The sequence below is a fragment of the Antrihabitans cavernicola genome (assembly GCF_008297975.1).
GTDB classification, from domain to species: Bacteria; Actinomycetota; Actinomycetes; order Mycobacteriales; family Mycobacteriaceae; genus Antrihabitans; species Antrihabitans cavernicola.
Genome location: NZ_VLNY01000001.1, coordinates 510,926 through 741,611, shown reverse-complemented (window position 1 = coordinate 741,611; position 230,686 = coordinate 510,926). Strand labels below are relative to the sequence as shown.

The window sequence follows — 230,686 nt, the reverse complement described above, 5'->3', positions numbered from 1 at the left end:
AGACCATGCGGGTGATCGCGAGCTTGGATCAGCCGCACTCGTTCACCTACATTCCCGACTACGCCGCAGCCATGATCGCGGCCGCACACGATCGCTCTGTGTGGAACACCGTGTTGCATGCGCCCACCGCGCCTGCGGTGACGCAACGCCAGCTCATCGAGACTTTCGCGGCGGCCGGCGGAGTTGCGGCACCGAAGATGTCTGCGATCCCGGTGTGGGTGCTGCGGGCGGCCGGCGTCGCGTCGTCGGAGGCGAAGGAACTTGCCGAGACGGCATACATGTTCGCCAAGCCATTCGTCATCGACTCGAGCCGAAGCGAGCAGAAGTTGGGGCTGGCTCCCACGCCATTGGCGGACGCCGCGAAGACGACGGTCGAGTGGTGGCAGGCGCGCAGAGGTTAGCCGCGCCGATGGCGAGCGCGCTCGCGCATTCCCGACAGCCTCGCGAGCTCCGTGACGAGGTAGTCGTCGGAACAGGGGACTACCTCGATTTCGCTGCTCTGCCGAATCAGGTATCGACCGTCGCCTGCGATGTCCATCCAGCTGATGTATTCGATCGGGCTCGGGGTGCCGGCATTCGCGTGCCGCGTCACCACCACTCGGCCGGTGCAGTCACGGGGGGATTTCAGCAGGCGGCGAATCTGCATTCCGGCCGACTTGTTCGCGGCAGCCGACGCCATCACCGGTGCCTGCGAATCGCGAACACGGTCGAAGGTTTCGGTCATCGGGGCCAGGCGCCCCTTCGGTCGGCTGGTGAGAGCGTCGACCATGCGGGAGGGTACCTCGTCGGCGGGGCCGAGCACGATGGTGACCGCTCCAGTCGGGCCTGGGCACTGCCGAACGACGACGCCCATCGAACCGATGCTGCCGCCGAGCATCCGAATGTCTTGCGGCGGAATACCTTCCTCACCGGTGATGGTGATGCGGGTTTCCGCAATCGCCATGATGCGCAGTGCCACAGAGAGATCGGAGTCGTGGCCGTGCCGGAGCCGACCGGCGATCTCCTGTTTGGCGACTTCGAAATCCGACAACAGCCGGTAGGCCGACATCAGTCGCAGCGGGTGCGGATATCGGTCCAGGTCGGTCTCGGCCCAGACGTGCATGAACTCGTCGGGCGTGAAGGTCCATCTCATTCCGGCTCGTATGCTCCGAGGACGGGCGGTGCTGCGGGCGGCATCTTCCCGATGAGTTCGTTGCCGTTGTCGACGTTGACGAGGTAGCTCGGAATCTTGTGTTCGTCGTCGTCTTCGCCCTTGCCCTTGCGTCCGCCAGGATGCATGCCACCGGCACCGGGGGCTCCGGGGCGTCCGGCAGCAACGCCCCCCGCGCCTGGCTTGCCCTCGGGACCTGTTGCGCTGCCGGGTAATCCGCTCGGCGTGAGGCTGCCTTTCGCACCTGCGCCCGAGAGGCCTCCACTGCCCAGGCCGCCGGTGCCGCGGCCGAGTCCGCCTGCACCACCACCCGTGAGCCCGGAAAGTCCGCCGGAGCCATAGGGATTCGCGCCACCGGTGGAGCTTGGGTTGCGGCCTGCATCGGCGTTCTGATTCGTGCCGGGCGCGTTGGCAGCTTGGTTGCCTGATTGACCGTCAGCCGCGTTTGCGGCATGGGTCGAGTCACCTTGGCTGCCGGATTGATCGCCTGCTTGATCGCCTTGTTGGTTGCTCTGTTGGTTGCCTTGTTGGTTGCCGGCTTGGCTGTCGGCGGCGGGGTTTGTGTTGCCCGCTTGCTGGTCGCCGGACTGCTGATCGTGCGCCTGGGTGCCCGTCGGCCCGAGGCCGGTGGTGCCGGATCCGCCCTGGCCGCTCGCGCTGCCACCAGTGCCGCTGCCGCCGACTCCACCGCCGCCATCCGCGGAGGGAATGCCCTGGGGCGCAGTAAAACGCGGGACGTTGTCGCCTGCGTTCTGGTAGGTCGGTTGGTAGTGCGTCGTCATGATGCGAACGGCTTCACGATGCGCAGCCTCTTCCGCGGCTTTCTGCGCTTCTGCCGCAGCGACATTGGGTAGACCAGCGATGACTTGCAGCGGATTCGAAATTGGTGGAGGTGGGACGGAAGTCTTGACGATTTGTGCGGCTTGACCGACCTCCATCAGCCGGTCGGTGATTGCGTAGACGCTCCCCTGGAACGTGTCGCACGAGCTGGCGAAGGTGGCCACCGAACGCGTAGCAGCATCGGCTGCCACACCTTCCCACTTGCCAGCCATCGCAGTCTCGATGCCTTGCTTGAATCGGGCGTTGGCAAAGGTGATCGCCGTTCCGATGTTGCCCCACTTGCCGACGGCCTCGTTGATGGTGCCCGGCATCATTTCCTGTGCGCCCTTGTACATCTCAGCATGTGAGAGGCCTTCGAAGTTCTCCATGCTCGTCACGTACTGCGGGTCGACATCGCGACCCAACGCGGCCTCGCGCGCGCCGCGTTCGCTCTCTTGCCGTGCAATCGACTGCGACCACTGCTCTGTATTTGCAGCAGCTTTGGCGCCGGGAGCAAGGATATCTATCGGATCGCTCATGGCTACTTTCCCTTGCCGATAGTTGGCTCAACAGCTTTGGCGATATCGACGATGCCGTCGCAGCGGTCTAGTTTCTGGTAAAGGCCTTCGACGGTCAGAAGGGTCGAGATCCTCGCGATCCCCTGATCCGTCCTCATATTCAGTGCGCACGACTCGGGAACTTCCTCGGGTTCGCGCACAATCATTGCTTCACGACCATTGACGGTCAGGTTTTCGATCATTCCCGCGTACCGCGTTCGCTCCTGCTCCATCGTGATGTTGCCCGAAGAAATGGTCACCCGTCGCACCGTCGATTTGAACTTGCAATCGAAAATCGTGTACTCAGCGAGAAAGTCATCACGTTCCCTGCTCGCAGGGTCCAATCCGAGTGCCTTGATTGTTTCATCGTTCACATACGTGCACGGGTCGTACACGACGTCGGGCCGGCCACCCTGATTGCGCTGCTTCGGTGGCTGGTACTGCCTGGCTGTCAGCGTGGCCGGGGCGGCAACCGTCGATGCCGACTCGGGCGATGTATGCGGCTGCTGCGAACTCGTTTCATTCGAGCCACACCCGGTCAAGGCGCCACCAGCAACCAACGCCACGACTAACCAGCAAGGTTTCATGAGTCGATCCCTTGCGCAACGGATCCCAGAACTCGTGCGTTGATCGCATCGGCGGCGTCGAACTGTTGCCCGGCCGCGAGGAATGCCGCTTGAAACCTCAGTGCCGCTTCGCGGTAGGCGCGAAGCATAGTGACGGCCTCATGGCCCTTTCCATCGAAGCCGACCTGTAGCTCGCGAGCCGACCCAAACCCGCCAAATCCGCTGTTGTGCGACAACCGCTGCGCTACTTCCATTTGATCGTCGAAGACGCCAAAAAGCTCTTCGCATCTAGTCGCGCACGCCTGTGCCACCCCTTGCTCAATCTTCAACGTCCCACCGACGGCAGCGTTGTACATCGCGATGGCGTCGCCCTGCCCCACGTCAGTCATCTCGATCCCCCTCGGTCAAAACACCCATCAACCTATCCGACGCATGGAAAGGTTGCCCGGTTCCCTTCGGCCGGAGATTCCTCACGACTACGCCGAGCGGTGGGTGCCGATCTTGCTGTGGCCTCGGCCTAGCTACTTCCCTTGTCCGATGGTCGGTTCGATGACCTTTGCGATCCTTACGATGTCGTCGCATGCACCGACATTTCGCACCAGAGCGTCGGTACTGAGAAATATCTTGATTCGGAGATCGCCCTCGTTGGTTGGCATCCTCGGCGCATCGCTCCAACTTCTGGAGCCCGCTCGGATCGGCCTCCGCTACTTACCCTCTCCGATTGTCGGCTCTACAGCCTTTGCAATATCGGCGATGCCGTCGCAACGGCCGATTTTCTGCACGAGCGCATCAACTGTCAGTACCGTTGCGATACGTACGTAACCTTGATTGGTTCGCATATTCAGCGCGCACGTGTCGTTGGCATTGGGTTCGCGAACAATTATCGCTTCTCGCCCATTGATATCGAGGTTTTCGAACATGCCTGTGTACCGCTCGCGCTCCTGCTCCATCGTGATATTCCCCGACTTGATTGTTAGATAGCGCAGCGCCGACTTGAATTTGCATTCGAGGAATGTGTACTCCGATACGAAATCGTCACGCGCTCGCGACGCCGGATCAAACCCCATCGCGCGGACAGTCGCGTCGTCGATCCGTAAGCACGGGTCGTAGGTGACATCGGGTCGGCCACCTTGGTTATGTTGCTGTGGTGGTTTGAAGTTGGGGTTCGCCAAAATCGAAGAGTTCGACGGCAGCGAGGGTGCAGAGCTCCCAGCACTAGAGGAGGGAGCCGTCGCTGACGACCCGCAACCAACGAGCGCGGCGCAACAGACCACGACTACGAGTTGCAGACGTCTACTCATGTTGAACTCGGCTGAATCGACGCAAGGGCCCGTGAATTGGCAGCATCAGCCTCTTCGAACAATTGCCCCGCAGCAAGGAAAGCTGCCTCGAACCGAAACGCAGCTTCGCGATACGCGTGAATCATATCGACGGCTTCTTGCCCCTTCCGACCGAAACCAGATTGCAATTCATGCGATGACGCGAATCCGCCGAATCCTGAAGAGTGTGAGAGATCAGCCGCAGCCACCGCTTGGTCGGCGAACATCCCAGCGAGCTCAGCGCAGTGCGAAGCACAAACCTGCGCTACAAGCGGGTCGATCTTGAGAGTCCCGCTAACCGCAGCGTTGTACATCGCGATGGCGTCGCCCTGCCCAACGTCGGTCATGCGGTCCCTCCTCGGTCGAAACGCCCATCAACCTATCCGACGCGTTCAGCGTCTGTCCGGTTCCATCGAAACGGATATTCCTTGCCTCGACACCGAAGAAATGGTGGCAGAAGCGGCGCGGACCTCGACCATTTGTTCGGTCTCGCGCTTAAAGGTCGGCGATCAACTCGATGCCGGCCAACCTGGCGTCGGCGGCAAGGTGGGCATCGGGTGATCGAGTTTTCGCGTAGTGGTGGCCCGGTACTCGGGTGGAATTGTTGTGTCAGTGAGCGCCTGGCACGCCTGTTCGTCCGACGCGGATACCAGATCAGCAGACGGAAAGGTCCAGCCCGCGAAAATGTCGGTCACCGGTGCCCTTGCCGGACCGATTAATGGCGCACTGTCGATAGTTGAATCCGCAGACTTCGGCCGCATATCGATCGTGGATGCCTCCACCCAAAGTCCAGGAAGGGCACTGCTAGACGAGTACGTGTTCCCCTCGGTGTAGCCGAGACCGTTTCTCCAGGAACAGATCACCGCGTGCCGAACTCCGTCGGCACTCAGCTCCAGTCGTAACAAGTGCATGTAGTAGGTACCGTCCACCTGAAGAACAGGCAGGTCAGCGGGACTGAAATGCATATTCGCCAGACGAGCTATTGCCCGGTCGTACCCGGGATAGCCCGCGTTGAGGTCTCCTTGCAACGTGATGCGCATCGACTCGGTGAACGCGCGCGCAACCGCGGCGGCGGCGGAACGTAGATCTATCCCGGGAGCCGCAGACCAGACGTAGTTGTATTTGACATTGCTCGGCACGCGATAAGTTTCGATTTGTTGTTGCGTCGAGCTCCCTCCACATCCCACCGCAGCTAGCATCACGACGCACGCCACAGACGTCCACAACGAACCACGCCCCACCTTGAATATCACTTACCCAACCAATTCCTCGGATCATTGCCCGTGATCCATGCAAGCTGGTAGTCGGCCAAATGCGGCAAGTAATCTCGCATGTACTCGTTGAATTCAGGTGCTAGCCCCTGCTTGGAAATATCGTCGAACGGCTTCAGCCCACCGTCCCCGTCGAAGTACCTACCCACATTCGGATCATGCACCACATCCTGATGATCCGGCGACAACGCCAACCCTTGCAAAATGTTGTAGTTCTGGCTGGCCGACGATCCGCGCATGCCGATATCGACTTGCGCATGCTGATCCGGTACCGAGCCGAGCAACCACGACTTCGCCTCCGGCGCACTCATATCGACGCCCAGCGACGCACCCTCGCCGATCACCGGGACCTTGCCGACGCCGAACGAGACGCCCTCTTTCACCGAATCCCAGATATCCGATTTCGCTTTGTCGAGCTCGCCCGCGTCATGGATTCGGCTGGCCAGTTCTTCGTTCATTCCGCTCTGCGCTGCCCAGTCGATACGCCCCGCGAACTCGCCGAGCGCGGAGTGTTCACCACCACCGATGCCGAACTGCCGATCCAGCTGTGAAATCGACGCATAAGCAGCGTCATTGAAGCTGACGGCTGCGTGCTTGTCGGTGTCGACGACGGCGAACACGTCCTTCACATCGCCGCTGGACATCGTCTCGAATCCGTGACTCTGCACCAAAGCATCCTCGACCCCGACCATGTTCGGGATGTAGTGCGCCAACGCACCTCCGAGCGCTTGCGTCATTTTCGGGTTCAGCGCACCGATCGACTGCTTACCCGGATCATCGAAAATCCCTTGGCTCCCCGGATGGAGATCTAGCAAGGCTTCCTTGTGGGTTCCGACGTACTGAGCGAGCGCATGCGCTGACTGGCCCGTCTGCTGGTTGACGAACGGGTCGGTCGACGCGGCGTTGTCGCTGATCGAACCGAGCACCTTGCCGATGCCCTGATCATGGCCCTGCCAGTCGTGATTCAGCAGTCCGTCGATGTGCGACGTCGCGTTGTAGTGCCCGCCCCGATCGCAGGTGACGTCCATGTTCGTTCCGGTGAAGGCGTCGTGGATGGCGGTGCGGTCCGAACTCGCCTGGCCGAGCATGTTGCTCGCGAGTTGGTTCGCATCCTTCTGCCCGTGGTCGGCTCCGGCGAACGAACCGGGATTCTGGTCGTAGGCAAACTTCGCATCGCCGAGCGACCCGACGAAGGTGTTGGGATCCTTTGTTGCGCTGGCTATTTCCGATGCCTGCTTGATCAGCCCACGATCGAGGTCGGAACCTTCCGCCATGCTTTTGTCGCCGGCTCCCAGGATGTTGTTCAGCGACTTGAAGTCGCCCGAACGAGCAATCTCCACACCGCTCACGCGGGTGCTGCTCCCCGGCGCGAAGCCAGTCCCATCCTTGGTCAGCGTCGAACTCCACGCATCCACAGGATTCTCGGTGACCAATGTCCTTACCTGCGTGGGCAATCGGTCCATGCCGCCATGATCGATCATCGACGGCGCCTGCCCCGCCGCCGACATACTCGCCGTGTGCACGCTTGGATTCGACATGAGCTGCATGCTGTTCGCGAGGTCGGACTCGAGCTGTTTTTGTTGCGCGGGAGGAAGATTCGATCCGAGGTGAGCGATGTCGTCGACGCTCATCCCGTCCTGTGTGCGCAGGAATCTGTTGAGGTAGTCGAACTGGCCCTGCGACATGGTGGCGGGCCGTCCGTGCGCCAACGCATCGCGCTGCTCACTCGAAAGCTGTGCCGCAGTGTGGATTCGATCGAGTTCTTCGGGAGTGGCCTTGCCGTTGTGCAAGTCGTCGAAGTCGCGCGACGCGAGAGTGGCAGACAGCCCCGCAGCCACCGGCGCCAACGACCGGATCCCGTCGTTGGCGGCATCGATTGCCTGACCGCAGGCCCGGTCTGCCACACCGAGGGACTCCGCCAAGCGCTGCAACCGCACCGTGTCGTTCTTTGCCTCTTCAGCGCGTCGCTGCTGTAACTGTGTGATCGAATCGATCGCCCGCTGGTTCTCGCCACATGCCGCGAACTTCGCCTGGTAGTCGTTCTGATCGGTGACAGACCAATCGTCGGCGACCTTGAAGGTGTCACCTTCGAGACTGGTCGCGCTTGTCTGCAGGTCGGTGATCATCGGGCTCATCGCCGCGGCGCCGTTCTTGCAGGCAACGGCCAAGTCGTCGAAGGCTGATCCGACCTTGCGCATCTGCCGGTTCTCGTTGTCCGCCCGACCGTCCGCGGCGTTCTTCGCTGCGCCGGACCACGCAAGTCCGTCGATCGTGCGAAGCATACTGTCGGCTGCGGTGTCGATAGCCGTCACCGTCGGCGCAACGATTGCCGGAACCTGACCCACTGGTCCCGCATTCCAGCCCGTGACCTGAGTTCGCGTCGGTGCCCCCACCAGTACCTCCCGTTATCCAGCGTTCAAGTCGCCCATGGCGTCCAACCGCCGGGCCGCGTCTTCGTCGGTGCCGTGATAGTTGTTCGCAGACGCCGTCAGCAGATCACCCATTTCGTGATATCTGCCCTGCATCACCGTGCACGCCTGCGTCTTTGCAGCAGGTGACCGGCCCAAAGCGGCTGCCGTTGCCGATCCGGGCATTACTTCCGTCGGCCAGAGCAGCCCATCTGACACCGAAGGCGCGACGTCGGCCGCGAGTCCATTCATCGTTCCCGCCGCCCGGCGCAGGTCGTCCACCGAAACTTCCACGTCATCCTCCCGAATGCGGCGTCACTTGTCGGCTGGGTGCAGGACACGTGTCACCGCGATACCCACCGGTCAAAATTCCCATCAACCTATCCGACGCACCGAGCCGCCAGATGGTTCCTCCCCAACGGACATTCTTCACTCCAGTCATCCAGGCCCGGTCAGATATTCGCCGGGGTGGTGGTAGTGATTGATTCTGGGTTTTCGGGTTGGGTCGATATGTGTGGGTGGTATCCAGTACGTGCGTCCTGGGTAGGGGTCGTCGGGTCCGGCGATGATGGTGTGCCAGTCGGTGTCAGCAGCTCCGGCCAGCGGGTGGTGTTCGTCGCACGCGAAGGTCAGTTCGTCGATATTGGTTTCACCCCCCTGCGCCCAGTCCTTTCGCCCGTGGTGGGTTTGACAGAGGTAGCCGGGCTTCGGGCAGCCGGGGAACGTGCAGCCACCATCGGCAACATGCAACACGATCCGTTGATTACCGGATCCGACACGTTTGCTCCGGCCGAGGTACAACGGTCGACCACGGTCGTCGAAAATTGCGAGGTAATGGTGCGCGTGCCGCGCCATCCGTAAGGCGTCGCGGATCGGGATCAGGCTGCCGCCACCGGTGACGGCGACACCCGACGCAGTCTCCAACTCCTGCAGGGTCATGCTGATGATCGTGGTCACCGGTAGTCCACGATGCTGACCGAGCTGCCCGGAGGCGAGCATCGCCCGGCACATCGCTTTGAGTGCGTCGTGCTGGCGTTGGCCGGTAGAGCGGGTATCGCGTTGCGCGACCGCGGGTTCGGGGTCGTCGTCGACGGTCGGGGCCGGATCCTCCGGATTGCACACACCGGGTTTCGCGTACTTCGCGAAGACCGCTTCCAAATAGGCGCGTAGTTCGGGGTCGGCAACGAAGCTGCCTTTCGACATCTTGTCCGGCCCTTGCGGACCCATCCGGAAACAGCGTTGCCTCGCGCGATCGTTCTCATCGGCCAGCGTCCCGTCCGGGTTGAGGTAGACCGCCAACCGTTCCGCCGCTCTACCCAACTCGTCGGGCCGCAACTCCCGCGCCAACCCGGCCAACTCGGCTTCCGCCTGCGCCCGGGTACCAGTATCGACCGCGGCCGGCAGCTGGTGCAGGAAGCGGCGGATCACCCGCACATGATCGGTACCGGCAGCACCGTCGCGTTGCGCGGCAGCAGTGTTCACCAGATCGGGTGCCACCTGTTCCCCGGTCATCGTGGTCGTCACCCCGAGGTCTTTCGCTGCCCGTACCCGTCGTGCGGCGTCGGTCGGGGAAATCCGTAACGCCGACTGCAACAGTTGATAGACGTTGGCTTCACCGACGGTGCCGTCACCGCGTTGTTCGTGCAGCTGGTTGATCATCGTGTGCCCGATCCCGGGGATCATCCGGAACCAGGTTTCCATCTGTTGCAACACGAGGACACGGTCCCGATTCGACAACGCATCCGTCGCCGATCCGGCTAGCGCGGCCATCCCAGCATCGACAGCAGTGAGTGCGTCAGCGATATCGGTATCGCTGAACGCCATTTCACCCACTATCGAACTCATGTGCGAATACTATCGCCACCCACCGACACGAACTTTCGAAGTACGCCGGGGCGAACTACTGCCCCTCGATCCAAATGCGACCGTGTGCGCCAACGCTGGATAGTGTCCTTTTCGTGGCAGAGCAAGAGATCGAGCGGCGATGGACCCGCGAACGATTTCGCTCCGCCGTCCACGGCAGCCCCGGCCTTGCACGACTGTCGACCGTGCGCTTCGCGGGTCAGTTCGGCGACGGCATGTTTCAGGCTGCCCTCAGCGGCGCGATCTTGTTCAACCCCGAGCGGCAGACCGACCCGCTGGCGATCGCCGCCGGCTTCACCGTGCTGTTGCTGCCGTATTCGATAGTCGGACCGTTCGCCGGCGCACTGCTCGACCGTTGGGATCGCCGCGCGGTTCTCGTCATCGCCAACATCCTTCGTGGTCTGGTCATCGTCGTCGTCGCCGGCTTGCTGATCGGCGGCATAGGCGAGGGCCCGATTCTGCTGTTGGCCTTGACCGCCGTGGGCATCAGCCGGTTCGTGCTGTCTGGGGTGTCGGCGTCGCTGCCACACGTAGTTCGGCAATCGTGGTTGGTGCCGATGAATTCGATCTTGGCGACCGTCGCATCCGGAATTGCCGGGCTGGGTGCGGCGACGTCGGTCGTGGTGATCGCTGTGGTCGGTCAAGGAGACGTCGGATCGGGTGTCGCAGTGATCGGTAGCGCCGCCGGGTCCGTGATCGGTGCTGTTGCGGCAGCGCGGTTCCCGGCTCGTGCTCTCGGTCCGTCGGCGGAAACTATTGGCACGAGCGGATTTCGAGCGGTTCGCGCCGTCGCAGCCGGCTTGCACACGGGCGCGATCGCCGTGTGGCAGAACACAAGTGTCACCACAGCGATGATCGGAATCGGCGCACACCGCATCGTTTTCGGTGCCGACTCGCTGATCATGGTGTTGATGCTGCGCGCCGACGACAGCAAGCTGCCCGGCGGACTCGTCGGATTCGGAGTCGGGATTGCGGCTGCCGCGGCAGGCATGCTGCTCGCGGCCGTTGTCGCCCCGATCGTGATCCCCCGACTCGGGCGCGCGCGAACCATCACCGTCGCTTTGATATTCGCGACTCTGGTGCAGATCGGCATCATCGGGATGCTGACTCAACAGATGCTGCTGCTCGGCGCCTTCTTCTTGGGGTTGGCCGGCCAGGTCATCAAACTGACCGGAGATGCGGCCATGCAGATCGAGATCGACGACGACCGCCGCGGTCAGGTATTCGCCCTGCAGGACACCGTTTTCAATATCGCATTCGTCCTCGCGATCGCGGTGTCGGCGACGGTGATTCCACAAGATGGGAAGTCGTTGGCGGTCGTGCTGGTGACCGCCGGAATCTACGTACTCGCGTTGATCGCTATCACACTCAATTCACGACGTACCAGTCGCTGAGTTCGCGATCAGAAGTTCGACGAGCTCGCAGCACGGACGCTGCTCAACCTTCGGACCATCGATAGGTTTTACGGCGATACGATTGCGGCGCCATCGACCAGGATCCCCACCACCTCGGATGATGGTGCAGTCGAAGCTATTTGGAGGTAGTAGTCGATCGGCATTGCAGCCACACCGACCCGGTTGCCGCATTCGCGGTCAGGAATTCGACAAGCCCGTCCAACATGTCCTCGATTCCCGGACGCACAGGTGCGTCGGGTGGCCGACCGGCGACTACGTCATCGCGGAGCGACGTCACGCCGGCGAGTAGGGCTGCGGCAAGTCGTCGATGTTGGTCTGTTGGCCGAAAGTTGATTGCCATCGCAATCACGAACCGGGTTCCAGCGCCTCGGATGGCCAGCGCGTCAGAAAGGCACCCAAGGCGTTGTCGATCTCGACTCCCCGTTCGGTAGGTAAGTGACCCGGACCGAGGTTTTCGGAAAAGGCGTCGCCGAGAAGATCGATCATCTCGTCCTGCTGCTGCAACGTCGGCTCCTCCTCGGCCCGAAACGAGGCCAGCAGCTCCGGCTTGCGTTGCTCGAGCAGAGCGACGATGACTTCTCGGTCACGCTCCCGCAGCCCGTCCAAGACAAAGCTCACGGGTTCCTCCAGCCTGCACTCGATTTCGCCCACGTCGTGCTGCGGATCGATGTCGACCATGCTCAGCCGCCACCCAACATGCGTGCGTTGGTAGTCATCGCCGACGTGTATTCGCCGTGCGCGCTCTATCAAGTCTGGTCACCGTCTCGTCGAGGTGATCCAGATCGACCTTGAACGCTCCGGTCGCGACGCCGCCCCACCCATGTTGAGACCGGTGAAGCTGGACGCGGAACTGTCGTCTCGACGCCGATAGTTGTCCGCGTTCACGCCCAACTTGTCGGCCATCTGCGTCAACGCATCGAAGATCCGCGTGCCGCCGTCGAAGCACTCCTTCCAGCCCGCCGCATAGGAATCCGCCGCACCGCTCCGCCAGCCTCCCGAGGTCAGCGAATCGACGTCGTGGCCAGCCGATTCCAGTGCAGACTTCAGGTTTTGCGCCATTTCATAGGCATAGCGGCCGACCGCCGGTACATCGTCCGGAACGACCGACAGGTCTGATCCGGGAGACCCCCCAACGCCCTCCATGGTCAGCGATCGTAAGCGAACCTGTTGGCCGACTCACGACCACGAAACAATACTGGACCATTTGTCCGATATCGCCGGCCGCAGCACCCAAATCGCTTGCCGATGCTAAGTTTCTTGCGACCGGTTCGCTCGGGGGCGACCAATGTGGGTGACAAGGGGAGATCGTGCTCCAGCGAGTTGGCACAGGACTGTGCGTCGTAGCTGCGGTGTGCGCGTTGGCCGCACCGAGCTCGGCCGCACCACTTCCATACGCGCCACCACCGGTGAATTCGTGCGGTGAGGTGGGCTTCGATCCCGTCGTTCGCCAGCCCGATCCCAAGGCGCCGCCCGCGCCGCTGATCCCGCCCGTTCCGCCGAACATCGACATCCCGATTCCGTATCCGAAGATCGTTCCGGTGCCCGAGCCCGGCCCACGACCGGACAACACCCGAATCAAGCCCGGACCGCTGCCGACCGATCCGTGCAAGAACCCGTGCCCCGACGTCACCGACAAACCCGACGACCAGCAAGCACCGGGACCTGCGGTGTCGTCCGGATCGGGAACGTTCCGGATCCCGCAAATTCAGATCAGGCCGGAAGCGGAGCCCATCCCGATTCCCGTTCCAGGCGGCCCCGGACCGGATCCGCAGCCGGCTCCGCCCCCCGTCGTGAACCCGGCCGAGGCCGGACCGGTCACGCCACCGGTTGCGGCACCCGCCGCCGAGGGCGTCAATTTCGTCCAGCAGCTCACCGGCCACGGATCCGAGAACCGCACCGACAAGCGCTACGGCGTCGACGGCACCGATCTGGGACTGATGTGGGAATCGAAGCCCGGCGAGGTGGCGGTCGCATTCGGCGACACGTTCGGCAAGGGCTGGAAGTTCGGTGTGCCCGGCGGACCCGACTGGCGCAGCAACGTCCTCGGCCACAGCACCGACAAGAACCTCGCCGACGGCATGAAGATCGACTCCATGGTGCAGGACAGCCCCTGCCACGCCGCCGAACTGCTCAGCAGCCGCAAGGTCAAGAACTACGAGATGACCACCATCCCCACGTCCGGCTTCGCCATCGGCGATCGCCAGTACATGAGCTACATGTCGATCAATCGCTGGAGCACCATCCCCGGCATGTGGTTCACCAACTACGGCGGCGTCGCGTACTCCGACGACGACGGTCAGACCTGGACCAAAGATCAGCATGCCAAGTGGGAGAACATCTTCGGGCTCGGCAAGTTCCAGGTCGCGACGATGGTTCCGCAGGGCGACTACGTCTACATGTTCGGCACTCCGAACGGCCGCATCGGCTCGGTGGGTCTCGCGCGGGTGCTGAAGAAGGACGTCCTCAACACCACGGCCTACCAGTACTGGGTCAACGGAACGTGGGCGCCGACCGACAAGAACGATGCGACGCCGATCATGTCCGGCATCGCCAGCGAGCTGTCGGTTCGCTACGACCAGAGCGCCAAACTGTGGCAGCTGAGCACCCTCGACACGGTGCGCGGTGCGATTCTGATTCGCAACGCGGCCAGTCCGCAAGGCATCTGGTCGGACGGTGCACCGCTGCTTAACACGGTCGACTATCCCAAGGCGTACGGCGGCTTCATCCACCCGTGGTCCACCGACAAGGACCTGTACTTCACGATTTCGGAGTGGGACAGCTACAACGTGTATCTGATGCACGCGCGGCTGAAGTAGCTACCCAACTGATCCCGACACGCGGAATGTGTCGGCCGACGCCAGTATTGTCGGACAAATCATGACCTCGTACTTCGATCCGAAGTCCTGGTCGCCGATGCGAGCCGCCGAGCTGGGAAAAGGCTGGGTCGATCAGTGGGTGTCGGTGACCGCTGCCTGGGTGGACCCGGTGGCGAACCTCGGCGCGGGCACAGTGACCGCGCTGATGCCCGATGTCTTGATGTCAGCCCTCACCGACGGCATCCTGCGTCGCTTCGGCGGGCAGTCTCTGGACGTGATGGTCCAGGGAGCGCCCGTTCAAGCCGTGCTCGGTTCATTGCGGGTCCGTCGACGTGGATCGTTCTTCCAGGCGAAGGTCGAGCTGGCGGACGTGGTGTGGGACGGCCACACCTTTTCCGAGCTGACGCTGATCGCGAACGGTGTGCGGCTGGTTCCGGGGGTACCGACACGGCTACGCGCGGAGCAGATCGATCTGACAGGCCAGACCTCGATCTACACGATCGTCGACTGGCTCAACGGGCGCGACCTCGACTGGCTGCTCGAAGTGGAGGAATCCGGCCTGATCGGGGCACGCCACCGGCGTCGCAATCTCACCGCCGTTGTCGACGCGTCCGTCGTCGACGACCTGGTGAAGATCAAGGTCATCAACGCCCGCTGGCAAGGCCTCCCGATCCCGCGATCGATTCTGCCTGGCCGCGCGATCCCGCTCGAGCGGCTACCGAAGGACGCGCGGATCGTGCGCGCCGACCGCGACGGTCACACCGTCTCGTTCACGCTCGACGTGCCGACGATCAAAGGCTCACTGGATCTCGCGCAGATTCGCGACGCCATCGTCGCGGGCACCGGGCTGATCGTGTTCTAGCTGCCGGGCCTGATGAAGCCGGATTCGTAGGCCGTGATCACCGCCTGGGTGCGGTCGCGGGCGTGCAGCTTGGCCAGTACGTTGCCGACGTGAGTTTTCACGGTTTCGACGCCGAGATAGAGCCCCGACGCGATTTCGGCATTCGACTTTGCCGCACGCCATCTCGCGCAGCACCTCGGCCTCGCGGTCGGTGAGGTTCGCGTGCTGCAATCCATCGCCGACCGTCTTGCCTTGGGCCGCGATCAACGACCGGATTGCATCGGGAAATAGCAGCGACTCACCCGCGGCCACCGTCCGCACGGCTTGGATGATCTCGGTCGGCCGGGCTCGCTTGAGCAGAAACCCGGCAGCGCCGACGCGCAGCGCGTCGTAGACGTACGAGTCGTTGGTGAAGGTGGTGACGACAAGCACCTTCGGCGGATCGGCCAGCGAATCCAACAGATGACGCGTCGCGGTGATGCCGTCGACGTTCGGCATCCGCACATCCATCACGACCACATCGGGATCGGTCGACCGGACAAGATCCAGGACCTGCGCACCGTCGTCGGCCTCACCTCGCACCTCGATGTCGGGCTCCGAGCCCAGGATCGCGCGGAATCCGGCGCGGACCATCGAATCGTCGTCCACCACCACAACGCCGATGCTCACGATTCCTTCTTGTCCCACGGCAGTTTCGCGTCCACGGTCCAACGCCCGGTACCTGCGCCGGCCGTCAGGCGGCCACCGAGAATCAGCACCCGCTCACGCATCCCGATCAGACCTCGACCGCCGGTTCGCAGTGTCGCCGCACCGACGCCGTTCTCGACAACGATGCGAACAGCGTTGTGCTGCACATCGATTCGTAGCTCTATCGCGCCGCCGTCGCCGTGACGCACCGCGTTGGTGATCGACTCCTGAACGACGCGGTAACCCTCTCGCGACACGACGGGCGGGACCGCTGCCAAGTCACCGGTGATCGTGATCCGGACATCGGTGCCGTGATCGGTTGCCAGAGTCGGAACATCGGTCAGCGTCTTGGCGGGGTGCCGCACCGCCGATTCGTCACCTCGCCGCAGAATGCCCAGAACGTCGTCGAGTTCCTCCAGCGCAGACCGGCCTGTCTCTTCGATGCGTGAAAGTGCTTGGCGCGCAAACTCGGGATCGTGGTCGAGCACACGACCGGCGGCACCGGCCTGCATCGTGACGGCGGTCAGAGCGTGGCCGATGGAATCGTGCAGTTCGCGCGCAAGGCTGTTGCCCGCAGCCAACTCTCGCTCGCGTCGTTGCAGCATCACGATCTGGTCTGCTCGCGTCGGCCCGAGCAACGACGGAGCCCAACGGGCAAGCAGCGCACCGCCGATCACGAAGGTGTACACGGTGAGCGCAAGGATTGCCACTCCCGCGAGTCCGGCGAGAAGGGCCATTGCGGTGCTGTTCGCGTCGAAGCTCCAGGTATCGAGCAACTGCAACGTCAGCGTGTGGGAGTCGGTGAACGGAATGACCAGCGCGCCGAGACCCGTTGGTACGCCGTACAACACGACGATCGTCACGACACTGCCGAGCGCCAACGTGATCAGGTACCAGAGCGCACCGCGCCAACGCGATTCCCAGCTGCCTTGCGTCGTCGGCTCGGGATCCGGCAGCTCAACCCCCAAAAATGCGCGCGCGGCAACAACTTCGAGAGTTCGGGCAGCAGAAACGAACGGGACGATCACGGCGATCACCGCGGTGACGGCGGCGAGCAACACGAACAGGACCAAGTCCCCGCCGCTGCTCTGCCCCATCGCGTGAACGAAGATCGCGACCAGCGCCACGTACGGAATGGCCACCACACCACCGAGCAGCAGATACACCCCGCGCAGATACGTCGACGACCGCACGAGTGGCCGCGCCGCCCGCCGCACGATCGTTGGCATCTGCACAACACGATCATCGCAGGTCCGCAGGCGCGGGCGGCTCACTCGAACGGGGGACCGTCCGCCGAAGTGATGACGTTCGGTCGGACTTTGGACCGATGTCCTGTGCACTGCGGCGACGGCAAAGTCGACACCATGACAGAGCAACACAAGCCCGAGACCACCGGCAAATGGGCACCGTGGTGGGTCTACGTCGTCGTCATCGTCGCCGCGAATTTCGGCAAGCAACGCCTGATGGAGGGCACTCCCATCGTGGCGAACATCGTCGTGACCGCCGTGTTGGTCGGCGGGCTGATCGCATTGATCACTGCGGTGTACCGAATCCAGTCTGCTCGTCCCTGAGACAGGAAGGGGGCCCTCACTCGGGGTTGGCGGCCCACCATTTCAGCAGTTCGGCTTCCGCCTCGTCGCGGTCGAGGGGGCCGCGGTCGAGACGCAGCTCCTTGAGAAAACGCCACGCCTTACCCACCTGCGGTCCGGCCGGGATGTCGAGCAACTCCATGATCGCGTTGCCGTCCAGGTCGGGCCGCACCCGCGCCAGGTCTTCCTTCTCCTGCAGCGCGGCGATGCGGCGTTCCAGATCGTCGTAGGTGCCCTGCAATGCGGCAGCTCGACGCTTGTTGCGGGTGGTGCAGTCGGCGCGGACAAGTTTGTGCAGGCGGGGGAGCAAGTCGTCGGCGTCGGTGACGTAGCGACGCACCGCCGAGTCGGTCCATTGACCCTTGCCGTACCCGTGGAATCGCAGATGCAGGAACACCAGCTGGCCGACGTCGTCGATCACCTGCTTGGGAAACTTCAACGCCCGCATGCGGCGACGCACCATCTTCGCGCCGACCACCTCGTGATGGTGAAAGCTGACGCCGCCGCCCGGCTCGTTGCGTTTGGTGTCCGGCTTGCCGATGTCGTGCAGCAGCGCCGCCCAGCGCAGGATCAGGTCCGGATCGCCGTCTTCCAGATCGATTGCCTGCTGCAACACCGTCAGCGAATGCTGGTAGACGTCTTTGTGCTGGTGGTGCTCATCGATCTCGAGCTTCATCGCGGGCAGCTCCGGGAGCACCCGCTGCGCAAGCCCGGTCTCGCACATCACGTCGATGCCGTCGATGGGGTGCGCGCCCAGGATCAGCTTGTCGAGTTCGGCGCGGACTCGTTCGGCGGTGATCCGGTCGAGCTGGTCGGCCATCGCAACGATCGCGTCGTGCACCCGAGGCGCCAGCGTGAAGCCGAGCTGCGACACGAAGCGGGCAGCTCGCAGCATCCGGAGCGGGTCGTCGTTGAACGAAATCTCCGGTGCCGCAGGCGTATCCAGCACGCCCGCGAGCAGAGCGGACATGCCGTCGAGCGGGTCGACGAACTCTTGCGAGCCGTTGACGCCGATCCGAACAGCCATGGCGTTGACGGTGAAATCGCGTCGTACCAGGTCTTCGTCGATCGACGTTCCGTACTGCACGTCCGGGTTGCGTGTGACGCCGTCGTAGGAATCGGTGCGGAAGGTGGTGATCTCGATCTGATGCTCGCCCTTCGCAGCGCTGATGGTGCCGAACGCGATTCCGGTGTCCCACTGGTTGTCCGCCCAACCACGCAACAGGGACTGAACCTGCTCGGGGTGGGCGTCGGTGGTGAAATCGAGATCCTCGCCGAGGCGCCCCAACACGGCATCCCTGACGGTGCCGCCGACCAGATACAGCTCGTGGCCTTTCGCGGCAAAAATTTCGCCGAGCGGCGTCAACACATCGGCAAGCTGCGCCAGCGTTATCGCGGCGGCGGCAAGCAAACGGGTACGACGTTCCATATCGGACACGGATGAGCAGCCTATGCGCTTCGGGCAGGTGAGTGCTTTTCGGGTGTCCACACCCAATAAACGCTCACCTGCTTCAAGCGCACTAGGATTGATCGGGTGTCTCCTGCCGAACGCGCCAACAATCGTCGCCGCCATTCGCGGCGACGGGCCGCGGTCACGGAAACACCGAAACCGCGGTTGCGTACAGTCCGCGAAACCTCTGCCGGGGGACTCGTTGTCGCAGGTCTCGACGGTCCACGGGATGCGTTGTGCGCGGCCTTGATCGGGCGAACCGACCGTCGTGGACGGTTGCTCTGGTCGTTACCCAAAGGGCACATCGAACAGGGCGAAACCGCTGAGCAGACCGCCATGCGCGAGGTTGCCGAGGAGACCGGAATCCGCGGCAAAGTGTTGGCGTCGCTCGGCAGCATCGACTACTGGTTCGTCACCGAGGGCCGGCGGGTGCACAAGACGGTGCACCACTACCTATTGCGGTCACTCGGCGGTGAGCTGTCGGATGCAGACATCGAGGTCACCGAGGTGGCGTGGGTGCCGCTGACCGAATTGGAATCTCGACTCGCCTACGCCGACGAGCGCAGGCTGGCCGAGGTTGCGGGCAAGTTGATCGACCGAATGGACAACGACGACACGCCCGGCGTGAATCAGGGTGTCAGCGGGGAATGACGGGAGTTCGTAAGCGATCCGCGGTGGCTGTCCTTGCCGCGCTCGCTCTAGCGCTGCTGCCTGCCGGTGGTGTCGCTACCGCTCTCCCGAATACCACCCACGATCAGCCCACGACATCGAACAACGACGACAAGTTTCTCGAACTCGCCATCGACTCGGTTGCGCCCAACGCGGTCACCACCACCAGCGATCCGTTCATCGTCGTTGCCGCTACCGTCTCGAACGTCGGCGATCGGGTGGTCGACGACGTCAGCGTGCGGATGCAACGCGCGCCTGCGATCACGCAGTCGACGCAGTTACGTACGTCGTTGCAGCGCGATCAGGAGAACTACGACGTGACGGGCAACTTCGTCACCGTCGCCGACAAGCTCAACGCAGGCCAGAAGAAGCAGTTCACCCTGACGCTGCCGTTGCGATCCAGCACCGCCGCCTCGCTCGAGATCAGTAAGCCCGGCGTCTACCCGCTGCTGCTCAACGTCAACGGCGCCCCCGATTTCGGCAGCGAGGCGCGCCTCGACGACGCCCGATTCCTCCTTCCGGTCCTCGGCGTACCGACCGACCCGACCGCACCGCCCGCGCCCCCGCCGGACCCCGATTCGACCGACACCGAACCGCAGCCCGCGCCGGGCGCCGCTGTCTCCGCCCCGACCAACACCCCGGTCGCGACCACGCTGCTCTGGCCGCTCGCCGACCGCCCCCGACTCGCCCCCGGCCAGCCTGGCTCGCTGGACCAGAAGGTGAAGCTGGTCGACGACGACCTCGCCACTTCGCTGGGCAAAGGCGGCCGCCTGGATCAACTGGTCAGTGCTCTGGAATTCGCACTCCGACCCAACGTGGACCGCGACGGCAAACTCGCGCAGAGCGTCTGCATGGCCGTCGACCCCGACCTGCTGATCACCGTCTCCAACATGACGCGCGGCTACCTGGTGCTCGCGGACAAGTCCGATCCCAACGGTGCGACCCGCGACGGGACCGGGGCGGCGGCAGCGTCGTCGTGGCTGGATCGAGTTCGCACCCTGGCCGACACCCACTGCACGTTGGCCGTCCCGTTCGCGCAGACGGATCTGACCGGTGTTCACCTGGCGAAGAACGCGGAACTCAGTCGTAGCGCGACGGTGACACCCGCTGACATCGTCGACAACATCTTGGCGACCACCAGCAAACGCAACATCGTCTGGCCTGCATCGGGTGCCCTCGACGACGACACGGCGACCCAGCTACGCACCCTAGGCAGCACCGTCGCACTGCTGCCGGGCAACGGTGTCGACACCGACACCGAGGGCCTGCCCGCGACACCCGATCTGGTCCGTCTGCCCGACGTGGTTGCTCCCGCCACCACCGACAAGGCCGATCCCGCGATGCATGCCGCCACGTACGACGTGTCGACCGCGGTCGCAATGGCCGCTGTCGGGACCGATCCGCAAACCCCGTCGTTCACCCCGGCCCGCGCCCGCTACGACTTGACCCAAGACTCCCGGGCGGCGCGCCTGCAGGATGCGTTGGGCGCGTTGAGCTGGTCGGCGCTGACGCCGGTGCCCGATCGGACTCGCTCCCTGCTGATCGCCCCGCCGCAGGATTGGGGAGTCGACGGCACCGAAGCCAGCGGGGTCCTGTCACAGGTGGCGACGTTGCTGCGGTCCGGTCTCGCAGTCCCCAGGACGGTCGACGACCTGGTCGGCAAGCAGCCCGACCCTCGCGCATTCCAGCTGGTCTATCCGCAGCAGGCCGTCGACGACGCGTCGCCCGACACCATTCGGACCAGGGCAGCGGAACAGGCAACCCGCATCGATCTCCTGTCGAACGCGCTGGTCGCCGACCCGAATTCGGATCTGACACCGGGCCGGTTCACCGCACCGCTGCGTGAGGATCTGCTGCGTGCAATGAGCATGTCCGGTCGTACCGACGATCGCCGCGATGCCTCGGATGCGGCCGGTCACACGCGGGTCGGCGCGACGACCTCGGCGCTGGACGGCATGTTCAAATCGGTCACCGTGCTGGCGCCCGGCGGGGTTTACACGCTGGCGTCCGAGCAAAGTCCGCTGCTGCTCGTGGCCCGCAACGACCTGCCCATCGGCATCAAGGTGAAGTTGCAGATCGACGCGCCCGCAGCCATGAAGATCACCGATATCGGCGAGCAACAATTGCCGCCGCGCGGAAGCCGTCAAATTCAGGTTCCCGCCGAGGTCAACGACTCGCGAAACCTCACCGTGGATGTTGCGCTCACCACTCCCGATGGTCACGCACTTGGCGATGCGACGACTGTTTCCGTACGTTCCAACGCATACGGCAAGGTACTGGCCATAATTACGGCATGTGCGGGCGCGCTGCTGTTGGTCCTTGCCGGCCGACGGCTGTGGCACCGGTTCCGGGGGCAACCCGATCCAGCCGACGAAGGGTTTGAGCGGCAATGACGGGAAGTAGCTACGGCGACGGCGGTGGTCGAGCCGCCCCGCCCACGCGGGTCGGGCAGGCACCGTGGGAGCGGCGCTATCGGTGGCAACCGCCGATCGCCGCCAGCCCGCCGCCCCCGCAGTACGCACAACCCGTTCGCATTCCCGCACGCAGACCCGCGTCGGGGCAAGAACTGCACGCCACTCCCGAGCCTCTGCCCGAGTCGGAACCCGACTCCGGCGCAAGCGCCAACCGCAGACTGCTCGCCTCGTCCGGCTCCATCGCCATCGCGACACTGACCAGCCGGCTCACCGGTTTTGCGAAACAACTCGTACTGCTGATCGTGCTCGGTGGCGCGATCACCAGTTCGTTCACCATCGCGATCCAGATTCCCAACATGATCTCGGAGTTCGTCCTGGGGGCTGTTCTCACCGCGATCGTCGTTCCGGTGCTGGTCAGGGCCGAACGCGAGGATGCCGACGGCGGCACCGACTTCGTTCGACGCCTTTTCACGATGGCCTTGGTGATGCTCGGCGCGGCAGCGCTCCTGGCAACGGCCGCGGCACCGCTGCTGATCGAACACATATTTTTGCCCGAGGACGGCAAGGTCAACTCGGCGCTGACGACCGCGCTGGCATTCATGTTGTTGCCCGCAATTCTGTTCTTCGGTCTGACGGCGTTGCTCACGGCCATCCTCAACACCCGCCAGGTGTTCAAGCCGGGCGCGTGGGCGCCGGTGTTGAACAACGTCGTCGTACTCGCGGTTCTCGGTATCTATGTCGCGATGCCCGGGGAGATCTCCCTGAATCCGGTCCGCATGGGCGATCCGAAACTCTTGGTGCTCGGGCTCGGCGTGACGCTGGGCGTGGTCGTGCAGGTGCTCAGCCTGGTGCCCGCGATCCGACGCGAGGGCATCAACCTGCGTCCGTTGTGGGGCCTCGACGATCGGCTGAAGCAGTTCGGCGGCATGGCTGTCGCCATCATGTTGTACGTATTGATCAGCCAGGCCGGTCTGATCTTCGCGAACAGGGTCTCCGCCGACGCGTACGCCGCAGGGCCCGCCATCTATACGAATGCGTGGGCGCTACTGCAGATGCCGTACGGCATCCTCGGCGTCACCCTGCTGACCGCGATCATGCCGCGGCTGAGCCGAAACGCAGCCGCCCAGAACACACCCGCCGTCGTCGACGATCTCGGTGTCGCCACCCGATTGACGATGCTGGCGCTGGTGCCGGTAGTGACCTTCCTCACCTTCGCCGGTCCGTTGGTCGGCGAAGCGCTCTACGGATACGGAAACTTCGGCGGCGACGCGCACGTGCTCGGTGAGGCCGTTCGCTGGTCCGCGTTCACGCTCATTCCGTATTCATTGGTGCTGATCCACCTCCGCGTCTTCTACGCCCGCGAACAAGCATGGACGCCCACCTGGATCGTCCTCGGCATCACCGGCGTCAAGATCGTGCTGTCCGCACTGGCCCCGTACGTCGCCTCGAGCGGCGAGCACGTCGTCAGCCTGCTCGGCGCGGTCACGGGTATCTCCTTCGCGGTCGGTGCCTGCATCGGCGGTTTTCTACTGCATCGCAGCCTGGGCGACCTGCAGATGTCGAATGTCGGGTCGACCGTGTGGAAGGTGATAGTCGCGTCGTTGGCCGGTGGCATCACCATGGCTATCGCCGATCGAATCCTGCATCTGAGCAATTTGACGACAACGATGGGCGGCCTCGGCTCGATCATTCGAGTCGCCTTCGACGGCGTCGTGATGCTGACGCTGACGTTTGCAGCCCTCTGGATGGCGAAGGTTCCGGAGATCCGCGCCGTCACGGTCGCCGTGACGAGGCGGGTCCGTGGCACGCCTGCGGAGGCACCGGAACCCGAATTCGTGCCGCGTCCCGCATACGACCCGATGTGGGATGCCAACACGATGGTGCTCCCCGTGATCCGGGCTGACGACGTTGGTGGTACCGGAGTGGGCCAGTTCCCGTACCCTGTTCGGCAGAGGTCAGGCGGGCGACCCAGCGGGGGCTCGTCTTGGTCATCAGCAGTAAATGAAGGAGTAAGGGTGAGCGACGACGCGAATGCCGGCAGGCCAGTCGGTGGTTCCAGTGTGGGTTCGTCTCCCGTCTCGTCGACGAACACCGGCGGGCTCACCGTGTCGAAGGATCCGCGATCCAACGGCGACGACCGCGCTCCGCGGCCCGCACAGGAACGCCCGAAGACCGACGCGCCTTCATCGTCTGCAGGCATGACCGGCACCAACGGTGACGCCGACGCGACCGTGACCAATCCGGCGCCGCCGCGTCGGGTTCCGCCGCCGCCAGCAAGCACTCCGCAATCGGACGATGCCGGTCGTCGGACACCTCGGGGACCCAAACTCATTCCGGGAGCCTCGGTGGCCGGTGGCCGCTACCGATTGCTCGCTCCGCACGGCGGATCGCGCGGTCTGAAGTTCTGGCAGGCGCTCGACACCAAGCTGGATCGCGAAGTCGCACTCACCTTCGTCGACTCCGAGCAGAAGGCAGGCTCCACCGAGGGCAACGACGGTCCGCAGGCAATCCTGTCGCGAACCCTGCGACTCGGTCGCGTGAACTCGCCCGGTCTTGCCCGGGTGCTCGACGTCGTTCGCGGTAGCTCGGGCGGCATCGTCGTCGCCGAATGGACTCCGGGTCGCTCGCTGCGTGAGATGGCGGAGACCAAGCCGTCCCCGATCGGTGCGGCTCGCGCCATCGGTGCTCTCGCCTCGGCTGCCGAACTCACGCATCGCGGTGGCGGCGCGCTCTCCATCGACCATCCCGATCGCGTCCGAATCAGTGTGGGCGGCAACGCAGTTCTCGCTTTCCCCGGCACGCTCGACGACGCCGATGCCCAGGGTGACGTGCGCGGGCTCGGCGCGATGCTCTACGCGTTGATCACTGCACGGTGGCCCATCGGCGGCTCCACCGGAGTCAGCGGCATCGCGGCGCCGGGCACCACTGTCGGCGGGCTCAAGCTGGCCGAGCACGGACCGGACGGTGCGCCCGTCGAGCCACGGAAGCTGCGCCCGGAGGTGCCGTTCGAGATCTCGGCCGTCGCCGTCCGCGCGCTCGAAACCAACCGCGGCGTGCGTACTGCGGCAACCGTGCAGCACGTGCTGGAGCAGGCGTCGGTAGTCGATCAGAAGACAGACCTGATGCCTGCCCTTCGGCTCGGCCAACGCCCGCCCGGCGCCACGGGTCACGCGCTCGCCGATCCCGAAGCAATCGCAGCCGAGCAGGCACGCTCCAACCGCATGATGATGATGCTTGCGGGCCTCGGCGGTCTCACCGTGATCATCCTCGGCCTCATCGGCTGGTGGCTGGCTAACTTCCTCGCAGGTGGCAGCTCGGATGCACCCCTGACCGATCAGAACATCGGCCTGACCACGCCCAGCGCTGCCCCGGCAGCGCCCGGCGGTGTGCCGATTCCCGCGACACAGGTCCAGGTCTACTCGCCGCAGGGCACCCCCGACGGCGTGGACTCGGTCAATCTGGTGCTCGACAACAACCCGGCCACGCTGTGGAAGTCCGACACCTACAGCCAGCCGTTCCCCGCTCTGAAGAGTGGTCTGGGCGTGCTGGCGACACTCGCGAACCCCACAAAGCTCACCAATGTCTGGATCAACTCGCCGAGCCCCGGCACCAAGGTCGAGATCCGGACCGCGCCGAACGACGGCCCGACGCTCGACCAGACCCAGGTGATCGGCACGTCCACACTGGGCGAGGGTGTCACCCAGATTCCGGTGAACACCGATCAGCCGACCAAGTTCGTGCTGGTCTGGATCACGCAGCTCGGTAAGGCCGCGAACAACCAGAACCAGTCGTCGATTGCAGATATGGGTTTCACCGGCACACCGTGACCTGAAGCTTCGGCTTCACCCCCGCTTCGCCGAATCGCCCGCCGTTATCGGTCTGTGTACACTCAGGTCGCGCTCTCTTGTCGGGGGGTTTCCTGGTACCTGTACACGTCGGTTCCAGATGTTGCGAAATTGCGTTCGGAGGTATGTGCCCGTCGGGGGCATACCACTGAGTGCATGGGTGGGGACCTTCACTGGTAGAAGCACGCGGTTCCCCCATGAGCAATGGACGGGGGTGGCGTCGTGTCGACCGATGTGGATCTATTGGCAGCGCATGCCGCCGGCGACACCCGAGCCTTCGCAGAGCTGATGCGCCGCCACTACGACCACCTGTGGCAGACCGCCGTCCGCACGTCGTACACGCGCGAAGACGCCGCCGACTCGTTGCAGGAAGCGCTGCTGTCCGCACACAGGACGGCAGCCGGATTCCGTGCCGACGCCGCCGTTCGCAGCTGGTTGCACACCATCGTCGTCAACGCGTGCCTGGACCGGATCCGCCGCAACAAGGTGCGCCCGACCGTGTCCTTTTCCGGTGACGAGACCGACGACCCCCGCGACGAGCGCGACTACATCGCCGACTTCGAGATGTCGCTGGTGGTGGACAAGGCGCTGTTCTCGCTGCCCCCGGAGCAGCGCGCCGCCTTGGTCGCGGTGGACGTCGAGGGTTACACCGTGTCCGAGACAGCCGCGATGCTCGGCGTTCCGGAAGGCACCATCAAGAGCCGCTGCGCTCGCGCCCGCGTCAAACTCGCAGACAGGCTGGAATTCCTGCGAGATCCGCGGAACCGAATCTGATTTCTTCGCGTCTTATCTAGTAGCAGGCAAGAAATGTCGATATCTCGACAGTCGTTTTCCGGATCTGCGCCGAATCTCTTGGAACACAGACGATCGATGGACAGGACGGAGGTTGCGATGACCACTCACCCGAACAAGCTGTTGCAGCCGCCGTTTTCGGTCGATCTGATCGCCGATCTCCACGCGGAAAACCTGCCCGCCGGGCTGGCCCCGCAGCTGTGGCCGCTTGCCCGCCGCGATCCCGACGCCTCCCGCATTCTCGCTGCGCTGGACAGGGTCACCGCCGAATTGAACGCCCTCGGTGGGGATCAGGGCGTGGCGTCGACCATCCCGCCGGAGGTCGCGAATCGCCTCGACCGCGCGCTGGGCTTGCTGCCGTCGACTGTGCGTCCGCTCGAACAGGCCCGCTCACGGAAAGCCGCGCGGTGGAAGTACCCGGCGGCTGCGGCCGCATCGGTCGCCGCGGTTGGAGCCTTGGTTTTCACGACCGTGGACCTGCGGTCGACAGGCCCGGTCCCGGATACGACGGCAGCTGTCGAACTGGGTTCCGATCTGCCCGCCGCGACGATGTTGAGTGCAATGGGTAAGAACGACGCGCCCGGCGGTTTGGCCGACAAGGCGTCGCTCACGCAGTGCCTGGCCGCGAACGACATCGAGGGCTCCCGCGCCGTGCTCGGTTCGACCACGGTTCGGTACCAGGGTCGCAATGCGCTCTTGGTGTTGGTCGCCGGTGTCACGCCGCCGAAGATCACAGCACTGGTCGTCGGCCCTGGCTGTGCACCCGGCGATGCCCAACAGTTGGCCATGACCGATATCGGCTGATCAGTTACAGCGACCGCCCGATCAGGACCTTCATCCTCTCGTTCCGCGACGTCGACCGACACGAGTAGCTTCGGCCATCCACGGGAACAACAACCCTTACCCTGTTGTTGATCGAGAAGTCAGATTCCCCTCCTGGAAGGCCCGAATGAGCACCCCTGAGACAACCGTCCGCGACTTGATCATCGTCGGCTCGGGGCCGGCCGGTTATACAGCGGCTGTGTATGCAGCTCGCGCCGAGCTCGCGCCCGTCCAGTTCGAGGGCACCCAGTTCGGTGGCGCACTGATGACCACCACCGAGGTGGAGAACTTCCCAGGCTTCCGCGAGGGCATCATGGGCCCCGACCTGATGGAGCAGATGCGCGAGCAAGCTCAGCGATTCGGTACCGACATTCGAACCGAAGATGTCGACGAGATCGATCTGTCAGGCCCGATCAAGACCGTGACGGTCAACGGCGAGGTCCACCACACGCGCGCGATCATTCTGGCGATGGGCGCAGCGGCCCGCTACCTCGACGTTCCAGGCGAACAGGACTTGCTGGGTCGCGGCGTCAGCGCCTGTGCCACCTGCGACGGCTTCTTCTTCAAGGAGCAGGACATCGCCGTGATCGGCGGTGGCGACTCCGCTATGGAGGAAGCCACCTTCCTCACCAAGTTCGCGCGCAGCGTGACCATCGTGCACCGCCGTGAGGAGTTCCGCGCCTCGCGAATCATGCTGGAACGCGCAAAGGCCAACGAGAAGATTCGGTTCGTCACCAACTCGGCTGTCACCGGCGTCATCGGCGAGAACAGCGTCACCGGTGTGACCCTGCGTGACACCGTGACCGGCGAAGAATCCACCCTCGATGTCACCGGCATGTTCGTCGCCATCGGCCACGATCCGCGCAGCGAGCTGGTCAAGGGCCAGGTCGACATCGACGACGCGGGATACGTGCAGGTCAAGGGATCGTCCACCTACACGAGCGTCGACGGCGTGTTCGCTGCGGGCGACTTGGTCGACCACACCTACCGCCAGGCCATCACCGCCGCGGGAACCGGATGTTCGGCCGCCATCGACGCCGAGCGCTGGCTCGCAGACCAGGGCGACCTCGCCGCCAACACCGTTACCGACGCACAGCTTTCCGCAACCCACTAGGAGTAAACGTGTCCGAATCAAAGAACACCATCACCGTCACCGACGCCTCGTTCGCCGACGACGTGCTCACCAGCGACAAGCCCGTTCTTGTCGATTTCTGGGCCGAGTGGTGTGGCCCGTGCAAGATGGTTGCCCCTGTACTCGACGAGATCGCTGCCGAGCACGGTGAGAAGCTCACCATCGCCAAGCTCGATATCGACGCGAACCCGGCGACGGCGCGGGACTACCAGGTGATGTCCATTCCGACGATGATCCTGTTCTCCGGCGGCAAGCCTGCGAAGCAGATCGTCGGCGCCAAGGGCAAAGCAGCCCTTTTGAAGGATCTTTCCGACGTAATCTGATCGTTCTCGACCTCGTGTCCGGCCCCCGATTTGCCGAAATCGGGGGTCGTTCTGCGACAATCGTTCGATGCGCCCGTCACCTCGGTGTGTCGCGCGCCACAATTGTCTCCGGTAGGAAGGCTTGGCAGCATGCATCGTCTCCGTAACGGCGACCACGGTCCTGCCGTCGCCGAGATCAGAGGCACTCTTGCCGGTTTGGGTTTTCTGCGCGACGCGCATTCGGCCGACGGTGTCAACGGCAGCTACTGGATCGCCCCCGATGCCGCGTTCGATCCATCGCTCGACAGCGCGGTTCGCGCTTTTCAGCAGCACCGCGGTCTTCTCGTCGACGGCGTGGTGGGTCCCGCCACGTACCGCTCGCTGAAAGAAGCGTCGTACCGGTTGGGTGCACGCACGCTCATCTACCAGTTGTCCGCCCCGCTCTACGGTGACGACGTCGCCACCCTTCAGCGCCGGCTGCAGGACCTGGGTTTCTATGTCGATCGCGTCGACGGCTACTTCGGACCGCAAACGCACGAAGGCCTCACCGCCTTCCAGCGCGAGATCGGACTGTCCGCGGATGGCATCTGCGGTCCGGACACCTTGCGTTCGCTCGATCTGCTCGGTGCCCGGGTGACCGGTGGCAATCCACATCGGATCAGCGAAGAAGAGCTGGTCCACCGGTCCGGCCCGCAGCTCACCGGCAAGCGCATCGTTATCGATCCGGGCCTCGGTGGCGACGATCACGGTCGCGCAGTCCCGACGGAGTTCGGTGACATGTACGAGTCCGAGATTCTCTGGGATCTCGGCAGCAGGCTCGAGGGCCGCATGGCAGCGACCGGCATGGAGACATTCCTATCCCGTCCGCATTCGGCGAATCCCACCGACGTGGAACGCGCGGAGACCTCCAACGCATTCGATGCCGATCTGATGATCTCGCTACGCTGCGCTGCCAACGACAGCCCCGCCGCCAACGGCGTCGCCAGCTTCCACTTCGGCAACTCGCACGGATCCACCTCGATGATCGGCCAGGTTCTCTCCGGGTTCATCCAGCGTGAGGTCGTTGCTCGAACATCGTTGCAGGACTGCAGAACTCATGGTCGTACCTGGGACCTGTTGCGCCTCACCAAGATGCCGACCATTCAGGTCGACATCGGTTATCTGACAAACGAATACGACGGCGCGGTGCTCACCAATCCGCGCTTCCGTGACGTGATCGCCGAGGCGATTCTCATTGCCGTCAAGCGGCTGTACCTGCTGGGTCAAGACGATCAGCCGACCGGTACCTACACCTTCGCCGAACTGCTCGCCGAAGAGTTGGCTTCGGCCGACCGCGGCTGATCTCGCGAGTCAGGGAACCCCGTCCTCCGCTGGACGTTGTGAGGGGACCCCATGCTCACGCGGTTCGCACGTTCAGTGCGCGCCCACTTTTGTTCGTTCGCCGATTTCGGCGACCGTCAACGCGGCTGCGGAGAGCAGCTGCTCGAGCGCGTGTTCCACATCCGCCTTCCAGCCGTGGTCACGATCCAACTCGAGGCGGAGCCGTGGGAATCGATGATGTGGCGCAACCACTTCGAATCCGACGCCCGTCAGGAAGTCTGCGCCGATCATGCACGATGCAGGCGAGCATTCCAGTGCAGCGGTGGCACGCGGGGTAGTGCCGACCGCTTCGTCGATCTCTTCGTCGGTCTTGTGTATCCCGAACGCTTCGATGGCACGGACGCCACGCCGGATCAGATCGGCCACCACGGCCTGCACCAGCCGACTTGCCAGCCCGTCCTCGTCGACCATCCCTGTGAGCCCGGCACCCCTGTCCAGATTGAGCGCTGTCAGCAGCACAGCGTCGGCACTGACGGGTGAGGTTGGGAACAGCCCGGCCCGTGGGACCGAACCAGGCGGCGAATAGATAGCGCAGCCGGCCGAGTGGCCGTCGACCGCTGCCACCTGACCGCACGATCCCCACTCGAGCAGAACGGTCGAGAGCCACGCTTCCTTCTCGAAGACCGGATCGGTGAATTCGCGCGACTGCACAACGACCGCCGGATCCATTTCCCAGAAGACGCAACGCCGAGAGTGGGTCGGCAGGCGGTCCAATCCGTCGAGAGTGAGGGCGGTGACGGTAATCGACACTGCTCCCTCACCCTCCAGACCCCGGACTGCTGTCTTCGAATCGAATTTCGTGTTCAAGAATAGGCGATCAGACTTCGCGGTCCCGGCGAAGCACGGCAATAACCCAAACACTTTGCACTGCAACGGTTTACAAGTATCGCCAAGGGCAATCAAGCTCGCTACGTCACAGTGACGTATCACCAGCGCCTAGTTATACCTTTCCAATACGTCACTGGTTACTTTCTTGCTTGTCGATCAGCCCAACGATCCGCTGCAGGTCGTCGACCGAGCCGAATTCGACCACAATTTTGCCTTTTCGCTTGCCCAGGCTCACCGTCACGCGCGTATCGAACGACTCCGAGAGGCGCTCGGCGACGTCCTGAAGGCCCGGCATCTGAATTTGTTTGCGTCGGGGAGCGGGCGTTGTCGAGGTGTCGTCGCCACGGTTTGCGAGCGTGACAGCTTCCTCGGTGGCACGCACCGACAGGCCTTCGGCGATGATGCGAGCGGCCAACAACTCTTGTGCATCCGCGCCGGAGTCGAGAGAAAGCAACGCGCGGGCGTGACCGGCAGAGAGAACGCCTGCCGCAACGCGTCGCTGCACCGGGATCGGCAGCTTCAAGAGGCGAATCATATTGGTGACGACGGGGCGCGATCGACCGATCCGCGTCGCAAGTTCATCGTGTGTGACGTCGAATTCCTCGAGGAGTTGTTGGTAGGCAGCAGCCTCTTCCAACGGGTTCAACTGGACGCGGTGGATGTTCTCCAAGAGAGCGTCGCGCAACATCGACTCGTCCGCGGTCTCGCGAACGATCGCCGGAATCGCGGCAAGACCCGCTTCCTGGCTGGCCCGCCAGCGACGTTCACCCATGACGATCTGGTAGCTGTCGGCAGCGATTCGCCGAACCACAATCGGCTGCATCAACCCGAATTCGCGGATCGAGTGCACCAATTCGGCGAGCGCTTCTTCTTCGAAAACGCTACGCGGCTGCTTGGGGTTCGGCTTGATCTGCTCCGGCGGGATCTCGCGATACGAAGCACCGGTGGGGGAGAGTTGCTCTTCGACGACCACGTTGCGTGCGTCTGCTGCGGGCGCCTGCGGATCGTTCTTCGATGTAGTCGAGTCCGCCGAGGTCGGAGCCGCGGGTCGTTCGACACCCAACATCACGTCCGCCGCCGCGCTACCCAGGCCGGGTGCACCGTTGGCGGGGCCGGTCGGGATCAGTGCGGCAAGACCGCGTCCCAGACCACCCTTACGCGTCTGACTCATCTGGCCACACTCTCCGTCTCGCTCTTCGTACGGGAAGCCAGTTCCCGGCCTGCGTCCAAGTAACTCATCGCACCACGTGAACCGGGATCGTAATCGAGCACGGTCATGCCGTAACCGGGCGCCTCCGAGACCTTCACGCTGCGCGGGATCACCGACTTCAGAACGGCATCGCCGAAGTGGTTGCGCACCTCGTCAGCCACCTGGTCGGCGAGTTTGGTGCGGCCGTCGTACATCGTGAGGATCACGGTCGACACATGGAGTGCGGGGTTGAGGTGCGCCTGTACCAGCTCGATGTTGCGCAGCAACTGGCCGACGCCTTCCAATGCGTAGTACTCACACTGGATCGGGATGAGCACCTCTTTGGCGGCCACCATCGCGTTGACGGTGAGCAGACCCAGCGACGGCGGGCAGTCGATCAAGACGAAGTCGATGTCCAAGCCCTCGAGCGCCTCGTCGGAGAGTGCTGTCTTCAGCCGACCTTCGCGGGCGACCATGGAGACCAATTCGATTTCGGCGCCGGCGAGATCGATCGTCGCGGGGATGCAGAAAAGCCGTTCACTGTGTGGGCTCGACTGGATGGCGTCTTTCGCCGCAACCTCACCGATCAGCAGCTCGTAGCTCGAGTCGATACCGGAATGGTGATCGACGCCGAGCGCGGTGCTGGCGTTGCCCTGGGGATCGAGATCGACGACCAGAACGGTGAGCCCTTGCAGGGCGAGTGCCGATGCGAGGTTGACCGCAGTGGTGGTCTTGCCGACGCCGCCCTTCTGGTTGGCGATGGTGATCATGCGGCGCTTCTTCGGCTTCGGCAGCGTGACCGAGTGCGGATGCAGCACCTGGCTCGCTCGCTGTGCGGCGGCTCCGATCGGCGTATCCGAAATCGAGATCCCTGTGTAGGCATTCGCTGCGAACTCGTCGTCGCGCGACTCCGACTCCTGCTGTGTTTCACGTGAAACTGTTTCACGTGAAACATCCGATGGACCACCCGACATATTGGCTCCTAACCAAGAACAGCAATCACTACGACTCGATGAGAATGTCAAACGTGGAAGACGTTCAGCGTCGTTGCCGGCGAGGAAGTCGTTCGGCCCGGACCACATAGGTCGGGGTGCCCAGAAGCTCTGCCCCACACTCGACGATCTCTAGCTTGCCAGCACCCATATGGGTAAGGGAAGCGTGATCGCGAGCGACTTCGTCCGATGCGCTCGAACCTTTCATGGCGAGCATACGGCCATGGTCTCGGATCAACGGCAACGACCACTTCGCCAGCTTCTCCAGCGGCGCCACCGCTCGCGAAGTCACCACATCGGCACCACCGACTTCCTTCACCACTCCGGGCTGTTCTGCTCGGCCGCGCACGATCACGATGTCGAGACCGACACGCTCGGTGAACTCGGCAAGGAAGAGAGTGCGTCGCAACAGCGGTTCGACAAGGGTGATTCGAAGGTCCGGTCGAGCGATCGCCAACGGAATTCCGGGAAGTCCCGCGCCACTGCCGACGTCGACTACCGACTCGCCTTCACCGAAGAGTTCACCGATCACCGCACAGTTGAGGACATGACGATCCCACAGGCGGGGCACCTCACGCGGACCGATCAAGCCGCGCTCCACACCGTCCGTTGCGAGCGCTTCACAATATTGGACAGCGAGGTCGAGCCGATCACCGAAGAGTTGCGTAGCGGCCGCGGGTGGCTCACGGAGCTCGTTCGAGTTTTGTTCCACGTGAAACATTGCCTTTCAGCGATCAGAACTACATCGATGTAACTTAGGCGCCTGAAACAGAAACGGGGCTCCCGGTCATTACGACCGGAAGCCCCGTCCACTCTCCATCCATTTACGCCTTGATGACAACCACCCGGCGCGACGGCTCCACGCCCTCGCTCTCGCTGGCGACACCCTCGATGCCCGCGACCGCGTCGTGCACGATCTTCCGCTCGAACGGAGTCATCGGCGTCAGCACCTCGCGCTCGCCCGACTCCAGCACCTTGCGCGCGGCCTCTTGGCCCTGTGCTGTCAGATCGGCACGACGCTGCGCACGCCAGCCTGCGATGTCCAACATCAAACGGCTGCGGTCACCGGTGGACTGCTGGACAGCCAACCGAGTGAGTTCCTGGAGTGCGTCCAACACCTCGCCCTTGCGGCCCACCAGCTTCGCCAGGTCGCGTCCGCCGTCGATGCTCACGATCGCGCGATCGCCTTCGACGTCCAGATCGATATCACCGTCGAAGTCCAGGACATCCAACAGCTGTTCCAAGTAGTCGCCGGCGATCTCGCCCTCTTCGACCAGATCGTCGTCGGAGTCGTCGTCTGCATCATCGGACTCCGGTGTCTCCGCCGCATCGCTAGCGGTGTCGGCAACATCGTCACCGACCACGGCCACGCTGGATTCCACATCGGACGCCGACCCCGTCGACTCCGACTTCGTTTCGATCTCTACTGCTGATTCGGTCGCCGCTGAATCTGTCACTGCCACGTCATCCCCTTGCTCTTCGATCTGTATGTGCTGGTTTGTGTGAAGCGGTCTGTCCTGAAGGCAAGGCGACTCAGCGTCGCTTCTTCTGATTGGCTCGACCGCGATTGGCGTTACCGCCGCTCTTGCGTTGCCCGGACGGCTTCTTCTGTCCGGGACGGTTCGCAGCCTTGGCTCCGGGCCGCGGCTTCGACGGGGGAGTGGCAAGGCTCTCGACCTCGACGCCGTCCGACTCCGACTCCACTGCCGAGTCCGACACATCATCGGTGAGAGCTGCCTTGCCCGCCGCCTTCGCCTGCGGCTTGGCACCCGGCTTCGGCGCGTTGGTCGCGCGACGCTCGATGGCTTCGGCCTTCTTCGCCTGCTCTTCTTTGTCGATCTTGCCGAAGACCAAGTGCTGCTGCGCGTAGGTCCAGATGTTGTTGGCGACCCAGTACAGCAGGATGGCGATCGGCAGGAATGGGCCACCGACCAGAACACCGAGCGGGAACACGTAGAGAGCCAGCTTATTCATGATCGCCGCTTGCGGCTGCGCGGCTGCTGCCTCGGTCTGTCGGGCAACGGAAGCGCGGGAGTTGAAGTGCGTCGCGATGCTGGCGATGATCATCAGTGGTGCCGCTACCAACGCGAGGTTGACCTTGCTCGGGATACCGAGACCTAGCGTCGCGTTCTCGAAGGCATGCATCTGATCGGTGGTGGTCGTGATGGCCGCCGAGATCGGTGCGCCGAACAGTCGAGCGTCGAGGAACGAGTTGACGTCCTGGACGCTGAAGCCATAGTTCGGGATCGTGCGGTTGACGGCGGGATCGAGGCCGAGCTGGCCGAACCCGTGACTCGTCCTGTTGAACGACCGCAACACGTGGTAAAGACCGATGAAGACAGGCGCCTGCGCCAGCACCGGCAAGCAACCCATGATCGGGTTGAAGCCGTGCTCCTTCTGGAGCTTCTGCATCTCCGTCGCCATGCGCTGCTTGTCTTTGCCGTACTTCTTCTGCAGCGCCTTGATCTGCGGCTGCAGCTCCTGCATCTGACGGGTTGTGCGCACCTGCTTCACGAAGGGCTTGTACAACACCAAGCGCAGGGTGAAGACCAGGAAGACCACCGACAGCGCCCATGCGATTCCGCTGGAGGGACCAAGGAACGGAATTGCACCGAACACCTTGTGCCAGAACCACAGAATCCACGAGACCGGGTAATAGATGAAGTCGAGCACGCGCTATGCACTCCTCTGTTCGTTCATACTCACCACGCTGTGGTGATCACTTGCGGTCTGGGCGTCATCGGCGGCGCATCGCCTGTGCCGGCGCTCCGGGATGGGATCCCATCCTCCAGGGTGCCAGGGCGCACATTTCGCCAACCGAACGACGGTGAGCACCAAGCCTCGTATCACTCCGAACTCACGGAGCGCCTCGACCGCGTACTCGCTACAGGTCGGAGTGAACCGACACGTCGGGAGCCGCAGGGGAGAGACGTAGGTGCGGTAGAGCTGGATGCAGAAGATCAGTGCCCGGACTGGGAACGATCTGATTGCGGCGAGGATCCGACGCAGCTGACTCACTGCTCGGTTCCCAGCACTTTCAACTTGGTCACGCCGCTGCGCACTTGCCGAAGCAGCTCGGCCGAGGAAGACGACGCGGCACCGGGCAGAGCCCGAATCACCACATCGACATCCGGCCTGACCTCATCGCGCAATTCGCTGCAGACATGACGAAGCCGTCGAGCGACGCTGTGTCGCTCGACGGCGTTGCCGATCGATTTACTGACGATGAGACCGAAACGCGGTCCACCGAAAGAAAGTTCCGGACCGGTATCGGTTGTCAGCCTCGCTCGGTCGAAGGCGTGCACGACGATGTCACGCTTCCCGATCCGATGACCGCGGCGCACCGTCCGGGAGAATTCCGAGTGATGATGCAGCCGATGCGGCTCAGGCAACACGCGGCAGCCGCCCGAAGACGACGGCGCCCGAGCATCGCAGCGACGTAGGAGCGAGGAGCGGAGGAAGCCCAGAGTCGAGCATCCGAGAGCCTGGAATCAGGCAGTCAACGAAGCGCGGCCCTTACGGCGACGCCCCGAAACGATGGCACGACCCGCACGGGTACGCATCCGGAGACGGAAGCCGTGAACACGCGCGCGGCGTCGGTTGTTCGGCTGGAACGTCCGCTTGCCCTTGGCCACGGTCAACACTCCTAGAAATTCGGTGGCACCGCCTCGGTGCCTTCGGTGGGTCTTACAGCTATGGTTTCTCAAAGCTGAGGTTCGAACAAAAACTATGGTCGATCCATCGGCGATGTACCGCGAACTTCATGCGGCAAATGCCGGCGCAGGCGATCACGGAGACTCGTACCAAATCCACTCAGCACAAAGCCGCCACCTCACCAACGGGTGACTGTACGAGGGTACTGGGGCCTATCAATCGGGTCAAACCCGGTCGAACGAATGAACTTGCCCTGTTTGCTCTCGAGAACGATACGCAGTTGCTAGCTTGGCCGAATGTGTGTGACGTGGGACCGCGACCGCCGTCGATGTCGATCTCTGCACCGCCGAGCCATCGGGTAGGCGGTTCACCACACATTCTTGCGCCTTCTTAGGTTGCACTAACTTTGGTCACGGCGAATCCGACCAGGTCACAGCGATTTTCGACAAGCACACGGGAGCCCAAGTAACATCCCTGTGTTTCTCCACATCTGTGGATAATTGTGTGGAGACTCTGCTCAGATGGCATATTCGTCTCGGTGGAGGCTCAGTCCGCCTCGCCGATTCGATCTGGAGGCCCCGTCTTGGACGACGATCCGAATGCGCTTGCCCGCGTATGGCCAGAGGTCGTCACCGAACTGATTCAAGGCACGGCAGACGGATCCGTCCCCCCGCTGACCGGCGCGCAGAAAGCTTGGCTCGGTCTCGTCAAACCCCTTACCCTCGCGCAGGGCTTCGCGCTGTTGTCGGTGCCGTCGTCACTCGCTCAGGAAGCCATCGAACGCGATCTTCGCGAACCGATATTGCGCTCTATCGGTCGCCATCTCGGTGAACAGGTCGAAGGTCTCGGTGTGCGCATCGCTGTGCCTGCCGAGCCGGGCGAAACTGCTGTGGAAGAACATTCGTTCACCGACGACAACGTCGTCGACTTGCATCAACGAACCACACTCGACGACGACGATCCGCCGGGAGAAACAGACTTCCGTCGCCGCCGGCTCACCAGTGGTGACAACGGGTCCGCTTTCGACGAGGTGGACGACGAGCGCGAGGCCATCGCCAGCGTCCAGAATTCGTGGCCGTCGTACTTCACCCGCCCTCCGGATGCGCCGGCGACGCCCGCATCCGCGAACAGTCTCAACTCGAAGTACACGTTCGACACTTTCGTCATCGGTGCGTCCAATCGTTTCGCTCATGCCGCTGCCGTCGCGATCGCCGAAGCGCCGGCTCGCGCCTACAACCCGCTGTTCGTCTGGGGAGCATCCGGCCTCGGAAAAACACATCTGCTGCATGCGGCAGGTCACTACGCTCAACGCCTGTTTCCCGGCATGCGAGTGAAGTACGTGTCGACCGAAGAATTCACCAACGACTTCATCAACAGCCTCCGCGACGACCGCAAAGTGGCGTTCAAGCGCCGCTACCGCGAAACCGACGTGCTGTTGGTCGACGACATCCAGTTCATCGAAGGCAAGGAAGGTATCCAGGAAGAGTTCTTCCATACCTTCAACACCTTGCACAACGCGAACAAGCAGATCGTCGTGTCGTCCGATCGGCCGCCCAAGCAACTGGCAACCCTCGAGGAGCGTCTCCGTACGCGGTTCGAGTGGGGCCTGATCACCGATGTGCAGCCGCCGGAACTCGAAACTCGAATCGCCATTCTGCGCAAGAAGGCACGAATGGATCGACTCGACGTTCCGCACGACGTCCTCGAGCTGATCGCCAGCCGAATCGAACGCAACATCCGCGAGCTCGAGGGTGCGTTGATTCGAGTGACGGCCTTTGCATCGTTGAACGGTCAGGCACTCGACCTCACCCTCGCGGAGGTGGTGTTGCGTGATTTGATGCCCGATTCCGCGACCCTCGAGATCAACGCGGCAACGATCATGGCGGTGACCGCCGAGTACTTCAACACCTCCATCGACGAACTGTGCGGGCCCGGTAAGGCACGGCCGCTCGCCCAGGCCAGGCAGATCGCCATGTATCTGTGTCGTGAGCTGACCGACCTGTCGCTACCGAAGATCGGACAGACATTCGGCCGCGATCACACGACGGTGATGTATGCCGACAAGAAGATCCGCAAAGAAATGACCGAACGTCGCAAGGTCTACGACCAAGTCCAAGAACTCACCGCGCGCATCAAACAACGATCCAAGCGCTAGTTCCCCTGCGTTCACACAGGCTGCGAACCCACATCTCGACGGGTTCGCAGCCTATTTTTGTAATCTTTTCGCGATACTCACACCTGTGGATAACTGTGTGAATAACCCGGACAGACTGTGGACGGAGGGAAGAACAAATGTCGACAACTCTGTTCGGTGCACACCCGCCGCGATCGGTCCTCGAGTTCGTCCCGAATTCATACACATTTCGCCACGCCAGGTAACCAGCAGGTATCGAAACGCTCCACAGATTCCACAGGACCTAATACTTCTTCAGTTCTCTCCCTTATAGAACTCTCTTTGAAACAGGGGCTGGGGACGGATCGGTCCACATGGCACTTTCGGGTCGGCCGCCGTCGTTGCGCTTGTTGCAAGTTCGGCTTTCAAGTTCGGGGGCGAGGGCATACCGTGTGGGTCTGCCATGTCAGACTGCGGCGGAAGACTTATCGAGCATTCAACTGACCGAAGGGAACTGCCGGGGCGATGGAGCTTGCAAGTATGAAGTTTCGGGTCGCTCGAGAAGACTTTTCGGATTCGGTGGCATGGGTAGCTCGCAGCCTGCCGTCACGGCCGCCTGTCCCGGTGCTCGGCGGTGTGCTCCTTGCAGCCGACGACGACGGCTTGACGGTCTCCGGCTTCGACTACGAAGTTTCGGCACAGGTCCGCGTTTCCGCCGAGGTCGCCGGTCATGGCCAGGTCTTGGTGTCCGGTCGCCTACTGGCCGACATCACGAAATCGCTGCCTGCCAAGCCCGTCGACGTGAGCGTCGACGGCACCCGGGTGTTGATCACCTGCGGTAGTGCGAAGTTCTCGTTGCCCACCATGCCGGTCGAGGACTACCCGCAGTTGCCGACGCTGCCGCAGCACACCGGCTCGGTGTCGGTCGACACGTTCGCCGAAGCGATCGGTCAGGTTGCCGTAGCAGCAGGCAAGGACGACACGCTGCCGATGCTCACCGGCATCCGGGTCGAGATCGAGGGCCCGCACGTGGTGCTCGCCGCCACCGACCGCTTCCGTCTCGCCGTGCGGTACCTCGATTGGGAGCCTGCGAAGACCGATACCAACACCGCCGTGTTGATTCCGGCGAAGACGCTGTCCGAATCTGCGAAAACTCTTGCAGGACCGTCCGATTCGTTGGTCGAGTTGTCTCTCGGTTCGGGTTCGTCGGTGGGGTCCGAGGGATTGTTGGGCATCGTCAGCGGTGGTCGTCGCACCACAACCCGCCTGCTCGACGCCGAGTTCCCGAAGTTCCGGCAGCTGCTGCCCAAGGAGCACACCTCGATGGCGACCATCGCGGTCGCACCGCTCGTCGAGGCCATCAAGCGTGTCGCCCTTGTCGCCGAGCGCGGCGCCCAGGTGCGGCTCGAATTCTCCTCGGAGGGTTTGTTGTTGTCCGCCGGCGGCGACGACGCAGGCCGGGCTGAAGAGGCGCTGGAGGCGGACTTCCAGGGCGAGCAGATGACCATCGCCTTCAACCCCGGCTATCTGACCGAAGGTCTCGGATCGCTGCACAGCGACCGTGTGTCGTTCGGCTTCACAACACCGAGCCGGCCTGCCGTGCTGCGACCGGCAGGCGACGAAGAATTGGTGGCCGACGCATCGGGTAACTTCCCGGCGCCGGACAGCAGCTACACCTACCTCCTGATGCCGGTCCGGCTGCCGGGCTGACCGGCGGATACGTGTTCGTTCGCGCACTGTCGCTACGAGATTTTCGTTCCTGGGATACGTTTTCGCACGATCTCGAACCGGGACGCACCGTCTTCCTCGGGGCGAACGGCAACGGTAAGACCAACCTGCTCGAGGCGCTTGGCTACTTGTCGACGCTGAGTTCCCATCGGGTGTCCACCGAGGCTCCGTTGTTGCGGATAGGCAGCAGTAAGGCTCAAATCGGTGCTGCCGTAGTCAATTCCGGGCGAGAGCTGACCGTCGACATCGAGCTGAATCAGGGTGTCGCCAACCGTGCGCGGATCAATCGCTCACCTGCTCGACGGCCCCGCGAGATCCTCGGCATCCTCCGCACCGTCCTTTTCGCACCCGAAGACCTGGCGTTGGTGCGCGGCGATCCGTCCGAGCGTCGGCGATTCCTCGATGAACTGCTGACCGCTCGGTTACCCCGAATGGCTGCTGTGCGTAGCGATTACGAGCGTGTGCTGCGGCAGCGCTCCGCGCTGCTGAAAACGGCGAACCGCGCTCGAGCCGATCTGAGCACGCTCGACGTGTGGGACGGACACCTCGCCGCACACGGATCGGTGTTGTTGGCCGAGCGATTCAAATTGGTCAACGACCTACTGCCACATGTGGCTCAGTCCTACCGCTCCATCGCGCCGGAATCGCGGCCTGCGGGTGTGCGCTACAAATCCAGTCTCGGCGATTCGCTGCCGCCGGAGTTTCTCGATGTCACCCGCGCACCGGCACTCGACGATCAGGAAGTGTTGGAAGCTGTTTTCCTGCAAGAGCTTTCCAATGTCAGGCAGAAGGAAATCGATCGCGGTGTCTGTCTGGTCGGACCGCACCGCGACGATCTGGAATTGATACTCGGCACCGAGCCTGCGAAAAGTTTTGCCAGTCATGGTGAATCGTGGTCCTTCGCGCTGTCGCTGCGCCTCGGCTCGTTCGAATTGTTGCGCTCGGACGGCACCGATCCGGTGTTGTTGCTCGACGACGTGTTCGCGGAACTGGATCGCCGTCGCCGCACCGCACTGGCGTCGGTCGCTGCCGGTGCCGAGCAGGTACTGATCACGGCTGCGGTAGCAGAAGATGTGCCGCCGGAACTCGAGGCTCGTCGAATCGGCATCGAAATGGTGGACACCGAACAGGGCCGGATTTCTCGCGTCGTTCCTGTCGCACAGCCGGAGTAGATTCACCACCGATGAGCGAAGACAAAGAGCCCGAGCTGAAGGGCATCGATCTTGCGCGCCGCGCGCTCGAGGAGGCGCGCGCCGCTGCGCGGGCGAATGGCAAATCGGTGGGACAGGGCCGGGCATCCCCCAACCGAACGCCGGGTGGTCGGCCGCGGCTCGGCCGGCGCCGTGGGTGGTCGGGAGCAGGTCCGGACGATCGCGATCCGCAGACCTTCGGTGCGCTCACCGGATCGCTGGCCAAACAACGCGGGTGGTCCGCCAAGGTCGCCGAGGGCACGGTGTTCGGTCGGTGGACCCACGTGGTCGGCGAGGACATCGCCGCGCACGCCGAACCGACATCGCTGCGTGACGGGGTTCTGAGTATCGCGGCCGAGTCGACGGCCTGGGCGACTCAGCTTCGGATGATGCAGTCTCAGATACTCGCCAAGGTGATCGCCGCGGTGGGCCAAGGTGTGGTCACATCGTTACGAATCACCGGTCCTACCGCGCCTAGCTGGCGAAAGGGCGAGCGACACGTCAAGGGACGTGGTCCCCGCGATACCTACGGTTAGCGAGTACTAGAAGTACCGTGTACTCGGTGTTACATTAAGTTTCATGTCAACGCAGACAATCGATTCGTCACAGCTGTTGTTGCAGGCCAGGCATGTGGAGTTCGACTGGACCAACGTGCCGACCACCTATGTGCCCGCCGATCCGTTCAGCACGCACGTCTTCAACGTGCTGCACATGCTGCTACCGGCGGGTGAAGAGTGGTTCGTCGAGACGTTCAAGGAAGCATTGCCGCTGATCACGGACGAGAAGCTGCGCGAAGATGTCATCGGCTTCATCGGACAGGAAGCGATGCATGCCGAGGCACACACCGGGGTTCTCGAGCACCTCGAGAATCACGGCATCGATGCGAAGCCGTACACGGATCAGATGCATTGGATCTTCGGCAAGCTGCTGGGACCGCGTCCGATCACCGAGCTCCGTGAACAGAACTACTTGATCGAGCGGCTGGCGATCATTGCCGCGGTCGAACATGTCACGGCGTTCCTCGGCGACTGGGTCCTCAACGCCGACGGGCTCGATCGCGTGGGAGTCGACCCCACCATGCTGGATCTGTTGCGATGGCACGGCGCCGAAGAGGTGGAGCATCGCGCTGTCGCGTACGACGTGCTGTGTCATTTCGACGACAGCTACTTCCGTCGTGCCCGCACCCAATTGCTGGTCTCGCCGATTCTGGTGTGGCTCTGGATTCGAGGCGTCCGATTCTTGATGTCACACGATCCGGAGCTGGTGGATCGACCCCGTCGCGAACGTAAACCGCACTGGTCGGATCTGTTCGCGGCAAGCAAGCGAGGTGTCCTGCCGGGTCCGGTGGAAATAGTGCAGCGCATGTCGACATACTTTTTGCCGGGATATCACCCGAGCCGAGAGGGCTCCACAGAACAAGCCATTCACTATCTCGCGAGCTCGCCTGCGGCGCGCGCGGCCGCGCACTGATGACGATGACGGTGCACCGGACGCCACGCTATCGTGCCAGCGACGCACCGCCGTCGGACTTGCGTGGCAGGCCGAGGCCGGATCGATTGTTGACCATGCTCGGCAAGGTGCTCGAGCGTACGTACATCTCGTATATCGAACGCACGGAATATGATTCGACGAGCAACAGGCACCCCGACGATCCCCTGACCATGGCTCTGCTCGAACGTCGAGTGGTTGCGCACGACGAGAACGTGGTGGAGTTGACGTTCGGATTACCCGACGGCGGAGCTGTTCCGTCGTGGCAGCCGGGCAGTCACCTCGACTTTCACCTGCCGTCCGGACGGCGGCGGCAGTACTCACTGTGTGGCGACGCGACGCTCACCGACACGTATACCGTTGCGGTGCGGAGGATTCCGGATGGCGGCGGCGGGTCGATCGAGATGCACGCCTTGGCGCCGGGGGATGTCGTGACCGTTCGGGGACCGCGCAACGGTTTCCCGTACACCGGCGGCGGCCCTGCCTTGTTCATTGCCGGCGGCATCGGCATCACCCCGATCGTCGCCATGGTGCGCGCGGCGCGTGAGTCCGGAATCGATTGGCGGTTGGTGTATTCCGGTCGTTCGCGGGATTCCATGCCGTTTCTCGACGAGATCGAGTCGTGGGAACAGGATCGGGTTTGCATCTTGACGGACGACGCGAACGGTCTGCCCACTGTCGCTGATCTGCTCGAGGACGCGCCGGTCGATGGCTCGGTCTACTGCTGCGGTCCGACCGCGATGTTGGCGATGGTCCGTGCTGGCTTTGGTGAAACTGGTTCCAGCGCTCTGCATTTCGAACGCTTCGGCGCCCCACCGGTGGTCGACGGCACGCCGTTCCAAGTTCAGTTGGTCAACAGTGGCGTCGTGCTGGACGTGCCTGCTGATGTCTCGGCGCTGTCGGTGATCAAGGAACGGGTACCGGGGATCGGCTACTCGTGTCAGCAAGGATTTTGCGGTACCTGCAAGGTTCGAGTGTTGGCAGGCAGTCCGGATCATCGCGAATCTCGGCTCACCCCAACGGAACAGCGCGATCACATGCTGATCTGTGTTTCTCGCGCCGATGGCGGCAGACTTGTTTTGGATGTGTGAGGAGTAAAGATGGCAATCGAAGAAATCATGACAGTATCCAACGGTGACATCGATGTCGCGGTGTTCGAGCGCGGAAATCCGAACGGTCCTGTTCTGATCCTGATGCACGGCTGGCCGGATACGCACCATCTATGGGATCGGGTGGCACCACTGTTGGCGGACCGGTTCCGCGTCATCGGGTTCGACAATCGTGGCGCGGGTGCGAGCACGGTGCCCGACGACGTCGACGCGTACCGCATCGAGGAGTTGGCCGGGGATCTGTTCGCGGTGATCGACGCCGTCAGCCCCCACGCCAGGGTGCATGTCCTGGCCCACGACTGGGGTTCGGTGGTCGGTTGGGAAGCGGTGGTCGACCCGCGCGCGGAGGATCGGATCGCTTCGTTCACCTCGGTGTCGGGCCCGAATCTCGACCAGCTGGGGGTGTGGGCACGGCGACGTCTGTTCAGTGGCAGCCCGAGTGGCATCGCGAAGGCAGCGCGGCAGCTGGTGGCCTCCGCGTACACCGTTGCGTTCCAGGTCCCCGGACTTCCGGTTCCGGTGTTGAAGGTGCTTGCGCCCCGCTGGGCACAATTCCTGTCGTACTTCGACGGGATGGATCCGAGTGTGGTCCACACCGCAGAAACTCTGCCGTCGGACATCGTGTCCTGCCTCAAGCTCTATCGAGCGAACATTCGAGGCAGGCTGGGCAGCCCCGACATACGATCGACCGATGTCCCCGTGCAGTTGATCGTCGGTACCGGTGATCGTGCGGTGCTGCCGATCGTCTACGAGGACGCCGGCGAATGGGCGTCGAATCTGCGTCGTCGTGACATTGCGGCTCGGCACTGGTCACCGTTGTCGCACCCCGCGGACGTGGCCAGATTGACGGCCGAATTCATCGGCGATCTCGTCCCGGCGGGTTCTCGGGCGGAATCTCTGTAGCCTTTCACCTTCGAAATGTCGCGAAAATCCACTGACGGCGATCTGAGGGGTGTCATAGGCGTCCCGTGGGCTACTCGTACCAGTAAGATGGAGGAGTAACTAGCGGCGATACTTTCGACGCGTCCGCCGGTGGTCGTATTCGAGGCCCGCATCGCAACGGCGATGCGGACTTCGCACTGCCAGGGGGATGGCGCGTCGGCAAGCAAGATGGGAGAGCTACCGACTCGTGGCTGCGCAGAACAAGGGTAAAGACTCCGGCTCGGCCAACAAGGGCTACGACGCATCGTCGATCACGGTTCTGGAAGGACTCGAGGCGGTCCGTAAACGCCCCGGCATGTACATCGGATCCACCGGTGAGCGCGGCCTACACCATCTGATCTGGGAAGTTGTCGACAACTCCGTCGACGAGGCGATGGCCGGTTATGCGACCAAGGTCGACGTCACGCTGCTCGAGGATGGTGGCGTTCAGGTCGTCGACGACGGTCGCGGCATTCCGGTCGGCATGCACGCGTCGGGTGTTCCCACCGTCGAGGTCGTCATGACGCAGCTGCACGCGGGCGGCAAGTTCGACTCCGACTCGTACGCGGTGTCCGGCGGTCTGCACGGTGTCGGTATCTCCGTGGTCAACGCCCTGTCGACCAAGGTCGAGGTCGATATCGACGTCGACGGCCACAACTGGACGCAGACGTACCGCAATTCGGTGCCGGACGAACTGGTCAAGGGCGCGGCGACCAAGAAGACCGGTACCACCATTCGGTTCTGGGCCGATCCGAACATCTTCGAAACCACGGTCTACAACTTCGAGACGGTCTCGCGCCGCCTGCAGGAGATGGCGTTCCTCAACAAGGGACTGACCATCAATTTCACCGACGAGCGGGTCACCGATTCGGAGGTCACCGACGAGGTGGTCAGCGATACGGCAGAGGCGCCCAAGTCCGCGGCCGACGAATCGAGCGAGGCCGAGTCCGCCGAGGCCGCGACCAAGACGCATCGCGTGAAGATCCGCACCTACCACTACCCCGGCGGTCTGGAAGATTTCGTTCGCCACATCAACCGCACCAAGACACCCATCCACAACTCGGTGGTCGGGTTCACCGCGAAGGGCACCGGGCACGAGCTCGAGGTCGCGATGCAGTGGAACTCGGGCTACTCCGAGTCGGTGCACACCTTCGCGAACACCATCAACACACACGAGGGCGGCACCCACGAAGAGGGCTTCCGCACGGCGTTGACGTCGACGGTGAACAAGTACGCGCTCGACAAGAAACTGCTCAAGGACAAGGACCCGAAGCTCACCGGCGACGACATTCGCGAGGGTCTCGCCGCGATCATCTCCGTGAAGGTCGGCGAGCCACAGTTCGAGGGTCAGACCAAGACCAAGCTCGGCAACACCGAGGTGCGCTCGTTCGTGCAGAAGGCGTGCAACGAGCACCTGTCGCATTGGTTCGAGGCCAACCCGGCAGACGCGAAAACCATTGTGAACAAGGCAGTTTCGTCGGCGCAGGCGCGCGTCGCGGCTCGCAAGGCGCGCGAGTTGGTGCGTCGCAAGAGCGCCACCGACCTGGGTGGACTGCCCGGAAAGCTGGCCGACTGCCGGTCCAACGATCCGAGCAAATCGGAGATCTACATCGTGGAGGGCGACTCCGCAGGCGGCTCCGCGAAGTCGGGTCGCGACTCGATGTTCCAGGCGATCCTGCCGTTGCGCGGAAAGATCATCAACGTCGAGAAGGCCCGCATCGACCGCGTGCTGAAGAACAACGAAGTCCAGTCGATCATCACTGCATTCGGCACCGGCATCCACGACGAGTTCGACATCGCGAAGCTGCGCTATCACAAGATCGTGCTGATGGCCGACGCCGACGTCGACGGTCAGCACATCGCAACGCTGCTGCTCACGCTGCTGTTCCGGTTCATGCGTCCGTTGGTCGAGCACGGTCACGTCTACCTGGCGCAACCGCCGCTCTACAAGCTGAAATGGCAGAAGGGTGCTGCGCCCGAGTTCGCATACTCCGATCGTGAGCGCGACGTGTTGATGAAGGCAGGCCTCGAGGCCGGCAAGAAGATCAACAAGGACGACGGTGTGCAGCGGTACAAGGGCCTCGGCGAGATGAATGCCAAGGAACTGTGGGAGACCACGATGGATCCGACGGTGCGCGTGCTCCGGCTGGTGACGCTCGACGACGCCGCCGCGGCCGACGAGCTGTTTTCCATTCTGATGGGCGAGGACGTCGAAGCCCGCCGCAGCTTCATCACCCGTAATGCCAAAGACGTTCGGTTCCTGGACGTTTAACAGCCTCGACGTGTAGGCGGTTGCGCTCAGCGCCCGCATTAGGAGACTTGAAATGACCGACACCACGCTGCCCCCGGGACCTGAGGGCGGACACGACCGCGTCGAACCTGTCGATATTCAGCAGGAGATGCAGAACAGCTACATCGACTACGCGATGAGCGTGATTGTCGGGCGCGCGCTGCCCGACGTGCGCGACGGCCTCAAGCCGGTGCACCGTCGCGTGCTCTATGCGATGTACGACAACGGTTATCGGCCCGATCGCGGCTACGTGAAGTCCGCGCGACCGGTCGCCGAAACGATGGGTAACTACCACCCCCACGGCGACTCGTCGATCTACGACACGTTGGTACGCATGGCCCAGCCGTGGTCATTGCGCTATCCGATGGTCGACGGCCAGGGCAACTTCGGTTCCCGCGGCAACGACGGCGCGGCCGCGATGCGCTACACGGAGTGCAGGCTCACGCCGCTCGCGATGGAGATGCTGCGCGAAATCGACCACGAGACAGTCGATTTCGTTCCGAACTACGACGGTCGTACGCAAGAGCCGACGGTTCTCCCCAGCCGTATCCCCAACCTGTTGGTGAACGGTAGCGGCGGCATCGCCGTCGGTATGGCCACCAACATTCCGCCGCACAATCTGCGTGAAGTCGCCGAAGCCGTCTATTGGGCGCTGGACAACTTCGAGGCGGACGAAGAGACCACTCTCGCCGCGGTAATGGAACGCGTGAAGGGTCCCGACTTCCCGACGCACGGGCTGATCGTCGGCGGTCAGGGGATCATCGACGCGTACACGACCGGTCGTGGTTCGGTGCGCATGCGCGGCGTCGTCGAGGTCGAAGAAGACGCCAAGGGCAAGACCACGATCGTCATCACCGAGCTGCCGTTCCAGGTCAACCCGGACAACCTGATCACCTCGATCGCCGAGCAGGTGCGTGACGGCAAGATCGGCGGCATCTCCGATATCCACGACGAGTCGTCGGATCGTGCGGGCATGCGGATCGTCGTCACCGTCAAGCGCGACGCCGTCGCGAAGGTGGTGCTGAACAACCTCTACAAGCACACGCAGCTTCAGACCAGCTTCGGTTGCAACATGCTCTCGATCGTCGACGGTGTGCCGCGCACCTTGCGCCTCGACCAGATGATCCGCTACTACGTCACCCATCAGCTCGACGTGATCGTTCGTCGCACCAAGTACCTGCTCCGCAAGGCGGAAGAGCGCGCGCACATCTTGCGCGGTTTGGTGAAGGCGCTCGATGCGCTGGACGAAGTGATCGCGTTGATTCGCGCGTCGCAAACAGTGGACATCGCTCGCGCGGGCTTGATGGAGCTGCTCGATGTCGACGAGATCCAGGCCGACGCGATTCTGGCGATGCAGCTGCGTCGCCTCGCCGCCCTGGAGCGGCAGAAGATCGTCGACGAGTTGGCCGAGATCGAGCGCGAGATCGCCGAGTACAAAGACATTCTCGCCAAACCCGAGCGTCAGCGTGCGATCGTGCGTGACGAGCTCAAGGAGATCGTCGAGAAGTTCGGCGACGACCGTCGTACCCGCATCATCGCGGCCGACGGCGACGTCAACGACGAAGACCTGATTGCGCGTGAAGACGTGGTCGTCACGATCACCGAGACCGGGTACGCGAAGCGGACCAAGACCGATCTTTACCGCAGCCAGAAGCGGGGCGGTAAGGGTGTCCAAGGTGCCGGCCTCAAGCAGGACGACATCGTCAAGCACTTCTTCGTCAGCTCCACCCACGACTGGATTCTGTTCTTCACGACGAAGGGCCGGGTCTACCGCGCGAAGGCGTACGAGCTGCCCGAGGCGAGTCGCACCGCCCGCGGTCAGCACGTCGCGAACCTGCTGGCGTTCCAGCCGGACGAGCGGATTCAGAGCGTCATCCAGCTCAAGACCTACGAGGACGCGCCCTACCTGGTGCTGGCCACGCGCAACGGCCTGGTGAAGAAGTCGAAGCTCACCGATTTCGACTCCAACCGCACCGGCGGCATCGTCGCCGTGAACCTGCGTGGCGAAGACGAACTGGTCGGCGCGGTGCTGTGCTCCGGCGACGACGATCTGCTGCTGGTTTCGGCTCAGGGTCAGTCGATTCGCTTCTCCGCGACCGACGAAGCGCTGCGCCCGATGGGCCGCGCCACCTCGGGCGTGCAGGGCATGCGATTCAACGGCGACGACGAGTTGCTGTCGCTCAACGTGGTGATCGAGGGAACGTATCTGCTGGTCGCGACCTCCGGCGGCTACTCCAAGCGCACCGCCATGGAGGACTACCCGGTGCAGGGTCGCGGCGGAAAGGGCGTACTGACGATTCAGTACGACAAACGACGTGGCACCCTTGTCGGAGCGCTTATCGTGCAGGATGACGATGAGCTCTACGCGATCACGTCGGGTGGCGGTGTCATTCGTACCGCGGCCAAGCAGGTCCGTAAGGCCGGACGACAGACCAAGGGTGTGCGCTTGATGAACCTCGGAGATGGTGACACCCTGCTTGCGATCGCCCGTAACGCCGACGAGCCGGAAGAGCTCACGGCGGCTGACGACGAAGGTACTAAGGAGCCCAAGTGACCACTCCTGATCAGCCGAAAGACGACGCCCGAGGTTCGGGTGCGCCACGGCCGACCACCGAGCCGTCGTCGACACTGCCGTCGTCAACACAGCAGTCGTCGCAGTCGGATCGGATACGCACCTCGGACGGGGTGACGGAGCGCGTCGGCCAGTCGACTCCGCTGCCGCCGCGTCCGTTGCCGCGAACCGGTCAGCCGGTGCAGCAGACGAACCCCGCGGCACCGCGTCCGCCGCAGCAGAACGGTGGTGCACCGACGCAAGCGAGTCCGGTCGTACCGCCTGCCTCCGGGCTGCCGCAGCGATCGCCGGCGTCACAACGTCCGCAAGGTCCGCAGGCTCCACGTCCGCAAGGTGCGCCGAGCCAGCAGGCCGGACCGTCACAGCCGCCGACGCAGGCAAATCGGATCCAGCCGCCCGCGGCCGCACCGACGAATCAGCCGCCGTCGAATCAGCCGCCGGTGAACAAGCCCCCGACCACCAGTGGTCGTCGTGTCGAAGGTGACGACCACTTGGTCGCCCATCACGACTCGCCGCCGCGTCGAGCTGAGCATCCCCAGGCTCCGACAGGTCAGGGTCCACAGGGTCAGGGTGGGAGGCCTCCCGCACCGCCCAACGGTGGTCCGACCCGGCCCGCGGATGCCAAGCCTGCTCCCACCGAGGCAGGTGCTGGAAAGAACGGCAACCCGGCAGCGAAGGCACCGCCGTGGCAGCGTGGGCCGCAGAACGAGCCGCAGTCCAACCTGAACCGTCCGGGCGAATCGCCCGTCACGGGCCGCCCACCGGCGCGTCCGCCACGGGTCGCCGAAGGTACCGCGGGTGTGACGACAGCGGCCGGTGCCGCCGGCGTCGAAGCTGCCAAGAATGCGCGTCGGGAAGCGGCGAAGAGCAAGTCGGCTGCCATCGACGGGCCGACACGCAGCATCGCGCGCCCGGAGCTGGCGAAGGACATGCCGGACCTGTCCGAGGTTCGCCACCCACTTCCGGAGCCCACCGCCAGCGGTCAGCAGAAGGCCGTGCCGGTAGCAGTGGCAGCCACGGGTGCACAGGCTGCGGTTGCCGCGGACGGGACCCCGCTGCGGGCGACCGTTCAGGTGCGCAAGATCGATCCGTGGTCGACGCTCAAGGTGTCGCTGGTCATTTCGGTCGCACTGTTCTTCGTGTGGATGGTTGCCGTGGGGCTGCTGTACGTGGTCCTCGACGGTATGGGTGTGTGGGACCGGTTGAACAACGCCTTCACCGACATCGTCTCGGAGAGCGGTTCCGGCGGACTGGTCAGCGGTGGTGAGGTGTTCGGCTACGCCGCCGTCATCGGCATCATCAATGTCGTGTTGTTCACCGCGTTGGCGACTATCGGGTCGTTCATCTACAACCAATGCTCGGACCTTGTAGGTGGCGTGCAGGTCACCCTCGCCGATCCAGACTAGATACCCGACAGCTTTATTATTTCGCCCACACCGGCCTCGCCGATGTGGGCGAAATGCATTTCGGGCAGCAATTGAATTTCGCGACATTACACATCTTCGGGATAAATGCGCCAGCCTCGACACTGTGCGCTGTGCCACAGCATCGTCGCAGGTAGAGCGCTAATTGCCGGAATTTGGTAACAACGACGTTTCGCCTCAAGCACCGGCACATTACTACCGTTAATACTTAATTCTCAGCGAGACTTCTACACAGATCACGGGCTAATTTCAGAAATCGAAATCGGCGGAGCCCGCATTTGGTAGAGCGCGGGCGGCCATCGATCCGACAGATGAGATGAGGGTCCAACGATGAACACGATCACACGCGCCACCGCCACAGCCGTACTGGCCGTCGCCGCCGTAGGCATTGCCGCAGGCACAGCTGGAGCAACGCCGGCACCGGCAATCCCGCCGAACACCACTATCAGCACCAACGTGCTGCCCGGCGTGCAGTACACAGCCAATGCGGTCGACCATTCGGTCGTATTGAATACGGGAATTGGATCGCTCACCACGCAGGGCGGCCAGTTCCAGTTATTGGACGGCAAAGGCACGCTGGTCGCTGGAACCGGACTGACCGCCAGTCGTGACGTCTCTACGTGGCCGGACGCAGCACAGGTGGCCCCTCCGACGGCTATCCCCGTTGCGGCGAGTGTGAAGCAAGTGGATGCCGTTGCACCGGCGCTCGCGCCCGCCTTACCGCTGCACAATGTCGACTCGACCGCCGATTTCAACGGCGCGCTGTCGGTTGCCGCAACACAGTTCGGTCTGGCAACCGGGATCGGTACGTTGGCAGGCGGTGTCATCGGTGGTGCTGTCGGTTGTGCGGCAGGCGGTTTGACCGGCGGTCTGGTCGGCGCTCCGACGGTTGCCCTCACACCGGTCACGTTTGGCCTCGGTTGCCTCGTCGGTGGCGGCACCGGCATCGCCATCGGCAGTCTCGTCGGCGCGGCGGCGCTCGGAATCCCGGTGGGTATTGCCAGCGGTGTTCAGATGTACAACACGCTGCACGCCGCGGGCGACGTCGGGTAATCCGCAAACATGGTTGGTGCGACGGTGGGCAGGCGAAATTTCCTGAGCTACTGCCCGCCGTCAGCGCCATCTCCCCCCTTCGACCAGCGGTTTTGGTTGCTGCAACCCGCATGCCGTATTCTCGTTCATCGGTTCGTGTACAGGTGTGCGCGAGTCGATTCGGGCCTATAGCTCAGGCGGTTAGAGCGCTTCGCTGATAACGAAGAGGTCGGAGGTTCAAGTCCTCCTAGGCCCACTCCCGAGAGGAAACGTAAGGTTGAGGACATGAAAATTCTTCTACCTCTCGGGGTCGTAGTGGCCGCAGTGCTCGGTTTCACCAAGCTGAAGAGTCAACGCAACGGTGAAGACGTCTGGCACGAGGCCACACGCCACTGACGTGGTTGCGACGTTGTATCAGGGGCCTTAGCTCAGTTGGTAGAGCGCTGCCTTTGCAAGGCAGATGTCAGGAGTTCGAATCTCCTAGGCTCCACAATGAGTGTGAACGACTCTCACACACTCCGATTCCTGCTCGTGCACCCTGAATCGGGAGTGCGTGAGCAGGAATCCGAGTGTGTGGCTTCAGTGCAGCCCTGACTGCGTCAGACACGAACGACCGACGCCGACGGCGTCATGATCCCGAAGTACTCCGGCGCGAGCGGAATCAGACCGGTCCAACCGGGGATACGACCGAACACCACGAGGGCAACCGAACCGTTTCCGGTGGCGATGGTGCCTGCGTGGTCGCTGTAGTTCGCATACATCGGATCGTCGATGGGGAGTGTGTCGGGCAGGCCGCTGACGCCGGCCTTACCGTTCGCCAAATTGACCCAGCCGACCGAGAGTTGTGATGGAACGGTGAGCCAGCGCTGGATCACCGTGACAGTGCCCTTGTCGTGATCGAGCACCGCATCGACCTGAGTTCCCGGAAAGCTGTACCGCATTCCGGGGTGTGCGATGGTCACGACATCGGTCGCTGCCGCGGGGTGCGCGAGTCCGGCTTGCTGGGCGATATTCGCAGGTACACCGGCATCGATCAGGCTTTGTACCGGATCGACCTGTGCCGGTGCGGCATTGGCGATACCCGCGGTGCCCAACAGGGAAACCACCAGTGAGACAAGAACAATGAACATGAGACGTACGCGCTGCATCGATACCTCCATTGTGTTGTGGCCGAAGCCGGTTCTACCTGGGACTCGAGCCCGAAATGTGCGTATTCTGCACTCTTCGGGTACACAGGAAAGTGGGCACTGCCGCAAATGGCTTTGCCGACAAGTTGTTTGGCCGATGAGGAGAAGAGATGCCTGATTTCAGTACGCTCGGCGATTTGTTCAGCGCAATCGGCGACATCTTCGGGGGAATCGGCACGCTGTCGAGTCTCTCGGCATAGCGCACCACCAGAGCGGGCCGCAAGATCGCAGATCTTGGGGCCCGCTCGCTGTTTTCACGATCAGGCACCGATTGCACCTGCGATGACCGGCCACGATTGGCGTAGGTCGTCCTCCCACAATCCCCACGTGTGAGCGCCCCGCGGATGCAGAACGTATTTGGCGGGAATACCGAACTGTGCAAGGCGCGACGCGAAAAGGCCGGTGCACACTGCCGACAACGCTTCGACCGGCGGGTTCGGAAAGCCGTTCTTGTCGATCGAGCCCGGTATTCCTGTTGCGGCGGAAATGTAGATTGCCTTGCCTGCCAACCGTTGTGCGTTGACGTACGGGTCGTGTGCGACCCATTGCGGTGAGCTGGGAACTCCCCACATGTTGATCGGGTTGCCGCCACCGAGGCCGACGATCGTCGATACCGCCGTCGCACCCGGGATGTCGGACGTCTTGGCGCAGCCGCTGTACGAGCCGACGGCGCGGTAGACGTCGGGCGCCTGAATGGCGAGGTCGAGCGCCGGACCCGCCGCCATCGACACGCCCGCGATCGCGTTGGCGCCGGTCGCGCCCAGGTGGCCGTCGATCAGTCCCGGCAGCTCACGGGTGAGGTAGGTCTGCCATTTGTTGCGGCCGAGGACCGGATCGTCGGCGTTCCAATCCGTGTACATGCTGCTGCGACCGCCCACGGGCATCACGACATTGACGTGCTTGCCTGCGAAGAACGCACGCACGTCCGTGTCGTCCCACCACGAGATGTTGTCCTCTCCGCCACCGAGGCCGGTCAGGAGGTAGAGCGTGGGCGCTGGACCACCCGCGGCGTGCAGAACGCGGTTCTTGATCACTTTGTTCATGGCCGGCGAGTAGACGCCGATTTCCGACGCACTGCCGCCCAGTCCGCGGTCGTAATCGATCGATACGCCCCTCGCGCTGGCCTGCGCCGGAAGGGTGACGGCGAAGGCCGTGGCGGTGAGCAACCCGAGCAGCATCGCCACGGTCCGATGTTTCACATTCTGCGCCAACATCATTCGCCTACCCCCTTGGCGTCGTATCCGTCTCCGCGTATCCGCATTCGACCGCACGGTACCCACAGAAAACCGTTAGGCGGGCGAATGAGATGAAACTGTAAGTTTCGGGAGTTGCCCCAAATTTTGGGGGCATAGACCCGATCACATCCGATTCACGTACCCCACCAGCAACTCTGTCATCTCGTCGACGAACTGCTCACGAGTGATATCCATGCGATCGATCACGTAACGAACAGCCAGATGCGACGAGTAACGCGGCCCCTACGCTTTCTCGCCGAACTCCGGTTTGAGAATGAACAGTCCTGCTACTTTGCCGACGGCGTCGTACGACACCCGCAACGTCCTTTCGCCCGCCTCGAACGACATCGGCACATCGACGACGGTGTAGTCACCCCGGCGGCGAACGAATGCCGTTCCGCTTCCTTCCAACGAGCCGACAGCGCCGATGACGCTTGCCCAGTTGTCGGCGAGGGTTTCCGCGGAAAGTCCCGCCGACATTCTGTCGTCGAAGCGTGCGCGGATCGACCCCCAATCCGCCGAGCCGTAGTGATCGATGATCGCGAAGGTGCGAGCTTGGGCATCGGGCAGCGTCGACTTGTCCATGGGTGTGCCGCTTCTGGGATCGATCGGCCGTCCGAATCGCTGAAACGCGGCTTGGCGCGATATCCCGAGCGAGGCACCGATTTCTTCCCAGCTGACGCCCGCCTGACGCGCACCGTCGACATCGGCTTGGGTGTGCTCGTCTTCGCCCATGGCTACCAATATCGTGTATTTCCGCCCGGATAGCGGGAGGAACCGCAACGAATTGCTATCGCTTGGGCGTGAGGAACCGCATCGCCACCTTCATCGCCGGCTCCGGAATGTGGTCCTTGGCAGCAAGTGCCATTTCGCCGGCTCGGGTGCGAGCGGGCGTGCCGGGGCCGAAGATGCGGTTCAGGGCGCTGCCGTCGACAGGCGAGTCGACGTGCAGCGGCGGTTCACCCGCCGCCAGGCCGAGCGCCTGTCCGATGACGAGGCGCTGGATCTCGCTGGTGCCCTCGAAGATGGTGTACAGCTTGGCGTCTCGGTACCACTTCTCGACCGGATGGTCGCTGATGTAGCCCCAACCGCCGCAGGTCTGTATCGCTTGCTCGGTCGCGCGGACGGCGACTTCGCTGGCCGCAAGCTTCGACATGGACCCTTCGGCATTGCGGAACTCGACGCCGTTGGCCGCCATCCACGCCGCGCGCCAAGTGAGCAGCCGAGCGGAGTCGATCCGCGTCGCGAGGTCGGCAAGGGGAAACGAGATGCCCTGGTTGCGAATGATCGGTCCGCCGAATGCTTCGCGTTCGTTGGCGTAGTCGGTCGCGAATTCCAACGCCGCACGCGCTACGCCGATCGCCTGTGCGGCGACCATCGGCCGCGTCTGCTCGAAGGTGCCGAGCGTCGCCGACTTGCCCCTGGTACCTTCCTTGGCGCGTGCGAGCCGCTCTTCCAACTTCTCCTCCGTACCGAGCAGGTTCTCGGCGGGGATGCGGCAACCGTTGAACTTCAGCTCGGCGGTGTGCGACGCGCGGCAGCCGAGCTTGTCGAGTTTGCGAACCAGTTCCAGGCCTGGCGTGCCGCCGGGAACGATGAACAGCGCCTGCCCTTTGTGTCCGAGCTCCGGATCGACGACCGCGTTGACGACGTGCACGTTGGCTATGCCGCCGTTCCCGATCCACATCTTGTGACCGTCGATGATCCAGTCGTCGCCGTCCCGCCGGGCGGTGGTGCGCAGGTTTCGCACGTCGCTGCCGCCCTCGGGCTCCGAGATACACAGGGCGGCCAGCTTCAGGTCGCCCGGCTCGCCGAAGCATTCCGGTGCCCAGCGCAGCAGCTGTTCCGGAGTGGCAGCCTGTCCGATCGACGACAGCGCGAGCGCTGGCATGACGGTCGCGAGCCCGATTCCCGCGCAACCCCAGAAGAGTTCTTCCATGAACAGCGGGAGCGAAAGTCCGGTGGGATCGCCGATCAGGTCTCGATAGAACAGTGGACTGTAGAACCCGCGCACGGCCGCCTCCTCGAGCACTGGCCACGGAAATTCCTGCTCACGGTCGTATTCCGCGGCGACGGGACGGACCACGTTCGCTGCGAAATCGTGCGTTCGCGCCACGAGATCGTGTTGGGCGGGAGTGAGACTCATATCGAAAGGCATACGACCGTGTATCCAGAAAGTCTCCTGGTCAAACGTCCAATTTGGTTTCACGGGAAACATTCGAACTACTCCGTATGCTGTACGGCATGACGATTCTCGTGACAGGGGCTACTGGAAATATCGGCCGAATGGTCGTCGACCACCTGCTCACGCGCGGGGCCACGGACGTGCGCGCGCTCACCAACAATCCGTCGAAAGCCGCATTGCCATCCGGCGTGGAGGTGGTGCACGGCTATCTCGGCAAGCTCGACACCTTGCCCGCCGCGTTCGACGGCGTCGACCAGCTCTACCTCGCCCCACTGCTCGCCACCGCGGACGAGGCGGTGCAGATCGCTGCTCGGGCCGGGGTGAAACACGTCGTCGACGTCGCAGGTCCGCCAGGAAATTGGTGGTACCCGATCTCCGAAGCTATCGAACGGACGGGCGTGGAATGGACACACTTGTGGCCGGGTGAGTTCATGGAAAACGCCGCGATCTGGGCCGACCAGATCCGCGGCGGGACGGTTCGAGAACCGTATCCGACGGCGGCCAACGCGCCGACGGCCATGGACGACATCGCGGCAATGGCGGCAGCGGTCCTGGTCGACGACGACCACCGTGGCAAGGCCTATCGACTGACGGGGCCGCAATCCCTCACCAGACGTGAACGCGTCCGTCAGATCGCAATTGCGCTCGACCGGCACATCGACTTCCAGACCGTGTCGCTCGGCGAAGGCATCGAGGTGTTGCAACCGTCGATGGGCGACCACGCGCAGTGGTACCTCGAAGGATTGGCGTCGCTGGTCGAGCACCCCGAACAGCCGAATACCGTTTTCGCCGATGTGATGGGCCGGGAACCGACGTCCTTCGCCGACTGGATCGCGAAGAACGTCGCCCTTTTCCACCCGAAGACCTAACCCGCAGCCAGCGGATTCACAGGTTGATAACAGGTACTGCGCAGTCCGAAGGCGTTCGATTGAAACCAGCACCAACCAGTGCGCCGAACAGGAAGAAGGATCGAAGATGCTCGAGAAAGCGAAGCAGATGGGCGCTCGTCGCCTGATCACGCGGATTGTGGTGACCGGGGCGATCGCCGCGGTACCGCTGACCGTGGTGGCTGCCCCCGCAATGGCCGATCCCGCGCCGGGCGTGGTGCAGGCAGACCGGAACTGGGACAACAACCACCACGACGGTAACTGGGATCGTGACCACGGCCGTCACGACCGCGACAACCACTGGCAGCAGCAGGGTCCCGCCTTCCCAGGGTTCCCCGGGTTCCCGGGCATCGGCTTCCCGCCGCCCCCGCCGCCGCCCGCGCCCGGGCTTGGAGGCCTCCTGCCGAGCGGGCTGTTCGGCAGTAGCTAGCGTTTGCGAGGGCGCTAGACGATGAGGGGTCCGATGGCGACTGCGCGCGCCTGAACCGGTGTCAATTCGGCACCGGTGGCCAGCGCAGTCGCCATCGGCTCGACCCCCAAACCGGCTACGACGGACTCGGTGATTCGATCGACATCGCTCGACTCTGCCGGCGCCAGCGGCATGCCTGCCGACTTTCGCAAAGCTGCGGCGGCGCCCAACAGTGTTGCGGCACCATCTAATTCACTCACCATGGCCAGCGCGGTCGCCAACCCCTCGAGTCCGTACGCGGTATCTCGCGGCGCATCGAGGGTTATTGCATAGTCCAGTGCGGACAGGTGCAGCTCGCGCGCGCGAGCAGCGTCGCCTCGCGCGATCATCACGAATCCGAGTTCCGCCAGGATCATCGGTAAGTAGATCGGCGGTTCTGCGGTGTCGTCCGTCGGCTCCGCGTCTCGAAGCATGCTGCGCAGCAACGGTTCCGCGGAGTCGAGATCGCCTGCCTTGCGTGCGGCGAAACTCAGCCCGAGCGACGCGAAGATCGCGCCTGAACGCGAACCCTGCTCCTTTGCCATGCGCAACGCGGGCTCGCACAACTCTTGCGCGGCAACGTAGTCACCTCGTTGATGAGCGATCCAGCCCAGCCACGACAGGTGCGACGACACGTCCGGCCACAATTCCAGCTCCTGCGCGATGTCCAGGCCGTTGCGGTGATAGTCGGCCGCCGAATCCAGGTCGCCGGTCAACTCGGCAAGACCTCCGAGCCATTCGGTCGCGCGCAGTTGACCCCAACGGTCGCCGAGGCGGTCGAAGATTTCCGCCGCACTCCGCGCGTGCAGTTCGAGTTGGGCGACGTCGCCGCGGATATGTGCGAAGTGTGCTTTCGCGACTTTCGTTGCAGCCGTTCCCCACTGGTCGTCGAGGGCGGCGAATGCGTCGAGGGCGGTGTCCAGGCGGTCCGACGCGCTGCTCAGATTCCCTGAATCCATACCCGTGAAGGCGAGGAACCAGTAGGCGCGGGCCCGCGTATGCGGATCGACGATAGCGGCGGTCGCGTCGAGGGCATCGGCCAGCGAGTCCGACGCGCAACCCTGCTCCTGGGCGATCCCGACCGACCAGGCTCGCGCTCGAGCGACGGCCGACCGGTCGGCATCAGGCAGGGCGGCGGCTGCATCCAGCGTGCGTTTAGCCTCGGCAAGCCGACCGCGCAGAAAGCGGTACCAGACAAGCGAACTCGCAAGTTGCAGAGCCTGATCCGAGTCCGATGCGGCGAGCGCCCCGTCGAAGGCGCTGCGGAGGTTCGCACTCTCGGAATCGAGGAGTCGTAGCCAGGCGTGCTGATTCGGACCGTTGAGCTGTGGCTCGGCATCGAGTGCCAGCTGGGTGTAGTAGGCGCGGTGACGGTGTTGAACCGCGGGCACCTCGCCTGCGTCCGACAGCCGTGCAAGAGCGTATGCCGCTACCGATTCCAGCAGGCGGTAGCGCGACTGTCCGTTGGCATGGACGACCGTGACGAGGGATCGATCGACCAGGCGGATGACCAGTTCGGACACGTCCTCGACGGGCAGATCGTCAGCTGCACAGACGAACTCCGCGGCAGCCAGCGTGCACCCGTCGACGTGGACGGCGAGCCTGCGCAACGCGATCTGCTCGGGCTCGGCGAGCAGTTCCCAACTCCAGTCGATCATCGCGGCGAGCGTCTGCTGCCGCGGTGGTGCACCGCGATGCCCGGTTGCCAACAACCGGAATCGATCGTCGAGGCGGGATACCATCTCGTGAACACCCAGTGTGCGAACGCGATTCGCTGCGAGCTCGAGCGCCAACGGTATCCCGTCGAGGCGACGACACAGCGTTGCGACCGGTGCCGCCGTGGAGTCGTCGAGGCCGAAATCGCGAGCCCCGGCGGCGGCGCGGCTGACGAACAGCTGGACTGCGCTGGATCGCTCGAGCTCCGCAATATCGGCACCGCGCGCCGGAATCTCCAGCGGCGCAACGCTCCACACCAGTTCACCCGGCAGATTGATCGGTTCACGGCTGGTTGCCAGGATGCGCAGCCCAGGTGCAGCCTCGACCAGCAGCTCTGCGATGTCGGCAACCGGATCGATCAGATGCTCACAGTTGTCCAGGACCAGCAGCAGCTGCCGTTCGCGAACTGCAGCCGCAATACGATCGCGGATGGGCAGGTCGTCGGCGGAGTCTCGAATGTCGAGGACGGTCGACACAGCATCGAGCACCGCTGTCGACGCCGCACCGGTTCGGTCGAGACCTGCCAGCTCCACCAGCAGCGCGCCGCCCGGAAACGACTCGGCAACGGAATGCGCTGCCGCGATGGCCAGCCGGGTTTTGCCGACGCCACCGGGTCCGGTCAGCGTCAGAAGCCGCGTATCCGGTATGGCGGTGCGCAATTCGTCGAGAACGTCGTCGCGTCCGATCAGTCCCGCTAAGGGTGTCGGCAGGTTCGACTGCCGACGAGCGACGGTAGGCACTCGTTCCGGCGGCGCGGCCAGAGCTGGATCCTGATCGAGGATCGCGCGCTGAAGATCGGTGACCTCGGGGCCGGGGTCGAGCCCCAACTCGTCGGCGAGCCGAGTACGCAGCTCGGCGAAACTGTCGAGCGCATCGCGTTGCCGACCAGCCCTGTACAGCGCGCGCATATGTGCCGCCCGCAAGCGTTCGCGCAGTGGATGTTCCGCAACGTGATCTGCCAGATCGCCGGCCAGCTGGGCATGTTCACCCAGCTCGAGGCGCAGCAGCGCCAAGTCTTCGATGGCGACCAGGCGCTGCTCCTCCAATCGTGTGATCGCAGGCTGCGTGAACGACTCGTCGGCGAAGTCGGCGTAGGCCCTGCCGCGCCACAGCGCCAGTGCGTCGATGAGTAAATCGGCGGCGGCGCGCGGATCGTGGGCTCGACCGGCGTCGGCGATCAACGACTCGAACTGGCTCGCGTCCACAGCATCGGCAGCGGCGTTCAGTCGGTAACCCGGTGGCGGCGACACCACCAACTCGCGCGCGCCGGGCTCCGCGTCCTCGAATGCTCGTCGAAGCTGAGAGATCTTGGCGGACAACGTCCCCGCGGCGTTCCCGGGTGGGTGTTCACCCCAGACGTCGTCGATCAACCGATCGCCCGCGATCGGACGACCCGCATGAACGAGCAGGTCGGCCAGCACTGCACGGACCTTCAAGCCGGGGATCGGGACGGGCGTGCCCGCCGTCGTCCACACCGCAAGTGACCCCAGTACACCGAATCGCATGCAACGCAGCCTAGTGAGTGCTCGATGCGAACTCTGTCCGTAAACAAACCGTAAGCGGACTCAGGCAGTGTTTCAGGTGACAACAAGGAGGTCGGACATGTCGATCGACGCGAAACTCCGGGTCGCCGTGATCATCGGTAGCACCCGACACGGTCGATTCGGGCCGACCGCAGCCAACTGGTTCACCGCCCACGCGTCGCGCAGGCGCGAACTCGACATCGACGTCGTCGATCTCGTCGAAACGGATCTTCCCGAAGCGTTGGGCGATCAGGACGAGGACGTGCCGCCGCAGGTACAGGCATTGGCGCCGAGACTGAGCGCGGCAGACGCGTTCGTCGTCGTGACTCCCGAGTACAACCACAGCTTTCCCGCAGCCGTGAAGACCGTGATCGACTGGTACTTCGACGAATGGGCCGCGAAGCCGGTCACCTTCGTGTCCTACGGACGTGAGTCCGGCGGGCTGCATGCCACCGCGCAACTGCGGCAGGTGTTCGCCGAACTGAATGCGGTCGCGATCCGAAACACGGTGAGCCTGCCCTGTTATTGGGATCAGTTTGCCGCCGACGGGAGCTGGCCGAAGCAGACGTCGGGATTCGACGACGCCATCACCGTCACCCTCGATCAGCTTGTGTGGTGGGCGTCGGCGTTGCGGTCGGCGCGAGCGAAATCGCCCTATCCGTGCTGACCGACGATCGGGCTTACGCGTCGTAGACTGTGGCCGCAGTCACTTTCTGTCAACGACGACAGTTCTGGGGAAGCCATGCGGATGCGCACGGGAACACGACTGGCACTGCTTACCTTGTGGTTCAGCGCAATCGGGCTGCAGCCGATGACTGCGGGCGCAGATCCGTTGCCGGAGCCGACTGCGGACGCCTTCTACGACGCCCCCGCAGGCTTCGCCACCGCCGCGCCGGGCACCGTCTTTCGCACCCGTCCAGTTGCGTTGACCTTCTACGGAATTCCCACGCCGATCACAGCGACACAGGCCCTGTTTCGCACCGCGGACTCACACGATGCGCCGGTCACGGCAGTGACCACCGTGATCCCGTCGAGCACACCACGACCGGGCCATCCGGTGATCAGCTATCAGATCGCCATCGATGGGCTTGCAGCGCAATGCAATCCGTCCTACCGCCTCCGGATCGGCACCGAGGGCGACCTGCGGGTTCTGGTGATGCTGCTGCAGCAGGGCTACGGCGTGGTCGTCACCGATCATCAAGGTCCGCGCAATGCCTACGGCGCCGGGAAGATGTCCGGGCGCGCGACGCTGGACGGAATCCGGGCCGCCGAATCGTTGCCGGATACCGGATTCGACGGTGTGCGAACACCTGTGGCGATGTGGGGCTACTCGGGTGGCGCATTGGCCACCGGTTGGGCGGCGCAGCTGCAACCGTCGTATGCGCCCGAACTGAACGTGAAAGCCGTTGCGGCCGGAGGTACTCCGGCAGATCTGCAAGCCGCGGGCCGTCAGATGAACGGCGGGCCGGCGTCGAGCGTGTACCTGATGGGCGTGATCGGCGTGAGCCGCGAGTATCCGGACATGCAAGGGCTGCGGGATCTGCTCAACGATCAAGGGCGCCAAGCGGAACAGGTGCTGTCCGGCCGATGCATCGAGGAGGGTGCGATCGCGTACCCGTTTCGCCAGCTCGGCGATTTCACCATCGTCCCGAATCCGCTCGACGATCCCCGAGTCCAGAAGTTCTTCGCGGAACTCAAACTCGGCGCCGCCGCTCCCACCGCGCCTGTGTATCTCTATCACGCCGTTTACGACGAGGGCATGCCGTTCGCCGCGGCCCAGCAATTGGCGCGGGACTGGTGTGCGGGCGGTTCGAAGGTGTGGTTCCAGGCTGAGCAGGTTGCCGAACATCTGAGCCTGTCCGTCACGGAAACGCCTGCCGTGCTGAAGTTCTTCGCCGATCGGTTCGCCGGTTTGCCTGCACCGACCAATTGCTGACTTACGAGGGGAGGAAGAGCTGTCCGTTCAGCGAGCCTCGCACGGTGTGCGTTGCGACGGTGGCCCACGCGCTGAGCAGAAGGACGTAGAGCAGCACGGCCAGCCCGTGGATCGCTGTGGATCCGGCTGTGGTCCCCAGTGCAGTCGCCCCGGTGACACAGGTGCCGATGGGGAAGGTGAAGGACCACCAGGTAAGCGTGAACTGCAGACCCTGCCGAGCGGCATGGATCGTCAGGGCCACCGCGAGTGCGAAGAAGAGCACGCCGAAGCCGCCCATGATCACACCGAAGATCAGGCCGAACACATGCAATCCGGTGGCGAACATGGCCTGATCGCCGGTGAACACCAGGTCGGCTCGGACACCGAGAAGGTTTGCGGCAGTGATGGACTGGCCGATGACGCCGAGGGAGATCCAGACGGTAGGCGCAGCGTGGACGGCCGGCATGCCGCTGTGCAGCAGGCGGGAGTACACCAGGGTCAGCGTCATCAGGCCGATGATCAGACTGAGGCCGAACATCGCGTAGCAGGCGAGCAGCATCGTCAGTCGGGCCTGGCCCGCAGCCACGTGGGGGAGCAGCAGTGCTCCGGTCGAGGCGGAAACCATCGGCGGGACCACCGGCATCAACCACGCGGGAAGTGCTGTGGCAGTGGCGTGGTCGTGTGCCGTGATCATCCGAAACGGGATCCACACGCTGGTGGCGAGTCCGGCCAGTGTGCCGCCGATCCACAAAATCCAGTCGATGCCAAGTGCGGCGTCGAGCCCGATCACATCTTTCCCGAGCAACAGGGTGCCCGCGCCGACGGTGAGCATCGCCATCGGCGGCGCACCGTAGAACTGCGACATGACCGGGTGGTCGGCGTGTGCGCGAGCGTTGGCGCGGTGCCGAGTCCAATGCAGGCCGAAGGCGGTGCTCAGTCCGATCAACGCAATTGCGGCCAGGAGCCAGACCAACGTCGCGAAGGTGTGGAAGCCAACGATGTGCACGGGGAGCGTCGCTGCCGCGGTTGCCACGATTCCGGTACCCATCACCGATGCGAACCAGTTGGGCGTGATGTTCGCCAGCGCCGAGGTGCGAGCGTGGGATGTGACGGGCTGAAGTGTGACGGTCTGGGATGTGACGGGGCGCGGTGCATGTGTGCGCGGCAGGTAGGTGGTGGCCATGCAGTAAGCCTGGTCCGATCGGATCGGTGCCGGTAGCAGCCAATTTCTTGTATCGTTACAACTTGTGGTTGTAACGCGGTTGAGTTCGCACGTCCCTGACCTGGACGCATTGCAGATTCTGCTGGCCGTCGATTCGGCAGGAAGCATGAACGCCGCGGCGGCGATGGTCGGCATAACGCAGCAGGCCGCGTCCATGCGGATCCGGGCGATGGAAGCGCAGGTGGGTGTGGCGCTGCTGGCACGGAGTCCGCAGGGATCGCGGTTGACGTCGGCAGGCCTACTTGTGGCGCAGTGGGCGGGCACGGTGCTCGCCGCCGCCGAACGTCTGGATGCGGGTATCGCGTCGCTGCGCAACGACACTGCCGCACATCTGCATGTCGCGTCGAGCGTCACCGTCGCCGAGCATCTGGTGCCTCGATGGTTGGTCGCGTTGCGTGCGCAGCAACGGTCGTTCGGCGAGCCGGAGACCGAAGTGGAGCTCACTGCCGCCAACAGCGACGTGGTGATGCGCACGGTCGCCGACGGCGATGCCGACATCGGATTCATCGAGAGCCCGAAGGTTGCTCCCGCGCTGCATTCGCGCGTCGTCGCCCAGGATCGCTTGGTTGTCGTGGTGTCGCCGAACCACCCGTGGGCACGTCGCAAACGGCCGTTGCACGCCGGAGACCTTGCCGAAACCGCTTTCGTGACAAGAGAATCCGGATCGGGAACTCGGCAGGCGTTGGAGCGCGCGCTCCTCGACAGCCTGCCCGGCGGTACGGTTCTCGCGCCGCCGGTGATGGAGCTCGCCAGTGCAGCTGCTGTGCGCGCCGCCATCGCGGCCGGCGCCGCACCGGGCGCGATGAGTGATCTCGCCGTCGCCGACGACCTGGCACTGGGGCGGCTGGTCGCTGTCCCGGTTGCCGACCTCGATCTGACCCGGAAGCTGCGGGCGGTCTGGCGCGACGGTAGTCAACCGCCTGCCGGACCGGCCCGATCGTTGGTGGCTCTTGCTGCGCGGCCGATCAGATAACTGGCACCATGGCGGAAACGAAGGAGCAGCAGATGCCCGATGAGGCCGAGGTGGGGCACGAGCTCCAAGAATTGCCCGACGACGGTTACATCTATCGGACGTCGTGGCCGCTGCGGACACACGACATGGACGAGGACTACCGCCTCCGACTGGACGGCATAGCGCGGTACGCGCAGGAAACCGGTGCCGAGCACCTCGAGGATGCGAAGCAGACGCAATCTCATCCGCATTGGATCGTGCAGCGCACCGTCATCGATGTCATCGAACCGATCGTGTGGCCGAACTCCATCACCCTGCGCCGATGGTGCTCGGCACTGTCCACCCGGTGGTTGACCATGCGCGTGCGTCTGGACGGCGCCGACGGCGGCAGGATCGAAACCGAAGGCTTCTGGATCAACATGAGCAAGGATGCGGGCGGGCCTGCGCGGATCTCCGACGAATTCCTCGCTCAAATGGGCACGACTACCGACGAGCATCGATTGCGGTGGCGGCCGTGGCTGAAGGAACCGCGTCGCGCCGGGGATGTTGCCGAATTTCCTTTGCGGCGAACGGATCTCGATCATTTCGAACACCTCACCAACACCGTCTACTGGCACGGCATGCACGACGTGCTCGTTCGGCTGGCGCCGGAACTCGCGGCGTCGCCGCACCGCGCGGTCGTCGAATACCGCAAGCCCATCGTGTTCGGCGAAGCGGTCACCATTCATGCCGATCGCCGAGGCACTGCCGTCGACATCTGGTTCGTCGTCGGCGACGAGGTGCGAGCGGCCGGGTACTTGAACGCCCGCTGACACGGAGCCGTGTCGGACGGCTATGCGAACATACGTTCGTGTCCATGGCGTCGCGATCGGGTGAGGCGACGATTCTGCATGCCGATCTGGATGCGTTCTATGCTTCGGTAGAGCAGCGCGACGATCCGAGCCTGCGCGGCAAACCGGTGATCGTGGGTGGGGGTGTTGTGCTCGCCGCCAGCTACGAGGCGAAGGCGTTCGGCGTCCGCACGGCGAGCGGGGGGCGCCAGGCCTTGCAGCTGTGCCCGCAGGCGATCGTCGTGCCCCCGCGCTTCGACGCCTACGTGGAAGCGAGCAAGGCGGTGTTCGACGTGTTTCGGAACACCACACCGCTGGTGGAAGGGATTTCGATCGACGAGGCGTTCCTGGACGTCGGTGGCCTGCGCCGGATCGCGGGCACACCGGTCGACATCGCGACCAGGCTGCGACGTGAGGTGCGCGAGCAGGTGGGCCTGCCGATCACCGTGGGGATCGCACGCACCAAGTTTCTCGCGAAGGTGGCCAGTGCGGTGGGTAAGCCGGACGGGCTGCTCGAGGTTCCGCCCGACGGCGAGTTGACGTTTCTGCACCCGCTTCCGGTCGAAAGACTCTGGGGCGTAGGCGCTGTCACTGCGCGCAAGCTACACGAACGCGGGATCACCACTGTCGGTCAGCTGGCTCAGCACGGTGAATCGAGCCTGTCGTCGGCGTTGGGCAAGGCCTCGGGTAGGCACCTGTATGCGCTGTCTATGGCGCGTGATCCGCGCCGCGTCGAGGTCGGTCGGCGGCGGCGTTCGATCGGTTCGCAGCGTGCGCTCGGGCGCCGTCCCAAGTCCCAGGAAGACATCGAAGCAACGATGGTGGCGATCGTCGACCGGTTGGGCAAGCGGATGCGGACCGCCGAGCGGGTGTGTCGAACCGTGGTGCTGCGCATGCGTTTCGACGATTTCACCCGCGCGACGCGGTCGCACACCCTTGCCGAACCGACAGCCCACACCGAGACCTTGATGGTCACCGCGCGCGGGTTGCTCGACGCAGCGATGCCCATGATTCGCACCCGAGGTCTCACGCTGATCGGGATGTCGCTGAGCAATCTGGAGAACGACGACGCCGTCCAGTTGGCGCTGCCGTTCGACCCCAATTCCGGTGGTGAACTCGATGGCACCATCGACGACCTTCGCGACCGATTCGGGTCGACCGCGGTCACCCGGGCCGTGCTGCTCGGACGTAACCCGGGGATCTCGGTGCCTATGCTGCCGGACTAGTCAGGACTGTTCTCGGTGGGTCAGGCTGCCGAGTTGAATGTCGTATTCCTTTGCTGCGTCGTCGAAGTGGACGCTGTAGGTGGTCGGGTAGTAGCCGGTCTTCTGGTAGGCCTGCGGCTGCTTGATCTGCTGCTGGAGCGTGGGCTTGGTCAGCAGCCATTCGCGCGTGATCATCGGCTCCATGAACGTGTAGGTCCCGTTCCAGCTGCCGTTGATGAAGATCTGCTCGAAGTTGTACTGGCCGGGGATCGGCATTGCCGAGCCGTCCAACATGTGCACTCCCATGCCGGGCACGGCTTGCTGCGCGATCGGTGGTCCGGGCGGGGTGACGTAGTCCTGCGGTGTGTACTTCGGGTCGGGCAACCGTTCGGCTCGAGCGGCGAACTGCGGATCGGCGGGCGAGATGGCGTCCATCGCGGCCATGTCGACCATGTCGAAATGCACGTCGAAGTGGGGCTTGCCGAACAACGGTGCCGGGTCGTGACCGTGGCTGTTCCAATTCAGCATGACGCTGTCGAACGGGGTCTGCGCCGCCTGATCCGGGAAATCGATCATCGACATGGCCGGCGGCACGGCGTCTTCGGTGGGAAGCCCGTCGAGTGCGGTCTCCGACATGCGGACGCCGACCGCCGTGGGGTTGCCGTCTCCGTCAACGGTTGCGTACGTCCGCACCGTCCCGTGTCCGAGAGTTTGCGAAGGACCGTAGAACGTTCCGGCCTTGTCCGGCTCGGCGTCGCTCGAGCAGGCCGGAAGGAGAAATACGGTGGTGGCTGCGGCCAGAGCGAGTGCTGCGCCGCGGGTGAATCGAACTGTGCTCATCGTGTTGTTCTTTCTCGATCGAACGCCGCGTTCCGCGGATGAGAAAGATGATGAACCGCTCTGTGACCTGCGCTTGAGTAGCGGACTACTCGAATCGGACACCTGCATATTCGGACAATTAGGATGACATTGTCGGTGGGCTCCGCAATACTCGCTTGCAGTCGACGCACACGGAACGAGGGACATATGGCCGACGCAATCGTTGCCGAGGGACTGGTCAAGAAGTACGGAAAACAAGTCGCTCTCGACGGATTGGATCTGTCGGTCGCCGAGGGCACCGTGATGGCGCTACTCGGGCCGAACGGTGCGGGAAAGACCACCACCGTCCGGGTCTTGACGACTTTACTGGCACCGGATTCCGGCCGCGGTACCGTCGCGGGACTCGACGTGATCAAGGACGCGCGGGCGTTGCGCTCGAAGATCGGCGCTTCCGGACAGTACGCCGCGGTCGACGAATATCTCACCGGCGCAGAGAATTTGGAGATGGTGGGCAGGCTCTACCACCTGGGGATCAAGAACTCGAAGGCGCGCGCCAGGGACCTTCTCGAGCAGTTCGATCTCACCGACGCCGGTGATCGGCCGGTCAAGGGGTACTCCGGCGGCATGCGGCGCAGGCTGGATCTCGCGGGCGCATTGGTCGCCGATCCGCCGGTGCTGTTCCTGGACGAGCCGACCACGGGCCTCGATCCGCGTGCTCGTCTCGGGCTGTGGGACGTGATCGACGAACTGGTCGCGAAAGGCACCACCCTGCTGCTGACCAGCCAATACATGGAAGAGGCAGACCGTCTCGCCGATCGGATCGCGGTGATCGACCACGGCAAGGTGATCGCCCGCGGCACCTCCGACGAATTGAAGGATCAAGTCGGCGGTGAGCGCGTCGAGTTGAAGGTCGAAGATCAGGCGCAGCTCGAGACCGCTCGCGTGTTGCTCGCCCCGCTCGCGGTCGGCGACATTGCGGTGGAAGCGAACGTCCGCCGGATCACCGTTCCCGTCGCCGACGGATCCGAGGCCCTGGTTGCGGCGCTCGGCCGTCTGAGAGACGAGGGCATCAAGGTGCGCGATGTCGGACTACGACGACCCACTCTCGACGACGTGTTCCTCTCGTTGACGGGCCATGAGGCCGAAGAGGTGCAAGACGAGGATTCCATCGACGCGAAGGAGCTGAACCGATGAACGCCATTGCCATGGCGGCGGCCGACGGAATCACCATTGCCAAGCGCAACGTCATCAAGATCAAGCGGGTACCCGACCTACTGGTGTTCACCATCTTGTCGCCGATCATGTTCGTGCTGCTGTTCGGCTACATCTTCGGCAGCGCGATCGACCTGCCAGGCATGTCCTACCGCGAGTTCCTGATCGCCGGAATCTTCACGCAGACAGTCATTTTCGGAGCTTCCTGGACCGGCCTCGGCCTGGTCGAGGACATCCAGAAAGGCATCATCGACAGATTCCGATCACTGCCGATGGCGCCGTCGGCAGTGCTGATCGGTCGGACCACCAGCGACATCATCATCAACCTGATCAGCCTTGTCGTGATGGCATTGACGGGTCTCGCGATCGGGTGGCGTATCCGCACGTCGTTCCTGGAAGCGCTCGCGGGCTTCGGCCTGCTGCTGCTGTTCGCGTACGCACTGTCCTGGATGATGGCGGTGGTCGGGTTGATGATCCGCACGCCGGAAGTGTTCAACAACGCCACCTTCATGGTGATCTTCCCGCTCACCTTCCTTGCGAACACCTTCGTTCCCACCGAGCGTCTGCCCAGCTTCCTGAAGGTGGTCGCGGAATGGAATCCGGTATCGGCGCTCACCCAAGCCGTGCGAGAACTGTTCGGCAACACCAATCCGGACGTGCCGCCACCGACGGCGTGGCCACTGCAGCACTCGGTACTTGCATCGCTGCTGTGGACCGCCCTGTTCCTGGTGGTCTTCGTGCCGCTGGCCATCCGCCAGTACCAGAAGACGGTCAGCCGCTAGCCGACCTGAATCACGACCTTGCCCTTGGCATGACCCTTCTCCACTGCGGCGAGTGCATCGGGTGCATCGTCGAGCGCGATGATGTCCTCGACGTGCGGGTCGAGCTTGCCGTCTGCGACCAAGGACGCGACTGCGTCCAGCACGCGACTGGTCCGGTCGCGTTCGATCTGGTGACCGCCGAGTTCTTCCGCGGTGCCCGGATCGGCTGCGGTGATGAGCTTGGTGCGGTCGGTGAGGAGTTCGACAACGGCACGCAAGCCGTCGCCGCCTGCGAGGTCGAAGATCGCGTCGACGCCATCCGGCATGATCTGCCTGATCCGGTCGGCAACGCCATCGCCGTACGGGACCAAGATCGCACCGAGGGACTCGATCAGTTCTTGCTTGTCGGGGCTCGCCGTGCCGACCACGTTGATGCCGAGATCGCGTGCGATCTGGGCTGCAGCCACCCCGACGCCACCGCTGATGCCATTGATCAGCAGGGTCTGGCCCTTCTGCAAGCCGAGTTGGGTGACGCCGTCGTATGCGGTTGCACCGGCCACGCCCAAGGTCGACGCGTCGGTGAACGACACGTGGGCAGGCTTGTGCGAGGTGGCGGTTGCCGGTGTCAGTGTGTACTCGGCGAAGCTGCCGGAGTTCGGCGCGACGGTACCGAACACCTCGTCACCCTCGGTGAAGCCGTCGACATCCTGGCCGACCTTGCGAACCACCCCCGAGACCTCCGATCCGAGCACGGCGGGCATGTCGCGTTCCTGGAACTCGCGCAGGTGACCGGATCGGATCTTCCAGTCGACCGGATTGACGCCCGACGCCTTGACCTCGATCAACAGCTCGCCAGGCATGGGCGACGGTGTGTCGAGATCGAGAAAGTCCTGCGTGTCGGAGTTGCCGTATTCCGTGAATCCGTATGCCTTCATGAAAGAAGGCGTACCCGGCTCCCGTGCACGCAAACGTCAACGCGAACGATCGCCGGAAGGCCCAGGTAGGAAACCGGATTCGACGAACGCGTCGATGTAGATCTCGATGAGCGATTTGTCGACGACAGGGCATTCGATGTCCGTGCCTGCCAGGGCGGATCGGGTATGCGCGTCGTCCCACTGCAGCGCGGTCCGTTCGGCGGCGTAGTTGCCGCTCAGCAACGCCGCGCGCACGAGCGAGTCGTCGCCCTCGGCGTTGCGGAGCTCGGCCTCGCGAGCCAGAGCAGCACCGACCTCATCCAGGGTGGCTGTGTGGATCGGCAGTCCGCGGGTCGCGAGTACCGCGAAGATGTCCTCGACCGGGACGGGTCGCGTGTTCACCAGGTGATACACCAGCTCGTCCCTCGGCAGGCTCGCAATCTCGACGATTGCCCGTGCGACATAGTCGACGGGCACCAATTCGATTGCCGCACTGCCGACATCGGGAGCCATACCGAGAATGGCAACGGCGCGGATCATATTCCAGAACGAATCGTCGGCGCTCATCACACCGCTGCGACGATCGCCGGAGATCAGACCTGGTCGGTGTATGGCGACCGGGAGACCGCGAGTCCCCGCGCTACGAACGAGTTGCTCGCCGACCCACTTGCTCTGGACGTAGCCGTTGGCGGCAACGGCATCGGCGGCGAGTTCCGTTGTTTCCGTGACGATGTCGGACGCCGCCTGGTCCGCGCGAACGGCTGCGGAGCTGGTCGACACGAAATGGACAGGTTTGATCCTTGTCGTCGCCGCGAGCCGCAACACCTCCACGGTGCCTGCGACGTTCGCCGCTCGAAGCCGCTCGTACGGGTCCAGGTGGTTCACCCGGGCACCGTTGTGGACGATCAGATCGACCTCTTCGGCAACTCGGCCGAACTCGGCGTCCGAGAGTCCCAGCGACGCCGCGGCGAGATCGCCCGGTAGCAAGACGATTCGGTGCTCGAGCGCGTGATCCCACAGGGCGTAGGTTTCGAGATTCTCGCGGATGCGTCGTCGCGCCGACTCGACGTCGTCCGCACGGACCAGGCACCACACGTCTGCGTCGGTGGCGTCCAGCAGCGCGCGTAGCAGGTATGCGCCGAGGAATCCCGTTGCACCGGTGAGCAATACGTGCCGCGGCGGTCCGACTCGGGCCGGTGCTACGCCGGTCAAGTCGATGGTCAGGTGCGAGTCGGCGATCATCCGGTCCACGTCGGATTCGGCTGCCTCGTCGGTGCTGCCTAGATCAACGGTGCTGCCTGGATCAACGGCGCTGCCTAGATCGGCGAGCCGCCGCACCGACGGCGATCGCAGAATCACCGCGGCCGGCACATCGACACCCAATCTCGCCGACAGCTCGCTGCGCAACGTGAACGCCAACAACGACGTGCCGCCGAGCTCGAAGAAGTCGTCGTCGACTCCGACTCGGTCGATGCCGAGGACATCGGCGAAAGCCTCGGCCACGATCTTTTGCTCGCGCGTGCTCGGAGCACGGAACGCGGCAGCGGTGAAGAGCGGATCGGGCAACGCTTTGCGATCCAACTTTCCGGTCGACGTGGCGGGCAAGGCATCGAGGAGGATCACCTGAGCGGGGATCATGTAATGCGGCAAAGTGAGTCGCATGCGATCGCGCACCACATCGGTGTCGACGACGGCACCGTCGCATGCGGTCACATAGCCGATCAGGTGTTGATCGGTGCCGGTGGTGAAGACGTTGGCTGCCGCGTGGCGCACCGTCGGGTCGAGCTTCAACGCCGCGGCGATCTCGCCCAACTCGATGCGTTGCCCGCGCAGTTTCACCTGCTGATCGGTGCGCCCGATGTAGTCGAGTTCGCCACCGACCCAGCGGACTTCGTCGCCGGTGCGGTAGAGCCTGCTGCCGGAGGTACCGAGGGGGTTCGCGATGAACCGGTCCGCGGTCAGATCGGGGCGATTGCGATAGCCGCGGGCCAACTGAAGACCACCCAGATACAGCTCGCCCGACACGCCGTCGGGAACCTGCCGCAGGCGCGAATCCAGCACGTACACCTGGGTATTCCACATGGGCAAGCCGATGGGGATCGGGCCTGGCTCGGCACCCGTGACGGTGTGGGCGGTGGTGGCGATCGCCGCCTCGGTGGGACCGTACAGGTTGTGCACGCGCGCGCTCGACAACTCGGCAAACGCGCGGACCAGCGCAGGGGACAGGATCTCGCCGATGACGATGACATCGCGCAACGACACGAGTTGTTCGGCCGTCGCGACCTCCACGAAGACCGACAGCGGTGACGGCACGAAGTCGGTGATCGTCACCGAGTGGTCCGCGATCTGCGCTGCGATGTACGCCGGGTCGAGGTGGCCGTCCGGTTTCGCCAGCACCACATGGGAACCGGTGAGCAGCGGCAGCCAGTAGCCCCACAGGGAGACGTCGAAGGTGGGTGCGGTCTTCTGCAGGTACACGTCGTCCGCACCGAATGCGTACTCCGCCTGCATCCACGCGCTGTGCGTTGCGATCCCCTCGAAGGTATTGGTCACGCCCTTGGGCCGCCCGGTCGATCCAGAGGTGAACGTGATGTAAGCGGCGTTGCTCGGCAGGCGCGGTGCCGACAACTCCGAATCCACCACGGGTTGCGCCGAATACGACGAGAGGTCGAGGGTGTCGATGGCTGTTGCGGCCGTGGTGGTGAAACCGACGTCGGAGACGGTCAGCACGACGTCGGGCGCAACGATGTCGAGGACGTAGCGGATCCGGTCCTCGGGATGGTCGGGATCGACAGGCACGTAGATGCCGCCGGCCTTGGCGACGGCGTGCAACGCCACCACCAGATCTCCCGTTCTTCGGATTGCAACAGCGACGGCGCGCTCGCCGCCGATACCGTGGTCGATCAGCCAGCGCGCCAACCGATTTGCTCGGGTATCCAGCTCTGCGTAGGTCATGCGCGTGTCGTCGGCGATCACCGCAACGGCGTCGGGCGTCTTCGCCACCTGTGCCGCGAATGCGATGGTGAGGTCCCATCCGAACCCGTCGTGATCGGTGGTGTTGCGCCTTGCCGATACGGCGCGCTCGTTGGCTGCGACGAGATCGATGTCACCGACAGCGGAGCCCGGTTGTGCTGCAACGGAGTCTGCGATGCGCTCGAATCGGTGTATCAGCGATTGGGCGGTCGACTCGTCGAACAGGTCGGTGGCGTAGGTGAGAGCGCCGGTGATGCCCAGCGGTTCGCCGTCGGCACCGTAGTGATCGGTCAGGGTGAGATCGAGGTCGTACTTGGCGATGCCGGCGTCGAAGTCGAAGCTCGTCAGGGTCAGATCTGGCAGTTCGAGTGACGAGTGCTCCAGATTCTGGAATGCCATACCGACCTGGAAGAGCGGGTGGCGGCCGGTCGATCGGACCGGATTGAGCACCTCGACCAACCGCTCGAACGGTATGTCCGCGTTGGTGAATGCCTCGAGCGCGGTCTCGCGTTGACGCGCGAGCAGGTCGGTGAACGACTCGTTGACATCGACCGTGCTCCGCAGTACGAGGGTGTTGACGAACATGCCGATCAGGTCGTCGAGGGCACGGTCACCGCGACCCGCGACCGGAGTACCGATCGCGATGTCGTCGCTGCTGGACGTCCGAGCAAGCAGAACGGCGAGCGCGGTGTGCATCACCATGAACAGCGTTGCACCGTTGCCGCGTGCGACCGCAGACAGCGCGCGATGGGTGTCGGCTCCGATCCGGAAATCGATGTGCTCGCCCGCAAACGACTGCATGGCCGGGCGTGGCCGGTCGTAGGGCAGGTTCAGCTCGTCCGGCAGGCCTGCCAGCGCGGACTGCCAGTAGGAGATCTGCTGAGCTGCCAGCGATTCCGGATCGTCGTCGGACCCGAGCACCGTCCGCTGCCACAGGGTGAAGTCGGCGTACTGGACCGCCAACGGCGTCCATCCCGGTGCGGCGTCCGCGATCCGCGCCCCGTAGGCAAGCATGACGTCACGGGTCATCGGCGCGATGGAGGAACCGTCGGCAGCGATGTGATGCGTCACCAGTGCGAGCACGTAGTCGTCCGCGCGGATGCGATAGACGGCGATACGGAGTGGAACCTCCGCGGCGACGTCGAACGTGGTTCCGATGAAACCTCGTACACGGTCGGCGATTTCGGACTCGTCGACATCGATGACGGGGATGTCGGTGCCGACGGCGCTTGCCGACTCGATGACCTGCGCCGGACCGTCGGTGGTTTCCGGGTAATAGGTGCGAAGCACCTCGTGACGCGCGATCACGTCGTGGATGGCAGCGGTCAGAGCCGCCACGTTAAGCCTGCCGTGCAGCCGCAGCGCCACCGGCACGTTGTACGCGGTGGACGCCGTGTCGAACTGATTGAGAATCCACAGCCGCTGCTGCGCGAGCGACAGCGGAATGGGCTCGGTCCGGGCACCGCCCACGAGTGCGGGCCGTTGCTCGCCATTCGGTTTGCCAACGCGCGCAGCGAGAGTCGCGACAGTGGATGCCTCGAACAACGTGCGCACTGCCACGGTGGTGTCGAGTGCGGCACCGATTCGCGACACCGCTCGCGTGGCAGACAACGAGTTGCCGCCCAAGGCGAAGAAGTCGTCGTCCAAACCGACCCGGTCGATACCCAACAGTTCGCCGAATACCGAAGCCACCGTCTCCTCGATCGGATTGGTCGGCGCGCGGAAGGACCGAACTTCGAAGACCGGTTCCGGCAACGACTTTCGATCCACCTTGCCGCTGGTGGTGCGGGGCAGTGCGGACAGCACCGTCAACGACGACGGCACCATGTACGGCGGCAGCGCCGTAGCGACGTCCTGACGGACGCGGTCGGTGTCGACGAACCTCGATAGTGCGGGAACGACGTAGCCGGCCAGTCGAGCGTCACCGTGCGGATCGGTGCGAGCTACCACGACGGCCTGCCCCACCGATGGATGTGCGACGAGGGCGGCCTCCACCTCACCCGGCTCGATACGGAAGCCGCGGACCTTCACCTGGAAGTCGGAGCGACCCCGATACTCGAGCAGGCCGTCGCGTTGTACCGCAACGTCACCGGTGCGATAGAGCCGGGATCCCGCAGGGCCGAATGGGCTGGCCACGAAACGATCTGCGGTCAGTTCCGGTCGGGCGTGATAGCCCCGCGCCAACTGCTCACCGGACAGATAGATTTCGCCTGCCACACCCGGCGGAACCGGATGCAACCGGCGGTCGAGCACGTGCACGGTGACGTAGCGTTCGGCATATCCGATCGGCACCGCGCCCGAACCCACCGACGCGACCCGGTGCGCTGTCGCCGACACCGCGGCCTCGGTGGGGCCGTAGACGTTGTACAGCGCGGCCGCATTGCCTGCTAGGAAGGCGCTAACAGTTGTGGCAGGGAATGTTTCGCCTGCAGTCACCACCGTCCGCAGGGAGGGCGCGAGTACGCCGCCGCTCTCGGTCAGCAGTGCGTCGAGCATCGACGGGACCACGTGCAACACCGTGATGCCCGTATCGCGCATCAGGTTGTCGAGATAGCGGGGATCGCGCTGACCGTCCGGCGCGGCAATGACGAGGGTGCCGCCGGTGATCAACGACGACCACAGTTCCCACACGGACAGATCGAACGTCGGCGATGTCTTGAACAATCCGACATCCTCGGCGGTGGCTGCGAACTCGTTTGTGTGCCAGACCAACTGGCGCCCGACAGCGCCATGGCTCACCGCGACACCCTTGGGGCGCCCGGTGGAGCCGGAGGTGAAAAGGACGTACGCGGTGTTGCCCGGGCGAAGGATGCCGAGCCGATCGCCGTCGGTGACCGGTGTGTCGTCGACATCGTCTAGCGGCGGCTCGTCGAGATCGATCAGATCGAACGACGTGTCGCGAACGTTCCTCACCGAGGTGGTGGTCAGTATCAGCGCCGGTTGCGCGGTGGTCAGCACATACGCGGAGCGGTCGGCGGGATGGTCGGGATCGATCGGGACGTACGCGCCGCCGGTCTTCGCGATGGCATGGATCGCCACCACCAGCTCGATCGAGCGGTGCAGCGCCACAGCGACCAAGCTCTCCGGGCCCACCCCGCGTGCGATCAGTCGTCGGGCGAGCGTGTTTGCCCGCGAGTCGAATTCGCGGTACGTCAGCGTCTCCGATGCCATGCGAATCGCGGTCGCGTCCGGGCTCGCAGCAACTCGAGCATCGAGCAGTGCGGCCGGGAGTACCGCAGGCTCCGCACTGCGCTGTGGCAGCTGATCGGCGATCGGTGCGAGTGTGACGTCGCCGACCGGCAGGCGTGGGTCGGCGACCAGCGATGCCAGCAGCCTGCCGAAGTAGGCGGTGAACTCCTGCACGGTCCGGCGTTCGAAAAGGTCCGTTGCGTAACCCAATACGCCGGCTATGCCCGCTGGAACGCCGTCCTCGGAATACTGATCGGTCAGCGTCAGCAACAGATCGAATTGGGAGACCTGGGTGTCGAACGGGACAGCGGCAACCGTCAGACCCGGCAGTCCGAGGGTGGTGTGCCCAAGGTTCTGGAACGCCAGTGCGACCTGGAAGAGGGGATTGGCCGCCGCCGATCGGTCGGGGTCGATCACCTCCACCAATTGCTCGAACGGTATGTGCGCGTTAGAGAATGCGAGCAGGTCGATCTCGCGTTGGCGGGCGAGCAGGTCGACGAACGACGCGTTTCCGTCGACGTGGGTTCGAAGCACGAGAGTGTTGACGAACATGCCGATCAGATCGTCGAGTTCGCGTTCCCCCCGGCCTGCGATAGGCGTCCCGATCGCAATGTCGTCGGTACCGGACAGCTTGGCAAGCAGCACCGCGAGCGCGGTATGCATCACCATGAACAGCGTTGCCCCGCTGCTGCGGGCGAGGTCGACGAGGGCCTGGTGGGTGTCCGCAGCTATATGCAGGTCGATAGCGCTGCCGGCGGTCGACTGCACGGCGGGCCGCGGATTGTCCATCGGTAGCTCGAGCAGACGCGGCAGGTCCGCGAGCGACTTCGTCCAAAACGCGAGTTGCCGGGACATCAACGACGCCGGATCGTCGGCCGAGCCGAGCACGCGACGCTGCCAGAGAGCGTAATCGGCGTACTGGACCGGCAGCGGAGTCCAGTCGGGGGCGTGTTCCGCAACGCGGGCCGCGTACGCGAGCATGAGGTCGCGCGTCAGCGGGCCGATCGACGAACCGTCGGCCGCGATGTGGTGAACGGCCACGGCCAGTACGTGATCGGTGCTGGAGATCTCGAACAGTTCGGCGCGCAAGGGTATTTCGGTGGTCACGTCGAAGCCCGACGACGTCATCGCACGGATGCGCGACTGGATCTCGTCCGCACCAGTCGGCGTCAGTGGCAGCGGGGCACACGCCTGGTCGACCGACTCGATCTGCTGAACCGGACCCCCTGATCGCTCCGGGTAGACGGTGCGAAGCACCTCGTGTCGGACGATCACGTCGTGGATTGCCGCGCGCAACGCGGCAACGTCGAGGTCGCCGGTCAACCGCACCGCGATGGGCACGGTGTACGCGGCCGATGCGGTGTCGAAACGATTCAGAAACCACATGCGTTGTTGAGCAAGCGACAGCGGTATGTATTCGGGTCGGCGCCCAGCTGTGAGCGGGATCGTGCCGCCGGCACCGGCATGGCTTTCCACCCGCGCGGCCAGTGCCGCAACCGTGGGAGCCTCGAAGAGCGTGCGAACCGAGACGACGGTGTCGAGTGCGTGGCCGATACGGGCAACCACCCGTGTCGCGACCAACGAGTTGCCGCCGAGATCGAAGAAGTCGTCGTCGAGTCCCACTCGGTCGAGATCGAGCACCGAACGGTAGACGTCTGCGACGATCTCCTCCACCGGGTTGGTCGGCGACCGGAACGTCTTCAGCTCGATCTGCGGCTCCGGCAACGCCTTTCGGTCGAGCTTGCCGCTGCTGGTGAACGGCAGCGCATCCAGCATCAGTACCGCGTTCGGCACCATGTAGGCGGGGAGCGTTGCTCGGAGCGTCTTCCGCAGATCGTCGGTGGTGGCGGTGCTGCCCTGCGCCGCAACGACATAGGCCGCCAGATACTGGTCGCCGTATGCGTCGGCGCGGGCGATCACCGCTGCCCGTGACACCGACGGCAAAGCGGTCAGGACAGATTCGATCTCGCCCAATTCGATGCGGAAGCCGCGCACCTTCACCTGCAGGTCGGATCGACCGCGGTACTCGAGGACGCCGTTGCGCTGTGCTGCGAGATCGCCGCTTCGATACATCCGGGTGCCCGGTGGCCCGAACGGATTCGCCACGAACCGTTCGGCGGTGAGACCGGCTCGATGCGCGTAGCCGCGAGCAAGCTGAACGCCGCCGATGTACACCTCGCCGGTGACGCCGACAGGCACGCGACGCAACCGCGAATCCAGCACCCAGACTTGGGTATTCCACACAGGTGCGCCGATCGGGACCGAGCCGACGATATCGGTGCGCACCCGATGCCAGGTTGCCGAGATCGCCGTCTCGGTAGGGCCGTACACGTTGAACAACTCCACGGCGTTCCCGTCGAGGAACGTCCGGGCGGTCGCAGGCCCAAGCGGTTCACCGCCCGTGAGCACCGCACGCAGCGACGGCGCGAGCACCCCGCCTGCGTCGGCCAGCATCGCGTCGAGCATGGACGGAACCACGTGCAACACGCTCACGTCGTGCTCGCGCATCAGGGTGTCGAGGTAGTGCGGATCGCCCTGACGGTCCGGTGCCGCGACGACAAGTCGACCACCGCTGATCAGCGAAGACCACAACTCCCAGATCGACAGGTCGAAGGTCGCGGAGGTCTTGAGCACGCCGACGTCCGTCGTGCTCATCCCGAATTCTGTTCGGTGCCAGGAAAGCTGGTTGGCGATAGCGCCGTAACTGATCGCAACACCCTTGGGTCGCCCTGTCGAGCCCGACGTGAAGATCAGATATGCGGTGGTAGCTGCGTTCAGCGTGCCGGCTCGCTCGGCGTCCGTGACAGGGGCATCGTCGAATTCCGACAGATCGAGCGTGTCGAGGTCGACGCGCTCGCCCACCCGCCCGTCGAGAACCGTCGCCGACGACGCCAGCACCACACTCGGGCGTGCAACGGAGAGAATGTAGTCGATCCGATCCGCCGGATGATCGGGATCGATGGGGAGGTAGGTCCCGCCCGCCTTGGCTACGGCATGGACTGCGACGACGAGATCGATGGACCTCTCGATCGCGAGTGCGACTGTCACGTCAGGGCCTACGCCCTTGCGGATCAGCCACCGCGCCAGGCGATTTGCGCGTGAGTCTACGGCGCGGTACGACAGCCACTCGTGGTCCGCGACGACGGCCACAGCGTCCGGAGATGCAGCGACCTGTGCGTCGAACATCGCGGGCAGGGTCGCAGCGCCGTCGACAGCGCGCTCGGTGTCGTCGAACGCCGCAGCCGCGCCGATGTCTTCGGCGATGGCGATGTCCAGTTCACCGACCCGCTCCTTCGGCTCGGCGGCAACCGAGCGCAGCAGCCGATGGAACCGCGCAGCGATATCCGCGACCGTCGCGGCATCGAAAAGATCGGTTGCATACGTGAACACGGTCGCGATGCCGGCGGGCTCACCGTCGTCGTCGTATCGGTCGGCGACGGTGAGTTGCAGGTCGAACTGCGACACAGTGGTCTCGATCGGAATGCCGCCGATGGTCAGACCGGGCAGCTCGAGCGTCACCGGTGCCAGGTTCTGGAACGAGAGGCCGACCTGAAACAGGGGGTGGGCGGCGGTCGAGCGATCGGGATTGAGTACCTCGACCAGTTGCTCGAACGGAATATCCGCATTGGCATAGGCATTGAGGTTCACATCGCGCTGCCGGTCGAGCACGTCGATGAACGGGGCGCCACGATCGAGTTGGGTCCGAAGCACGAGCGTGTTGACGAACATGCCGATCAGATCGTCGAGTTCGCGCTCGCCACGACCGGCGATGGGGGTGCCGATCGCGATGTCGTCCGAACCGGACAGCCGGGCGATCAACACCGCAAATGCGGTGTGTATCACCATGAACAGCGTCACGCCACGCTCACGTGCGAGGTCGACCAGAGCCCTATGGGTGGAGTCGTCGATCGTGACGTTTTCGGTGTTGCCGGCAAAGGACGCGGTGGCAGGGCGCGGTCTGTCGATGGGTAGCTCGATCTGCGCAGGCAAGTCGGCCAGAGCGTCGCTCCAGTAGGCAATTTGTTGCGACGTCAGCGATCCCGGGTCGTCGTCCGCGCCGAGGACGCGGCGCTGCCAGAGAGCGAAGTCGGCATACTGGACGGGCAGCGGCGCCCAGGTGGGTGCCTCGTCGATCGATCGCGCGGTGTACGCGAGCATGATGTCGCGGGTCAGTGGTCCGACCGACGAGCCATCGGCCGAGATGTGGTGGATCACCACCGCCAGCACGTGATCGGTGGCCGATATAGCGAAAATCTCTGCGCGAAGAGGTATTTCGGCGGTGACATCGAACAATGTCGCTGCCAACGCCGCCACCCGCGGGATCACCTGGTCTTCTGCGACCGTGGTCACGGGCACCGTGAGCTCGGCCTCGGCAATCGGTACGATCACCTGCACCGGACCGTCCGGAGTCTCCGGGTAGACGGTTCGCAAGGACTCATGGCGTGCGAGTACGTCTTGGATCGCCGCCTGCAGTGCAGGCAGATTCAGCTCGCCGCTCAACCGGACAGCACTGGGCATGTTGTATGCGGCCGAGCCCGAATCGAACCTGTTGAGAAACCACATCCGTTGCTGGGCAAGCGAAAGCGGTAGCACGTCGGGTCGTCGCCCCGCCACCAGGGGCGGTCTGCCGTCGGTCCCGGCATGTTGCTCGACGCGGACCGCGAGCGAGCCGACGGTGGGCGCCTCGAACAACATTCGCACCGTGACGCGAGTGTCGAGCGCCCGGCCGATTCGGGTCACCACCTGGGTCGCGATCAACGAGTTCCCACCGAGCGCGAAGAAGTCGTCATCGAGACCGACGCGCCCGATCCCGAGCACGTCACCGTAGCTGTTCGCGACCACCTGCTCGATGGGTGTGCTCGGCGAACGGTACGTCCGCGGCTCGAAGACCGGCTCCGGCAGTGCTTTTCGATCCACCTTGCCGTTCACCCCGAGTGGGAACTCGTCGAGGATCACAAACGCCGCGGGCACCATGTACGACGGGAGGCCTGCGCGCGCTGTGTCCTGCAACGCGCCGGTGGTGACGGTCTGGCCCGGCAACGTCGTCACGTACGCGATCAGCCGATCGCCGCTCGAGACATCCTTTTGCGCAACGGCCACGGCCGCCGCGACCGCAGGGTTTCCCGCCAGGACCGCCTCGACCTCACCGAGCTCGATGCGGAAGCCACGGACCTTCACCTGGAAGTCGGTGCGACCCAGATACTCGAGTGCACCGGAATGCCATTTCGCGAGATCACCGGTTCGATACATTCGCGCACCCGGCGCGCCGAACGGGTTGGCCACGAACCGATCCGACGTCAAGTCGACGCGTCCGATGTAGCCGCGAGCCAGCTGCACGCCTGCCAGGTATATCTCGCCGACGACACCCGTGGGGACCGCGTGCAGCCGCTCGTCGAGCACGAAGACCTGGCTGTTCCACTCGGGCGTGCCGATCGGGACGACCGCATCGGACGTTGCCGTCACCTGCTGTGCGGTGATGGACACCGCGGCCTCGGTCGGACCGTAGACGTTGAAGAGATCGGCATCGTTCCAGCCGCGGAACTTCGCGGCGACAGCACTGGGCAGCGCCTCGCCGATCGCCAGCACGCGGCGCAACGATGCGGGCAGTGCCACATCGGACCCCGTCTCCAGTGCGTCCAACAGCGTCGGCACCACGTGCAGCGTGGTCACCGAATGGTCTGCGAGCAGGCGCAGCAAATAGTCGACGTCACGGTGTCCGGTCGGCGATGCCAGCACCACGCTGCCGCCGGAGAGCAACGCCGACCAGTACTCCCAGACCGACAGGTCGAAGGTGGCAGGCGTCTTGATCGCGACGATGTCTTCCGCACTCAATCCGAATTCCGTTGTCTTCCAGACGAGCTGGTTGACGATGGCACGATGCGGTACCACCACACCCTTCGGTGTTCCGGTGGAACCGGACGTGAAGATCACGTAGGCGGCGTGGTCGGGGCCGAGTGGAATCGTCCGATCGCGGTCGGTCACCGGCGCTGTCGAGAAACCCGCAAGATCGAGGGTGTCGAGTCCGGTCAGCACCAGCCGCGGATCTGCCGCGTCGAGAATGTAGTCGGTGCGATCTTGTGGTTGGTCAGGATCGATCGGCAGATACGCCCCACCGGCCTTGACGATGGCGTACATCGTCACCAGCTGGTCGAGTGAACGGCGCATCGACAGTGCGACAATGGTTTCCGGACCGACACCCGCCGAGATCAGGTAGCGAGCCAACTGATTCACGCGAGCATCGAACTCGGCGTAACTGAGTCGGTCGGCTCCTGCGACGACAGCGAGCGCACCGGGATCGGCAGCCACTTGGGCGTCGAACAACTCCACCAGCGTGTGGGCAGCAACCACACAGTCCGGTCCGGCGGACAGCGCGGTGACGGCAGCGCGCTCCGAATCGTCCAGCAACGGAATATCGCCGACAGGTTGTTCTGCGTGCGCGATGACCGCACCCAGGATCTGCTGGTAGCGGCGCGCCAGGCCTTGCATCGTCGACTCGTCGAACAGTGCTGTGACGTAGCCGAATTCGATCTCGATGGTGCCGGGCGCTCCATCGGCGTCGTGGTTGTCGTAGACGCCGACATGGAGGTCGGTCTTTGCCAGTCGGGAATCGAACTCGACCATCTCTACGGCCAGTCCGGGCAGCTCGAGCTTGGCTGTCGAGAAGTTCTGGAACGCAAAGCCGATCTGGAACAGCGGGTTTCGGGCAACGGAGCGAGTCGGGTTGATCGCTTCGACAAGCCGCTCGAACGGCACATCCGCGTTGGCGAACCCTTGTAGGTCGGTTTCGCGCACCTGGGCAAGCAGTTCGGTGAACGAGGCGCTGCCGTCGACACGGGTGCGGAAGACCAGGGTGTTGACGAACATGCCGATCAGATCGTCGAGTGCCGGTTCGCCGCGACCGGCGATCGGTGTGCCGACGGCCACGTCGTCCGTCCCTGCCGTTCGAGCGAGGAGCACCGTGAGCGCGGCCTGCATCACCATGAACAGCGTTGCGCCGTTGGCCTTTCCCAGCGCGAGCAGATCGCGATGCACCGACGGTTGCAGCGTGAACGCGATTGCCGAGCCGCCGAACGACTGCACTGCGGGGCGCGGGCGATCTGTCGGCAACTCCAGTTGCTCGGGCATCCCCGCCAACTGTTGTGTCCAGTAGGCGATCTGGCGAGCAGCTACCGACTGTGGATCGTCATCGGCGCCGAGAACCGCGCGTTGCCAGAGTGTGTAGTCGGAGTACTGCACCTCGAGCGGGCTCCAGTCGGGGGAGCGGCGCTGGGCACGAGCGCTGTACGCGCCCACCAGATCTCGTGCGAACGGAACGGTGGACGATCCGTCGGCGGAGATGTGGTGGACGACGAATGCAAGGACGTGATCGGTCGGAGTGCGGAAGAGCCGAACCCGCAGCGGCGGCTCCACCGAGACGTCGAAGGTGTGCAGCGCCACCTCGAGGACGCGAGGCAGAACGTCGTCTTCGTCGATCGTGATGGGCGACAACGCAACATCCGCGCGACCGGGTGCGAGCACCACCTGGTGCGGGCCGTCTTGATCCGACGGGTAGACGGTGCGCAGACTCTCGTGTCGGGTCACCACGTCGACGATCGCTGCCTGCAGTGCAACGACATCCAGATCGCCGGTCAGGCGAAGAGCCACCGGGATGTTGTCGGCAGCCGACGACGTGTCGAACTGATTGAGGAACCAGTACCGTCGTTGGGCGTACGACACGGGGACGCGCTGCATGCGTGGACGCGCGACCAGCGCTGGGCTCGCTCCCTCGCCGCGATGCGCCTCCGCCGCGCGCGCCAACGCGGCAACCGTGGAGTTCTCGAATACCGTTCGGGTGGGGATGCGCGCGTCCAGTGCGGTGCTCAACCTCGCCAACAGGTGCGTGGCTATCAGAGAGTTACCGCCGAGTTCGAAGAAGTCGTCGTCCGCCCCGACGCGCTCGAGCCGCAGTACCTCGGCGAAGACCGATGCCACCACTTCTTCGGTGGATCGGGTGGGTGCGCGGTACTCCGCAACGGCGGTCGCGGGTTCGCTCAGCGCCGCGACATCCACCTTGCCCGAATCGGTCTGTGGGAGCTCGTCGACCGTCGTGATCGACGTCGGCACCATGTAGCGCGGTAGTTGGTGTGCGATGTGCTCGGCGAGGTCGTCGTAGCTGGGGATGTGACCGGACGCGGCAACCACGTAGGACACGAGCTCGGTGGTGCCCGATTCGCCGTCGCGCCCGACCGTCACGCACTGCAGAACATCGGGATGGTCGGCGAGGACGGCATCGATCTCGCCGCCCTCGATCCGAACGCCGTCGACTTTGATCTGTCGGTCGGTGCGGCCGACGAATTCGACAGCGCCCGAGTCCGTTCCAGCAGCGCGCACCAGGTCGCCGGTGCGGTACATGCGCGATCCGTCGGCGGCGAACGGATCTGCGACGAAGCGCTGCGCGGTGGTGGAACCGTTCCGATAGCCGCGTGCCACCGCGGGCCCCGCCAGGTACAGCTCGCCTGCCACACCGACCGGCACCAGGTGCATGCGGGCATCGAGCACGTAGGCCTGGACTCCGCGGATCGGCGGCCCGATGGTCACCGGATCGCCGACCGCCAGTGCGCTGCTTGCGTGCGATACGACCGTCGCTTCGGTGGGGCCGTACGCGTTGAAAACCGTGCGGCCCGGCGCCGACCAGCGTTCCAGCAGAGCCGGTGTGCAAACTTCGCCGCCGACGATCAGGACCTGCAGCTCGTCCGGTACCTCATCGGGCGACAGGGTCGCAAGCGCTGACGGCGTCGCGAAGGCGTGGGTGACACGCTCTCTCCGCAACATTCTCGCTATCGTGGCTGCGGTGTCGATCCCCGGCCGTGCGATCACCAGCGTGGAGCCTGCGCGGACGGCGAGCAACAGCTCGAGTACCGCGGCGTCGAAGGTGGGTGCCGACGAGTGCAGAATCCGCGATTCGGGCGTGACGCCGTAGCGGTCGTTGACCTCGTCTGCAAGTGCGGCTAGTCCGGTATTCGTGACGACCACGCCGCGGGGGGTGCCGGTGGAGCCGGAGGTGTAGAAGAGGTAAGCCGGATTCTCTGCGCGCAATGGGAAGGTTCGGTCGGCGTAGCTGACCGGCTCTGCCGATAGGTTGGCGAGTTGGGCCGCCACCGCGGGCGAATCGATCTCGAGCCAGCGCACCCAGGCCGGAAGCGACTCGGCCGTTTCGCCGATCGTCACGCCGAGTTCTATGTCCGCGTCTGCAACCTGGAATTCGATCCAAGACTGCGGATGATGTGGGTCGATAGGGACAAATGCGGCACCGGTCTTGGCGATGGACCACACCGCGAGAACCGATTCGACGGACCGATCGATGGCCACCGCGATCGCTGATTCTGGTCCGGCGCCCGCAGTGATCAGCAGCCGTGCCATCCGCGAGGACCGCTCGTCCAGTTCGCGATACGTGATCCGAGTGCTGCCGAAAATCAGCGCGACGGCATCGGGGTTGCGCTCGACCGCGGTGGTCAACAGCGCGGCCAGCGTCCCACCGCTTCTCCCGGCGGCGGGTCGAGTGCGTGGTCGACGGCGGGTTCGCGCCGACGGCACTTCCGCGCCGGTGGCCTCGCCCATGCAGTCGTCCTTCTCGTCGGTGTGCCGAAGTCGATCGGCCCGGCGTCGGCTCAGGGCCGGAACAGCCGTTTCGACGCGTTCACGTTATCGGTTCTTCGATGCCCATCATTAACCAGTGCGCACCGTCACAGGCCGTTGGCATCGTCTTGGCTAACCACGCGCAGTGGCCCGTCCGGCACGACATCGTTCCTCATCATCCCCTTTTGTCGGTCCTTGTCGATACTGTTGGCGAAACGACCGTGCGTGTGAATCCCGGGGGAATCGGATGGGCGACAAGGCCGAAATCCAGCAGAAGCCGACGGCCAGGCGTGTTGCGCGTGGGTGGCCCGTGTTCGCCATCATTGCCGTCGCCATCATGGCTTTTCTCGCGGGCGGCTTCGGTGGTTCCTATCAGGGCAAGCTCGGCGAGGTTCAGAAGAACGACAACGCATCGTTTCTTCCCGGGTCCGCGGAGTCCACCAAGGCCAGCGACGAGTCCGCGAAGTTCCTGAAGATCGAGAGCATTCCCGGCTTCGTTGTCTTCCATCGTGATTCCGGGCTGACGGCCGACGACAAGGGCCGTATCGAGAAGGCCCGTGCTGCGGTCGCTGCTGTTCCGGGCGTCGACAAGCAGGGTCTGCTGCCTGCACAGTTCTCCGACGACGCCACTACGGCATCGCTTTTCGTTCCGCTGGTCGCCAAGGACAACGGTGTCACGGTCAACGGTCAGGATCTGTCGACGAACGAGCAGAACGTGGTCGACGCGGCTCGTCAAGCGGCGACTGCCGACGGGCTCGAGGTGCTTCCGGCCGGCCCGGGCGGTCTGCTGGTGGCGTTCATCGATTCGTTCAACGGCCTCGACGGCGCACTGTTGGGGTCGGCGCTGATCGTCGTGATTGTGATCTTGCTGTTCGTGTATCGATCGCCGGTGTTGTGGATCTTCCCGATCCTCGCCGACGTGCTGGCGCTCGGCATCGCGTCACTGGTGATCTACTACCTCGCCAAACACGATGTGATCACGTTGAACGGGCAGAGTCAGGGCATTCTGTCGGTCCTTGTGCTCGGCGCGGGAACCGATTACGCGCTGTTGTTGACCTCTCGGTATCGGGAAGAACTGCACGAGTACGACAACCGATTCGACGCCATGATCACCGCGTGGAAGGAATCGGCTGCGGCGATTTTCGCGTCTGCCGCCACCGTCATCGCAGGTCTGTTGTGTCTGACGTTTTCCGAGCTCAACTCCAACAAGGGCCTCGGTCCGGTCGCGGCCATCGGCATCGCCTGCACCGTTCTTGTGATGATGACGTTCCTGCCGGTGGCGCTCGCGTTGGCGGGGCGCTGGGTGTTCTGGCCGCGTCGGCCGCGAACCGATCATCAATCCGACATTTCGACGCACGGGTTGTGGGGTCGGATCGCGGGCACGGTGGTCGGGCGGCGTCGGCCCGCGTGGATCGGGGCGACGGTCATTCTGCTGTTCTGCGTCCTGGGCGTCACGATGCTGAACACCAGCGGTCTCACCGTGCAGGACAGCTTCACCACCAACCCGGATGCCGTTGTGGGGCAACGGCTCTACGACGCCAAGTTCGACAAGGGGGCAGGCGCGCCCGCCGTCATCGTCACCAACGCCGCCGCCGCGGACGAGGTGATCAAAAGGGCGTCGAGTATCGAGGGCGTTGCGCAGAAACCGGGATCGGTCTGCGTGCAGGTCGACATCGCCAAGGTGACAGCGCTGGCGGGACAGTCAGGTGGCGGTGGTGCTCCTGCGGCTGCTGCGTGTCCGCCGGCTGCCCTGCAGGTGGAGCCGATCGACGGTCGTACCGTGGTCAACGCCAACCTGGTGGACTCCTACGATTCGCCCGCCGCCATCGACACCGTGAAGCGGCTGCGATCTGCCTTGCACGCGATCCCGAACGCGGACGTGATGATCGGCGGGAGCACCGCCTCCACCCTGGACGTGCAGCAGGCCGCCGTACACGACCGCAACCTGATCATTCCGATCGTGCTTGCGGTGATCTTCGTGGTGCTTGCGCTGCTGCTCCGGTCGCTGCTGGCGCCGGTGCTGCTGATCGCGTCGGTGGTGCTGTCCTTCGGCGCGACTCTGGGTGTCAGCGCGTTCGCGTTCGAGCACATCTTCCACTTCGCGGGCGCCGACCAGTCGTTCCCGCTGTTCGCGTTCGTGTTCCTGGTCGCGCTGGGTATCGACTACAACATCTTCCTGATGACCCGGGTGCGCGAGGAGTCTCTGGAATTCGGCACCCGCGAGGGCATTCGACGTGGACTGTCCGTGACCGGCGGCGTGATCACCTCGGCGGGCATCGTGCTGGCGGCAACCTTTGCCGTGCTCACGGTGATCCCGCTGGTGTTCCTTGCCGAGATCGGCTTCGCGGTCGCGTTCGGCGTGCTGCTGGACACGATTCTGGTTCGCAGCATCCTGGTACCGGCCCTCTCGCATGACATCGGCAAGAAGATCTGGTGGCCATCGGCCTTGTCGACCGCGAAGGACTAAACGGCTCCGAACTCACGTTCGGCGGTTACCGACCACACCCTGACGATCCGGCCGTCGACAGCGTCGAAGAGATCGATGCCACTGCGGCGCGGCTGTTCAGGAAGATCGACAAACCAGCAGATCGCGAACCTGCCGTTGCCGCTGGAGTCGAGAGTGCCTGCCGGGGCGCCGTCGACCGTAAAGGTCAGGCCCGGCCTGGTGGCGCGGAAATTATCGACGAACTCCGCGAACTGTGCGCCGCCGCGCAGTGCGTCGGCGGGAACCGAAGCAGCAGAGCCGAATCGGATGACGAAATCGTCCGTGAGGATCCGCGCGGAGAGGTCCAGCTCGCCGTTCCAGAGGTCGGTCCATTTCTGGGCCAGGGTGGCGGCGGTGAGCGTGGTCGAGGTCATACGGCTGATTGTGCACGCGGGCTACGACAGGTCAGCGGTGAGCGATTGCGTCGAGACCCTGACCCACGTCGTATTGCGTGACGTCGCCGAGGATTGCCCGTTGGGCGAGGAAGCCCATCAGCACGGAAAGCAATGTCTTGGCGATAGCATCGGCCCGGTCGGATTCGTAGGGCTCACCGCGACTGTCGAGCCACCGAACGGCAACGCTTCGCAGCCCCTGTCGAATCGCTAGATATCGCACGATCAGTACCTCGCGTACGGCGGGACTACGTTGCGCCTCGGTCCACGCGTAGAGCGCGATGCGGGTGTTGGCGACATCGCCCAGCAGCATCGACGACACGACGCGGTCCAAGACGGCTACGACGGTCTGCCCAGGCGACGCATCGACCGATTCGTCCATCACCCGGCGGCCAAGTGCCGTCACGGCCTCCAGCGACTCATCGATGGTGGCGAGGATCAGCGACTCCTTGCTCGGGAAGTAGCGGTAGAGAGCACCCGCTGACAGTCCGGACTCGGAAATCACATCGTCCATCGACGTCATGTGGAAACCGTTGTCCGCAAAACGGCGGCGAGCTGCATCGATGATCTGTGTTCGGCGCGCGGCCCGATGTTCGGCACTGACCTTGGGCATACACGGAGGATAAAAGCGAACGACCGTTCTTGACAACTCACTCTGCCGGGTCGCAGACTCAGAACAAATAAAGAACGTACGTTCGCTATTGGAGGCGAAGATGAAACCACAGGGTTGGAATCGGGTGCTCGCGGCGGCGGTTGGAATCGCTGTTGCGATATCGGTGCTGGTGATCGCCTTTGCCTGGCCGGCGGCCAACATCGCGCCGCGGCACGTGCCGATCGGGGTCGCAGGCAGTGCAGAATTCGTCGGGCAGGTGACGCAAAAGCTCGATCAGGTGCAACCGGATGCGTTCGATGTGACGTCGTACGCCGATCCCGGTCAGGCGCGTAGCGCGATCGAGAATCGCGAGGTGTACGGCGCGATCGTGGCCGGCCAGCCGCCGACGGTACTCACCGCACCCGCGGGCAGCACGGCGGTGGCGCAGATTCTCGACACCTTGGGCAGTCAACTCGGCCGAGCACACGGCGTCGCAGGACCCGCCCCGACAAGCACGCAGGTGGTCGCGTTGCCGGCGGGCGATCCGCGGGGGATCGGCTTCTCGGCAGGTTCGCTGCCGATGGTCCTCGGTGCACTACTGACGGGAGTCGTTGCCACACTGATCTTTTCGACGATCGCACAACGTCTGACAACGCTCACGCTCGCGGCGGTCGTCGCGGGCCTTGGTGCGGCGGCCGTACTTGGACCGTGGCTGGGCATCCTGCCCGGCGGCTTCGCTATCACCGCAGGCGCTCTCGCGCTGGGCATCTTTGCGGGCGGTGCGACGATCGTCGGGTTTTCGTCACTGCTCGGTCAGCCCGGAATCGGCGTGGGAGCCGCCCTGCTCATGGTGCTCGGCAACCCGTTCTCCGGCGTGACGAGTGCGCCGGAGCTGTTGCCGACCGGATGGGGTGAGCTCGGGCAATGGCTACCGCCGGGGGCGTTGGGCAGCCTGCTGCGCTCGGTGTCCTACTTCGACGGTGAGGGTAGCGGGAAGCCGCTCGCCATCCTTGCGGGGTGGGCCGTGCTCGGTGTTGGACTTGCCGTCATCGGAGCAGCACGGCGGGCCAGGGTCGTCGACGATCATCCAAACGCCCACGAGCAGGGAGTTCCTGCGCGCACCATCTTGGCCGATGCGTCGGTAAGACCGTGATCAGGGATTATTCAGGAGCTGTACTGGGCTCGACCAACGCATGCTTCGGTGCCGACGAGCCGTTGGCGGTCGGGCCGAGCGTCGGCGGCGCGTCCGCGACCGGCGGCGGCAACTTGCGCCTGCTCTGGCGGAACAGGACTGCGCCACCGGCCAGTGCGGCGATCACGGTTGCCGCAACGACCAGTCGGGCGCGTGGGCGCGCGGTCTTGGGGGTGTCGGCGACGGCGGAGCGGTCGATCGACGCGATCTGCGCGATGTCCGTGCTGGATTCGCGCGCCTTTGCCACACCCTTGCGCGCGAGGCTGAACGCGTGGCGAGCGAGGAGGAGACCGATGCCGCCCGATCCCTTGGCGAGTGCGGAGGCTCCGGCACCTGTCAGACGGAGGGCCTTCGAGTAGCTGGGCGCCGACTCGTCGACCGTATCGGTGCCGAGCGCCTCGGCGGGCTCTGGAGGGGCGGACTTGCTCGCGCGGCTCATGCATCTACCTTGGCACAGGTGCCGCCATGCGCCCAGCACATCGCCGACGTTGGTGTGCCATCTTCGTCGGGGAATCGGACTGTCGTGGCACCATGTTGTGGTGACCTCACCGAATCAGACATCGACAGCGACGTTGCACACCAACCGCGGCGACATCAAGATCGCACTCTTCGGCAATCATGCGCCGAAGACGGTCGCCAACTTCGTCGGCCTCGCCGACGGATCCAAGGCGTACACGACCAAGAACGCCTCCGGTGGCAACTCCGGTCCGTTCTACGACGGCGCGCCGTTCCATCGCGTCATCTCCGGCTTCATGATCCAGGGCGGCGATCCCACAGGTACCGGTGCGGGCGGCCCAGGATACGAGTTCGAGGACGAGTTCCACCCGGAACTCAAGTTCGATCGCGGCTACCTGCTGGCCATGGCCAACGCCGGACCGGGCACCAACGGTTCGCAGTTCTTCATCACCGCGGGACCCACGCCCCACCTCAACCGCAAGCACACCATCTTCGGTGAGGTTGTGGACCCGGAGTCGAAGAAGGTGGTCGACGCCATCGAGAAGACCCCGACCGACCGGCGGGATCGCCCGCAGGACGACGTCATCATCAACAGCGTCACCATTTCCTGAGCGACGGATGACTTCCCCCGGCGGATACGGCCCGCCACCAGGTGGCCCCGTCGGGGGACCGGCCCAGCCGGCGTGTGTACGACATCCCGATCGACCGACGGCGCTCTCGTGCAACCGCTGCGGGAGGCCTGCCTGCCCGGAGTGCCTGCGCGAGGCCGCAGTCGGTTATCAATGCGTCGACTGCGTGCGTGAAGGCAACAGGAGCACGGCCCAGGTTCGCACTGTTGCCGGTGCGCGCGCCAACTCCCGTCCCACGCCCTACGTCACCTATGCGCTTGTCGCGATCAATGTGATCGTGTTCGGAGTGACTGCGGCGCAGGCGCATTCGATCATGGACAACCAGCGATCCGCGCTGTTCAACTCGTGGGCCCTCTACGGCCCCGCGGTGGGCGATGGTCAATTGATCCGTGTTCTCGGCAGCGGGTTCCTGCATTTCGGCCCGATTCACCTGCTGGCCAACATGTTCGCTCTCTACATCGTCGGCCGTGACGTGGAACTGATCCTCGGTCGCGCACGGTATGCGGCGGTGTACTTCGTTGCGCTGCTCGGTGGTTCGGCGTCCGTTCTTGCGCTGCAACCGAATGCGGCGACAGCCGGCGCGTCGGGCGCTATCTTCGGCCTCTTCGGCGCGCAGGCCGTAATTCTGTTGCGCCTCAAGCAGAGTCCGGGACCGGTTCTCGCGATCATCTTCATCAACGTCGTCATCAGCGTCTCCCTGCCCGGCATCTCGCTGTGGGGACACATGGGCGGACTCGCCGCCGGAACGATCGCTACCGCAGGGCTGCTGTTCGGTCCCGGACTGGTTTCGAAGGGCGGGCAGTCGACCTCGAGCGCCCGGACGATCGGCTGGGTCTCTGTTGCCGCGGTTGCGGTGATCGTGATCGGCGTGATCTTGCTGCGCATGACGCAGCTGCACAGCCAACTTGCCTACTGATCGCCGAACGTCGTTGCGCGCGAAATCGATTGCCATTGGGTGACGTCGGCGCGCACGCGATAGTTGTGCTCGAGAATCGCGTCCACTGCGTCGCCGCCGAGGGGTAGCCGCAGCGGTGGATTCGGGGCGTCGATCGCCGATCGGATCGCGGCTGCGGCTTTGGCAGGATCACCGGGTTGGCTGCCGCCACCGGTTTCGACCATTCGTCGAGTCGCCCCCGCTGTCTCGGCGTAGGCCGGATCTTCGGTGCTGAAGTACGCAGCCCCTGCACCGAACAGGTTGGTCCGAAACGCGCCTGGCTCGACCACGAGCACCCGGATGCCGAAGGGTCGAACTTCTTCGGCGAGCGCCTCGGACAAGCCTTCGAGTGCGAACTTGGTTGCGCTGTAGGCGGAGAATCCCGCGAACGACAGCTGGCCGCCGATGCTGCTCATCATCACGATCGTGCCGCTGCGTCGACTCCGCATGTGCGGCAGCACCGCGCGGGTGAGCGCCGCCGGTCCGAAGAAGTGGACGTCGAACAGATCGCGAAGTTCGCCATCCGTGGTCTCCTCGACTGCGCCCACCTGAGTCCGCCCGGCGTTGTTGACCAACACGTCGATTCGTCCGTACCGGGCAATCGCCGCACCGACGACCGCGTCGGCCGCGGCAACATCGGTGACGTCGAGCTCGACGGCATCGACCTGGTCGGGATGATCCGTGACAAGATCCGCCAGCGCGGACGTGCGACGAGCCGTCGCAACGACCGTGTCGCCGGCGGCAACGGCGGCCACCGTCAATGCCCGGCCGAAGCCACTGCTCGCTCCCGTGATCAGCCAGACCTTGGGGTTGCTCATCGAAATCTCCTCATGCGTCGGGGTATGCACCCGACATTGCCGCGCTCGACGCCGCGCGTCCAAGACCTTCTGTGATAACCATGAGTTATGGATGTGCACGGTCGCGACCTGAGGTACTTCGTCGCCGTGGCCGAGCAACTGAATTTCACGCGGGCCGCGGAAGGTCTGTTCATCTCCCAGCCTGCCCTGAGCAAGCAGATCCGGATGCTCGAAGCGCAGGTAGGAGCGGCGCTGTTCGAACGCGACCGCAGGCAGGTGCAGCTCACCCCGGTGGGGGTCGCTCTGCTGCCGCATGCACGGCGGGTGCTGCTCGAATGGGACGCGGCGAGCGACGCGGTCGAGGTGGCGAAGCGTCTGCAGCACGCGACGGTCGTCGTCGGAATCAGCACGAGTCCCGGCCGAGGCCTGTTGCCATCGATACGGTCGCGCTTCGCGGATACCTTTCCCGATGCGCAATTGGTCGTTCGACAATGCGGCTGGGGCGATCCGACCGCCGGTCTCGCCGACGGGGGTGCCGATGTCGCGTTCGTCTGGCTGCCCATGCCCGACCTCGAGCGCTACGACCTGATCGTGGTGGCCCGCGAACCGCGGATGGTCGCGTTGCCCGCATCGCATCGCCTTGCGGCCACCGATCCGATCGACTTCGCCGACCTCGCCGACGAACCATTTCTCGCGCTGCCCGCATCGGCTGGTCCCCTGCGGGACTACTGGTTGGCTCTCGACGAACGGCGGGGGCGAGCGCCGCTGATCGGCGCCGAGGTGGCGAGCGCGGAGGAAACCTACGAGGCCGTCCACAGTGGTGACGGCGTCGTACTGCTGGCGGCGGGCAACGCCGACCTGATCGCCAGGGGCGATGTGGTCGTGCGAGGTGTTCGCGGTCTCTCACCCAGCGAGCTGGCGCTGGCCTGGCGTCGTGGCGACAACCGCCCCCTCGTTCAAGGTTGCGTCCATGCTTGTCGGCTGGCGACCGATTTTCAGTCGTAGCGACAACACGCCACCCGGACCCGTTGTCAGCCGGTCGTACTACATCCAGCAAGCGACGAACGATCGAGAATCGAAGGGCGGCAACGTGTAAATGCGACGTGAATGCTCCATCTAATCGAAGGACAGGGGAGCGGCATGGCTCGAGTTCGAGATACCCGTCGGACGGTTTCTGTACGACATCCCGTGTCGGGAGCTGTCGTACTGCTGGTCGCGGTCTGCGGTCTCGTGACGGCCGGTTGTTCTGGCAACAACCAGCCGGTGGCGCCGACCGGCCCGAGTCGCTCGGCAAATGCCGATGTCCGATCGAGCGCCGTTGCGACGACCTCCGAAGGGACCGCGACGGTGGCGACGTCGGCCACAGCGAATGGCCCCGAAACGACCGTACTCGAGCCAGTGGACGCTGACGGAGCCGCTGCGCCGGGTTGGACTGTCGATACGTCCAACGGGTCCGTCGAGATCGACTGCAGCTACCCCTCGTCTGCACCGAGCGCGATGACCGACGGTGTGCACAGTTGCTCGCCAACCGCTGCATCGGCCGACACCTGCTGGATAGTCGACGGCACCCAATCGGCCCTCTGTCTCACCGACCCATTCTCTACCCGCCTGATGTCTATGCAGGTCAACGGACCTGTCGGCAACGCAACCGCCCCTGCGGATCCTGCGCCGATCGGCCTCGAATTGAACGACGGCACGCACTGTCGAATCCGCAACGGTGGCTCCTGGCCACGACTGGACTCACACCCGGATTACGTCGGCTGGTATTCGTGCACGGGCACCTCGGCCGGCGCCGTATGGGGGCCGCGCGACGGGAACGGCATCGACAAAAGCGCCGGCGCCTGGTCCGTCCAAGTGAGTAATGGGACCGGACCATTGCATACCGTGGCGGTGGCCAAGACGTACTTTGTCGGCTCGTCCCAAGCGAGCAGTGAGCAATCGGTGACATCGCCGACGAGTGCGAGCAGGTAGTCCTCAAACGTGACGCAGTTATCGCCATCGCGACACCGCCCGGAACCATGACGGATCGCCAGGTGGGCGATGGATCGACCACCGAACAGATCGAGTCGGCTTATGGATCGGACCACGCCGTGAAAGTCATCCAAACGCAGGCAGGTTCAGCGATATTTGCAACCACGGGCGATCCCAACGCGGTCGGCAATGGCAATCCCGGCGACCTGATTGGATTCGCGATCGGCGGTGACACGGTAGGGCCGCCCGAGATCGGTGGCATCCCGGGATTCGAGTACTGCTCCGGGTAGTCAACCGCTCGCGATCTAGTTTTCGCCTGGCACCAGACCTTGGACGGCGAGAGCGTCGAAGACATCCTGTGGATGGGTCCCGAGGTCCCAGCGACCGAAGATGAGCAACCGCTCGTCGTCGCCGGCGGCAACGTCGATTTCGAGCATCGGAACCCGGCGACCGAGCCGCGGATAGGTCACGATGCGCACCCGGGTGATTTGATCGCGCCGGTACTCGACCGGACCCCGCAGCCTGTTCACAACCAGGCCTGGTGGCGTCGTCGACGAGACCAGAATCCGTGGTCGTTGGCGGAAACCGAGTCCGGCGATCACCAGCAATCCGAGCGCCGCGAGACCGACCAACAGTCGCCCAGGACCCTCTATCGGTGCAGCTAGAGCTGCAATTCCGAGGGCGAGCCCACCACCGGCAGCGACGACCAGCGCGACGATCGGCGTGGACCACGCCAACAGGGGTTCGGAGTTATCCACAGGTGTTATCCACAATGGGGATAAACAACAAAGATGTAATTCGTTTCCCGATCGGGGTCAACGCCACCGCATGGTCATGACCAGGCCGATGACCATCAGGCCGAAACCGATCAGGAAGTTCCAGGCATTCAGGCTGCCCATCCACCCGATCTTGTCGGCGGCGAGGTAGTAGACGATCAGCCAGACCAGGCCGGCCACCATGAAACCGAGCATGACGCTGACGTACCAGACCGGCGACGGGCCGGCCTTCACCTTCACCGGAGTGCGGCTGGCGGGGTTGATCGTGTAGTCGGTCTTCTTCCGGACCTTCGACTTGGGCATTACGTCCTCTTCGGGTCTACAGATATGCGGGTTCGACGAACAGAGCGGTATCGCCCCGATAGAGCTCGCGGCCACCCGTGGTGTGGCCCATGGTAGCCAAATCCACAGGACGACTACAAAAAGGCCCAGGTAGCCTGGGCGCATGAGGATTCTGGTCGTCGACAATTACGACAGCTTCGTGTTCAACCTGGTGCAATACCTCGGCCAGTTGGGAACGACGGCAGACGTGTGGCGCAACGACGACCAGAAGCTCGCCGACCTGGACGCCGTGGCCGCCGAGTACGACGGAATCCTGCTCAGCCCCGGCCCCGGCACCCCGCAGCGCGCGGGCGCGACGATGGGTCTGGTTACGGCCTGTGCCACTGCGAAGACTCCGCTGTTGGGTGTGTGTCTGGGGCATCAGGCGATCGGTGCCGCATTCGGCGGCACGGTCGAACGCGCGCCGGAGCTGCTACACGGCAAGATCAGCTCGGTTCACCACGACGGGACGGGCGTGCTCGCCGGGCTGCCCGATCCGTTCACCGCAACCCGCTACCACTCGTTGACGGTGCTCGAAGAGACCATTCCAACCGAGCTGTTGGTGACCGCGCACTCCGAAAGCGGAGTGGTGATGGCCATGCGCCACCGCGAACTACCCATACACGGCGTGCAGTTCCACCCGGAATCGGTGCTCACCCAGGGCGGACACCGCATGCTCGCCAACTGGCTCGAGGTGTGCGGTGAGCGTCCCGCCGAAGGTTTGATCTCGCAGCTCGAGGCCGAGATGGGCGCGCTCACCGCGTAGGTGAGCGGTTAATTGGTCCCCACCCCAACTAAACGCTCACCTGCGGCGAAGCCGCGCTACCTCGGGATGCCGAGCTGAGCGATGCCGACGGTCACCGGCGACGAGTTGGTCTGCTGGGTTCCCGCGGGCGGTTGCTGAGTCACTACCTTGCCCACGGAATCGGGTGCCAGCGAGAACGCCGGTATCTGGATCAGCTGAGTCGCCGATCCGGTCCAGCCCGCACCCTTGAGCGTGTCCAGGGCCTGCGAGACGGTCTGGTTGCTGAGGTCCGGCATGGTGAACTTGTCGCCCTCGGACACCTGCACCTTGACGGTGGCACCTTGGTCCGCCGAGCTGCCGCCGGACGGGCTGGTCGCGATGACCTCGCCCTTCGGCTTCGACGACGCGACGTTGTCCACCGTGACGGTGAACCCGGCACCTTCCAGGTTGCCCTGGGCGACGTCGATGGTCTGCCCGACCACGTTCGGCACACGAATCTGCGCAGGACCGGAGCCAAGCGTGATCTTCACCGGTGTGGAGACGTCGATGTTCGCGCCTGCCGACGGGTCCTGCTCGACGATCTGATCGATCTCCGAGGAACTGGAGGCCGCCCGGTTCACCGTCGGGTCGAGCTTCAACCCGACCGCGGTGAGTGCCTGCGTCGCCTGCGACTGGGTCATGCCGTCGAGCTTCGGCACAGCGACCTGCTCCGGCCCCTTCGACACGTCGAGGCTGATGGTGCTGCCCTCGTCCACGCGCGAGCCCGCCAGCGGCCGGGTGGTGATCACGTTCCCCGCAGCGACCACCTTGTCGAACTTCTCGGTGGTATCGACACGGAACCCGAGGTTCTGCAGTGCCGTCTGCGCAGCCTGCGACGTCTTGTTCGCCAGATCCGGAACTGCGATCTGATCGGTGGTGGCGCCCGGACCGGACTTCCACAGGAACGCACCGACCACCGCGACGATCGCAAGCGCCGCGACGAGCAGCGCGGCGATCTTGAGACCGCGACGACTGCGCGGCGGCTCGTCGTCCGGATCATCCTTCGCGTGCGTGGTGACCGACGTCGACGACGTGTCCGCCGCGCCGTAGCGACGGGCCCGACCGTCGACGGAACCGATGATGGTGGTGCGATCCTCGTCCGTCATCACCATCGGAGCGCTGGGCTTCTGCCCACCGAGCACCCGCACCAGGTCGCTGCGCATCTCGGCGGCGCTCTGGTAGCGGTTGGCGGGGTTCTTGCTCATCGCCTTGAGGATCACCGAGTCCAACTCGCGTGGCACGCCCTTGTAGACGCGTGACGGCAGCTGCGGATCTTCCCGAACATGTTGGTAGGCAACGGCAACCGGCGAATCGCCGGTGAACGGGGGCTCGCCGGTGAGGATTTCGTAGAGCACGCAGCCCAACGAGTAGACGTCCGATCGTGCGTCGACCTGCTCGCCACGGGCCTGCTCCGGCGAGAGGTACTGCGCCGTGCCGATCACCGCGGCAGTCTGCGTCATCGGGCTGGAACTGTCGGCGATCGCGCGGGCGATACCGAAGTCCATCACCTTCACGGCGCCGGACTTGTTGATCATGATGTTCGCAGGCTTCATGTCACGGTGGACGATGCCATTGCGGTGGCTGAAGTCGAGCGCCGCGCACACGTCGGCAATCACTTCCATGGCGCGACGCGGTGCCATCGGGCCCTTGCCGCGAACGATGTCACGAAGCGTGTCGCCTTCGACGTACTCCATCACGATGTACGGCAGCGGACCGGCGTCGGTCTCGGCCTCGCCGGTGTCGTAGACAGCGACGATTGCGGGATGGTTCAGTGCGGCCGCGTTCTGCGCCTCACGACGGAACCGCAGGTAGAACGTAGGGTCACGGGCCAGATCGGCGCGCAGCACCTTGATCGCGACATCACGGGAGAGGCGCAGATCGCGGGCCAGGTGCACCTCGGACATGCCGCCGAAGCCGAGGATTTCGCCGAGTTCGTAGCGTTCGGAGAGCTTGCGCGGAGTGGTCATGAGGGGTTGACCTCCCGGCGCATCACTGCTGGCCCGCCGGAGGCGTGGTGGTTCCAGTTGCCGATGTCGTCGACTTGGTGGTCGTCCCGTCTGCCTGCGGATCCAACTGGTCGTCGGTCGGCGCCTCCTGTCGAAACGCTCCAGGAATCGGGATACCGGGGATGACGATGCCACCGGGCTGTTGCGGTGGTTTGGGGATGGTCACCTCCGGTGTTGTCGTCGGCGCCTCGGACGTCGTCGTGGGTGCCGCTGTGGTGGTACTCGGCTCGGTGGTGGTCGTGGTGGTTTCGGTGGTCGTCTTCTCTTCGGTGGTGGTCGGTGCCACCTCGTCGGTGGTCTGCGGCTGCACCTGCTCGGTGGTGACCAGCGGAACCGTCGGAGAGTTGTTGCTCACGGGCCGGAAGATGAGCCAACCGGCGATCAGTGCGGCCACCAGCAATGCCACGCCACCGCCCCAGGCGAGCGCTTTCTGACCGCCCGACATGCCTGCGGGCGGCGGTGTTCCTGCCACGTGCGCGGGTGCATATCCCGTCGACGGACCGGCGTATTCACGCTGCGATTCGGGGAGCATCTGGGTGCTGTTCGCGACGGGCGGCCGCACGCGGGCAGCACCCGTCGCTGGACTCGATCCGAGTGCGACGGTGCCGATCGGGGGCGGTGCCGGGGGAGCTGCGCCCGGGCGCGGTGGCCTACGACCTGCCCGTACCGCAGCCACTGCATCGGCGAACTCGCCACCGCGCGCGTAGCGGGCGGCGGGATCCTTCGCCATCGTGATCTCGACCAGCTCGCGGATGTGCGCGGGCATGTCGGCAGGCAGCGGAGCGGGTGCTTCACGAACGTGCTTCATCGCGACGGTGAGCGCGCCTTCGCCGACGAACGGCCGTTGACCGGCGAGCGCCTCGTACCCGACCACACCGAGCGAGTAGACGTCACTGGCCGCCGTCGCATCCTGACCGAGTGCCTGCTCGGGAGCGATGTACTGCGCGGTGCCCATCACCATGCCGGTCTTGGTGACCGGTGAGGCGTCGACGGCCTTGGCGATGCCGAAGTCGGTGATCTTGACCTGGCCTGCGGGGGTCACCAGGATGTTGCCGGGCTTCACGTCGCGGTGCACGACGCCTGCCGCGTGTGCGACCTCGAGTGCGCGACCGGTCTGCTCGAGCATGTCCAAGGCATGCGGCATGGAGAGACGCCCCAGCCGGCCCAACACGGCGTTGAGGGGCTCGCCCTGCACCAGCTCCATCACCAGGTACGCGGTGGCCGCACCCGACGGATCACGGGTCTCGCCGTAGTCGTAGACGCCTGCGATGCCGTGATGGTTGAGCTGCGCGGAGATGCGCGCCTCGGTGCGGAACCGCTCGCGGAACGTCGGATCCGCCGAGAACTCCGCCTTGAGAACCTTGACCGCGACTCGACGATCGAGTCGTAGGTCGGTCGCCTCCCACACCTGGCCCATGCCACCGGTCGCGATCAACCGTTGTAATCGATATCGGTTGGCGACCACTGCGCCGTTGTTCAGCACCCTCGCCTCCCGTTCTTCGTTCTGATCTGTGCCATGTTCTTCGATGTCGTTCCGGTCATTGTCAACGGCCCTGCAATCCGGCGGCTATCACCGCACGCCCGATCGGGGCGGCCACCGAACCGCCGGTTGCCGCAAGTGCGCGGTCGCCGCCGTCTTCGACGATCACCGCAATCGCGATCGTCGGCTTCTCGGCGGGTGCGAATGCGATGTACCAGGCGTGCGGCGGTGTGTTGCGAGGATCGGTGCCGTGTTCGGCGGTGCCCGTCTTCGACGCTATCTGGACGCCGGGGATCTTCCCGCCACCACCTGTCGCGTTTTCGGATCCGACCATCAGATCCGTCAGCGTCGACGCCACCTCCGGGCTCATCGCCTGCCCCACCGAGACCGGATTGGTGGTGGCCAGGTTCTTGAGATCCGGACCTTGCATGCCTGCGACCAGGTGCGGCTCCATGCGGGAACCGCCGTTGGCCACGGTAGCCGCGATCACGGCGTTGTCCAGCGGTGTCAACGCAACGTCGCGCTGCCCGATGCTGGACTGGCCGACGGCGGCGTCGTCGCCCATGGATCCGACGGTGCTGTCAGCTACCGGCATCGGAATGCCCGAGCTGTCGCCACCGATACCGAGCGCACTTGCCTGATCTTTGAGTTTGGACGCACCCGTCTTGATGCCGAGTTCGACGAAAGCCGTGTTGCAGGAACGCGCGAACGCCTCACGCAACGATGCGGTCGGTGCTCCGCCGCACGGCGTGCCGTCGTAATTCTCCAGGGTGGTGCTGGTTCCGGGCAATGTGATCTGTGGCGCGGCGGTCAACTGGTCTTCGGGTTTCTCGCCTGCGGCCAGTGCCGCGGCGGTGACGACCACCTTGAACGTCGATCCGGGCGGGTAGGTCTGCGAGATCGCACGGTTGACCATCGGGTGGTCCGGATCCGCGCTCAGCTGATCCCACGCCTGTGTGCTCTGAGCGCCGTCGTGGCCGGAGAGCCGGTTCGGATCGAAGCTGGGCGTGGACGCCATCGCGAGGATGTTGCCGGTGCTCGGCTCGATTGCGACGACGGATCCCTTGAAACCTTTGCTGGAGAGCTGGTCGTAGGCGACCTGCTGCATCACCGGGTTCAGCGTGGTGGTGACGTTGCCGCCGCGCGGATCGCGACCGGAGACCAGGTCGAAGAATCGGCGGCCGAACAGGCGGGTGTCCGACCCGTTGAGCACCGCGTCCTCGGACCGTTCGAGTCCGGTGCTGCCGTACTGCATCGAGTAGAAGCCGGTGACCGGCGCGTATGCCTCGGGGCTCGACGTCGCGGCCGGGTTCGCCGGATAGGTGCGCAGATACTTGTAGCGGTCGCTGGTCGGTGTCGACACCGCGAGGACCTGGCCGCTCGCGGAGATCTGCCCGCGCTGGCGGGAGTACTCGTCGAGCAGCACACGTGAGTTGCGCGGGTCGGTGCGCAGCTTGTCGGCCTTGATGACCTGGACGTAGGTGGCGTTGGCGAGCAAAGCGACGACCATGACCATGACGGCGACTGCGACCCTGCGGAGTGGTGTGTTCACGTCTTCTTGAGCATTTCTGTGGGCGCGTCGGCGATGGGGGCCGGCTCTTTCTTCTTGACCGGTGCTGGCGACCGAGCGGAGTGCGAAATCTTGATCAACAGCGCAAGCAGCAGGTAGTTCGCCAACAGCGACGATCCGCCGTAGGAGATGAACGGCGTTGTCAGACCGGTCAGCGGAATCAGCTTGGTGACACCGCCGACCACCACGAACAGCTGGATCGCGATGGTGAACGACAGGCCTGCGGCGAGCAGCTTGCCGAAGCTGTCGCGGACGGCGAGTGCGGTGCGCAGCCCTCGCAGGATGAACACCAAATACAGCATCAGTACGGCCGTCAGCCCGATCAGGCCGAGTTCCTCACCGATGGTGGCGATGATGAAGTCCGTTTTGGCGAACGGGACCTGCGACGGCCGTCCGCTGCCGAGACCGGTGCCCGCGACCCCACCGGTGGCCAGGCCGAACAACGATTGCGAAATCTGGTAGCCCGTGTCGGCATAGTCCTTGAACGGGTCCAGCCAGGTCTGGGTGCGGATCCGGACGTGGCCGAAGGCCTGATACGCGAACACGAACCCGACGGCCAGCAGCACGCCGCCGATCAGCAGCCAGCCGACGCGCTCGGTGGCGATGTAGAGCATCACCAGCACGGTGCCGAAGATCAGCAGCGACGTGCCGAGATCCTTCTCGAACACCAGCACGCCGACCGACACGATCCACGCGACCAGGATTGGGCCGAGGTCCCGCGCACGCGGCAAATCCATGCCGAACACGTGCTTGCCTGCCACCGTGAACAGATCGCGTTTCGCCACCAGAACTGATGCGAAGAAGATGATCAGCAAGATCTTTGCGAACTCGCCGGGCTGAACACTGAAGCCGGGCAAGCGAATCCAGATCTTGGAGCCGTTCACCTCGGACAGGCTCGACGGCAGGATCGCCGGCAGCGCCAGCAGGATCAGACCGGCGAGGCCGAGCGTGTAGCCGTAGCGGGCCAGTGTGCGGTAGTCGCGCAAAACGATCAGCACGGCGAGAAAACCTGCCATCGCGAGTGCGGTCCACAGCACCTGCTGGTTGGCGTCCGGCGACGGGATGGGCAGCGCGTTGTAGGAGGCGTTCTGTGCGTCCGCGAGGTCGAGTCGGTGGATCAGGACCAGGCCGATGCCGTTCAGGATCGCGACGATCGGCAGCAGCAGCGGATCGGCGTACGGCGCGAACCGACGCACCCCGAGGTGCGCGATCGTGAACAGCGCGAGGTAGGCGACCGCGTACTTGGCCAGGTCCCAGGTGATCTCTTGCTCTTGGCTCGCTTCGACCAACACCAGCGACAACGTCGTGATGACCACGGCGAAGCCGAGGAGCAGCAACTCGACGCCGCGTCGAGTGGATTGGACGGGAGCCGGAGCGAATCCTCCAGGCGGACTGGGAAACGACGACGCCGACAACGCGCTGGCCGTCATCAGGTACCGGTCCTACAAGTCTGGCCGGGGACCTGGGCCGGTGTCGGTGCAGCGGTCGTCGTGGGAGTCGGCTCCGGCGCGGGCGGCTGGGCGGGCTCGCCGGGCGCGGGAGGAGCGGTGGGAGCTGGGACCGGGACAGGCGTCGGGGTCGGTGCCGGGGTGGGCTTCTTCTCCTCGCACAGCGGCAGCAGATCGCTGCTGGCGAGACGGTGCATCTGGCCCTTGGCCTCGTCGAGCGAACCCGAGGGCAGTCCGGCGCGCACCTGCTCGCGGGCGGTTTGTTGCAGGTCGTCGACGTCGAGAATCACGCAGGAAGAGTGCGATTCGTCGGGGCTGACCAGGCTCAGCGTGCCGGACTTGGTGACGCAGCCCAGCTGGTTGACGTCTTGCAACGAGTAGCCGAGTACCGATCCGGGTACGCCGCGCAGGATCGCGACGTGGCCGTTGTCGTCACTGACGTAATAGTTGCCGCGGATCAGTTTGCCGCCGATCAGCAGTGCGATCACCGCGGCGATCACCAGACCCAGTGCCACCAGCGTCCACCGCAGTTTGTGGCTCTTCTTCGGCTCCGGTTCGGCAGCGACGGTGACGCGCTTCGGTGCAACCCGCGGCGGGCGCATGGCGGCGGCACGGCCTGCGGCGGTGTTGGGCGGCGGCGCGTCTTCTTCGTCTTCGGTGGAGGCCGCACCTGCAACGATCGGATGGCTCTGGCCGTAGTCGACGTCGAGGACATCGGCGATCACGACCGTGACGTTGTCCGGGCCGCCGCTGCGCAGGGCGAGTTCGATGAGCCGGTCGGCGCACTCGTCGTTGCTGCCTTCACGCATCGTGTTTTCGATGGTTTCGTCGCTCACCACGTCGGACAGGCCGTCCGAGCACAGCAGGTACCGGTCGCCCATCCGAGATTCGCGGACCGTCAGGGTCGGCTCGATCTCGTTGCCGGTGAGCGCGCGCATGATCAGCGAGCGCTGCGGATGCGAGTGCGCCTGCTCGGCGGTGATGCGACCTTCGTCGACCAACGACTGGACGAACGTGTCGTCACGCGTGATCTGCGTCAGCTGGTCGTCGCGGAGCAGGTAGGCCCGGGAATCGCCGATGTGAACAAGGCCAAGTTTCTTGCCCGCGAACAGGATTGCGGTGAGCGTGGTGCCCATGCCGTCGAGCTCGGGCTCTTCGTCGACCTGATCGGCGATGGCGGCGTTGCCTTCGCGAGTGGCGCGCTCGAGCTTGCCGAGCAGGTCGTCGCCGGGCTCGTCGTCGTCGAGGTGAGCGAGCGCCGCGATCATCAACTGCGACGCGACCTCGCCTGCCGCGTGCCCGCCCATGCCGTCGGCCAGCGCCAGCAGGCGGGCACCGGCGTAGACGGAGTCTTCGTTGTTGGAGCGCACGAGGCCGCGGTCGCTGCGGGCGGCATACCGGAGAACCAGGGTCACGAGCGCAGCTCGATCACTGTTTTGCCGACGCGCACAGGGGTGCCGAGCGGGACCTTGACGGCGGTGGTGACCTTCGCACGGTCGAGGTAGGTGCCGTTGGTGGAACCGAGATCTTCCACGTACCAATCCGATCCACGTGGCGAGATGCGGGCATGACGGGTCGATGCGTAGTCGTCGGTGAGGACCAGCGTCGAATCGTCGGCGCGACCGATCAGCACCGGCTGCGCTCCGAGCGAGATGCGGGTGCCTGCGAGAGCGCCCTGGGTGACGACAAGATGCTTGGCGCCCTTCTGCCTGTTGAACGACGGGAGAACGGCACTGCTACGAGACGACCGCGGCGCGATTCGGATGCCCGACGCCGCATAGATGTCACTGCGCAAGGTCCGCAGAACGGCCCATACGAACAGCCACAGGATCAGCAGGAACCCCGCGCGCGTCAGTTGCAAGATGATGCCTTGCACGGCGTTCCACCTCCTCGTTCGGCTCCGACATTCGCTACGGCGCCTCCGGAGGTGACGCTCCGGTGCACAGTTTCGCTGGCAGCATCATATGGTGCCGCCAGCTGTTCTCGATCACGATAAGGGCGCGGATTTACGATACGTAATCCGCTGAGCGTCAGACGATTCTGATCAAGATCTCGGAGTGTCCGGCCCGAATCATGTCGCCGTCGGCCAACTGCCAATCTTGCACGGGCGCACCGTTCACCGAGGTGCCGTTGGTGGAACCGAGATCGGAAAGCATCGCCATCTGGCCGTCCCACCGAACCTCGATATGACGACGCGAGACGCCGGTGTCGGGTAGCCGGAAGTGTGCCTCCTGGCCGCGACCGATGATGTTGGCGCCCTCACGCAACTGGTACGTGCGGCCACTGCCGTCGTCGAGTTGCAGCGTCGCCGAATAGGTCGCGCCACCCTGCGGGGCGTAGTTGCCGCCGCTGTAGGCAGGTTCGTTGTAATTGGGCTGGTTGCCGGCACCGTACTGCGCGGGCGGTGCATAGCCCTGATCTTGGTAGTGCTGGTCTTGGTAACCCTGATCCTGGTAGCCCTGATCGGCGTAGCCGGGCTGTTGCGGTGCGTAGCCGCGGTCCTGGTAACCCTGATCGTGATGGGGCTCTTGATAGCCCTGCTCTTGATACGGCTGGTCGTATCCCTGGTCCTGGTAGCCCTGGTCCTGATACGGCTGATCTTGGTAGCCGCCACCCTGGTAGGGCTGCTGCGGCGGTGGCGCGTAGCGATCCTGTGCGGGCGGCCGGTCGTAGCCGGCGCCGAATGCGCTGGGCCGAGCTTCCTGGCCCTGCGGGTAGTCGCTGTAGCGCTGCTGGCCGTTCTGGTAGCCGCGATCCTGGTAGGCGCCGTTCTGGTAGGGCTGCTGCTGGTAGCCGCCACGGGCGTAGCGGGGGTCTTCGGCCGGAGAGCGACGCTGGTCCTCTTCGGAGTTGTCCGCGGGCTCACGGCTCGGGTCATACCCTGAGTTCTGCGTCATTGGACCAGCTCCTGGTTGATTTCGGTTGGGGGCGGATGGGGCAGCGAGCGGCCTCTGCTGTGCGAGACCCGCGTCGGGATCGACGCGCCCACGGGTTCTGAATTGCCCAGTATGCAGTGTCGGCGACGCCTCGAACTCGACGTGGATGTCGCCATACGTCTGCCAACCCTGCTCGCGGATGTAGTCCTCGAGATGGCGGGCGAACGCTTTGACGGTGAGGTCGTGGTCGGAGGCAAGCTTGTCGTAATCGGAGGAATTGATCGTGATCACGTAGCTGTTCGAGGCCAGCAGATGCCCACCCTCAAGTTCTTGCACATGGTCAGCGGCTTGATGTTGCAGCGCCGTTTCCACTTCTTGCGGCACCACGCTGCCGCCGAAAACACGGGCGAAGGCGTCGCCTACAGCGCCCTGGAGCTTGCGCTCGAAGCGTTGAACGATTCCCATTGCGTGCCTCCCTCCGGCAACATCGGTGCGGTCGTGCCTGCTCGTCACGCCGACACGCCTGCTCAGCGTGTCGGCGTACCGGAGCACTCACTGCATGATATCTATCATCGTCCACACCCGTAACACTCGACGTGGGGATATCGGCTCCGACCGGCCGGATTCTGGATCGCAGCGACCGCCGTGATACTCTTTCCGCCGTTGCTCGGGCGAGTGGCGGAATGGCAGACGCGCTGGCTTCAGGTGCCAGTGTCCTTCGGGACGTGGGGGTTCAAGTCCCCCTTCGCCCACAGAGTGCAGTTCCATGAACTGCGGCGCATCAGGTCACGAACTCGAAAGAGGTCGTGACCTTTGTGTTTGTTAGGACATCTCTCCGTAGTGAGCCTGCTACGACGATCCGGGACTTGGGCGTGCAAGTCCCTTCTGCCAGGCACTTCGGTAGCGAGGCTAGCGAGCCAGACCGATGATTCCAACATGTCGCTGCGACCAAACAACGCCGGGGCACTTGGTTTTGGCCTGCGGAAACGGGATCATTGGTGTCGCGCCCATCCAGGTGCACGGGCTCCCGGCCGGGGCTGCTCGGTTGATGTGTCAGCTGCCGCCGTTCCTGATTGAGTCCGGGTTTCGAAACCCTTGCAGCGCAAGCAGTTTGTCGGGCGCAGTTCCCTCATCGGTGTACACGTCGATGGTGAATGGCAAGCCGTTATAGGCGTATGTGTCTTGCTCTTTCTCGAAGCCGATTCCCGGATAACCTCCCAGATACCCCACCTCCTTGGTGCCGTACACGACGCCGTCGACCGTCCAGGGCACTTCGCCGCCGCTATTCGCGTACTTCGCGGCGTCGTCCGAGCTGGCCCACCGTTGCAGGGTTACATAAGAGGAGGTGCCGACAAAGGTGCAATTGTACGATTCGGCTGCAGCACTCTGTGCTTGGGAAAGGTCGTGCGCGACCAAACATCCAGGGTTCCCCCCTTTTGCTGGAAACACCCAATGCAGCGCTGCTTCGCCCTCTAGCGGTCGACAATGCCCTGCGCTGCCGCTGCTCCGTCCCAACAGGCGAACGACCCGCCGTGTTTTGGGGATATCGACAGCTTCACTACGCGATTGTTCCCGTATTCAGCGACGACGATGTCTCGACCGGCTGTGACTGCGAGGCCGCCAGGGTCCTTGAGCCCGGTGAAGGGCAACACGGACTGGGTGTTCGACGCGGCGGGCAGCTCGAACACCCTGTCGCTGTCGTTGCCGTCTGTGACATAGACATCGCCGTCGGCCGTCGCCGCAATAGCGTTGGGCGCGTCGAGAACGGTGAACGGCAATACGGTTTGCGTGTTCGTAGCGGCCGTTAGCTTTCTTACCTGGTTGTTGCCGCTGTCGGCGACGAACAGATCGCCTGCGGCGTCGACCGCCACGGCTGTCGGGTTTCTCAGGTTGCTGAAGAGCACACCAGTTTGGGCCGACGACCCGGGCGTCAGTTTCAGCACGCGGTTGTTTCCCATGTCGGCAACGTAGACAACGCCATCGGCCGTGACCGCAAGACCGCCGGGGTTCTTCAGCCCGGTGAAAGGCACCGCTGCTTGCGTTTTCGATCCGCCCGCTAATTTCAACACACGGTTGTTGTTGGAGTCGGAGACGTAGACATCACCGTTGGTGGTGACCGCGATACCGTCGGGTTGGTTGAGTCCGATGAATGGCAGCTCGGTTTGATTGGAGGAGCCAGCCAGGAGTTCGAATACGCGGTTGTTCTTGCCGTCCACGACGTAGAGATCCCCAACCGGCGTGATCGCAACATCTGCGGGTCCGTTGAGACTCGTGAGCGCCCCAGTGTTCGGTGACGTGTAGCTGCTGACATCGGACGATCCGGCGAACTTCACCGCCGTGAGTGCAGCCGACACGACAATCGCCGCGACGACAACCACGCAGACGATCACAGCCCGATGTCGCGGACGCCACTGAAGTGCCGAGCTGGATGGTGAGGTAGTGCTAACCCGTCGGGGATGTGATTGTGCTGCCTGTTCCTGGATGGCGTGCGGGGTGGTGGCGATCAGCGGAGGTTCCGGCAGTGCTGCTCTCGCGCCGTCGAAATAGGCCTCGAGGACCTTGGTTTTTGTGACGTCGTTGGTGACCGGGAGCCACAGCGGCCACCCATCAGGAGGTGCAGGCCACGACGGGTCCGGTTGCCAACTCGAGTCGGGGGCCCAACGCTCCGGTGGGGCGGGCCAGCCTGGTGGTGGATTGAATTTCATGGCGATCTTCCTATTGCTTTGTCCTGTATTGGAAGCCCGTTGGCTCGTAACACGACTTTTGGCCGTCGCCGTTCAGGATGGCGGCGGATGTGAACCGTGGGGGACGTTGGCTGCAACGCGAAAATGCTGGATTCGTCGTTGGTTACCGGGTCGTGGCGGACATGGGCGTGGACGCTGCGGATGCCGTTGTCGATCGGCCCATCGAGGAGCTGGCGTCGCCAGAGCACGCCGTCGTTGGTGGATGAACGAAGGGTCGCCGAGCTGGCGCTGGGCCGCGGAGCCTGCGAAATTTCACATTGTCCCTCGTTGTTGGGTCGGCTGTATCGTTCGATTGTCGGTCCCGGATGGGAAGTCGTCTGTATTCCGAATAGCAGACATGGCAGGCCCCCGCCTGGGCATGAAGAACATCCCAAGCCATATCCTGCGACGCCCTGAAGACGTTGGCGCACAGCATCATCGAGGGCGCATCACCGGAGTCCGCTAGCGGTCTTGATGTCGAAATCTGCCCGACCTTGCCGGGCGTGTTGTCGACCCGCAGACGCCAGCTTGCAAGTTCGTGGACAGACCTGGTGGTCGTTGGCGCGGACTTGCCCATCGTCAGTGTCCGTCAAATGTGAGACATTCCTGAACCCAGCTTTCGTGAAAAATTGCATAGCGTCGCGACAAGATCGTTCGCGTTGTATCAATCGTTTCGAACCCGCCGGCGCCTGATCCACTTTTTGAGAGAAGCGAACCCATGAATACGATCGCATCAGCAATTGCTGTCGCACTCACGGTCTGCGCTGGCGCGCTCGTCGCGGGCTGTGCTGCCTCCCCTGCACGAGCGCCGACTTGTTCAGAATACGAATCGACAAATGTCGTGCAGCGAGATAGCAAGATCTATGACCTCATCAATGGCCACGGGATCGATCCGAACGCATCGGCCTATTTCGATTCTTCTGATGGGCTTTACGGCTCAAATTTCGAGGCGGTGTTAAACAAAATTGACGAGTATTGCGGAGTGATCAACGGAGTTCAGCAGGTCACTGACAACCAATCGCGGTCAATCGAGGGTGCACTCGACTGGTCTGCGTTCAAGAAGTAGCGCACGGCGAGAATCATATGCAGATTCCAGCCCAGACTTCTGACCCGACGTCTTCGCCTGCCATCGAATCAGCACACATTGTCTTATCTCCAATTCGGTACCGCACTTCGGGCACTGTCCAACGGGTGCAACTCTATTCGAAATAGCGGCCGGCCGATGTCATGTGAGTTCCTCAACGTTCTTCCCTAGAAATGGAGTATTTAATGCGATGGACTTCTGCGCCGACGGGAATCTACATCGGAGTGTTTCTCGGTTTCATAGTCGGGCTTACGTCGGGAAACGCTGCGCTGGGAATAGTTGTAGCTATCGCCTCGAGTATCGCGGGCTGGTATGCGATCCGAGCTGTTGAAAAGGTTGTGTGCCGAGGCGCCCAGGCTGGGTTTTCCGCCATCTCGAAGCAGGTCAAGAATTCGAAGCGGAACAGTCCAGGAGGAAGTTGATGGAGGCAATCCTGTTCGTTGCTATTTTTATTGGTGGCAGCTATCTTTACTACGCTGCCAAGCAGAGAGCGAAGCGGAAAGTGTTCTTCAAACATCAATATGATTCGCAAAGATCGCTTACGCACAGAAATTTGGTAATCACAACGACTGCAGATATCAAGGACGTCCGGCGAAGCTTGGATCGGCACGTTGTGTCAGACGATTCGGCGCGCGCAGTCTTTTTTGGTGGCGCGATCAAGGTGCAAAATCGATCCGATCTTCGGACGGTATATCAACACAGCAGCAAGATCACAAGCGGTGGCGATGGCGATCACTTTTCCGCCAGCATCACATTCCGCCCGCCCAAAGACGATCATCTCAGCGCCGTCATAAGTATCGACCAGTGGCGTGAGAAAGACGGGGTAACCCGGCGCGCAGGTATCAAAGCGATGCAGCAGTTCATGGACTCCGTCGTTGCCGCGTTTCGAGCCGCAGATCCCAACATTCAGATCAAATACACACCGGCAGCGTAATCCGCTTGTGAGTTAGATTTCCTGCAATCTGGGAGTTTGAAATACAGTGCGCCGTCGGCCAATCAAGTTCAGCTCGTACTGAACAAATACTCATTTGTGGTGGGTTTGGAATCCATCGTGATCATCTGTTCAGAGTTCGTCGGGACGGATGAGTCCGTCCTGGATTGCGCGGGCAACGAGAGCTGCTTTGGTCGGTGCGGGTCGGCCGACCGACGCATACTTTGTTCGGATTCGCGCGAGATGCGTGTTTACAGTGCCTACGGTTATGTACAGGCTTTGACCGACAAGTATTTTCGATTCGGTTTGAAACCAGTTCAATAGGACTTCACGTTCACGATGCGACAGGCGCGGGCGCGAGGGTGCGTGGTCGATCGTCATTGCTTTTGCCATGGTCGGGCTCAGGTAGGGGCGGTCTGTTATCGCGGCGTGAAGTGCTGCCACGAGATGGTCGCGGCCTTCTGTTTTCGACAGGTAGGTGACCGCACCCATGTCCAGGCAGTTGAGCACGAGAATTGGCTCGGTGTGTTGGGAGTAGATGATGACCCGATACCCATCTTCGCAGATGGTGCGCAATGCCGCGAGGTCCGGCTCGTGTTGCTCGAATTGTAGGTCGAGTACCACGACATCAATGCGATCGTGGATGGGAAACGCTCGGATGAATTCATGCGGGTCGGTGTATCGGTCCGCGACCGATATCGGTGGAACTGCTGCATCGCACCATGCTTGGATTCCGTCATGAATCACCGCATGATCGTCGATGATCACGGCTCGAAGTTTTCGTTGAGTGGGGTTGTCGCTTGCGGTCATAGCTGTAGCTGTCCTGTCGATTCGATGAGTGTGTGGTGCAACTTGATCCAGGTAAGTTCGCCGAGTGTCGTCAGTTCGAATCGTGCGGTATTCGGTAGTCCCTCGACCGCGTTGCGCGCTTCGGCTGTGCAGTCGCACACAACACTCAACGTCACGGACCCAGGTCCTGTCGTGACCACGATCCGTGCCTGCGATCTACTCCTCGCGAGCAAAAGCATGGGTGCGGCCAAGAGCTCACACCGTGCATCGTCGGTAAGTTCCGGTAAGGCGGCGGCGATATCGAACGTCACGTTGACGCCTTCGGCCTCGGCGCGATCGATGCTCGGACGTAGCTCCTGCAGCAATGGGTGATCGAAGCTGTCGGACTGGGCGAACAGTCGCCTCAGCCGTGCAGCATCGATGAGCGCTCGCGCCCGCATACCGGGGTCACACGGCGAGAGTGTTCGGTCCGCGAGACCTCGTAGCAACGGAACTACGCTCCGAGACAGTTCCTCGTATCGGCGGTAGTAGTCCCGTTGCAGCGCTTGGTTGATGGCTTGTAATGCCGAAATGCGCGCGTACTGGTGTGCTAGTTCGCGCCACTGGGACCACCCGCTGCGCAGTAGAACAACGAAGATGATGGCGATCCCCTGCACAAACGCGATACCCGCAATATCGCAGCCAAGAATCGCGGCTGTCTCCCGCGTGGGCGACCGCACCAGCTCGACGGCGCAGGCGAGGAACCAGCCTCCAGCAAGTAGAAGCAACGATTTTCTGGGAGTACTGCGAAATGTCAGGGCTACGAGTGTCCAAGTAGTCGCAATCTTGATTCCCTCGATGTCGGTCAGATGGCCGGCATCGATCATGAGCTGCTGTGCTGGAGCGGTGCAGATCACGGCAAGCTGCCATAACGCCAACCCCGGAACTGGCCGTCGAATCGCCGCTGCGGCGACGACGGCGGCGGCAATATCGAAGGCGACGAGCAGCTCGGCCTTCCAACCCAGTGGACTGTGTCCTGACCACATTGGAATCGTCCCGAGGAGGGCGACGACGACAGCGACGGTGACCAGCCCGTACCCGTACCGATGTAGTATCCGCGCGATGTCGATTTCTGACTTGTCGTGATCGACCGACGTCTCGACGGTAGCGTTGTCAGTCCACGTCATTTCGACATCGGTGCCCATTTCGGGTTCGGACGTTATCGTGGCCTCGCCATGGACATCGCGTAGCCGACCGACTATGGAGTTGCGAATACCGTGCCTGGTGGTGCTCAGGTCGCTCGCGCAATCGAATCCGACGCCGTCGTCTTTGACCGAAATTGCGTGTTCCTCGATGCTTACGACGGCGACTGTGGCGTTGGAGTGTCGATCGACGTTGTTCAACGCCTCGCGCGTTGCAGCAGTGATCGCGCGCCCGATAATTGGATCGACATCAAGCTCATTTCGACCAACGAACTGTACCGGCGTCACACACTCGGTGCAGATGTCGCGAAGCATTGGGACCAGGTCGATCGGCCCTTCGTCGTCGGGATGGGGCACAAGTTCGATCGCGGCGATATCGCGTTTGGCTTGTTCGGCCAAACGCGCCGTATTTAGTGCCGAAGCCTGACCCACCATCAGCAATGTCGACGCCGCGGTGTCGTGCATCAAGGCCCACTGCTCGCGTTCGTATCGACGCCGAGCGTCTGACACCTCGCTGGCAACATGCGCCGCGTTCACCGCTGCTGTTGCTGTGTCGGTATTCCGAGCTGAACCCACGACAAGCCTGCGTACCGCAGCAGCCAACGCCCACTCGACGAGAAGATAGTCGAGATTGAAGATTGTGAACGGATTCTCGACCCCGGCGAGGTTCGAGCACCCGTACGCCCAAATGGCCATGGTCAGCGCAGTCGTCAGTAGCGACCTCGAAGCGGACTCTGCGATGCCGATCGCGATAACGGTAGAGCCTGCGACGAGGAGTGGAACGCTCGGCTCACTCGCGACATCGAAATTGCCGATCACGAACGGCGTAGATACGAGGAAGACCTGTACCGCGCAGATGTCAGCGACGAGCCAGCTCATACCCAGCCTACGTGTCGCTAACCGGACGATCGCCCACAGAGCAAGCATTCCACTGAGCACCAGACCGATTGCTGTATGAACAGGCTGGACAACATAAACGCAACCAGCCAGAGCGAAAGCTATGTGCCGCAACATGAGTGCAAGCAGGCCAATCTGCCGTAACACGCCGGTGTACGCGACGCTCGCCCCCTCGACGAGGGGAACTTGGTGGGACACGCTGCGCTTTAACACATGCCCCTCCGATTCGGCCCTTCGCAAAGAAGGCCGGGCAACACGTCGAGCTGTCCATTCGCGCTCAGCAAAGGCCAACACGAGGATAGTGAAGTAGAGCAGAGCACCGCTAGCAGTGTCAGTCGAATGTCATACAGCCTCGACAAAGTGCGTGGGTACGAATCAAAATGGCTTCCAACGAGTTGCAGGCAAGGAATGCTCTGACGCAACGTTCATGATCCGGCTTCGAATCTCGGATGGCGGTGGCGATATCGCACTCAGACCGCGGAATGGTCTGTGATCGCCTCGGGCCTTACCGGCGCAACTTTTGACTGACAAGGAGCTGCAAATGCATGAACCAATGGGAGCGACAGAATCTGGGGTTGTCCAGATTTCAGCTCAGTCAGCGAGCTGGCGCCTGCGGTGGGCCGATGTCCGCGTACTGAGAGCCGTCGCGCTTTGCACCACAGCGGTTATCGCATGCTGCTTCGTATCGAGTTGCACCAACAACCGTCAGCCAGCCCGAACGATGGCCCAATCATCGTCTCTAGCGGGAGCGGCCACCACTTCTCCTGTGGCGATTGCTTCGGCGAGCAGTCCTTGCGTTCTGACACCCAATCAGGTAGCGGCAATCGTCCAGCCAGTCACAGCGGTGACCCTCGACAACTCGGAATACATCAACAAAGGTAAGGAAAGTGCGGCTGAAAATTGCACATACGCTTGGCTTCCGCCTAATAACAACGGTGAGCAAGAACATTTCGATCTTAGCCGTTACGCATACGTCGACAATAAGAAGACTACCTCGATGGCAAAATTGCAGGACAACTATGTCGAAAGCACCTACGGTGGTTCCAGTCCCACTGAGGTTTACACATCGGTAGCAGCGACTCTGAACACTCTCCAGGTCAGTTCCGTGCTGCATCCGGATATCGGCAAAGGACTCGTCACTTCGGGTTCTGACTCGTTTTATCTGGCTGGTCCTGGAAAGTACTGGTACGAATGTGATCTTTCGTTATATGACGATGAGGCAAAGCTGCTGGCGCTGGCAGAAGCCGTTGCGGCGTCAGATTCGTAACCGTTCCGTTGAAGTGGTTGATGCATGATGAAGTTGCCTGGATTCCGCGCGGATGGTCAGAATCCAACCGGTAGGAACGAAATGCGGCCAGGCTTGTCGAGATGGGCGTCGAAACGCATAGCCGTTTTCGTCGCTGTGCTGCCCTTGGTGGCCATCGCTGCCGGAGTCGGGGCCCATCTGGTTTACCACTCGCCAGCACCCGGAGATTATCTGGCGCCCGATGTAAACGCGAGCACCGAGCAATTCGCACCGACCAGGGCACCTGCATTCACTCGGGAACGTGCTGCCCAGATAGCCGACGCTCTTGCCGCCGGCTCAGAGTCGGCGCTACGTAGCGCAGTCTTGCTCAATGCGAACCAAGCGCTGCCACCCAGCACCGCGACGCAAATTGCGAAGTTGACACCGATCACGTTCGACATCAACACGTTTCACGCTAACAGTGACAGCAGCGCAACCGTGATCGCTACCGCCGGAACGCAAGCAACCGCCTGGACGGTGTTTCTGTCGGTGGACAACTCGATCTGGAAGGTCGTGGCCACTACGGACGGCACATCATGATTGTGCTGAGACGCAATATCCTCACCGCATGGATGGTGATACTGGCTGTACTCGCTACCGCACTCACCGCCACGGGCCAGGTTTCGGCAACTGACCTGGGGTGCCCCATCAGCCCTGGTCCGTCGACCAAAGTCGGAACTTTCGATCCCGCCCGCCACCCGATTGTGCTCGTACACGGCTGGATCGGCAGCGCTGAAGACCTGCACAACGTCGCCGCCGCGATCGATAAGCGGACACCGCGCACGTTCGACTATCGCTATTTCGACTACCGCAACGCCCACACGGACTGGGCCGCGCGCCCGATCGTGGCATCGTGCCTGGCCCACTACCTGCACGACATCTCCGACAGCCACAAGAAGGCCGGCGGCGACGGGCGCGTCTATGTAGTCGCGCACTCGATGGGCGGGCTCGCCACCCGCTTCGCCACGAACAGCGCGTTCACCGACGATCCGGTCGGCTCCGACGTCCTCGGCGGGCTCACCACAATCGACACCCCGCACCTGGGATCCCCCTTCGGCGGCACCGCCGAAGCCGACTTGTACCAAGACGGGAAAGTGGCGTGGGACTTCCTATGGGGCAATCACCTACTGCCAGAGCGCCACACGGACGCAATCCGGTGCCTCGCATTGCACGGATCCCACCAGGACCTGCCGCAGGATTGCTCTACTGCGCCATATCTACCCGAAGGATCCCCTCTCGGGCAGATCTCCGGCGACAACACGCTGCAACGCACTTTGTTTGGGGTCCCGCTTTATGACATCGACCTGCGCAGCGACAGCGTTGTCGGTGTCGACTCCTCCACCGGTTACCTCGCCTCGTCGGGGCCGCCCGGCACCAAGTATCCGCCGATGCGTGGCGCAACCATGCACGACGTGACGTGCAAGGTTACTTCCGATCAGACGCTGAGCCTGATGCGATCGTTCCGGGGCGGCAACATCCCCGCCGCGATCATCAGTGCCGAGATCACCGCAATCGGTGCCCTGTGGAACGACAGCGCAGTGCTCGATCAGATCAACAGTGGACACCTTGGACCCAACCTCGAAGTCATGCTCGCCGTCGCTGCCCTGCTCTACCCGTGTAGCCACAACGCCATGCTCAACAACAACGAATCCTTCGATGCCGTGGCTGATTCGCTCAAAACCCAACTTGCACAACCCGGCCCAGGCAGTGCGCAAGCGCCGAGCGGGCAGTGGAGCGAGGCCAATTTGTCAATCTCAGCGTCTACGCTCGGCGCAGTGAAGGTCGGGATGACTCTCGACCAAGCCCAAGAAGCAGCCGGTTCAGTATTCGATGGCTCCGGCGACGGGGCCCACTATCCGGTCCCCAAGAATGGGCGACCAGAGCTGTATGTCGTCGGGAATTCAGTCCAGTGCGTTGGCGCGAGCGGCGACAACACTGGGACGCCGCCTCAAATCATCGCTACCGCAGAGGGTGTCCGTCTTGGCGACAACGAAGACGAGGTGAAACGTGTCTACGGCGACCTTGCACAGTACGTGCCAGCGCCCCCATTCGGGCGGACTCCTAGCGCTGGATACGTAATAGCCGAGAAGAGCGGCGTCCTCGCCTTCTCGATCCACAACGGAAAAATCGTCCGCATCGTAGGCGGACCGAACGTAACCCCAAGCGACTGCGGCGGATGATGAACGTGAACGCACTCGTCTGAGGTGGGAAGGAACGAATCTGAACCGCAGTCCCTCGGCGACGGTGAACCGCATGTGCATCAGTTTGTCGCGAAACAAAGCGAACGAAATCCGGCCCACACCCGAGTTCGAACTTCGGGGCGGGCCGAACGATTGGCACTAATCTATGCGTTGTGGTCTCGAATCGGCAAACTGGATGCTCGGGTCTGAATATGGCCCCAGATCACAGGCCGAAGTGCCTGCAACACACTGTGTCTCAACATGCTTCGTGGTGCAGTGCTTGCTTCGCTCGGTGGCGTTCGCGTCGTCGGCGCTGGGGCTCGGTTTCGCGCCAACCAGATGTGTGACACATCGGGCAGCAGCACACATTGGTTCCGGTGTAGTTGAACTCGCGGTAGCAACTGGTCTTGCGCCGGCCTGTTTCATCGAATTGCGCACGCCACGTTGGCGGCAAATCGCAGGTTCCGTGACGGTGGTCGTGGACTTCCACCGAATCAACATCGCGGCGGTCGATCTTCACGCCAAACGGGTTTGTCTTGTCGGTCCGGGACATTGGTACTTCCTCAGCGGGACTTCGCGAAAGGCGAAGATTTCGACGCTACCCTTCGCGGTGGCTGAGGTGAAGCCCCGGAACCCGGCTGACGCGCTATCGGAAGGCCGATCGCTGCCCGGGGGCCGCGTAGATCATGAGCCCCGAGTGAGCAGTCGCGCAGGAGACTGAGCGCTTGCGAGAGCCGCAGAACGATAACGCCACATCGAGTGTGAGTTACCTCACATTTGGTAGCCTGGTTGAGCGCTTTCCACGCAAGTTCTGCACGCGCTGATCAGGGCTGACGGCGATGTGGCGACCACGGTGTTCCCACCAGTGGGACAACAACTTTCGCGTGCGAACGGCGTGTTCGTGTCGTGTATGCGCAGTCCTTGCTCGGCGGGTTAGCTTCATCGGTATGTGCTCGGCACATGCCGGTAAAGCACACCTGGGATCGGGGTATCGAATGGATCGACCGATGGTCGGGCGACGTGACCGCGTGCGGGTGGAGTTCCGCCTGCCACGAGACACCGCGACGGCGGTCTATCGCTGCGTCGACATGTGGGACGTCACGCTCTCGCAGGCCGGCACCAGATTGATCGAGCTCGGTCTCGCTCAACTGGACCGCGACGCGGAAGCCTGACTTTCGTCGCCCCGATCCGCGACTCGTCACAAACAAGCATCAAGGAGGAACCGTAACGGCTGCTACTGACTGAAACATGCTGGCAGACAGGGCCAGCCACCCCATTCAACGCAAAAAGCCGGGCTGCAACCCGGCCTCCGCGTTTGGCCAAGAGCCAAATAAATCACTTCGAGATCCCTTGGAGGGACTGTGTGTATTTCAGCATGCCTGCATGCTTTTCGCAATCGTTCGCGCGGCGTGTTGGGCGGCGTGTGCTGATGGCGAGATTCAAAGCCCCGAAGCCCGGACCCGCACCGACCATCATCGCACCGATCGTCACGGAAGTGCCGTCACCAGGCGGGGCACCGACAGCATCTACGCACACTGCGATCGCGGTGACTGACTCGATCGATAGCGAAGATCAGCGTTTCGAGCGGTTGCGGTCGATGTCGGTGCGTACCCGGGACCGCGTGTTGGCGGAGGCGGCGGTCGACGCTGCTGCACGTCTGCGGGCGAGGATGCCGATCTCGGCTGCGAATACGGACCGCAACGCGACGGCGCTGATCGCGCGGTTCTTGGTGGCCGAGGGCGAAGCGGTCGGTGTCGTCGAGGAACGGACCGCGTTTCGGCGTGCCAACGTCGATCGCTACCTGACGTTGCGGGCGCAGCGCGGGACCGAACGATCGACGCGTGAGTGCCGCAACATCCTCTACGCGGCAGGGCGGGTGCTACATCCGCGGGAGTACCCGGCGGCCCGGGTGTTGCCGGCGCCGCGGTTCAAACGTCAACCCGCGGCAACTGCCCATGAGATCCGTGACCTGTACGCGCTGATTCCGGGATTGCCGACCTCGCTCGGAACGCGGGTGCAGGTGTTGGTCGATCTGTGTTGGGGTGCCGGAGCGCGTCCGGCCGATTTCAAATCGTTGCGCGGTACCGCACTCACCAGCACGGTGATGAGTGGGCGGGCGATCAGTGTTGTCGCGTTGCCGAATTCGGCGGGCGGTGTGCGGCAGGTTCCGGTCATCGACGAGGCGATCAGTGCGCGGCTGATCGGTCTCGCGGCGAGGACGGGGAACGGGTTGGTGCTGGCGCCGAGTAGCGAGTTCGCCGAACGCAACATCGTGAACCGGGTCAGCGAACATCTACGCCGCCGCGGGTACAAGGGTGTGGATACGGCGGCGCTGCGCAATCGATGGATCCTCGACCTCTCCGAGCGAATACCGGCGGCACTGTTGATGCAACTTGCCGACGTCGTCGACATCCGTGTCCTTGCCGATCAACGCGACCTGCTGCACCGCTACAAACTGCGGCACGCGATCACCGTGATGATGGAGGCGAACCGATGATCACAGCAGGTGAACCGGAATGCACGTTGTCGGACAACATCTTCGGCGACGCACTCGAGATCATCGACCGCTCGGGTGCGGCCGAGTTGATCGACGCCTACTACGAGGAGTCGACACTGCCGGGCGGTCGGCCACCCCGAGGGATCGAGTACACAACCCGGGCGGTGCTCGTCGCGTTGCTGGGACGAATCATTCTGTGCCGGCCGCCGACGCTGCGCGGGGCGATGGCCACGATCGCGGACTTCACACCGGGCCAGCTCACGGCGGTCGGGATGGGCGGGCAGGACTGCTCCAACGCCCACCGCGACTCCTTCGCCGAGTACAAACGCTTCCACCCCTGGTGGATACGACGCCTCGCTCCGCTCGACCCAGGACTCGGACTGCCCGCCCGCCGGGTCACCAACGCCACGCACGCTGCCGCCCTCGCCGCCCGCACCATGGCGCAACGCGCCGACTCGCACCGGGCAGCCGAGCGAATCCGGACGGTGATCAACCGGATCGTCGCCGGCTCCGTTCGCGAGGACACACCCGCGGGTAGCCGCGGTGATCTGGTCGTCGACGAGTCGATCTACGACCTCGCCGGGCCCGGCCAAGGACTCGGATCCAGGCCCGACAAACACCGGGGCGCCGCGTATTGCGGCCGCTACTACGTGCGCGACGCCAAGACCGGTGCGATCAGTGACCCGCGCAGTGTCGACGCGATCAAGAAAGCAGCGTTCGGTCTCGGCCTGACAGCGGTGACCAGGATCGGGAAACCCGATGCCCTGCACGGTGTTGCTCCGGTGATTATCGGTATCGATATCCATCCACCGACCTCAGGCAGCGTCGACGGGCTCGCCGTCGCACTCGAGCAGGCGAAACGCAACGGTATCGACGGGCGCAACGGCGGCCGGTCCCGCTGGCCGTATCTGACTATCGACATGGGCTACAACCCGAAGAAGGGATTCGCGGAACTGATGCTCCAACAATGCTATTCACCGGTTGCCCGATATCCGAAGCACTGGAACACCACCTTTGCATCGACGAACCCGACAGGTGCACCGAATGGGCCGCAGCCAGGACCCGTTCAGGCGGTGGGCGCGTTCTACTGCCCCGCCGTGCAGCCCCTGCTGCGCGGGCATCGCACACCCGCCATGCGAGATCTACTGGCCACGGACGGATTCCGCGCACACGACGACCGCCTCGCACGGATCCTGCCGTACCTGATGGGATACAACTCGCGCCCGTTCCAAACACGCTCCGGCTACGGCCGACGCAAACTCGGAATAGTCGACGACACCGTTGCGAAGGTCAAACTCGTATGCCCAGCTGCACTCGGCGCTGTCAAATGCCCGTTGAAACCGGAATCCATGGTCGACGGCCCAGTCGGCGTCCCGCTCGCCGCACCGGACTGGGACCCGAGCGACCGCGGGTGTTGCGCGAATTCCAGTGTCACAGTGACGTTGACCCCGGACCAGCTTCGGATGGCGCAATGGGATCTCGTCCCCGGCAGTTGGGAGCACTCGATCTACTTCGAAGCGGCCCGCGCGTTCACCGAGCAACGGTTCAGCCTGCTGAAATCGAAGAACGTCACCTCGATCGCGGAACTGAAATGGGGGCCGAGACGGGAACCCATGATCAAACTGATCCTGGCGCTCGCGGTCGCCGCTGCGAACCGCCGCTCCCAGCTCTCCCACGATCCGAAGCGATCCCGCGCCGAATCGATCGATATCCGATGGCGACAACTTGCCACCGACCTCGGTCGTGAACCCACCCGAACACCACCCAGAACATAACCACCTGCACCAACCTGTCAGCGGACCGCGCCCACCCGGGCACGGTCCGCTGACGCATGCCCGGTCGGCGAAAGAGCTCGGTGGAATGAAATAGCGCGTTTCGGGCGCTGCCGCGATAATTGCTGTCTGACAGTCGATTTCGATGATGCGAACTCAAGATGCGCTTTGACCCAGCCCGTGCCCGGCACGCAATAGGTCGCCGCTAACGACCGCGCCGACCTGTCCTATGTACGCAAGAATCTCGGTGGAAAGAACGCAAAAACGTGGTGGAATCATCGCGCCGAAACCAACCCCCACCTGCATTCGCTAACCGCTAACAGAGGGCAGTTCCATGAATTGCCGCGCACTAGGTCACGAACTCGAAAGAGGTCGTGACCTTTGTGTTTGGTGGGAACTCCGGTGGTTCGCATAACTTCGGACGTTTGCGGGAGGTGCGGATCCAAGTCCCGCAATTCCGATTGCGGCAGAATTTCGATCTCTCATCAACCTAAGTTTGAGAGGTGAAGATGAGGTCCCGGTTCGGTGCGTTCGTCAACTACGCCACGGCACCCGCTAAATATCCGGGCAGCGTGGTGAATGGCTCCGAATGCAGCGCTGCAGCGAAATCTGCCACGATGTCGCCGGTCGAACACCTGAAGACCGAAACATTCCCGCGGCACAGGAGCTGCGGTTCTTCGAACTGGACGTACCCGATCAACCAATGACGCCGCCATCGAGCGCGACACGCCGCAGAACAAAGTGGCCGCAGTTCGTGCTGTAAACCTAGCGATGTGTTCGGTGTCTTAACGCCGTTTCGGCGAACTCGCGCAGTCCCATCGGTTGGCGCGAGTCCGTCGAGCAGGGGGCCATGGCGTTCGCAACAGCTTCATCGATCGCATGAGAGACTTCCTCGCTCCGGTGTGTAATGAGCTCCTGTCCGAGCGTAGTCAGTCGGCTGATGTCGTCCATGCCAAGATCAGGCAACGCCAACCGACGAAGGTCTGTCGCCTCGACCTTGAGCGCCCCTCCACCAAGTACCGTGCACGTCGCTTCCAGACTTGCCCACACCCAGCTCGAGTGGAGTAGTGCCAGTAGTGCCTCGGCGGGAAGCGCATCCTCATTGACCGGCCATAGCGTGGAGAAATTCGCGTCAACGACGGCCCCCGCGGTGTTCAAGTAGGTGGTTGGTTGTGCGCCGCAAACTCGTCCGATCAGCAGCGTCGGTCGGTGTCGGGCCGCGAGTTCGGGCAATTGGTACCAGAAGGCGACCGGACGGCCAGAACGATCCATCTTGCTATTGGGTGCCACAGCGGCAAGATGTGGAAAGAGTTTGGTCGGCGTCTTCGCCGAAAGCGGAGACGAGGCAACCTCGGCGATCCAAGTGGCAACATCGTCTGGCAACACGCTGACGTGACCTGTCGCTCCCATGCGTCGCTTGTCGGCTGCGGTGGCCCACCCCCGAAGATTCACGATGCGCGAGGTATGAGTGAGGGGAGCGTCGATCGTCAGCTTCTCACCCAACTCGCTCTGCCGCCTCACCGCAGGCAGCAAGCACTCCAGGGGGAGTGGCAGCGACTTAATCCTCCAGCGATTGGCAGGACGTGGCGCGCCTTCCACGTAGTCGATGTAGAAGAAGTCGTTGGCACCGGTTCGGAGACCTTGCCCGGCACGCCAACCGTAGGACTCCAGACTCCGCGTCACAATGTCGTCGGCAGCCACACGAAGGGCAGCTGCGACACGCGCAGGAACATGTCCGTCCTGCCCCGCTGCGGCCACCGACAGATCGAGCTCAGCACGCGCGATCAAACCTGTGGTCACTTCGACTGAATTGGTCGAGGTAATCCCGCGCAGCGCCACCCCCACCTCGTGTTCGGAGTCCAACTCCCCGTGTAGATGGCCGTCTATTTCGAGTTCGCTGGTTGCGCGAGCAAACACGGTTACGCGACCGGCAGCAGGCGGTCCGATCTTCTTTCGGCGTGCGAGGACCAAGTGTGTCCGCACCTGGGCGTCGTCGAACCAGGAGGCGTCACCGTCTTCGACGACAACTTCGAGGTCGAATGCTTCGTCCAACAGCTGACGCACGGAGCGCGCATAGTTGCGGCTGAGCCATGCCTGTGGCGCGATTATGGCGAGGACACCGCCTTCGCGCACCAACGAGGCACTGAGAATCCAGGCTGGAACGGCGATGTCAGCGGTGCCGGGGTAGCGCATCGCTGCGCGGAGCAGCACAGTGCGCGCGTCTTCATCGAGCTCGTTGCGCGCTTTGATGGCCCGCACCAGGTCGGTACGCACGACTTCGCCGGACGGAATGCTCAGGCCATCGAAATCGCCCGTCGATTGGTAGCGGATGTACGGCGGATTCGTGATGACGAGGTCGAATTGCTCGGTGGGCAGCGTCGCTGAGAAAGCGTCGGTAAGAATTAGCTCGGCATTTGCAGCGCCGTCAAGGGCGGCCTTGGCCTGCGCCAGTGCGAGGGGGTCGATTTCGAGGCCAACGAGCTTGTTCGGTACGGCACCTACCCCGAGGCACGACACCAGCAAGTCCGCCGAACCGACCATCGGATCGATGATCGTCGTGGCCGTCTCGGCGTCGGCGAGGGCTGCGAGCAGTCGGCCTACCCGATGACCCGTGAAGTATTGTCCGAGACGCTTTTTGCGAGCTGTCTCATCTAGTGACGGAATGGTCAATCGGACCCCTGGAGTTCGTACACTGCCCGGGCATCCATCGTGATCGGGATTCCACCGACCAGAGCCTTGCCGATGAGTTCGGAGAACTTGTGCCGCGGGTCTCGTAACGTCGGTGTACCGTCCGCATGTTCCTCGGCATCGTCTCGGACGAGCTCCGACATCGTCGAAGCTGGTCCCAGGGATGCCGCTGAACGGCACTTGCTGATGCGCAACAGCGGGTCGCCGCTGACGGCGACGTGACCGTTCACCTGCTTGAAACTGGCCTGGGTCTTGTCCAGAATGCTCGCTGCCGTGATCGTCAGGCCGGCGTCGGTGACGCTCGCGGCGAGGGCGCGCCAGACTGAGGCCTGCGACGAGTGGAATACGAGTGTCGCTTCGGAGGTCGGCGACATTACCCGAGCCACCTCAGAGAACACCGATGTCAACAGCGATCGGTACTCATCGATGCCCTTGCCCTGTGCGGGCGAGATGATCGCCTCGTCGTCGGTTCGGGTGGTCCGCCCGAGCCAGAGTTCGTTGGGTTGGTTGACCTCCGAGTATGGAATGTATGCGCCGAAGGGCGGGTCGGTGAATACGTAGTCCACCGATTCGTCGGCGAGATGCAACTTCGTGGCGCTGCCGGTGACAACGGTCGCCTGTCCGGATAAGCCGTGCAGGACATCGAACGCAGCTGCAAAAGTGGCGATCTTGCGGCGCACGCCGACGAAGACGTTCTTCTCCACCGGCAGACCGCTGACGTACATCACGCCCGACTGCGCACCGGTGATGACGAAGTCCGGCGAGTTCTTCTTGAGGACGACCCGCGTCATCAGGGTGGAGTGGGCGGCGTTATAGGACAGCACCAGGAGCCGCAGCGCATCGCGGAGCTCTTCGGGTTCGTCGTCGACGAGGTGCCACAAGGTGGCTACGGCTCGGAAATTGCGTGCGGTGTAGAGGTGGTGCAGATGCGTCATGCCCTGGTGATAGCCGCTGCGGTGTAGATCACCCCATGTCAGCGGCACAAGGGGGGCGTCGGTCGGCAGGCTCCGAGAGAGCGAGTCTGTTTCGCCAGCACTGTCCGTTTCGACGGCGCTTCGACTCCAGTTCCCCGCCTTTGAGGTGCCGTACACCTTCCACGGCACACGACGACGCCGAGTCGCTGTCTCGCCGGTCCAGGGGTCGAGCGAGTGCTCCAGCACCCTCGACCACTCATCGGGCGATCCGGTGTGGCCGCATGCGCAAGTGTGGCTCTCGTCGAACCGGAGCGGCTGATAGCGGACGCGTATATCGGCGTAGGTCGTCTGCGTGCCGCATCCGGGGCACTCCACCACATCGCTCCAGATGACGTGACGTACCGTTCCCGGTTGCCCGTCCGGTCCCTCGGTTACATAGAGGGAAGGCTCGAGGTTCGTTGCAGCATCGACTAGATGGTTTGCAGCTGCTCTGAATGCGGTTGGCTCAGGAGCCTTCGTCATGACGCGAGCGAGCAGTGTTCCGATCTCGGAGAGTTCGTAGACGGTCGTGTCCCGCGCGCCCCAAGTCGGGTTCAACCCTCGCTCGGCGGCGAGGGTGAGCATGCGGTCGGTCGGTCGCTCGCACAGCAGCGCTGCGATCCCGGTTGAGCCTGAGCCGCCGAACACGTCGAGGACGTGATCCCCAGGTGCCGTGTGGCAAGCGATGAACAGTGCAATGCTCTCGGCCGATATTTTCGTCGGGTACGAGAAGGCATTGTATAGGGCTCCCGTGCGGTTTGCCGCCAACGGTGTCTCATACAGGGTAGCGATGTCGCCTGCGCTCATCGTGCCTCCTGTTGGTCGTGGGACATCCGTGAGCGTCCTGTGGGGCGAACTCGAATCTCGTTGCCGTCCAACGAGAGTGCGAACTGAAGCTCGCTTCCCGCATCGAGGCTGAGAGCACGAAGAAGCTCCAGCGGGATGCAGACCTGTCGCACTTTCGTCAACGTGCGTGGGCCATGCCACACCACCTCGTCAGCGGCCACGGGATGACGTTATCACAATTATTAACTATCCTAGTTTTAGTAGATTTAGCATTGTTATTAACTCCGGCCGTTCTGTCGGTCGACTTCGGGTGTCCGTTGCGGGTGGGCAATGATCAGCCGGCGCTTGTGAATCGACGACACAGGACAGGCTTCGCGCACCCGTGGTGGCGACGCACGTGATAGTTGGGCCACCGCACGCACAAGCAGGGGTCTAGTGGCCCTATCTTCAGCTCAACGGACCTCGTACTCCAGACTGAGCTGACGCTGGCGAGGTTCCGTGCCGCGCGAACGCGGTGTCGTTGTCGATTTGCGTTCCGTTCTGAATATCAACACAACAGCTTTCTAGCAGGGGTGTACGACGTGCGTTGTACTGTGTCGGAAGCCCGCTCAAGCCTCGTCGTGATTGACACTTCTAGCAGCGCTGTTCGACATCGAACGCCCGGCGCTGGGGTCGCACTCCCGGCCCTGCGCAACAGTTTGATGAGGCCGCATTCGCGCCGCGCACCGAGCACTCGCTGCGCTGAGCAGGGCACAGCTAGTATCCGCTGGTGCTGACACCCAAGAGTTCGACGATGACTGCGGCGGCCTTGTTTGCGGGGATCGGTGGCTTAGAGGTCGGCTTGGCGAAGAACGGCATCCGAACCATTTCGATGGTTGAAAAATGGGAACCGGCGCGAGCAGTGCTGGCGCATCGCTTCGATTCATCGGAATTGCTCAGCGACGTGTCCACAGTGAAGTCTTTACCGAGGGTCGACGTGTTGACTGCCGGCTTCCCGTGCACGGATCTCTCTCAAGCGGGCAGGACTCAGGGCATTCACGGCTCGGCAAGTGGTGTGGTGAGCCATGTCTTTCGACTGTTGCCGGAAGCGCGGCCGACATGGTTGGTGCTTGAAAATGTGCAGAACATGCTGGTCCTCGACGGTGGCTCCGCGATGGCCTTTCTGGTCGCCGAGCTTGAGGCGAGGGGATATCGCTGGGCGTACAGAGTTGTGGATTCTCGTTCGACAGGCGTCCCACACCGTCGCAAGCGAGTCATCTTGGTAGCGAGCCGGACCGAGGACCCTCGGAGCGTCCTGTTCGCGGACAACGCGATGGAACGAGAGACAGCCTCGATTTCAACTGCCTACGGCTTCTATTGGACGGAAGGGTTCACGGGCCTCGGTTGGGCGACGGACGCAGTTCCGACGCTGAAAGTTGGAAGTACCGTGGGGATTCCGAGCCCTCCTGCGATCTGGGTGCGAGACGCCGTTCGAGGCAGGCAAATCGTGACGCCTACCATCGAAGACGCAGAAGCTCTCCAGGGATTCCGGAGGGGGTGGACCAAAGCGGCGACTACGGGCCTTGGGCGAGAAGGCTCACGTTGGAGACTCGTCGGCAATGCGGTGACGACTGGCGTCAGTGCATGGGTGGGAAGCAGGCTTGTCGACCCGGGAACCCCGGATCTGTCAAGCCAGCGACTGATCGACACGGGGCGGTGGCCCCATGCGGCATATGGCAACAAGGGGCAAGTCTGGTCTGTCCCCACGTCAGGCGCTTGGCCACTGCGTCGGAGGTACAAGCATCTCGTCGACGTCATTGACACATCGATGGCACCATCACTCTCCGCCCGGGCAACCGCTGGGTTCGTCAGCCGAACCGAGCGAAGCACCCTCCGGTTTGATCCCGACTTCTTGGTTGCAGTCAAGGAGCACGAGCACGTAATGAGGTCTTCTCAGTAACGTCCCGTCTATCTGCATCGTCGCGCGCGATTGACGGACATTTGTTGACCTATCGAGGGGATAAGTGTGCAAACAGTTGCAGGACAGTAGATCTTGACGTTGAGATCTGAGCGTCTTTTGTGCGCCCCGAGACACATCACCTACGCGGCCCGTATCCAGACGGCGACAGCGAACTCTCGTGCACGCCCCCAGGCAGCACTCATCCATTTGCCTCGGTACCTGAATCCATTATCTAGGGGTGCTCTTCGCTTAGGGTGACCGGCAGCGCAACATGTCCACAGTCGCAGGGGGTTTCATGAGCAAGACAGCCGACGTAACGATCAGAGTTCTACGACGCTTCAAGAATGCCATTCTCGAAGGGCCACCAGGAACAGGCAAGACTTTTGTCGTCTCGGAGATCGCGGCGAATTGGTACGACGAGACGGGCCGGGAGCTTGGCGGCAACGGTAACGGCCGGTACGCAATTACCCTTCATCCGAGTACCACGTACGAGGAGTTCGTCGAAGGACTCCGCTACGACGACGATAACCAGGGGTTCAGCCGTCAGGACGGGTTTCTCGTCAACCTTGTCTGTGAGGCGAAGTCCAACCCGGATAAGGACTATCTCGTTCTTCTGGACGAAATCAACCGTGCCAACGTGCCGAAGGTCCTCGGCGATGTCCTTCTCTGCATGGAGAATACGAAAAGGTCCTACTACGACCGTGTTGTTGCGGAATGGAAAGGCGGCGTCGAGGTCACACTGCCGTATTCGGGGACGATCTTCTCAGTGCCCGACAATCTGTTTCTTCTTGGCACGATGAATACATCCGATCGCAGCATCGCTCCGCTTGACTCAGCCTTGAGGCGTCGATTCGGTTTCGTTAGAGCGGACCCGCTTGGCGGGAATGCGCTCCACGACGCCATCAAACAGACCGACGGCGAGGATGCGTCGGATCGGATGGCCCAATCGGTAGAAGAACTCACGAATCTGAACGCCGCGCTACGCGATTGTCTCGGTCCCGACGCAACGCTGGGTCACAGCTATCTTTTTGGTGCGCTCGCTACGTCCGGCACGAAGAGCAGCACTCCGGACCCGCTGGAGCCCCTGAGAAATCTTGCGAACAGCGTCAACGCAGAACGCGTCCTTTGGCTTGAGGTTGCTACGACTTCCGGAGGCAGTGGCAATCAACTTGACATCCCGGACGAGAAGGGCACCCGCCCTGGCCTGCGCACCGAGTTCTACCCCATGTCGTCCAGCGGGACACAAACTCTAGTCCCATCGCCAAGCGGGACGCAGGATTTTCTCGATGTTCACTTCCATGGCGTAACCCTTTTTGAAAACTCACTCGAATACAACAGTGGCGGCAGCAACTACCGATTCAAGTACAAGGGCAGGACCGCGACTGGTGAGGGAATCTACGACTTCACCCCACGCGGAAGTCTTGAGCACAAGGCGCACATATTCGTGCGCAGGCCCGACTACACTTACGATCTTCTTCTCCTCGACAGGGACCCGACGATCATTACCGCACTCCTAGGAGTCAGTAACCAGCCCGGGGGCTGGACAGCGAGGACGATGCCGGGGGCCAGTGGAAGAAATTATGGCGTGGTCGACCTCGATGCACTGGCTGCAACGGGAACGGTCGAGCGAGATGCAGATGAGGACGCCGAGTGGATGATCTGGCGCTATGCCATTCTTCCCCAGTTGATCGACACCGTGACTCAGTTGGGCATTCCGGACCTGCTGGATCCGACGACTCGTGAGAGCGCGCTGGCACTTCTCGGCAAGGAAGACCTCGCTCAAAGGTTCGAGTCATTCGATACTTTTCTCCGCAGACTTTCGCTCTTCGTGGGGATCGAAGGGCACGGATTGAGCCGCGGTGTAGTCGTGAGTGAGGTGCCCACCAGAGAGCTCGTGACTACTGGTGTAGATGAGACCTCAAGCGTCGAGGTCGGGGACATGGCTCTCGCCGATGAGGACACGTCCGAAGATCCAACTCAAGATGACTGATAGGCATCAACTTTGGTTTCGTGTCAGCCCGGAGGGTAAGCGTTCGGGTTTCGTGAGCCTGGCAGACGGCCACGGCGGCACGGTGACGGTGACAATTCTGCCGAAGATGTGGTCGTTGGAAGGTGTAGCCACGAGTTCGGTCGAACATGCTGCGGGAACCACGACTCATGTCAAGGCCTATGAGTTGGACTTTCTCAACTTGCGGTCGACCCGCGCCGCCTGCCATGAGGTCGTCGCGAGCCTGGCGAAGGTGACCGGCGTTGGTGAAGCGAAACTCATCGAGTCGTGTCCGCCACCGAAGACCCAGGCTGCGATATCAGCAGTGGTCGGCAGCCCGTTTGCGGACTTGATCGCGTTGATGAACCTTGCCGACAAGAGCGGGGTGCGCCGAACAGACGAGTCGTTCACCGGGTTGCTGGATCGGGCGTTTACACGTCTACTCACCCAGGAACGATTCCTCAGAGCACTAGAACCGCTCTTGTTCAAGGCACGTCCACGCTATATCGAGACAACGGGCGTTCTGACCAGTCCGAAGGGACGATTGCACGACAAGAGTCTCATGCTGTCGCAGTTCACCGGACAGCCCTGGGTCACTGCTACCTTCGATGACCTCACGATGGATACACCGGTGCTCCAGGTTGTTAACTCGGCTCTGCATGTGGTCGCTTCGGACCGCCTTCCCGCGGCGATCCGAGCTCTGAACTCCAAGGTCGAGGTCCGCGCGGTCCAATTCGCTCGACATCTGACCCACGTCTCCCGACTGCCGCGTGAGCGCGCCCTGCTGGTTGGTGAGCGGCTGTGGCTGAGCGCGTTAGAGCGACAGTGGCAGCCGGTCGTGGAGGCTGCACTGGACGTACTCCGCCGATACGGTCCGACCCCGGCCGACGGCGCAGACTCGTCTGACTCTTTCGTCGTGCACGTCTTCTCGGAGAAGTTCTGGGAGCAGGTGCTCCATGAATCGCTCAACGTGGCGTTCCGGGATATTCGATTATCAGCCGACGCCTCGCCCGGCGAGGGTATACAAGCGCCAGGGCCATGGAGGCAACGACCTCAACCGAACCAGTCGCAAAGCAATACGACCACCCTGCCGGACTTCATGTTCAGGGACGGTGCTCGGGTGGTGCTGGCAGACGCGAAGTACAAACGTCCGCGCGGAATCTCGGCGCAGGATGGCTACCAGTTGTTCGCGTACAGCCACCTGGCGAGTCTCGATGGGGCGACGAGTGAATTCGGTGCTCTCATATACCCGGGGAACCCAAGCACCGATCCACGGCAGGACGAATGGTGGCGCCGTCCCCACGATGACTACGCACTGTGGTCGATACAGCTGCCGTTCCCGAATCCACACGATCTGGCTACCGCCGAAGCATGGTCGCGCTACATCGCCCGAACGGCCCGCGCAGTGCGCGACTTGGTTGCCGAATGGACACCCGCACCACGGACCGCAGCGCATGAGGGAGTGGTGCGTCAGCGCTTGTCAGAGTTGAAGGCCATTGCGGCCACACTCCCGCCGCAAACACTCGACGCGTCGAGGAAACGACTCAAGGGAGCGCTGGGCGAACCCTGCTGGTCAAGCCTGGACAAAGCCGTTCAAACGATGGCTGCAACAGCTGAATACGTCGGCTTCATTCTTGGCGACGACGCTGATTTTTCAGGACCCGTACTTGGCCTACTGGCACCGGTAGAGGCTCTCTTGCACGGACTGGTGATCGAACCAGCGGGACGGGCGCATCCTGAGGTGCCTTCCCTTCAGGGACCGCGGACGTTTGGTCAGATACTTGAGATGTTGTTCAATGCGGCAAGCGGCGGAAACGGGCCGGCCAGCAGCGCCATTCGTGAAGTGCTCCACAGCAACAATGTCCCGTTGGGCCAGGTCTGCGAAGCTGTTGACAGGATGCGCGACTTAAAGAACAACTACCGCAATCCTGCCGCTCACAAGGAGGTACTTAACGGGCAGCATTGGCGCGAGGTATACGACGTAGTGGTTGGCGCGCGGCCAGGTTTCCTGGCCGAACTTACCGACCTGCTGCGATCGTCGTCGGCCAATTGCGCCGACGTGTGATTGCGGATTCAAAGACCTCGGCCATCTGCACGCTCAAGGTCCAGGTGTGGGTGCATAGGTTGCGCTCGATCATGTGTGACCGCGCCTTCACCGCGATTGGACCTTCCACGACTGCTTCTCGGTCCAGGTCAGCAGCCGCTCGCCGTCGGGCGCGGTCCACAAGGGTGTCGCGACCGGTGTTCCGTCCTTCTTGAAGGTGGTCAGGAGTACGAAACGCGCCTGCCCGATCTCCGCGGGCCTGTCCGTTCACCGTGCGTCGCTTCGGTTGTCCTGCAAGGCGTCTGCCGTCGCGGTCCAGCCTATGCGAACTAGGTTGGGCGGCGCAGCGGCCCTGCATCTGGACCAGCCGTTACGAGCGGCGTTTCCGGGCTTCTTGTTCGCGGCGCATTTCTTGTTCGACTTCGCTGCGCGCACGTTCGCGAGCGGCAGCGTAGTAGGCATCAGGGTCAGCGATTATACGTTCGGCCCGGTCATCGGGCTTCGGCGTAATCTTCACGGCCATGACCAGCTCCTTTCACTGTCCTCTATCACTGTAGGTGTCGGCACGCAATCTATCCGGGTGCACCGACAAATTTCGTTCAGCGGTCTGTGTCTAGAGCTACCGCCAATAGCCCCGCGAGGACACGGAGAACATTCGCATCGTTCTCGTCTAGGTCACCCGGCTCCAACGCATCCACGGTGAGCATCCCGTAGGCGACACCGCCCGCCACCACGGGCACCGACACGAATGTTCGGTAATCCCGCTTCTTGTCGTTCCACCCAGGTGGCGGTTCGGTCACGACATCGATACACAACCGATGATCGTCTCGTTCGACCATGCTGATGGCTGCGTTACCGTCCGTTGTCCCTTCGACAAACTCCGACCGGGTGCTACCCATCCGCCCACAATGGTGATCCGTTGGCATCAGCCGCTTCGGCGGACCGGACTGGAACTCGAAAAAGCATGACCGGGTTCCGCTATCAGGACCGACCACCTTGTACGCGACGGCGACCGTAAGGCCATGACCTCCGCCCGCAACCCCGCTCGCGCTTCCCCTCCTGTGGTCACCGACAACTCGCCAAGTTTACGAACGATCGGGTCGAGCGCCTCGTTCATCTCGATGCGACTCTGCTCCCGCATCCGCGTAATCCGGTCAATCGCCCTGTCCTCGGCACGCTTCGCGCGGACAGCCGACACTGTGGGACAACAGAAAGCGCAGCCAATCCACCGTCAACTCTGTCGAAGCGCCCCACCCGCATAACCAACCAGTATTCGCGGCGACCAAGCAAACGGAGGGCCGAACTCGCAGACGATCAATTTTCGTGCGGTCAGCCGCTGAACCTCCAGCTACTGGTCTGGTCTTTGCCAGCGGTTGCCGGTTCGGGGTTGGAGAACTCCCAGCAAATCATTGTTGTCCTAACGAGCGACCACGCGACTGTTCTTCGCCGTGCCGACCGTCCAGATTGCCGACCAGCTAGGTCTGCAAATTTGCACGCAGACCTGCAAATGTGTCCATTGTTGAGGGCAAAATCGCAGAGTTAAATCGGTCACATCGCCGGTCCCAAAGGATCGCAAGCGCCCGAAAGGTCACCGATGACGCAGCTCACAGACCCACCAACTCAGATCACGAAGACGGCACCCAAACAGCGCGGCCTCGAAGCGTTCGCGCTCAGATTCGCGAACTGGATGGAACGTTGGTTCCCGGACACCTTCGCGATCGTGTTGGTGGCCGTGCTTGTCGTCGGTGCTGGGGCGCTCGCTATCGGTGCATCGCCCGCTGAGGTCTCACAAAGCTTCGGCGACGGTTTCTGGAATTTGCTGCCCTTCTCGATGCAGATGGCGCTCGTCGTGGTCACCGGGTACGCCCTGGCCACCTCGACACCCGTCCGACGGATCATCGAGCGCATTGCCGTCATCCCGAGTACTCCACGCGGAGCGGTTGCGATGGTGGCCTTCGCGGCGACTGCGACCTCGCTCCTCAACTGGGGGTTCGGCCTCATCTTTGCCGGGCTCCTTGTGCGGGCACTCGGACGACGTACCGATCTCGAGGTGGACTACCGGGCGGCAAGCGCCGCCGGCTACTTGTCCGTCGGCGGGCCTGCGATGCTCGGTCTCTCTTCTTCAGCAGCACTGTTGCATGCCACACCCGCGAGTGTTCCGCCTGAACTGCTTGCGATCACAGGCCTCATCCCACTTGCGGAGACCCTCTTCACCTGGCAGAACCTCGTGATGATTCTGGTTATGACCAGCAGCGCGGTCCTCATTGCTTGGGCCACCGCTCCTCGTGGCGATCGCGCTCGAACCGCGCGCGATCTCGGAGTCGACCTCGATGACACCGTCGAGGCCGATGATGAGGTTCGTCCCGGCGACCGGCTCGGCCGGAGTCCTGTCCTCACAGTGTTGATCGGCGCCGTGATGCTCGGTTGGATCTGGACGACGATTCACAAGGTCGGTGTCTTTCACGCGATCTCGAACCTCAACAATTACCTGTTCATCGTCCTGTCCCTGGCGTTTCTACTGCATGGTCGCCCGATCCGGTTCGTGAAGGCGATGACCAAGGCGGTGCCGTCCGTCTCGGGTGTCATCATCCAGTTCCCGTTTTATGCCGGTGTCGCGGCGATCCTCGTCACCGCGACCAACGGCGAGGGCAAGGCCCTGTCGCATTATTTGTCCGACTTCTTCATCCAACTTGGCGGCCACGCCGGATTGCCTTTGATCGTCGGTATCTACTCGGTCGTGATGGGCATTCTCGTACCGTCCGCCGGGGCGAAGTGGGTACTCGAAGCTCCCTACATCATGGGGGCCGCGGGCGACGTGCACAGCAACATGGCGTGGTTGATCGAAACCTACAGCGGGGCAGAGGCTTTGGCGAACCTGATCAATCCGTTCTGGATGCTGCCTTTGCTTGGCATCGTGATGCTCAAGGCGCGCCAGATTGTCGGATTCACCTTCATCTACTTCATCTTCCTGGCGCCCATCACGGTTCTCACGTTCTGGGCTCTGTCGTTCACATTCAGCTACGCCCCGCCGGTCATGCCCTGACGCGGCCGACACCCGCACTTTCGAACCGAAACGAAACAAGCAAGGACAAGGAGCACTCCCATGTCTTCAGCACGCCCTGAAGTGACCTGGCGACCGGATCCGGCCGTCGCATCCAAGACCTCCATCGGCCGTTTCGCTGCCAAGCACGGTTTCGGAGTCGACGAGTACGACGCGATGTGGCGCTGGTCGATCACGGACCCCGCCGAGTACTGGGCAGGCGTGTGGGACTTCACCGGACTGACCGGTTCCCTCGGCAGTCGAGAGGTTACGACTTCCAGCGACATGGCCGGCACACGGTACTTCGACGACGGGTCGGTGAATGTCGCCGAGAACATGCTCGCTGCGGACACCAGGTCGCTGGCGGTCGTCGAGGCAGGAGTCGACGGTTGCCGCAGGCGTTGGACCTTCGGCGATCTGCGCACCGAGGTCGAGGCCGTCGCGGGCTGGTTGCGTCGACACGGTGTGTCCGAAGGAGACGTGGTCGCAACGGTTTCCACCAACCGCGCAGAGACCCTCGTGTCCTTCTTGGCGACGGCGGCGGTCGGCGCGATCTGGACGTCGTGCGCTCCGGAGCTCAGCGGCAACGCCATCCTCGACCGGATCGGGCAGGCTTCGCCGAAGGTGCTGTTCGCGTGCAGCGAGTACGTCTACAACGGCAAGACCTTCGACTGCCGTGCCGACCTGGATCGACTGGTCGAAGCGCTACCGGACCTTCAGTTCGTCGTTCTCACCGACCGCGATGTCGACAGCACCGCGACCCCGACGATCGGCACAAAGGCACAGTTCCTCCGGTACAACGAGGTTGCCAAGGACACCGGCGAATTCGTTTGGGAGCGATACGCTTTCAACGCCCCCGGTTTGATCATGTACACCTCCGGGACGACCGGGAAGCCGAAGGCGATAGTGCACTCTGCCGGCGGAGTATTGCTGAAAACCCAAGGCGAACAAGCGTTTCACGCGGACATCGACCCCGGCGACGTGCTGTTCTGGTACACAAACACGGCGTGGATGATGTTCCACTGGCTCAGCTTCGCGTTGGCTCGCGGCGCCGCGATCGTGCTGTACGACGACGCGCCGGTCCCGACGTCCGGAGACGGGATGGATCTCGGCGCGCTGTGGCGCGTCACCGCCGAGGCCGGGGTCACCGTCTTCGGCACCAGCCCGAGCTACATGTCGCTGATGATCGACAACGGATACTCGCCGCGCACCGAGCACGACCTGTCCCGACTGCACACCGTGCTCGCCGCGGGTGCGCCGGTCAGCCCCGAGCAGTACCTCTGGGTGAAGAGCGATGTCAGCCCCGATTCCAGGTTCGGACCCATGTCCGGTGGAACCGAACTGATGTCGTCGCTCGTCTCGGGTTCCCAGCTGCACACGGTTCACGCCGGCGAGATGTCCTGCAAAGTGCTCGGTGCGGCGGTGCACGTCTTCGACGGTCGGGGTGTTCCGGTCTACGGAGTGAAGGGCGAACTGGTACTGGCTGAGCCCACGCTCGGAATGCCCCTGACATTCTGGGGTGAGGACGGCGATGCCCGATATCGGGCGGCGTACTTCGACGGGTTACCCGGGGTTTGGACTCATGGCGATCTGGCCGAAGAGACCGTGTCCGGCGGTGTGGTCATCTACGGCCGCTCCGATGCGACGCTGAACCCCGGTGGCGTCCGCATCGGCACCGCGGAGATCTACCGGCCGCTCGCCGACGTGACGGCGATCGAGGCGAGTGTGGTCTTCGGCCGACCGATCGCAACGGGCGAGGAGATCGTCCTCTGCGTCGTACTGACGGAGGGGGTGAACCTCGACGAGGATCTGGCGAGCCAGATCCGGAAGGTCGTCCGGGCGCAGGCGTCCCCTCGTCACGTTCCGCACGCTATCTATCAAGTGACCGACCTGCCGTATACGCACAACGGCAAAGTCATCGAAAAGGCAGCCAAGGCAGCAGCTTTGGGTCTCGACGTCGAACGATTCACATCTTTGCGGAACCGGCAGAGTCTTGCCGAGTTCGCCGACCTCGCGGGTCGGGTGTCGCTGTGAGCGGAATCGACGCGGCCATCATCGGCGTGGGGGAGCTGCCATCGGTTCGTACGTCCACCACAAGCGAGACCACTCTCGGACAGATGGCGCTCGCAGCCAGGGCCGCGGTGCTCGACGCCGGACTCGAGCCCGATGCGATCGACGGGCTGTTGATCGGCCCGATGGTTGGTGAAACTCCGATGCACGTCCCGGCAACTGTCGCGGAGTACCTCGGTCTGAAGCCGAAGATGGCCAACGTCGTCGATCTCGGCGGTGCGTCACCTGTTGGAATGGTCTGGCGGGCAGGAGCGGCGATCGCGGCCGGCATGTGCGAAGCGGTGCTCTGCGTCGCGGGAAATGTTCGCCCGGCTGCCGTTGCGAAGAACCGCAACCCGATTCGCGAGTTCGATGTGCCGTTCGGTGCGAGTGGCGCCAACACGACCTACGCCATGATCGCCCAAGCCCACATCAACCGATACGGGACCACGGCAGAGGACCTCGCGGAGATCGTCGTACGCGAACGAAGCAATGCGCAGCTCAATCCGAACGCCTACTTCTACGGGACTCCGATCACCGTGGAGGACGTACTCGCCTCCGAGATGATCTCCTCGCCGATCCACAAGCTCGAGGCGACCATGCCGATGGCAGGTGGCGGAGCGATGATCGTCGTGTCGGCGCAACGCGGGGCGGAGCTGGGACTACCACAGGCGGAAGTGCTCGGGGCCGGAGAGTACGTCTCGCATCGTGCGCTCAGTCAGGCTCCCGACTACACGTCAGGGCCATTGAAAACAGCGATGGAAGATGCACTCGCCCGGGCCCACGTGAGCCTGGATGATCTTGATCTCCTGTCACTCTACGACTGCTACGGGATCGTCGTAGCCGTCACCTTGGAGGACCTCGGCCTGTGCAAACCGGGCGAGTTCGGTCGATGGCTGGCCGACCACGACACATCGCCCACCGGGGACTATCCGCTCAACACCCACGGCGGACAGCTCAGCGTGGGACAGGCGGACATGACCGGCGGGATGACCCACATCATCGAGGCGGTCCGGCAATTGCGCGGTGAGTGCGGTGCGCGTCAAATTCCGGACATCGACGTCGCGCTGGTGACAGGCAACGGCGCAACTCTCAGCGAGGCCGGTGCTGTGATCTTGGGGCGGGTCGCATGACGATCGACGCCGAATTCGCAGACATCGTTGCCGACGTCCCACCGCCTACCCCGACCGGACTGTCCATGCCCTTCTGGCGCGCTGCGGCCGAGGGACGCTTGATCATGCAGCGTTGCGGCGACTGCCGGCAGTTTGCGGCCTACCCGCGCTCGGTCTGCCCCCACTGCTGGTCGACCCATCGCACCTGGGAAGAGGTCGCCGGGCGGGGAGAAGTCCAGACCTTCACGACGGTGCACCGCGCCGGTAACGCGGGTTGGCAAGCGGTCACACCCTATGTCGTCGGGCTGATTCGCCTTGACGAAGGTCCGGTGCTGCTCACTCAGTTCCATGACGACGCCGGTGCTCTGCACGAGGGGGCACAGTGCGAGGTCGTCTTCACCCGGGTCGGCGCGTGGACGCTGCCCTTCTTCAGGAGGACCACATGACCACCAATTCCGCATATCTGTACGCAGGTCTGCGCACGCCGTTCGGGCGGCTGAACGGACATCTGAGTCAGTACGACGCGGTCGAGTTGGGTACCCGAACCCTGGCTGAGCTAGGGCGTCGCCATCCAGTCGCCGCCGAAGCCGACGGGGCGCTGTTCTCGTGCGTCGTGCAGGCGGGGCTGGGCCCGAATCCAGCGCGCACGGTGATGCACCGCTCCGGCGTCGGTAGCGAAATCCCCGCCAGCGTCAACAACATGGCCTGCATCGCAGGTATCGACACGATGGTCGACGCCACCCGGCGGATTGCGTCGCAGGAAGGCTCGCTCTACATCGTCGGAGCTTTCGAGTCCTCCAGCAATGGACCGGCGCTGACATTCGGTGACGGCCATCAGGAATCGGCGCTGCAACACGAAGCACTGACCTGTGCGATCAGTGGTGAGTCCTTCGTTGCGATCTCCGACCGCCAGGGCGCGGAGCTGGGTATCTCCCGTGCGCGGCAGGACCAGTGGGCCGTACGGTCCCACGATCTGGCCGGCCGCGCCGACTTCGCCACGACCGGCGAAGTCTACGGATTGGAGAGTGACGGCACCGTCCATTGGAAGGACGAGGGCATCCGTGCGGGGAGCACTTACGAGCGGCTGGCGGCATTGCCGCCACTTGTAACGGGGGGAACGATCACCGCGGCCAACGCCTCACAGATCGCCGACGGTTCGGCCATGGGCCTGGTCGGATCGGTCGATGTCGCAGAGAGCCACGGACTCGATCCGCTGGCACGCATTGTGGGATGGGCCTACTCGGCTGGTCCTGACAACACGTTGCACCGTCAGCCCGCCAAATCGATCGATGCGCTTCTCACCAAGACAGGTCACACCGTGCGCGACATCGACCTGTGGGAGATCAACGAGGCCTTCGCCAGCGTCGTACTCGCCACCATCGACGACTTGAAGATTCCCGAAGAGGCGGTGAACCCGAACGGCGGAGGTATCGCCATAGGACACCCGAACTCGACCACTGCCTTCCGTCAGGTTCTGACGCTGGCCCATGAACTTCGGCGACGCGATCTTCGCCGCGGGATCGCCACCCTCTGTGGTGGCGGAGGGCAGGGCATCGCCCTGCTTATCGAGAACGCACACTGAACTACGACACGAAAGTGAACTGACATGACAATCGACGTCGCAATCGATCCCTGGAACCGAACCCGCAACGGCAAGCCGAAGGTCGGCGCAACCGCCACGCGTGAGTACACACTCACCATGGAGGACACCGAAGCCTGGGCCGCGATGAGTCAGGACTACAACCCGCTGCACTTCGACGAGCAGGCGGCGGCCAACTCGATCTTCGGTCGGCGCGTCGGCCACGGCGGGCTCATGCAGGGCATCCTCCACGGCATCATGGGCATGGAGCTGCCGGGACCCGGCTCGGTGTTCCTCGGTGTGAATTGGAGCTTCCACAACCCAATCCTGTTCGGCGAGACCATCACCGGCGAGGTCAAGGTGATCGCGGTACGCGATGACAAGCCGATCACCACGTTGGAGGTTGCGGTACGCCGGCCCGATGGCACTGTCTGCCTCGACGGCACCTGCACGACGTACACATCCGCGATCGACTGAGCGAGACCGACGGTGCTCACGACTTTCCGATCGAATCCGCGCGGCCAACGTTGGTCCATCGCCGCAATCGAAATCCTTGGCTTGTCCGTGTGGTTCGTTGCGAGCGCAATCTTGCCCGCTCTGCGCGACGCGTTCGGCATGAGTTCGGGTGCGGCGATGTGGTTGATCGCGATGGTGCAAATCGGCTACGTCGTGGGCGCTGTACTGTCCGCCGTCTTCAACCTGGCAGACAGAATTCCCGCACACTACTTGCTCACCGCGGGCGCTTTGACCGCAGCTATCACCACGAGCGTGGTTCCCCTGACCGGGTCGGTGACCGCAGCGTTCGCGCTACGGTTCCTCACCGGTTTTGCCTTGGCCGGTGTCTATCCGGTGGGCATGTTCGTGATGGCATCCTGGTCGGCGCGGGATGAGCGGGGCAAAGCCTTCGGGCTGTTGCTGGCAGCCTTGACCCTGGGATCAGCATTGCCGCATCTGATCCGGTCCTACGGCGGACTCTCCTGGCAGTCGGTCGTCTGGATCTCGTCGGGGTGCGCCGTCGTCGCCGCGATCATCTCTGCTGCGATCATTCGACGTGGGCCGGAAGACCGAGTGCCCCGTGCACCATTCAAGCCCGCCGCAGCGATAGCGATGTTCCGAAACCGCGACATCCGATGGGTCAACATCGGCTACTTCGGCCACATGTGGGAGATGTACGCGTGGTGGGCCTGGGTCCCCGCGTTCATTGTGGCGGCGGGTGGACGCACCGACCTGACGAGTCTCGACAGTCTCACCGCATTTGTATTGATCGGGATTGCGGGGGCCATCGGTTGCTTGGGGGCCGGCAGGATGGCGGACCGAATCGGACGACCGCGGGCCGCTGGGCTTGCCCTGCTGATCAGCGGAATCTGTTGTGCCTTATCACCTCTCGTGTTCTTCGTACCCAAGGCCGTTGCCCTCCCCTTACTCTTCGTCTGGGGTGCTGCGGTCGTCGCCGATTCCGGTGTCTTCTCGGCGGCACTGAGCGAGGTCGCGCCAGGTGAACTGGTCGGGACCGCGCTCGCAGTGCAAACAGCTCTAGGCCTCATGTTGACGAACGTGACCATGATTTCCGTACCGTGGCTGGGTGATCGATGGGGCTGGCAATTCGCGTTTCTGCTGTTGGTGCCCGGTCCAATTGTCGGAGGATTGGCGATGTTCCGGCTACACACTGCGCAAAGCACCGAGATCGCGGAGCCGGGACCGACCCCCACGTTGCGGGCTGGTGTGAAGATATAGCCGTGCTCTCACCCGACGACCTTCGCTACTTTCTCGCCGTTGCCAAGACGGGTCGACTGGTGTCGGCAGCGCGCGAGCTCGCCGTCGACCACACGACCATCGGCAGGCGGATCACCGCCTTGGAGAAATCGTTGGGTCAGCGGCTCTTCGATCGCGGGAGCAAGGGGTGGGAACTGACCGAGTCAGGTGCGTTGCTGCTCGAGCCTGCAGAGTCGGTCGAGGCGGCCCTGATTGCCGCGCAGGATGTGATCGGCTCTAGGGGCGCCGAGTTACGCGGACGCGTCCGGGTGTCGAGCGTGGATGGATTCGGAGCCTGGTGTCTCGCGCCCGCGCTCGGAAAGCTCCGAACAGCGCACCCGCACTTGACAATCGAGGTCGCGGCCAACACCGCCCACCTGCCGCTCACCGTCCGCGACTTCGACGTGGCGATCACTATGGAGGAGCCCTCGGTCACGGCACGAGTCACCAAGCGCTGGCTGACGGACTATGTCATGCGCATGTACGCAACACAGGAGTACCTCGACAGGTCGCCTCCCGTCGAAGTGCTCGAGGACTTGGCTGAACACACGCTGATCTGGTGGACGGACCACCGGATCGATCTCGAAACCTTGGCCAAGGTCAGGGAGACGCTGGGTGACAACATCCAGATTCAGTCCACGACCGTAAGTTTCATTCTCGAGGCGGCGGCGGGAGGCGCCGGAATAGCTGTCTTGCCACAGTTCATAGCCGCGCACCGGCCAAGCCTGGTCCATGTACTCCCGGAGATCGAATTCCGCGGAAATTACTGGCTCGTCATCCCGCGCGAGCTGGCACGGTTGGCCCGGATCGGCGCTGTGGTCCAGGTTATCGACGAAATTGTCGACGAGCGGAGAGACGAGATCGCCGGAGCTCCTCGCTGATTGGGGCCCGTGGCGCTCAATCTGTTCTCGTCCCGCTGCCGCCATGTCCGAGCAACACGACGTGCGGGCGTTGCTCTTCGGGCAGCCACAATGTTGCGGGCACATCGTGCTCGTCGGGACGCCCTCCACCCCTGTAATCCAATCACCGAGCCTAGAGCGCAGACGTATGGTCGAACGATGGCCGAGGAGAACACACGATCCATCCACCAGCGCCTTGTCGAGCGAATCCTGCAGGGATCGGGCCAGGCATCGAAGGATCAGCGTCGCAACGCATTCGACAATGCCGATCTCTCGGACTCGCTCAAACCGCTGCTCGACAAAGTCGCGACGAAGCCTGCTCAGGTGACCGATGCCGACTTTGCGAGGGCCTCGGACAAAGGATTCACGGACGACCAGCTCTTCGAACTCGTCGTCTGCGCCGCCGTTGGCCAGTCGACTCGGCAATACGAGTCTGGACTCGCCGCGCTGGCCGAGGCGACCGCTGACAACGAGGCACGCTGATGCGGCCCGCCGTGCTCGACAACGGCTACGGGGTCGGTCCGAAGCTCCTGTTCAAGCTGATTCGGCTGATGTCCGGTTTCCCCGCGCCGGACGCCGCCAAGCTCACTTTCTACCGTTCGGATTTCTACGGCACCAACGCAAAGAAGTTCACGCACGCGGCGATGCGGGGCAAATCGACGTGGTCGGTCGGTGATCGAGAGTTGATGGCGGCCTACGTATCGCAGGCGAACCAGTGCGCGTTTTGCATCGGCGCGCACACCGCAACCGCAACGCAGGCATACAAGGATGGGGACAAAGTAGCGGCCGTTCTCACCGATCTCGACGCCGCCCCGATCACCGCCGGGCTGCGCGCAACGTTGGCGATGCTGGGCACCTTGACCCGCGTGGGAAGTGTCAGCGCCGACGACATGCGCGTAGTGCTCGCGACCGGCGTCTCGCCGCAGCAGATCGAGGATGCGCTGGCGGTCGGCTTCGCCTTCAACACGACGAACCGCCTGGCGAACGCTTTCGATTTCGAGGTGCTCAGCCCGGAAGGCTTCGACGCCGGCGCGAAGTACCTGCTCAAACGGGGATACCAGTAGTCACCGGCCCTCGAACACTGGCGGCCTTTTCTCGAGGAAAGCTGCGGTGGCTTCCTTGGCATCCGCGGTATGAAAGCTGCGGACCATGCGCTCCACCTCCGCGTCGATGTAGTCGCCGAGCGACGATGTCTGCGCCTGAATCACGTTCTGCTTCATCGCTCGCATTGCCACCGGCGCTGAGTTCGCCAGTCGGTCCGCCAGTTCGCGTGCCGCCTCGGCGAGCATCGTGGCGGGAGCCACACCCGTAACCAAGCCGATTTCCAACGCTCGGTCCGCATCGAACTTGTCCGGCGTCATGAACAGTTCTCGCGTGCGAGCACCACCGAGAATCTTATCGACGAACCAAATGCCCGCAAGGTCGCCCGACACTCCTGCGTTCAGGAACGCGGTGCTGAATACCGCAGTGTCGGAGGCGATTCGAAAATCCGCTGCTGCAGCAAGGGAAAATCCTGCACCAGCGCACGCACCGTTGATCGCCGCGACGGTGGGTTGCGGCATCCGGTACAGCTGTTCCGCAACATGCGCCGATGCGCGCAATCGGGAGATGTCACCTGCGATCGAAACACCTTGCAACGAACGCTGTTCCGGCGGAGCGGCGAGATCGGCGCCGACGCAGAACGCCGAACCCGATCCGGTGAGAACGACTGCCCGGACCTCGGTCGACTTCTCCAGCTCGCTCAGCACCTCGGACAACTCTCGGAACATGTTCAGCGACAGCGCGTTACGTCGGTCAGGGTTGGTCAATGTCACGGTCGCGGTGAATCCCTCGACCGAGTATTCGATCAGCGATGTCATACGAACAGCCTCCAGAGTCCGGCGATACTCAGTGATACGACGCTGATCGCCAACAGCGCGCTTGCGGTAAGAGACGGGACTACATGCTCGTCGGCGAACTGCTCGGCTCGCCCACTGCGCCCACGCCATTCGGCGAATGCAAGACCCGCAACGACCAGCCCCACCACGACCGAAATCGCAACCGCGGTCCTCGGCAGCCAACGAAGGCAGCCTGCTGCCAGAGCCAGGATGGACAAGTAGGTCCGGGTGGACGCCAGCGACGTCCGTTCGACCTGAAGTCCCTGATCGGCGGTCATCCGCCGCTCATCACGCCGACGGCCAAAGTGAACGCGCAGACGACCAGCACTCCGCCCGCCACCACCGTCATCACCGGGGTAGGCAATTTCCTGCCGAAGCGCAGAGCCCGTTCGGTGCTGATCCAATGCACAAATGCGGTGATCGCAATGACGCCGCCCGCCAGCAACAGAACTGCAGCCAGTGGTGTCCGGATGCTGCGATCGAGAACGTCTGCCCCGAACGCTTCGAGGCCCACACCCGACGCAACGAATGCCGTCGCGGTTCGCACCCACGCGAGGTAGGTCCGCTCGTTGGCAAGAGTGAAACGTGGATCGGGATCCGTGCCCGCCCGAAACGGTAGCCAGTTAAACATCCGTCACCTCTGGAGTGGCGGCCCGGCGGGCGATGATGAACTCGTCGTCGGCCTGCAGCGCGGCGTCGAGAAGTGTTGCGCCGGTACCCTGTAGCGCAGCGATACGCGTATTCCAGCGCGCAAGCTCCGCGTGGCTCTGGATCACGAAACTCTTCGCCGCAGGGCTCAATGCGTTGGGCCGGTGCACGATTCCGAACGGCGTCCGAATCTGCGGTGCCGTGTCGACGACCACTGCACCCAGCCGATGCGCAGCGGTCGCCATGCGCAAGGGCAGGAATGCGCTTGCGGCGCCGTTGAGGACGAGTGTCATCTGGGCATGCCGATTAGGGACCTGCGCGGTGATCCGGGGGGCAACGGCTTCGCGACGCAGAATTGTCGCCACAATGTCGTTTTCACGGCTCGCGGAGCTGCTGGTCACCAGCGGCACGCCGTCGAGTCGGCGCAATTCGAACGGCTCGTTGGAATCGGAAACTGCTGTGCCAGGAGGCATTACCAGCAGCAGGCGCTGCACAGCCAGCTCAACCCGTTCCAGATTCTCCGTCGGCACGGGGAAGGTCGTGAAACCGAGTTCGCAATGCCCGGTCAGCACTTCGTCGCAAAGCTCGGCGGCGCTGGTGAATTCGGACAACTCGATCAGGATCTCCGGATACAGCTTGGTGAACGATCCGCTCCACGCCGCGACGGCTTCGCTCGACATCTCCGGCATGGTCCCGATGGTGATGGATCCGACTTGGACGTCACGGGCGTCGCGCATGATGTCTTTCGCAGCCAGAATGTCGTCGAGCACCTTGCGCGCGGGTTCGAGGAACAGCTCGCCCGCCGAATTGAGTACCAGGTTGCGGCCGGTGCGGTGGAAGAGCGACAGCTTCAGTTCGCGTTCGAGTTGGCGGATGCCTTGAGACAGCGACGCCTGCGCGACGTGCAGGTGCTGCGCCGCTCTGTTGACTCCTTGATGCTCGACCACGGCGAGGAAGTACTCGAGCTGTCGGACGTCCATACGACTATCATTCCTTCGACAGTCGACCTTTTCAGCAGTCATGGACATTTCAGACCCGATACGAGTTCGGCAGGGTGCCGTCGACACCGACCTGCTTGATCATGGCCTTCGCAAGATTGCGTTCGTGGATCGGCGACGAGCCCTCGTAGATGCGGAGCGCCCGCACGTCGCGCCACATGCGAGGAATCGGGTGCGGGCCCACAATGCCCTCGCCGCCCATCAACTGGACGCACCGATCGGCCACCCGGCTCGCCATCTCCGAGCAGTACAGCTTTGCCGCGGCGATGCGATGCCGCGGGATGTCACCCTCGTCGAATGCGCGGGCACTCTCCATCACCAGCGCACGCCCGGCCTCCATCTCGGCGAAGCTCGCGCCGAGAGTTGCTTGCACAGCGCCGAGTTCGGAGAGTGGAGCACCGAACTGTTTGCGGGCGTTGAGATGTGCGGTCACCTCTTCGAGCATGCGCGTCGCTTGACCGACACACGTGGCCGCGACGTGCAGACGCGCGTGGTTGATGCCGCGCAACGCCATCCGCAGGCCTTCGCCCTCGATGTCGCCGAGCAGGTTCGACGCGGGCACCACCACGTTCTCGAGGTAGATCTCACCGACCGGCGCCTCGGCGTGGCCGTTCATGATCGCAGGCAAGGCGGTGCGGACACCGGGTGACGAGGCATCGACAATCAGCGCTGAAACGCCGTCGGCGCCTGGAATCGACTGGTCCGTCCGCGCGAATACGACGAACGCGTCGGCCCAGCCGGCGTTGGTGATGTAGCGCTTGCTGCCGTTGACGATGTAGGTGTCGCCCTCGCGGCGTGCAGTCGTCGTCAGATGTCCGGCGTCGGACCCAGCGCCCTCCTCGGTCAGCGCAAAAGCCGTGACCAGTTCGCCCGCAGCCATCTCGGGAAGGAGGCGCTGCTTCTGCTCGTCGGTCCCGTGATCGAGAATTGCCTGCGAGCAGAGACCGATCACCGTCGAGAAGCGCGAGCGGTACACGCACGATGCGCGGGTGAACTCGAGTGTGAGCGCAACCTGTTGCGCCATGGACCATTCCAGACCGCCGTAGGAGCGGGGAATGGAGATCGCGAACAGCCCGAGCTCTGCCATGCGCGTCACGATCCGGTCGGGAACTGCACCGGCCGCGACCATTTCGTCTTCTGCAGGAATGAGTTCGGACGCGGTGAAGTCGGCGATCGTCTTCAGGTAGGTGGGGAAGTCGTAGTCGAAGATCTCTTTGTCGATCATGCTGTTGCCTTTCGAGCTGTTTCGGGAGCTGCGACGACGTCGGTCGCGAAGAGGTTGTCGATGTCGCGACCGCTGTAGCCGATCTCGCGCAGAATGTCGGTTGTATCGGCGCCAGGTCGGGGCGCGCCGGTCGACGACGTGCGACGGTGCCCGTCCACGGTGAACGCCAAACCTGGACTGGTGTAAGCGGTTCCGTCGGCATCGGCGACGTCGACCAGAACGTTCGATGCCAACACATCGGCGTCGTCGGTGATCTCGTCGAACGATCGGATGGACCCGCACACGATCTGGGCGGAGGACAGTAGCGCGACAGCCTGATTACGTGTCTTCCCTTCCAGCGCTTGGCCGATCGTCGCGAGCAGTTCCGCGCGATGCGCAACGCGTGCCGGGTTGTCGGCGAACCGCGGATCGCCGATCATGTCGGGGCGGCCGATCAGCGTGCACAGCGCCGACCACTTGTCGCGGGTGTAGGCGGAGAGCACGATCGCGCCGTCGCTGAGCTGGATCACGTCGGCTGCCGGTGCGGCGTGCGCCTGCCCGTTGCCTTTGCGTCGCGGTGCCTCGCCGGTCAGTGCGTACTCGCCCCAGGTCGCCGCCTGCATGGAGAGAACTGCTTCCATCAATGAGGTCTCGACGTGGGCGCCTCGGCCTGTGGTTGTCCGTTCATAGAGTGCCGCAAGGATTCCCGTCGCCAGGGCGTTGGCGGCACTGACGTCGGCAACGGCAAATCCGGTTCGCTGCGGGTCGTTCTCGGCCGCGCCGGTGGCAGCCATCATGCCGAACTCCGCCTGCGCTGCAATGTCGAGACCTGCGCGGTTGCGTGACGGCCCATGGGCACCGAATCCGGTCACATTGGCGTAGACCAGGCGGGGGTACTTGCTCATCAGATCGTCGGCGCCGATGCCCAACCGCTCCGCCGAGCCATTTCGGAAATTCTGAATCAGCACATCGGCTTTCGCCAGCAGCTGATGCAGCACGCGCTGGCCTTCGGGGTGGCGTAGGTCGATCGCGATGCTGCGCTTGTCACGGTTGTACGCACGCACCATGGCCTCGCCGAAGGTGCCGACACCGCGGGCTTGGTCGCCGGACAGACTCTCGACCTTCACTACATCGGCACCGAGGTCGGCGAGGGTCTGAGCTGCGCTGGGTCCGGCGATGTACTGACCGAGGTCGATGACCTGCACGCCTGTCAATGGTCCACTCATCGTGATCACCGGCCCTGACGTGCAGCGTGCACAGCGGTGAGGTGTTCGAGCTTGGCTCTTGCCTTTTCGGGGTTCAGCATCAGTCCACCGATGATTCCGAGTACGCAGACGGTGATGCCGACGAAGAGGAATCCGGTGGAGTAACCCTGGGCCGCCGTCGGCGCGTTGTCGACGATGAGGCCTAGTACGTAAGGCGCGACGATTCCGGCGACGCTGTAGACCGCGATGATGCAGCCGAAGAATGCGACTCGCTGGTGTGCGGGCAGGAAGTCCGATGCGCCTGCGAAAGCCACCGAGAACGCCACGCTGTTGACGGCGAAGGCGCCGATCACCAGAACCAGCTGCACCGGTCCCGGGCTGAGCTGGGTGAAGGCGATCATCGCGAGGCCGCCGAACACCAGGTACGCGCCGGTCAGGTAGCCACGGGCCACCCGGGAGGAATGACCGCGACGGAGCAGCCTGCCGGACAGCATGCCCGCGGACAGCAGGCACACGACGGCGACGATGTAGGGGAGTGTGACGAGGGTGCCGACGGTCCCGCTGGAGTAGCCGAGGCCTTCGTTCATGTACGCGGGAAGCCACGCGACCTTCAGCGACGAGATGAGGTAGCCGGCGAAGGACAGGATCGCCAGGCCCCAGAAGCTGCGCAGGGTGAGCAGTCGATAGAACGGAACCACGATGTCGCCGTTGGGATCTGCGGGCTTGTCCTTGGTGACAACTGCAGCCGAGTCGTCGACTTTCTTGAAAGGCAACCGCTCCGAGAACCAGATCCAGCCGATCAGCCAAGCGACGCCGACTACGACGAGCACCACGAATGCGGCGTGCCACGACCAGGTCAGAATGACCCAGGTGATTGTCGGTGCGGCGATCAGCGGGCCAACGGACGAACCGGCGTTGACGATGGCGCCTGCGGTTGCCCGCTTATCCGGCGCGAAGCGATCCGCGATGATCGACTGGCAGAGGGCGTGCGCCGGTCCTTCGAAGAACCCCAACGTAATTCGGCACGCCATCAGCACACCGACCGACACCGACACCGTCAGCGGGGCCATGCTCATGACCCATGCCAGCATGAGTAGGCCTGCTGCCCAGGTGTAGGAAATCTTGCGGAGCACCGCCGTCAGGGTTACGGCGCCGATGGCGAAGAGCCAGAAGAAAGCGCTGCTGAGCAGTCCGTACTGGCCGGCGCTCAGGCCCAGCTCGTCACGAATCTGGTGCGCGGAGAGACCGACCGCCGCCTTGTCGGCGAAGTTCAGGGTGAAGAACAGGAACATGAATACGACGACGCCCCACGCGCGCTTGTCGGTTCGACGGCGCACAGGCGGGGCGCCTACTTCGCGGGGGCGAGTTTCTGTCATCACCATGAGAATCCTCCGAAATTGCTGGGCTGGATAGCTGCGATGCTCCGGCCGGTGCCGCGTGACCGGCACCACAGAGCGTTACGTCCATCACAACTGCGCGGAGAAGTCCGATCAACGGGCAATACCCGATCGGTCCGTTCGGTCCTGCCTATAGGTGCAGGTCAGCATTGGATTGGATACGGTACACACCATTCGGACAGCACCGGTCGGGGTACGCACCGATCAGTAAGTCGTAACTACTTGGAGGCTCATCGTGTCGGACACCACCTGCCACATGTCTATCTCGTTGGACGGTTATGTCGCCGGACCGGAACAAAGCCGGGAAGCGGGAGTGGGGAAGCGGGGGCTGGAGCTACATGGCTGGCACATCGGCGACCCGCGTGCCAACGACGCCGACAAGATCGCCGCCGAATGGCTCATGCGCCCGCGGGGCGCATATGTGATGGGCCGCAACATGTTCGGACCCATTCGCGGCGACTGGGACGAGGACTGGACTGGCTGGTGGGGCAACGAACCGCCTTATCACGCACCGGTTTTCGTGCTGACCCACTACCCGCACGAGCCGATCCAGATGGACGGCGGGACGACATTCCACTTCGTCACCGACAGCTTCGACGCGGCGTACGCCGCAGCGCGCGAGGCGGCAGGGGACAAGGGTGTCGACATCGCCGGTGGGGCCTCGACGGTCCGCCAGGCGCTGATCGCCGGCGTGATCGACGAGCTCACTCTCGACATCGTGCCGGTCCTGCTCGGTGCGGGGGAGCGCATGTTCGACGGGGTCGAGTCCTTCGACTTCGAGCCCACGGAAGTGCTGCATTCACCGTTGGCAACGCACATCCGCTACCGCCGGACGTAGCGCCCGCCGATAAATAAGTGGTGGCAGTCGTAGACGGGCTGCTAGCTTGTGGTCGACCGTGTGATCGTGCAAGGAGGTGTGACCCATGAACGCTGCATCGAAATGGGTGCTCCCCCTTGCCGTCACGGTTGGGCGAACGTCGTAGTTGTCGCCGGGAGCGCCTGAGAAAAGGCAATCCCGAAAGGCAACAACTATGTACTCACAACAATTCACTTTCGAAACAGACGAGCCTCCCGCCGCTATCACGCGGGTCGCGGACACCCAATGGTTGGCCACGGTGGACGACCGGACAGTCGGCAGCGGCGATGTCACCCGACGCCCCGACGGACGACTCTTCGTCAGCATCGACACCTGGCACGCGGGCGTATTCGACCAGCTCGTAACGGTTTTGCGAACAGAGCTGCCGAAGCCGATCTACACCGTGGTCGACGAGTCGGAGACGGATCTGACGACTGCCTGGCTGCGGACGGGCTTCACACCGCACCGCCGCGAATGGGAATACTCCGTTCCCACAGATCCGACGATCACCGGACTCGACGCCACGGCCCCGCCACCAGGAGTCACGATTTTGCCGGCGGGGACTGCTGCGGAGGGTCCGTTGCGCGCAGTGGACCGGGCAATCCGCGACGAGGTCGAGGCGAGTATCGGTTGGCAGCACATGCCCGCCGAAATACTGCACGGCCCGAGCGGCGACACAGTTGTCGACCCGTCGAAATACGCTGTGGCAGTGCGATCGGACCGCTATGTCGGCATGGTTCGGGTGGTGCGGGCAACGCGACGGCCGCGCATCGGCCTGATCGCAGTCAGAGCCGACCAGCAACGTCGAGGCGTGGCACGGGCGCTGCTGGCGCATGCACTCGCCGCTCTGCACTCCGATGGCCGGGGACCGGCGTACTGCGAGGTCGACGAATCCAATTCCGCGGCAGCCGCGCTGTTCGACGGCGTCGGTGCCCAGCGAGTCAGCTGCAACCTGGAACTGGTGCTGCGATGACCAAGAAGAGCAAGGGCATCGAGATCGACGGCGTCGTGTTGGTGTGCCTACGAAACGCGATGTTCACGGTGGAGCTCTCCAATGGGCACACCGTGCTCGCGCACATCAGCGGGAAGATACGGAAGAACTACATCAAGATCGTGCCGTTCGATCGAGTCTTGGTGGAGCTAAGTCCGTACGACCTGGCTCGCGGGCGGATTCTCTTCCGGTATCCCGCGTATCGGTCGTAGATCTTCGTGACCAGGGGCTCGGCCCACAGCAGTGTCGAGCCCCTGGTCACGAGATGCCGGGCAAGCTGCTTCGGCGAAGTGACCTCGACAAGGTCAACTGCGCCCGAGGCTTTCTCGCCAGCTCGAATGCACCGGCGACCAGCCGAGGCTCGATGCCTTGGCGGTCTCCAGCGCCGAACCTGTCGGCGGCGTCTCGAATCGAATCTCTTCGGGCACAGGGGCTCCGACAGCTCGGCAGAACGCTGGGATCCACTCTGTATCGGCGGCGGGATCGTCGTCAGCGACATTAACCGCACCCGACGGCCAACCCAACGCCGCCACCGCTGCGGCGACGGCATCGTCCACGTGCACGAAACACGTCAGTGCATTTGCCGGAACCAGCCGACCGGCATGTGCCTGCGCGGCGATATCGCCGTCGCGCGCGTACCAAGTGCGTGGGCCGTACAGCGTTCCGTAGCGAAGGATCACATGGTGCGGAAGTTCGCGCACCGCACTTTCGAGGGCATGCACGCCGCCGACGGTGACGGCTCGTGGACCGTGCGCGGACAGGTCGAGCGGGTCGCTCTCGACTGCCGGGCGCCCTGTTCCCTCGTAAGCCCACGAAATGCTCTGCGCAATAATCGATTCGACGCCCGCAGCGTGCGCGGCATCGATGAGGTTCCGCGTGCCGACCCGTCTGATGTCGGCGTTGGCGCCGCTGTCCTTCCCGCCGAGGTCGGTGAGCTGGTGCACGATGACGTCCGGCGCGGAGTCGGCGACGACCTGTCGCACCTGGTCGGCGTCGAAGGCGTCCATCGCGCGCAGCTCGATACCCTGTTGGGGCACAACATGTTCGGGATGTCGAGACGTTGCGGTGACCTGGTGCCCCACGGCCACCAGTGAGTCGGAAATCCTCGACCCGAGAACGCCGGTACCGCCGGCAACAAGTATGCGCACGATCAGGCCGACCACTCCGGATTTCGACCCGACAACGCAAGCGCGCGGGCGAGGGGCGGCGCGTCGTCGGGAACATCGACGACCGGTCCGAACGCCACTTCGCGGCCCTCTGCGTCGGCCCATGCCTCCATGATCTCGACCACCGCACCGACCGCGGCATCGTCGGGGGAGAAAGGCTGCTTCGTCGCAGTCGCCAGATCCCACCCGTGCAGCACGAGTTCCATGGCCGCGGCCCGACCGGCTTCCTGCGCGGTCGTCTCGACGCCGCCGGCCGATGCATTACCGAGCCAGGCTTCGGGATCGGCCCACGCCGTTGCGAGAGCCGTTGCGCGTCGGGTGAACTCGGCCTTCCAGGAATCGTCGTCGGGTGAGATCTCGATCTTCGGATCGTCTTCGGGCGGAACGCCGGTTGCTGCGCTTGCCGAATAGCGCATGGCCACCATCAGGTGTTCGAGCAGCGTCTTCACCGGCATCTCGTCGCACGGTGTGGGGTCGGCGAACTGATCACTACCGACATTGTGTGCCAGCGCGCTGACCTTCGTGGCCACGGGCAGCAAGTTCAGGGATTCGATCTCACGCACGTCGAACTCCGATCAGATCCGAGGAAGGTAGCCTGACTATATAGTGCTATATGCAGGTTGCGCCTGCATGCTTCGATCTTGGGCACCCGAGCGAAGCGCTGTCAATGTTGATCGGTGTCAATGTCGCTGTCCGCCTTGACTCTCCACCTAGGGGAAGGTTCAAGGTGGGAGGGCGCGCTCGACCGAACCAGGGGAGTCAGAGCACATGGGACGCAACGATTCGCCCGCGAGCAGCGACGCGATGGCCGACTTCACGAAGCGGCTCGTGGCGGTCGACGGCGTCACGAAGACTGTCTACACCGCTGGTGCAGGTCCCGCGGTCGTCCTGATGCCGGAGATGCCCGGCATCAGCCCCGACGTCGCCCGATTCGCACGCTGGATTCGGGACGCGGGCCTCACGGTCTACGTTCCGTCGCTGTTCGGCACCGACGGTGCCTACCCCGAATCGGAGGCAGGTGCGCAGGTTATGCGCCGGGCGTGCGTCAGCGCAGAATTCCGAGTGTTAGCGGGCGCCGGCACCAGCCCGATCGCGACGTGGCTGCGGGGACTCGCACGCCAGGCACTTGCCGAATGCGGTGGCAGCGGGGTCGGCGCCATCGGTCTGTGCTTCACCGGAAACTTCGCGCTCACCATGGCCGTCGACCCGGCGGTCGTCGCACCCGTCGTCAACCACCCGTCGTTGCCGCTGGACGACCCGGGCGGTCTGGAGATCGGCGACGAGGACGCAGAGGCCATTCGTCGCCGGGTGTCCGACGACGGACTGCGCGTCCTCGGCTACCGATTCGACGGCGACAAATGGTGCACCGCACAGCGTTTCGCGGCCTACCGTGCCCTGCTCGGCGACGCTTTCGAAGGACACGTCCTACCTGACGCGAGTGCCAACACCGATCCGCCGCCCTTCTTTCGCGAACTGGTCGTCACGCCGCACAGCGTCGTCACGGCCCATTTCGTCGACGAGGAGGGCCACCCGACAACGAAGGCGCGCGACGAGATCCTCGCGTTCCTGTGTGAGCGACTGAAACCTGCGACAGAGAAGGCATGACCGATGGCAGCGAATGATCACTTCAGTGTGTACGGGCGGATGATTGCACTGCCCGGCCGCCGCGACGAGGTAGTGGCGTTGATTCAAGACGCCGTCGACGCCGGTGGCAGCCCTGATCTGCTGGGCTACAGCATCAACATTGCTCTCACCGATTCCGACACGGTCTGGGTGACCGAGCTGTGGACCGACAGGCAAACCCACGACCAGACCACAACGTCGGCGGCGGTGCGGGCTGTCACCGAGCAGATGCTTGCCTTGCTGCGCGAGCCACCGGAGGGCACGTATGGCACCGCAATCCACTACCGATAATCCCTCAGTGGAACGGCCGCACCTCGACCTTGCGATTGCATGCCGTCGACGCCTGCTTGCCGAGTTCGAGCGCCGCGTCGAGGTCGGGCGCTTCGAGGATCCAGAAGCCGATCAGGTACTCCTTCGACTCGACGAACGGCCCGTCGGTGAGCGTGGGCTCGGGCCCCCGGCTGTCGATGACGGTGGCTGCGCTGGGCGCGGTGAGCCCGCCTGCGAACACCCAATGGCCTTGGGCCTGAAGCTTGTCGTTGAACACGTCGATGGCGGCCTGCTCGTCGGGGTGCGCGAGCTCGGTGCTGTGCGTTATGACGGAAACCAGAAACTGCATCGGACAATCATCTCCTGAGGTGAAAGGTGGCGTCACACGTACTGGGGGCTTCCGGCGGGACGGAAGACCTGGATCGTCACGCCCTTCGAGTCGACGCGCGACTCGAGCAGGTCCAGCGCGAGATCCGGGCCGTCAGCGGGGAACAACCGCGTTCCTTGGCCGACGATCACTGGAATGGTCAGCAGCGTCATCTCGTCGACCAGACCGCTCGCCAGCAGCCAGCGGACCAAGGTGCCGCTGCCGTGCACCTGCAGCTCGCCGCCCGGCGTTGCCTTCAGATCGGCGATGGCGGTCGCAAGGTCGTCGGGCAGCACGGAGGTTCCCGACCATGCCGGATCGGTGATCGTCGTCGATGCCACGTACTTGGGCCGTGTGTTCAACGCACGAACGATGAGCTCCCGGCCAGGAGCATCCTGCTCGGTGAAGGTTCCCCAAGAGGCGGCGAACAATTCGTAGGTCCGACGACCGAACAAGAATGCGTCGGCGCGGTGATAGGTCCGGTTGATGAACTCCGCCGTGTCCGCGTCACCCTTTCCCATGGCCCAGCCACCGCGGTGAAATCCGTTCTTGCGGTCCTCCACCGATGCGCCGCCGTTTCCCTGAACAACTCCGTCGATGGTGACCTGAGTGATGGTTGTCAGCTTCATGATCGTGTGTCCTTTGCCTGGTCGCAGCCGCTGTCGGGCTGCCTCACCCCTTCTACGAACGATGCCGCCTCGATCCGACAACACCGCCCGAATTTCCTTCGCTGCGATTGAACTTGCCGAGCTGGGGTACCCGAAGTTGGCATGCGGGAGCAATGATCCCGCCCACCAACAGCCTCAGGAGGCATACATGAGCGGCATCGACAAAGCCAAGAACAAGCTCGAAGACCTGCAGGGCCAGGCAAAAGAGAAGCTCGGCCAAGTGACCGGCGACTCCGACACGGAGAACGAAGGCAAGGCTGATCAGGCGAAGTCGAGCCTGAAGGATGCGGGCGAGAAGGTGAAGGACGCCTTCAAGAAGTAGTTGCGCATCAAGACAGACGACGCGGTGAGCGGGCAGGTCCACTGCCCGCTCACGCGCGTTCAGACGTCGATTCGAAAGAGCTCGGTAAACACCCCGAGCAATTCGACGTCTCCCTTCAACAGGGTGACCACGTCTCGCTCGACGGCCTGTGCTGCGGTCAGAGTGCCCGCGATCAGATGACGGAGTCCGGGCCCCGTTGCGAAACTCAGTTCGGGTGCGTCGCTGGGCAGCGAGCCTCCGACGGGAGGTGCAGGGGGAGCGATCTGGACTACCGTCAGCGTGGCGTCGTCGACCTTTGCGCGCAACTCGACGGTGTCCACTCGAACCTGGAAATCCAGTGCGGTCGAAGCGAATTCCGGGCGAAACGCGGTCCGAAGGGCCATTGTCAGCGAGTCGGCGGTGACGACGTCGCCTTCCTTGGGGTCGCCCATGGACCGAAACCCCCAGCGACCGAGTGCCAGCACGATGGGCTCGAGATCGTGCCCATACGGAGTGAGCTCGTAGACGAGTCCGCACCGGGGCAGGGCGACCCGTCGGATCACACCGCCCTCCTGCAGCTCCTTCAAACGTGTGGAAAGGATGTTCGTCGGAATCTTGGGCAGGCCTTGCTTGAGGTCGGTGTAGCGACGCGGCCCGACGAGCAGGTCACGGATGATGAGCAGGGCCCAGCGTTCCGAGACCAGCTCGACGGCGGTGGTGACCCCGCAGTACTGCCCGTAACTGCGGGCAGCCATGTCAGGCCTGTGCCTGCGCAGCCATGTACGCCTCGGGGCCCTGTTCCACCGCTGCCGGTTCCATGAATATGAACGCCACGATGTTGCCGTCGGGGTCCTCCATGTCACGGCTGTACATGAACCCGTAGTCCTGGGCGGGCTTCGGTTCGGTGCCGCCTGCCGCGAGACCGGCCTCGACCACGGCGTCGACCTCTTCCCGGGAGTCGCGGGAGAACGCAAGCTGCATCTGCGCCGTGGTTGCCGGATCGGCGACCTGCTTGTCGGTGAAGCTGGCGAAGAACTCGCGCTTGAGAATCATCGTGATGATGTCTTCACCCCACACCAAGCACGCGCCGTTGTCGTCGGTGAATCGCGGATCGATAGTCGCGCCGAGGGCGGTGTAGAACGCCTTGCTGCGCTCGAGGTCCGAGATCGGGTAGTTCACAAAGATTTTCGTAGCCATGACGGTTGCTCCCCTGTCGATGTTGGCCGGTGCTCCGGTGAACCAATGCTTGCAAATTGCAAGTTCACTTGTCAATAGCAAGTACGGTACTTCGTGATGAGTTTTATGGAGCCGCCGGGTCTGTACTTGCATGCGCAAACTGATGCTGCTCGACAACGCCACACTGGACGGGCACCTTGCCCGCCGTTCCGACGTCAATGCCGCAGTGCTGTTCTCCGTTGTGGATCAGCAGTTCGACTGGCAGGCAGAGCTTCTCGCGGATTACGACACAATGCTGTTCGGCCGAGTCTCGTTCCAGAAAGGGGCGTTGTTCTATCCCACGCATCCGAGCGCACTGGCCTCGCGGATGAACTCGATGTCCAAGGTGGTGTTCTCGAACAGTCTCGAATCGCTCGACTGGGCCCCTTCCCGACTGGCGACAGCTGCACCGGCCGACGAGCTCGCTCGGCTACGCGGGAAACAGGGCGGCAATATCTGCATCAAGGGCAGCCCGACTCTGGCGCGAACCTTCTCGCGGCAAGGCTTGATAGACGAGTATGTGTTCATCGTGCATCCAGTGATCGCCGGCAGCGACGGGGTTCCCCATTTCGACGACCCCGCCGACCTGCCCGCGCTGAAACTGCTCGACGTCACCGAATTGGCTGCCGGGGCAGTCGCTCTCACCTATGCCCGGGCCTGAATCCCGGCTGATTCAGCCGGACGTATTCGTCGAACTCACCAGCCCGTTTCGTGCCGAATTGTTGGCGCATTGCTACCGGATGACCGGATCGGCCCACGACGCCGAAGACCTCGTTCAGGAGACCATGCTCCGAGCCTGGCGAGCGCACAGCGGCTTCGAGGAGCGGTCGTCGTTGCGCACGTGGCTCCACCGCATCGCGACCAACGCGTGTCTCAACGCTATCGAGCGTGGACCGGCGCGACGTGTGCTGCCAGCCGGCCTCGGACAAGCCAGTGACGTCCTGAGCCCGCTGGAGTTGGGCGGCCCAGAAGTTACGTGGTTGCAACCGATTTCGGATACGCGGCTCGGTGATCCGGCCGCGTCGGCGATCAGCCGGGAGAATGTTAGGTTGGCGTTCATCGCGTCGCTGCAACACCTGCTGCCGCGGCAACGCGCAATTCTGATTTTGCGGGACGTGCTCGCGTGGCCTGCGGCAGAGGTGGCCGACCTGCTGGACACGACGACGGCTGCGGTCAACGCGGCCTTGCTCCGAGCTCGACGGTCCGTCGCCGATGCCGACCCGGGCCGCGACGAACTGACCGAACCCGACGACCCGACCGTGCTGGCTCTGCTCGATCAATATGCTGCAGCCTTCGAGCGTGCCGATATCGCCGCGCTGACCGAGCTGTTGCATGCGGACGCGCAAGTCCAAATGCCCCCGCACACAACGTGGTTCCGCGGTCGCGATCAGATCGTCGGGTTCTTCGAGAGCAGGGTCACCGAGGCCGACCACGTCAAGATGGTCCCGATCCGCGCCAACGGCCAACCTGCCTACGCCACCTACCTGCTGGCCGCGCCTGGTAGATACCGCGCGAACTCGATACACCTGCCGAGTTGTCGGGACGGTCGTATCGAGTCGATCATCGCCTTTCTCGACCCCAGCTTGTTCGCGGGCTTCGACTTGCCGGAAACGTGGCCCGGGTTGTCCGACATGCGTGGTCGAATTCGCACATGATGATCGAAAATGTTGCCATCATCGTCGACGATTACGACCTCGCGATCCAGTTCTTCGTCGATGTGCTGGGCTTCCAGCTGATCGAAGACTCGGCTTCAAGGACGAATGACGGGCGGCCGAAACGCTGGGTGGTCGTCCGCCCGGCTGGCAGCGCGACCGGATTGCTGCTCGCCAAGGGCGATGGTCCTGACCAATCGCGCACCATCGGGAAGCAGTTTGCCGGCCGGGTCGGGCTGTTCCTGCGGGTCGACGACTTCGATGCCGCCCACGCGCGACTACGTGCGGCGGGGGTGCACTTCCTCACGAGCCCGAGGGAAGAGCCGTACGGCACCGTTGCCGTGTTCCTCGACATCGCCGGAAACAAATGGGATCTCCTAGGTCCGAGCTCGCGAGATGGGCACGACGAGCAGTATTAGCGGGCTACATTCGAGCGTGTGGGGGACACATCCGAGGAACCGATTGCCAGTCTCGATGACAATTGGGATCAGGTTCGCGACACCGTTGCGAGAGGCAAGAAGTCGACCATGCATTGTGCAATCGCTTCGGTAGGTGCGGACGGCGGTCCCCATGTCACGCCAGTCGGCACCGTGTTTCTCCGCGATGACCGCACGGGGTTCTACGTCGACCGATACACGAGCGTGCTTGCCCACAACGTAGAAGCGGACCCTCGGATCTGCCTGATGGCGGTGGACAGCGGTGTCCGGTTTTGGTTTCGTTCGCTTCTGGTCGGCCGCTTCTCTGCGCCGCCGGGAATCCGTTTGTACGGCACGGTCGGAGCGCTACGGCCGGCAACCGCTGCGGAACTAGACCTCGTGCACAAGAGCGTCCGCACACTGCAGTGGATGAAGGGCGGGCGACTGCTCTGGTCCGATCTCGACCACGTCCGCGATATCACGTTCACCGGCTTTCGGCCGGTCCGCTATCCGGTGATGATGTCGCATCTCTGGCAAAACGTCCGCTGACAGGCGCGGCGATAGGGGGCTGGCATGCCAATTTTGCGGGTTCAAATAACAGGGACAGCGCAAAGTCCCCAGGACTTCGAGGAGTTCATTCGCCGGATTCCGGCCGATCGACGACCTGTCAGCGCCGAAACGCTCGAGCAATTGCTGGATCGCCACGGTGTGTCGGATCATGAATTGGAACTGATGGACGAGTTCGGGTTGCCGCAACGATTTTCGTTGGGACCACTCGTCGACCTCGATCCGAGTACTCCGATACGGATTCAATATCGAACCGCAGACGTCGATCGCGAACTGCCGCCTTTGGACCCAGGGGTGGTCCTGCTCGAGGAATACCTCGTCGCAGAGTAGGAAACTCCGCGCGCTGAGTCAGGCCTTCGACACTTCGCTGTCGAGCTTGAGCACCTTCTGACCGTCGGACTGCTCGATCAAATAGGCCGGGGTTTCCGACGTTCCGTTTCGAGTGATCTCGCTGCCCGAGATCTTTCTGGTCACCTTGTCGGTATGGACTTCGACGATCTTGCCGTCCGCGGTTCCGTTGCCCCAGTTCCATTGCACGCGAGTGCCTTTTCTGTGCGCCATATCGATGGGCTACCCAGTCGCATCGATTTTGACGCGGTCAGCCAAGCAACAGTTCGTCGACGGTCGTCACTCGCGCACCTCGTGCGGCCAACAGCTGAAGGGCGTCCTCATGCTCGTCGACCGTGACCGCCGCGGTGGCATCGGATACGACGGCGACGTCGTATCCCAGTGCCACAGCGGATTCCGCCGTGGCACGAACTCCGTGCGTCGTGGCCAAGCCGGCGATCACCACCCTCGCAACTCCGAGGCCGCGCAGATGATCGTCGAGTTCCGTGCCTGCGAAGGCGTCCAGTTCGTTCTTGATCACCACGTGCCGCTCATGTTGTTCCGGCACAAGGCGATTCTCGACTGCGTCGATCTCACCCGAGCGAAGGTGACGGACGAGCACCACGTGGCTTCGCGCGAAGTCCGACTGCAGCCGTTCACATGCCGCCACTACGGACGTGCCTGAGATCGGTGCCCACGGCGAATCGACGATCCAGCGCTGGAGGTCGACCACGACGAGCGCCGATCCGCTCAACTCTGCAGCGCGCTCTCGATATCGCCGGACAGCTTGTCGGGCTTGGTGGTTGGCGCGTAGCGATCGATGACCTGCCCGTCCTTCCCGACCAGATACTTGGTGAAGTTCCACTTGATCTTGTTGCCGAGCAGGCCGGACTTCTGCTTCCGCAGCCACTGGTAGATCGGATGCGCGTCGTCGCCGTTGACTTCGACCTTGCTGAACAACGGGAAGGTGACACCGAAGTTCTTCTGGCAGAACGCGCCGATCTGCGCGTCGTCACCGGGTTCCTGGTGACCGAACTGATCGCACGGGAAGCCGAGAACGGCAAAGCCCTGATCGGAGTACTTGTCGTGCAGTTCCTGAAGTCCCTTGTACTGAGGGGTGAAGCCACACTGCGACGCCGTGTTCACAACCAGCACCACCTTGCCCGCGTAAGCCGACAGGTCGATATCGGTGCCGTCGATGCTGGTGGCCGTGAAATCTTGCAGCGAAGTCATGCTCCGAGTCTGACAAGGATCTGCGCCGCTGGCCAATTGAGGACGGAGTCTGTCCGCAATTGGACTTAGCGTTGTGGTCATGACCGACACCAGCGACATCCGGCCCTTCCGCATCGACATCCCCCAGGCCGACCTCGACGACCTGAACCTACGACTTGCCAACGCACGCTGGCCCGAAGAACTGCCGGAAGTCGGTTGGGAGTACGGCATTCCCACCCATCACCTGCGCGAACTCTCCGAGTACTGGCGCGACAGCTACGACTGGCGCGCCAACGAAGCCGACCTCAATCGGTACCCGCAGTTCATCGCAACCATCGGAGAGCAGACCGTTCATTTCACCCACGTGATCTCCGCGAACCCTGACGCGCAGGCGCTGGTCCTCATTCATGGTTGGCCGTTCGCCGACTTCCGCAACGTCATCGAGCCGCTTACCGACGACTTCCACCTGGTGATTCCAACATTGCCGGGCTTCGGCTTCTCCGGTCAGACCAACCGGGTGGGCGACGCTTCGACGGAGAGCTACGCCGTGGTGCTCGCCGAATTGATGTCGCTACTGGGTTACTCGACCTATGGCGCGCATGGCGGCGACGCCGGGTCGTTCGTTGCTCCGCAACTCGGCCGAATCGACCCGGAACACGTTGTCGGCGTGCATCTCAACGGCCCGATCACCATTCCGTCCTGGGACGACGACGGTGTCGGATACAGCGACGAAGATCAGGCCAAGTTGGCGAAGCTGAAAGATTGGAGCAGCTCGCAGACGTCGGGCTACGCGGGCATGCATTCCACTCGCCCGCAGACTTTGGCGCCCGCACTCAACGATTCGCCCGTCGGCCTGCTCGGGTGGATCGCCGACGTGGTGCATACATTCGCCAACGAGCCGATCGATCGCGACGCCTTGCTGACCAACGTGTGCTTGCTCTGGTTTACCTCGACCGTCGGGTCGTCGATGCGCCTGTACAAGGAATCCGGGCAGTGGGGTGCAGCGATGCCGTCGTCCGGTGTGCCGACCGCCATCGCACTGTTCAAGGGCGACAGCACTATTCGCGGTATTGCCGAGAAACAGAACCGGGTGGTGCGCTGGACGCAATTCGACCGAGGCGGCCATTTCGCCGCTCTGGAGGCGCCGGATCTGCTGGCAACGGACATTCACGAGTTCTTCGCCACACTGCGATGAGTGCGAGAACCAAGCCCTCGATTCGGGCAGCTCATTCCCCTACAGTCACGGACGTGACTGGTTCAGCGATACTCGCCGAAGACCTCGTGAAGACCTTCGGCACGGATGCGCGTGCCCTGGACGGTGTTTCGCTGCAGGTGGCGCCGGGCACGGTACTCGGCCTGCTCGGACCCAACGGTGCAGGTAAAACGACCGTCGTGAACATTCTGACCACACTGTTGCACCCGGATTCCGGTCGCGCAGTAGTGGCGGGGATCGACGTGCTCCACGATCCGGCAGCTGTACGACGATCGATCGGTCTCGCAGGTCAGTTCGCCGCGGTCGACGACATCCTGACGGGCGCCGAGAATCTGACGCTGGTAGGTCGGCTCAATCACCTGCCGACGTCGCAGGCAAAAGTCCGTGCCCGCGAACTGCTCGAGCAATTCGGCCTCGCCGATGTAGGCGATCGATCCGCGAAGACCTACTCCGGCGGCATGCGTCGTCGCCTCGACCTCGCCGCCGCGCTTGTCGCCCGCCCGCCGGTGCTGTTCCTGGACGAACCGACGACAGGACTTGACCCGCGCAGTCGCATCGAGCTGTGGGAAGTGATCGAGGAGTTGGTGCGCGGCGGGACCACACTGCTGCTGACCACGCAGTACCTCGAAGAGGCAGATCGGCTGGCCGACAGCATCGCCGTCGTCGACCGCGGTCGCGTGATCGCGGAGGGAACCGCCACCGAGCTGAAATCGCAGATGGGCGGCGGTCGGATCGAGGTGCGGATGAACGACGCCACCGAAGCGAATCGGGTCGCCGAGGTTCTGGCTGGTGCCGGTGCCGGCGAGACCACCGTGCACGACGACACCGTTCAAGTGCCCGCGGCCGACGGCACATCAGTACTGGGCGAGGTGGTTCGGCGCTTGGACGCCGCCGGCCTCGTCGCACGTGGTCTGCAACTTCGCGAGCCAAGTCTCGACGACGTGTTCTTATCGCTGACCGGCCACGGCGCCGATCAGGCCGAGCCGACGGAAGGCCGTTCGTGACCACCACCAAAACCGGCCACGACGGTATTTCGTGGATGCTCAGCGACACCCTGGCGATGGCGGGGCGCAACCTGCGCAGGCAGTTCCGCCAGCCGGAGCAGGTCGTATTCGCGCTCGTATCGCCGATCATGTTCGTGCTGCTGTTCCGCTACGTGTTCGGCGGAGCCATCAACGGACTCCAGGGGATCAACTACGTCAACTACCTGATCCCTGGAATCGCTGTCCAGACAGTGCTTTTCAGTGCGGGCGTCACGGGCTTCGCGCTGGCCGACGATTTGCAGAAGGGCTTCATCTACCGGTTGCGTTCGCTGCCGATGTCGCGCAGCGCTGTGTTCGGTGGCCGCGTTGTCGCCGATACCCTCACCAATGCATTCGGTCTGCTGGTCCTCATTGCAACCGGATTCGCCGTGGGCTTTCGGCCTGCGAATCCGGTGGGTTTGATTCTCGCAGCATTGCTTCTACTGCTGTTCGCCTTGGCAGTCAGCCTGGGTTACGCGCTGATCGGTATGGCGGTGCGCAGCCCGGAAGCCGTCAACGCCGCAACGTTCCCGATCATCTTTCCGCTGACGTTCGCGTCGTCGGCGTTCGTTCCGGTGCAGACGATGCCGAGTTGGTTGCAGGGCTTCGCAACTCACCAGCCGGTCAGTGTGGTGATCAACGCGGCGAGGTCGCTGATCCTGAGCGATTCGGCGACGGCGGAGCAACGCGATCAACTGCTCGGCGGTGCGGGAACCAGTTCGCTTGTCTTGCAGTCGTTGCTGTGGACGATCGGTATCGGCGTGGTCTTCGGAATCTTCTGCACACGAAAGTTCCGTAACCTCACCTGAGCTATTTGAGTCCTCAACCTCACCTGATGCGATGCTGCGGGTTTGAATTGTTCCTTAACCATACGAGAGAGTCTGTTATCAAAGTGATGCGTGTGAACAATATCTACCAAAGTTACTGGTGATGCATAGTTCATCCATCGATATCGGTCCGTGGAGCTCGGGTGAGTTCCGCCGATGTCGCCAAGGGGAACGCCATGGGCAACACAGCTCGGTCGCATTCGCTTCTGCCCCATCGACGTCGACGAGCAGCATTCGTCTTTCGTCCTCTTATCCTCGTCGTCGTCAGTCTGCTGATTCCGGGAGTAACGTCCCTGGTCGCACCATCGATTGCGCAAGCCGCCACCCCAGCATTTGTCCAGGTAGGGAACCTGTCGAGTACCGGTTCGACGGCGGTGGTGCCAGTGTCGGCAACAAAGCCGGGCGATCTTCTCGTCGTTTACCTAGCTTGGGAGAACACCGGGACCGCGACGATCTCCGATACGGCTGGTGACACCTTCGCAGCTGCCGCACCCGCGACCCTCAGCAGTGGATACAGCTCGCAGGTCTTCTACGCCCGGAACACCATTGCCGGATCGACGAGCGTGACCGCAACGCTGTCCATCAGTGGCGTATCCGATATGTATGTCGCCGAATACGCCGGCCTCGACAGAATCAATCCACTCGACAAGACGGCGGCCGCGTCAGGGAATTCGGCGTCGCCGAACAGTGGATCGATCACCACCACAGCCAGCAACGACCTACTATTCGGCGCAGGTGCAATGAACGGTGGTCAGCCGACCACACCGGGCTCCGGTTTCACCTTCCGTTCCACCGCCAATTGGAACGTCGTCGAAGACCGAAATGTCTCCAGCACAGGCTCTTACAGCGCCTCGGCTACATTGGCCGCGCCCGGGCCGTGGTTCATGCACATAGTGGCGTTCAAGGCAGCCGGCGCCCGCGATCCGCTGCAGCAGCCCTTTGCCAGTACCAGCTTTTGGAACATGCCGATCGGTAGTGGCGCAACGTACGCACCCGCCAACCTGCCCTCCGATCCGCGCGGCGATCCGTGGTCGACGATGCCGCAGAACGACCCGACTCACATCATCTTCACCCCATCGGCTCCCGTGACCAACATCTACTACAGCGACGCCGCCTGGACCGGAAAGAATCGGTGCGCCAAGACGAGTAACCAGGTGTTGCTGTCCGTACCGCTGCCCAGCAACTACGTGGTTCCGAACAGCCTTGGAAACGAAGGCTCGACGTTCTTGATGCAGGATGGCAGGACTCTGAACCAAGCGGGGCCGTTCACGCGCTGTACCGCAGGTGGCTATGCAACCAGCACCGACACGTCCACACCGCTCGATCTCTACGGTGACGGGATGTCGTCTTCGCTCGGCGCGTCCGGCCTTGGCGGTAGCCCCGGCGGCGTGCTGCGGCTCGGCGAACTGCGGCCCGGAGGGCAAGGGCCACACCATGTTCTGAAGTTCGACGTCGACACCGGCCAATCGCTCTACAAGTGCACCACCGATGCCGATTGCTTTCGCTGGCCTGCTTCGTCGGCTGACAATTTCGCTGTCGGCGTATACGGCGCCTACAACAACAATCAGAACACGCAGATGAAAATTGGCACGTTGCTCGCGATCCCGCCGACGACCAATGTGAACAACATGGGGCTCGAAACGGACCCAGGCCGACAGCTTGCTTGGACCTTGCAGAACTACGGTGCCTACATCGTCGATGAAGCAGGTGCCGGATGCTTCTCCATCGTCACCGAGAAGGGGCCGAACGGCTGGTTCGGCGACCTATCCGAGGAAGACACCGGCCCTCCGCTTGCGAGCACACAGTTCTACAACGACTACGGATTCGCGTTCGAGCAACGGGTAAACAGCAACACTCCATGGTCGCGTGACATGCAGCGTCTTGTCAGCGCGGTACAGGCGGTAACCAATAACACTTCGTCGACCATCGGCGGCGGTGGAACACCGCGCCAACCGCTCGCGCCGCCGATCGGACCGTAGGCAGTCGGGTTGGGCGAAGCCAATTCGCCCAACCCGCTTCCGTATTCGGTGTGTCGGGCGATACTCGGCGAACCAGTCACTCACGGTCCGCTGAGAAGGAAGCAACACCATGTATCTCACTCAGAGCCTGCAGCGCGCAGTCCAGCAGCACCCCGATACCGTTGCCATCATTCACGCCGACCGGAGCGCCACCTTCGCGGAGCTCGCCGACCGCGTCGCTCGCCTTGCCGCGGCTCTGCAGGATCTCGGTGTGCAGCCCGGCGACCGGGTCGCGATTGCCTCGCTCAACTCGGATCGATATCACGAGTACCTCTACGCTGTGCCATGGGCGGATGCGGTGCTCAATCCGATCAACATCCGGTGGAATCCGACCGAAATTGCCTACGCCCTCAAGGATTCCGAGACTTCGGTGCTGCTGGTCGATGACGCGTTCGCCGCCGCGGTGCCTGCCATCGAGGCGCAGTACGACGGCCTCGGTCACGTCGTCTTCATCGGCGACGGACCGCTGCCCGACGGATTGCTGGACTACGAAGACCTGATGGCATCGGCGGAACCGGTCGAGGATGCACGGCGCGGCAACGATCAACTCGCCGGCATCTTCTATACCGGTGGCACAACGGGTTTCCCGAAAGGCGTCATGCTGACGCACACCAACTTGGTGACGTCTGCGATGGGTTCCATGACTAGCGGTGTTCTGCACACCACAGGTGGACGAGTACTACACGCCGCGCCGATGTTCCATCTCGCCGACTACGCGATGTGGAACGCAGCCTCCATTGCGGGCAACATGCACGTGACGATCCCGATGTTCGAACCCACTGCCGTCCTTACTGCCATCGAGAAGCATCGAATCACCGATATGTTGTTGGTTCCCATGATGATTCAGATTGTCACCGACAGTCCCGAGCGCGGCAACTTCGATCTGTCGAGCCTGCGACGCGTGGTCTACGGCGGCTCCAGCATCTCCGCACCGGTGTTGGCCCGAGCGATCAAGGCCTTCCCTGAAGCACAGTTCACGCAGGCCTATGGAATGACCGAAGTCGCCCCTGTTGCAACGCTGTTGCTACCGGAGAACCACGTGGGCGAGCGGTTGAAGTCCGGCGGTCGTGCAGCGCCACATTCGGAGGTACGCATCGTCGACACCGACGACAACGAGGTGCCGCGCGGTGCGGTCGGCGAGATCGTCGTCCGCGGAGCCCATGTGACGCAGGGTTATTGGAACAAGCCGGAAGAAACTGCCGCGGCCATCGTCGACGGCTGGATGCATACCGGCGACGGCGGACGCATGGACGACGAAGGCTACGTCTATGTCGTCGACCGCATCAAGGACATGATCGTGACGGGCGGTGAGAACGTCTATTCCACCGAGGTGGAGAACGCCGTCGCATCACACGACGCGGTGGCGGCGGTTGCGGTCGTCGGCCTGCCCGACGACAAGTGGGGCGAGCGCGTCCACGCGGTGGTCGTTCTCCATCCTGGAGCCGAAGTGACAGCCGAAGAGATCCGCGAGCACGCAAGGAATTCGATAGCCGGATACAAATCGCCGCGCACTGTCGATTTCGTCGATGCTCTACCGGTATCGGGTGCAGGCAAGATCTTGAAGCGCGATCTCCGGGCCAAATACTCGGGTCCAGGGACTGGCGGCTAGTCGAGCGCTTCTGGGTGGACGTGGTTGACGAGTTTCCAGGACTCTGCTGTCTTATGTCGCCCGATGATTTGATTGTTGCGTGGATAAAGTGCGGATTACGGGTCAAGTACTCGACGGGGCGATCCGTGAAGTCGGCTTTGTTGTGCGTCGTGACGGGCATGACGTTCCTGCAGTGTTGTGGCGGCCAGAGGCGGCCAGGCCGGCTGTTGTATTACTTGGCCACGGAGGGAGCGGGCATAAGCGGATCGAGCGCCACGTCCGGTTGGCCAGGTGGTTCGCCGCGCGCGCAGGGATCGCATGTTTGGCAATCGATGGTCCGTTTCACGGAGACCGCTCTGTCGACGGCGATGCACCGTTGGACTACCAGCGCCGCATCGCCCAGGTGGGTGCCCGAAGCGTTCACCAGAGCATGCGCGACGACTCGCTTGCCGCTCTTGCTGTCGCCGATCAGTTGGATTGGGTCGACGAGCAGCGTGTCGCCTTTCTTGGGATGTCGATGGGAGCCCGATACGGGCTGCCCGTGTGCTCTGCGCTTGGGACCCGGCTGAAGTGCGCTGTTCTCGGCAAATTCGGCCTCACCCAGTCCGACGATCTGCCGGAAACGCTCGCAGCGAACGACATGATCACCCATGCCGCCGCGAACATCCACGCCCCGGTTCTGCAGCACGTCCAGTGGCACGATGAGCTCTTTCCCCATGATGGTCAGTTCGAGCTGTTCGACCTCTTTGCGTCGACGGAGAAAGTCCTCCGAGCCCGGCCCGGCGACCACGCACTCACCCGTCTCGATGACGAGATCGCGTGGCGCGAATACGTTGGCGCCAACCTCGAGTCGAACTGACTCTGCTATTACGTTCACGCAGAGGGCTTTTCGGAAATACATCTGGTGGCGGATGTCGGTGCGTCAAGGTAGAATCGAACACATGAGCGATGCGGGGGTGTTGGAGGTAGAGCAGTCGATGCTCGGTGACCTCGTCGACATCTCCCGGGCTGCGAACGCCGCGGATGCCCGCAAGCTCGCATTGACCAAGACGTTCTTCGAGTCGCGGACCACGTTCCGGGCTGCCGGATTGGATGCCCGGTTCGATACCGATATGGCAGGTCGGTCCGCGATCGCAGAAATCGCGTTGACCTTGTCGACGACGTATCACGCGGTGTCGGAATGGGTGCGGATCAGCTTCACCCTCGAACGATTCCCCTACGTAGCGGACGCCTTCGAGGCCGGGCTGATCCCGCTGACAAAGGTTCGGACCATTTTGACGCACACCGCTGGTGCCCCGGCCGAAGTGACCCGGCTCATCGAAGGTCGGATCGTCAGCGCTGCGCAACGGTTGGCGACGCGGGCGTTGGGTGAAGAAATCGACCGGTTGTTGCTGGAGACCGACCCCGATGCGACGGAACGCAGCACAGAGCGTGGTCGTGCAGCACGGCGGGTGTGCACCCGTCGGCGGGCGCATGGGATGGCCGAGGTGTCCGCCACCCTGTCTGCTGCCGAAGCCGCCGAAGTCACCGCCCTGATCAACGAGATGGTGGGCACGGTCTGTGCCCAGGATCCGCGGGATCCGCAACAGTTGCGGGTCGACGCCTACCTCGCGATCCTGCGCGGTTGCACCACCCTGGCCTGTGAATGCGGCTGCGGCCGGGCAGACGGCACCGGCAACGATGTGCGACCCGATATTCGGTTGCAGCTGATGTGCAGTCTCGACACTCTCCTCGGGCTCGGGAAGAACCCCGGCTACCTCGCCGGCTACGGTGCGATCGACCCGCAGACTCTGCGTGACCTGGCCCAGGACGCGACGTGGCAAGCGATGATCAGCTGGGCGAAGGCGCACTACAACAAGCACGATCCGGCTGCCGCGTGTGAGACCACCGCCGAGTTCGAGCGCCTCCTCACCGAGGATCCTCAACACCTCGTGCGGCGCCGTGACCTCTGGTCACCAGCGGCACCGTCCGCGGGTCTGACCGGCACGGCGGGCACGGTGGTGATCAAGACACCACCGTTCGATCCCGGAATGGTGTTCCCACCCGACCGCCGCCACCAAGCAACGAGCCGTAGCACCGAGTTGAACACAATCCTCGACCGCTACCACGCCAACCCCAGTCTGGCGCAACCAGAATTCCCGGACGGTCATGGTGGTTTCACCGAACCACCACCCGGAGCCCTCACCTACCAACCGTCAGACCTGCTTGCTGCTGTCGTTCGGTTACGTGACGGCACCTGCCGCCACCCCGGCTGCGCGGTTCCGGCCGCGGATTGCCAACTCGATCACCTCGTCGCGTACCTGAAAGCGCATCCCGAAGCCGGCGGGTGGACCATCCTCGCGAACCTGCACTGTTTGTGCCTGGGTCACCACCAACTCAAGACCGCAAAATTCTGGACCTACCAACTACTCCGCGACGGCATCATTCACGCCACCGACAAACTCGGCGACCACGGATTCACCCTCCCCGCGCACAGGTAGATACTGAGAAACGTCAGTCATCACCGATGTCGAAAAGGAACCACCGTGCCTGTCGAGCGATTGCTCCCCAATGACGACGCGCGCGATCTGATCGCACTCACCCGTGACATCGCCGACAAGGCGCTGGCGCCCAAGGTCGACGATCATGAAAAGCGGGAGGCCTACCCGGATGGTGTCTTCGAAACCCTCGGCGAAGCCGGACTGCTGAGCCTGCCGTATCCGGAGGAGTGGGGCGGCGGTTCGCAACCCTACGAGGTGTACTTGCAGGTCCTCGAAGAGCTCGCCGCGCGATGGGCTGCGGTGGCGGTCGCCGTGAGCGTCCACGGGCTGGCCTGCTTTCCGCTGTTCACCTACGGCACCGACGAGCAGAAGCAGAAGTGGCTGCCGGACATGCTCGGTGGCGCGACCATCGGCGCCTACAGCCTGTCCGAACCACAGGCCGGGTCCGACGCTGCAGCGTTGACCTGCAAGGCGACCCGACGCGACGGCGGCTACGAGCTCTCCGGTTCGAAAGCCTGGATCACGCATGGGGGAGTAGCCGACTTCTACAGCGTCTTCGCTCGCACCGGTGACGGTTCGCGAGGGATTTCGTGCTTTCTGGTTCCGAATGGTCTCGACGGACTCACGTTCGGAAAACCCGAAGAGAAGATGGGCTTGCATGCTGTCCCGACCACCGCGGCGCATTACGAAGGAGCATTCGTTCCCGAGGAGCGTCTGCTCGGCGCCGAGGGGCAAGGGCTCCAAATCGCTTTCAGCGCACTGGATTCCGGGCGACTCGGCATTGCGGCCGTAGCTGTCGGCATCGCGCAAGCGGCGCTGGACGAGGCCATCGCCTATGCCAACGAGCGAACGGCGTTCGGCAAGAAGATCATTGACCATCAGGGTCTCGGATTTCTGCTCGCCGACATGGCCGCCGCTGTCGACTCCGCCCGCGCCACCTATCTGGACGCGGCACGGCGTCGCGATGCGGGACTGCCCTATTCGCGTAACGCGTCTGTCGCCAAGTTGATCGCCACCGACGCAGCGATGAAGGTGACTACCGACGCCGTTCAGGTGCTCGGCGGCTACGGCTACACCCGTGACTTCCGCGTCGAGCGATTCATGCGCGAGGCCAAGATCACGCAAATCTTCGAGGGCACCAACCAGATTCAACGACTCGTGATCAGTCGTTCGCTTGTCGCAAACTGACAGCAACCTCAAACATGAACGCTTGACCAAGTTTTCGTTGCCTTAACCACATATCTACCCTACTGTGATCTAGGCCATTACTGATTACCGTTCAGTAACTTGACGAAGAACATGCTGGGGAGCGTTGTGCGGAGACGTGGGTTGCGGCGTATTTCTGTTGTAAGTGTCGTGATCGCGGTGCTGGTCGAACTGACGGTGGTCGGTTTCGGCACATCTGCTGCCGCACCGGCCAATCCGGGTCTGAACCCGCCGCAATGGACGGCGACCCAAGACGGGCCACCCAAGTATCCCGGCGTCGCGATCGAGCCCAGCGTGTCGATCAGAATGGCCGACGGCACCATCCTCAAAGGCGATGTCTACCGCCCCGCAGACACATCAGGCCGCGCGACCACCGACAAGAACCCGGTGATCGTCAACATCACCCCGTACAACAAGCTGATCTCCATCGTCGCCGACTGGGGTCTCCACATCCCGGTGCTGACGCCCGCGGTGCTGGACTTCATCAACTCGCTGAACTTCACTGGCACACCGATTTCCGGCATCCGCCAGTTCCAGGACATGATCCGCGGCGGCATGATCAGCAGCTTCGGCGTCGACCGCAAATTGGTGCAGAGCGGTTATACCCAGATCGTCGTCGACGCCCGCGGCACCGGCACGTCCGACGGAACGTGGCAGGTGTTCAACGACATCGAGCAGCACGACACGCTCGATGTCCTGGCATGGGCGCGCAACCAGCCGTACTCCAACGGCAAGCTCGGCATGTCGGGTGTGTCCTACTCCGCGATCAACCAATTGCAAGCTGCGGCAAAGCAACCCGCCGGTCTCGACGCTATCTTCCCGGTGGAGCCGATGACGGACATCGTCCACGACGTTGTGGCGCCCGGAGCCGGTTTGGGTGTCGGATTCCTCTCGTTGTGGCTGTCGCTGGTCAACGGTCTGAACAAGGTTCCGGACCTGCAAGGTTTGCTGCGCGGTCAGTTCGACCAGGCATGGCTGGATTCGCGGGTCAAGGATCCGCTCGTCTTCTTCAATCAGCTGTCCGAAGCCATTGCGGCGCCGACCGTACAAAGCCTTTCGCCCAATACTCGCGAACTGATTCAGGTCGATTCCTCGCTGCGCAAGGCGTACCTGACGGCAGCGTCGAACGTGAAGACGCCCGCCATGGTGATCGGCGGTTGGAACGACATCTTCACCAATGCCGAATGGCGCGCTCTCGATCAGCTCAGCGGTCTCAGCGCCGACAAGAAGAAGCTGATCATGGGTACCGGGTACCACGTCACGCCGGGCGCGGACATGGGTAATTCGGGTCAGCCGCCACGCATCGACGTGCTCCAGCGCGCGTGGTTCGACAAGTGGCTCAAGGGAATCGACAACGGGATCGACCGATACTCACCGGCCACCATCAACATCTTCAACGGTGGTTGGGTGCAAGCGGACAGCTTCCCGCTGCCGGGGCAGCAGTACCGACGTCTCTACCTCAACAGTGATCGCAGCGGCACCGCGCCGGGCGCGGTCGCCGACGGATCGCTGGCTGCGACCAAACCGGTCACCGCGGCGAAATGGACTGTCGCACCTGGTTTGAGCACCATCTGCTCCAACGACGCTGCTCGCGACAGCACCGGCATCCTCGCGGTGTTCCCTGGCTGCGCCGACGACAACCGGATCGCCGAGCAGAGCGCACTGACCTTCACCTCTCCGCAGGTATCCGCGCCGACTCAGATCAGCGGACCCATCAACGTGCACTTGAACACTCAGGTCGACGGCACCGACGGCTTCTTCTCCACCGTGATCTCGGATGTGTCGCCCGACGGACGATCGAGAGTGATCAGCACCGGGTCGATGACCACGTCCATCAGGAATCAAGTCGAGCCGGCGAAGTCGGGCTACTCGAGCAACGGTGACCTGACCGATCCGTACTACACGCTCGACGTGGACACCCGGCAACTGGTGAAGCCGGGCGAGATCAGCATGCTCGACATCGGCGCCCTTGCCACCGGTGCTGTGCTGCAGCCGGGACACCGACTACGCGTGAGCGTGTATTCGATGAATTTCCCGCGGTCCATCTCGTTGGGCCCGGTGCGAGCAGACTCCGGCTTGCTGCCGGAACACGTTGTGCTGGACCCGAACAACCCCAGCTGGGTCAACGTCCCCTCGGACCGTCCGATCGCCTGAGCGAAACTCGACTAACGCATACCGGTGACGTCGAGGCACGTGCGCACCACGTCCTCGACGTCGTCAATATCGCTGTTGGAGACCGTGTGAAAGACCATGTCGGGATGGGCCGCCGACAACTCGTCGCGCATGCGTAAGTAGTTGCTGCGCAACGACGTCAGATGCTCCAATGTTTCGTGCACCTCGGTTGCGCCGGTCCGTGCCGCGCACCGTCGTGCAGCGTCGGCGGGCGGTGTCTCCAGCCATATCACCTCGTCCGGCAGCGTGGTGCGGTAGCGAGCACCGAAACCGGCGAGCGCTGCCGGGGTACCGGCCCGTATCAGTTCGGCGATCTCGCCGAGCACGCCCCAGATGTCGCTGGTGGAATGTACTCTCGCGGCTTCTTTACTGTGCCAACCGTCGACGGCGGCACTCGCACCTGCCGCTCGCTCCTCGGCGAGAATACGAATCGCTGCCAACGCGTCGGGATCTTCCCGAGACCGCTCCGCGAGGCGAACGTAGAGCGGCGCGTAGACCAGCGTCTCGATCAGCGGGTGGCGCTCGCACATCAGCACGCGCGGGCTGTAGGTGTCGACGAAGAAGCGCTCGACGGGCCCGTACAACGTCATGCGCAGGTACAGGGCCGACGCTTTGATGACCGGGTTACCCACCACATCTGCCGCGTCGCTGAGTGCCTTCAGCTGCCGCGACAGCGTGTGCATCGGTGCGTTGGCGCTTTCATGGAAGTCCGGGCAGGAGATGGCCTCGAACGAGGTGTCGAGAGATACCTGGGCACGCATCTTGGATATGACGAGCGACTTGCCGCAGCCGTCGATGCCGACGACGGCAATTCGCTGGGTTCGGTTTCTGCTCAACGGTTTCCGATCGCATCGAGGATCGTCGCGGTGATCTCGTCCTGATCACGGGTGCCGTCCAGCTCGGTCCACCCGAGATCGGTGGACAATTGATCCAGCACTCGCAGGCTGTGCCGCTGGAACTCGAGAAAGTCGCCGTATCCCGTCTCGTAGTCGCTGGGCTGATCCTTGCGCGTCAGGGTGGTCTCGGCCGAGATCTTCAGGAAGAACGTGAGATCGGGCTCGGGGAAGCCCGCAGCGAGCGAGCGCAGCACCGCGGGATCGCCGCCGTGTGCTACTTCCGTTGCGAAATACTTGTACCAGTACGCGTTGAGCAGCAATACATCCGGCGACTTCGCCTCGGCGAGATCGAGGGCCGCGTGCAACGCGTGAAACAGGAAGTGCGAGCGCGAACGCGGCGACAGCACCTTCAGGTAGGCGAAGACGTCGGCAGCATTTTCGTACGGCAACTTGGCCGACATGACGGGATCGTCGAAGACGTCCCAGATCGTGACGACAGCAGGCGTCAGCCCCTGCTCGACGAATGCTGTTGCGAGCGCGGCAACCTGGGTGCTCTTCCCCGATCCATCGCCACCGGCGATGCAGATAGCGCGACTACTCGGCATCTGCGCGCTCGTCATCGAGCCGCTCGACGATGCCCGCACCGCCGTCGAGGCGAACGCGCTCGCCGCTGCGAATGGTCGACATCAACCCGGGAACGCCGACAACGGCCGGAATGCCGAGTTCACGCGACAGCACGGCCGAATGCGACAGCGTGCTCCCGCGCTCGATCAGCAGGCCCTTCACGCTCGGAAACAGCGGTCCCCAACCGGGATCCGTTCGCATCGTCGTAAGGATCTTGCCGCTGACGCTGAGATCGTCGGTCGGGCTGAGCACCACCTGCACGTCACCTTCGACGATGCCGGGCCAACATCCGGTGCCGCGCAGGATCCGACCCTCCTGCATCTCGACGGGAACCTGCGACTTATAGCGGGTGGTCTTCGAGTACGGCGGGCCGAAGGTCTCGAACTGATTCGGCGGCTCGGTGTCCTCGTAGGCGGCGAATTCCGTCTTGCGGGTCCGAACGAGAGCATCGAGGTCCGCTGCCATGGAACGGCCGTCGGCAAAGGCCCGAAGCTCTTCCATCGTGAGGTAGAAGACATCGCGCGGATCGGCGAGTTCTCCTGCCTCCGAGAGCAATCGGCCTACCTCGCAATAGATCGCCCGGCCTACTCCGACGATGCGGGTCCGCGTCAGGCGCATGCTCTCTCGCGCGCGCACTGCCGCGCGCGCCTTCTGCATGATGCCGATCAGCCGCTTGCGTTCGCGCGGGGACAACGACGCCAGCGCTTCGCGTTCGAACTCCACCTGCCGATCGCGTTGCGCCTGCTCGAATCGCTCGGGATCGATGTCGGGGTCGTCGACATAGTTGCGGAGGATACTGGTCACGAACGACGGATCCTGGCGCAGCGAAATGGTTTCCAGCTTCTGCTCGCCCATGCACCGATCGCCGAACTTGTCGATGAAATGGTCGAGCTGCTGTGCGATGGCAGGCGACTGCTCCCGCACTGCTGCAAGGCTTTCCAGCTGGCTTCCGCTCGAGAGTGCGGCCCGCAGCGCGTCGTCGCCACGGATCTGTACGGCAACCCGCATGAGAATCATGGTGGGCTGTAACGACTCGACGGCTTCCTGCGCGGCGAGCAGTCCGGCAACCAACTCCTCGCCGTTGTCGCTGTCGCCGAGGAGCCGTCGCGCCCGACCGGCCTGGTTGCTCAGGTACAGATCGTTGAGGATCTGCACCGACCAGCGGTCGAACAGGCGTAGGCCGTCGTCGGCGAGGTCGAGCAGATCGCCGAGCCCGTCGGCCTTGGCGTAGTCGCGTCTGATTTGCTCGACCGCGCCGCCGACCTCGGCCAAGAACCGTTGGACCAGCTTGTCCCGGTTGGCCATTCGCCAGCCGAGGGTCGCGGCGACCGGCACCAGATGCGGAATCTTCTGCAACTTCTCGGTGCGCGTGAGGTGGATGCCCTCGATGAAGTCGACGGGATGCTCGAGGCCGATCATCTTCTCCACGTCGGTCTTGTTCCGCTCGAACGACGGCGTCAACTGCAGCACGCGATACCAGTTGTTGATGTTGTAGTAGACGCGACCGGATACCAGCCCGACCATGTTGCGCAATACCGGTTCGTGTTCGATCACCACTTGTTCGCGCACGCCGATCATCCGCAGGGTGTCGCGGAAGATCACCTCGTACACCGCCGCGGCCCACGAGAACGTCAGCGGCAGGGTGACGCCGTTGAAGCTCTCCTGAATGTTGCTGTTGTCCCACACGGTTCGCCATTCGCCGAGCACCGACGGGTCGGCGGCCTTCGCCTTGGCGGTGATCGGGCGAGCTTGGAGCAGCACAGGCTTGCCGTCGTGCAGCGTCCATTCGATGTCCTGCGGTGCGCCGAATGCGGTCGCAACACGCAGCGACTCGGTCGCCAATGCCGCGGTCGCGGAGTGCTCGAGGCAGCGAATCTTGCGCTGATCGTCGGGCACCGGCTCTTCGCGGACGCCACCGGCCTCGTCGCGGACGAATCGAATGTCCTTGTCTCCGATCGTGACCGAGACCTCGGCGCCAGTGTGGGAGACGACGATGTCGTCGGTGTTGCAGGTGCCGTTGACCACGCCTTCGCCGAGTCCCCACGATGCGCTGATCAGCAGTTCGTCGGTCGACCCGGTGACCGGGTTGTCGGTGAACAGCACTCCGGACACGGTGCCGTCGACCATGTCCTGCACGATCACCGCAACAGACGGGGTATCGATCTCGTCGTTCTGTTGTCTACGGTAAGCGAGTGATCGGGCGTTGAAGGCCGATGCCCAGCAGCGTCGAATCGCATCGACCACCTGCTGTGCATCGGTGCGAAACAGGAATGTTTCGTACATGCCTGCGAAGGAGCGGGCCGCGCCGTCTTCGCCGACGGCTGAGCTACGAACCGCCACCGGCCCGCGCCCGGTCATCACCTTCTCCACTGCCGCAACCAGATCGGGGTCGAGCGGGGTCTCGATGATAGCGGTCCGAAGCTGCTCGGCAGCCACCTCGATGTCGTCGGTCTCGGTGCTGCGCAGCGTCCGATCCAACAGGTCGGCCGGATCGGCGCGCTTCAAATGGGCATGGAACGCATCCACGCCGATCACGTTCCACCACGGAACGTTGGCACCGGCGTTCACCAGTCGTGCAAGCCCGCTCGCCTTGCCGCCGACCTGATCCACACCGGCTTCGATTGCCTGCGAACTGTCCAACAACACGGTCATTCCACCCCGAGAGCGTCGATGATGTTCATGCGGGCAGCCTTGTAGGCGGGCGGCAGCGCGCCGACCAGGCACAGCAGCATGGCGCAGACGGCAAGCACGATCGAGGCGATTGTCGGCTCGAACTTCACGTCGACGTTCCACGCCTGCGACGACGCGAAATCGGCCACGAACTGTTGGGCGTACCCGAATACCAGGCCGAGCAACGCACCGACAATGCCGATACCGGCAGCTTCGGCAAGGATCATTCGGAGCGAGAAGCGGCGACTGCTGCCGATCGCTCGCAGCACTCCGAGCTCGCGACGCCGCTCCAGCACAGACAGCAGAAGCGTATTCAGCAGTGCCACTGCGGAAATCAGAATCACGATGATCCAGAGCGTGTTGTCGAGGTTGGTCGCCTGGCTGAGGGTCTGTCCGAAGCCCTCGACAGCTGCCGCACCGCTGTAGACCTCCACACCGCCGGGTACGAGGCCGCGGATGGTCGACAGCAATGCCCCGCTATCGGTCCCTGGTGTCGCGGTGATCTGCAGAGTCGTCGATCCGGGTCGGTCGAACCAGTCACGCATCTGTGAAAGCGGAAGAGCGACAGCACCGTTGAGTGCGGAGAAGAACCGCGTGGTCGCCAGTACGGTCGTGGTCTTCGGACCGTGCGCGGTCTGCAGGGTCAGCTGATCTCCGACGTCGACCTTCAAGGTTCGAGCCAGATCGCGTGACAGCACCACCCCGCCGCCGGCGAACATCCTTTGCTGCGCTTGCGAATCGACGGACTCGAGCAGCGGGCTGTAGGCACCGGAGTCGAGTCCGTACATCATCACCTTGTTGCCGCCCAGCGAGACGTAACCCGCCTGGCCCTCGACCACCTTGGCGACTCCTGGGAGCGCGGAGACCTTGGTCGTAAGATCCTGCGGCAGTTGCGGTCCGGTGGGGAAGTTTCCCGGAGCGGCGTTCGACACCCAGACGTCGGCCTTACCGAGGGGAGCGAACGAATCCTTGGTCGAGTCGACAGCATTGGCATTTCCCGCATTGAGCGCAAGAGTTGCGGCGACCGCGATGGTGACCGTCATCAGGGTTGCCCACACGCGTTTGGGCGCGCGCTCGATGGTCGCAGCGGCCAGCGCACCGGGCCCGCCGAACAGCCCGGCCACCCTGGCTGCGCCGCGCACCAGCCACGGACCGATGGCAAACCCTAGAACGATCTCCGCACCGAAAAGCAGCGAGATGCCCATGTTGGACGCGATGCCGAGCGGTGCCGTCGCGGCAAGCACGGCCGCGACCCCGAGCACCACAGCGATCACACCGGCCGCGATTCGGAGTCGCGGCGAAATGGTATCGGCAGTCGATACGCCAACGGGCGCAAGGGCTTCGATCGGCGATACCTTGTAGACCTGTCGGGCGCACAGCGCCGCCGCCGCGACACTGACCAGGACCGATACGACGATGGCCACCGGAATCGTCCACCACGGCAGCACGTAGTCGATGCGAGCGGAGACCGACTGCATGAACAGCACCGGCAGTCGTTCGATGGCAACGCGGCCCATGAGCACGCCCAGCGCCGACCCAATTGCGCCACCGATCAATCCGAGGACGGCGGCCTCGCCGAGCGTGTCGCGCAGGATCGTGGTCCGGTATCCGCCCATCGCCCGCAGCATCGAGATCACGGGGCGGCGTTGTGCGATCGCCATTCCCATTGCCGTGTAGATGAGGAAGCCGGACACCATGAACGCCATCGCTGCCGACGACAGTGCGACGAACTGAATCAGGAGGACACCGTTGCCGGATTTGGCACTGGCACCGCTGGACTCGGTGACGTTGGCACGTCCTGCCACCGCGTCGGTGACGCCCGATTGCAGTGCGTCCGAGTCGGTGCCGGGCTTGGCGACGATCAGGATGGAGTCGTAGGAGTTGGCGCGACCCGTTGCGCTCTGCGCCAGTTGCAGGGGAGCCAGTACGTAGTGACCGCCGTTGAGCTGCTCGAAGCCCTCGCCGGACAGCACAGCTGCCACGGTGACCTTCGTGTCTTGCAAGTCGAAGGTCTGACCCTCCGCGTAGCCGGTGTCGGGTCCGACGAGAACGCCGTTGGGTACCTTCAGCAGTGCGCCCGCCTGGCTCTGCAGGGCGCCTTTCACGTCGCTCTCCAGTGCCGCGCTGCGTGCATCCGCACCGATCAGCAGTGTCGGCCCCGATTCGGTACGCACTGTGGTCTGAACGAGAGGAACCGCTGCCTGGACACCGGGGACGGTGGCAACGTCGTCTGCGACGGCGGCGGGGAAGCCGCCGTCGGCAACTCCGGACACCTCGAGTGCGGCATTGCCTGCGATCCCGGTGGACAGCGAATCGATCGAGTGGTTGATGGAACCGATGATCGCGAGCACGGCGACGAGCAGTGCAGCCGAGACCGCGACGACGGCCATCGATGCGAGGGTCCGCCCGCGATGTTCGGCGAATTCACGAAGGCTGAAGAGTCGGAGCCGATCGAGGGCAGACTTCATGAGCGAGCAACGTCCGCGGCCGCAATTCGCCCGTCCTGCATAGTTATCACGCGATCCGTGGTCGCCGCGGCGTCCAGGTTGTGCGTCACAGTGACGACGGAGCGGTCCCCTCCGTGCGCGATCTCTGCCAGCAGATCCATCAACTGGGCGCCCGTTTTGGAATCGAGATTTCCGGTCGGTTCGTCGGCAAGAATCAACGGTGGATCCATGATGAGCGCACGGGCGATCGCGACACGCTGCATCTGGCCGCCGGACAGTTCCGAGGGCCGGTGGTCGGCTCGGTCGGCAAGGCCGACGGACGTCAACAGCTCCAACGCCTTCGGCTTGGCGGAGCGCAGGGTCTTGCCGTCGAGCAGCATCGGAACGGCGACGTTCTCCCACGCCGACATGGTCGGCAGGAGGTTGAAGAACTGGAAGACGAAGCCGACCTGGTGCCGACGGAACTCCGACAGCGCCTTGTCGTCGTAGTTCCCGATCTCGTTGCCCTGAAACTTGATCGAGCCGCTGTCCGGTGAGTCCAGCGCACCGAGCATGTGCAGCAGGGTGCTCTTGCCCGCGCCGGACGGCCCGACGATCGAGACGAATTTCCCCGCCTCGATGTTCAGTGAAACGGCATCGAGCGCGGTGACGGTCTGCTCGCCGATTCGGTACTGCTTGGACACGTCATTCAGTTCAAGCAACTGAGCGCCTCTTCGATAGTCGGCAACGGTGCGCCGAGGTAGCCGGTCTCCAGGCAGTAGTCGAGCAGCAGCCGGAGATATTCCTTGTCGGTGCGGGGTAGCGGCAAATTCAGAACGGTGGCGGTGTTCGTGGCATCGAAGGTTCGGCGTCGATCGAAATAGCCGGCGTACTGCGCGCCGATGCGGAAGTAGTACTCCCGCTCGAGGTCGCCGAGATCGTCGGGCGAGAAAGTCGCTGTCGGAACGAAATTGGCGACCGCGAATGACGGATACTCGGCGAAGACATCCGACATCTCGCGCAGGGACAGGGCGTCGGCACCGACGGCGTGGAAGGTGTTGCCTTCGGCGATGTCGAATTGGGCGGTGACGCCGGCGATCACGTCGGCGACGAAGTCGACCGGCACCAGCGACAGTGTCGCGTCGTAGCGCCCGGGGAGGCTGCGCAGCTTGCCCTCGACGATCAGCTTGACCACCGTGTAGAGGTTCTTGTAGTCGCGGACGACGCCGTCGGCAGCGCCGGTGACGATGCCCGGTCGTACGATCGACCAGCGCAGACCGTCCGCCTCGCGAACCAGGGTCTCGGCGCGAAACTTGCTGCGCTCGTAGCCGTTCGAGAAGTTCTGGCCTTTGTCGAGATCGCTTTCGCTGATCAGTCCGTCGCGCCTGCCACAGACGTATGCCGTGCTGACATAGATCAGCGGGACGTCCCAGCTCCGCGCCAGTGCTATCGCGTGGGCGGTCGCGTCGACGTTGAGCGCGTTGTACTCGTCCTCCGGCGCATCGAAAGCCGTTGTGGCCGCGCAGTGGATGATCAGATCGACATCGCTGCGGAGAGTGTCGGGGTCGGCGATGCCGAGGTTCGCTTCCCGCACGTTGCCGGTCACATGACTGACCGGTGCCGTCGTGCCTGTCGTGAACGGCACGGATTCGATTGTCTCGCCGTCGTTTCCGACTATCCGCGGAGTGCGGTGCGTGACACCGACCACCTGCCGACCTTGATCGACCAGCCGGGTGACCACCTCGGCACCGACCAATCCGGTGGCGCCGGTGAGCAGTACGGTATTCGTCACTGCTGCGCCCGCAACGCCGTCGACACGAGTGTGATGACGTCGTCTACCGTGCGCACGTCGGCCAGCTGGTCGGGCTTGTATCGCGGCAAGGCGAATCCGCGCTCCAGCGTGACCGTCAGCTCCATCAATCGAATCGAATCGAATCCCAGGTCTTCGATCAGTCGCTGAGCACCCTGCAGTGCGTCGGGCTGAGTCGGCTCCGGTGCCATTGTCGCAATGAGACGCTTTGTGCGCGTCGCGATGTCGGCGTCGGACAGAGGGGTGGTCACGATGATGCATCCTTTCGGCTTGCCTCGTCGGACAGGTGCGGCTGCACTCCGCCGGAGGCAAGTAGGTCTTGGGCCTCGTCGATCGGTAGTGACGTGTCGAGGTAACCGGCAAGTCGTAGCCAGTCGTAGCTGATGGCAAGCGTGTTGCGCCACTGCTCGCGCGAGTTGAACGATGCGGGAAAGTCGGCGCCCGCCATGTCGCGGATCGCGTCGACGAAGCCGTCCAGCACGGCCAGCCCCTCGTGACTGCGCTCGGGGTCGTCGAAGAAGCGGACCCGCTGTGCCGCTCGCAGCTGATCGAGAAGCGCATCCCGGTTCTCGGCGTGGTCCGGGATCAGCCTGCGCAAGGTCGCAACGGCGGCAACGTCTTCGGGCAGCGGACTGCAGCCGAGCGTCGATACCAACACGCGCACGGAGGCGGTGATCAGGCGTTGCGCCGCAACGTCGGCGACACGACCCTGGCCGTGTTTGATCGCCCCGACCAGGTCTTCGCGTGCGTTCTCGAGCACCACGTTGGACCAGATGAGCTCCGACGCGCACTCGGTGAAACGTCGTGCAGGCAACGGTGACAGCGTGGTTGCCTTGCCGTCGACACGCGCAGCGCCTGCCAGCCCCAGGAGGACGGCCGGCCCGCTCGGCGGGCAGGTGTACGGTTTGGCGGGCTTGCACATGGCCAACGCAGGCCGGATCGGTTCGCGGCGTTCCCACCGCAATCCGACGAAGCCGAGCCGGACGAACTCGGCGATGTCCGGCGCAATGTCGAGGGACGAGCGATCGAGGATTTCCGCGACCGAACGTCCGAACACCACCGAGCGCCAGGCGACTGCTGCCGCGTCGGAGAGCACGAAGATGTCGGAATCGCCGCGCATCACGTGCAGGCGCGATCCGATGGGCCAGGTGGTGACGCCGGGCGCCCGGGCGAATCGCACGAGGTTCGCGTCGTTGGCCACCGATTCGACGCCGAAGGCGATCGCGAGTTCGATGGCTGCGTCCAAGACGTTTGTCTCGTCGGCGAGAGCGGAGTCCAGCGCGTAGTACCGGTCGATCAGTTCGTCCTTGCCGATCCGATCCAGTTGCGGGCCCAGCCATTTGGTTTCGAGATAGGTCTCGCCCTTGCCTGCTGCCCACCCTTTCACGGCCTGCTGCAGACCGTCGCGGGCCCAACCGAGTGCGTCGGGCACTGCGCCGAGCGCGTTGAGCGCGACGGCATGTCGTAGCGACTGCTGCGCGCGCGCTGTCCACCACGTCTGCATCAGCGCGCTGAAATCGGCGTAGGGAAGTACCGCCATCAGGTCGTCGAACTCGCCCGAATCCTCGCCTGGCCGAACGACCTTCGCGCGCAGCGAACGCTGACACCGATTGAGAACGTCTTGATCGAGATCGAGCAACGCGGCCGGTTTGCCGGCCACATTCGACTGCGCGTACTGGAAGTGCTTGCGCAGCTGCGCATGTGACCGGGTTCTAACCTCGACGCGGCGACCGTCGATGAACAACACGGTCGGCATCGCAGGCGTCTGCGCGTCGCCGGGTGCGAGGACGAAGAAGTCGATGTCGGACGCTTCGTTGCCGAAACCCTCGGCGATCGACCCTTCCAGCAGGATGGTGGCGTCCGGTGCAACATCGACGGATTCGAGTGCGCGCGTGAGCAGTCGGGCAATGGCGTCGTCGGAAAGCAGCGGTTGATGCTCGGGTGCCGCACCTCCGATCGGCGTCAGTGCGTCGTGAACCACCACGTCGTCGGCCAGTCGACCGGTCTTGAGCAGCTCCCACATGTGCCTGCGCCTGGGCTTGCCGCTAGACGTACGCCGGATCAATCCGCGGTTGCCCGTCACGATCCGCACGTTGTGGGCAGGGCCCAACTCCGCCCGCAGGACGCGGCGCGCCTCGGTGATCCACTCGCCGGGCTCGCCTTCGACGAACAGCGCGATGCCTTGTGCGTCGGCCTCTTGCATGGCGACCGCGGCCACCTTGCCTTTGGACAGACCCGCCTCGAATGCGACGCGCGTCTCGACGTCCTCCATGAATACCGATTTGCCGCGCACCTTCAGGCTCGAGCCCATCCGTCCGAACACGAACAGTTGGCCGCAGTGGATGAAACCCGCGTCACCGGAATACAATTCGTGATCGGTGAATCGTGTGGTCGCACTGGCGGCGCGATCGGCCGGTTCCACGCCGTGGTAGCCGGAGGCGACGGATGGGCCGGAGACCACGATCTCGCCGAGTGTGCCGTCGGGAAGGTCGACGCCGTTGTCGTCGGCAATGCGGACCGACGATTCCGGGGTCGATTCGCCGACGCCGATCACCCAGCCGATGCCTGTCAGCTCGCGTCCGGTGTATTCGGTTTCTGCGTGGATGGTGACCGGCTTGCCGAACTGCAGCGAAGCGCTGTCGACCTGCACCGCCATCAGCGGCTGCCGGTAGGGCCGCGCCATGCAGACCATCAGGGTGGATTCGGCAAGGCCGTATGCAGGTCGATAGGTATCGGTGGAAAATCCGCTGCCGTCGAGCAGCTCAGCGAACTTCTGCAGATGCGTCACGTCGACCGGTTCGGCGCCGGTCACGATCGAGCGCCAGCCGGACAGGTCGAGCCCGGCGACGTCTTCGGGCCGAAGACGATGCGCGGAGTAGCCGAGCCCGAACGACGGCGTGACCGTGTGCTGGGCGTGTTCCATCGCGCGCAGCCAGCGCAGCGGGTCACGAATGAACTGATCGGGTCGGAGTAGATACAGGCTGCCCTGCATGGCGATGGTTGCGAGGAAACCGCCGATCAGGCCCATGTCGTGGTAGAGCGGTAGCCACGACGCGGTTGCCTCGCCGTCTCGGTAGTCGACGGCCGAGATAATGTAGTCGATGTTGGCCTGGAGGTTCTGCCAACTGATCCGCACGCCACGGGGAGATCCGAGCGAGCCCGAGGTGAATTGCAGGAGCGCACACTCGGGTAGTTCGGTGGGAACGGCCGACTCGATCGGCTCGGCCGCTCCAACGGTGGCGGCGTCCAAGATCAGCGGCGCCGCGTCGAGTCCGGCTTCCGTCATGGCGCCGCGCACCATCGCGGCGAGGCCGGGCGACGTGGCGACGATGCGTGCGTCGGTCTGATCGATGATCGACCGGACGCGACTCGCGTACTCGTCGCCGTCGCCGAATCCGGGAGGTGCGATCAGCGTGAGGGTCGCCCCGCACAACCACGCCGCGTACATCGACGCGATGCAGACGTAGTCGGTGGGCAGAATCAAACAGACCCCGGAGCCAGGCTGCACGCCGTGGGCGCGCAATATCCCAGCTACCCGCCGCACGTCGGTCGCGAGACTCGCGTAGGAACGGTATTCCCAGGAGTCGTCTTCGTCGGCCAGCTTGATGCCCTCTTCGGTGTGGGGATTCGGCAGCCATCCGCACAATGCGTCGAAACCATTCCGGATGGCGTCATCGCCGAAGGCCGTTCGGTCGGAAGCCATTTCGCCCTTCTGCAGTCGATCGACCTCTGCAAAACATGAGGATCTACTCGAGTTCTTTCGGCTGAGCACCTCAGCCCGCGAATGCGAGATCGGTTGTGTCGTCACGGGTTTGCCGTGAAGTCGCCACCGATCGACTCACAATGAGCAGCGATGTTAACCGGCAGTTCAGCGGTTGTCCAGCGCTTCGTCGATCGATGCACGCGTGTATCCTCCACTGAATGACCGAGCGAACACGGTGGTGTTTACTGAAGGCGAGAGCGAGTCCGCCACCCCTGTTCGACGCCCTCGGTGGGCCCCTGTCTTTCAAACAATGTGGAGCACAGGAGCATTCACGCAAGTTTGCGTGAACCCATTTCTCGTCAGCTCAGGAATCCGTGAATTCGGCCGGATTTGGTAGGAGTTCGAAGGTTGGGAATCGACGTATGAGTCAGGCAATCGACAAGACCCCCAAGGTCCCGGACCGAGGGCACGAGAGCGAGATCTCTCGCCAGCGGCGGTTGCACTGGATTCGCGAACAGAGCGGAAACGATCTGACCGCTCTCGATCGATTCACTCTCGACCCCGCGCGCTTGGTCGGCAATATCGAGAACCTCGTTGGCAGCGTGGAGATTCCGGTCGGATTGGCCGGGCCGCTGCTGTTCGACGGCGAGTACGCGACCGACTGGATCACCGCACCGTTCGCCACCACCGAGGGTGCGCTCGTTGCCTCGGTCTCGCGTGGTGCGCTGGCGGTCTCGCGGTGCGGCGGGGTGGTGACCCGGGTGCTGGGTCAACGAATGATCCGCGCACCTCGATTCGATCTGGACGACATCGTCAGCGCCCAGCGCTTCGGCCAGTGGGTGCAGGACCACTTTCGTGAGATCACCGCAGAGGTCGCGACAGTCTCGCGGCACGCAAAACTGATCGAACTCCGCCCGGTGCAGATCGGTCGCAGCGTCGACATCCTCTTCGAGTACGAGACCGGCGACGCATCCGGTCAGAACATGACCACCGCCTGCACTTGGCGGGCCTGCCTGTGGATCGAAAAAGCCATCGAAGCCGTGCCGGACCTGGCACTGCGCAGCTTCTGCATCGAAGGCAACGCCGGCGGCGACAAGAAGCTCATGCAACGGTCGCTGATCAACGGTCGCGGTATGCGCGTGACGGCCGAATGCCATATCGATGCAGCCACTCTCGCGCGGGTACTCAAGGTGACCGCCGACGACATGGTTCGTGCCTTCACCATCGGAGTGACCGGAACCGCGATGAGCGGCGGGGTGATGCCGAACATCAACGTGGCCAACTCCATCGCGGCGATCTTTGCCGCGACCGGACAGGACTTGGCGTGCGTGCACGAGTCCGGCGCGGGCTTGCTCACCATCGAAGCGGAAGGCGACGGCATCTATGCGTCGCTGCTGTTGCCATCACTTGCCATCGGTACCGTGGGCGGCGGAACCAGCCTGCCGCAGCAGGCGAACTACCTGAAGATGATGGGCTGTGGCGGCACCGGGACGGCTCGCAGGCTCGCCGAGGTGATCGCCGGCTACTCGCTGGCACTCGATATCTCGACCATCGCCGCCGTCATCGGCGGTCAGTTCGCCACCGCCCACGAGCGGCTCGGCCGCAATCGACCGATCCATTGGTTCACCGAGTTGGACCTCACGCCGGAGTTCTTCCAGCCGTTGCTTGCCGAGGCGACGGCAGACCCCGGCGCGACCGTGGAGACAGTGAAGATCCTCGGAAACGTCACGGATGCCAGCGTGATCAGCGAGCTCACACACCGGGTGAGTTCGCAGAAACTCGTCGGCATTCTGCCGCTCGACCTGCACGTGAGCGGTCGGTCTGAGCCGATCGAAGCGGTCGTCAAATCCAAGCCGCTCGACGCCGAGGTGGTGCTCGCCGCGCATCGCTTGGTCTCCCTCGCCGGTGGCCGGTTGTCCGAGGCATGGTCGCGCGGTAGCGATGTCAGCGGTTTTCTCGGCACCCACATGCGCGAGCTCGCTCTCTACCGTGATCCCGGGCCGATGGCCGCGGTCATGCCCAAGTGCTACGGGATCTACGAGGCACCCGAGCGAGAAGCGTTTCTGCTGGTGCTCGAACGCCTCGACACGGGCGTCATTCTCAAGGACTCCGGGAACCGGCCGCAGGATTGGCGCGACTTCCATATCGAGGCAGCTCTGACGGGAATCGCGGGAGTGCACGGCCACTGGTACGGGCGTGAGGCGGAACTGCTGGAGAACGAGTGGTTGGGACCGCCGACGCGCGCCGCTCGCGTTGCGGACATGTCCGATCTGTGGCTCGGGCTCTACGAGCACCATCGCCAGGAATTTCCGCACCTGGTCGACTCGGCGTGGCTTGCCGAAGTCGGTCAGCAGATCGCCACCATGGGCACGTGGTGGCGAGAGCTGGAAGCGATGCCGCGCACCCTCGTGCACAACGATTTCAACTCACGCAACATCGCGCTGCGTCGATCTCCCGACTCCGACGACGACGGTGATATCGATGGGTTGTCACTCGTCGCGTACGACTGGGAATTGACCACAGTTCATGTCCCGCAGCGTGATCTGGTGGAGTTGCTCGCGTACGTTCTCACCCCGGATGTGTCGAGCGAGACCGTGGAACACTTCGTCGAGTTCCATCGTCGAGCGGTATCGAAGGTTGCCGGCGTGGAGATCACGCCCGAACTGTGGCGGCGAGGATACCGACTGGCGTTGTCGGACTTCGTCATTCGACGGCTCTCGCTCTACCTGTTGGCGCACACGGTCCACCGGCTCTCGTTCATCGAACGTGTCGTCGCAACAGCACAAACGCTGGGACGCATCGAGAACGAGGCCACCTGATGGAGGTTCACCATCTCAACTGCGGCACCATGTCGCTGGGCGTCGTCGACCATTGCCTCCTTGTCGAAACCGCCGACTCGCTGGTGCTGATAGACAGCGGCTTCGGAATCGATTGTGTGCGTGCACCGGACGACATCCTCGGTTTTGCTCGCCACCTCATGCGGCCTGCACTCGACGAGAACGAGACCGCAATTCGGCAGATCGAGAGGCTGGGTTTTGCTCCCACCGATGTGCGCCACATCGTGTTGACGCACCTGGATCTGGACCACGCGGGCGGCATCGCCGACTTTCCCTGGGCCACCGTCCACGTGCACGGGCCCGAGTTTCGTGCCGCGATGAAGCCCAGCAGATCCGATCGGTTTCGGTACCGGGCGCAGGAGTGGGCGCACGATCCGCGATGGAAACTCAACGAATCCGGTGGCAGCGAACGCTGGTTCGGGTTCAAGTCCGTCCGAGACCTCGATGGACTGCCGCCGGAGATCCTCGTCGTTCCGCTCTACGGCCACACCCGCGGTCATGTCGGGGTCGCAGTCGACACCGGTACCGGTTGGCTGCTGCATTGCGGCGACGCATTCCTCACCGAACTGCAGTTCAATCCGCTGCTGCCCGGGCTGTTTTTCGCCGATGCCCTGTACGGCGCGCCGGATCCGAAGCTCGCCTTCGCCAGATTGAGCAATCTGCGCCGCCTGATCGATCTGAACAACAGGCACAGTGACGAGGTCACGGTGTTCTCGTCGCACGACCGAACCGCATTCAACCGACTCGCCTCTCGATAAGGATCGAAGTAGTGGCTACCAAACAACTGACGACGCAATCTCCGTTCCCGCTCCGACTGCTTGCGTACTCCAACGAGCGTTTCCCCTACTGGCAGGTCCTGAGCCAGTTCCCGATGTTCGTCGCAGCATTCCTCGTCGGACAGGCGGCGGTCGGACGAGACCCACACTTCGCGTGGGCGATCCTCTTCGGCTTCATCGGATTCGTCGCCTACACCCTGATGGTGCGCGCGATCGACGATCACAAGGATTGGGAGCACGACAGCAAGCACTACCCGGACCGCGTGCTGCAGAGCGGTCTGATCACGTTGAAGCACTTGAAGATCGTGGGAATCATCTGCTTCCTGCTGTCGATCCTCGCGTCGCTGATCGTGGACCGTGGCATCGGCCGAGTCACGATGTGGTGGTTCATCATCATCGTCACCAACAACCTGGTGCAGCTCGCGCAGATCAAGAACCCGAAGGTCGGCACCTGGATCGAATCGCGTCGTGTGCTCCTGGCATTGACCGTTGTTCCGTTCTGGGGCTTGGGTTCTGTGTGGATCGCACAGATGGGTGCGGACGGGCGATGGCTGACCGCCGACATCTGGTGGCTGGTCGCGCCGTGGTGCGTCGGCGCGCTGCTGCTCGAGATCGCACGGAAATCGCAGGACCCGGACGACACCCGCGAGACTGTGGTCGACTACACCAAGAAGAGTTCGTCGTGGACTCGCTCGTTGGGTCTGGTCGGCACGGTGTCGACGTTGGTTGCTCTCGCGTTTCTCGTCACGTTGCTGGAATACGTCCTGCTGAACTCGCTCGGTTACGACGTGTGGTGGGCGACGCTCGCATTGGTGATCACGATGCTGCTGCCGCTCGGCGCGGCGGGCTGGTTCGCTGTCAAGCCGGACCGGTATCGCGCGAAGACCGTGGCCGAGCAGTCGGCAGGAGTATGGCTCATCGGGCAGATCATCCTGGTGATCGCCCTGCTGGTCGTTAATTGAGTTCGTACGCTGGGAATTTGGACAACAGGGATTTCGACGACATGGAGTTTGCGATAGTCGGTGCCGCGGTTCGGCTTCCTGGCGTGGCGGACCTCGACGAGTTTCGGACCGATCTGCTGGCGGGTGGTACGCACTTCGACACCGTCACGCGCGAGGAGTCGGTGGCCTCCGGGCTGCCTGCGAGCGAGATCGACAGCGAGACCTACATACCGCTGGCGTCGATTCTGGCGGACGCGGAACACTTCGATCGCGACTTCTTCGGTATGACGGCCGCCGAGGCGCGCGCCACCGATCCACAACATCGACTGCTGCTGTCGTTGGCGCACGATGCGATGGAGTCCGCAGGCCTGAACGGATCGTCGGCGGTGTGCGGCGCGTACACGAGCGTGTCCGCATCCAGCTACTACCTCGATCGTGTTGTGCCCGAACTGGAGTCGAACACCGCCCGCGTCGACATGCCCTCGTTCCTCGGCAACGACCGAGACTTCGTCAGCACCAGGCTCGCCTACAAGTTGGGGTTCACCGGGCCTGCGATCACCGTGCAGACCGCGTGCTCGAGTTCGTTGGTGGCGTTGCACCAGGCGTGCCTCGGACTGGCCTTCGGCGACGTCGACATCGCCCTGGTCGGTGCGGTGTCGCTCAAGATTCCGCAGGCGCAGGGCTATGTGTTCGAGCACGGCGGCATTCTGTCGCCGACGGGCGAATCGCGGCCGTTCGACGCCAAGGCAAACGGCACGATCCGCGGTAGTGGCGGTGGGGCAGTGGTGGTTCGTCGCCTCGACGACGCGATTGCCAACGGCGACAACGTTCTTGCAGTCGTGGCCGGGACGGCGATCAACAACGACGGCGCCAATCGGATGAGCTTCAGCGCACCGTCGGCATCGGGCCAACAGCGTGCGCTCACCAAGGCACTCGCCAGAGCGCAGATCGCGCCGGACAGGGTCGGCTACATCGAGGCGCACGGAACGGGCACTCCGCTGGGTGATCCGATCGAGTTCAAAGCGATCTCCCGCGCGTACAAGTCGACAATGGATCGTGCCGAGCCGCGCTACCTCGGGTCGCTCAAAGCCAACTTCGGGCACCTCGACGTCGCCGCGGGAGTTGTGGGGCTGATCAAGGCCCTGCTCGTGGTGCGCCACGGTCAGGTCTTTCCGCAGCCCAGCTACGACCAGCCCAACGACGCCATCGACTTGACCAAGGCTCGGTTCGACATTGCGACCGCGCCTGTGTCACCGGCAGATTCGGAGTATGCGGCCGTCAGTTCGTTCGGAATGGGCGGAACGAACGCGCATGCGGTGCTGCGACGAGCGGTGGTGTTGGAGAGCCAGGTGTCGAGCGCTCCGGCAGTCGTCACGCTGACAGCTCGCACCGACAAGACACTGGCGGACTATCGAAGCCGATTGGCACGCTTCCTGCGGGATCAGCCTGATGTGGCGTTGGCTGATGTGGCAGCGACGGTTGCCAAGAGAACCGTGCACGCGCACAGTTGGTCGGCCAGAGTCGAGTCTGTCGCGGAGTTGGTCGAGCGGCTTGCCGGTCCGTCGGACGATGCTGCAGTTGAAAGTGATTCGCCTGTCGGGCACCAAATCTGGTTGCCGCCGGTACCGCTCGACGTGACGTACTGCAGTGTTCCGCCGACTGCGCAGTCGTCCGAACCGCGTGAGTCGAACGTCGCCACGTCGCCGCGGGATGTCCGTTCCCATTTTCTGGCGTTGGTCGCCGAAGAACTCGGCACCGACGTCGACGACGACACGGACTTCTTCGACGCCGGTGGCGAATCGATCGCACTGGTGGGGATCGTCGGAAAGCTCTCCGATCTCGCCGGCTTTCGACCGGACTTCGACGGGCTCGACGGAAAGACCAGAGTCGGTGACATGATCGGCGTTCTGAGCGCGCAGGCGGATTCGCAGGTGGTTGCAACAGCAAGGCTGTTGCGGTTCGGCGCCGACGGCGGACGTCGCATCTACTTCTATCCCCCTGCGGGCGGGACCAACTTCGGCTACGCGGCATTGAGCCGCCTCGTCCCGGAATTCGACATGCGTGCGTTCAAGGCGACCGCGTTGGTGGACGCAACGATCGAACAGATTGCAGCCGAATGTATTTCGATCCTCGAATCCGAGGAATCGCTGGATCGACCGCTGCTGCTCGGTGGCTACTCGTTCGGCGGTAACGTGGCGTTCGAGATTGCCCGCCAGCTCGAGGCGGCCGGCCATCCCGCGCCGGAGAACATCGTGATGTTCGATTCCTTTGCGCCGTCGGCTTTTCGGAACCTCGGCGCGGGTTCGCAACAGATGGCTACCGAGGTCGAGCAACTCGCACGTAACGCGTCCGCCGACGATCTCGAGCGCTTCACCACCACGTGGCTCGCCAATAATAGAGCGCTCGGTCGCCATCGGCCGGATGGTGTGATCAGCGCGCCGATCACGCTGCTCCGAGCGCAGGAACAGCTGTCCGCCAAGGAGTCCGAGACCTTGGGCATCGACGTCGACGTCGCATCGAACTGGCAGCAATACACCGAGGCATCGGTGCGCATCGTAAATATTCCGGGCGGCCACTACACGATCTTCACCGACCGATCGAATCTGGCTGCGCTGGCTCGCTCGTTCGTCGACGTCCTCGGAGAACGACGATGACTCGATACGCGACACCGAGTCAGCGGCGATTTGTCCTCGCCGCCAAGATGCGTCCGGCAGACCCCTCGATGAACTGGTCGCTGCTGTGCATGCTTCCCGAGGGCACCGATCCGCAGCGGATGGCCGATGCGGTGCGGGCGTCGATGTCGGAGTACGACAGTGCCCGCGAGGCGTTCGACATCGATGCGCGCGGCGACATCGTGGCGACTCTCGTTCCGTTGCAACACACTTGCGATGTCGTGCACTATGTCGATCAGGACGAATTGCACGCTGCGACGAAGAAGCGCGCCGATACACCGTTCGATCTCTCGGTAGTTCCGCTCTATCACTCGGAGATCGCCGTCGTCGGGACGCGAGCGTACTTCGTCTTCGTCGGTGCGCACATCGTCGCCGACGGTCGCGGTTTCTACAACATGACCCAGGACTTCGCCGGGCATTACGCAGGCCCTGACTATCGCAGCCCCAGCACGTCGTCCCCGGTCGATACGGCCGAAGACACATCCGATCGTCTCGACGACGCGGTCGCGTACTTCGCCGAAACGTTTGCCGGGGTGGAGAGCCTGCAGATCGACGAATGGGATCGGCGGGACAGCAAGGGACGCATCGTCGGGGACATCACGAGATCGCCGATGCCGTTCGACGAATACGACGGTGCAAAACAACTGGCGGGTGAGCTCGGCGTTCGCCGCTACTCGGTGCTGCTCGCGGTGTACGGGCTCACACTCGCCTGCATGACGGGCGAAACCGATCTTGCGGTCTCCAATCCCATGGCCAACCGCCGCGCGGACGCGAATGCCGCTGCTACTCGCGGAGTTCGGGTGAACTCGTTGCCGGTGCGGATCGATATTTCTGCACACTCGACGTTTGCGAGTCTGTGCACAAGCATCGATCACCAGGTCGGAAAGCTCGTCGAGTTCGAGCAGTTCGCGTTCTCCGACTTCGCGCGCCAGTTCTTCTCCACCGAGTCGGTGGACACCACCCAGCCGTCCGCGGGCTTCACCTTGCACCCGCAACCGTTGGCCCCCGTGGTCGACGGTCGTTCAGGCGAACCGGTCAACGTCGACCGTGACTACATTCAGTATCCGATCTCGCTGGCTGTCGAAATCGATTCCGGCGAAGTAGTTCTCATCGTCGAGTTGGCTCGCCAGATTCCCGACACCGACGTCGCCGCGCTGTTCAGGACGGTGTTGCGCCAAGCCGTCACGTCGCTCGGTGCAGTGCCGCTCGACAGTATCGACTGGGCGACAGGTAGCACGGCGGCTCGCATCGACGCCACGAAGCACTGGCAGGCCGGAACGTTGGTGGAGGCCTTTGCCGCATCGGTGCGCGATTCGCCCGACGCCACCGCCGTGGTCGACGAGGTCGGGCGTGTGAGCTACCGCGAGCTGGCCGACGCTTCCGATCGGATTGCGCGAGCGATCGCAGCGGGTATCGACGGCCCCATGGTCGGTGTGTCCCTGGAGCCGTCCATCGAGCTGATCGCAACGATCCTGGGAATTCTCCAGGCGGGCAAGATATACGTGCCGATCGACAGCACGGCTCCCATCGGCCGACTGCAGCAGATCGTCGCGACCTGCGGCGAGTTGAACGTGCTCGGTGTGAACGACACGTGGGACGGCGTCGACGGCTTGCGGATGATCGATCCTCGGACGTTGCCACCCGGCGGCGAGATCGACGGTACCGCAGTGACTGCCGATGCCATCGCGTACGTGATTTTCACCTCCGGCACCACTGGCGAGCCGAAAGGTGTTCAGATATCGCATAGTTCGGCATTGCGCTTCTTCGACAGCGTTCGCAACGATCTTGCACTCGGAGCGCAACGCTGGCCGCTGATGCACTCGATCTCGTTCGACATCTCGGTTGTCGAGATATTCAATGCCCCGCTCAACGGCGCGGCTCTGTTCATCCCGACCGCCGAGATCAAGAAGGATCCGCAGCGACTGCGGGATTACTTGGTGGACAACGAGATCGACGTCATCTCGCAGACGCCGTCGGCATTCACGATGCTGCAGCCGCTGTTGTTGGACGGCGCGTGCCCACGGCTGAAGTCGGTGGTGCTCTGTGGTGAGCGGTTGGAACTGCAGTCGCTCTCGGCGTTCGTCGATGCACGACCCGATGTTGCGCTGATCAACTGTTACGGCATCACCGAGACATCGATGTACCACACGCACTATCGGCTGCCGTCGGATGCTGCCGCGATTCCCGACGAGTCGGTGATCGGAATTCCGTTGTCCGACACCACGATGTGGGTGGTTGATCGCGAACATCGGACAGTTCCGCGCGGAGTACCCGGAGAGTTGGTGATAGCCGGGCCTGCTCTGATGGACGGATACATCCACCGGGAAGCACTGACAGCCGAGAAGGTCGTGATGATCGACGGTGTCCGGTCGTATCTGTCGGGGGATCGCGGGTATCTGGCGACCGACGGGCAGTTCGTCGTCCTCGGCAGGTTCGATTCCCAGGTGAAGGTGCGCGGGCATCGCTGCGAACTGGGCGAGATCGAGAGTGCACTGCGCAAGACCGGTGAGGTCGACAAGGTGTGCGCCATGGTGTTCGGCGCGGGCCTTGCAACCGAGTTGGTCTGCTTCGTCGTGCTGAAGCCGACGGGTTCGCTCGACCGATTGCGATCGTCGTTGCACGATTGGCTTCCGCGCTATCTGGAGCCCGATCACTGCATTGCGCTGCAGCGGATTCCGGTGAACACCAACGGCAAGGCGGACACGGATGCCTTGGCCGAGCTGTACCGGAATCGAGCCGACGACACCCCCGCCGAGCGTCAGGTTGCTGCGGAGCACACGTCGATCAGCGAGGCGGTCGATCAGATCTGGCGTGATGTGTTGGGCAACGACGACTTCGACGGCTCGACGCGATTCTTCGAGGCAGGCGGATCGTCGGTCTTGTTGCTCCGTGTCCGCGAGGAGATCCGATCGCGCCTCGGCATCACCGACTTCGATGTTGTCGACCTCTTCGAATACTGCACTCCCGATTCGCTGTCGGAGTTCCTCGACGAGATCAGCTGATCGGCGACTACACCATGTGCAACTCGACCGACTGGCCTTCTGTCAGCGGGAAATATGCGAGGAACGTGACGTCCTCGTCGAGCGCATCGAAATGGCTGATGACGACGTCGGCGGGCTCGTAGAACACATCGCCCGGTGACAGGATGGTCGACTCCTGTCCCTCGACCTGGAACAGGACTCGGCCTGCGAGGACGTTGCCGACAACGGGTCCGTTGTGAACGTGCGCGCCCGCTGCCAGGCCGGCGCGCATCCGGATTCGTCGTGTCTCGACTCGCTGGACCGGCGCTGCCGTCGCGATCGATGCGTCGAGTACCACTTCCCGGGTCATCGGGGTTTCGTCGGTGAGCGGAGTGTCCATTCGCTCAGCTTCCCAGGTATGCCAACGCGGCCACGACCAGGGCTTGCGTTCCGGTGTCGAGGGTCGGCTGGATGACCGGCGCGAACAGCGGTGAGTGGTTGCCCGGGATGTCTTGCGAGACGCGACCTCTGTCCGACGCTGCCGCATAGGTTTTCGGATCGATACCGCCGAAAGCCCAGTAGCTGTACGGGATTCCGAAGGCGTTGGGGATGTCGCCGAAATCTTCGCTCGCTGATACCTGCGGCAGTTCGACAGCGTGTTCGCCGAAGAAATCTTCGAAGGCGCTCGCGAGCTTGGCGGTTGTGTCGGAGTCGTTGTCGGTCAACGGATACCGATCGTAGAGTTCGAACTCAGGGTCCTTCGGGGAGTCCGATGCGCGACATTCCGCTGTCACGATGCGTTCGATCGCGGCGAGGATCGTCGAACGTGTTGCTTCGTCGAAGGTTCGGATGTTCAGCCTCAGTTCGGCGCTGTCGGAGATGACATTGCTCTTCGAGCCGGCATGGATGCTGCCCACGGTGACCACCGCGGTCTCGCCCGGTGCGACCTCGCGCGAGACGACGGTCTGCAGTCGAATCACGATCATGGCGGCAAGAACAACCGGATCGACTGTCGTCTGCGGCATCGAACCGTGGCCACCACGACCGAACACTGTGATCTTCATACTGTCGGCGGCGGAGAAGACCGGACCGGACCGGGTTGCGACGGTTCCCGCGGGTGCAGCCAGAACGTGTTGTCCCAAAGCGATATCGGGTTTGGGAATCCTCTCGGTCAGCTTGTCGTCGACCATGCCCCGTGCACCGTCCGCGGTCTCCTCGGCGGGTTGAAACAGCGCGATCAACGTGCCGCTCCATTCAGCGCGGCTGTCGGCCATCAGCTGGGCTGCGCCGAGGAGGCAGGTGACATGGGTGTCGTGGCCGCACGCGTGCATCACGGGGACCTCGTTGCCATCGGCGTCGGTCGCAACGGCGGCACTGGCGTAGGGAAGACCGGTGGCTTCCTTGACCGGTAGCGCGTCCATGTCGGCTCGTAGCAGAACCGTGGGCCCTGTGCCGGATTTCAGCACACCGGCCACGCCGGTGCCGCCGATACCTACTTCGACGTCGAACCCGCAATCCTTCAACCGATCGGCGACGATGCCTGCGGTGCGCTGCTCTTGGTGGGACAGTTCGGGATTGCTGTGTAAGTCCTTGTACAGCGGCTCTTGCCATTCGCGTACCGCCGCCAAACCTGCAAGCACGGCCGATGTGGACACACATACCTCCCGAGTTGGTTTCCGCTCCCAACCGTACGCCCGGGTATGCTGGGAGACAGGGCCCGCTCGGTGCCCCCGGACGACGGATCAGTACCCGGACTGCGACAAGACTGGCCAGCAGAGGTGAATTGTCGTGGCGTGGTTGATTTTGGTCGTATCCGGTGTCCTGGAAGCTGTCTGGGCGACGGCGCTCGGAAAGTCCGAGGGGTTCTCGAAACTGTTGCCGTCGTTGGTCTTCGGAGTTGCGCTCCTCCTCAGCATGGCTGGACTTGCGATTGCCATGCGCGACATCCCGACCGGTACCGCCTACGCGGTGTGGGTGGGGATCGGGGCGTCCCTCACTGTTGCCTACGCGATGGTGTTCGGCGGCGAGTCGGCGTCGTTGTTCAAGGTGGCGCTGATCGTGGGTCTGGTCGGGTGCGTGGTCGGTCTGAAGTTGGTCGACGCCGGTCATTAGAGTGCCGATCATGAGCGAATCAGGCGACACCGTTGACGCGATCAATCACATGATGGCGACCGTTATTCCGGCCCTGGGGAAGATGGGGGTCAAGGCGGTCGAGGCACGTCGCGGTTTCGCCGCATCGAGCGTTCCGATCGAGGGCAACAGCAACCACTTCGGTGCGATGTATGCAGGCATCCTGTTCAGTGTCGCGGAGGTGCTGGGTGGTGTCATCGCCACGTCGACGTTCGACTCGTCGAAGTATTTTCCGCTGGTCAAGGATCTCCAGATTTCGTTTCGGCGTCCCGCAACCACCGATGTGCGGGCGGAGGTGAGCCTCGACGACGCCACCATCGACAAGGCGACCGCTGATGCCAAGGAGAACGGCAAGGCCGAATTCTTCCTCGATGCCGTTGTCACCGACGCGAACGGGGTCACCGTTGCTACCACCCATGGGACCTACCAGCTGCGCGTATTGCCCAGCTGATTTTCGATGGAACCGAACCGGGCTTTGCGGCGTCCAAGTAAGTGTCGGGACAGCTTGCGACCAACCCGGCCAACGGATGTGCCCGACCGATGAGTTCTCGGCCGGGCACATCTGTTTCATCCGACCGGGACCGGCTCGGGCGCAGAGCGCGCCGGGATCCGAATGCTGACGCACATGCCGGCGGCAAAGACACAGAGCGCGGACGCAATCCAGAACGCCATGTCGTAGTTGCCGTTGGCGTCACGGAGATATCCGGCGCCTGCGGCGGCGATCGCGGCGCCGATCTGATGCGACGCGAACACCCAGCCGAACACGATCGGCGAGCGGTCGCCGAAGAAGATGCGGCACAGCGCAACCGTCGGCGGCACCGTCGCAACCCAGTCCAAGCCGTAGAACAGGATGAATACCCACATGCTGGGTTTCGCGCTGTCAGTGAGCAACGACGGGAGCACCAGCAGGGATGCGCCGCGGCCCAGGTAGTAGACCACCAGCAACATCCGCGGATCGACGCGATCGGTGAACCAGCCGGACAGGATGGTTCCGGCGACGTCGAACACGCCGACCACTGCCAGCATGCTCGCCGCCGTGGTGACGGGCATGCCGTGATCATGGGCCGCGGGGATGAAGTGCGTGCCGATCAGCCCGTTGGTGGTGGCACCGCAGATGGCGAAGCTGCCTGCGAGCAACCAGAAGACGGGGGTCCGCAGGCCCACGAGCAGGGCGTCGACGGCGGCCCGCGCGCTGCTTCCGGTGCGCGTCGACGGTGGTGGGCCGGGGTCCTCGTCGGTTGCGCCGAAGGCGCGAATGCCCCTGTCGTGCGGGTGGTTTCGCATGAATAGGAGCACCAACGGCACCACCGCCAGCGATGCCGCTGCGACCACCAAAGATGCGACTCGCCAACCATGACTGGTCGTGATGGCGGCAACCACGGGAAGGAAGATCAGCTGCCCCGTCGCATTGGCTGCGGTGAGGATGCCGGTGATCAGCCCACGGCGTCCGACGAACCACCTGTTCGCCACCGTCGCGACCAGTGCCATCGACATGGAGCCGGTCCCCATGCCGACGCACACGCCCCACAACAACACCAGTTGCCAGCTGTGCGTCATGAAGACACTCAGGGCGGTGCCACCGGAGATGAGCAGCAGCGCTCCGGACATGACCGGCCTGATGCCGAGCTTGTCCATCAGTGCGGCTGCGAACGGCGAGGTGAGGCCGAACAGCGTCATGTTCACCGACATCGCCGCGCCGATCGTGGCGTGCGACCAGCCGAACTCGTTGTGCAGCGGATCCATCATGACGCTGGGCACCGACCGGAAGCCGGCGGCGCCCAACATGGCGACGAAGGTGACGGCCGCAATGATCCAGGCCCAGTGCGGCACAGCGAGGCGTTTGTTCACCACTGAACTGTCCTACGAAGAGGATGCATGCACCATTGGCAGGACTGCCTATATATGAAAGAATTCTGCCATGAAGCGTCACCAGGTTGTCGTGCTGCTGATCGAGCCGATCGTCGGATTCGACGCGTCCATTCCGCCGCTGATCTTCGGAACCGCGTTGGGGCCGGACGGCGACGAGTTGTACGACGTGACGCTCTGTGGGCTGTCCACCGATCCGGTCGCCACGACTACGGGGTACGCGATCGTGCCCATGGCGGGACCGGAGGCGTTGGAGACCGCGGACACCGTGATCGTTCCGGGGACCAAGTCCGCTCGGACGCGAACGGACGGATCATTGCCGGACGATGTCGCTGCTGCGCTGTCGCGGATCAGGCCCGGCACTCGAATGGTGTCGATTTGCACCGGTGCCTTCGTTCTCGCTGCGGCCGGACTGCTCGACGACCGGCCTGCGACGACACACTGGCGCTATGCCGCCGAGTTCAGGACGCTGTTCCCGAAGGTGCGTCTCGACGAGGAAGTGCTGTTCGTCGACGACGGGGACGTGCTCAGCTCGGCAGGCCTCGCTGCGGGAATCGACTTGTGCCTGCACATAATTCGGCGCGATCACGGTGCCGCGGTGGCGAACGATGCCGCCAAGTACTGCGTCGTTCCGCCGTGGCGTGAGGGCGGGCAGGCCCAGTTCATCCAACGACCGGTTCCGCAGGCCGCCAACGATTCGACAGCTCGCGCGCGCGAGTGGGCGTTGGAGAATCTGCACGATGCGATCAACGTCGAACAGCTGTCACGGATCTCGAACATGAGTGTCCGAACCTTCAATCGTCGCTTCACCGAGCAGACCGGCCGCTCGCCGGGGGCGTGGGTGCTGGAGCAGCGGATCGAGCGAGCGCGACATCTACTGGAGTCGGGCGATCTGCCGATCGACGAGGTCGCCCGTCAGGCCGGCCTCGGCACGGGAGCCAGTCTGCGGCAGCATATTCGGCGCAGCGTCGGGATGTCGCCCCTGCGCTATCGGAAGACTTTCCAGGGGGTGTAGAACGATTGCGCGCGGTTAAGTGGCGGCCGCCAGCCGCGCCAGCAACCGCTGCTCCACCACCGGCCAGTCTTCGGCGATGATCGAGAACAAGACGCTGTCGCGGACTGTGCCGTCGGGGCGGCGGAAATGGCGTCGCATGGTTCCCTCGTACTGGGCGCCCAATCGTGAGATCGCTTGTTGTGAGCGCTTGTTCCGGACGTCGGTCTTCAACTGGACCCGTCCGGCGTGCAAGACCTCGAACGCGTAGCGCAGCAGCACCAACTTGACCTCCGGATTGACGGACGTGCCCCACACCGCGGGTGTGTAGAGGGTGCTCCCGATTTCGACGCGCGCATCGTGGCTCGACACATCGAGGTAAGACGTGGTGCCGATTGCCGATCCGGCTGGCAGATCGCCACGGCGGGCGGTGGTCCGAATCGTCCACGGCTGCCAGCCCGGTCGTGCGCACATCGCTCGCAGCGCCGTTTCGAAATGCTCGGGGTCCGTGGGCCGACCCGGTACGTGCGCCCACACCCGATCGTGATTCAGCGCCGAAAACAAGTCGACGGCATCGGCTTTCGGGTCGACCGGGGTCAGGTCGACGGTGGCGCCCAGCAGGGCGACTTCCCGCGGAACCGGCCAAGTCATCTCCGGCCACGCCCGATCCGTCGGTCGCGGATCGGGGCGTGGCTCGAAACGATCGGGATCGTCGATGGCGCGTGTCACACGGTGCAGTCTGCCCGAACTTGCGCTACACCGAAACGAGTTCCATGATCCCGTCGGCGACGGCTCCTGGATTGTCCAGTGCGACAAAGGTCTTGGCGTTCGGCACTTCGGTGAGGCTCGCGTTGGGGAACACCTTCGCGAGGCGTCGACCGTATTCCGGCTTGAAGCACCGATCGGCCTGACCCCAAATGATCTTGACGGGCTTGTCGAAGCGGCCGAGGCGAGTCGAGACGGCATCCAGTTCTGCCGGATCGAACTCCGCACAGAACAGCGCGGTGTCGCGACGAATTGCCTTGTCGCCGCTCATGGTGGGTTGCATCCAGGACACCACGAGATCGTCGTCCAGGTGGTTGGCAAGCAAGCCGACGCCCAGGTCGGAATGGCGGAGGCGCTTGGACCGCATGCTCGCCATCAGCGGGCCGATCGCTGCCTGGTGCCTGGCGACCTTCACCAGCACGTTGAACGGATACGGCGGGAAATTGGTGTAGGCGTCGCAGTTGGTGAGTACAAGCCGCCCGATGCGCGAGTGGTCGGTATCGATGAGGAATTGGCAGATGGCACCACCGCTGTCGTTGCCGACCAGGGTCACGTCGGACAGCTTGAGCGCATCGATGAATTCGTTGACCAGCTTCGCCATGGCGGGGAAGGAGAAATCGGTGCCCGGGTCCATCGGAAGTTCGTGTGCACCCAGCGGCAGGTTGGGCTGGATGCATCGAACACCCTGCGCTGCGAGCCGATCGGCTACGCCGTCCCACAGCCGACCGTCGACCAGCAGGCCGTGGACGAACACGACTGTCGGTGTACCGGGCGCATCAGGCCCGACGGCGCGGTAGCGAATGGTTCCTTGATTCAGTCTGACGTCTGGCATCGTTGACCCCGTCTCTGCTGAGATTATTTACAAACACCGTGTACGTAACTTACAAACAGGATGTATGGAAGTCAACCGTCGTACCCAAGCCGAACGCTCGGCCGATACCCGGGCCGCGTTGGTCGCGGCCGGTAGAAGGCTGTTCACCGAACATGGTTTCGGCGGGGTCGGCACCCAGACGATCGGCAAGGAAGCCGGCGTCAGCAGGGGTGCGCTCTACCACCAGTTCGCCGACAAGACGGAGCTGTTCGCCGCGGTCTTCGAAGACGTCGAAGAGTCCGTGATCGAGCGGATCGGCCAGATCGTCGGGGAAGCGGACATCACCGGTCCGCTCGACGCCATGGAGATCGGTGCGCACGCGTGGCTGGACGTCTGTGCCGAGCCCGAAGTGCATCGCATCGTGCTGATCGAAGCGCCGTCCGTGCTCGGCTGGGAACGCTGGCGCGAATCCGGGCTCAAATACGGTCTCGGCCTGATCGAGGGCCTACTGACCGGGGCGATGGCCGAAGGCTTGATTCCAGAGCAACCCATTCGCCCACTGGCGCACGTGATCGGCGCGATGGTCGACGAAGCCGCGCTCTACGTGGCGCGGGCTGACGACGCCGAGGCCGCCCGAAAAGAGATGTACGCGATCACAACTCGGTTCCTGCAGGCGCTGACTACGCCTTGACGAGTGTGTAGAACTCGCGCGCATGTTCGTCTTCGTGCTTACCATCGCGAGGTGACCGACGCCTATCTGGAAACCGACAACGCTCGAATCCATTACACCGACACCGGCGGTGACGGCCCCGCGGTGTTGCTCGGCCACGGTTTCCTACTGGACAGCGACATGTTCGACGCGCAGGCGCAGGCCCTCTCGCCGAAGTACCGATTGATCACGGTGGACGCGCGCGGCCACGGCCGTACCGAGGACGCGGGAGAGCCGTTCAGCTACTGGGATTCGGCCGGCGACTCCTGGGCCGTACTCGACCACCTGGGCATCGGCGAGGCCGTTGTCGGCGGTATGTCGCAGGGTGGATTCACCGCGCTTCGAATGGCGCTGCTGCAGCCCGATCGAGTGCGCGCGCTGATTCTGATCTGCACTGTCGCCGAGGCGTACAACGTCGCGCAACGGGAAAGCTATCGCGGATTGACCGACGCCTGGATCGGCGACGGACCCATCGAGCCGATCGCGAAAACGCTTGGGGCGCAGATGATCGGCGGAACCGATGCCGACCGGGCGCCGTGGCTCGACAAGTGGCGGCACGGTAATCGGAAACTCATCACGCAAGCGGCGAACACACTCGTCGATCGCGAGTCGATCACCGATCGAGTCGGCGAAATCACCTGTCCCGCAATTCTTATTCGCGGAGCGCAGGATCAAGCGATCACCGACGAGGACATGACTGCGCTGCAAACACAATTGGGCGGCCCCGCCGAGGCGCACACGATCGAGGGTGCGAGTCACGCTGTCAACGTGACCCACTCCGAGCCGGTGAACGAATTGCTGCTGAATTTCCTTGCAGGAGTGCAGACCTAAGCGCTCGCGCGCGCCGCTTCGCGGGCCAGCAACCGATCGCGCTGCTCCTCGAACTTGCGCGCCTGCTTCTCGAGATCCTCGAGGAAGCTAGCGAGGTCTTCACGCGTGTTCTCGCCCGCGGCGGTCAGGTCGTTGCGCTCGAAGATGTTCCATTTGCGCAGCACCGGCCACACGACGTCATCGAGGTGCTGACGCGGATCGTAGATGCCATGCTTGGCCATCAGCACGCCGTTGCGGCGGAAATTGGGCATGCCGAATCCAGGCATCTGGAAGTTCTGCAGCACCGAGTTGATCGCTGCCAGAGTCTGATCCGGCGCCAAGTCCATCGCGGCGGCACACATGTTGCGGTAGAAGATCATGTGCAGATTCTCGTCGGCGGCGATCCGCTGCAACATCCGATCGGCCACCGGCTCGTTGCACGCGCGTCCGGTGTTGCGATGCGAAACCCGAGTCGCAAGTTCCTGGAAGGTCACGTAGGCAACGGAGTGCAGAAAGCTGGTGCCCCACTCTTCGGGCGCGTCCACGCCGTTGGTCATGTGGATCATGCGGGCCTGTTCGAGTGCGACGGGATCGACCGCGCGCGTCACGACCAGGTAGTCGCGGAGCACGATGCCGTGCCGGTTCTCCTCGGCGGTCCACCGGCCGACCCAGGTGCCCCAGGCGCCGTCCATGGAGAAGTTCTCCGCAATGCCGCGGTGGTACGACGGCAGGTTGTCTTCGGTGAGCAGGTTGGTGATCATCGCCGCCTTGGCGACCTCACCCAGCTTGGACTGCTCGGGCTCCCAGTCGTCGCCACCCATTGCTGCGAAGTTGCGACCGTCGTCCCAGGGGACGTAATCGTGCGGGTGCCATTCCTTTGCCATGGAGATGTGGCGATCGACGTTCTCACCGGCAACCGGCTGCAGCTCGGTGAGAAGCTCCAGCTGTGTCAGCTCTTTCGTCATCTGCATTTACCCCTTGTACTCGGCAATTATCGGCACCCGGCCCGCTTCGGGCATGTCGCATCCCGATCCGTGAACGCTGGAACGACGCAGAGCGTATCCGAATTCGTGATCCGACTCACCGTCCACAGCGAGATTCTGGACAGTTCACCGCTAATTCACAGAGAACCCATACTTGGCGACTGTTATGTCCGAGAAGCTTCCGCCGCGACAGAAGTTTGTCGGCCATAGCGTGGTGTCATGGCTCAGCACGCAATCGAACGATCGACGGAATTCGACGCATTTCTGCAGACGCTGTGCGGTCTACCTGCAGCAGCAGCGACCGCATGTGATGCATGGACGGTGCACGACCTCGTTGCGCACCTGGCGGGGTGCTTCGAAGAAGTGAACCGCCATCTCGATGCCTACCTGGCGCATGCACCCCTGATGGACACCCGCGGATTTGCCGAACGGGAAGCCGAATTCGTGAAACTCCCGCATCAGGATTTGCTCGATTCGTTGAACGGGCACGAAGCCGACTTTCGCGACAAGCTGGCGTCTGTACTCGATCGCGAGCCGAATGCCACGATGCGCTGGACTGGCAGGCAGATGCGGGCGTCGTCGTTTCTGACCCACTTGCGCAGCGAATGCGCACTGCATCGCTGGGACATGGCGGGCGACGACGCGACAAGCACCGAATTGCTCGGCCAATACGAGTTGCTCGAGCACGCCGTCAGCGCGATCGGGGCGAAGCCGATGACCGCGCGCGGTCTGACCGGCGAGACACCGTCGTCGTGGCACGGCCGCGTCGCCAGCCCTGGCCACCCCGACTTGCTGGTCGACGTGGACGGCGGCGGCACACCTGCGCTGTCGCTGGTGCCCAGCGCGGGCGAGCCGGACATCGTCGCTGATCAAGCCGCCCGTTTGCTGATGTGCTGGGGGCGCACGCCGCAACCCGCGACCCGACTGGTGATCGGAGCCGACCGGGTCGCGGCCGATCGAGTGCGGCAGCTGTTGGCGGGCTACTGACCCGGTGGCAGTTCGCGCGGACCCGGTCGCGGTGCCAGTTCCTCGCGATGATGGCGACCGGAGATCCGCGGGGTCAGGTCGTCGTCAGCTGCCGGTAGGGAGCCGGTACTCCACGACGTGTCGATCTCTGCGTACTCGCGCGGTTCCGAACCGAGCCGTGTCGTCGTGATCTTGCGAAGCGACGGTTGCGGAGACTCGCCGACGACCTGCTGATCATCGGTGGTGGCCGAAGGGCCGCTCTGCTGCTCGTCGTAGCTGACCTTGCGGCGTCGGGTGAAGGAGAAATGGACCTCGTCGAACTCTTCGATCAACGTGCGGGCCGACCGGAAGGGCGACACGCTGCCGATCGTCTTCGACACCACCGACGGCACGAACGGCTTGACCAGTCCGGTCACCTGATTGGTGAGGTCCGGGATGGAGTTCGGCACATGCAGCCCTGCAGGCAATATCCCCAACGGGCCGCTCCTGCGGGCAGGCGCGTCGGCCTGCTCCAGCGTTGCGGGAAGGTTTTTGGTTTCGCTGACCTCGACCTCGTTGGTCGGGGCCTCGGCCGCAATCGGGGCTGCCTTCTTCTTCGGGGCCGCATTCAGTTCCCGCGCAACGGATTCGGCGATCGGCAGCCGATGGCTCGTGGCTGTCGGCAAGCCGCCCTGGGCGGCGATGACGCGTCGACGCTGTTCCTCGCGGTCGATCTCCGTCTGCGCCTCGGCAGCGAGCCGCGCCTTGGCCAATTGCTGTTCCGCCCACAGGTTCTCGGCCTCGGCCCGCACCTGTGCGCGCTTGACGGCTATCGCGGTCTCGGACTCCTGCTCGGCGCGATCGCGCACGGTCTGCGCTGCGTCGTGCCGGTCCTGATGGGTTTCACCGCGCCACAGCTTCAGCAGCAACGGCAACAGGCTGAGCAGCGCGAAGAACGCGATGGTGAGCAACCGCAAGAGCATCGCGCCCGCGTTGCCGGTGGTGTAGTCGTGCATCGCGGTCCAGCGGGCACCGAGGCCACGATCGACGTCGGTGGGGGCTGCGGCCTGCGCGGACGCGAGGGCGGTCTCGTTCTGCCGGATCTCCGCGTCGAGGCCGGGTGCCTGGCTGTCCCGCGTTGCCGTGGTCAGGTCCAGCTCGCGCTGGGCGCCCGCGAGCATGTCGTTGGCGTTGCGCGCTTCGGGTCCGGTGCCCGGATCGCCGGTGATCTTCTGCGGCGGGCAGTTGGGGTTCGGGTTGTATTCGCAGCGGGCGGTCACCAGTGCGTCGTCGACGTGGGTGCGCGCGTCACGGACAGAATCGTCGAGGCGAGCGCGATCGCCGCGCGCCTGATCGAGGCGCTGACCCGCCTGTACGACGGCAGGAGACGCCGCGGCCTGATCGGCGGCTTGCCGATCCAGCGACCGGTCGATTGCGCCGGAGAACAGCACAGTGGCAGCGAGCTCGCCGATGACGAGGCCGACGAAGAGGGCTATAGCCCCACGTCCGACCAGTCCGCGTCGGCTCGGATGCCGACTACTGGCGATCGCACGCGACAGAGCGCCCGCGAACAAGCCGAAGACCACGGTGAACGGCGCAATCGCGACGACCGGCAGCGAGGTCGCCGCAGCGATGGCAACGGTGGCGATGACCCAGGCGAGCAATCCGCCGAGTACGACCACCAATCCTGCGACCTGATAGGCCGACCGATCCTGCGACGAACTACCGGGTGATGCCTGACCACCGCCGAGCCATGCCAGGGCCTTACCTGGCGTCATTGTGTCTGCGTCGGGTTTCCTGTGCTTCTTATGAGCGCTCATGGGACTCCAACTGTCCTTTCCAGCGTTTCATAGAGGGTGCCAGATCACAGGCTCGAATCTGAAACATCCACAGACCTTGTGAACAAGTTCACAACCGCTTGCAATAGCTAGCACTCTGCTATCGGTGCAGGTCGCGGCTGTTCTCGGGCAGCGGATCGGCCTGCCAGCTACTCAACAGCCGCAGGGCGGACTCCGACGTGGACCCGGCTTCCACCGTGTAGATGCACAACGTCTGATCGGGATCGCCAGGCATGGTGAACGTCTCGTACCCGAATTCCACGTCGCCCATGATGGGGTGGCTCATCGACTTCTTGCCGAACGTCTTCTCCAGCACGTCGTGCTCGGACCACAGTCGACGAAAGTCGTCGCTCTTGATCGACAGTTCGCCGATCAATGCGGCCAGATCCGGGTCGTCGGGGTAGCGGCCCGCATCCCAGCGCAGATAACCGACGGTCTCGCGGGAGACCGCATCCCAATCGGGGTAGAGGCTTCGGCTCTCGTCGTGCAGGAACACCAGCCGAGGCATGTTCGCCTGCCACGGCTCCAACTCCGCGAAGTCTGTGATCATCGCGCACGCGAGGCGGTTCCAGGCCAGAACGTTCATCCGCCTGCCGAGAACGAATGCGGGCACGTCGGTCATGGAGTCCAGCACCCGCTGCAGTCCGGGCCTGACGCGCTGTGGTGGAAGTCGTTTCGGCCGAACGGGTTTCGTCAGCCTGCCGAGGTGCTTGCGCTCGCTCGGATCGAGTTGCAGCACCCGCGCGATCGCGTCGAGCACTGCTTCCGACGCACCGGACGCGCGACCCTGCTCGAGTCGCGTGTAGTAGTCGACGCTCACCCCCGCGGCGGCGGCGAGTTCCTCGCGCCGCAAGCCCGGCACCCGTCGCAATCCCAGCGACGGTCGCAACCCGACGTCCTCCGGAGTCAGCCGTGCACGGCGTGACCGCAAGAACTCGGCAAGCTCGGACGTCTCGGGCATGTCACCGAGTATCGCGCGAATCGCCCGCGTGGTGCCTGGTCCTGCGAAGACCAGGAACAACGCACTCTGCCTCGGTGAGGCGATCGGCCGAACCATCGGTGTCGTAACCGAACGCCTCTCTGACAAGGAGCACATCATGAATGCACCACTGCAGGGCCGCACCGCCGTCATCACCGGGGCGGCGAGCGGAATGGGTGCCGCAACGGCGCTCCACCTCGCAACTCAGGGAGCCAGGGTGGCGCTGCTGTCTCGTAGGCAGGACCGCCTCGACGACCTCGCCGCACAGATTCGCGCCGCCGGTGGCGAGGCCATGGTTCTCGCCGTCGACATCGCCGACGCCGATGCCGTGACCGCCGCCGCCGACCGAATCGACGCCGCGTGGGGCCCGATCGACACCGTGATCAACGCGGCAGGCGTCATGTTGGCGGCGCCGATCGACGACTCCCGATCCGATCAGTGGGCCCGCATGATCGACACCAATCTCAGTGGCACCCTGCACGTCATCCGCGCCTTCACGCCGGCACTGCTGCGGGCGGCGGAGAAGGGAACCACCGTCGACATCGTCAACGTCTCGTCGATCGCCGCGCATTTCGCGTTCCCGAACTACGCCGTCTACTCGGCTACAAAGGCTGCGGTGACGCATCTTTCGAACGCCCTGCGTAGCGAGTTCGGGCGGCGCGGGGTTCGGGTGACCAATGTCGAGCCAGGCCTCACCGATACCGAGTTGGGCACCCACCTCGACGAGGAGCGGCGCACCGAGCTGGGGTACATGTTCGACGCCATCGCGGCACTGAGCGCGGAGGACATCGCCGACCTGATCGGCTATGTGGTCACGAGGAGTCCGAACGTGAACCTGCGACAGGTGATCGTGCTGCCGACCCAACAGGCCTGACACGCCGTCAGCTGATCGCGGGCAACTACCCGATATCGGCGTGGAATAAACCAGAATTTCTCGCAGGGATGTCCGAATTTCTTCTCGATCGGTGCTTTACCTGCACAATTGCCTGTCGCAGCGCGGCTAATTCGGACGGCGTGAAAGGGAATTTAGAATAACGATGTAGATAAATGCGTGACCTTCACCTGTGAGCACACGTAGCGTTACCGACGATCATTTTCTTTCATCACGGCCGTCGGCCGCCCAGTAGGAGGAGATCGTGTCGGGAATGTCGCAAACATCGGTGCAAGCAATCGAATGGGGGACCGGGCTCAGTAATGCCTGGTCATCCGTTGCAAACTTCGTCCCCAAGCTTCTTGCATTTCTGGTCGTCTTCTTCATCGGCTGGCTCATCGCAAAGGCCGTGTCCAAGGCAGTCGGCCTCCTGCTCGACAAGATCGGCTTCGGCAGGCTGATCGAGAAAGCAGGAATCGACAAGTTTCTCCACACCGCAAACGTCACACCCGCCGGGCTGCTGACGAAACTGATCTACTACTTCATTCTGTTGATCGCATTGCAGCTGGCGCTCACGGCATTCGGACCGTCGAATCCGGTCAGCGAAATCGTCAACAAAATCGTGCTGTTCCTGCCGAAGGCAATTGTCGCTCTCGTCATCATCATCATCGTTGCGGCAATCGCGACTGCGGTGAAGAAGCTACTCGAGGAAGCTCTCGGCGGATTGTCTTACGGCGAATTGCTCGCGAAGATCGTTGCCGGATTCATCATCGCTCTCGGTGTGATTGCGGCACTCGGGCAGGTCGGGATCGGTACAGCAGTGACCACTCCCGTGCTGGTCACGGTGCTTGCCACTATCGGCGGCGTGATCATCGTCGGTGTCGGTGGCGGCTTGATCAATCCGATGCGCGAGCGTTGGGAATCGTGGCTGACGCAGCTGTCGGAGGACACCAAGAAGGTCAAGGAAGATCAGGCGGCGAAGAAGGCGGCCCAGCCACTGGCCTCGGCACCCACGTCGTCCTTCGACCAGCCGCAGGCATACAGCCAGGAACCCCCGCAGGGCTACCAGCCCAGTGGTGGATACGACCAGGGTGGGCAGCAGGGCGGCTACGACCCGAGTGGTCCGGCCGGCTACGGACCTGGCGGTCAGCCGGGTCCCGCGCCGCAGGGCTACAGCGATCCGCAGTACGGCCAGCACAGTTCGCAGGGCTACGGTCCTCCGGACTACAGTCAGCCGCCGCAGCCGGGTCAAGGTTTCGCCGATCCGAGGGATCAGCGGTTCGGCCCGCCGCCGTCGGGTGAGCAGCGCTGATCTACTGATTCACCCGAACGGGGTGTGTGCGTGCCGAAAGGTATGCGCACACCCCGTTTTCGGGTTCACGCGAGCCCGAAGGTCGCGGTGAGTGCCGGATCGTGGAACTTGACCACGCGAGTGATGCCGGTGGCAGTCGCGGCGAGCACAACGGCGCCATCGGGGCGCAACACACCCGTCGCGTCGCGGCGGTACACCGCGGCGGCGGGTTGACCGTTGGCGACGGTGGGCAGCATGCGCCAATCGCCGGGCTCGCCGAGCACGTACTCGTCGAGCATCCGGATGCAATTCGCGCGGCCCGCCTGCCATTCGCGGAATGGGGTCGCTTCCAGCGTTGCGTCGGCGCGGAGCACCTGTTCCAACAGTCGGGCATCCGATCGCTCGAAAGCCGCGATGTAGCCGTCGAGCAGCGCCCTGGCCCGCACGTCGGTCGGTTCGAGCAGTTCCTCGGCATCCGGGTCCACCTCGTCGAGCCGCGCGCGGGCGCGTTGCAGACCGCTCTTGACCGCCACGGTGGTGGTGTCGAGAATTTCCGCTGTCTCCGCGGCCGAGAACGCGAGCACCTCGCGGAGAATCAGGATTGCGCGTTGGCGCGGCGGAAGGTGCTGCAGGCTCGCGATGAGGGCCAGCCGCAGTGACTCACGTTGCACCGTCACCGCTGCCGGATCGTCGTCGGCCGCGGTGATCAGCTTGTCCGGTAGCGGGTCCAACCACGAAACCTCGCCTGGCGCAATCGGACTCGGTGGCCGGGCAGGGCCGTCGTACGGGCCCGACAGACCGGAGGGCAGCACTCGGATCCGACGTGGCTGCAACGCCGTGAGGCACACGTTGGTGGCGATTTTGTACAGCCAGGACCGCAGCGACGAGCGACCTTCGAAGTTGCCGTAGGACCGCCACGCCCGGAGGTAGGTCTCCTGCACCAGGTCCTCGGCATCGTGCACCGACCCGACCAGGCGATAACAATGGGCAAGGAGTTCGCGGCGATATCGCTCGGTCTCGGCCGCGAACCCGGCGTCGGTCATACCTGACTGTTCCTCACTTGTCGCCGAGTTGGACGATCATCGCGCGAAACGTGGTGAAGCGGGACAGATTGGTGATCGCATCGTCGGCCGTGCGGTTGCCTGCCTCGGACGCGAGCGCGGCGTCGAGCGATTCCATGTCGTCCCAGTCGAGCATGGCGACCATGTAGCACGGCTCTCCGATCACGGGTGTCGCATCGTGGCTCACGGTGAATCGTCGCAGGTCCGGAAGCTTGTTGGCGAGCGGAATGTGAATGTCGCGGTAGTGACGTTCGAAGCCGTCGACATCGGCAGGCCGGTCGTACAGTGCAATGAATCGCGCGGTGGATTGCCTGTCGCTCATTTCGCCGCCATCGGGATGAGTGCCAATTTGCCGACGGTAGCTCTGGATTCGAGCTCCGCGAGAATCTTCGGTCCGTCGGACAGGTCGTATGCGGTGGGTGTGCCGGGAGCGAGCACGCCGCCGCCGATCAGCGCGCCCAGCTCACCGATCACCTCGCCGAATATGTGCGGCGCTGACTGGATCAGTACACCGATGTTGAGGCCGATCACGTGAATCTGGTTCTTGTACACCAGCTCCCAGTTGCTGAGTGTGGCCTCGCCACCCGCAACGCCGTATACGACAACCCGACCGGTGACCCGCTTGGCAACGGCCAGGCTGGTCTGGAAGGTGGCGCCGCCCGCCGATTCCAGCACCAGGTCGACGCCGGCGCCGCCGGTCAGCCGCAATACCTCGGCCGCGAGATCGGGGTGGTGAGAGTCGACGACGTGGTCGGCACCCAAGGTCCGCACCACCTCGTGTTTGCTCGGCGATGCAGCACCGATCACGTTCGCGCCGTAGTGCTTTGCCATCGTCACCGCCGCCTGGCCGGTGGCGCCTGCCGCGGCGTGGATCAGCACGGTTTCCCCTGCGACGATCCCGCCCAGCGGTTTCAGCGCGGCCAACGCGGTCGGCCAGTTCACGACGAGCCCAAGCGCCTGCTGCGCGGTCCAGCCTGTGGGCAGCGGGACGGCACCCGCCGCCGACAGCGTCGCATATTCGGCGAACGCGCCGTCTCCCACTCCGACGACGCAGTCGCCCGGGTGGAGTCCGGTCACCGAATCGCCCACGGCGACGACCTCGCCCGCCGCCTCGAACCCTGCCAGGTACGGCGGCTGCGGGCCGCCCAAGAAGGTTCCGTAGGACTTCGAGATGTCGGCGAAGTTGACGCCCGCGGCGGCGACCCGAATCAGCACCTCCCCACAGCCGGGAACCGGAACCGGTGCGTCGGTGATCAGGCGTAGATCGCGCGGACCGTCGAACGAGCTCTGTTGCAGAGCTCGCATTGTTGCGGGAGTGGGCATGGCATCGGCTTTCCGGTTCGACTGCAGGCAAGGTCACCTATAAAGACCTCCCTCGGAGTCGAAAGGAATCGGCGCCGGGTATTTCCCACGCCAACAGGGCAAGCAGCAATTCCGCGCGGACCCGCGCTTGGCCCAGATCGCAGTCGAGAAGATCTTCGATTCGGGCGATCCGACTGCGCAGCGTGTGGCGGTGGACGCCTAATTGCGATGCCGCCGACTCCCATTGGCCGTTCGCCTCCAAATAGGCGCGCAAGGATGCCACCAGGTCGGTGCCGTGCTGCTCGTCGCTGCGCGCAAGCACCGGGTAGGTGGCAGAGGCGATGGTCAGCAAGGTTTCGCGTGCCTGCTCGGATGCCAGCAACATGGAGCCGGTGGTCGAGTCGAATTCGACCAGTCGTTCGTCGGCATTCGCGAGGGTTGCCGCGATACGGGCCTGTTCCAGGGCCAGCGGGGCCTTCTTGATCGGCTGGGGCTTGCTCAGCCCGACCCGAATTCGCTTGGCCGCCTTCACTGCAAGACCGTCGAACAAGCTCTCGGCGACCGAGACGGTATCGGTTCCCCGCAACAGGACTGCGACGCCGTCGGCCGACGGCTGCAGAAACACACCACGGCCCGCCTGCCGCAGGGCCACTTCGACGTGTCGGTGCACCGCCTTGGTCGACGACTTGATCGACAGCACCCGGATCCGGTTGTTGCCGTCGGATGCGTCGTCGAGATAGGTGGGTATCGAGGTGTCGGCAAATCGTCCGTCGAGCAGCAATGCGACGGCGGTGCCGTTGAGTCGGGTCTGTTCGGCCTGCAACCGAATCGGCTTCTCCAACTCGAGTGTCAGCAAGGAAACAGCGTGGCCCAACAGGATGCGATCGATGTTGCCGAGCGTCCCCCGGCCTGCGATCGCAAGGTGGCCGTGGCCGTGGCCGGGCTTGCCGACACCGACGGGCTGCAGCGTCAGGGTGTGCGACGGGTTGCTCAGCGAGATGGAGGCCGCGCCGTCGATGTGCGGGTTGGCGGCCAACGCGTCGCGGGTCTCGTCGATCAAGCCGGTGCGGGCGGCGGGATGGACCGACGTCGACTTGGTCCCGACGAACGCAACCGGCATCGTGGTCGCGATCGAGAGCTCGCGCACGATCGCGTCGACGCCACCGCGCAGCGCCGCGCGGGTGATCCTGGTCTGCACGGTGGCCGCGCGGAGGACCTGCTCGTATTCCTGCTCCGCAAGCCGTGCCATCACGGCCTTCGTGACGGCGGCGAACGGCGTCGTGAAAGGAATCTCGATCAGCGTGAGGTCGAGTTCAGTTGCAGCCGTAATCAATCCGGCCGGAACGGTTCGGTGAGACAGCCCGGTGCCGAACGCCAACGCCGCGACGCCCACCGAGTCCAGCAGCCGAACGTAGTCGCCGAGACCGGCGTCGTCGTCGGGAAGATCCAGGCCGGTGGTGAGGAGCAATTCGCCACCCGAGAGCCACGGTGACGGGTCGCGCAGCTCGGTCGCTTGCGCGAACTGGATCTCACGGCCGGTGCCAGGTCCCGCGCGCAGCGCAAGTCCGAGCTGGTGTTGCTGAAGTAGCCACGAGATGGACACCGACATGGTTCCGATGCTTCACCACCACCGACGAGAATGCCACTCCATAGTGGTGTGGTCAGAGCACCATCGCGGTACAAACTGGCACGGACGAAAACCTCGCGCGGGACCGATACTCGAAGCAACCGACAACGTAAGGACTCGCCATGAGCACTCCGGCCTACCGGCTCCCGCAAGAACGTCGCATCGTGACCGAGTTTCCGGGTCCACGTTCGGCGGCCCTTGCGCAGCGTCGTAAGGCCGTTGTGGGTGCCGGCGTCGCATCGACCCTGCCGCTGTACGTGGCGGACGCCGACGGTGGCGTGATCGTCGACGTCGACGGCAACTCGTTGATCGATCTGGGCGCAGGCATCGCCGTCACCAGCGTCGGGGCGTCGAACCCGGCGGTGGTTGCGGCCGTGCAGGACCAGGTCGCGCACTTCACTCACACCTGCTTCATGATCGCGCCGTACGAGGGCTACATCGAGGTGGCGGAGAAGCTCGCCGAACTCACCCCCGGCGACCACGACAAGCGATCGGTCCTGTTCAACAGCGGTGCCGAGGCTGTCGAGAACGCGGTCAAGATCGCGCGGTATGCCACCGGACGTGACGCGGTGATCGTCTTCGACCACGCCTACCACGGGCGCACCAACCTCACGATGGCGCTGACGGCCAAGTCGATGCCGTACAAGAGCGGCTTCGGACCGTTCGCGCCGGAGATCTATCGGGCGCCGATGTCCTACCCGTTCCGTGATGGTCTCAACGCCGACGGGTCGGCCGTCACCGGTGCGCAGGCGGCGGCCAGGGCGATCTCGGTGATCGAGAAGCAGGTCGGAGCCGACAACGTCGCGGCGATCCTGATCGAGCCGGTGCAGGGTGAGGGCGGCTTCATCGTCCCGGCCGAGGGTTTCCTCCCCGCGATCGACGCCTGGGCGAAGGCCAACGGCGTCGTGTTCATCGCCGACGAGGTCCAGTCGGGCTTCGCCCGCACCGGTGCCTGGTTCGCCAGCGAGCACGAGGGCATCGTCCCGGATCTCGTCACCATGGCGAAGGGCATCGCAGGCGGGATGCCGCTGGCCGCCGTGACCGGCCGCGCCGACCTGATCGACGCAGTTCACCCCGGCGGATTGGGCGGCACCTACGGCGGTAATCCGGTCGCCTGCGCAGCCGCGGTGGCCGCGATCGAGCAGATGACGACGCTGGATCTCAACGGGCGTGCGCGCGCGATCGAGGCGACCGTCGTCGCCCGTTTGACGGCGCTCGCGAAGAACGTCGACATCATCGGTGACGTGCGCGGGCGTGGTGCGATGCTCGCGATCGAGCTGGTGCTTCCCGGTGGTCGTGAGCCGAATCCCGATGCCACCAAAGCGATTGCGGCGGCCGCGCTCAACGCCGGCGTCGTGATCCTGACCTGCGGAACCTACGGCAACGTGATCCGACTGCTGCCACCGCTGGTGATCTCCGACGAGTTGCTCGACGAAGCTCTGACCGTCCTCGAAGACACCATTCGCACTGTTGCACAGGAGAACTGACATGACTGCCGCATCCGATCTGATCGCGACACTTCCCACCGATCTGTGGCTGGGCGGTAAGCAGACGCCCGCGTCGTCGGGAACCCGGTTCGCCGTTCTGAACCCGGCGACCGGTGCCGAATTGACCACCGTGGCAGACGCTTCGGCGCAGGACGGGATCGCCGCACTCGATCTGGCCGCGTCGGCCCAGTCTTCGTGGGCGGCGACGCCGTCGCGGGAACGCGGCGAGATTCTGCGCCGCGCGTTCGAGTTGCTGCACGAGCGTGCCGACGACTTCGCACTCCTGATGACACTGGAGATGGGAAAGTCGTTGCAGGAGAGCCGCGGTGAAGTGAATTACGGCGGCGAGTTCCTGCGATGGTTCAGCGAGGAAGCCGTGCGGATCGGCGGACGGTTCACGCAAGCGCCTGCCGGAAACGGTCGAATCCTGGTGACCAAGGAGCCGGTCGGACCGGTTCTCGCCATCACCCCCTGGAACTTCCCTCTTGCCATGGGTACACGCAAGATCGGGCCCGCGCTCGCGGCCGGGTGCACCGTCATCGTCAAGCCCGCGGAGGACACCCCGCTGACGATGCTGCTGCTGGGCCAGGTCTTCGCCGATGCCGGTCTGCCTGCCGGCGTGCTGTCGGTGCTGCCGGCGTCCGACGCGGCGTCGGTGACGGGTCCGCTCATGGACGACGATCGGCTGCGGAAGCTGACCTTCACCGGCTCGACGGGCGTAGGCAAGCTGTTGGTGCGCAACGCCGCCGACCGCCTGCTGCGGACATCGATGGAACTGGGTGGGAATGCGCCGTTCATCGTGTTCGACGACGCCGACATCGACGCCGCCGTCGACGGTGCGATGCTCGCCAAGATGCGCAACGGTGGCGAAGCCTGCACGGCGGCGAATCGGCTCTACGTGGCCAATGCCGTCCGGGGCGAGTTCACCGAGAAGTTGACCGCACGGATCGCGGCGCTGAAGGTGGGTGCCGGTGATGAGGCTGGAACAGAGATCGGCCCGCTTATCAACGGCAAGCAGCGCACCGCCGTGACGGCCCTCGTCGACGACGCCGTCGCCAAGGGCGCTCGGGTGCGCACGGGTGGCAGCGCGCCGGCGGGCCCCGGCTTCTTCTTCACTCCGACGGTGCTGGACAACGTGCCTGCCGACGCCGATTTGCTGACCAACGAAATCTTCGGACCGGTGGCAGCGGTGGTCGGCTTCGACACCGAGGACGAGGCGGTCGCCGCAGCGAACGACACCCGGTATGGCCTGGTCGCGTACTTCTATACCCGCGATCTGGCTCGGACGATGCGGGTTTCGGCCGCGCTGGAGACCGGCATGGTCGGTGTGAACAGGGGCGCGATCTCCGATGCCGCCGCGCCGTTCGGTGGCGTCAAGGAATCGGGTTTCGGCAGGGAAGGCGGTTCCGAGGGGATCGAGGAGTACCTGGAAACGAAGTACATCGCGCTGTAGGTAGATCGCGCTGTTGGTCCTGCCATGCGCGATATTGGTCACGCTCGACCGAGCCGTCCGGCATGGGTCCCAACGCGCACTTCGCTACCCACCTTCCCACTTCGCAGTCCTCACCGGGGGTGCGAAGTGGGCAAACGGTCTGCGAAATGCCGCGAAATTCTGCCGGCGACGGACTGCCGCGGTCGTCAGGTCAGGTCGATCACGATCGGAGCCCCGGTGTCGAACCAACGCGAATGCAGCGCGACAATTTTCGGCCGACTCGCCTGGCCTGGCGTATGGAAGACGCACTCGGCGTAGTCGAACGGGTTGACCGTTTCGGTATAGCTGACGCGTGCGGTCGCAAGCTCCTCCTCGTCGACGATCTCGCGGGCCGTGCCGAAATGCGTCCCGTCGGATAGCCGGATGTGCACCTTCGGATCGGCACGGATGTTGTGCAACCAGGCCGCGATCGCTTGTTCGCGCTCGACGCCGAGCATCGCGGGCCCGAGCATGACCAGGTAGACCCGGGCGCCGTTGCGAATCGCCCGCAGGCATTTGCGCCGAGGCTTGCCTGTTCGGCGCCCCGTAGTGGTCAGAATCCCGACACCGCGCGGTGTATGTGCGAGGAAGATCGGGAGCTGCAATGCGCTGAGCACTCGCCCGCCTTGCGAGGACTTGGTGAACGGGTTGAGGCGTCGCTCGGCTGGCGCATCAGTCACATGGACATTCTCATCCCGATTTGTCCTGTTCGCAGGAAAACCGTGCGCCGTACTGCCGACTCTGCGCCGAAGTGACGTCTTGTAATTCTGTTCGACAGCGAGATCGGCAGCCCGTGACGGTTGCCCGTCCCCGATTTCTCTGCGGCGATATTGATCACGCTCCGATCGGGCGCCCAGCACCACGGTCAAGTTCCCACCGTCGTCTCGGCGGGGTTCGAATCCGGTTCGACGACGTCCTCTCGGGTCGGCTCGTAGGATTCGACGCATGCAGTGGACCCTCGAAGTGGTGATCGTTCCTGTCAGCGACCTCGATGCCTCGATCGCGTTCTATCGCGACAAAGTGGGCTTTCATCTCGATCACGACACCCGCAACGAGCACATGCACGTCGCGCAGCTGACGCCGCCGGGATCGGGCTGCTCGATTGTGCTGGGGGACTTGCCATCTCAGCGCGCGATGGAGCCGGGATCGCTGAAAGGCGTACAGCTCGTCGTTGCCGACGCCGCAGCTGCGCACGCGGAACTGCAGAGTCGTGGCGTCTCCGTCAGCGACATCACCGTCTTCGACGACCGCGACGGTGGAACCTTCTTCGGATTCGACGATCCGGACGGCAATGCCTGGGCGATTCAGGAGATCAAGGCTCGCGCCGAGCGGCCACTGATTCCCGAGGGTTACACAGCGCCCTGGGCGTGACTCGGACGGCTGTCTCGACGGCAACCGGTCGGGTTGCGCTGATCTACAATACGAAGTGCTGGTCTGAGGGCGACGCTGCCGGGAAGCCCAGCTAGGGCAGGTAATTAGGAAGCCCTAAGTTGGTACTGAGCCATGGTTCTGACTTATCGTTTCCTCTTACGCCGGACACAGACTGTCCAGCTGACCGAACAGCCGAATCGCCGGTTTTCCGCATACAGATCGTATCGGGGCGAGTAACTGGTCGGAGGTAGCGAGCGCGCAAGCGTGTCGTTGCCCGAACTGCCCTGGGTGAACAACTGCAGCAGCAACCTGCACCTGGATGACCACCACTGTCGCTGGTCGTCGATGCATAAAGGCTGTCTAGAACTAAAGGCGGGTGCATGAAGCAACCACCAGGCCGGCAAGGCCTCTACGACCCCGTCAACGAGCACGACGCGTGCGGCGTTGCCTTCGTGGTCGATATGCACGGACGTCGAAGCCGAGACATCGTTGACAAGGCCATCACGGCGCTGATCAACCTCGAGCACCGCGGAGCGGCAGGTGCCGAGCCGAACAGCGGTGACGGCGCAGGCATTCTCCTGCAGGTGCCGGACAAGTTCTTCCGTGCAGTGGTGGACTTCGAGTTGCCCGCCGAGGGGGCGTACGCCACCGGCATCGCATTCCTCCCGCAGGCCCGGGCCGAAGCCGCCAAGGCCTCCATCGGCGTCGAACAGATCGTCAGCGAAGAGGGCCTCGAAGTCCTCGGCTGGCGCGATGTGCCCACCGACGAGTCCTCGCTCGGCGCCCTCGCGCGCGACGCGATGCCAACCTTCCGCCAGGTGTTCATCGGTTCTCGCAAGACTTCCAGCGTCCAGATCAGTGGCATGGAGCTCGAGCGTCGGGCTTACATCATCCGTAAGCGCACCGAGCACGAGCTGGGCACCGATGGCGCGGGCCGCGGCGCGACCGGCAGCGAATCGGTGTACTTCCCCAGCCTGTCCGGGCGGACCTTCGTCTACAAGGGCATGCTGACCACCCCGCAGCTCAAGGCGTTCTACGTCGATCTGCAGGACGAACGACTCGAAAGCGCGCTGGGCCTTGTGCACTCGCGCTTCTCCACCAACACGTTCCCGTCGTGGCCGCTGGCGCACCCGTTCCGCCGCGTCGCGCACAACGGCGAGATCAACACCGTCACCGGCAACGAGAACTGGATGCGGGCCCGCGAGGCGCTCATCGAGTCCGACGTCTTCGGCGAGGGCAAGCTCGAAAAGATCTTCCCCGTCTGTACGCCGGGGGCCAGCGATACCGCCCGCTTCGACGAGGTGCTGGAACTGCTCCATCTCGGCGGTCGCAGTCTGCCGCACGCCGTGCTGATGATGATCCCGGAGGCCTGGGAGCGTCACGAGAGCATGGATCCGGAGCGCAAGGCGTTCTACCGCTACCACGCGTCGCTGATGGAGCCGTGGGACGGACCGGCGTCGGTGTGCTTCACCGACGGCACCCTGGTCGGCGCCGTTTTGGACCGCAACGGTCTGCGTCCCGGTCGCCTCTGGGTGACCGACGACGGCCTGGTGGTCATGGCGTCCGAGGTCGGCGTTCTCGACATCGACCCGGCCAAGGTCATCCAGAAGGTCCGGTTGCAGCCGGGCCGCATGTTCCTCGTGGACACCGAGCAGGGTCGGATCGTCAGCGACGACGAGGTCAAGGCCACCCTCGCTGCCGAGCACCCGTACCAGCAGTGGCTGGACGAGGGCCTCACCGAGCTGGCCGACCTGCCCGAGCGTCCGCACGTGCACATGCCGCACGATCGGGTGCTGATCCGTCAGCAGATCTTCGGCTACACCACCGAAGAGCTGAACCTGCTGATCTCGCCGATGGCGAAGACCGGTGGCGAAGCACTCGGCTCGATGGGTACCGACACCCCGGTCGCCGTCCTGTCGGCGCGGCCGCGGTTGATCTTCGATTACTTCTCGCAGCTGTTCGCGCAGGTCACCAACCCGCCGCTCGATGCGATTCGCGAAGAGGTGGTCACCAGCCTCGGTGGCACCATCGGTCCGGAGTCGGATCTGATCGAGCCCGGTCCCGAGGCGTGCAAGCAGATCGTGCTGCCCAGCCCGATTCTGCACAACGACGATCTGGCCAAGCTCGTCCACATCAACGACGACGGCACCCAGGACGGCTTGCGGTCCGTCGTTGTTCGTGGCCTGTACCAGGTCGCCGACGGCGGCGAAGGTCTCCGCGATGCGCTCGAAGCGATTCGGGCGCAGGTCTCGGCCGCGATCGACGGCGGCGCACGCATCATCGTGCTGTCCGATCGTGAGTCCAACGAGAAGCTGGCACCGATCCCGTCGCTGCTGCTCACCTCGGCCGTCCACCACCACTTGGTCCGGGAACGCACCCGCACCAAGGTGGGTCTGATCATCGAGGCCGGTGACGCACGCGAGGTGCACCACATGGCGACGCTGGTCGGCTTCGGTGCTGCCGCGATCAACCCGTACATGGCGTTCGAATCGATCGAGGACATGCTCGACCGCGGTGCTCTCGACGGCATCGAGCGTGAGGTCGCGATCAAGAACTACATCAAGGCCGCAGGCAAGGGCGTGCTGAAGGTGATGTCCAAGATGGGCATCTCCACTGTCGCGTCCTACACCGGCGCCCAGCTGTTCCAGGTGATCGGCCTGTCGCAGAAATTGGTCGACGAGTACTTCACCGGCCTGCGGAGCCAGCTCGGCGGCATCGGGCTCGACGAGATCGCAGCCGACATCACGACCCGCCACGGCGTCGCCTACCTGGAGAACCGTCAAGAGCGCGCGCACCGCGAACTCGACACCGGCGGCGAATACCAGTGGCGTCGCGACGGCGAATACCACCTGTTCAACCCGGAAACAGTGTTCAAGCTGCAGCACTCGACGAAGACGGGTCAGTACGACGTCTTCAAGGAGTACACCTCGCTGGTCGACGACCAGTCGGAGCGCTTGGCGTCGCTGCGTGGACTGTTCACCTTCAAGACCGAGGGCCGCACGCCGGTCCCGATCGAGGAGGTCGAGCCTGCCTCGGAGATCGTGAAGCGTTTCTCCACCGGCGCGATGAGCTACGGCTCCATCTCAGCGGAGGCACACGAGACGCTGGCCATCGCGATGAACCGCCTCGGTGGTCGCTCCAACTCGGGTGAGGGCGGCGAGAGTGTCGACCGATTCGAGCCGGACGAGAACGGTGACTGGCGGCGCTCGGCGATCAAGCAGGTCGCATCGGGTCGCTTCGGCGTCACGTCGCACTACCTGAGCAACTGCACCGACATCCAGATCAAGATGGCGCAGGGTGCCAAGCCCGGCGAGGGTGGCCAGCTGCCCGCGCACAAGGTGTACCCGTGGGTGGCCGAGGTTCGGCACTCCACGCCCGGCGTCGGGCTGATCTCGCCGCCGCCGCACCACGACATCTACTCGATCGAGGATCTCGCTCAGCTGATCCACGACTTGAAGAACGCCAACCCCAGCGCCCGCGTCCACGTGAAGCTGGTGTCCGAAGTGGGCGTCGGCACCGTCGCTGCCGGTGTTTCGAAGGCGCACGCCGACGTGGTGCTGATCTCCGGCCACGACGGCGGTACCGGCGCGACGCCGCTGACGTCGATGAAACATGCCGGCGCACCGTGGGAGCTCGGCCTCGCCGAGACCCAGCAGACGTTGCTGCTCAACGGACTTCGCGATCGGATCGTCGTGCAGGTGGACGGTCAACTCAAGACCGGCCGCGACGTCATCGTCGCTGCTCTGCTCGGCGGCGAGGAGTTCGGTTTCGCCACCGCGCCGCTGGTGGTCTCGGGTTGCATCATGATGCGCGTCTGCCATCTCGACACCTGCCCCGTCGGTGTCGCGACGCAGAACCCGGTGCTACGCAAGCGTTATGCGGGCAAGCCGGAGTTCGTGGAGAACTTCTTCCTTTTCATCGCCGAAGAGGTGCGCGAGTATCTGGCGCAGCTCGGGTTCCGCACCCTGAACGAGGCCGTCGGCCAGGTCCAGATGCTGAACACCACCAAGGCGAAGGAAGTGTGGAAGGCCAGCAAGCTGGACTTGTCCCCGATCCTCGAGGACGTCGAGTCGGCGTTCATGAACCAGTCCCTCTACAACACGGGGACACAGGATCACGGTCTCGACAAGGCACTCGATCAGCAGCTGATCGCGCAGAGTCGCAACGCACTCGATCGTGGCGAGAAGGTGGTCTTCGAATCGAAGATCACCAACGTCAACCGCACTGTCGGCACCATGCTCGGTCACGAGGTGACCAAGGCATACGGTGGCGCTGGCCTGCCTGACGACACCATCGATATCACCTTCACCGGATCGGCGGGCAACAGCTTCGGCGCCTTCGTTCCGGCCGGTGTGTCGTTGACCGTGTTCGGTGACGCCAACGACTATGTGGGCAAGGGACTTTCGGGCGGCCACCTGGTGGTGCGACCGTCGCTGACCGCGCCCGCTGACTTCGTCGCGGAAGACAACATCATCGCGGGCAACGTGATCCTGTTCGGCGCGACGAGCGGTGAAGCACTCATCCGCGGCGTCGCAGGCGAGCGGTTCGCGGTGCGTAACTCGGGTGCCACCGCCGTCGTCGAAGGCGTCGGCGATCACGGTTGCGAATACATGACCGGCGGCAAGGTGGTCATCCTCGGTGAGACCGGCCGCAACTTCGGTGCAGGTATGTCCGGTGGTGTCGCTTATGTCTACAACCCGGGTGCAACTTTCGAAGCCAACCTCAACACCGAGTTGGTGGACCTCGAAGACCTCGAGGGCGACGACTTCACGTGGCTCAAGGACACCATCACCCGCCACCGTGACAAGACGGAATCGGCTGTCGCCGAGCGGATCCTGAGCGACTGGTCGCAGCAGGTGAACCACTTCGTCAAGGTCATGCCGCGGGATTACAAGAAGGTACTGCTCGCCATTTCCGAAGCCGAAAAAGACGGCCGGAATGTCGACGAAGCGATCATGGAGGCCGCACGTGGGTGAGCTCATCCGCCTCGCTGCCCGCCTCTCCGCGTTTTGCGTCCATTGCGCGGGGCTCGGCTCCGCACAGCGGTATCTGTCAGATGCGTGCCGACAGGATGCACGTAAATTCTTGAACGGGGCAACAAATGGCTGATCCCCAGGGATTTCTAAAGCACACAGTCCGGGAGACTCCCGTCCGTCGGCCTGTTCCGCTTCGGCTGATGGACTGGAAAGAGGTCTACGAAGACTTCTCGAAGGACACCCTCAAGGACCAGGCCAGCCGCTGCATGGATTGCGGTATTCCGTTCTGCCACAACGGCTGCCCGCTGGGGAACCTGATTCCCGAGTGGAACGACCTTGTGTACAAGGACCGCTGGCGCGAGTCGATCGAGCGTCTGCACGCCACCAACAACTTCCCGGAGTTCACCGGTCGGCTGTGTCCGGCGCCGTGTGAGGCGTCGTGCGTCCTCGGCATCAACCAGGACCCGGTCACCATCAAGCAGGTGGAAGTCGAGATCATCGACCGCGCCTTCGAAGAAGGCTGGGTGCAGCCGGTCTACCCGACGCGGTTGACCGGTAAGAAGGTTGCCATCGTCGGCTCCGGTCCCGCCGGACTTGCTGCGGCACAACAGCTCACGCGCGCCGGTCACACGGTCACCGTATTCGAGCGTGCCGACCGCATCGGCGGATTGCTGCGCTACGGCATCCCCGAGTTCAAAATGGAGAAGCGCCACATCGATCGTCGGCTCGCGCAGATGGAAGCCGAAGGCACCATCTTCAAGGCCGGCGTCGACGTCGGTGTCGACATCACCGCTGCCGAACTGCAGGAAGAGTTCGACGCCGTGGTGCTGGCAGGCGGCGCGACCGCAGCCCGCGATCTCCCGATCCCGGGCCGCGAATTCGACGGCATCCATCAGGCGATGGAGTTTCTGCCGTGGGCAAACCGCGTGCAGTTCGGCGACGACGTGCTCGACGAGAACGGTCAGCCGCCGATCACGGCGAAGGGCAAGAAGGTCGTCATCATCGGTGGCGGCGACACCGGCGCCGACTGCCTCGGCACCTCGCACCGTCAGGGCGCGACAAGCATCCACCAGTTCGAGATCATGCCGCGTCCGCCGGAGTCTCGCGCCGAGCAGACGCCATGGCCGACGTACCCGCTGATGTATCGCATCTCGTCGGCGCACGAAGAGGGCGGCGAGCGCGTGTTCTCCGTCAACACCGAGCAGTTCGTCGGTAAAGACGGCAAGGTGACCGGTCTCGAAGCGCACGAGGTCGAGATGGTCGAAGGCCGCTTCACCAAGGTCGAAGGCTCCGACTTCACCCTCGATGCCGACCTGGTGCTGCTCGCCATGGGCTTCGTCGGGCCGGAGAAGCCGGGACTGCTGGAAGGCCTCGGCGTCGAGTTCACCGATCGCGGCAACGTCAAGCGCACCGACAAGTGGGCAACCACCGTCGACGGCGTCTTCGTCGCAGGCGACATGGGTCGTGGCCAGTCGTTGATCGTGTGGGCCATCGCCGAGGGTCGTGCAGCGGCCGCAGCGGTCGACACCTTCCTGGTGGGGGAGACGGCACTGCCGTCACCGGTCCTGCCGACGACGGCACCGCAGCGGTAACCGTTTCCGCCGCGGACACAGTCTTGTACGTCAGCTACGGGTCGAACATGTCGTCGGCCCGGCTGGCGGCCTATCTCCGCGGCGGTGTCGCGCCCGGCGGCAAGATTACGCACGTCGGTGCGCGCGATGCCACGTTGCCGATGCGGTCGATGCCGATCACGTTGCCCGGCACCGTGTTCTTCGCTGGCGAATCGCGGGTGTGGGGCGGCGGCCGTGCCTACTACGACCCGACGATCCCCGGCAGCACGCCTGCCCGCGCGTACCTGATCACGGCCGAGCAATTCGACGATGTTCGCGCCCAGGAACCACCCGTCTACGACCGGATTCTGGAGCTCGGAGTCCACGACGGCATTCGTATGCTCACCTTCTCCAGTGAACTCGGCAGGTCGTCGGCGGCGCTCAATCCGCCGTCACAGCCGTATCTCGAAACCATCGCAACGGGGATTCGGGAAGCGCACGGTTGGGACACAGCAACGATCCAGCACTATTTCGACGGGGTAACCAAGGCGTGTTCGGGCGGCGAGGAACTGCGCTGAGTGCTAAGACTTAGCCAGGTCGCCAAATCGCGTGACCGGCGCCGAGGTCTTCACGGAGCAGTATGTCCAGCAACACCTTCGACCCGACCGAGAGTCGGGTGGATACAGACGCAACCGACAACCAGATCGTTCGGCGCACTACCACCACTACCTATTCGCGTCGAATTCCATGGCTACCGTTACTGATTGCGGTTGTGCTGCTCCCGCTGATTCTTGCTGCATTCGCCACGCTGACCGGTCTCGGTAAACGCGACGCGATCCGCGACGACCTGTCACTTCGCAGCCGTGCCGCGCTGCTGAATTCGGGGATCCCCGACGCGCAGGTGAGTGTCGACGGTCGCGATGTGACGCTGAGCGGCGTTCCCACGGGCAAGGAAGGTGACGCGAAGAAGGTGGTGCAGGATCTCGACGGTGTTCGCACAGTTGCGGTTTCGACCGACGGCGCGGCATCCGTTCCTGCACAGGCGTCGCCACTCGACATCGCGGTGAGCGCCGACAAGATCACCCTGACCGGCAATGTTCCGGATACCGCAACCAAGACCGCACTGGTGAATGCGGCGAATTCCAAGGCGAACGGCCGTCAGGTCGTCGATCAGATTGCCGTTCCCAACGGCGCCAAGCCGTCGATCGACGGTGCTGGTGTCGCGGCTCTGATCGGTACCCTCGGCACGTCCGGCATCAACGCCAGAGTCGACGGCAACGGCGTCACGCTCACCGGGACCGTCGCCAACGACGCAGACAAGGCGAACGTCGAGGCGCAAGTCCGCGCCGGACTACCGGGACAGAACGTCATCAACCAGCTGGCCGTGGCTCCCGCACCGGCGCCTCCGCCGACCTTCGACAAGGGTGCCCTTCAGCAGCGCATCAACGGTCTTATCGCAGGTCAGGCGATCACGTTTGCGGCCGACACCGCAACGTTGACGTCGGCGGGCGCCAAAACTGTTGCGCAGGTGGCGGATGCGTTGAAGTCCGCCCCGGATGCGCGGGTGGAGATCGACGGTCACGTGGCGAAGACACCGGGGCCGTCACTCAACGCGCAACCGTTGAGCGAGCAACGCGCACAAGCAGTTCGGACTCAGTTGATCGATGCAGGCATCGCACCGGAACGCATGACCGCAGTGGGGTTCGCGGCCGAACGGCCGATCGCCACCAACAACACAGCAGCAGGCCAGGCAGCCAACCGCCGCGTCGAGATCATCGTTCTCTAGGGAGGAATGACAGTGGGCTACCTGTTCGGCCAAACATGGATCTGGATTCTGATTGCTCTGGTGCTGGGCATCGTCATCGGCTTCGCGTTGGCGTGGTCGGCGCGCAAGGAGAAGGTCGAAGTGACCGAGGAGCGGATCGGTGGTTTCGGCGCGCACGGATCGTCCGCCTCGACAGCAGGTTTCGATGCCGCAGCGGTGGAACCTACGCCGAGGCACCGGGAGCCGGAGGCAGTTCAGGAATCACAGTCGGTCGAGGAACCACAGTCGGTCGAGGAACCACAGGCCGAGCACGTCCCTGTCGTCGACGACGATCGGCAAGTTGCCTACGACCACCCGCAGACCAGCTACGACGTCCTGGAAACCACCTACGACGATCAAGCCGGACGGCATCAATCGCCGGCAGCGCCGATCTACCCGGAGCAGCCGATCCAGCAATCGGAGCCGGGTCGCTCGGTATTTCCGTCCCCCTCGGAGTGGGACTCGCCTGCCGCCAATCCGAATGCGCCACACTATGATCCACCGAGATACGACCCACCACGATACGATCCGCCGAACTACCAGGTCCCGAACTACGACCGTCCCAGCTACGACGAGCCCTACCCGGACGACCGCCGCTGAACGTCAGGTCGACGCGCGAGCACGCCCTCGACGGCGGCGCGGATCTGGTCGACGTCGATGGGAGACTCCTGCGCGTGTGCCGCGTCGACTGCTCCGCCTGCAGCGCCGACAAACGCTCCCGCCAATGCACCGGCGGCGACTGGGGTGAGGTGCGGGTATGCCTCGACCAATGCCGCGGCAATTCGTCGGGATGCCAAGTATTGGAATTGCGCTCCGATCAAGGCGACCGCCGGTTCGTCACGTAGCAACTGGGTGCGCACCGCGGCGAGTCGTCCGGTCATCTCGTCGTTCTGCTCGACGAGGGCTTGATCGAGCGCCCTCAGCAGGGCCACTACTGGATCGGCATCGGTGTCACCGTCGGCGAGCACCGCTGTGACCGCGCCGTCGATTCTGGTGTCGGACTCCG

Annotated in this window: 197 protein-coding genes, 3 tRNA genes, 2 pseudogenes and 1 riboswitch (2 of these 203 cut by a window edge); of the genes and pseudogenes, 105 read left to right on the top strand and 97 right to left on the bottom strand. The window is 63.7% G+C overall.

The features are described 5' to 3' along the window. Positions 1-401: the 3' portion of an NAD-dependent epimerase/dehydratase family protein gene (locus tag FOY51_RS03515; protein ID WP_149428767.1), read on the top strand. It extends 532 nt beyond the left edge of the window; 401 of the gene's 933 nt are visible here — the last part of the coding sequence; its start codon lies off the left edge, out of view; its stop codon occupies positions 399-401. Here the strand turns inward: FOY51_RS03515 and FOY51_RS03510 are convergent. The 10 genes from FOY51_RS03510 to FOY51_RS03465 form a co-directional block, all read right to left on the bottom strand. Further along, entirely contained in the window at positions 398-1,132 is a 735-nt protein-coding gene (locus FOY51_RS03510; protein WP_149428766.1) for an ESX secretion-associated protein EspG, read from the bottom strand. The two genes, FOY51_RS03515 and FOY51_RS03510, sit on opposite strands and share 4 nt — an antisense overlap. Beyond that, a complete protein-coding gene (locus tag FOY51_RS03505; RefSeq protein ID WP_149428765.1) occupies positions 1,129-2,508 on the bottom strand; it encodes a hypothetical protein in 1,380 nt (459 codons plus the stop codon). The genes FOY51_RS03510 and FOY51_RS03505 overlap by 4 nt, the downstream gene beginning before the upstream one ends. 2 nt (positions 2,509-2,510) lie before the next feature. Then, positions 2,511-3,092, bottom strand: coding sequence for a DUF3558 family protein (locus FOY51_RS03500; protein ID WP_187776157.1), 582 nt, complete (start codon positions 3,090-3,092; stop codon positions 2,511-2,513). A gap of 17 nt (positions 3,093-3,109) precedes the next feature. Then, positions 3,110-3,472 (bottom strand): hypothetical protein, encoded by a 363-nt coding sequence (locus FOY51_RS03495; protein WP_149428763.1) that lies wholly within the window; start codon positions 3,470-3,472, stop codon positions 3,110-3,112. A 324-nt stretch (positions 3,473-3,796) separates the two neighbouring features. Next, positions 3,797-4,393 (bottom strand): DUF3558 family protein, encoded by a 597-nt coding sequence (locus FOY51_RS03490; protein ID WP_149428762.1) that lies wholly within the window; start codon positions 4,391-4,393, stop codon positions 3,797-3,799. Beyond that, complete coding sequence (locus tag FOY51_RS03485; protein ID WP_149428761.1) at positions 4,390-4,758, bottom strand: hypothetical protein; 369 nt, start codon at positions 4,756-4,758, stop codon at positions 4,390-4,392. Before FOY51_RS03485 ends, FOY51_RS03490 begins: the two co-directional genes overlap by 4 nt. Before the next feature lie 162 nt (positions 4,759-4,920). Then, the gene (locus FOY51_RS03480; protein ID WP_149428760.1) at positions 4,921-5,550 is read right to left on the bottom strand and encodes a hypothetical protein; all 630 of its coding nucleotides are present in this window, start codon (positions 5,548-5,550) and stop codon (positions 4,921-4,923) included. Positions 5,551-5,660: 110 nt separating this feature from the next. Beyond that, entirely contained in the window at positions 5,661-8,075 is a 2,415-nt protein-coding gene (locus tag FOY51_RS03475) for a TPR repeat domain-containing protein (RefSeq protein ID WP_149428759.1), read from the bottom strand. Positions 8,076-8,087: 12 nt separating this feature from the next. Beyond that, entirely contained in the window at positions 8,088-8,384 is a 297-nt protein-coding gene (locus tag FOY51_RS03470) for a type VII secretion target (protein ID WP_187776156.1), read from the bottom strand. Positions 8,385-8,528: 144 nt separating this feature from the next. Then, positions 8,529-9,935: an HNH endonuclease signature motif containing protein gene (locus FOY51_RS03465; RefSeq protein ID WP_149428757.1), complete on the bottom strand. Its 1,407-nt coding sequence runs from the start codon at positions 9,933-9,935 to the stop codon at positions 8,529-8,531. A 113-nt stretch (positions 9,936-10,048) separates the two neighbouring features. Between FOY51_RS03465 and FOY51_RS03460 the strand changes: the two genes are divergently transcribed. Next, positions 10,049-11,347: an MFS transporter gene (locus tag FOY51_RS03460; RefSeq protein WP_371830396.1), complete on the top strand. Its 1,299-nt coding sequence runs from the start codon at positions 10,049-10,051 to the stop codon at positions 11,345-11,347. 136 nt (positions 11,348-11,483) lie between these two features. Here the strand turns inward: FOY51_RS03460 and FOY51_RS03455 are convergent, their stop codons facing one another. From FOY51_RS03455 to FOY51_RS03445, 3 genes are all read right to left on the bottom strand, one after another. Beyond that, positions 11,484-11,717: a hypothetical protein gene (locus FOY51_RS03455; protein WP_149428756.1), complete on the bottom strand. Its 234-nt coding sequence runs from the start codon at positions 11,715-11,717 to the stop codon at positions 11,484-11,486. Then, entirely contained in the window at positions 11,714-12,046 is a 333-nt protein-coding gene (locus FOY51_RS03450; RefSeq protein ID WP_149428755.1) for a hypothetical protein, read from the bottom strand. Before FOY51_RS03450 ends, FOY51_RS03455 begins: the two co-directional genes overlap by 4 nt. A gap of 78 nt (positions 12,047-12,124) precedes the next feature. Then, positions 12,125-12,511 (bottom strand): WXG100 family type VII secretion target, encoded by a 387-nt coding sequence (locus tag FOY51_RS03445; protein WP_149428754.1) that lies wholly within the window; start codon positions 12,509-12,511, stop codon positions 12,125-12,127. A gap of 164 nt (positions 12,512-12,675) precedes the next feature. Here FOY51_RS03445 and FOY51_RS03440 point away from each other — a divergent pair, with 164 nt between their 5' ends. Together FOY51_RS03440 and FOY51_RS03435 are read left to right on the top strand one after the other, a co-directional pair. Continuing rightward, positions 12,676-14,184, top strand: a complete 1,509-nt coding sequence (locus FOY51_RS03440; RefSeq protein ID WP_235916079.1) for a glycoside hydrolase family 183 protein — start codon at positions 12,676-12,678, stop codon at positions 14,182-14,184. 61 nt (positions 14,185-14,245) lie between these two features. Beyond that, entirely contained in the window at positions 14,246-15,046 is an 801-nt protein-coding gene (locus tag FOY51_RS03435) for a hypothetical protein (RefSeq protein ID WP_149428752.1), read from the top strand. Here the strand turns inward: FOY51_RS03435 and FOY51_RS03430 are convergent. Then, positions 15,043-15,658, bottom strand: a pseudogene (locus FOY51_RS03430) (response regulator). The gene FOY51_RS03435 and the pseudogene FOY51_RS03430 sit on opposite strands and share 4 nt — an antisense overlap. 32 nt (positions 15,659-15,690) lie before the next feature. After that, positions 15,691-16,941, bottom strand: coding sequence for a sensor histidine kinase (locus FOY51_RS03425; protein WP_187776155.1), 1,251 nt, complete (start codon positions 16,939-16,941; stop codon positions 15,691-15,693). A gap of 135 nt (positions 16,942-17,076) precedes the next feature. Between FOY51_RS03425 and FOY51_RS03420 the strand changes: the two genes are divergently transcribed. Beyond that, positions 17,077-17,283, top strand: a complete 207-nt coding sequence (locus tag FOY51_RS03420; RefSeq protein WP_149428750.1) for a hypothetical protein — start codon at positions 17,077-17,079, stop codon at positions 17,281-17,283. A 16-nt stretch (positions 17,284-17,299) separates the two neighbouring features. Here the strand turns inward: FOY51_RS03420 and FOY51_RS03415 are convergent, their stop codons facing one another. Then, positions 17,300-18,730, bottom strand: a complete 1,431-nt coding sequence (locus FOY51_RS03415; protein WP_149428879.1) for a CCA tRNA nucleotidyltransferase — start codon at positions 18,728-18,730, stop codon at positions 17,300-17,302. 105 nt (positions 18,731-18,835) lie between these two features. On the opposite strand from FOY51_RS03415, the gene FOY51_RS03410 reads away from it, so the two are divergent. From FOY51_RS03410 to FOY51_RS03375, 8 genes are all read left to right on the top strand, one after another. Then, positions 18,836-19,402 (top strand): NUDIX hydrolase, encoded by a 567-nt coding sequence (locus tag FOY51_RS03410; protein ID WP_149428749.1) that lies wholly within the window; start codon positions 18,836-18,838, stop codon positions 19,400-19,402. Beyond that, positions 19,399-21,813 carry a DUF6049 family protein gene (locus tag FOY51_RS03405; protein ID WP_149428748.1) on the top strand — a complete coding sequence of 805 codons (2,415 nt, stop codon included), beginning with the start codon at positions 19,399-19,401 and terminating at the stop codon, positions 21,811-21,813. The genes FOY51_RS03410 and FOY51_RS03405 overlap by 4 nt, the downstream gene beginning before the upstream one ends. Further along, on the top strand, positions 21,810-25,661 hold the full coding sequence (locus FOY51_RS03400) for a murein biosynthesis integral membrane protein MurJ (protein WP_149428747.1): 3,852 nt from the start codon (positions 21,810-21,812) through the stop codon (positions 25,659-25,661). Before FOY51_RS03405 ends, FOY51_RS03400 begins: the two co-directional genes overlap by 4 nt. 222 nt (positions 25,662-25,883) lie before the next feature. Beyond that, on the top strand, positions 25,884-26,453 hold the full coding sequence (sigM, locus tag FOY51_RS03395; RefSeq protein ID WP_149428746.1) for an RNA polymerase sigma factor SigM: 570 nt from the start codon (positions 25,884-25,886) through the stop codon (positions 26,451-26,453). A 117-nt stretch (positions 26,454-26,570) separates the two neighbouring features. Beyond that, positions 26,571-27,275, top strand: coding sequence for an RsmA family anti-sigma factor (locus tag FOY51_RS03390; RefSeq protein ID WP_149428745.1), 705 nt, complete (start codon positions 26,571-26,573; stop codon positions 27,273-27,275). A 145-nt stretch (positions 27,276-27,420) separates the two neighbouring features. After that, the gene (gene trxB / locus FOY51_RS03385) at positions 27,421-28,407 is read left to right on the top strand and encodes a thioredoxin-disulfide reductase (RefSeq protein WP_149428744.1); all 987 of its coding nucleotides are present in this window, start codon (positions 27,421-27,423) and stop codon (positions 28,405-28,407) included. Positions 28,408-28,415: 8 nt separating this feature from the next. Then, a complete protein-coding gene (gene trxA, locus FOY51_RS03380; protein WP_235916078.1) occupies positions 28,416-28,748 on the top strand; it encodes a thioredoxin in 333 nt (110 codons plus the stop codon). 129 nt (positions 28,749-28,877) lie between these two features. Beyond that, on the top strand, positions 28,878-30,068 hold the full coding sequence (locus tag FOY51_RS03375; RefSeq protein WP_149428742.1) for an N-acetylmuramoyl-L-alanine amidase: 1,191 nt from the start codon (positions 28,878-28,880) through the stop codon (positions 30,066-30,068). 72 nt (positions 30,069-30,140) lie between these two features. Here the strand turns inward: FOY51_RS03375 and FOY51_RS03370 are convergent, their stop codons facing one another. The 9 genes from FOY51_RS03370 to rpmH all read right to left on the bottom strand — a co-directional run bounded on the left by FOY51_RS03370 (position 30,141) and on the right by rpmH (position 36,751). Then, positions 30,141-30,857: a GNAT family N-acetyltransferase gene (locus tag FOY51_RS03370; protein WP_149428741.1), complete on the bottom strand. Its 717-nt coding sequence runs from the start codon at positions 30,855-30,857 to the stop codon at positions 30,141-30,143. A 208-nt stretch (positions 30,858-31,065) separates the two neighbouring features. Beyond that, positions 31,066-32,106, bottom strand: coding sequence for a ParB/RepB/Spo0J family partition protein (locus FOY51_RS03365; protein WP_149428740.1), 1,041 nt, complete (start codon positions 32,104-32,106; stop codon positions 31,066-31,068). Next, complete coding sequence (locus FOY51_RS03360; RefSeq protein ID WP_149428739.1) at positions 32,103-33,098, bottom strand: ParA family protein; 996 nt, start codon at positions 33,096-33,098, stop codon at positions 32,103-32,105. The genes FOY51_RS03365 and FOY51_RS03360 overlap by 4 nt, the downstream gene beginning before the upstream one ends. Positions 33,099-33,162: 64 nt before the next feature. Beyond that, a complete protein-coding gene (rsmG, locus tag FOY51_RS03355) occupies positions 33,163-33,837 on the bottom strand; it encodes a 16S rRNA (guanine(527)-N(7))-methyltransferase RsmG (RefSeq protein ID WP_149428738.1) in 675 nt (224 codons plus the stop codon). 103 nt (positions 33,838-33,940) lie between these two features. Continuing rightward, on the bottom strand, positions 33,941-34,573 hold the full coding sequence (locus FOY51_RS03350) for a Jag family protein (protein ID WP_187776166.1): 633 nt from the start codon (positions 34,571-34,573) through the stop codon (positions 33,941-33,943). Between the two features lie 76 nt (positions 34,574-34,649). Continuing rightward, on the bottom strand, positions 34,650-35,789 hold the full coding sequence (gene yidC, locus FOY51_RS03345; protein WP_149428737.1) for a membrane protein insertase YidC: 1,140 nt from the start codon (positions 35,787-35,789) through the stop codon (positions 34,650-34,652). 3 nt (positions 35,790-35,792) lie between these two features. Further along, entirely contained in the window at positions 35,793-36,125 is a 333-nt protein-coding gene (gene yidD / locus FOY51_RS03340; RefSeq protein WP_149428877.1) for a membrane protein insertion efficiency factor YidD, read from the bottom strand. Between the two features lie 5 nt (positions 36,126-36,130). After that, positions 36,131-36,511, bottom strand: coding sequence for a ribonuclease P protein component (rnpA, locus tag FOY51_RS03335; protein ID WP_149428736.1), 381 nt, complete (start codon positions 36,509-36,511; stop codon positions 36,131-36,133). Positions 36,512-36,607: 96 nt separating this feature from the next. After that, positions 36,608-36,751, bottom strand: coding sequence for a 50S ribosomal protein L34 (gene rpmH / locus FOY51_RS03330; RefSeq protein ID WP_084492389.1), 144 nt, complete (start codon positions 36,749-36,751; stop codon positions 36,608-36,610). Between the two features lie 602 nt (positions 36,752-37,353). Here rpmH and dnaA point away from each other — a divergent pair. The 14 genes from dnaA to FOY51_RS03265 all read left to right on the top strand — a co-directional run bounded on the left by dnaA (position 37,354) and on the right by FOY51_RS03265 (position 53,127). Beyond that, positions 37,354-38,925, top strand: coding sequence for a chromosomal replication initiator protein DnaA (gene dnaA, locus FOY51_RS03325; RefSeq protein WP_149428735.1), 1,572 nt, complete (start codon positions 37,354-37,356; stop codon positions 38,923-38,925). Positions 38,926-39,408: 483 nt separating this feature from the next. Then, on the top strand, positions 39,409-40,593 hold the full coding sequence (gene dnaN / locus FOY51_RS03320) for a DNA polymerase III subunit beta (protein WP_149428734.1): 1,185 nt from the start codon (positions 39,409-39,411) through the stop codon (positions 40,591-40,593). An 11-nt stretch (positions 40,594-40,604) separates the two neighbouring features. Beyond that, the gene (recF, locus tag FOY51_RS03315; protein WP_149428733.1) at positions 40,605-41,783 is read left to right on the top strand and encodes a DNA replication/repair protein RecF; all 1,179 of its coding nucleotides are present in this window, start codon (positions 40,605-40,607) and stop codon (positions 41,781-41,783) included. 11 nt (positions 41,784-41,794) lie between these two features. After that, positions 41,795-42,337, top strand: a complete 543-nt coding sequence (locus tag FOY51_RS03310) for a DUF721 family protein (protein ID WP_149428732.1) — start codon at positions 41,795-41,797, stop codon at positions 42,335-42,337. Between the two features lie 43 nt (positions 42,338-42,380). Next, the gene (locus FOY51_RS03305; RefSeq protein ID WP_149428731.1) at positions 42,381-43,271 is read left to right on the top strand and encodes a metal-dependent hydrolase; all 891 of its coding nucleotides are present in this window, start codon (positions 42,381-42,383) and stop codon (positions 43,269-43,271) included. Further along, positions 43,271-44,380, top strand: coding sequence for a PDR/VanB family oxidoreductase (locus FOY51_RS03300; protein ID WP_149428730.1), 1,110 nt, complete (start codon positions 43,271-43,273; stop codon positions 44,378-44,380). The genes FOY51_RS03305 and FOY51_RS03300 overlap by 1 nt, the downstream gene beginning before the upstream one ends. A 9-nt stretch (positions 44,381-44,389) precedes the next feature. Then, entirely contained in the window at positions 44,390-45,301 is a 912-nt protein-coding gene (locus FOY51_RS03295; RefSeq protein ID WP_187776154.1) for an alpha/beta fold hydrolase, read from the top strand. Positions 45,302-45,527: 226 nt separating this feature from the next. After that, positions 45,528-47,591, top strand: a complete 2,064-nt coding sequence (gene gyrB / locus FOY51_RS03290) for a DNA topoisomerase (ATP-hydrolyzing) subunit B (RefSeq protein WP_149428729.1) — start codon at positions 45,528-45,530, stop codon at positions 47,589-47,591. Positions 47,592-47,643: 52 nt separating this feature from the next. Further along, the gene (gene gyrA, locus FOY51_RS03285; protein WP_149428728.1) at positions 47,644-50,163 is read left to right on the top strand and encodes a DNA gyrase subunit A; all 2,520 of its coding nucleotides are present in this window, start codon (positions 47,644-47,646) and stop codon (positions 50,161-50,163) included. Further along, positions 50,160-51,587 (top strand): DUF3566 domain-containing protein, encoded by a 1,428-nt coding sequence (locus FOY51_RS03280; RefSeq protein ID WP_235916077.1) that lies wholly within the window; start codon positions 50,160-50,162, stop codon positions 51,585-51,587. Before gyrA ends, FOY51_RS03280 begins: the two co-directional genes overlap by 4 nt. A gap of 348 nt (positions 51,588-51,935) precedes the next feature. Continuing rightward, positions 51,936-52,658, top strand: coding sequence for a DUF8020 domain-containing protein (locus tag FOY51_RS03275; RefSeq protein WP_149428727.1), 723 nt, complete (start codon positions 51,936-51,938; stop codon positions 52,656-52,658). Positions 52,659-52,819: 161 nt separating this feature from the next. Next, a tRNA-Ile gene (locus FOY51_RS03270) sits at positions 52,820-52,893 on the top strand. Positions 52,894-52,922: 29 nt separating this feature from the next. Continuing rightward, on the top strand, positions 52,923-53,033 hold the full coding sequence (locus FOY51_RS27370) for a DLW-39 family protein (RefSeq protein ID WP_214633049.1): 111 nt from the start codon (positions 52,923-52,925) through the stop codon (positions 53,031-53,033). 21 nt (positions 53,034-53,054) lie between these two features. After that, a tRNA-Ala gene (locus tag FOY51_RS03265) sits at positions 53,055-53,127 on the top strand. A gap of 109 nt (positions 53,128-53,236) precedes the next feature. On the opposite strand, the gene FOY51_RS03260 is transcribed toward FOY51_RS03265, so the two are convergent. The 4 genes from FOY51_RS03260 to FOY51_RS03245 form a co-directional block, all read right to left on the bottom strand. Continuing rightward, positions 53,237-53,785 (bottom strand): hypothetical protein, encoded by a 549-nt coding sequence (locus FOY51_RS03260; RefSeq protein ID WP_149428726.1) that lies wholly within the window; start codon positions 53,783-53,785, stop codon positions 53,237-53,239. Between the two features lie 299 nt (positions 53,786-54,084). Then, positions 54,085-55,041, bottom strand: a complete 957-nt coding sequence (locus FOY51_RS03255; protein WP_149428725.1) for an alpha/beta hydrolase — start codon at positions 55,039-55,041, stop codon at positions 54,085-54,087. A gap of 261 nt (positions 55,042-55,302) precedes the next feature. Beyond that, positions 55,303-55,794, bottom strand: coding sequence for a DUF3887 domain-containing protein (locus FOY51_RS03250; protein WP_149428724.1), 492 nt, complete (start codon positions 55,792-55,794; stop codon positions 55,303-55,305). Positions 55,795-55,849: 55 nt separating this feature from the next. After that, positions 55,850-57,217: an acyl-CoA dehydrogenase family protein gene (locus FOY51_RS03245; protein ID WP_149428723.1), complete on the bottom strand. Its 1,368-nt coding sequence runs from the start codon at positions 57,215-57,217 to the stop codon at positions 55,850-55,852. A gap of 86 nt (positions 57,218-57,303) precedes the next feature. Here FOY51_RS03245 and FOY51_RS03240 point away from each other — a divergent pair, with 86 nt between their 5' ends. Then, a complete protein-coding gene (locus FOY51_RS03240) occupies positions 57,304-58,113 on the top strand; it encodes an NAD(P)H-binding protein (protein WP_149428722.1) in 810 nt (269 codons plus the stop codon). A 106-nt stretch (positions 58,114-58,219) separates the two neighbouring features. Next, positions 58,220-58,561, top strand: a complete 342-nt coding sequence (locus FOY51_RS27085; RefSeq protein ID WP_187776153.1) for a hypothetical protein — start codon at positions 58,220-58,222, stop codon at positions 58,559-58,561. 14 nt (positions 58,562-58,575) lie between these two features. Here FOY51_RS27085 and FOY51_RS03230 read toward each other — a convergent pair whose 3' ends face one another. Beyond that, on the bottom strand, positions 58,576-61,800 hold the full coding sequence (locus tag FOY51_RS03230; RefSeq protein WP_149428721.1) for an AfsR/SARP family transcriptional regulator: 3,225 nt from the start codon (positions 61,798-61,800) through the stop codon (positions 58,576-58,578). Between the two features lie 97 nt (positions 61,801-61,897). On the opposite strand from FOY51_RS03230, the gene FOY51_RS03225 reads away from it, so the two are divergent. Then, positions 61,898-62,485, top strand: a complete 588-nt coding sequence (locus tag FOY51_RS03225; protein WP_149428720.1) for an NADPH-dependent FMN reductase — start codon at positions 61,898-61,900, stop codon at positions 62,483-62,485. A gap of 81 nt (positions 62,486-62,566) precedes the next feature. Continuing rightward, entirely contained in the window at positions 62,567-63,754 is a 1,188-nt protein-coding gene (locus FOY51_RS03220; protein ID WP_187776152.1) for a lipase family protein, read from the top strand. A 1-nt stretch (position 63,755) separates the two neighbouring features. On the opposite strand, the gene FOY51_RS03215 is transcribed toward FOY51_RS03220, so the two are convergent. Continuing rightward, on the bottom strand, positions 63,756-64,916 hold the full coding sequence (locus FOY51_RS03215) for a TDT family transporter (RefSeq protein ID WP_149428718.1): 1,161 nt from the start codon (positions 64,914-64,916) through the stop codon (positions 63,756-63,758). A gap of 79 nt (positions 64,917-64,995) precedes the next feature. On the opposite strand from FOY51_RS03215, the gene FOY51_RS03210 reads away from it, so the two are divergent. Genes FOY51_RS03210 through dinB form a run of 3 tightly spaced genes read left to right on the top strand, consistent with a single transcriptional unit; the run spans position 64,996 to position 67,963 of the window. Next, the gene (locus FOY51_RS03210; protein WP_235916076.1) at positions 64,996-65,928 is read left to right on the top strand and encodes a LysR family transcriptional regulator; all 933 of its coding nucleotides are present in this window, start codon (positions 64,996-64,998) and stop codon (positions 65,926-65,928) included. 32 nt (positions 65,929-65,960) lie between these two features. After that, positions 65,961-66,719, top strand: a complete 759-nt coding sequence (locus FOY51_RS03205; protein ID WP_149428717.1) for an acyl-[acyl-carrier-protein] thioesterase — start codon at positions 65,961-65,963, stop codon at positions 66,717-66,719. Between the two features lie 44 nt (positions 66,720-66,763). Continuing rightward, positions 66,764-67,963, top strand: coding sequence for a DNA polymerase IV (dinB, locus tag FOY51_RS03200; RefSeq protein ID WP_149428716.1), 1,200 nt, complete (start codon positions 66,764-66,766; stop codon positions 67,961-67,963). On the opposite strand, the gene FOY51_RS03195 is transcribed toward dinB, so the two are convergent. Continuing rightward, positions 67,964-68,782: a DUF5602 domain-containing protein gene (locus FOY51_RS03195; protein WP_149428715.1), complete on the bottom strand. Its 819-nt coding sequence runs from the start codon at positions 68,780-68,782 to the stop codon at positions 67,964-67,966. It lies immediately after the preceding gene. 186 nt (positions 68,783-68,968) lie between these two features. Between FOY51_RS03195 and FOY51_RS03190 the strand changes: the two genes are divergently transcribed. Further along, a complete protein-coding gene (locus tag FOY51_RS03190) occupies positions 68,969-69,955 on the top strand; it encodes an ATP-binding cassette domain-containing protein (RefSeq protein ID WP_149428714.1) in 987 nt (328 codons plus the stop codon). Further along, positions 69,952-70,755 (top strand): ABC transporter permease, encoded by an 804-nt coding sequence (locus FOY51_RS03185; protein WP_149428713.1) that lies wholly within the window; start codon positions 69,952-69,954, stop codon positions 70,753-70,755. The genes FOY51_RS03190 and FOY51_RS03185 overlap by 4 nt, the downstream gene beginning before the upstream one ends. On the opposite strand, the gene FOY51_RS03180 is transcribed toward FOY51_RS03185, so the two are convergent. Together FOY51_RS03180 and FOY51_RS03175 are read right to left on the bottom strand one after the other, a co-directional pair. Next, entirely contained in the window at positions 70,752-71,669 is a 918-nt protein-coding gene (locus tag FOY51_RS03180) for an NADP-dependent oxidoreductase (RefSeq protein ID WP_149428712.1), read from the bottom strand. The two genes, FOY51_RS03185 and FOY51_RS03180, sit on opposite strands and share 4 nt — an antisense overlap. Before the next feature lie 36 nt (positions 71,670-71,705). Next, entirely contained in the window at positions 71,706-87,407 is a 15,702-nt protein-coding gene (locus FOY51_RS03175; RefSeq protein ID WP_149428711.1) for a non-ribosomal peptide synthetase, read from the bottom strand. A 265-nt stretch (positions 87,408-87,672) separates the two neighbouring features. On the opposite strand from FOY51_RS03175, the gene FOY51_RS03170 reads away from it, so the two are divergent. Beyond that, positions 87,673-89,892 (top strand): MMPL family transporter, encoded by a 2,220-nt coding sequence (locus FOY51_RS03170; RefSeq protein WP_149428710.1) that lies wholly within the window; start codon positions 87,673-87,675, stop codon positions 89,890-89,892. Here the strand turns inward: FOY51_RS03170 and FOY51_RS03165 are convergent. Both FOY51_RS03165 and FOY51_RS03160 read right to left on the bottom strand, forming a co-directional pair. Further along, positions 89,889-90,284 carry a nuclear transport factor 2 family protein gene (locus FOY51_RS03165; RefSeq protein ID WP_149428709.1) on the bottom strand — a complete coding sequence of 132 codons (396 nt, stop codon included), beginning with the start codon at positions 90,282-90,284 and terminating at the stop codon, positions 89,889-89,891. The genes FOY51_RS03170 and FOY51_RS03165 overlap by 4 nt on opposite strands. Before the next feature lie 31 nt (positions 90,285-90,315). Continuing rightward, the gene (locus tag FOY51_RS03160) at positions 90,316-90,915 is read right to left on the bottom strand and encodes a TetR/AcrR family transcriptional regulator (RefSeq protein ID WP_187776151.1); all 600 of its coding nucleotides are present in this window, start codon (positions 90,913-90,915) and stop codon (positions 90,316-90,318) included. Between the two features lie 100 nt (positions 90,916-91,015). Between FOY51_RS03160 and FOY51_RS03155 the strand changes: the two genes are divergently transcribed. Next, positions 91,016-92,047, top strand: coding sequence for an ABC transporter permease (locus tag FOY51_RS03155; RefSeq protein WP_187776150.1), 1,032 nt, complete (start codon positions 91,016-91,018; stop codon positions 92,045-92,047). Between the two features lie 7 nt (positions 92,048-92,054). On the opposite strand, the gene FOY51_RS27460 is transcribed toward FOY51_RS03155, so the two are convergent. Beyond that, positions 92,055-92,525, bottom strand: coding sequence for a hypothetical protein (locus FOY51_RS27460; RefSeq protein WP_235916074.1), 471 nt, complete (start codon positions 92,523-92,525; stop codon positions 92,055-92,057). 100 nt (positions 92,526-92,625) lie between these two features. Here FOY51_RS27460 and FOY51_RS03145 point away from each other — a divergent pair, with 100 nt between their 5' ends. Beyond that, positions 92,626-93,153, top strand: a complete 528-nt coding sequence (locus tag FOY51_RS03145) for a peptidylprolyl isomerase (protein WP_235916072.1) — start codon at positions 92,626-92,628, stop codon at positions 93,151-93,153. A gap of 7 nt (positions 93,154-93,160) precedes the next feature. Then, complete coding sequence (locus tag FOY51_RS03140; RefSeq protein ID WP_149428706.1) at positions 93,161-94,087, top strand: rhomboid family intramembrane serine protease; 927 nt, start codon at positions 93,161-93,163, stop codon at positions 94,085-94,087. On the opposite strand, the gene FOY51_RS03135 is transcribed toward FOY51_RS03140, so the two are convergent. Beyond that, positions 94,081-94,923, bottom strand: a complete 843-nt coding sequence (locus tag FOY51_RS03135) for an oxidoreductase (RefSeq protein WP_187776149.1) — start codon at positions 94,921-94,923, stop codon at positions 94,081-94,083. The two genes, FOY51_RS03140 and FOY51_RS03135, sit on opposite strands and share 7 nt — an antisense overlap. A gap of 87 nt (positions 94,924-95,010) precedes the next feature. On the opposite strand from FOY51_RS03135, the gene FOY51_RS03130 reads away from it, so the two are divergent. Beyond that, on the top strand, positions 95,011-95,907 hold the full coding sequence (locus FOY51_RS03130) for a LysR family transcriptional regulator (RefSeq protein ID WP_149428705.1): 897 nt from the start codon (positions 95,011-95,013) through the stop codon (positions 95,905-95,907). 1,013 nt (positions 95,908-96,920) lie between these two features. Then, positions 96,921-97,163 carry a hypothetical protein gene (locus tag FOY51_RS03125; RefSeq protein WP_149428704.1) on the top strand — a complete coding sequence of 81 codons (243 nt, stop codon included), beginning with the start codon at positions 96,921-96,923 and terminating at the stop codon, positions 97,161-97,163. 15 nt (positions 97,164-97,178) lie between these two features. On the opposite strand, the gene FOY51_RS03120 is transcribed toward FOY51_RS03125, so the two are convergent. Further along, on the bottom strand, positions 97,179-97,631 hold the full coding sequence (locus FOY51_RS03120) for a PH domain-containing protein (protein WP_371830395.1): 453 nt from the start codon (positions 97,629-97,631) through the stop codon (positions 97,179-97,181). A 57-nt stretch (positions 97,632-97,688) separates the two neighbouring features. Then, the gene (gene crgA / locus FOY51_RS03115) at positions 97,689-97,952 is read right to left on the bottom strand and encodes a cell division protein CrgA (protein WP_149428703.1); all 264 of its coding nucleotides are present in this window, start codon (positions 97,950-97,952) and stop codon (positions 97,689-97,691) included. Positions 97,953-98,094: 142 nt separating this feature from the next. Here crgA and FOY51_RS03110 point away from each other — a divergent pair, with 142 nt between their 5' ends. Further along, the gene (locus tag FOY51_RS03110) at positions 98,095-98,736 is read left to right on the top strand and encodes an aminodeoxychorismate/anthranilate synthase component II (protein WP_149428702.1); all 642 of its coding nucleotides are present in this window, start codon (positions 98,095-98,097) and stop codon (positions 98,734-98,736) included. A gap of 56 nt (positions 98,737-98,792) precedes the next feature. Here FOY51_RS03110 and pknB read toward each other — a convergent pair whose 3' ends face one another. From pknB to FOY51_RS03075, 7 genes are all read right to left on the bottom strand, one after another. Beyond that, the gene (gene pknB, locus FOY51_RS03105; RefSeq protein WP_149428701.1) at positions 98,793-100,721 is read right to left on the bottom strand and encodes a Stk1 family PASTA domain-containing Ser/Thr kinase; all 1,929 of its coding nucleotides are present in this window, start codon (positions 100,719-100,721) and stop codon (positions 98,793-98,795) included. A 22-nt stretch (positions 100,722-100,743) separates the two neighbouring features. Further along, positions 100,744-102,243, bottom strand: coding sequence for a serine/threonine-protein kinase (locus tag FOY51_RS03100; RefSeq protein WP_149428700.1), 1,500 nt, complete (start codon positions 102,241-102,243; stop codon positions 100,744-100,746). 61 nt (positions 102,244-102,304) lie between these two features. Continuing rightward, positions 102,305-103,792 (bottom strand): penicillin-binding transpeptidase domain-containing protein, encoded by a 1,488-nt coding sequence (locus FOY51_RS03095; protein WP_149428699.1) that lies wholly within the window; start codon positions 103,790-103,792, stop codon positions 102,305-102,307. Next, a complete protein-coding gene (locus FOY51_RS03090; RefSeq protein WP_149428698.1) occupies positions 103,789-105,240 on the bottom strand; it encodes an FtsW/RodA/SpoVE family cell cycle protein in 1,452 nt (483 codons plus the stop codon). The genes FOY51_RS03095 and FOY51_RS03090 overlap by 4 nt, the downstream gene beginning before the upstream one ends. Then, entirely contained in the window at positions 105,240-106,673 is a 1,434-nt protein-coding gene (locus FOY51_RS03085; protein ID WP_149428697.1) for a PP2C family protein-serine/threonine phosphatase, read from the bottom strand. Before FOY51_RS03085 ends, FOY51_RS03090 begins: the two co-directional genes overlap by 1 nt. After that, positions 106,670-107,134, bottom strand: coding sequence for an FHA domain-containing protein FhaB/FipA (locus tag FOY51_RS03080; RefSeq protein ID WP_149428696.1), 465 nt, complete (start codon positions 107,132-107,134; stop codon positions 106,670-106,672). The genes FOY51_RS03085 and FOY51_RS03080 overlap by 4 nt, the downstream gene beginning before the upstream one ends. A gap of 154 nt (positions 107,135-107,288) precedes the next feature. Further along, the gene (locus FOY51_RS03075; RefSeq protein WP_149428869.1) at positions 107,289-108,599 is read right to left on the bottom strand and encodes an FHA domain-containing protein; all 1,311 of its coding nucleotides are present in this window, start codon (positions 108,597-108,599) and stop codon (positions 107,289-107,291) included. Positions 108,600-108,803: 204 nt separating this feature from the next. On the opposite strand from FOY51_RS03075, the gene FOY51_RS03070 reads away from it, so the two are divergent. Continuing rightward, positions 108,804-108,886 (top strand) — tRNA-Leu (locus tag FOY51_RS03070). Positions 108,887-109,187: 301 nt separating this feature from the next. Here FOY51_RS03070 and FOY51_RS03065 read toward each other — a convergent pair. Further along, on the bottom strand, positions 109,188-109,550 hold the full coding sequence (locus FOY51_RS03065) for a hypothetical protein (RefSeq protein WP_149428695.1): 363 nt from the start codon (positions 109,548-109,550) through the stop codon (positions 109,188-109,190). 56 nt (positions 109,551-109,606) lie between these two features. Beyond that, entirely contained in the window at positions 109,607-110,839 is a 1,233-nt protein-coding gene (locus FOY51_RS03060) for an NHL repeat-containing protein (protein WP_149428694.1), read from the bottom strand. Positions 110,840-111,575: 736 nt separating this feature from the next. Here FOY51_RS03060 and FOY51_RS03055 point away from each other — a divergent pair. Together FOY51_RS03055 and FOY51_RS03050 are read left to right on the top strand one after the other, a co-directional pair. Beyond that, positions 111,576-111,923, top strand: a complete 348-nt coding sequence (locus tag FOY51_RS03055; protein WP_149428693.1) for a hypothetical protein — start codon at positions 111,576-111,578, stop codon at positions 111,921-111,923. 439 nt (positions 111,924-112,362) lie between these two features. Further along, a complete protein-coding gene (locus FOY51_RS03050) occupies positions 112,363-112,875 on the top strand; it encodes a hypothetical protein (RefSeq protein WP_149428692.1) in 513 nt (170 codons plus the stop codon). A gap of 129 nt (positions 112,876-113,004) precedes the next feature. Here FOY51_RS03050 and FOY51_RS03045 read toward each other — a convergent pair whose 3' ends face one another. Next, on the bottom strand, positions 113,005-113,682 hold the full coding sequence (locus tag FOY51_RS03045) for a response regulator transcription factor (protein ID WP_149428691.1): 678 nt from the start codon (positions 113,680-113,682) through the stop codon (positions 113,005-113,007). Further along, positions 113,679-115,721 (bottom strand): sensor histidine kinase, encoded by a 2,043-nt coding sequence (locus tag FOY51_RS03040; protein ID WP_149428690.1) that lies wholly within the window; start codon positions 115,719-115,721, stop codon positions 113,679-113,681. Before FOY51_RS03040 ends, FOY51_RS03045 begins: the two co-directional genes overlap by 4 nt. Before the next feature lie 559 nt (positions 115,722-116,280). Between FOY51_RS03040 and FOY51_RS03035 the strand changes: the two genes are divergently transcribed. Further along, positions 116,281-117,006, top strand: coding sequence for a hypothetical protein (locus FOY51_RS03035; RefSeq protein ID WP_149428689.1), 726 nt, complete (start codon positions 116,281-116,283; stop codon positions 117,004-117,006). A gap of 428 nt (positions 117,007-117,434) precedes the next feature. On the opposite strand, the gene FOY51_RS27810 is transcribed toward FOY51_RS03035, so the two are convergent. After that, the gene (locus tag FOY51_RS27810; RefSeq protein WP_290367872.1) at positions 117,435-117,557 is read right to left on the bottom strand and encodes a hypothetical protein; all 123 of its coding nucleotides are present in this window, start codon (positions 117,555-117,557) and stop codon (positions 117,435-117,437) included. Positions 117,558-117,560: 3 nt separating this feature from the next. Here FOY51_RS27810 and FOY51_RS03030 point away from each other — a divergent pair, with 3 nt between their 5' ends. From FOY51_RS03030 to FOY51_RS03020, 4 genes are all read left to right on the top strand, one after another. Then, entirely contained in the window at positions 117,561-119,204 is a 1,644-nt protein-coding gene (locus FOY51_RS03030) for an esterase/lipase family protein (RefSeq protein WP_149428688.1), read from the top strand. Between the two features lie 1,007 nt (positions 119,205-120,211). Beyond that, a complete protein-coding gene (locus FOY51_RS27080; protein ID WP_187776148.1) occupies positions 120,212-120,376 on the top strand; it encodes a hypothetical protein in 165 nt (54 codons plus the stop codon). A gap of 374 nt (positions 120,377-120,750) precedes the next feature. Next, positions 120,751-121,701, top strand: a complete 951-nt coding sequence (locus tag FOY51_RS03025; protein WP_149428687.1) for a hypothetical protein — start codon at positions 120,751-120,753, stop codon at positions 121,699-121,701. Continuing rightward, on the top strand, positions 121,698-123,476 hold the full coding sequence (locus FOY51_RS03020) for a hypothetical protein (RefSeq protein WP_149428686.1): 1,779 nt from the start codon (positions 121,698-121,700) through the stop codon (positions 123,474-123,476). The genes FOY51_RS03025 and FOY51_RS03020 overlap by 4 nt, the downstream gene beginning before the upstream one ends. A gap of 762 nt (positions 123,477-124,238) precedes the next feature. Here FOY51_RS03020 and FOY51_RS03015 read toward each other — a convergent pair. The 4 genes from FOY51_RS03015 to FOY51_RS27455 all read right to left on the bottom strand — a co-directional run bounded on the left by FOY51_RS03015 (position 124,239) and on the right by FOY51_RS27455 (position 128,851). Continuing rightward, on the bottom strand, positions 124,239-126,143 hold the full coding sequence (locus FOY51_RS03015) for an N-6 DNA methylase (protein WP_187776147.1): 1,905 nt from the start codon (positions 126,141-126,143) through the stop codon (positions 124,239-124,241). Beyond that, entirely contained in the window at positions 126,140-127,921 is a 1,782-nt protein-coding gene (locus FOY51_RS03010) for a DNA methyltransferase (RefSeq protein WP_149428684.1), read from the bottom strand. The genes FOY51_RS03015 and FOY51_RS03010 overlap by 4 nt, the downstream gene beginning before the upstream one ends. After that, positions 127,918-128,121: an AbrB/MazE/SpoVT family DNA-binding domain-containing protein gene (locus tag FOY51_RS03005; RefSeq protein ID WP_149428683.1), complete on the bottom strand. Its 204-nt coding sequence runs from the start codon at positions 128,119-128,121 to the stop codon at positions 127,918-127,920. The genes FOY51_RS03010 and FOY51_RS03005 overlap by 4 nt, the downstream gene beginning before the upstream one ends. Positions 128,122-128,656: 535 nt before the next feature. Continuing rightward, entirely contained in the window at positions 128,657-128,851 is a 195-nt protein-coding gene (locus tag FOY51_RS27455) for a hypothetical protein (RefSeq protein WP_235916099.1), read from the bottom strand. On the opposite strand from FOY51_RS27455, the gene FOY51_RS03000 reads away from it, so the two are divergent. The 3 genes from FOY51_RS03000 (at position 128,757) to FOY51_RS02990 (ending at position 133,891) form a co-directional block, all read left to right on the top strand. Beyond that, positions 128,757-129,839 carry a DNA cytosine methyltransferase gene (locus tag FOY51_RS03000; RefSeq protein WP_235916096.1) on the top strand — a complete coding sequence of 361 codons (1,083 nt, stop codon included), beginning with the start codon at positions 128,757-128,759 and terminating at the stop codon, positions 129,837-129,839. The two genes, FOY51_RS27455 and FOY51_RS03000, sit on opposite strands and share 95 nt — an antisense overlap. A gap of 295 nt (positions 129,840-130,134) precedes the next feature. After that, a complete protein-coding gene (locus tag FOY51_RS02995; protein ID WP_187776146.1) occupies positions 130,135-131,829 on the top strand; it encodes an McrB family protein in 1,695 nt (564 codons plus the stop codon). Positions 131,830-131,881: 52 nt separating this feature from the next. Next, a complete protein-coding gene (locus FOY51_RS02990) occupies positions 131,882-133,891 on the top strand; it encodes a 5-methylcytosine restriction system specificity protein McrC (RefSeq protein WP_187776145.1) in 2,010 nt (669 codons plus the stop codon). A gap of 96 nt (positions 133,892-133,987) precedes the next feature. Here the strand turns inward: FOY51_RS02990 and FOY51_RS02985 are convergent. From FOY51_RS02985 to FOY51_RS02980, 3 genes and pseudogenes are all read right to left on the bottom strand, one after another. After that, positions 133,988-134,119: pseudogene (locus tag FOY51_RS02985) on the bottom strand (PPOX class F420-dependent oxidoreductase); the annotation flags it as partial. Positions 134,120-134,240: 121 nt separating this feature from the next. After that, positions 134,241-134,393 (bottom strand): hypothetical protein, encoded by a 153-nt coding sequence (locus tag FOY51_RS27075; protein ID WP_187776144.1) that lies wholly within the window; start codon positions 134,391-134,393, stop codon positions 134,241-134,243. 76 nt (positions 134,394-134,469) lie between these two features. Further along, entirely contained in the window at positions 134,470-134,769 is a 300-nt protein-coding gene (locus tag FOY51_RS02980) for a GAF domain-containing protein (protein WP_187776143.1), read from the bottom strand. 695 nt (positions 134,770-135,464) lie between these two features. Between FOY51_RS02980 and FOY51_RS02975 the strand changes: the two genes are divergently transcribed. From FOY51_RS02975 to FOY51_RS02930, 10 genes are all read left to right on the top strand, one after another. After that, positions 135,465-136,913: a short-chain fatty acid transporter gene (locus FOY51_RS02975; protein WP_149428679.1), complete on the top strand. Its 1,449-nt coding sequence runs from the start codon at positions 135,465-135,467 to the stop codon at positions 136,911-136,913. A 60-nt stretch (positions 136,914-136,973) separates the two neighbouring features. Further along, positions 136,974-138,944 (top strand): acetoacetate--CoA ligase, encoded by a 1,971-nt coding sequence (locus tag FOY51_RS02970; RefSeq protein ID WP_149428678.1) that lies wholly within the window; start codon positions 136,974-136,976, stop codon positions 138,942-138,944. After that, positions 138,941-140,092 carry a thiolase family protein gene (locus FOY51_RS02965; RefSeq protein ID WP_149428677.1) on the top strand — a complete coding sequence of 384 codons (1,152 nt, stop codon included), beginning with the start codon at positions 138,941-138,943 and terminating at the stop codon, positions 140,090-140,092. Before FOY51_RS02970 ends, FOY51_RS02965 begins: the two co-directional genes overlap by 4 nt. Beyond that, complete coding sequence (locus tag FOY51_RS02960) at positions 140,089-140,517, top strand: Zn-ribbon domain-containing OB-fold protein (protein ID WP_149428676.1); 429 nt, start codon at positions 140,089-140,091, stop codon at positions 140,515-140,517. Before FOY51_RS02965 ends, FOY51_RS02960 begins: the two co-directional genes overlap by 4 nt. Beyond that, a complete protein-coding gene (locus FOY51_RS02955) occupies positions 140,514-141,653 on the top strand; it encodes a thiolase family protein (protein WP_149428675.1) in 1,140 nt (379 codons plus the stop codon). Before FOY51_RS02960 ends, FOY51_RS02955 begins: the two co-directional genes overlap by 4 nt. 24 nt (positions 141,654-141,677) lie before the next feature. Beyond that, positions 141,678-142,127, top strand: coding sequence for a MaoC family dehydratase (locus FOY51_RS02950; RefSeq protein WP_149428674.1), 450 nt, complete (start codon positions 141,678-141,680; stop codon positions 142,125-142,127). 12 nt (positions 142,128-142,139) lie between these two features. Beyond that, complete coding sequence (locus tag FOY51_RS27450) at positions 142,140-143,384, top strand: MFS transporter (RefSeq protein ID WP_235916070.1); 1,245 nt, start codon at positions 142,140-142,142, stop codon at positions 143,382-143,384. 2 nt (positions 143,385-143,386) lie between these two features. Continuing rightward, entirely contained in the window at positions 143,387-144,283 is an 897-nt protein-coding gene (locus FOY51_RS02940; RefSeq protein ID WP_187776168.1) for a LysR family transcriptional regulator, read from the top strand. A 177-nt stretch (positions 144,284-144,460) separates the two neighbouring features. Beyond that, complete coding sequence (locus FOY51_RS02935; protein WP_149428672.1) at positions 144,461-144,784, top strand: carboxymuconolactone decarboxylase family protein; 324 nt, start codon at positions 144,461-144,463, stop codon at positions 144,782-144,784. Next, the gene (locus FOY51_RS02930) at positions 144,784-145,365 is read left to right on the top strand and encodes a carboxymuconolactone decarboxylase family protein (RefSeq protein ID WP_149428671.1); all 582 of its coding nucleotides are present in this window, start codon (positions 144,784-144,786) and stop codon (positions 145,363-145,365) included. Before FOY51_RS02935 ends, FOY51_RS02930 begins: the two co-directional genes overlap by 1 nt. Here the strand turns inward: FOY51_RS02930 and FOY51_RS02925 are convergent, their stop codons facing one another. Genes FOY51_RS02925 through FOY51_RS02895 form a run of 7 tightly spaced genes read right to left on the bottom strand, consistent with a single transcriptional unit; the run spans position 145,366 to position 151,609 of the window. Beyond that, on the bottom strand, positions 145,366-146,160 hold the full coding sequence (locus FOY51_RS02925) for an enoyl-CoA hydratase/isomerase family protein (protein ID WP_149428670.1): 795 nt from the start codon (positions 146,158-146,160) through the stop codon (positions 145,366-145,368). Further along, a complete protein-coding gene (locus tag FOY51_RS02920; protein ID WP_149428669.1) occupies positions 146,157-146,456 on the bottom strand; it encodes a DUF202 domain-containing protein in 300 nt (99 codons plus the stop codon). Before FOY51_RS02920 ends, FOY51_RS02925 begins: the two co-directional genes overlap by 4 nt. After that, the gene (locus FOY51_RS02915) at positions 146,453-146,809 is read right to left on the bottom strand and encodes a YidH family protein (protein ID WP_149428668.1); all 357 of its coding nucleotides are present in this window, start codon (positions 146,807-146,809) and stop codon (positions 146,453-146,455) included. The genes FOY51_RS02920 and FOY51_RS02915 overlap by 4 nt, the downstream gene beginning before the upstream one ends. Then, on the bottom strand, positions 146,802-147,806 hold the full coding sequence (locus tag FOY51_RS02910; protein ID WP_149428667.1) for a LysR family transcriptional regulator: 1,005 nt from the start codon (positions 147,804-147,806) through the stop codon (positions 146,802-146,804). The genes FOY51_RS02915 and FOY51_RS02910 overlap by 8 nt, the downstream gene beginning before the upstream one ends. Positions 147,807-147,855: 49 nt before the next feature. Continuing rightward, positions 147,856-149,049, bottom strand: coding sequence for an acyl-CoA dehydrogenase family protein (locus tag FOY51_RS02905; RefSeq protein ID WP_149428666.1), 1,194 nt, complete (start codon positions 149,047-149,049; stop codon positions 147,856-147,858). Continuing rightward, positions 149,046-150,254: a CaiB/BaiF CoA transferase family protein gene (locus FOY51_RS02900; protein WP_235916068.1), complete on the bottom strand. Its 1,209-nt coding sequence runs from the start codon at positions 150,252-150,254 to the stop codon at positions 149,046-149,048. Before FOY51_RS02900 ends, FOY51_RS02905 begins: the two co-directional genes overlap by 4 nt. Before the next feature lie 5 nt (positions 150,255-150,259). Continuing rightward, complete coding sequence (locus tag FOY51_RS02895; RefSeq protein WP_235916066.1) at positions 150,260-151,609, bottom strand: MFS transporter; 1,350 nt, start codon at positions 151,607-151,609, stop codon at positions 150,260-150,262. A 256-nt stretch (positions 151,610-151,865) separates the two neighbouring features. On the opposite strand from FOY51_RS02895, the gene FOY51_RS02890 reads away from it, so the two are divergent. From FOY51_RS02890 to infA, 3 genes are all read left to right on the top strand, one after another. Continuing rightward, positions 151,866-152,468, top strand: coding sequence for a dihydrofolate reductase family protein (locus tag FOY51_RS02890; protein ID WP_149428663.1), 603 nt, complete (start codon positions 151,866-151,868; stop codon positions 152,466-152,468). A 193-nt stretch (positions 152,469-152,661) separates the two neighbouring features. Next, on the top strand, positions 152,662-153,459 hold the full coding sequence (locus tag FOY51_RS02885; protein WP_149428662.1) for a GNAT family N-acetyltransferase: 798 nt from the start codon (positions 152,662-152,664) through the stop codon (positions 153,457-153,459). Then, positions 153,456-153,689: a translation initiation factor IF-1 gene (gene infA / locus FOY51_RS02880; RefSeq protein WP_149428661.1), complete on the top strand. Its 234-nt coding sequence runs from the start codon at positions 153,456-153,458 to the stop codon at positions 153,687-153,689. The genes FOY51_RS02885 and infA overlap by 4 nt, the downstream gene beginning before the upstream one ends. Before the next feature lie 93 nt (positions 153,690-153,782). Here the strand turns inward: infA and FOY51_RS02875 are convergent, their stop codons facing one another. Further along, complete coding sequence (locus FOY51_RS02875) at positions 153,783-154,625, bottom strand: NAD-dependent epimerase/dehydratase family protein (protein WP_149428660.1); 843 nt, start codon at positions 154,623-154,625, stop codon at positions 153,783-153,785. Between the two features lie 2 nt (positions 154,626-154,627). Then, positions 154,628-155,206 (bottom strand): TIGR03086 family metal-binding protein, encoded by a 579-nt coding sequence (locus FOY51_RS02870; protein WP_149428659.1) that lies wholly within the window; start codon positions 155,204-155,206, stop codon positions 154,628-154,630. A gap of 205 nt (positions 155,207-155,411) precedes the next feature. Between FOY51_RS02870 and FOY51_RS02865 the strand changes: the two genes are divergently transcribed. Further along, entirely contained in the window at positions 155,412-156,248 is an 837-nt protein-coding gene (locus tag FOY51_RS02865; RefSeq protein WP_214633048.1) for a dienelactone hydrolase family protein, read from the top strand. A gap of 3 nt (positions 156,249-156,251) precedes the next feature. Then, positions 156,252-156,557: a putative quinol monooxygenase gene (locus FOY51_RS02860; RefSeq protein ID WP_149428658.1), complete on the top strand. Its 306-nt coding sequence runs from the start codon at positions 156,252-156,254 to the stop codon at positions 156,555-156,557. 4 nt (positions 156,558-156,561) lie between these two features. On the opposite strand, the gene FOY51_RS02855 is transcribed toward FOY51_RS02860, so the two are convergent. Together FOY51_RS02855 and FOY51_RS02850 are read right to left on the bottom strand one after the other, a co-directional pair. Beyond that, on the bottom strand, positions 156,562-156,885 hold the full coding sequence (locus FOY51_RS02855) for a YciI family protein (protein ID WP_149428657.1): 324 nt from the start codon (positions 156,883-156,885) through the stop codon (positions 156,562-156,564). Positions 156,886-156,917: 32 nt separating this feature from the next. Continuing rightward, positions 156,918-157,532 (bottom strand): dihydrofolate reductase family protein, encoded by a 615-nt coding sequence (locus FOY51_RS02850; RefSeq protein ID WP_149428656.1) that lies wholly within the window; start codon positions 157,530-157,532, stop codon positions 156,918-156,920. Between the two features lie 187 nt (positions 157,533-157,719). Between FOY51_RS02850 and FOY51_RS02845 the strand changes: the two genes are divergently transcribed. Further along, a complete protein-coding gene (locus FOY51_RS02845) occupies positions 157,720-157,893 on the top strand; it encodes a CsbD family protein (RefSeq protein ID WP_149428655.1) in 174 nt (57 codons plus the stop codon). A gap of 59 nt (positions 157,894-157,952) precedes the next feature. Here FOY51_RS02845 and FOY51_RS02840 read toward each other — a convergent pair whose 3' ends face one another. Together FOY51_RS02840 and FOY51_RS02835 are read right to left on the bottom strand one after the other, a co-directional pair. Continuing rightward, positions 157,953-158,627: a winged helix-turn-helix transcriptional regulator gene (locus tag FOY51_RS02840; protein WP_149428654.1), complete on the bottom strand. Its 675-nt coding sequence runs from the start codon at positions 158,625-158,627 to the stop codon at positions 157,953-157,955. 1 nt (position 158,628) lies between these two features. Further along, the gene (locus FOY51_RS02835; protein WP_149428653.1) at positions 158,629-159,069 is read right to left on the bottom strand and encodes a VOC family protein; all 441 of its coding nucleotides are present in this window, start codon (positions 159,067-159,069) and stop codon (positions 158,629-158,631) included. A 130-nt stretch (positions 159,070-159,199) separates the two neighbouring features. Here FOY51_RS02835 and FOY51_RS02830 point away from each other — a divergent pair, with 130 nt between their 5' ends. The 5 genes from FOY51_RS02830 to FOY51_RS02810 are packed head-to-tail and all read left to right on the top strand — an operon-like array spanning position 159,200 to position 162,052. Beyond that, positions 159,200-159,748: a dihydrofolate reductase family protein gene (locus FOY51_RS02830; RefSeq protein ID WP_149428652.1), complete on the top strand. Its 549-nt coding sequence runs from the start codon at positions 159,200-159,202 to the stop codon at positions 159,746-159,748. Further along, on the top strand, positions 159,735-160,742 hold the full coding sequence (locus tag FOY51_RS02825) for a sigma-70 family RNA polymerase sigma factor (protein WP_149428651.1): 1,008 nt from the start codon (positions 159,735-159,737) through the stop codon (positions 160,740-160,742). Before FOY51_RS02830 ends, FOY51_RS02825 begins: the two co-directional genes overlap by 14 nt. Then, complete coding sequence (locus FOY51_RS02820) at positions 160,739-161,158, top strand: VOC family protein (RefSeq protein WP_149428650.1); 420 nt, start codon at positions 160,739-160,741, stop codon at positions 161,156-161,158. The genes FOY51_RS02825 and FOY51_RS02820 overlap by 4 nt, the downstream gene beginning before the upstream one ends. Positions 161,159-161,176: 18 nt before the next feature. Next, positions 161,177-161,704, top strand: coding sequence for a pyridoxamine 5'-phosphate oxidase family protein (locus FOY51_RS02815; RefSeq protein WP_235916065.1), 528 nt, complete (start codon positions 161,177-161,179; stop codon positions 161,702-161,704). 24 nt (positions 161,705-161,728) lie between these two features. Next, positions 161,729-162,052 carry a nucleoside/nucleotide kinase family protein gene (locus FOY51_RS02810; protein ID WP_149428649.1) on the top strand — a complete coding sequence of 108 codons (324 nt, stop codon included), beginning with the start codon at positions 161,729-161,731 and terminating at the stop codon, positions 162,050-162,052. Between the two features lie 18 nt (positions 162,053-162,070). On the opposite strand, the gene FOY51_RS02805 is transcribed toward FOY51_RS02810, so the two are convergent. From FOY51_RS02805 to FOY51_RS02795, 3 genes are read right to left on the bottom strand one after another with little or no spacing between them, the layout of a single operon-like run. Next, a complete protein-coding gene (locus FOY51_RS02805; protein ID WP_149428648.1) occupies positions 162,071-162,283 on the bottom strand; it encodes a hypervirulence associated TUDOR domain-containing protein in 213 nt (70 codons plus the stop codon). A gap of 37 nt (positions 162,284-162,320) precedes the next feature. Next, entirely contained in the window at positions 162,321-162,803 is a 483-nt protein-coding gene (locus FOY51_RS02800) for a cysteine hydrolase family protein (RefSeq protein ID WP_187776142.1), read from the bottom strand. After that, positions 162,800-163,282: a glutathione peroxidase gene (locus FOY51_RS02795; RefSeq protein WP_149428646.1), complete on the bottom strand. Its 483-nt coding sequence runs from the start codon at positions 163,280-163,282 to the stop codon at positions 162,800-162,802. The genes FOY51_RS02800 and FOY51_RS02795 overlap by 4 nt, the downstream gene beginning before the upstream one ends. Before the next feature lie 79 nt (positions 163,283-163,361). Between FOY51_RS02795 and FOY51_RS02790 the strand changes: the two genes are divergently transcribed. The 9 genes from FOY51_RS02790 to FOY51_RS02750 all read left to right on the top strand — a co-directional run bounded on the left by FOY51_RS02790 (position 163,362) and on the right by FOY51_RS02750 (position 175,769). After that, a complete protein-coding gene (locus FOY51_RS02790) occupies positions 163,362-164,456 on the top strand; it encodes an epoxide hydrolase family protein (protein WP_149428645.1) in 1,095 nt (364 codons plus the stop codon). Between the two features lie 53 nt (positions 164,457-164,509). Beyond that, positions 164,510-165,478, top strand: a complete 969-nt coding sequence (locus FOY51_RS02785; protein WP_235916064.1) for an ATP-binding cassette domain-containing protein — start codon at positions 164,510-164,512, stop codon at positions 165,476-165,478. Beyond that, positions 165,475-166,305: an ABC transporter permease gene (locus FOY51_RS02780; RefSeq protein ID WP_214633047.1), complete on the top strand. Its 831-nt coding sequence runs from the start codon at positions 165,475-165,477 to the stop codon at positions 166,303-166,305. The genes FOY51_RS02785 and FOY51_RS02780 overlap by 4 nt, the downstream gene beginning before the upstream one ends. A 401-nt stretch (positions 166,306-166,706) precedes the next feature. Beyond that, the gene (locus FOY51_RS02775; RefSeq protein ID WP_149428643.1) at positions 166,707-168,302 is read left to right on the top strand and encodes a hypothetical protein; all 1,596 of its coding nucleotides are present in this window, start codon (positions 166,707-166,709) and stop codon (positions 168,300-168,302) included. 109 nt (positions 168,303-168,411) lie between these two features. Further along, complete coding sequence (locus tag FOY51_RS02770) at positions 168,412-169,950, top strand: acyl-CoA synthetase (protein ID WP_149428642.1); 1,539 nt, start codon at positions 168,412-168,414, stop codon at positions 169,948-169,950. 301 nt (positions 169,951-170,251) lie between these two features. Then, the gene (locus FOY51_RS02765; protein ID WP_235916063.1) at positions 170,252-170,788 is read left to right on the top strand and encodes a dienelactone hydrolase family protein; all 537 of its coding nucleotides are present in this window, start codon (positions 170,252-170,254) and stop codon (positions 170,786-170,788) included. A gap of 82 nt (positions 170,789-170,870) precedes the next feature. Beyond that, positions 170,871-172,409 (top strand): HNH endonuclease signature motif containing protein, encoded by a 1,539-nt coding sequence (locus tag FOY51_RS02760; RefSeq protein WP_187776141.1) that lies wholly within the window; start codon positions 170,871-170,873, stop codon positions 172,407-172,409. Positions 172,410-172,454: 45 nt separating this feature from the next. Further along, complete coding sequence (locus tag FOY51_RS02755) at positions 172,455-173,597, top strand: acyl-CoA dehydrogenase family protein (protein ID WP_149428639.1); 1,143 nt, start codon at positions 172,455-172,457, stop codon at positions 173,595-173,597. A 168-nt stretch (positions 173,598-173,765) separates the two neighbouring features. Beyond that, a complete protein-coding gene (locus FOY51_RS02750) occupies positions 173,766-175,769 on the top strand; it encodes a CocE/NonD family hydrolase (protein ID WP_353961349.1) in 2,004 nt (667 codons plus the stop codon). A gap of 11 nt (positions 175,770-175,780) precedes the next feature. Here the strand turns inward: FOY51_RS02750 and FOY51_RS02745 are convergent, their stop codons facing one another. The 8 genes from FOY51_RS02745 to FOY51_RS02710 are packed head-to-tail and all read right to left on the bottom strand — an operon-like array spanning position 175,781 to position 187,856. Beyond that, the gene (locus FOY51_RS02745; protein ID WP_149428638.1) at positions 175,781-176,623 is read right to left on the bottom strand and encodes a hypothetical protein; all 843 of its coding nucleotides are present in this window, start codon (positions 176,621-176,623) and stop codon (positions 175,781-175,783) included. Beyond that, on the bottom strand, positions 176,620-177,243 hold the full coding sequence (locus tag FOY51_RS02740; protein WP_149428637.1) for a dTMP kinase: 624 nt from the start codon (positions 177,241-177,243) through the stop codon (positions 176,620-176,622). Before FOY51_RS02740 ends, FOY51_RS02745 begins: the two co-directional genes overlap by 4 nt. Further along, positions 177,218-179,899 carry a phosphoenolpyruvate synthase gene (locus tag FOY51_RS02735; RefSeq protein ID WP_149428636.1) on the bottom strand — a complete coding sequence of 894 codons (2,682 nt, stop codon included), beginning with the start codon at positions 179,897-179,899 and terminating at the stop codon, positions 177,218-177,220. The genes FOY51_RS02740 and FOY51_RS02735 overlap by 26 nt, the downstream gene beginning before the upstream one ends. Further along, positions 179,896-182,385 carry an FtsX-like permease family protein gene (locus tag FOY51_RS02730; RefSeq protein WP_149428635.1) on the bottom strand — a complete coding sequence of 830 codons (2,490 nt, stop codon included), beginning with the start codon at positions 182,383-182,385 and terminating at the stop codon, positions 179,896-179,898. Before FOY51_RS02730 ends, FOY51_RS02735 begins: the two co-directional genes overlap by 4 nt. After that, positions 182,382-183,065 carry an ABC transporter ATP-binding protein gene (locus FOY51_RS02725; protein ID WP_149428634.1) on the bottom strand — a complete coding sequence of 228 codons (684 nt, stop codon included), beginning with the start codon at positions 183,063-183,065 and terminating at the stop codon, positions 182,382-182,384. Before FOY51_RS02725 ends, FOY51_RS02730 begins: the two co-directional genes overlap by 4 nt. Beyond that, entirely contained in the window at positions 183,053-184,135 is a 1,083-nt protein-coding gene (locus FOY51_RS02720) for an SDR family oxidoreductase (protein WP_149428633.1), read from the bottom strand. The genes FOY51_RS02725 and FOY51_RS02720 overlap by 13 nt, the downstream gene beginning before the upstream one ends. After that, the gene (locus FOY51_RS02715) at positions 184,132-184,404 is read right to left on the bottom strand and encodes an acyl carrier protein (protein WP_235916062.1); all 273 of its coding nucleotides are present in this window, start codon (positions 184,402-184,404) and stop codon (positions 184,132-184,134) included. The genes FOY51_RS02720 and FOY51_RS02715 overlap by 4 nt, the downstream gene beginning before the upstream one ends. Beyond that, positions 184,401-187,856 (bottom strand): AMP-binding protein, encoded by a 3,456-nt coding sequence (locus FOY51_RS02710; RefSeq protein ID WP_149428632.1) that lies wholly within the window; start codon positions 187,854-187,856, stop codon positions 184,401-184,403. The genes FOY51_RS02715 and FOY51_RS02710 overlap by 4 nt, the downstream gene beginning before the upstream one ends. A gap of 422 nt (positions 187,857-188,278) precedes the next feature. Here FOY51_RS02710 and FOY51_RS02705 point away from each other — a divergent pair, with 422 nt between their 5' ends. From FOY51_RS02705 to FOY51_RS02685, 5 genes are read left to right on the top strand one after another with little or no spacing between them, the layout of a single operon-like run. Then, positions 188,279-190,675, top strand: coding sequence for a hydroxymethylglutaryl-CoA reductase (locus FOY51_RS02705; protein ID WP_149428631.1), 2,397 nt, complete (start codon positions 188,279-188,281; stop codon positions 190,673-190,675). Continuing rightward, positions 190,675-191,451 carry an MBL fold metallo-hydrolase gene (locus FOY51_RS02700; protein ID WP_149428630.1) on the top strand — a complete coding sequence of 259 codons (777 nt, stop codon included), beginning with the start codon at positions 190,675-190,677 and terminating at the stop codon, positions 191,449-191,451. Before FOY51_RS02705 ends, FOY51_RS02700 begins: the two co-directional genes overlap by 1 nt. Before the next feature lie 11 nt (positions 191,452-191,462). Next, entirely contained in the window at positions 191,463-192,431 is a 969-nt protein-coding gene (locus FOY51_RS02695; RefSeq protein WP_149428629.1) for a UbiA family prenyltransferase, read from the top strand. A 17-nt stretch (positions 192,432-192,448) separates the two neighbouring features. Further along, complete coding sequence (locus FOY51_RS02690; RefSeq protein WP_149428628.1) at positions 192,449-195,064, top strand: beta-ketoacyl synthase N-terminal-like domain-containing protein; 2,616 nt, start codon at positions 192,449-192,451, stop codon at positions 195,062-195,064. Further along, the gene (locus tag FOY51_RS02685; protein WP_149428627.1) at positions 195,061-198,084 is read left to right on the top strand and encodes a non-ribosomal peptide synthetase; all 3,024 of its coding nucleotides are present in this window, start codon (positions 195,061-195,063) and stop codon (positions 198,082-198,084) included. Before FOY51_RS02690 ends, FOY51_RS02685 begins: the two co-directional genes overlap by 4 nt. Positions 198,085-198,091: 7 nt before the next feature. On the opposite strand, the gene FOY51_RS02680 is transcribed toward FOY51_RS02685, so the two are convergent. Continuing rightward, entirely contained in the window at positions 198,092-198,442 is a 351-nt protein-coding gene (locus tag FOY51_RS02680; RefSeq protein ID WP_149428626.1) for a cupin domain-containing protein, read from the bottom strand. A gap of 4 nt (positions 198,443-198,446) precedes the next feature. After that, the gene (locus FOY51_RS02675; RefSeq protein WP_149428625.1) at positions 198,447-199,697 is read right to left on the bottom strand and encodes a M20 family metallopeptidase; all 1,251 of its coding nucleotides are present in this window, start codon (positions 199,695-199,697) and stop codon (positions 198,447-198,449) included. Positions 199,698-199,751: 54 nt separating this feature from the next. After that, positions 199,752-199,816: riboswitch (guanidine-III (ykkC-III) riboswitch) on the top strand. A 14-nt stretch (positions 199,817-199,830) separates the two neighbouring features. Here FOY51_RS02675 and FOY51_RS02670 point away from each other — a divergent pair. Together FOY51_RS02670 and FOY51_RS02665 are read left to right on the top strand one after the other, a co-directional pair. Continuing rightward, positions 199,831-200,154, top strand: a complete 324-nt coding sequence (locus FOY51_RS02670; RefSeq protein ID WP_149428624.1) for a DMT family transporter — start codon at positions 199,831-199,833, stop codon at positions 200,152-200,154. A gap of 10 nt (positions 200,155-200,164) precedes the next feature. Continuing rightward, positions 200,165-200,623 carry a PaaI family thioesterase gene (locus FOY51_RS02665; protein WP_149428623.1) on the top strand — a complete coding sequence of 153 codons (459 nt, stop codon included), beginning with the start codon at positions 200,165-200,167 and terminating at the stop codon, positions 200,621-200,623. Between the two features lie 116 nt (positions 200,624-200,739). Here FOY51_RS02665 and FOY51_RS02660 read toward each other — a convergent pair whose 3' ends face one another. Continuing rightward, the gene (locus tag FOY51_RS02660) at positions 200,740-202,020 is read right to left on the bottom strand and encodes an MFS transporter (RefSeq protein WP_235916061.1); all 1,281 of its coding nucleotides are present in this window, start codon (positions 202,018-202,020) and stop codon (positions 200,740-200,742) included. A 70-nt stretch (positions 202,021-202,090) separates the two neighbouring features. Here FOY51_RS02660 and FOY51_RS02655 point away from each other — a divergent pair, with 70 nt between their 5' ends. Next, positions 202,091-203,053 carry a GlxA family transcriptional regulator gene (locus FOY51_RS02655; RefSeq protein WP_149428622.1) on the top strand — a complete coding sequence of 321 codons (963 nt, stop codon included), beginning with the start codon at positions 202,091-202,093 and terminating at the stop codon, positions 203,051-203,053. 15 nt (positions 203,054-203,068) lie between these two features. Here the strand turns inward: FOY51_RS02655 and FOY51_RS02650 are convergent, their stop codons facing one another. Further along, a complete protein-coding gene (locus FOY51_RS02650) occupies positions 203,069-203,758 on the bottom strand; it encodes a GNAT family N-acetyltransferase (RefSeq protein WP_235916060.1) in 690 nt (229 codons plus the stop codon). Between the two features lie 25 nt (positions 203,759-203,783). After that, positions 203,784-204,626 (bottom strand): alpha/beta fold hydrolase, encoded by an 843-nt coding sequence (locus FOY51_RS02645; RefSeq protein ID WP_149428621.1) that lies wholly within the window; start codon positions 204,624-204,626, stop codon positions 203,784-203,786. A gap of 64 nt (positions 204,627-204,690) precedes the next feature. Between FOY51_RS02645 and FOY51_RS02640 the strand changes: the two genes are divergently transcribed. Continuing rightward, entirely contained in the window at positions 204,691-205,296 is a 606-nt protein-coding gene (locus tag FOY51_RS02640) for a TetR/AcrR family transcriptional regulator (protein WP_149428620.1), read from the top strand. 51 nt (positions 205,297-205,347) lie between these two features. Further along, positions 205,348-206,145 (top strand): alpha/beta fold hydrolase, encoded by a 798-nt coding sequence (locus FOY51_RS02635; RefSeq protein WP_235916059.1) that lies wholly within the window; start codon positions 205,348-205,350, stop codon positions 206,143-206,145. Here the strand turns inward: FOY51_RS02635 and FOY51_RS02630 are convergent. After that, positions 206,142-207,089, bottom strand: coding sequence for an acyl-ACP desaturase (locus tag FOY51_RS02630; protein WP_149428619.1), 948 nt, complete (start codon positions 207,087-207,089; stop codon positions 206,142-206,144). The two genes, FOY51_RS02635 and FOY51_RS02630, sit on opposite strands and share 4 nt — an antisense overlap. A 237-nt stretch (positions 207,090-207,326) precedes the next feature. Here FOY51_RS02630 and FOY51_RS02625 point away from each other — a divergent pair, with 237 nt between their 5' ends. Beyond that, complete coding sequence (locus FOY51_RS02625; RefSeq protein WP_149428618.1) at positions 207,327-208,094, top strand: maleylpyruvate isomerase N-terminal domain-containing protein; 768 nt, start codon at positions 207,327-207,329, stop codon at positions 208,092-208,094. On the opposite strand, the gene FOY51_RS02620 is transcribed toward FOY51_RS02625, so the two are convergent. After that, positions 208,088-209,830: a DUF4407 domain-containing protein gene (locus FOY51_RS02620; RefSeq protein WP_214633046.1), complete on the bottom strand. Its 1,743-nt coding sequence runs from the start codon at positions 209,828-209,830 to the stop codon at positions 208,088-208,090. The genes FOY51_RS02625 and FOY51_RS02620 overlap by 7 nt on opposite strands. Positions 209,831-209,990: 160 nt before the next feature. Further along, positions 209,991-210,851: a helix-turn-helix transcriptional regulator gene (locus FOY51_RS02615; RefSeq protein WP_149428616.1), complete on the bottom strand. Its 861-nt coding sequence runs from the start codon at positions 210,849-210,851 to the stop codon at positions 209,991-209,993. 136 nt (positions 210,852-210,987) lie between these two features. On the opposite strand from FOY51_RS02615, the gene FOY51_RS02610 reads away from it, so the two are divergent. Together FOY51_RS02610 and FOY51_RS02605 are read left to right on the top strand one after the other, a co-directional pair. Next, positions 210,988-211,743 carry an SDR family oxidoreductase gene (locus tag FOY51_RS02610; protein ID WP_149428615.1) on the top strand — a complete coding sequence of 252 codons (756 nt, stop codon included), beginning with the start codon at positions 210,988-210,990 and terminating at the stop codon, positions 211,741-211,743. Between the two features lie 271 nt (positions 211,744-212,014). After that, the gene (locus FOY51_RS02605) at positions 212,015-213,052 is read left to right on the top strand and encodes a mechanosensitive ion channel family protein (protein WP_149428614.1); all 1,038 of its coding nucleotides are present in this window, start codon (positions 212,015-212,017) and stop codon (positions 213,050-213,052) included. 65 nt (positions 213,053-213,117) lie between these two features. On the opposite strand, the gene FOY51_RS02600 is transcribed toward FOY51_RS02605, so the two are convergent. From FOY51_RS02600 to FOY51_RS02585, 4 genes are read right to left on the bottom strand one after another with little or no spacing between them, the layout of a single operon-like run. Beyond that, positions 213,118-214,074: a sigma-70 family RNA polymerase sigma factor gene (locus FOY51_RS02600; protein WP_149428613.1), complete on the bottom strand. Its 957-nt coding sequence runs from the start codon at positions 214,072-214,074 to the stop codon at positions 213,118-213,120. A gap of 13 nt (positions 214,075-214,087) precedes the next feature. Then, on the bottom strand, positions 214,088-214,414 hold the full coding sequence (locus tag FOY51_RS02595; RefSeq protein ID WP_235916057.1) for an EthD family reductase: 327 nt from the start codon (positions 214,412-214,414) through the stop codon (positions 214,088-214,090). Then, positions 214,411-215,415 (bottom strand): zinc-binding dehydrogenase, encoded by a 1,005-nt coding sequence (locus tag FOY51_RS02590; RefSeq protein ID WP_149428612.1) that lies wholly within the window; start codon positions 215,413-215,415, stop codon positions 214,411-214,413. Before FOY51_RS02590 ends, FOY51_RS02595 begins: the two co-directional genes overlap by 4 nt. A gap of 37 nt (positions 215,416-215,452) precedes the next feature. Continuing rightward, entirely contained in the window at positions 215,453-217,003 is a 1,551-nt protein-coding gene (locus tag FOY51_RS02585) for a PucR family transcriptional regulator (RefSeq protein ID WP_149428611.1), read from the bottom strand. 140 nt (positions 217,004-217,143) lie between these two features. Here FOY51_RS02585 and gabT point away from each other — a divergent pair, with 140 nt between their 5' ends. Together gabT and FOY51_RS02575 are read left to right on the top strand one after the other, a co-directional pair. Next, on the top strand, positions 217,144-218,508 hold the full coding sequence (gabT, locus tag FOY51_RS02580; RefSeq protein WP_149428610.1) for a 4-aminobutyrate--2-oxoglutarate transaminase: 1,365 nt from the start codon (positions 217,144-217,146) through the stop codon (positions 218,506-218,508). Position 218,509: 1 nt separating this feature from the next. After that, on the top strand, positions 218,510-219,961 hold the full coding sequence (locus FOY51_RS02575; protein ID WP_149428609.1) for an NAD-dependent succinate-semialdehyde dehydrogenase: 1,452 nt from the start codon (positions 218,510-218,512) through the stop codon (positions 219,959-219,961). Between the two features lie 185 nt (positions 219,962-220,146). Here FOY51_RS02575 and FOY51_RS02570 read toward each other — a convergent pair whose 3' ends face one another. After that, positions 220,147-220,659 carry a nitroreductase/quinone reductase family protein gene (locus tag FOY51_RS02570; RefSeq protein ID WP_187776140.1) on the bottom strand — a complete coding sequence of 171 codons (513 nt, stop codon included), beginning with the start codon at positions 220,657-220,659 and terminating at the stop codon, positions 220,147-220,149. Between the two features lie 265 nt (positions 220,660-220,924). Between FOY51_RS02570 and FOY51_RS02565 the strand changes: the two genes are divergently transcribed. The 6 genes from FOY51_RS02565 to FOY51_RS02540 all read left to right on the top strand — a co-directional run bounded on the left by FOY51_RS02565 (position 220,925) and on the right by FOY51_RS02540 (position 230,280). After that, a complete protein-coding gene (locus FOY51_RS02565; RefSeq protein ID WP_149428607.1) occupies positions 220,925-221,350 on the top strand; it encodes a VOC family protein in 426 nt (141 codons plus the stop codon). A 380-nt stretch (positions 221,351-221,730) separates the two neighbouring features. Continuing rightward, complete coding sequence (gene gltB, locus FOY51_RS02560; protein ID WP_149428606.1) at positions 221,731-226,326, top strand: glutamate synthase large subunit; 4,596 nt, start codon at positions 221,731-221,733, stop codon at positions 226,324-226,326. A gap of 125 nt (positions 226,327-226,451) precedes the next feature. Then, positions 226,452-227,918, top strand: a complete 1,467-nt coding sequence (locus tag FOY51_RS02555; RefSeq protein WP_149428605.1) for a glutamate synthase subunit beta — start codon at positions 226,452-226,454, stop codon at positions 227,916-227,918. Positions 227,919-227,965: 47 nt separating this feature from the next. Further along, positions 227,966-228,454 (top strand): hypothetical protein, encoded by a 489-nt coding sequence (locus FOY51_RS02550; RefSeq protein WP_149428604.1) that lies wholly within the window; start codon positions 227,966-227,968, stop codon positions 228,452-228,454. 62 nt (positions 228,455-228,516) lie between these two features. Then, complete coding sequence (gene arfA / locus FOY51_RS02545) at positions 228,517-229,662, top strand: channel-forming protein ArfA/OmpATb (RefSeq protein ID WP_149428603.1); 1,146 nt, start codon at positions 228,517-228,519, stop codon at positions 229,660-229,662. Positions 229,663-229,668: 6 nt separating this feature from the next. After that, complete coding sequence (locus FOY51_RS02540) at positions 229,669-230,280, top strand: LapA family protein (protein ID WP_149428602.1); 612 nt, start codon at positions 229,669-229,671, stop codon at positions 230,278-230,280. Here FOY51_RS02540 and FOY51_RS02535 read toward each other — a convergent pair. Then, positions 230,259-230,686, bottom strand: the 3' portion of a protein-coding gene (locus FOY51_RS02535; RefSeq protein WP_149428601.1) for a TetR/AcrR family transcriptional regulator. Its footprint extends 193 nt past the window's final position; 428 of the gene's 621 nt are visible here — the last part of the coding sequence; its start codon lies off the right edge, out of view; its stop codon occupies positions 230,259-230,261. The genes FOY51_RS02540 and FOY51_RS02535 overlap by 22 nt on opposite strands.

Bases quoted from the DNA above. Each gene is read 5' to 3' on its own strand.
- FOY51_RS03490 (WP_149428762.1), bottom strand. From the start codon at position 4,393: ATGAGTAGACGTCTGCAACTCGTAGTCGTGGTCTGTTGCGCCGCGCTC.
- FOY51_RS03035 (WP_149428689.1), top strand. From the start codon at position 116,281: ATGCATGAACCAATGGGAGCGACAGAATCTGGGGTTGTCCAGATTTCA.
- FOY51_RS02860 (WP_149428658.1), top strand. From the start codon at position 156,252: ATGGCAGCGAATGATCACTTCAGTGTGTACGGGCGGATGATTGCACTG.
- dnaN (WP_149428734.1), top strand. From the start codon at position 39,409: ATGGAGCTTGCAAGTATGAAGTTTCGGGTCGCTCGAGAAGACTTTTCG.
- FOY51_RS03060 (WP_149428694.1), bottom strand. From the start codon at position 110,839: ATGAAATTCAATCCACCACCAGGCTGGCCCGCCCCACCGGAGCGTTGG.
- FOY51_RS03165 (WP_149428709.1), bottom strand. From the start codon at position 90,284: ATGACCTCGACCACGCTCACCGCCGCCACCCTGGCCCAGAAATGGACC.
- FOY51_RS02975 (WP_149428679.1), top strand. From the start codon at position 135,465: ATGACGCAGCTCACAGACCCACCAACTCAGATCACGAAGACGGCACCC.
- FOY51_RS03365 (WP_149428740.1), bottom strand. From the start codon at position 32,106: ATGAGTCAGACGCGTAAGGGTGGTCTGGGACGCGGTCTTGCCGCACTG.
- FOY51_RS03505 (WP_149428765.1), bottom strand. From the start codon at position 2,508: ATGAGCGATCCGATAGATATCCTTGCTCCCGGCGCCAAAGCTGCTGCA.
- FOY51_RS03170 (WP_149428710.1), top strand. From the start codon at position 87,673: ATGGGCGACAAGGCCGAAATCCAGCAGAAGCCGACGGCCAGGCGTGTT.
- FOY51_RS02920 (WP_149428669.1), bottom strand. From the start codon at position 146,456: ATGACCGCCGATCAGGGACTTCAGGTCGAACGGACGTCGCTGGCGTCC.
- arfA (WP_149428603.1), top strand. From the start codon at position 228,517: ATGTCCAGCAACACCTTCGACCCGACCGAGAGTCGGGTGGATACAGAC.
- FOY51_RS02790 (WP_149428645.1), top strand. From the start codon at position 163,362: ATGACCGACACCAGCGACATCCGGCCCTTCCGCATCGACATCCCCCAG.
- infA (WP_149428661.1), top strand. From the start codon at position 153,456: ATGACCAAGAAGAGCAAGGGCATCGAGATCGACGGCGTCGTGTTGGTG.
- FOY51_RS02805 (WP_149428648.1), bottom strand. From the start codon at position 162,283: ATGGCGCACAGAAAAGGCACTCGCGTGCAATGGAACTGGGGCAACGGA.
- FOY51_RS03045 (WP_149428691.1), bottom strand. From the start codon at position 113,682: ATGACCGCAAGCGACAACCCCACTCAACGAAAACTTCGAGCCGTGATC.
- FOY51_RS02575 (WP_149428609.1), top strand. From the start codon at position 218,510: ATGACTGCCGCATCCGATCTGATCGCGACACTTCCCACCGATCTGTGG.
- FOY51_RS27075 (WP_187776144.1), bottom strand. From the start codon at position 134,393: ATGGCCGTGAAGATTACGCCGAAGCCCGATGACCGGGCCGAACGTATA.
- FOY51_RS02700 (WP_149428630.1), top strand. From the start codon at position 190,675: ATGGAGGTTCACCATCTCAACTGCGGCACCATGTCGCTGGGCGTCGTC.
- FOY51_RS02595 (WP_235916057.1), bottom strand. From the start codon at position 214,414: ATGAGCGACAGGCAATCCACCGCGCGATTCATTGCACTGTACGACCGG.
- FOY51_RS02950 (WP_149428674.1), top strand. From the start codon at position 141,678: ATGACAATCGACGTCGCAATCGATCCCTGGAACCGAACCCGCAACGGC.
- FOY51_RS02830 (WP_149428652.1), top strand. From the start codon at position 159,200: ATGCGCAAACTGATGCTGCTCGACAACGCCACACTGGACGGGCACCTT.
- rsmG (WP_149428738.1), bottom strand. From the start codon at position 33,837: ATGTTTCACGTGGAACAAAACTCGAACGAGCTCCGTGAGCCACCCGCG.
- FOY51_RS02600 (WP_149428613.1), bottom strand. From the start codon at position 214,074: ATGACCGACGCCGGGTTCGCGGCCGAGACCGAGCGATATCGCCGCGAA.
- FOY51_RS02705 (WP_149428631.1), top strand. From the start codon at position 188,279: ATGAGTCAGGCAATCGACAAGACCCCCAAGGTCCCGGACCGAGGGCAC.
- FOY51_RS02885 (WP_149428662.1), top strand. From the start codon at position 152,662: ATGTACTCACAACAATTCACTTTCGAAACAGACGAGCCTCCCGCCGCT.
- FOY51_RS03425 (WP_187776155.1), bottom strand. From the start codon at position 16,941: ATGCCAACGATCGTGCGGCGGGCGGCGCGGCCACTCGTGCGGTCGTCG.
- FOY51_RS03215 (WP_149428718.1), bottom strand. From the start codon at position 64,916: ATGGCCACCACCTACCTGCCGCGCACACATGCACCGCGCCCCGTCACA.
- FOY51_RS02740 (WP_149428637.1), bottom strand. From the start codon at position 177,243: ATGACGAGCGCGCAGATGCCGAGTAGTCGCGCTATCTGCATCGCCGGT.
- FOY51_RS03295 (WP_187776154.1), top strand. From the start codon at position 44,390: ATGGCAATCGAAGAAATCATGACAGTATCCAACGGTGACATCGATGTC.
- FOY51_RS03375 (WP_149428742.1), top strand. From the start codon at position 28,878: ATGCATCGTCTCCGTAACGGCGACCACGGTCCTGCCGTCGCCGAGATC.
- FOY51_RS02550 (WP_149428604.1), top strand. From the start codon at position 227,966: ATGTCGTCGGCCCGGCTGGCGGCCTATCTCCGCGGCGGTGTCGCGCCC.
- FOY51_RS02625 (WP_149428618.1), top strand. From the start codon at position 207,327: ATGGCTCAGCACGCAATCGAACGATCGACGGAATTCGACGCATTTCTG.
- FOY51_RS02845 (WP_149428655.1), top strand. From the start codon at position 157,720: ATGAGCGGCATCGACAAAGCCAAGAACAAGCTCGAAGACCTGCAGGGC.
- FOY51_RS02925 (WP_149428670.1), bottom strand. From the start codon at position 146,160: ATGACATCGCTGATCGAATACTCGGTCGAGGGATTCACCGCGACCGTG.
- FOY51_RS02760 (WP_187776141.1), top strand. From the start codon at position 170,871: ATGAGCGATGCGGGGGTGTTGGAGGTAGAGCAGTCGATGCTCGGTGAC.
- FOY51_RS03510 (WP_149428766.1), bottom strand. From the start codon at position 1,132: ATGAGATGGACCTTCACGCCCGACGAGTTCATGCACGTCTGGGCCGAG.
- FOY51_RS02680 (WP_149428626.1), bottom strand. From the start codon at position 198,442: ATGGACACTCCGCTCACCGACGAAACCCCGATGACCCGGGAAGTGGTA.
- FOY51_RS03230 (WP_149428721.1), bottom strand. From the start codon at position 61,800: ATGCGATTCGGTGTACTGGGGTCACTTGCGGTGTGGACGACGGCGGGC.
- FOY51_RS03050 (WP_149428692.1), top strand. From the start codon at position 112,363: ATGGAGGCAATCCTGTTCGTTGCTATTTTTATTGGTGGCAGCTATCTT.
- FOY51_RS02640 (WP_149428620.1), top strand. From the start codon at position 204,691: ATGGAAGTCAACCGTCGTACCCAAGCCGAACGCTCGGCCGATACCCGG.
- FOY51_RS02585 (WP_149428611.1), bottom strand. From the start codon at position 217,003: ATGTCGGTGTCCATCTCGTGGCTACTTCAGCAACACCAGCTCGGACTT.
- FOY51_RS03040 (WP_149428690.1), bottom strand. From the start codon at position 115,721: ATGAGCTGGCTCGTCGCTGACATCTGCGCGGTACAGGTCTTCCTCGTA.
- FOY51_RS03195 (WP_149428715.1), bottom strand. From the start codon at position 68,782: ATGAGCACAGTTCGATTCACCCGCGGCGCAGCACTCGCTCTGGCCGCA.
- FOY51_RS02540 (WP_149428602.1), top strand. From the start codon at position 229,669: ATGACAGTGGGCTACCTGTTCGGCCAAACATGGATCTGGATTCTGATT.
- FOY51_RS02655 (WP_149428622.1), top strand. From the start codon at position 202,091: ATGAAGCGTCACCAGGTTGTCGTGCTGCTGATCGAGCCGATCGTCGGA.
- FOY51_RS03240 (WP_149428722.1), top strand. From the start codon at position 57,304: ATGACGATTCTCGTGACAGGGGCTACTGGAAATATCGGCCGAATGGTC.
- FOY51_RS02710 (WP_149428632.1), bottom strand. From the start codon at position 187,856: ATGGCTTCCGACCGAACGGCCTTCGGCGATGACGCCATCCGGAATGGT.
- FOY51_RS02955 (WP_149428675.1), top strand. From the start codon at position 140,514: ATGACCACCAATTCCGCATATCTGTACGCAGGTCTGCGCACGCCGTTC.
- FOY51_RS02645 (WP_149428621.1), bottom strand. From the start codon at position 204,626: ATGCCAGACGTCAGACTGAATCAAGGAACCATTCGCTACCGCGCCGTC.
- FOY51_RS03055 (WP_149428693.1), top strand. From the start codon at position 111,576: ATGAATACGATCGCATCAGCAATTGCTGTCGCACTCACGGTCTGCGCT.
- FOY51_RS03250 (WP_149428724.1), bottom strand. From the start codon at position 55,794: ATGGGCGAAGACGAGCACACCCAAGCCGATGTCGACGGTGCGCGTCAG.
- FOY51_RS02555 (WP_149428605.1), top strand. From the start codon at position 226,452: ATGGCTGATCCCCAGGGATTTCTAAAGCACACAGTCCGGGAGACTCCC.
- FOY51_RS03125 (WP_149428704.1), top strand. From the start codon at position 96,921: ATGACGGATCGCCAGGTGGGCGATGGATCGACCACCGAACAGATCGAG.
- FOY51_RS02995 (WP_187776146.1), top strand. From the start codon at position 130,135: ATGAGCAAGACAGCCGACGTAACGATCAGAGTTCTACGACGCTTCAAG.
- FOY51_RS03130 (WP_149428705.1), top strand. From the start codon at position 95,011: ATGGATGTGCACGGTCGCGACCTGAGGTACTTCGTCGCCGTGGCCGAG.
- FOY51_RS27370 (WP_214633049.1), top strand. From the start codon at position 52,923: ATGAAAATTCTTCTACCTCTCGGGGTCGTAGTGGCCGCAGTGCTCGGT.
- FOY51_RS02620 (WP_214633046.1), bottom strand. From the start codon at position 209,830: ATGACGCCAGGTAAGGCCCTGGCATGGCTCGGCGGTGGTCAGGCATCA.
- FOY51_RS03030 (WP_149428688.1), top strand. From the start codon at position 117,561: ATGATTGTGCTGAGACGCAATATCCTCACCGCATGGATGGTGATACTG.
- FOY51_RS03175 (WP_149428711.1), bottom strand. From the start codon at position 87,407: ATGGGCGAGGCCACCGGCGCGGAAGTGCCGTCGGCGCGAACCCGCCGT.
- FOY51_RS02565 (WP_149428607.1), top strand. From the start codon at position 220,925: ATGCAGTGGACCCTCGAAGTGGTGATCGTTCCTGTCAGCGACCTCGAT.
- FOY51_RS03135 (WP_187776149.1), bottom strand. From the start codon at position 94,923: ATGAGCAACCCCAAGGTCTGGCTGATCACGGGAGCGAGCAGTGGCTTC.
- FOY51_RS03185 (WP_149428713.1), top strand. From the start codon at position 69,952: ATGAACGCCATTGCCATGGCGGCGGCCGACGGAATCACCATTGCCAAG.
- crgA (WP_149428703.1), bottom strand. From the start codon at position 97,952: ATGCCCAAGTCGAAGGTCCGGAAGAAGACCGACTACACGATCAACCCC.
- FOY51_RS03160 (WP_187776151.1), bottom strand. From the start codon at position 90,915: ATGCCCAAGGTCAGTGCCGAACATCGGGCCGCGCGCCGAACACAGATC.
- FOY51_RS02735 (WP_149428636.1), bottom strand. From the start codon at position 179,899: ATGACCGTGTTGTTGGACAGTTCGCAGGCAATCGAAGCCGGTGTGGAT.
- FOY51_RS03205 (WP_149428717.1), top strand. From the start codon at position 65,961: ATGCCCGATGAGGCCGAGGTGGGGCACGAGCTCCAAGAATTGCCCGAC.
- FOY51_RS02960 (WP_149428676.1), top strand. From the start codon at position 140,089: ATGACGATCGACGCCGAATTCGCAGACATCGTTGCCGACGTCCCACCG.
- FOY51_RS02865 (WP_214633048.1), top strand. From the start codon at position 155,412: ATGGGACGCAACGATTCGCCCGCGAGCAGCGACGCGATGGCCGACTTC.
- FOY51_RS02825 (WP_149428651.1), top strand. From the start codon at position 159,735: ATGCCCGGGCCTGAATCCCGGCTGATTCAGCCGGACGTATTCGTCGAA.
- FOY51_RS03405 (WP_149428748.1), top strand. From the start codon at position 19,399: ATGACGGGAGTTCGTAAGCGATCCGCGGTGGCTGTCCTTGCCGCGCTC.
- FOY51_RS02665 (WP_149428623.1), top strand. From the start codon at position 200,165: ATGAGCGAATCAGGCGACACCGTTGACGCGATCAATCACATGATGGCG.
- FOY51_RS03245 (WP_149428723.1), bottom strand. From the start codon at position 57,217: ATGCCTTTCGATATGAGTCTCACTCCCGCCCAACACGATCTCGTGGCG.
- FOY51_RS03220 (WP_187776152.1), top strand. From the start codon at position 62,567: ATGCGCACGGGAACACGACTGGCACTGCTTACCTTGTGGTTCAGCGCA.
- FOY51_RS03255 (WP_149428725.1), bottom strand. From the start codon at position 55,041: ATGATGTTGGCGCAGAATGTGAAACATCGGACCGTGGCGATGCTGCTC.
- FOY51_RS02935 (WP_149428672.1), top strand. From the start codon at position 144,461: ATGGCCGAGGAGAACACACGATCCATCCACCAGCGCCTTGTCGAGCGA.
- FOY51_RS03305 (WP_149428731.1), top strand. From the start codon at position 42,381: ATGTCAACGCAGACAATCGATTCGTCACAGCTGTTGTTGCAGGCCAGG.
- FOY51_RS03225 (WP_149428720.1), top strand. From the start codon at position 61,898: ATGTCGATCGACGCGAAACTCCGGGTCGCCGTGATCATCGGTAGCACC.
- FOY51_RS03420 (WP_149428750.1), top strand. From the start codon at position 17,077: ATGACAGAGCAACACAAGCCCGAGACCACCGGCAAATGGGCACCGTGG.
- FOY51_RS02795 (WP_149428646.1), bottom strand. From the start codon at position 163,282: ATGACTTCGCTGCAAGATTTCACGGCCACCAGCATCGACGGCACCGAT.
- FOY51_RS02850 (WP_149428656.1), bottom strand. From the start codon at position 157,532: ATGAAGCTGACAACCATCACTCAGGTCACCATCGACGGAGTTGTTCAG.
- FOY51_RS02915 (WP_149428668.1), bottom strand. From the start codon at position 146,809: ATGTTTAACTGGCTACCGTTTCGGGCGGGCACGGATCCCGATCCACGT.
- FOY51_RS03110 (WP_149428702.1), top strand. From the start codon at position 98,095: ATGAGGATTCTGGTCGTCGACAATTACGACAGCTTCGTGTTCAACCTG.
- FOY51_RS02605 (WP_149428614.1), top strand. From the start codon at position 212,015: ATGTCGCAAACATCGGTGCAAGCAATCGAATGGGGGACCGGGCTCAGT.
- FOY51_RS03140 (WP_149428706.1), top strand. From the start codon at position 93,161: ATGACTTCCCCCGGCGGATACGGCCCGCCACCAGGTGGCCCCGTCGGG.
- FOY51_RS03260 (WP_149428726.1), bottom strand. From the start codon at position 53,785: ATGCAGCGCGTACGTCTCATGTTCATTGTTCTTGTCTCACTGGTGGTT.
- FOY51_RS03010 (WP_149428684.1), bottom strand. From the start codon at position 127,921: ATGAGCGCAGGCGACATCGCTACCCTGTATGAGACACCGTTGGCGGCA.
- FOY51_RS27460 (WP_235916074.1), bottom strand. From the start codon at position 92,525: ATGAGCCGCGCGAGCAAGTCCGCCCCTCCAGAGCCCGCCGAGGCGCTC.
- FOY51_RS02970 (WP_149428678.1), top strand. From the start codon at position 136,974: ATGTCTTCAGCACGCCCTGAAGTGACCTGGCGACCGGATCCGGCCGTC.
- FOY51_RS03090 (WP_149428698.1), bottom strand. From the start codon at position 105,240: ATGACGGCCAGCGCGTTGTCGGCGTCGTCGTTTCCCAGTCCGCCTGGA.
- gltB (WP_149428606.1), top strand. From the start codon at position 221,731: ATGAAGCAACCACCAGGCCGGCAAGGCCTCTACGACCCCGTCAACGAG.
- FOY51_RS02900 (WP_235916068.1), bottom strand. From the start codon at position 150,254: ATGAGTGGACCATTGACAGGCGTGCAGGTCATCGACCTCGGTCAGTAC.
- FOY51_RS02895 (WP_235916066.1), bottom strand. From the start codon at position 151,609: ATGACAGAAACTCGCCCCCGCGAAGTAGGCGCCCCGCCTGTGCGCCGT.
- FOY51_RS03415 (WP_149428879.1), bottom strand. From the start codon at position 18,730: ATGGAACGTCGTACCCGTTTGCTTGCCGCCGCCGCGATAACGCTGGCG.
- sigM (WP_149428746.1), top strand. From the start codon at position 25,884: ATGGACGGGGGTGGCGTCGTGTCGACCGATGTGGATCTATTGGCAGCG.
- FOY51_RS02810 (WP_149428649.1), top strand. From the start codon at position 161,729: ATGCCAATTTTGCGGGTTCAAATAACAGGGACAGCGCAAAGTCCCCAG.
- gyrA (WP_149428728.1), top strand. From the start codon at position 47,644: ATGACCGACACCACGCTGCCCCCGGGACCTGAGGGCGGACACGACCGC.
- FOY51_RS03155 (WP_187776150.1), top strand. From the start codon at position 91,016: ATGAAACCACAGGGTTGGAATCGGGTGCTCGCGGCGGCGGTTGGAATC.
- FOY51_RS02610 (WP_149428615.1), top strand. From the start codon at position 210,988: ATGAATGCACCACTGCAGGGCCGCACCGCCGTCATCACCGGGGCGGCG.
- FOY51_RS03390 (WP_149428745.1), top strand. From the start codon at position 26,571: ATGACCACTCACCCGAACAAGCTGTTGCAGCCGCCGTTTTCGGTCGAT.
- FOY51_RS02615 (WP_149428616.1), bottom strand. From the start codon at position 210,851: ATGCCCGAGACGTCCGAGCTTGCCGAGTTCTTGCGGTCACGCCGTGCA.
- FOY51_RS02590 (WP_149428612.1), bottom strand. From the start codon at position 215,415: ATGCCCACTCCCGCAACAATGCGAGCTCTGCAACAGAGCTCGTTCGAC.
- FOY51_RS03450 (WP_149428755.1), bottom strand. From the start codon at position 12,046: ATGGTCGACATCGATCCGCAGCACGACGTGGGCGAAATCGAGTGCAGG.
- FOY51_RS02980 (WP_187776143.1), bottom strand. From the start codon at position 134,769: ATGGGTAGCACCCGGTCGGAGTTTGTCGAAGGGACAACGGACGGTAAC.
- FOY51_RS03180 (WP_149428712.1), bottom strand. From the start codon at position 71,669: ATGAAGGCATACGGATTCACGGAATACGGCAACTCCGACACGCAGGAC.
- FOY51_RS03075 (WP_149428869.1), bottom strand. From the start codon at position 108,599: ATGGGAATCGTTCAACGCTTCGAGCGCAAGCTCCAGGGCGCTGTAGGC.
- FOY51_RS03310 (WP_149428732.1), top strand. From the start codon at position 41,795: ATGAGCGAAGACAAAGAGCCCGAGCTGAAGGGCATCGATCTTGCGCGC.
- FOY51_RS02835 (WP_149428653.1), bottom strand. From the start codon at position 159,069: ATGGCTACGAAAATCTTTGTGAACTACCCGATCTCGGACCTCGAGCGC.
- gabT (WP_149428610.1), top strand. From the start codon at position 217,144: ATGAGCACTCCGGCCTACCGGCTCCCGCAAGAACGTCGCATCGTGACC.
- pknB (WP_149428701.1), bottom strand. From the start codon at position 100,721: ATGACCACTCCGCGCAAGCTCTCCGAACGCTACGAACTCGGCGAAATC.
- FOY51_RS03020 (WP_149428686.1), top strand. From the start codon at position 121,698: ATGATCACAGCAGGTGAACCGGAATGCACGTTGTCGGACAACATCTTC.
- FOY51_RS02840 (WP_149428654.1), bottom strand. From the start codon at position 158,627: ATGGCTGCCCGCAGTTACGGGCAGTACTGCGGGGTCACCACCGCCGTC.
- FOY51_RS27080 (WP_187776148.1), top strand. From the start codon at position 120,212: ATGGTCGGGCGACGTGACCGCGTGCGGGTGGAGTTCCGCCTGCCACGA.
- FOY51_RS27085 (WP_187776153.1), top strand. From the start codon at position 58,220: ATGCTCGAGAAAGCGAAGCAGATGGGCGCTCGTCGCCTGATCACGCGG.
- FOY51_RS03485 (WP_149428761.1), bottom strand. From the start codon at position 4,758: ATGACCGACGTTGGGCAGGGCGACGCCATCGCGATGTACAACGCTGCG.
- FOY51_RS02930 (WP_149428671.1), top strand. From the start codon at position 144,784: ATGCGGCCCGCCGTGCTCGACAACGGCTACGGGGTCGGTCCGAAGCTC.
- FOY51_RS02910 (WP_149428667.1), bottom strand. From the start codon at position 147,806: ATGGACGTCCGACAGCTCGAGTACTTCCTCGCCGTGGTCGAGCATCAA.
- FOY51_RS03275 (WP_149428727.1), top strand. From the start codon at position 51,936: ATGAACACGATCACACGCGCCACCGCCACAGCCGTACTGGCCGTCGCC.
- FOY51_RS03190 (WP_149428714.1), top strand. From the start codon at position 68,969: ATGGCCGACGCAATCGTTGCCGAGGGACTGGTCAAGAAGTACGGAAAA.
- dinB (WP_149428716.1), top strand. From the start codon at position 66,764: ATGGCGTCGCGATCGGGTGAGGCGACGATTCTGCATGCCGATCTGGAT.
- FOY51_RS03445 (WP_149428754.1), bottom strand. From the start codon at position 12,511: ATGGAGGGCGTTGGGGGGTCTCCCGGATCAGACCTGTCGGTCGTTCCG.
- FOY51_RS02855 (WP_149428657.1), bottom strand. From the start codon at position 156,885: ATGCAGTTTCTGGTTTCCGTCATAACGCACAGCACCGAGCTCGCGCAC.
- FOY51_RS03300 (WP_149428730.1), top strand. From the start codon at position 43,271: ATGACGATGACGGTGCACCGGACGCCACGCTATCGTGCCAGCGACGCA.
- FOY51_RS02770 (WP_149428642.1), top strand. From the start codon at position 168,412: ATGTATCTCACTCAGAGCCTGCAGCGCGCAGTCCAGCAGCACCCCGAT.
- FOY51_RS03465 (WP_149428757.1), bottom strand. From the start codon at position 9,935: ATGAGTTCGATAGTGGGTGAAATGGCGTTCAGCGATACCGATATCGCT.
- FOY51_RS03435 (WP_149428752.1), top strand. From the start codon at position 14,246: ATGACCTCGTACTTCGATCCGAAGTCCTGGTCGCCGATGCGAGCCGCC.
- FOY51_RS02730 (WP_149428635.1), bottom strand. From the start codon at position 182,385: ATGAAGTCTGCCCTCGATCGGCTCCGACTCTTCAGCCTTCGTGAATTC.
- FOY51_RS03400 (WP_149428747.1), top strand. From the start codon at position 21,810: ATGACGGGAAGTAGCTACGGCGACGGCGGTGGTCGAGCCGCCCCGCCC.
- FOY51_RS02820 (WP_149428650.1), top strand. From the start codon at position 160,739: ATGATGATCGAAAATGTTGCCATCATCGTCGACGATTACGACCTCGCG.
- FOY51_RS02630 (WP_149428619.1), bottom strand. From the start codon at position 207,089: ATGACGAAAGAGCTGACACAGCTGGAGCTTCTCACCGAGCTGCAGCCG.
- FOY51_RS03360 (WP_149428739.1), bottom strand. From the start codon at position 33,098: ATGTCGGGTGGTCCATCGGATGTTTCACGTGAAACAGTTTCACGTGAA.
- trxB (WP_149428744.1), top strand. From the start codon at position 27,421: ATGAGCACCCCTGAGACAACCGTCCGCGACTTGATCATCGTCGGCTCG.
- FOY51_RS02685 (WP_149428627.1), top strand. From the start codon at position 195,061: ATGACTCGATACGCGACACCGAGTCAGCGGCGATTTGTCCTCGCCGCC.
- FOY51_RS02905 (WP_149428666.1), bottom strand. From the start codon at position 149,049: ATGATCGACAAAGAGATCTTCGACTACGACTTCCCCACCTACCTGAAG.